The organism is Paenibacillus sp. FSL M8-0228 (genome assembly GCF_038007385.1).
Classification (GTDB): domain Bacteria; phylum Bacillota; class Bacilli; order Paenibacillales; family Paenibacillaceae; genus Paenibacillus; species Paenibacillus polymyxa_D.
Genome location: NZ_JBBOXA010000001.1, coordinates 2,997,990 through 3,228,675 on the forward strand (window position 1 = coordinate 2,997,990; position 230,686 = coordinate 3,228,675).

Below are 230,686 nucleotides of genomic sequence, written 5' to 3' on the forward strand. Positions count from 1 at the left end.
ATTCTCTTGTTCTCACTAACATGAGCAAGTCTTCTTGTGGTAAGCATTTTCTTGTTATTCGGGATCGTGTTCTCAATAGGAAATAAAGTTATGAATTTAAGTACAAAACATGGAGCGGGTGCCGCTTCATGTTTTTGTACTGTGCCGGGTATGGGCCTTATCTCTAGTGTTCAAGTTCCGAATGCGAGAACAATATTCAAAACCCTACCCTCATCACAAAATTAGGATGAGAATTTTGTTTAAATAACCTCAGTACAAGAAATTACTCGATTTACTAGATTTGTTGGGAATGCAATTTAAAAATTTCTATCTAACAATATCCCAGTTTGTTCTGCCATGACACGAGGGGGGACTGACATTCCATTCTTAAACCACCATTCTACGATCCCCACGACCGCGGCCCCAAAAAATTGAAGAATGACATCTTCACTTAAGCCTTGATTTTTTCCTTCTGTTACATCGACTTCTACCTTGTACTCCTGGACGACTAAATCAAGGAATTGAGTACGAAAATAAGCTGAACTTTTCGTGTTTAGCATGGTTGAAAAGAACAAATGATTGTCTGCAAAGTATTCGAACCAGACATAATTTCCTTCTTGGAAACTCATTTCAGATGCTGTGTGGCAAAGTTCACGGAGATTGTTTATATGTTCTTCAATTATCTTATCTAGCAAGTCAAATTTATCCATGTAATGGAGATAGATTGTTCCTCGATTAACATTTGCCCTATCAGAAATATCCCGAATTGTAATGTCATCAAAGTTTTTTTCAGTCATCAGTTCAAGTATTGCTTTCTTTATGGCTTCTTGAGATTTGAGTACCCTTCTGTCCACTTTAGTCATTTTTAAAGTCCCCTTACTGAGATAATCGGCAATTACGGATAATTTGTTGAGTAATCCACACATCGAAAGAAATTGATTATTGCAAGCATTTTGTTTCCGTTTAGAATTATAAACGTAAGTTGATTAAACAATCAATGTTCATTTTTTATTTGGAGTTATCTAAACTCAATGATCAGTACGCGTACCCGTTCTGAGGCAAGTCAAGATCGCACCAAACGAAAGGAAGGAACCATGAAATGGATTATACGAAACTTGGAAATACTGGCTTGGATGTATCCCGGATTTGTCTTGGTTGTATGGGTTTTGGAGACGCACGAAAAGGTCATCATCGATGGGTACTTGATGAAGAACGCGCTCGTCCGATCATAAAAAAAGCTCTGGAGCTTGGAATCAATTTTTTTGATTCTGCAAACGTGTACGCTGAAGGGACAAGTGAGGAAATAATTGGAGGTGTATTAAAGGATTTTTCGAATCGTGATGAAATTGTCATCGCGACTAAAATACATGGACGAATGCATCAAGGACCCAATGGCGCTGGACTTTCCCGCAAGGCGATCATGAGCGAAATCGATAAGAGCCTTAAGAGATTGAAAACCGACTACGTCGATCTGTATCAAATTCATCGTTGGGATTATAACACGCCTATCGAAGAGACGATGGAGGCATTGCACGATATAGTTAAGGCTGGTAAGGCAAGATACATCGGAGCCTCTGCAATGTGGGCATGGCAGTTTGAGAAAGCTTTACATATAGCTGAGAAGAATGGGTGGACCCGATTTGTATCAATGCAGAATCATTTAAATCTCATTTACCGTGAAGAGGAGCGAGAGATGCTCCCACTTTGTAAGGAAGAAAAAATTGGGGTCATTCCTTATAGCCCGCTCGCAGGAGGAAGATTGGCGCGGGAGACAACAACACATCGTGCCGAAACTGATGAAATTGCAAAACAAAAATATGATGCAACAACAGATGCGGATCAATTGGTGGTGAACCGGGTTGCGAGTTTGGCAGAGAAACATGGTGTTCGCCGGGTTCACATCGCACTTGCGTGGCTTCTGCATAAAGAACCGGTAACCGCTCCTATTGTCGGTGCGACAAAAATATCCCAGCTCGAAGATGCAGAAGCTGCTCTATCTATTCAATTAACTGCTGAAGAAATTGCGTTTTTGGAAGAACCATATGTACCGCACCGAATCGTTGGTCATTTTTAAATTCATATAAATTGGTGTCGCACGGTCTCTTTGATAAGAGAGATGCACATGAGTTTTTGTGTCAGCTCGTCGTCATTAGACATAAACTCACAATAAAGGAGAATAAATTATGCCTGTAATTACAATTGAAGCAGCTAAATTAACTAAAGAGCAAAAAAGAAAGTTAGTAAAAGACCTTACTACATCAGCTTCAACTATCATGAATATACCTGAACAAGCATTCTTTGTGTTCGTAAGGGAAAATGAACTAGATAATATAGGTGTTGCAGGACGGATTTTAGCAGACAAAGCTGTAAATAGTCCACTGAAAAATGAGGAGTAAAATAGTTAACTTGGTAATACCGGATTAGAAGTACATCGTCTTTGTCATGGCTGTTTGAGCTTTGGTGAGCAGGTCGTGATTCCCATCAATGAGTACTAAATAAAGAACACAGTTGCCCAATTATTAAACTAGCTCTTGAACTTGGTATCCATTTAAATAATTGATAGAAAAAAAATTCTTGGATGGAGAAAATTTAAAATGAAAATACTCATTCTTGTTTTTCACCCTGATTTAACTGCTTCCCGTGTTCATCGTCGCTTAACGGAAGAAATGGAGAAGCAAGCTGGTGTTACAATTCATCGTGTTTATGAGGCATACCCGAATGAGAAGATCGATGTCGCTGCCGAGCAGAGGCTATTGGAGCAGCATGATCGCATCGTTTTGCAATTCCCTTTCTACTGGTACAGTACGCCTTCATTGTTGAAAAAATGGGAGGATGTAGTCCTAACTCATGGCTGGGCATTTGGAAGCAAAGGGGACAAGCTGCACGGAAAAGAGCTGCTGATTGCCGTTTCTACCGGCGCTGCTAAAGAAAACTATTTACCAGACGGTAATTTTAAATACACCGTTTCCGAGCTGCTGCGACCTCTTCAGGCAACCAGTAACTTGATTGGAACACGCTATTTGACACCATATATCTTGTATGGTGTAATGCAACACCTGTCAGATGAGGAGCTAGAGCAAAGTGCCAAGGATTATGTGGCTTATGCGCTGAATCCTAAACTTGTCTAGAAGAATGGTGATGCTAAGCCTGTTGGCTTCATCATAGAGACGGGAATTGGAGGTTACCGCGTCGCAATTATCGTCATTCTTTCAGTGGGTCTTATTCATCCACAAAAAAAACAAGCAGGAGGCACAGTTATGAATCGAATTGAAAAGAGTGAAGAAACATTTAAACAGCTATTTGGTAATGGAATGCCGGGAGCATACGCTACTGATCCTGATTTTCAGGACATCCTGAGCCGTTTTATTTTTGGGGAAGTTTTTTATCAAGGGAAGTTGGACGATAAACAACGTGAGCTTATCACTCTGGTGGTGCTTGTAACGAATCAAACGTTACCTCAGCTCAAGGCGCATGCTCATGCTGCACTGAACGTTGGACTAACTCCGGTAGAAATTAAAGAGGCCATTTACCATTGTGCCCCTTATTTAGGATTCCCTAAAACGCTAAATGCCATCGCGGAGATTAATGAGGTTTTCCAATCCAGAAATATCGAGTTACCTCTCGAAAGTCAAAAGCAGGTTGAAGAAGAGAATCGGTTAGACAAAGGCCTTGCAGTGCAGGTAGAAATCTTTGGCGATATCATTGAAAAGAACAGGAAGAATGTCCCATACAATCAAAAGCATATACAGGACTATCTTTCTGCCTTCTGTTTTGGTGACTTCTATACTCGTGGAGGCCTTGATCTGAAAACACGGGAGTTGCTGACCCTCTGTATTGTGAGTAGTCTCGGCGGTTGTGAAAGTCAAGTCAAGGCACATGTGCAAGGCAACCTGAATGTAGGCAATGACAAGGATATGATGATCACGGCCATCACTCATTGCCTTCCTTATATGGGTTTTCCGAGAACATTAAATGCTTTGAGTTGTGTGAATGAAATCATTCCAGAATAGAAAGAGAAATTAAGCGAAAAAATAGATTTTTTTTATAGATGAAAGTGTACCTAAAATTAAGAAAGGATGTTTATCTAAAATGTCAAATATTCAAGAAAAAGTAGTTATTATTACAGGAGCGTCCAGCGGTATTGGAGAAGCAGCTGCAAAAGAACTGGCATCCAAAGGAGCAAAATTGGTTCTTGCCGCTCGCCGCGAAGACCGGTTAAAGAAATTACAAGATGAAATTGAACAAAGCGGCGGACAAGCTATATATAAAGTGACGGATGTAAGTTCGCACCAACAAATGGAGGATCTTGCTGCATATGCGCTTAACGAGTTTGGAAAAATTGATGTTTTAGTCAATAATGCTGGAATCATGCCGCAGGCTTTTCTTGCTTTGAAAAAGGTTGATGAATGGGACCGAATGATCGATGTCAATATCAAAGGGGTTTTGTACGCAATCGGAGCAGTCCTTCCATCTATGAGAGAACGGAAATCAGGTCATATTATTAACCTTTCATCCGTAGCTGGACACAACATCTACCCAGGCGGAACAGTTTATTGTGGTACCAAACATGCCGTAAGAGCAATCTCTGAAGGCTTGCGTCAAGAAGAAGCGATGAGTGGTACAAATATTCGTGTGACCAATATTTCGCCGGGGGCTGTGACCAGCGAACTGCTGGAGACGACAACCGATCCGGCAATGAAAGCGGGCTTGGATGATTTTTACAAGATAGCAATCGATGCAGACAGCATTGCACGTGCCGTTGCCTTTGCCATCGAACAACCATCGGATGTGGGCATTAATGAGATGATCATTCGACCAACAGCTCAAGTTGGATAACGTTAAAAATATAAGAAAGTAGAGATGAAAAATGAAGAACGAGCACTTAAGCCATAGCACACTCTTCCCATTGGGGCAAAAAGTCGAAAAAAACTTTATCGGAGACGCATACTTACAAATGGTGTTTACCGATCCAGCACCACTCAATACAGCAATCGGGAATGTAACCTTTGCTCCCGGTGCCCGTAATAACTGGCACTCTCATCATACCGGGCAAGTGTTGTTAGTTACTGGCGGTGAGGGGTGGTATCAAGAAGATGAAAAGCCAGCTCAATTACTTAAAACAGGCGATGTGGTGAACATTCCACAGAACGTAAAACATTGGCATGGGGCTACAAAGGATAGCTGGTTTGTTCACTTAGCTCTTACACCAGGACAAACAGATTGGTTAGAACCCGTACTGGATGAAGAATATATTAAGCTATAGTAAATGGATTAACACATATAAACGGCAGCCGTCAATGCTGCCGTTTATATAAGCTTCTAATAAATCTGAAACCCTCTGTTGCTATTCTGCGAATAATGGGGTCAGAGAAGATTTGAAGCTAGTACTGAGCGATTGGAGACAGTGTTATGCAAACGATCGATCAACAAATGCTTACCGGAGAACGAGCACTTTTCAAGAGAAAGAACCTCATGGTCACTAATTCCATTTTTTCAGATGGCGAGTCTCCCCTGAAGGAAAGCAACGATATTACTATCGATAATAGCATTTTTAAATGGAAATATCCCTTGTGGTATTGCAATAATATTCGTGTTGATCGTAGCACTTTCCTTGTAATGGCCCGATCGGGAATATGGTATACAGACCAAATTGTCATCAGTGACAGCGTAATAGAGGCGCCAAAGACATTTCGGCGTTCGAGCGGAATCCGACTGACGTATGTCGATCTGCCCAACGCGCAAGAAACCTTATGGAATTGCGAAGATATTCACTTGCATCATGTGACCGCAAAAGGTGATTACTTTGGAATGAATAGTGCAAATATCAATATCGACAATTTCACATTAGCAGGGAACTACGCATTCGACGGAGCTAAGGATATGGAGATTCGCAATGCGAAGATTATTTCAAAGGACGCCTTCTGGAATTGCGAGAATGTCACCGTCTATGATTCATTGATCATCGGAGAATATTTAGGATGGAATTCGAAAAACATCACCTTTATCAACTGCACTATCGAAAGCAATCAGGGAATGTGCTACATGGACCGTCTCGTAATCGAGAACGGAACGATTCTGAATACCGACTTGGCATTCGAATATTCAACCATTGATGTGGAAACCAAGACCTCAATTGATAGCGTGAAAAATCCAATCTCCGGGAAAATCAAAGCAAAGGATATCGGCGAAATCATCATCAATGACGAAGAAATCAACGCTGCCTACACCCGATATGAGCTGGATAAAGCAGGTGATCGATTTGTCCTTTAATTTTGATAAAATGACGAAGCGTTTGGCCACTAACTCTTATAAATGGGATGTTGGATTTGAAGAGTTGCCGATGTGGGTGGCGGATATGGACTTTGAGACTTCGCCTGCTATAGTCGATGCTCTGCAAAAGAGATTAGACCATCGTATTTATGGATATACCTCGATACCAGATACTTATTATGATGCAGTTGCCCATTGGTGGGAAAAGAGACATCAATATCAGATCCAAAAAGAATGGATTATGTTTTGCACGGGGGTAGTGCCGGCGATATCATCTATCGTACGCAAAATGACCAAAGCCGGCGACAAAGTGCTAGTGCTTGCGCCTGTCTATAACATTTTCTACAACTCCATAAAGAACAATCAACGAGAAGTTCTAGTAAGTGAGTTGATTTACAAAGACAATGGATATTCGATCGAATTTGACGATGTGGAGAAAAAGCTAGCCGATCCTGACACAACGCTTATGATTTTCTGCAATCCGCACAACCCCATAGGTAAAGTATGGGACAAACAAGTTCTTGAGAAACTCGGCACGCTCTGCGTCAAACATGAGGTCCTTATCCTTTCCGATGAAATTCACTGCGACTTAACACACCCAGACCACCAATACATTCCGTTAGCTTCCGTATCGGAAGTGATCGCACAAAATTGCATCACCTGTGTGGCACCGACGAAAACTTTCAATCTTGCGGGAATTCAAACTTCAAGTATTATCGTGCCGAATTCGAAGATTCGTAAACTTGTACACCGTGGCATTAACACCGATGAAGTGGCCGAACCTAACTTTTTTGCGATTGAAGCAGCAATCTCTGCCTTTACGGAAGGCGAACCCTGGCTGCAAGCCTTATTGGAATATCTCATGGCGAACAAGCAATATCTCGAACATTATCTGGCTAGTGAACTGCCGCAGCTCCGAATTATCCATTCGGAAGCGACTTATTTGGCTTGGATCGATTGCCGGAACATAACTCCTAATGTAAGTCAACTGTGTAAATTCATAAGGAAAGAAACGGGGCTGTATGTCTCGGACGGCGCCATCTATGGCGGCAATGGACACGATTTCATTCGATTGAACTACGCCTGCCCTAAAAAACGACTAACTGATGGATTGCAGCGCTTGAAGATTGGGATTCAGGCATATCAAAGAGTGAACGATTGATATAATAATGGTTACCGGACACTCCTTCACGAAACGAATAGGGATCTTGGATAAAGTAGCACGATCACTTAATGAAGTTGACGCCGATTTTGTCGTGTTCACAAAAGTGGAGCCACTGTCCACGGCCGACTGTGCATTGAGAGGGCAAAGCGTCGCGTGAGGAACAATACAATCTAATTCTGGCATTGGGGGCGGATTATCTGGATGCCGCCAATGCCAGCGAACTCGTAACTGTTTCGAAAATCTCTTTCTTGGGGTTACCTTTCTAACTAGAGTCTTACCGCTGCCGGTTTGCAGTCCCAAAGCGATATCATAATGGTTTCCTATAACTTTTTTATAATTTTGTTTCTTATGGTGTTGATCCCAGGGATACAAGGGGAGCCCACTTATGAATGTCATTGCAGCAAAAGCTGTGGCACTTGGAGAAGCACTACAACCAGATTTTGTGACCTATATAGAAAGAGTTCTTGACAATGCCAAGGTATTTGCAGAATCGCTGATTATATGGAGCGAGTATTTGGACTATTATTATTTGATGTGCAGCAAGCGATGAATACATATTTTAGAATCTCATGTATTGGGACAGGTTGCCTGAGTTTGAGGAAATGGAACTTGCCAAGTACATTGGATCAGCTATCAAAGCCGGGAAGAAAAACGACTATTCGGCTATTTTAATTATTGGTCAGCGCGCAGGAAGACAACGCAGATGTACGTGATCGATGGCAATATCTATAAACTGCTGCCGGATGATTTGTTCCAAGTCGCAATTGATAAGTTAAAGCCTTATCTTTAGATAAGCCGGGCTTTGAAGTCCCAGATAGTTTATGTGGGGTTGTTCAATTGAGTCAGTCTGTGAAAAGTTTATAATTTTGTGATCGTAGTTCGTTGTTTTGAGGGTCAGGCAGTTTAGACTACGGATTGATAATGAACTGCAAGAGATAATATTGATTTCAAGCATAAGAGTTATATCATAAAATACCAACTTCAATGTAAACTTGAACCTGAAACCCTGTCATAATAATCTGAGTACTGGCGCATTCTGGGGATTTTTGTTTTAAGGGAGGAATTAAATTGTTAAATGATAATGAAAGAAAAGGAATATTTAAAGCCATTTTTGAAGGGAGAGATATTCGATCATTTAATGGAAAACCCATATCCAAAGATAAGTTAAACAACATATTAATGGCTGGTCATCATGCACCTTCCGTTGGTTTTATGCAACCTTGGGATTTTATTGTAATTGACTCTCAAGAAGTTAAAGAACGATTGGCGTATGCATGTCATAAAGAAATACAGGCCTTGTCCATACACTATGAAGATGAAAAAAAGACAAGATTTCTCTCGTTAAAATTAGAGGGTATAAGGGAAGCACCTATAACGATCTGTATTACATGTGATCCAACTAGAGGTGGGGGACATGTAATTGGGCGAAATTCTATTCCTGAAACAGATATTCTATCCGTCGCCTGTTGTATCCAAAATATGTGGTTGGCGTCTTATGCAGAAGGAATAGCTATGGGATGGGTGAGTTTTTACAAGAAAACAGACGTACGGGAAATACTAAATATTCCACCACATATTGATCCTATTGCTTTGGTTTCATTAGGTTATACGGATTTTTATCCTACAAAACCAATCCTAGAGCAAGTGAATTGGGAGAGACGTCGTAATCTAAATAATCTAATACACCATAATTCTTGGAAATGATTGAAATATAAGTTAATTTGCCTTTTTGGATATGATGCTCACAGAAACGATTGTTTCATAAGCATCATTAAGCAAGGACAAATGAAAAAGATAAATTTATTCGAGATTACAAAATTATGCGAACTTTGAGTTACTTATTGCAGATTAGAGAATCCAGATATATCCCAGAAAAAAATGAAAGCTTTTTGTTTATTGCAGCTCCCATAGGTCGTAAAGGAAAAAGCCGACGTTTAACTCAGCGATCCATTGAAAAACTAATTGAAAAGTATGCTTCAGCTTTTGGAAAACCAGCATTAATCGTGCATTCTCTAAGACATTCATTTGCAACGCGTTACCACTTAGAGAGCAATGATGTGCCTAGATTGAAGAACCAATTAGGACATTCCTCAATACAAACAATCATGATCTATACACATTTAACAGATGAAGAAATGTGAAATGCGGTTAATAATATGGATAAGTAATGTAGGGCTCGTCAAATAAGTGACACAAAGTTTCCTACTTAGTTTGATAATAAAAAAATCACCTCATTCGCTTGGAGAAAAAAACTAAGTTACTCAAAATTCCGATTAAACTGCTTAAGTAGGGAACTTTGTGTCAATGTACAAATGTACAACAACGCCGCTAAAGCCAAGCTGTTATACGGTTTTCTTTATACATGTTCACAAAACCCGTATTTTGTACATATGTAAATATAGATAATGTAGACTTCTGTTGTACATTGACACAAAGTTACCTACTAAAATTACTCTTTATTCATTGGTGCAGGAATTAAAATGTCATGATATGTACGCATATATTTCCTTCCAGAACCGTTCACCAACACATTTAATTATGTCCAATCGGTTTTTAACCTATTCCTATACCAAACGTTCAACCTTACTTGTTTCTGAAGCAATGGTGGATTCTGAATAACATGCCTCAATCGCCAAATGATGTGGCTGATCAATTATGGGAGCTGTTAAAAAGGAATCAAGTCATAAATTAAAACGTAAGAATTAAGCCTCTATTGCCTCCTCCCGCGAAAAAACGGCACCAAAACGGTGTCGTTTTCATTTCAAAACTTGAATCAGCGATGATGCAACAATCTGAATCATGGATTACTAGATTTCACACTTAAAAGTAACGAATTTCTTTGTATTGTGCATTACAAAAATTGACATTCTACATGAAAATAAGTAGTATAATTAGAAACATTTATGCTATAAAAGTGCCTTTCTCATCCCTCTCTTTTTAAATTCCTGATCCTACCTAATTTTAAGGAGTGAAATGCTATGTACGCACGAACGCTAAAAGCGAATACAAGGTATGTAGTCAGCAACTATTGCAAATGGATTGCAGTTGGTATGATTTTAACTTTCACGGGATGCCCGCTTGCATCCGCCGCTCCTTCACCCTCATCCTCTAGTAAAACTAGTGACCCCGCCTCCTCTCTAGTCACATTTCAATTGCAAGAGGCTACGATTGCTCAAATGCAGGAAGCGATGAAGTCAGGAGCACTGTCAAGTGTCGAGCTCACCGCCCTGTACCTTAACCGGGTATATGCCTATGATTCTAGTGGCATTCGACTGAATTCCATCCCTGTTCTGAACCCCGACGTACTAAAAGAAGCTGCTCAGGCTGATCAACTTAGGGCGCAAGGTATTAAAACCGGGCCTCTGCAAGGCATCCCCTACACGGTTAAAGACAGTTACAAGGTTAAGGGACTTACTGTCGCTTCTGGATCTCCAGCTTTCAAAAACCTGATGTCAAAGGACGATGCCTTTACAGTAGAGAAGATACGTAAATCCGGTGGGGTGCTCATTGGTAAAACCAACATGCCGCCAATGGCAGCAGGGGGAATGCAAAGAGGTGTTTATGGCCGTGCTGAAAGTCCGTACAATCCAAATTATTTGGCTGCAGCCTGGTACTCCGGCTCCTCTAACGGATCTGGTGTATCAACAGCCGCCAACTTCGCTGCCTTCGGCATGGGGGAAGAAACGGTATCCTCTGGAAGATCACCAGCATCGAACAATGGTTTAATTGCCTACACGCCATCGCGAGGCCTAATCTCCATTCGGGGGAATTGGCCTCTCTTCCCTATACGGGATGTCGTTGTCCCACATACGAGGACTGTCGAGGACATGCTCCGCTTGCTTGACGTGATCGTTGTAGAAGATAAGATTACCAAGGGTGATTTCTGGCGAGAACAGAAAGCCGTTCGGCTCCCTTCCGTCAACAGTGTCCGTCCCAAATCCTATTTAGAACTACGAGATATTCAAGCTTTGCAAGGCAAACGCATTGGCGTTCCGAAAATCTATATCGGTAAGGACCATGAAACCTCAACTCCGATCAAATTCAGACCTTCGATACAGGCATTATGGGAAAAAGCTGTAAAGGATTTAACTGCTCTTGGAACTGAGGTTGTGGAAGTTGACTTCCCCTTGCAGGCCAACAGCGAGAAGGACCGGGCAACAGCGAAAACACCTGAAGAACGTGGTTTAATGCCGGCAAAGTGGGCTGAAAAGGAATTCGGGCTGCTTAATCCCTATGCAGCTGAGGAATTCCTTAAAAGTGTGGACGATCCGAATTTCCCGTCATGGGCTAATATAGACCCTGCAACCGTCTTCCCGAATCCACCCGGTTCGGTAGATGCCAAACGTGGCAGAGACCTTGGCCACTATGACATATTTATTGAAACCATAAAGAAAGGCGTCACCCCTTACGAACAAATTCCTCAGTTTCAAGAAGGACTACGGGGGCTTGAAAATGTACGAAAGATTGATTTTGAAAATTGGATGAAGCAAAACAACCTTGATTTTATTGTATTCCCGGCAAATTCGAATATCGGTAAAGCTGACTCCGATGTGAATGAAACATCCTATGAGGAGGCTTGGGAGAATGGCAACTATTTCTCCAATACGAATTTTATTCTACGCGAGTACGGGATCCCAAGTGTGTCTGTGAGTATGGGCGCTATGAAGGATACCGGAATGCCCGTTAATCTGACAATGGCAGGTGCCGCATACAGCGATAACGACCTGCTTCGTTACGCTTATTCCTATGAGCAGGCTACCAAAAACCGTCCTATTGCAGCACGCACGCCAGCTCTTGAGGATGAAACGTTTTCCTATAACCCGCAAACTTCTCTCCCACCCTCTAAACGCAAGGAAACAGGAACCCCTGAACTTAAGTTGAATGCTTCAATCACGGATGATGTTCTCGCTTTGGAAGGTTCAGTCACAGATCAAAGCGATATCGCACAGCTTAAAGTTTATGTCAATGGCATTCGTGTCGTTATTACAGAAGATAAAACCAATTGGTCAGCAACGCTTCCAACTACTAAATATAAACAGGATGGTGCCTCCCAGGGCGATACGCTGCATATTCTCGTGCTGGCTAAAGATATTTACGGAAATACCTCTGCTCAAGTCAAGTCTGTCACTTTACCCCAATAACGTAGGACATCATAGAAATCACTTTTGGATTTTGTTGAATAAAAACACTTCGGTGTGTCTTCCTCTGCATGTACGCATAAATTAGATGATCATAAATAATCACACAGCAGCACAAGAGATTTAGATCGGATCAGCTATGTATAAATCATTGTGTTGATCGCAGCAAGGGAACCATTGATAACTCCTAAAGGTTCCTGATTATTGTTACACATTAAATAATGTGTTTTTTCGATCATCAAATAAATAAGTTCTTAAATTATTCCCCCCAAAAATTAAAATCAGTTGATATTTTTGGGGGGTACTTTGTGTCATGGATAAAAGGACGACAGGATAATCGCCCTTTTATCCATGACAGGTTGCATTTAATACCGTCCATTATGACAGAGGCTATTACTTAGCGTATTCAGCCATTACAATATTTCGATATACCCTTCGGTTCCATGCACGCGAATTCGTTGCCCATCTTTTATCAGTTTGGTCGCATTCTCCACTCCGACAACGGCTGGCAAGCCATATTCACGTGCGATAACGGCTCCATGGGTCATCAGTCCACCCACCTCCGTAACCAAGCCTTTTATGGATAAAAACAATGGAGTCCAGCTAGGATCGGTAAAGGCGGTGACTAGTATATCGCCATCTTCCAGATCAGCCCCTTCTATATTCAGGATCACACGTGCCCGCCCCTCTACAATACCCGAAGAAACAGCGAGGCCTACAATAGCTTCGGCAGGGATATTTTCTCGTTTGTACTGACCCGTAATGATTTCGCCATCAGACGTGATAACACGTGGCGGAGTTAGTTTTTCATATAATCTGTACTCATCTTTTCGTTTGTCGATGACCTGGTAATCCAGTTTATTTGTGCGTATGGTTTCCTGCAATTCTTCAAAAGCGAGATAGTAAATATCTTCTTTTTCATGAAGAACGTTGGCTTGTACGAGTCGTTCCGCTTCCTTTAGTAAAGCCTGTTTATAAATAAAATAGCGACTAACAATGTCGTATTTCGGATATTCACGATAACCGATGAAGTTCCGGATCAGGTCGATCATTTGTTTTGTCTCTTCGGCTTTTTGTTCACCACCCGGTAATTGTTTCAATCGGGCTAATAAGTCCTGTTCTTTGTTCAAAGCTTCCTGTCGCCCTTGCTCAAACTTTCGTTTACTGGCGCCAGGATCAAGGTTTTTGATGTTACTGAGGATCATAGGTACCAGTGTACTTGGTTTTTCACTCCAGCGTGTTCTTGTAATATCGATCTCCCCGGCACATCGCATTCCATATTTGTCGAGATAAACAGCAATAGCATCACGCACCTGCTGCCCACCTTCGAATTGAACCAGTTCATCCAAAAAGTTATCATCCTTTACCTGTTGTAAATACTCAATTATTTCCGGATAGGGACGAATCACATCTGCAACATCCAGTAGCTCCATACCCATTTCCGAAGTGACGTTGTTAGGTACAGATAGGGAAAGTGTGTCTGCTACGTTTTTTTCACCTAACCATTCATTCATTTTTTCATTGATCCATGCTGAAGCATGCATGGCGGCCATAATCACATTCAAATTTTTCAGTTCTGACGCTCGCTGCCTCCGTTGCTGCATATCTTCCAGGATACAATCAAATACATCCAATCCTGATTTCGTTTGGATATTATGTTTTAATGCTGATAACGATGTCTCACTACTCTTAATCAAAACAGCAACAATTTCCGGGTCGTTTCCTGCTTCTTCCAGAATATCCGCAGACGACATACCCTTATGGCTTTTAACGGGCCCCGGTTCGCTTGTGTCATATGGGTCCGATTTTATAAAATCTCCCCGCTCTATGATGGTAATAAGCGCGTCTTTTATGAGCGGATCGGAGTGCCCTAGAACATCCAATAAATTTTGCCTGCCAGTCGGTGAAGCCAGGCCCATCGTGATATCCACAAACAGCCTTCCGCCACCAGTTCTAAACATGGGCGTGGCACCTGTTAATATCCAAACAGATATCCCCAGTGGTTTAATAGGATCAGTCATCATTTGCTGATGGCCGACAGATACATACACGTGATTCTCCTGGTCATTTGCTTCAGGAATGGGATATAAAGTGGTGATCGGCCGGCTCTGGACAATATAAAATGTATCATCAGCCAAACACCATTCGATGTCTTGGGGGCAGCCGAAGTGTTCTTCGATCTGTCTTCCAATTCGTGCCAGTTGTAAAATTTGTTGTTCCGTAAGGGTTTGAGTCCTTTGCTGATCGAGATCAATTTGCTGAGTCTCTGTTCCGCCTTCTCTTCGCCCATAGATAGCCAATTTTTTGGTTGCTATCCTCTTATCGACGATTTCCCCTTCCTGTACTTGATAACAATCGGCAGAGACTAAGCCAGAGACCAGTGCTTCTCCAAGTCCGAAACTGGCATCGATAGAGAGCAGCTTTCGGTTGCAAGTGATGGGATCAGCGGTAAATAAAATCCCTGAAGCCTGTGGGAACACCATTCTTTGAACGATAACAGATAAATAAACTTGGCTGTGATCAAATCCATTCTGCATTCGGTAAATTACCGCGCGTTCCGTAAATAAAGAAGCCCAACATTTGCGGATATGCTCCAAGATGGATTCTTTGCCGATAATATTTAAATAAGTGTCTTGTTGACCAGCAAAAGAAGCATGTGGCAAATCCTCAGCGGTCGCACTAGAACGCACGGCATAAGTATATTCATCGCCAAACTGGGAGAGATAGTGAGCAACTGCTTTCACAACATCGGAAGGAATGGCTACTTCCATAATGGCCTGTCGAATCTTCTTGCTGATTTCATAAATTTGTTCTCGATCTTCTACTTTAAGCGTAGTTAGCCGATCCAACAAAGCATGAATCATTTCGTTTTGTTCGATGGCTTTTTGATATCCCACTGTTGTAACACAAAACCCTTCTGGCACTTGTATTCCTTCCATTTTGGTTAATGCCCCTAAGTGTAGCCCTTTTCCACCAACAAGCAAAAGCTGAGTGTTATCCATTTCTTGAAAATCGAGAACCAGTGAATTCATTCAACATCTCTCCTAACCATTAAATTGAGAAAAAAACATTTGACAAGAGTTTAGCGGCATGGTAAGATTTAATTGTAAGATGTGTTATTTATGTCTACTACATCTTTATAAAAGATAATCTGATTATATCATCGTGTCTGTTTTATATGCAATATAAAAGAACCTGATAAAACTATCCAGGTTCTTTTTTGATTTCCGCTATCACTTCTTAAAATAAAAAAAGCCGCGATTTCGCAGCAATGAATGGGATGAAATTCTTATTACCCGACAGGTGCTGCATGACATAGAATATTATCTCATTCCAAGTCGATCTACCTTACAACACCTGCTTTGCTCGATCAAACAAATTCCGATAGAAAACCTGTCCACGAGTAGACTTCTTCGAATTGTTGGATACGCTTCAAAATACGTTTGTTCTAGCTTTGCAAAAGCCGGTACAGCAGCGCCTCTCCCTTATTCTCAAACGTTCGCTGTGTTTCCAGAAATTCAGGCACCTCTATCAGCCGAGAGGGTCTGTACCCGGGGCCACCACAGCCGCAGGAGTGGTAAGTGTATCCTTGTTGATATAGTAGCTCTACCTTTTTCCACTGTTTGATATCCGTTTGCTTCGGGGCCTGAAAATCATGACCCATGTCATGCATGGATGCCTGGCATTGCGGACAGACATGGACAATCCGTTCATATTCATCCTTCGGCATTTCAAACCGTGATGTCTGCTTATATACTTTCCTGCAGGTAAAGCAGGCAAAGATATCTTTATATGGGCCGCATATTGCATATCTACACATACGGTTACCCCCTTTATAATCTAGAATTGGTCTGGCATTTTTCACTTAAATCATAGAAATATTTCAGTATTTTTTCAATTGACATGTATACAAGTCTGAAAACTCCTGTGAGAATTCCTCCAGTTTGGCCACCGCCTGACGGTAAATAACAATACTCACGAGCAAAAACGGAATGACAAAGGCCAGCTCGTTTCCGCCCATAAATTTTGCTGCAGTCTCGCATTTCTTACTCGCTCTTTCACCGATATATCCAACTCGTAGAACAGCCTCCATGACTCCCCCACTTCCTCAATATTCATACAAGTTAATTTAAGCTAGCCGCCTTATTTCTTGATATAATCAGCGAACTTCCGAAGAAAATCGAGCGAATGGATATCCTCTCTAAGATGATGATGAACCAGATCATCCATTTTGGTTGTTTCCTTATTCAGCATGTATTCAAGCATAGCTTGGTGCTCATGCCAGATGCCCATCAGCTTCCCTGTTTCCAGCATATGCAGCTTGCGATATCTGATATAGTGAACATTTGACTGCTGAATGAGCTGCCAAAGAAACTCCCGCCCCACCAATTGGAACATGGTTTGGTGGAACTGATCATCCAAACTGAGAAATTGATCCGTCGCATGATCTTCTTCGATCACAGCTCTCTGTCTGTCCAGAATATCGCTCAGCTCCTGCACATCGCTTAATGTAATTTGCGAAGAAAGCTCCTTCATAATCTCCTTTTCCAATGCGCTTCTTAAGTAAATAATTTGCTCAACGGACTCCAGATCAATATAGGACACAATGTTCCCCTTCTTGGGATAAATATCAATGTAGGACTCGAGCGCAAGCCACTTTAATACATCGCGTAGCGGAGTTCTGGACAGCTGGAAGCGTTCTGACAAAGTCGTCTCACTCAGTAGAGTACCCGGCTTTAAAGTCAGTGACAAAATATCATTTTTCAAAAGCTGCTTGATTTCTTCTTTCGTCAACATTTCATTCCTACCTTCACTTTATAAATCTAGAACTATTATAAAGCATTTTGAGGTGATAAATCCCTTTATAATTATCATTGACAAGAACAAACCCTATAATTTATGATCAACTCAATCTTGTATACAAGACAGACGAATATAATCAGGGAGGTATCGTTATGAATATGACCTGGAGATGGTATGGAGAAGGCAACGACAATATTACGCTGGACCATATCCGGCAAATTCCTGGAGTTATGGGCATTGTCTGGTCTTTACATGATAAGGTAGCTGGTGAAGTATGGGAAATGGAGCGAATTCAGGAGGTAGCTGATCAGATTACGAGCAAGGGCTTTAGTTCGGCGGTCGTAGAAAGTGTAAATGTCCACGATGATATCAAAATCGGCCTACCATCCCGCGATCAATATATTGACATTTATATCGACACCATTCGAAAATTAGCCAAAGTGGGAGTTAAGGTGATTTGCTATAACTTTATGCCTGTCTTTGACTGGACCAGAACAGAGCTGTACAAGGAACTGCCTGACGGGTCCAATGCCCTCTTTTATGAAAAGGCTGCCATTACTGATGATCCCCGCCAAATGGTGGATCGGATTCTCAAGGGAGCTGGGAAGTTCACCATGCCTGGCTGGGAACCGGAACGGTTGGCGAGACTGGATGAACTTTTTGCTGCTTATGCGGATGTCACAGAAGACAAGTTGTTTGACAACCTAAAGTATTTTCTTGAGCGCATCATCCCGGTCTGCGAGGAGTCTGACATCAAGATGGCCATTCATCCTGATGATCCAGCATGGCCCATCTTCGGATTGCCGAGAATTGTCCGGAGTCGTGAGACCATCCGGCGCATCCTAGACGCAGTGAGCAGTCCATATAATGGTCTAACCTTCTGCACAGGCTCACTGGGAAGCAATCCTGAGAATGATTTACCAGCCATGATTCGGGAGTTTCATGATCGTATTCATTTTGCGCATATTCGTAATGTCAAGGTGTTTGAGAATGGAGACTTTATTGAAGTGTCACACCGCGGGAAGGACGGAAGCGTCGATGTACCGGAAATAGTTAGAGCTTATCACGAGAACGGCTATCAGGGATATGTACGTCCAGATCACGGTAGACATCTATGGGGGGAAGAAAAGAATTGTCGGCCAGGCTATGGTTTGTATGACCGTGCACTGGGAGTTATGTACTTACTTGGTGTCTGGGATAGTCTCGCTCAAGGCAAAGGAGTGAAATAAATGCTCCAACTTGACCGGAAAGGCCTTTTAGATAAGGCGGCCTGGGAAGCAGCAGGTATTGAATTGCCGAAATATGATCTGGAGCTTGTAGCCCATAACACCCGACTTAGACCGCAATGGGTGCATTTTGGCGCAGGCAATATTTTTCGAGGGTTGATAGCCAATGCGCAGCAACAACTGCTGAATAACTTGAAAGCGGATACAGGTATTATTGCAGCCGAAGCCTTTGATTTTGAAATGATCGACAAAGCCTATAAGCCTTACGACAATTTAACCTTACTGGTGCTGATGAGTGCAGACGGAAGATTTCACAAGAGCGTGGTCGCAAGCATCGTTGAGGAAATCGCGGCAGAACAGAATCGTCCAGACGACTACCTCCGTCTGATTGAAATATTTGAGAATCCCTCCCTGCAGATGGCCAGCTTTACTGTCACGGAAAAAGGATACGCTCTGACCGGGCCCGACGGCAAGTATCTGGCTGTTGTAGAGAGGGATTTGATGAATGGCCCTGAACAACCAGCGCATGTGATGAGCATAGCTACTTCGCTTGCCTATCGGCGTTATCTAAAGGGGCGACTTCCAATGACTTTTGTGAGCATGGATAATTGCTCCCATAACGGCGATCTGTTAAAGGATAGTATGATTGCCATCGCCAAGGAGTGGACTCGCAGAGGCCTGGTAAAGGAAGGATTTGCAGACTATCTGCAGAATGAGGAGAAAATAACCTTCCCCCTGACCATGATCGACAAAATTACCCCCCGCCCTTCCTTGCAAGTACAGTCTGCTCTTCAGGAACTGGGGTTAGCCGACATGGAGTTAATCGTTACCTCCAGGCATACGTATACGGCTCCCTTTGTCAATGCTGAGGTTAGCGAGTATTTGGTCATTGAAGACAAGTTTACGAACGGGAGACCTGCACTGGAGGAAGCTGGTATCATTTTCACGAATCGGGATACAGTGGACAAAGTGGAGAAGATGAAAGTCACTACCTGTCTCAATCCGCTGCATACAGCGCTGGCGCTAGCTGGGTGTCTGCTTGGGTATGAGCTTATTGCAGATGAAATGAAGGATCACACATTACGTCGTCTGGTGGAAACTATCGGCTACAAGGAAGGGTTGCCTGTTGTAGTTGATCCCGGTATTATTCAACCGAAACCATTTATTGATGAGGTATTGCAGGAACGCTTCGCCAATCCCTATATTCCGGATACGCCACAGCGGATTGCAACAGATACCTCTCAAAAGATGAGCATCCGTTTTGGTGAAACCATAAAGTCTTATGTTGGCACAGTAGGACTTGATCCTACGAACTTGACTGCTATTCCCTTGACCATTGCGATCTGGTGTCGCTATTTGCTGGGAGTGGATGATCAAGGAGAACCCTTCACACTCAGTCCGGACCCGTTACTGGATACGTTGCAGGGATATTTGAAGAATACGAAGCTGGGCGATCAGACCTCCGAGGTTCGCTGCCTCCTCGAAGATGACAAACTGTTCGGTGTCCGATTATATGAAATTGGTCTGGGCGACAAGATTGAAGCCATGTTTCATGAAATGCTGGCAGGTCCCGGAGCAGTCCGAAGCACGATAGAAAAGTATGTGAACTAGAAATTACTTAGAAGGTCACAATCACTTTGCCTTGAGAGTGGCCCGTCGACACTTTAATCAGCGCCTTGTTAATGTCACCAAACGTATAAGTTGAATCTAAAGAGGGCTTAATATTTTCTTTTTCAACAAGTTTAGTGATTTCTTGTAATTGACTTCCATTGTCTTGCACAAATAAAAAGCGATATTCATTTTGATTCTTGCGTGCTAAAGAATCTAAGCGAGCACCCACTAGACCAAACAATGCTTTTTTCCACATTGGAAAATGATTGTCAACCGCAAAGCGATAATTAGGTCCGGCTTTCAATGATACCAATTTCCCTTGTGGTTTTAAAATACCCAGTTCAGCTTTGATCTCTTTGGTCCCCAAGGTGTCGATCACATAATCGATTTCGGACAGTATGTTAGCATAATTCTCTGCCTTATAATTTATGAACTGATCAGCCCCGATCGACATTGTACGTGATCTGCTTCTTTCACTTCCACTTGTAATAACAAATAACCCCAGTGATTTGGCAATGGGGATTGCCATAGCGCCAAATCCTCCGGTTCCTCCAGGAATGAATAGCTTTTTATTCGGCTGGACATGGAGTACATCGTGCAATGCTTGATAAGCAGTCAAGGCAGTAAGGGGTACAGCAGCAGCTTCAATAAAAGATAGATTTTCAGGCATGATGGATAAAGCATCTTCATTTACGGCCGCATACTCGGCAAAAGCACCGATTTTATTAAGCGGCAACCTCGTATAAACAGGGTCACCAACCTTAAAATTCAAAACATCATCACCAACAGCTTCAATAACCCCAGATAGTTCATTTCCTAAAGTTAATGGCAACTTATAGTCAGCAATCATCCGAACACTACCATTCAAATTTAGGATATCCAGTGGATTTACACCTGCTGCCTTTACTTTGACAAGCACCTCATGGTTGTTGATCTGTGGCATGTCAACATCATTTAACTCCACTTGGATTTTTTTTGAATATTTCTGTATTTGTGCTGCTCTCATATTCATCCTCTTCCTTTGCTAATTTGGAGATAGCATAACCATGAAACTATTGGCTAAAAACATGGCGTACAATTTACGGTTGTACGCCATGTTCCACTCTTTTGCTATTGTAGTCCCTCTTGCGGTTCTAATTCTCGTATCGTCGGATAGTCCGTGTAACCTTTACTCCCCAGACCAAAAAATGTTGTCGGGTCTGCTTCGTTCAATGGCGCTCCTTTTTGAAGTCGTTCCACCAAATCTGGATTGGCTAATGACCACACACCAACGGGCACCATATCAGCAAGGCCACTATCTAAATCCGTGCTAAGATCTTCCAGAGCCCGTCCTGCACGATTGACTAACAATGGATTCGTCCATATTGAGCGAATGTCTTGGAGCAGCTTTTCATTTCCTAGATGCATGACATGAAGGTAAGCTAGATCCAATTGAGCTAATTCCTTTACAAGATAGCGATAAAGTTCAGGACCTTGTTCTCCGTCTTGGAGCCCACCTAGAGGTGTCCCTGGCGAAATACGGAAGCCTGTTGCTTCTGCTCCAATTTCTTCGACGATGGCTTTTGTTAATTCGATCGCAAAGCGAGCACGATTTTCTATAGATCCCCCGTATTGATCTGTTCGTGTATTCGAGTTTTCTCCGATAAATTGATTAATCAGATAACCATTGGCTCCATGAATTTCAACGCCATCCGCACCTGCTTTAATAGCCGCTGCTGCTGCTTTCCGGAAATCTGCTATAGTCGTTTGAATGTACTCTACACTTAACTCACGGGGAACGGGGATTTCCTGCATACCTTTAGCAGTAAACATCTCTACACCAGGCGCGATTGCAGATGGTGCAACAGGTTGGCGATGATGTGGTGTATTATCAGGATGCGACATACGACCAGCATGCATTAACTGAATATACATATATCCACCTGCTTCGTGCACTGCATCGGTAACCTTTTTCCATCCTTCAATATGTTTATCCGTATAAATCCCAGGTGTCCATAAGTACCCTTGACCATCATCAGAAGGTTGTGTACCCTCCGTAATAATGAGTCCCATTGACGCTCGTTGAGCATAATAAAGAGATGTTAGCTCTCCCGGTGTGCCATCTTCTTGCGATCTGCTACGTGTCATTGGTGCCATTGCTAAACGATGTGGCAGCTCCATTTTTCCAATCTTCGTTTTACTCCACAACTTTTTCATTGGATACTCTCCTCTTTCAATAAACTCAACAGATCTATAAATTGAATTTAAAATTCTGAAATGATCGGATATATTTGACCTCTGAGATTGAAATTATAGTTCTGGTCTACAATCCCTACCCCTTCGTTGCTGTCATAAAGATCCACCATGAAGCCCGCCATTTGTTTGGCAGTGTGGTACTTAGGCATGTTTGCTTTATAATCAAAATCTTCTGCATCTAATGATTTCTTCACAAATTCCGTTTCTGTTATAGCTGGTGCCAAAACCTTTGCCTTTAGTTTTGCACCTTTTATTTCTAGTTCTTTTGCAAGTCCTTCTGTGAAGGCACTAACGTAATACTTAGATGCAGAATAAGTAACACTCCCAACAGCAATGGCATATCCAAGTCCAGATGAAACGTTAATTAACTGAGTTCCTTCTACATCAGCATAATCTCGTACATATAGTGTAGAAAGGATGGTCAAAGCTTCGATATTAACACGTAACATGGTTTCAACTTTATCTAAATTCTGTTCTGCTACAAAAGAAGATTCACCGAGTCCCGCATTGTTTATCCAGGTCTCAATTTGGTATTCCTTTAAATCGTTATATAGTGTGTAGGCTTGATCTGTAACAGACAGGTCACTTGTATGAACAATAACATTTACATTAGGGTCAATATTGTGAATTGCTGATTTGAGTTCTTCTAATTTATCAAATCTTCTAGCTACCAAGATTAGGTTTTTGCCACGTGCCGCAAATGCCAATGACGTTTCATATCCAATCCCCGAGCTTGCTCCTGTAATAACTGTATACTTCATAATATTCTCTCCTTCATAACATGCATATTAGTGTAAATAAGTTTTAAAGACGATTTTAGAACGACCATTCTTATTAGGGTAAAAAAAACAGTTAGATCTGACTTGCTATTAGCATATCAATTTTAGAACGAACAATAAAGAATTTTTTCGTGGCTAAGAATTGTAATTTTGGAGCGGTATTCCTTGACATGTTTGAGGCGTAAGATACAAGTTCTTTCTTATGTTAGAGGGACAAGAAAAAACTTGTATCACGGAAACAAACAGTCCTCCATTGAGGTAACTCCTTTTGCCTGTCATGCTGTAATTTCACTTTTAATCTAAAGCGGTCAGTGTCATATCAATAATATTCTTTAATTTTTGCTGATCCGTTGTTGTCTTAACCAACGTACGTAGCCCTAACCACGCATTCATTAAATAATGAGAAATAACTACAGGATCCAAGTCAGCCTTGAATTCACCCGATTGTTGACCCTTCAGAACAAGGTTAGTCAAGAGTTCCTCAGTTCGCGAATAACTTTCATCAACTAAGGATGCAACTTCAGGATCCAACACGCCGAGTTCCACACCTGAATTCACGAGAAAACACCCTAGAGGTTCTCCTTCGTTTCTTACTGTCGCCTCAAACAACTCCCGAATTGATTCTTTGATCGGTTTTTGTTTTTCAATCAGAAACCTCATTTTGCTGGTCTGCTTCGTTTCATATCGTTCGAGAGCTTTCATAAATAAGGCATGCTTATCCCCAAAGGTATCATAGATACTTCTTCGGTGAATGCCCATAAACTCAACCAAATCTTGCATTGAAGTTTTCTCATATCCTTGTGCCCAAAACAGGTGTATCGCTTTATCTAATACTTCATTAACTTCAAATTCTTTTGATCTTGCCATCGTCATCACCTCGAATAATCATTATACAATTTAGTGAAGGATCGGCAAACTAGATTTAAAATATGTGAATACATTACAGCTATGAGGTCTGTCTTATATATTTAACCCAGGATTCTTCGTTTGTCTGCTTGTAACCAATCAGGCGTCCATCCTTTTTCCAGGGCATCCAGGGTTACTCCTGGCGGAACGATAGCATCTATCGCATCCAGAATATCAGTGCTTAATCGAATGTCACTGCCTTTTAACGTTTCACGTAGTTGCTCAATTGTTCTTGCCCCCACTATAGCAGAAGTAACTGACGAATGAGCTTGTGTAAATGCCATGGCAAGATGAGGCAAAGTTAATCCTGCTTCATTTGCAAGGGTTTGGAGCTTAGCAACGGCTTCGAACTTGGTTCGGTTTTCTTCTCGATTTGGGTCTACAACAGTTGAAAGTTTCCCTAGAGAACTCGCTGCTCTTGAATCTGGGGCAACCGCTTCTCCTGAGCGGTATTTTCCCGTTAGTAGACCACCCGAAAGTGGGCTCCAAACCATTACGCCCATTCCATATTTTGCAGTTGCAGCAAGCAAATCGAATTCGATACTCCGATTCACAATGGAATATGGGGCTTGCTCGGATACAAAGCGTGCTGTATTTTTACGTTCGCTAGTCCACTGTGCTTCGGTCACTTGCCATGCCTGAAAATTGGATGTACCAATATAGCGAATCTTCCCTTCACGAACCAGGTCCGTAAGTGCGTCAAGACTCTCTTCAATATCGGTATGGATATCTGGCTGATGTAGTTGGTACAAATCGATATAGTCCGTTTGCAACCTTCTCAAGCTTCCCTCTACTGCACGCTTAATCCAATATTTAGAGTTACCGGATTGATTAAGCCCACTGTCCATGGGCATTCCGCCTTTCGTGGCCAGTATAACATCCTGTCTGCGTCCTTTTAGGATCTGACCCAGAATTTCTTCGGATTGACCACTTGAATAGACATCCGCTGTATCGATCAGATTAATGCCTCCAGCCAAAGCCTCATCTAACATGACTGCAGCTTCTTTCTCCGTATTGTTGCCCCAAAAACCAAAAGTACCTGTACCTAATACAAAACTGCTTATTTTAAGGCCTGTATTTCCTAATACACGATATTCCATGTTCAATCCATCCCTTCTCCATCTATTATATTAAGAATGATCATTCTAATATGCATAGAAGAGCACCACGGCAAGATCTCACACTCACACCACTCCCCATAACTTTTGGCTTCTTATCCGTGTACTCCTCCCACGCCAACAATATAACATATCTAGAACGACCGGTAAAGAATGATTTTATACCCGCAATTAAAATCCTTCCTGAAAATGAACTAAGAAGACTCCAAGCCCCGGTCAAAACGGAGCTGGAGTCTTCTTTTTAATAGAAATGAACATTCAAAGCGGGATGTAAAATTTACATTAGTTTACACATCTAACGTATACAAGGGCAGGTTTTCCGGTAAAGCCGCCGGGCGCTGACATGTGCTCTGCATTGTATAAAAGGTCTGCTGATCGGAAGAATCATGGAACGCCCACATCGCTTCCAGCACATGGTAGGCCAGTTCTCCACTAGCGCGGTGAGGCCGTCCGCTGCGGATAGCGTAGGCCATATCGGCAACACCGATGCCCCGTGTATTCTCCTGGTATCCTGGCAGCAGCGGTACCTCTGTCCATTCTTGCTCGCCTAGCAGCCTATAGCGAACTGGCCCTCCGAACGTGTTCGGGTCAGGCACCTGCAGCGTGCCATGAGTACCGTAAACCTCAATCGGTGGCAGAGTGCTTCCACCAAAGATGTCAAAGCTGGTAATCAGCGTACCGACAGCTCCCTGCTTAAAGCGCAGCAACCCGGCCACATGGGTCGGAATATCGACTGGGATAGTCTGGCCTTTCTTTTTCTCGCTCGTAATCGTTCGCTGGTCCATCGCCTTGCCTGTCATGCCCGAAATGGCAGCAATCGGACCCAGCATTTGCACCAGAGCCGTCAAATAATAAGGGCCCATATCAAACATTGGACCGCCGCCGACTGCATAATAAAATTCAGGATCAGGATGCCAATGTTCATGTCCACGGCTCATCATGAAAGCCGTAGCGGCTACCGGACTCCCAATGACTCCGTCTTCAATCAGCTTCAATGATGTCTGTATACCGGAACCGAAGAAGGTCTCTGGTGCGCAGCCGACAAGCAGTCCCTTTTGATGAGCAAGATCCAAGACAGCCTGACCCTGCTCACGGGTGACGGCAAGTGGCTTCTCCACATAGACATGCTTGCCTGCCTCAAGAGCTCTGAGACATACGTCGGCGTGAACGCCCGGAATGGTCAAATTAATGATGAGTTCGATCTCTGGATCAGCCAAAATCTCATCTACCGAATATACATGCGGAACGTTGAACGCTACCGCCTGCTCCTCTGCCCGACCTTGGTCCAGATCCGCTACAGCGTACAGCTCCAGAATGTCGAAACGATGGCAATTTTCCATGTAAATTCCGCTAATTTTACCACACCCGATAATGCCTACTTTCATTTTGTTCATGCCTAGACTCCCTTCTTCTTCAGAAAAAATGGATAATGGCATTCTTTTGTTACATCGGATACCATCCTGTTCACCCTAGCGTTGCTGGTTGTCTGTCATGCCTGTATAAGCCTCTGCGAGAGAGCTGCCCCGGGTGGCCACCGCCTGTTTGCCTGCTGCTGCCCACAGAAATCCGCTGCGCATCATCTCGGTCACTTGAGGCATATCTATGATATCTGCGTGATGCCCCAGCGAATTGTAGAAGACGCGGCCGTTCCCCCAGCGCTTCGTCCATACAACGGGCATATCCACTGGCCCATTAGCTGAATGGGGGCCTGGTACGATCGGAAAGCGTGTGGTTGCCAGCACTTCAACTGCTGGGTCTACGTGGAGGTAATACTGCTCGCTTTTGACCTGAAAATCCTCAATATGGTCTAGAAGTGGGCTGGAGCCGCGCTTCATGTTCACCATGTACTCTACGCCGTCATTGCCGGGATGCGCAACCCATTGCCCGCCTGTCATAAACTGCCAATCCACATTGTTCCGGAAGGCATCACACATGCCACCATGGCAGCCTGTGAGACCTACGCCGCTTTGAACCGCAGCGGAGACATTATCGACCAGTTCCTGCTCAATCTGTCCCATGGTCCACATTGGAACGATCAGGTCCAGGTCAAGCAGTTTCTCTGCATCCTGGTAGGCTTCAAGGGTATTAGACACCTCCACCTCGAACTGCTCTTCCTTCAAAATGCGTTCAAAAATGGCCGCCACCTGCTCCGGCTCATGTCCGTTCCATCCGCCCCATACAATCAGTGCCTTGCGCATCTGTAATCCACTCACCTTTCGGAATGTATTGTTATACTACATTTCTTCAATGGATACCCAGCGGCGTTCCTCTATGGATCGTTCTACCGCTTCAAGCACAGCCTGACAAGCAACACCGTCACGGAAGTTCGGCGACGGTTGCCTTCCTTCAGAGATGGCACTCAACATCTCAAGCATCTCATGGGTGAAGGTATGCTCGAATCCAATCGTATGCCCTGCAGGCCACCAAGCTTCAGAATACTTGTGTGCCGGATCGGTGGCGAGTACGCGGCGAAAGCCCTGAACGTCTTCCTCATCCTGTGTGAAATACACTTCCAGTTCGTTCATTCGTTCAAAGTCAAACCGCACACTGCCTAGGCTACCGTTGATCTCGAATGAATTGGTGCTCCGATGTCCGGCAGCAAAACGTGTGGCCTCGAAGCTGCCCAGCGCACCTCCGGCGAAGCGTGCCAGGAACAGCGTGGCATCATCGACTGTCACTTCTCCCATTGGAGCATTTGCTTCAGTGTTTCTTTTGGAGCTCAACCCGCTCATCTCCAAAGCTAACGGGCGCTGCTGGATGAATGTCTCGCTCATGCCGATCACTTCATGGAACTCGCCAACCAAGAAGCGAGCGAGATCAATCAGATGGGCGCCAAGATCACCATGAGAGCCAGAACCGGCCACGTCTTTTTGCAGCCGCCATACCAGCGGGAAGGACGGGTCCATGATCCAGTCTTGAAGGAAGAAGGCACGAAAATGATAAATTTTGCCTAGGCGACCGCTCTCGACTAGCTGCTTTGCCAGCTGGACAGCCGGTGAAAAGCGATAGTTGAAGCCTACCATATGTCTGACCCCTGCTTGCTCTGCTACCTGCAGCATGTCACGTGAATCCGCCAGCGAGAGCGCAAGCGGCTTCTCACAGAACAGATGCTTGCCATGGAGGGCAGCCTCCACGACAATTTCTTTATGGGCATTACTCGGGGCGTTAATATCAATGAGATCAATATCGTTACGTTTCACTAGATCACGCCAATCCGTAACACTTTCGGTCCAGCCGTACTGGCGGGCAGCTGCCTGAACCCCCTGCTCGTTGCGTCCACAGATAACGGACATCTCTGGCTGCAGCGGGGCATCTGGGAAGAACATGGGTAGACTTCGGTAAGCGTTGCTGTGAGCCTTGCCCATAAATTTGTAGCCAACCATTCCGATACGAAGACGATTAGACATGTCGTGATCCTCCTTATGGGTCTGAGTTTCAACGAATTTTTGACGAATGGTGTTATTGACGAATGGTGTTATTGACGAATGGATGACGCCCTGATAATCAGTTCTGTGGATAGGAGTTCTCTTATTGAGTCGCACCCGGTTAGTTCCAGAGCCGGAATGAGATGCTGAGAATCGGGTATAAGCTTCGAGGCTGCAAGCTCCCCCATCTCATAAAAAGGTACGCGGACACTGCTTAGCGGCGGAACAGCCATCTCAGCCGCATCCGAATCGTCATAGCCTACAAACGCCGGAAACCGGTCAGCTGCCAGTCCGCGCTCACGGAGACCCTGCATTACCCCAAGAGCCATCCGGTCGTTCGCCGCAAATACAGCATCAATATCATTCAATTGGTCTGCGATTGTAGCTGAGGCTTCGAGTCCGCTCCGACGGCTATAGTTACCTTCCAGAAGCAGTTCGTGGTCATATTCAATCCCAGCGTCCTGAAGCGCGGTACGATAACCCTTCATTCGCTCAGTACTATTGGAATAGATATCCGGGCCGTTGAGAAAGGCAATCCGCTTGTATCCCTGCTCGATGAGGTGACTTACAGCCGCCCGGCTGCCTTCTACATGGTCTGCATCCACTTCACAGAACGATTGCCCTTCAAAATGGTGATTCATGACGCAGAACGGACGTCCTTCTTCCTGAAGCCTCTTTAGAGCTTCCACCTCATCGTGGTCATCCCTGGCTCCAAGGATGATACAGGTATCGATCCTTTGCTGACGGAAAAGACTACTGTAATCAATCCGTTCCCCCGGCTTCCGGAACAATAGAAGCAGATCAAGTCCGCTGTCTCTAGCCTTGTTTCCGATACCGCTCAGCATCTCAGAGAAAAAATAGGCTGAGAACAAGTGCGCCTTCGGGACATAAGGCATAACCACACCAAGATGGCCACTCTTCCTTCGGGCAAAGTTACGGGCCAGCGCACTGGGAACATATCCAAGCTGATTGGCTGCGTCCAGAACCCTTCTTCGCGTATCCTCTTTGATAGGACCTACCGCATTCAAGACCCGGGATACTGTCGCTTCAGACACGCCGGAAAGTTCGGCTACTTCCTTGCGCGAAACAATATTACCCACCTCCAAATCATTTTATGTACGCGCGTACATTTTCTCATGCAGTCCTACCTCTGTCAATCCCAAAAAGCGTACCCCATAGATGGATAAGCTCTTTTCGTTACTAAAAGAACGTGGTCTCGTGGTTCCTACTGGCAAACAGTCAAAACACCTGATCATATACAAGATACAAAATGATTCTTTAAGGCTTGAGCATGCTGATCATTCCTACTCCTATCATCAGTACTGTAATTCCCGCAAGTATACCTATCCATTCCTGAGGACTCTTCTTTTCCTTAAATATTAAAATGCTGCCAACACAGGCAATAGCAATGCTCGCTTGAGAGATCGGAAAACTAGCCGCCATGCCGATCAGCCCATTGGAAATAAATAGTGCTAGATTCGCAATGCTCCAAACCAATCCTGTCGACAAATTGCGAACCACCAGAGAGAATCGTAGCCGCTTTTTGCCCTTCAGATTCATGGCCATGGCTGAGCATAGCATACCGAGCGATTGCGGCAGAATGACGGATAGCCCGGATATATGAAAAAACTGATTAATCACGACATAACTGCTTAACGCTAATCCCGAGCAAACCAACATTATGATAATGGGTACCGGCAAAGGCTTGGGCAATCCAGCAGACTTGCCCTGATAGCTGGTTAACAGAACTCCTGCCAATATACACAGAAGAGAACCAACGCCTATCGCATATTGGTACCCTGTTATCCATTCACCCAAAATAAGTGCGGCAAATAGCGTCGTCCCTATCAACTGCAGACCACAAATCACAGGAATGGCGATCGATACGCTTACTTTTTGAAAAGCTTGAAACTGGAGCAATTGTCCAGCGGCCCAAAAAATACCAGATATAAAACTTACCACAAAATGAATCGGTGTTAATGAGGTAGGATGAATGGTATACAAGCACAGGGAAAACAGCACAGCACCAATAACGGTACCTGTCAGCTGTTCTCGGGGACTGGCTTTTGTAATATGCGCCAGTATCGGCATAACTCCCCAGCCAAGGGCTGGAATAAAAGCAATAATGAAATCCACGCGCGAAATTCTCCTCCCGTAAAAAGTACTCTTCCTACAATCGTTAAAATGCCATGCAGGAAAAAATCCACAGTTTTACGATAGCAAAAAAAACCGCTTCTAAATACAAATATTTTTATAGATTTATATAGCAAAATCAAAGAAATTTTTTTCTATACGCGCTGGGTGATATGCTCATTACATTTTTAAAAGCTCGCGAAAAGGTCAACTGATCGGTATAGCCGACCGAATTAGATATGACCTGGATCGAATAGTCTGTATGCTGCAGCAATTCGCACGCTTTTTTAATCCTGAGGACTATCAGATATTGTTTAGGCGTTTCACCAGTTTCTAGTTTGAAAACGGAGGTCAGATAATTCGGATGTAGACCAAGGTACTCCGCTACTTCACTAATCTGGATGCCACTGATGTAGTTTTTCTCAATAAAGTTTATCGCTTGCACCGAATAAGGAAGCTGTTCCTTTATCGACATCGTTTCCCCCAAATTGTGTACAAGTTTGGCAAGAATATGGAATAAATACCCCTGTATAGCCAGCGATGAAGAAAGCGTGTTATCTCCGATCCGCAACATCTCAATAATCGTGGAATGAAAGAACGTAATATCTTCGATATCAATTATATAAGGGTTCTGGTGTGGAAGTGATATGTTCTGCAGGTAGATGTCGGATTTAATGCCCATAAAGCCGACCCAACTGTACTCCCAAGGCTCGGCTTCATCCGCCTGGTAATAAGCTACCCTATTGGCCGGAATTAAAAAAGCCTGTCCTTCTCCTATATCGTAATTTTTGTTGTCAATCACCAGCCTACCTCGTCCTTTTAGTACAAAATGAACCAGATTAAAATCGCGGGCGATGGGTCCAAAATCCTGTTTGGATAAGCAGAGCTCTGTGCCACAGTTATACAAAATCAAATCTGATATATTTTTATGCTCTGAACTGGTATACGTATCAACATATTGAATCATATTCTGGCCCATTGGCATCCTCCTCACTTTTCCAAATAAAGAACCTATGCTTGTTAATTTAACAGTATAGCATAAGTTAAGGATGACAAATGTCCAGAAAAAATTTGGCTCTAAACTATATTTTTTTGTAAGGTTCTTTGTTTTTCCCATATCCAACTTAAAAAAAGTCATGTATTTACTATCACTATCTTTGTTATGCTGATTCAATAATAACGCTTTCAAGTGGTTCGACATATTTTGAAAGGGGCTATGTACATGGCTAGTCTACAAGTTAACCAAAAGGAACGGACATTTCACTTAACGAACAAATACTGTAGTTATCTTTTCCGTGTCATGGAGAACGGGCAATTGGAGCATTTATATTACGGCAAAAAAATAGAGTACCTTGGTCAATATGACCGCTTTATCGAGCGAAGCTATCGTCCCGTGTCTGTCGGTGAGTTTGATAGTGACTTGGTGACATCGTTGGAAAGTATTAAGCAGGAATTTCCTTCTGCGGGAAGTGGAGACTTTCGAGAGCCAGCAATTGAGATCATACAGGAGGACGGATCTCATATAATGGAGTTCACTTATGACCATTACGAGGTAATCACTGGAAAACCTAAAATTCCTCATCTTCCAGCTACGTTTTGTAAGGAAGCACATGAAGCAGAGACACTCCTCATCACGCTGACCGATTCTCTTACAGGAACGGTGGCCGTGCTTGCTTACACCATCTTCAGCGAACTGCCCGTGATCACGAGATCCGTATCCATAACGAATTCCGGGAATAATCCCCTGAGAGTCAACCGTCTAATGAGCCTGAGTCTTGATCTTCCTGAAGCCGAATATGAAATTATTCATTTATCAGGGGCTTGGGGCAGGGAACGTCATGTGGAGCGTACACCATTGAGACCTGGGCTACAGTCGATTGGGAGCACTCGAGGAATTAGTAGTCATGTTCACAATCCATTTCTGGCGCTTGCCAAACCCGGATCACAGGAACACCAAGGAGAAGTATATGCGGTTAATCTCGTTTACAGCGGGAACTTTCTTGCCCAGGCGGAAGTGGACAGCTATTCAACTACCCGATTGATGATCGGCATTCATCCTGACAAATTCTGCTGGACCCTGAAGCCAGGAGAATGTTTTTATTCGCCTGAAGCAGTTCTGGTCTATTCTGAGAGCGGTTTAAATGGCATGAGCCAAGCATACCATAGCCTGTACAATAAACACTTAATTCGCAGCAGTTGGACCGAGCGGGAACGACCTGTATTGATCAATAACTGGGAGGGGACCTATTTTGATTTTACTGAGCAGAAAATAGTTGATATGGCAAAAAAAGCAGGTGAACTGGGGATTGAACTCTTTGTCTTGGATGACGGATGGTTCGGTCGAAGAAACAATGATACCTCTTCCCTCGGTGACTGGTTTGAAAATCCTGAAAAGCTACCGAACGGGATCTCGAATTTGGCAAAGAAGATCAATCAGCTCGGGATGAAATTCGGTCTTTGGTTCGAGCCGGAAATGGTTAACTCCGACTCTCATATTATGAGGGAGCATCCAGACTGGGTTGTGGGAACACCCGGCCGTCAACGCAAGCATGGACGTCATCAATATGTTCTTGATTATTCCCAACCGCCTGTCGTGGATTACCTGTTTAAGTTAATGGATGACGTGCTCTCTTCTGCTCGGATCGAATACGTAAAATGGGATATGAATCGCTGTATTTCAGAAGCCTATTCGTTATCTCTGGGCAAGGAAAGACAGGGCGAATTTTTTCACCGCTATGTCCTGGGTGTATATGCTTTATATGAGAAGCTGATTACCGAACACCCTGAGATTTTGTTTGAGTCCTGTGCTTCCGGTGGGGGACGGTTTGATCCAGGGATGCTTTATTACGCTCCGCAAGCATGGACAAGCGACGATAGCGAGGCTATAGAACGTCTGAAGATTCAGTATGGCACTTCCATGGCCTATCCGCTTAGCAGTATGGGTGCTCATGTGTCAAGCATCCCGAACCACCAGGTAGGCAGAACGGCACCGCTGCAAACTAGATCCAATGTCGCCTACTTTGGTATATTCGGTTATGAACTTGACCCATTGGCGTTGTCCGAAGAAGAGTGCAATGTAATTAAAAAACAAATACAAGTATATAAACGTCACAGACGATTAATTACACAGGGAACCTTTTACCGTCTGCTAAGTCCCTTTGAAAAAAATGAAACAGCATGGATGACCATTGATGCAGAACGTGAGCATGCTCTCGTCGGCTGGTACCAGGTTCTCTCACGCCCCAATGCAGCTTATTCACGGCTAAAGCTCATCGGACTGGACGAAATGGCAGTATATTTCGTGGAAGAATTGGACCGACGTTTTACAGGCAGCGAGTTAATGAACATCGGACTTATACTCACCCCGCCTTATAAGGCTGACCAGGATTTTAATATTGCGGAGAAATATGATTTTTCATCTGAATTATTCACTCTAACTAAAGAGACTTCCTCGTGATTGGATTATGACTTGAAGTAATGATATCAAAGACATGACTGAAGAGAGAAATCAAGGATTAAACGAAGAAGTGGTTATCCGTTATGCAGTGTCCGCTGTGTGGGAATTACGGATCAGAAGCAACTCAGTAATTGAGCTGCTTCTTTATTTATCAGGACCAAATACAAGATTGGCGGATTGCTTGGCTTTCTCAATGACATTCATGACCCTCTCGCTGTGTTCAAGCATTTCTGAGACTTTTTCCAAATCTTTTTCCTCGATGATACGGTCAAACTCAACGAATTCGTCATACATTCGATGGGGATGATCTTTCTGATCTACCCGGATTGGCGTTTCCTTATTCGCAGTGTAATCAAAGCAGTCGCATATATTTGCTGAACTTGCCATGTGTATATAGCCCTTATTGCCTTGAACGTTCACTGCATTGGGAGCCGTACTGTCTTTTGAACCTATGCAGACACACTTGAAGTCACCGTAATCAAGCAGCAGCATACCTGAAGTATCAATTCCACGCTCCATGTTCGCCCAATACTGCACTTTCTTCGGGCTCCCGAAAAATCCAACAACCAAATGAATATTATATAAATTAATATCCATCAAGGCTCCACCAGACATCTCCGGATTAAACGCAGGCTGGATTATTCCCGCTTTGAAAGCTTCATACCGAGATGAGTATTGAGAATAGTTGCATTCCACTATTTTGATCTCACCAAGCTTAGGTAGATACTCCTTCATTGACAAATAATTTTTCAAATATTGATTCGTTATGGCTTCCACCAATACCAGTTTTCTTTGCTGAGCAATTTCTTTTAGCTCTAGAAATTCTTGCAAATTGGAAGTAAACGGCTTCTCACAGATGACATGTTTACCACTCAATAATGCCTCTTTCGCATATGAATAATGAAGATGATTAGGCAACCCGATATAAACTGTATCCACATCACGACTCATCAGCATCTCGCTGTAATCCGAATAAATCTGAGATATTCCATATTTACTTTGTAAATCCAGTAATTTCCCCTTGTGGCTAGGTCTAGAACAAATGCCCTTTAGTAAAATGGTCGGGATTTCCTGAATAAAGCTTAATAGATCCCCTACGATCATCCCTGCTCCGACAATTCCTAACTTCATTTTAGCTGCACTCCTCTATACCTTTTTCAAGTATTTCCATACACATTATCGTTTCTTCGTCTTTAATCACTTTTTCTTTACCAATTACGATCGACTGATACATATCGTCATACACTCGGGCATAGTCTCCCTTTTCAGAAACGATTTTATCTTCATGATACTCGCCCTTATCATCAAGGTATGTTAAAATGCCATAATGCTCAGGCTGGTCGATGCCGAAATCGGCGTGTCCCTTAGGCAGATAGTATAATTTAAGATGCTCCTCCTGACGATCCTTTGTCTGCTTTATAAAAACGCCTTTTTTGCCGTATACAACAAAACTCGGCCGCTCTTTTAAACGAAAAAAGCTGGATTTAATGGATACCTTAAGTGAGGGATAATAAAAATCTAGATCAAAATAATCATTCATTCTTCCAGAACCGAGCAATTGGCGCACGTCGTAATGGATCGTGTCAGGTTTCCCAAAATAGGCAAGAACCTGGTCAATGGTATGAGCGCCATGTCCATAGAGGTAACTGTTATATTTGGAAAAATGAGAGGTGGAGTTGGGGGTCTCAGGGCGGTAATAATCGAAATGCATTTCCACCTCCAACAAATCACCGAGTTTTCCTGATTCAATAACCTTCTTGGTAGTGAGGAAATCCGAATCGTAACGTCTGTTTTGATAGCACTGTATAATCAGATTTTTCTCTTTGGCATATTGGAAGATGGACACAGCTTCTTCTTTCGTTAACATAAAGGGTTTTTCAACAAGTACATTTTTCCCGTGGTCGAGTGCCATTTTCGCATAAGTGTAGTGGGATTCTACAGGTGTACAGATAACAATCAACTGAATTTCCTTATCGTTCATTAGAGATTCAAGATTATCAGTATACTGCACACCAGGGATTTTCTCCCACTCCCCTTTATCTGGATTACGGGCGTAGATCGTCTTTACGTTCAAATGATCTCTGGTCAATGAAAAAGGAAGATGATACCGATTGGTGCTTTTGCCATTCCCAATATAACCGATGTTAAGCATATTAATTCCCCCTAGGCTCTTTTTCATTTATTATAGAAGAAGAACGTTGATCGTAAAGGATTTGCCGCCAAAATGGTACAATCAACCGAATATTTTTAAAAATGTTTGTTTATTTTCAAACAAAATGTTTATTTTAGATCCTTTATCAAACGTCATTTCAATTGAACCGGAGTGAACCTGTTGAAAATACTGATGCAATTATCCGAAATGCAAAACTTTACACCAAACGAAAAAAGCATTGCATCCTATATTTTGCTTCATAAGGAAAGGATCCTGCACTTAAATATTCAGGAGCTTGCAAAGGCAACATATACTTCGCATTCCGCGATTAATCGATTAACACATAAACTTGGGCTATCTGGCTTCAAGGAGTTCATAATCAAACTTGCTCGGGAGTTTCAGCAGAATACCCAGAACATTTCCAATGTAGACCCCAACTATCCATTTGGTTTTGATGAATCCCCACTTCAAGTGGCGAAAGAAATTGCAGAATTAATGAAGGAAACGATAGAAAAAAACTTTACATTCATGGATGATGATTTATTGTCGCAAACAGCCCTATTGCTGGATCAAGCGAAAAGGATCTTTATATATGCGTTAGGAGATTCACAAATCCGTGCGAAAAGTTTCCAAAATAAATTAGTGAAAATTAACAAGTATGTGGTTATAGCTACGGAGCTGTCTGAGTGGGCGTACCATACGGCTAATCTTACGCCACAGGATTGCGCTGTTTTTTTAACTTACCACGGAAAATCACCGATCTTTTTAAAAGCAGCAAAGCACTTTACACATGAAAATATTCCCTTTATCACAATTACAGCAACCAGTCAAAATGAATTGGCCAAACTCAGTAATATCTGTATCCAGGTGCCTAATGACGAAGTAAAACATGCCAAGATTGGTACATTTTCGTCGCAAATTGCCTTTGACTATGTATTAAATGTGATCTACTCCTGTATCTATAAAATTGACTACTTAAAAAACATGCAATTCGCAACACAATCGTTGAAGAATTCGCATCTCAATGACATGATGAATGACGTATAAAATAAATATAGTACTAAAACTAAAAGTCGCCAGTATGGCGACTTTTTCAGTATATATATTGTTCTCCTCAGTCAAGGATCAACTTTCAACTATTGCTTTTTGAATATCATAATCATTGATATCGATATCCAAGGCCATTCCAAGTACCAACTTTGCCAACTGATTTCCAATAAAGGGACCCATGGTCAACCCGGATGCTCCAAGCCCATTTGCCGCTATAAGGCCATTCCAGCCAGGAACAGCTCCGATCACCGGTAGAAAACCGGGTGTAAAAGGACGGAAACCAACTCTTACCTCCTGAAAAGTACTATTTGCTAAATCAGGTGCTAATTCTAAACCTTTATTTAGGATTTCTTGCGTTCCACCTGCTGTTACTCTTGTATCGTAGCCTTCGATTTCATTTTCGTGAGTCGCCCCTATTACGATCTTTTGCTTGTCAAAAGCAAGCAGATATTGATCAGAAGGCGGCATGATTACAGGCCAGGTGCCTGTGTCTTGCCTATTAGAAACCTGCAAATGCATAATTTGTGCTTTTTGATAACTAACCTTAAAATGAATGCCCAAAGGCAGCATCAGTTGATTGGCCCATGCACCTGCACAAACAATGACTTCGTCAGATGAGAAGCTGTTTGCACCGACCGTTACTCCTGTTACATGGTCGGAATCGTATTGAAGCACAGCATCCCCATGGATAAGGGTTGCCCCATTTCTTTGTGCTGATCGGATCAACGCATCACGCAGCGCCCGACCATCTATACGAGCGGCACCACTAATATGAACAGAATGGTAACCTTCTACTAACAAAGGAAATTGTTCATGGGTTTCCTTTTCATTTAGTTGCGTAATCTCACCGATTTCTGGCGCATCCGCTTGTCGTAAGTGTGCTCGCTCCTGCATTTTTTTAATTTTCTCCAAATCATTATGAATACTGAGAGCTCCAACTTGAGCATAGCCAGTTTCTGTTTCCCCCTCGCTTTTAAGTTCTTCAATCAATCCGGGGTAAAAACGTGCGCCCGCTTTGGCGAGCTGGTACCAAGCTTGATTGCGTCGCTGTGATAACCAGGGACAAATAATGCCAGCAGCTGCATCAGTCGCCTGTCCTTTATCTTTGCGGTCTACAAGAATGACATCAGCGCCCAATTTTGCTAACTGGTATGCTGTCGATGCCCCCAGAATTCCTGCTCCGATTACGATAACCCTCTTCATGAATACATCCCTTTCCTAAATCACTGTATCCATTATAGCGAATACCGCATGAATGCATAAAGTTTGAAACATTAATATTTCTATCCTTATAAAGTTCTTAGAATTGATCTGTAAAGTAGTTGTCAGAACGAATGAAAAGGATGAACTGATATGGATAACATTATTTTACAGACTAAAAATCTCTGCAAAACCTTTAGACGGCAACAGGCGGTGAACAACGTCACACTGTCTATTCAGGAGAATTCCGTCTATGGGCTACTTGGCCCAAATGGGGCTGGAAAATCAACCACCTTGAAAATGTTAACTGGTATGCTACGTCCGACAGGCGGTGAAATTTTATTCCAAGGAAAACCCTGGTCACGAAAATATCTCGCTCAGATCGGCGCACTGATCGAATCTCCTCCACTCTATGAGAATTTGACTGCTAGAGAGAATTTAAAGGTTCGTACAACCTTGCTCGGACTACCTGATTCACGAATTGATGAAGTACTGAACATTGTTGATTTGACTCATACCGGGAAAAAACGCTCTGGCCAGTTCTCGATGGGCATGAAACAGCGGCTGGGCATTGCTATTGCGCTCCTCAACCATCCCAAACTACTAATTTTAGATGAGCCAACCAACGGACTTGACCCCATTGGCATTCAGGAGCAACGCGAGCTGATTCGCTCCTTCCCGAAGCAAGGAATTACCGTAATTCTTTCCAGTCATATTTTATCCGAAGTCGAACAAATCGTTGACCATGTCGGTATTATCGCTGGTGGCATATTAGCTTACCAAGAGGCGGTTACACCAGGACAAGACTTGGAATCGTTGTTCATGCAGATTGCACAGGAATACCGAAAAGGGGATGAGTAGGATGCAGCAATATATAGCCGCCGAGCATCTAAAATTAAAGCGTACCTTTACGAAAAAGCTGGTCTGGCTGGCCCCCATCGTTACTCTTCTTCTGTGTACCGTGCTCATGGGAGGACATATGCTCCAAAGCGCCAGCTACAATTGGTGGTATTTCATGCTGCTGCCAGGTGCGCTCACCTTAATATGCTCAGGAGTGTTCCAAAAGGATGGCAAGAAGCTGAAATACCGTGCTGTCCTTGGCATGTCTGTAGATTTGGCTCAGGTATGGTACGGTAAAATCGGGGTTTGCGTAAGACTCTTAATGGTTTCCTCTATTATTTTATTTATAGGGATAACTCTTGGCGGATTCGTATTCTCAACTTCCGTGACACTAGCAGAAAGCGTCGCTGCAACTCTGATCCTCTTCATCACCTTTTTGTGGCAAGTTCCACTTTGCCTGTTCCTGACGGATCGAATAGGCATGTTTGCCACCCTAATCATCAACATGCTGGGCAACGTAGCCTGCACCGTCTTGTTCGCTACGTCTTCTGTATGGTGGGCGGTACCCTATGCTATTCCAGCACGATTGATGTGCGTCGTCATTCAAGTGCTGCCTAATGGGCTTGCCGTTCCTTCAGGAGATCCACTTTTGGATAAAGGTGTGATTGTGCCCGGTCTAGTGATCACAATCTGCCTGTTTATAATTCTGTCGATACTGACGGCGATGTCCTTCCGCAAGCGGGAGGCTAAATAAGATGATTTCTTTTTTCCGCTATCTGAAATCCGATGTGCTTAAACTTAGAAGGCAGCCCTTACTGCTTGTGCAGCTGTTTGTGCCGCTTTTAGGCATAGCAATCTTTCTAGCCTACTATTCCTTTACTCCGTATTCACCGATTTCGAAGATAGACGGCTATTTGCAGGTCCTGGCTGTGGTTCTTCCTACCATGATTGGTATTGTATGCTCCATTGCTGTTGAGCAGGAGTCAGTCGCTGGAAATTTCCAACACCTCTTGACCTCGCCGGTGAAGCTGTTACCTTTTCTGAGCAAGCTCACCCTGCTTCTGATCTTGGGATTTGGCAGTGTGCTGCTTGCCTCCGGTGGCTTTGGGGCTGGCTATATATATCTTATGAAAGAGTCCCCGTATGGCTTGAAGTTTTATGTGTTGGCTGCCTGCATTCTGTTTGTGTCCAGTGTGTTCCTTTATATTCTGCATTTTTTCATTAGTTTGCGATTTGGCAAAGGAGCTTCCATCGGTCTGGGTATTATGGAGAGTCTATTGTCCGCTTTGCTTCTTACAGGGCTGGGTGATCATAATTGGATATTCGTTCCCTCTGCTTGGGCGGCCCGGTTCATCACGATCTGGGTGCAATACGGCGTAAGCTCAGCAGATTCTATCCCTGAAGCTATACAGCTTCATTTGGGAATCAGATATTGCGTAGTAGGGACCTTAGTCATCATGGTATTATTAGGGTTATGGATTTGTCGTTGGGAAGGACAAAATTCGTTGGAGTAAAGATTAGAGTAAAGAAAGCAAGGGATGTGAATAAAGCATGGCAAACTTGTTGGCCGTTGATGACGAACCCGCCGTTTTGGCACTCCTTCAAAATATTTTGCAGAAAGATGGCCATGTTGTCACGGTGGTCTCCGCCTCCCCACAGGTTCTCACCATGCAGCTCGGAGCATTTGATCTTATACTGCTTGACGTGATGATGCCTACCATGGACGGATTCACACTCTGCCGGGAAATTCGCAGCAAGGTAGACTGTCCGATACTGTTTCTTACCGCAAAATCCATGGAGAACGATGTGATGTTGGGGCTTGGGGATGGAGCCGACGATTATATTGTCAAACCGTTCGGCACTGGAGAGCTGCGCGCACGAATCAACGCCCATCTCAGACGGGAGAATCGTGAACGGCGTAATGTATTCTGCATCGGGGAAGTTCATTTCAATTTGTCTGGCAAGGAAATCACCGTTCAGAATGTTGTAGTCCCGTTTACCAAAAGTGAATATGAGATATGTAAGTTTCTAGCTTTGAACTGGGGGCAGGTATTCTCTAAGGAGCAGATTTACGAAGCGGTCTTCGGCTTGGATGGGGACAGCGATTCCGCCACCATTGTGGAGCATGTCAAAAATATCCGGGCCAAGCTTGGCAAAGTAGAGGTTTCTCCAGTGGAGACGGTTTGGGGGATCGGCTACCGATGGAAGTAACCAAAGTACAACAAGCACGCAAGACTACCAAATTACGAACCATTTTCCTGGGTTATTTAGTTATGTTTTGTATTGGGACGATTGCGCTCGCTCTGTTCCTGGTCCTCATCTTCTATGCCCTGATATCTTATGGGGCCATTCTTCCCGCGAACTATGCGGAGAAGCAGGTACGGGAGGACAAGTCAATCATTGAAGCGGGCAAGACCCTGCAACCGAATTCTCAGATAAAACTGTATAAGTACGCGTTGTTCACTTCGGAAGGCCGCCTCATTGAAGGAAATCTTTCTGAAAACCAGGCCCAAGCCGCTTGGAGTGTTACGCAGCAGAGCAATACTGTGTATCAATTTCCCTATAACTATGTAAAAGTTCCACATCATGATGAAATTACTGTGATGCGCTATTCTGTCTCGGCACAGTTTGAACTTCCTATCCTGCGTCAATATCTGCCGAACGCAGAATTGTCCTTTTTGGCCGTGTTCTGTATCGCCTTCCTGGGGGGAGGTGCTTTACTGGCTTCCTCCTTCGGACGAAAGCTGGCACGTAAGATGATCGGATTGCAGCAGGCTACCAAACAAATTCAAGCACAGGATTTGGACTTCTCAATCAAGTTCAGTGGCGTGATGGAGATCGATCAGGTGCTGCATTCCATGGATAAAATGAAAGAAACTTTAAAGGCATCGCTTCAGAAACAGTGGAATCTCGAAAAATCCCGCCGCGAGCAAATTTCCGCTCTAGCACACGATGTCAAAACACCACTCACTATCGTTCGTGGAAACGTAGAGCTACTGTCCGAGACCGAACAGTCCGAAGAGCAAAAGAACTATACGGATTATATTGCGGAAAGCACCAGGCAGATGGAGCAGTATATTAAAACTCTCATTGACATTTCAAAAGCGGAAACACTAGTCACCCTGCGGGCGGAAACGATGGATGCTGACTTCTATTTATCGAAAGTGAAAGATCAGATAATGGCCTTGGCTGCTGTCAAAAAAATATCTGTAGCATTCGCTGCATATAACCTCCCTAAGACGCTGTATGCAGACCCAGTGCTACTTGAGCGTGCCATTATGAATGTTGCTTCTAATGCGGTAGATCAGGCGCCTGAATACAGCGAAATCCAGCTGATCGTAGAGTCTGTTGAAAACTGTATTCGGTTCAGCATCGTAGACGAAGGCCCGGGCTTCTCTCCAGCAGGTCTCAAACAGGCCGCCGAGCAGTTTTATATGGGTGATTCATCCAGAAGATTGAGTGGACATTACGGTATGGGCCTGTATATAACAAAATCCATTGTCAACCTACATGGCGGACAACTGATCATCACCAACTCCACCCAGACAAGCGGCGGACAGGTAAGCATTGAGATACCAATCAGTGCATGAATCATACAAGCGAGAATCAATCCTATCGTATACCTTAATCATTCCAGGTGCGACCAAGCCTGATCAGATCGAAACTAATCTTCAAACGCTGAGTATTCAACTAACTGTAGAAGATCTTAAGCAGCTTAATATCATTTTAGTCAAAATAACTTGTTTACAGAGTAGCTGATTGTCAATTTATAACTCTATTAGCGGGCGCTTATAAAGCGCCCCTTTTCGCATTTTACGTACACTTATTGGATAGTAGACAAAAAGGAGTTCTAAAGTTTTCACTTTAGAACTCTTTTAACAGATGCATTTATTTGGTAATCGTAATTTGTTTGGATGCAGTATTATAGTTCACCTGATACCCCGAAAGCTCGCTAATCACTCGTAATGGAACCAGCGTGTAGCCGTTAACAATAACCGGAGCTGTGATGTTCGTCGAATAACTTCGGGAGTTGTTTAACTCATATACGGCAAGGGTCGAATTCTTGACTTGAAGCACTACCTGTTTGCCGTCTGTAGGTCGATTCAGAATAATCTTTTTGGTCGATTTTTCATAATTCACCTCGTAACCTATCCGTTCACTGATAAAGCGCAGCGGGACCATCGTCGCCCCATTAATGATCCGAGGAGCCTGAGCCATCGTCGTAGCACGACCATCGACATAAGCTGATTTAGCTCCTGGTGTCAGGGTGAACGAAGATGAATAGGAGGAAACCGCATTGTTAGGATATGAAGACGTTGTACCAGAAGTGGTTGTCGTAGTAGAACTCGTCCCGGATGATGAACTACCGGTACCAATCGCTCTATTGCGAATAGCTTCTAGCCGATCCAGCAGATCGCTTTTACGGGTTCCGCTCGGCAGATCACTGATTGCATCTCTGGCAGAACGCCAGTCGGACGCATTTAGACTGTTTTCCGCAATTCGCATCAAATCTCTTGCTTTCTCATAGTTCGATGAACTAGATGAAGAAGAGTAGTAACCATCCGAATCCGTGCGTTCTGATATCTTTACACCGCTAGATTCTCTTCCATTGCTATTGACAGTCACGACCTTAATCTCATACCAGCGTCCTTCTCGCAAATCCGTGATTTTATAGGACTCAGAGCTTGTAGTCCCCTTATAATCACCATCCACATATATCTTCACCTTGTCGGCTCGACTCGGCATATCATAGGTGATTTTGATCCAGGTGTCACTTTTGCTATCTACTTCAAGATTGGACACTTCTGACGAATTGGAAGACGTACTGTCCGTTGTGGCAGTTAGTCTCACACCGGAGGACAATGTACCTGTGCTTCGCTTAGATCTTATCGTGAACGTATAGGTCTGGCTTGCCGAAAGATTGTTGAAAGTATAGGATGTTCCTGTTGAATCGGTTACCAGTTGCCCGTCCTTATACAGACTGACCGTACTAATTCCGCTAGGCCTTGTCCAGGAAACAGTAACACTATAGTTATTAACTGATGTCACTGAAGCACCTGTCACATCGGGCACGATATCGGTAGAGACCGTAGAAGTTGTAACTGGAATACTAACTCCTTGAGATATATTTCCGGATTTGTCTATCGTTTTGACCGTTACGGTATAGGCTGTGGCAGCATTCAAGACATTAAACGTGTAAGACGTGCCTGTGGTTCTTTGAATTTCTGTACCATTTAAATAGACAATCGCTTGGCTTAAGTCAGCATCCTTAGGCAATATGTAATTGATGGTAAATCCATTATATCCTACATTCGTCGCTGCCAGTCCGCTTACTTCTCCTGGTGGTGTCTTATCCACAGGACCATCAGCGGAAGCCGTTTTAGCCTGTATTGTTGTACCGAGAGATTCATTTCCACTCTTATTCACCGTTTTCACGCGAAAGGTATATGTCGTGTTCGGCTGTAAACCGCTTAACATATAAGAGTTACTTCTAATGTTATCTACATACACATCGTTAGTAACACCCACCACTTTTACGTGGTCAAAATTGATGTCCGACGGATTGTTCCAGGACAAATTTACTTTTGTTGTTTCTGTAGGAACCGCTGTCAGATTGCTTACCTCTGCCGGCGCGATATTCGCAGTCACCATTTGGCTCGACATTACTTTTAGCATTTGGTTAAGATAGGTGTTCTGACCATAACCTTTGGTTAACGTAGTCACTTTCGGACCTGAAGTAACAGGCACTTGACTACCTTGAGCGGTTGCTAATTTGGTATGTAACTGTGTTGTATTTAGGCCTGTCAGATTTGAGTAATGCCTCTCAGTCGGCAACGCGCTAGCCACTGCATCGGGTGTCAAAATGCCATATCCCGTATTCAAAATCAGTGTAGCCGTTGCGAACGGAGCCATCCATTGACGCAAACGTTTTTTATTCATATTCTATGCTCTCCTTGATACCAGTATGGAAATTTTATTTGTCAAAAACTAATAAGTTAAGCTTACAAGCCCTTCTGCTGCAATCCAGCTTTTAAAATATGTACCATAATGTACACACGTTCATTTAACTGTTATCGGAATTTGCATACAAAATGTTTAGGCTTCACACCGTATTTTTACTGATAGGGGGTCGCGCATACAATAGGGATACACATTTTGACAAGTTAAATGAAATTACAATTATCGTTTCCAGGAGCGCTAAGCTGTGTGACGTTGGCATCTGCCGTAAATATTCGATATATCGTAACTTTCTACCGTTTAATAACAATGCATTATAGGATATATTAAATTTTAAGTAATAAGAGAAAGAGGTGTATTATGTTCAAAAATGCCTTTAAGATGTTTGGTGTCATTGGTAATATTGAAGCAATTTCATATCTACTGCTTGTGTGTATCGCTATGCCACTTAAATACGCAGCTGGAATACCGCAAATGGTAAGCTGGGTGGGTATGATCCATGGGGTACTGTTCGTGGCTTATGTTGTAGCGACTGTGGTCATGCTGATTATGCGGAAAATAACGCTACTGCAAAGTCTTGCTGCCTTGATTGCCTCACTTTTGCCGTTTGGCCCCTTCATTTTTGATCGTAAGGTGCTTAAGAAAGCCGAAGCACGTGCGAGTCATACCAGCCCGATAAAAGCTGCATAAGCATATACAAGGGCAAGTGCCAATACAACAACGCGGCTTTCTCTTCCCACTCATGCAGCAGTATACAAAAACAACCGATGGCTCTAAACCACTCGGTTGTTTTTGTATACGCGAATTTTAAATTGTTACTTTCCCTCGCAGTAAGGGAGACTCTAACTTTGTCATTCTTGTTGTCCCTTTCTGCTATATTTATGTAATCACAACAACTAATCTCTCGGGTAATTTACACTCATAATATCCATAAAAGGAACTTTATCCGTTTCTCCATTACTCTCTACATGAACCTTCCCTGTTCTTGGGTCCATTTTAACAATCTGTCCGCGGGTTGTTTCTGCGCGTCCCCATACGGTCAATACAACCTCGGATTGCTCTCGTTGTGCTTCTACAAGCTGATTCCCGATTTCCTCCAGTACAAATTCATCCCGAGTAGGCCGTTTGGGTACCTTCGCTTTTGCCACTTGCTATCACCCTTCCTTTCGTGCAAAATCAAAATCAAATTCATTCTATTTTACCATACTTTTCATCATTTGGTGCTGGTAATGTGAGTAAAATTACGTCTCAGAACCACAAAAAAGCCGAGTTCTCAAAAACGAGAACATCGGCTCTCTAAAGTTACTTGTTGGAGCTCATTAGGAGAGATTGAAAATTGAAGAGACAGGATTATTTGACCAACTGTGGAATGTAATCCACGATATTATAAATAGGAGCACTGCTCTGTTGCGTAACGGCCAAAATCAATGCACCTTCGAGCATCGAAATGATAAGTACCGCCAGACTGCGTGCCTTTTCCTCGTCCCAGCCCGATTCCTGAAGACGCTCCATATAGATGTGCTGCCAATCTGTAAACGTATTCACACAAGCATGACGTAGCGATTCACTAATACAGGAAGTTTCCGCAGCAGCCCAGAAGCCAATCGGCATGAAGTCGTTAAAGCCGGTACGGTCTGCCTCCTCAGCTGTATTACGAATAAAATCCTGAATGGCTAGCACTGGATTATCATTCCCGTCCAGTGTCTGTTTTAATTTTTGCTTTATAAACTCATTCCCTCTTCTTATGCACTCCAAAGCCAATTCTTCTTTACCACGCGGAAAATAATAATAAAGTGACCCTTTCGGTGATCCACTCTCCGCAAGAATCTGATTCAGTCCGGTCGCGTGATACCCCTGATGAAAAAAGAGCTTCGATGCGGTTTGTACGATATTCTCGTATGATTCGGGTTTAGCAGCCATATACAGCATCCTTCATTATTTAATATTTACAACTTATACTTTGACAAAAAAATAACAACATGTTTATTATATATAGACCGATTGTTATAATTCAACACTATTAATTTATTTGGAGGAACAAAAACAACATGAGTACAATGAGTCAAACAAGTTCACCCTCTGAACCCAAAACGTTCAAGGTGCTACCTATTATGATTGCGCTGCTCCTTAGCGGCTTTATTGGGATGTTCAGTGAAACGGCACTTAACATTGCACTGAATGATTTGATGCAGATTTTGCATATTACAACTGCAACAGCCCAATGGCTGACAACCGCTTATCTGCTTACACTCGGTATTTTAGTACCTGTATCGGGATTGCTGATTCAAACCTTTACGACAAGACAGCTGTTTGTTACATCGTTGCTGTTCTCAATAGCTGGTTGTCTCGTTGCTGCGCTTGCACCTACTTTTTCAGTGCTATTGATCGCACGTATTCTTCAGGCCATTGGCACGGCGTTGTTATTGCCATTGATGTTTAACACCATCTTGATCATTTTCCCGGCTGAAAAGAGAGGCGCGGCTATGGGGATCATCGGATTGGTCATTATGTTCGCACCGGCAGTGGGCCCTACCATTGCAGGACTGGTACTGCAAAATCTGTCTTGGCACTGGATCTTCTGGATCTCCCTTCCGTTCTTGGTTCTCTCACTGATTTGCGGTATTTTATTTATGCAAAACGTTTCAAAAACGACCAAGCCCAAAATTGATTTTTTATCTATCCTGTTATCTTCCATTGGCTTCGGCGGTGTCGTGTTTGGTTTCAGTAAATCCGGAGAAGGTGGCGAAGGTTGGGCTAGCCTGATGGTTCTGCTTCCTGTGATTGTCGGTCTGATATCGTTGATACTGTTCTCTGTACGTCAATTGAAAATGAAGCAGCCTATGTTGAATTTGCGTGTATTTAAATACCCTATGTTTGTTATTGGCGTTATTATGGTGTTCCTATGTATGATGACGATCCTTTCTACGATGCTGATTCTTCCACTCTTTTTGCAAAAGGGGCTGGCTCTGTCTGCTCTAACAGCAGGTTTAGTACTTCTGCCCGGTGGGATTATCAACGGCCTCTTGTCTCCTATTATGGGTTCATTGTTCGATAAATTCGGTCCCAAGTGGCTTGTCATTCCAGGACTTGTGATTGTAGCTGCTGTTTTGTTTTTCCTGTCCGGCATTACAACAACATCAACTCTTGTACTCATTATTGTGCTTCATAGCTGCTTGATGATCGGCATTTCCATGATTATGATGCCAGCTCAGACAAACGGCCTAAATCAGCTCCCTATGGATCTATACCCAGACGGAACAGCCATTATGAGTACGCTCCAACAAGTTGCTGGTGCAATCGGTACAGCCGTAGCGGTAAGCATTCTCTCCAAAGGTATGGAAGGCTATTTGAGCCAATCCAGTATGCCTGAATCCGTAAATGAAATGGCCAATGCCATGACAATCGGATCACAAAATTCATTTTTCTTTGCGATGATCATCAGTGTGATCGGGTTGATCCTTGCCTTTTTCATCCGTAGAGTTCATGTTGAACATGGCACTGCCAAAGCTCCCATGCACTAATTCATAATTTTCATGTGATTCCAAATTAATAATATGTGAATAAACTTAAAGACTGCTAACCATATCACTATTGGTTAGCAGTCTTTTTGATATGAATTTACATACACATTCGTCAATTACATATTTACAAAGCACCTTCATTTGGTTACGATATGATTCATGAGTTAAAGCGTAAAAATTACGATTACTATTAAGGAGGACTTCCTGTTGTTTAAACGTTCGTATTTTAAACTATTTATACCTGCGGTAATGGCGGTAATGATGGCAGCCTGCGCTTCTTCTCCGTCAGCTTCACCCTCTCCATCTGCTGCACCACAAGATAAAAGTGTCACCTTATTGTTCAACGTGCAGAGCCCTACTATAGACCCCCATTCAGATGTAAATTACACAGCTGTTCGTGCTGGAGTAAGTGAAACACTGATCAAAGTGAACAAGGATCTTAAGCTGGAAGCTTGGCTTGCAGACAAATGGAACAGCAAGGACGGACAGCACTGGACCTTCAACATCCGATCAGGTGTGAACTTCCACAGCGGTAAAACCGTCAATGCTGCTGCTGTCAAAGCCTCTTTGGAAAGAGCGTTAAAGCTCAATCCATCGGTCAAAAATGCGCTACATATCCGTGATATTCATGCGGATGGACAGATTTTGACCATTACGACAGACAAGCCTTTCCCAGAATTTGTGTCTGAGCTGGTTCATCCGAATACGGCTATTATAGACACCACAGCTACAGGTGACCTCCCATCTGGGACGGGACCGTTCAAGGTTGCCAGCTTCCGTGCTGGAAGTGAACTGAATTTAGATCGCAATGAACAATATTGGAACGGTGAAGTAAAGTTGAAGCATGCCAAATTCATGTTTAACGAAGACGCCAATGCACGTCAGCTTGCTTTTCAAGCCAAAACTGCTGATATTGTGTATCGCCCGCCAATTGAAAGCCTGGAGCTATTGAAAGCTGATTCTACTGTTAAGGTTGACTCACTTCCTAGTTTGCGAACGCATCAACTTATTTACAATATGAACAATAACGATCTGAAAAAGACGGCTGTGCGTAAGGCATTCGATAACCTGATCAACCGTGATGAGATTGCCAGCGGTATTATGTCCGGCCAGGGAACCCCTGCTCAAGGGCCGTTCTTGCCCGACTTTCCATTTTCGCCGGAATATATTACGAAAAAATTTGATTTAAATGCTGCACGAGAAGGCTTCAAGCAAGCTGGATATACAGTGCAGAACGGAAAAGTTGCAACCCCTGACGGCAAGCCGCTTCAACTTACATTACTAACTTACCAGTCGAGAGCGGAACTTCCACTCATTTCCCAGCTGATTCAGGCTAATGCTAAAGAACTTGGCATTACGATTGATATCCGTCAGGTTGATAATATTGACGAATATCTTACCGCTCATCAGGATTGGGATTTAGCGACTTATAGTAGCATTACAGCCCCGCGCGGCGATGCAAGCTATTTTCTAAATGCGGCTTACATGCCTGAAGGAGCACTAAATTATGGGCGTGTGCATGTACCGGAACTCGCGAGTATGATTTCACAGCTGAACACAACCGTGAATGAGGAACAACGCAACAAGCTGGCGCTGAAAGCTGTCACACTGATTGACCAAGAAAATCTGCAATCCTTTCTGGTCCATCCAAACAACGTAGTGGCCTATCGCGATTACGTACATAACTGGGTAACTAGCCAAAGTGAATATTACTTGCTAACCCAGGACCTGGATGTGAACTAGCATGTTCAAATCCATGGCCAAAAAGTTTCTTGAACTAGTTTTGTTCTTTCTTATTCTTTCCTTTGTGAGCTTCTGTCTGCTTAAGCTTGTTCCGGGCGATCCCGTCCGGAGCATTCTCCGAGTCGATGATGTAGCTGTGTCCAATCAGCAAATTACGGATATGCGCAGCCAACTAGGGCTGGACCAACCATTACCTGTGCAATATGGTAAGTGGCTGGTTCAGTTGCTTCAGTTTGATTTTGGACAATCTTATTTAACCCATCGTCCGGTATTCACAGAGTTTATGGAAAAACTGCCTTATACGCTGCTGCTGACCGGAGGCTCTCTGTTCATTTTGCTGCTAATAGCTCTACCCTTGGGAACGATGGCTGCGCTCTACCGTAACCGCTGGATTGACAGCGCCAGTCGTGTGTTTGCCTTAATCGGCTCCTCGATTCCCAGCTTTTGGCTGGGGCTTTTGTTTATCGAATGGTTTGCAGTTAAATTGCGCATTTTGCCGTCTATGGGCGAAGGAACCGCTTTTCATTTGGTACTCCCTTCTCTTACCTTGGGATTAGCAATGGCGGCCGTTTATGTACGAATGATTCGCGCAAGTCTGATTGAAAGCTCGGGGCAAGACTTTATCAAAGCGGCGCAAGCGCGTGGCATCAGCCCCATCCGCATTTTTTTCAGACACATGCTCCGTCACAGTCTAGTTCCACTCATTACGGTATTCAGTGAGAGTATAGGTAGCCTACTGGGAGGCACAGTCGTGATTGAAGTGCTATTCGCCTATCCGGGGCTGGGAAAATGGATTGTGGATGCCATTGCTGCAAGGGATTACCCCATAATTCAGGGCTATACCGTATTTATGGCTGGATTCATTGTATGTATCAATATTTTGGTAGAGCTGTCCTACCGTTGGGTCAATCCTGAAATCGCTTTGAAGGAGAAACGTTTATCATGATAAAATCCGTACATGCGGAAAACGGGCAGCTCACTAGAACGCGATTGTCCAAAACATGGATCGTGTCGCTCTCCATCCTGCTCATTCTTTCAGCAATTACAGTCGTTCCGTTTCTTGCACCGCAAGATCCGTATCGTATCCAGATGGGGAATCGACTACAATCGATCAGCGCTACGCACTGGCTGGGAACGGATCATTTGGGCAGAGATGTACTATCGAGAGTCATAGCTGGACTTCGGACGACTGTCGGAACCAGTTTGTTGATTTTGGCCGTTTCGCTGGTTGTCGGGGTCCCTCTTGGTCTGCTTTCAGGATTTATTGGAGGCTGGATGGATCGTGTATTCAAGCGGGTGGTCGATGCCTTCATGACATTACCAGATTATATTTTTGCCATTGTGCTGAGCGGTTTGCTCGGACCAGGCTTAGTAAATCTTATTTTCGCGGTAACTGCGGTAAAATGGGTTGGTTATGCACGCCTGGTGCGTAGTACCGTGCTGGCAGAAAAGCAAAAGGATTACATTTCGTTATCCATACTGGCGGGTACCTCCTCCCTGCGGATTGTCATGCGACATATTCTCCCCCATGCAATAGGGAATGTTCTTGTGCTGGCTACGCTGGATGTCGGCAAAATTATTTTAATGATTGCCTCCCTATCTTTTTTGGGCTTAGGTCCACAGCCACCAATTCCGGAATGGGGTACTATGTTGAATGAAGGACGAGCGTATTTTCAAATGGCTCCCCACCTGATGCTGGTTCCTGGGATAGCTGTCGTGCTAACCGTGCTACTAGCAAACGTATTTGGAGATAAACTACGCGACCGTTATGATGTTAAAACCCGGACAGAGGAGTGAATTGGCACATGCTGACTATTGAAGGCTTAACGATTCGGACCAATGTAAAAACGATTGTAGAGCAACTGGAGCTTGCCGTTCGTCCGGGGGAATGGTGTGCTCTTGCCGGCGAAAGTGGTAGCGGCAAAAGCATGACGGCGTTCGCTATCGGCGGCCTTCTCCCCTCTTCTGTTACAGCGGAAGGTATCATTGCGTGGAAGGACAATAATTTACTAGATCTACCCGCTAAACAAAGGCGCTCTTTGCTTGGCAGTGAAATATCCTACATTTTTCAAGACTACCACGGGGCTTTCACCCCCTTTCTGCGTGTAGGCAGCCAACTGGACGAGCTGATGCGCGCCCATGGCAAGCAAGATCGCAAGGCGCGCAAGCAGCGCTGTATCGAGGTGCTGGAGCGCGTACAGCTTCCCGCCGAGCGTGTGTACCGCAGCTATCCGTTCCAACTCAGCGGCGGTCAATTGCAACGGGTAGCTATTGCGGCTGCACTACTACTGGAGCCGAAGTTACTTATTGCCGACGAGCCCACAACGGCGCTGGATACGCTCACAGCTCATCGGGTGCTGCAGCTCATTGACCAAATCCGGACGGAAACGGGTATTTCCGTCTTGTGGATCACTCACGATCTGCGTCATGTACGCAAGTATGCAGATCGAATCGCAGTGATGCGCGAAGGTTCACTGGTTGAAATAGGTGAAACGCAAGCGGTGCTGAACCATCCGGACCACCCGTATACTCGTCGTCTATTGGCAGCTATTCCGCCGCTGTCTCCGGGCGCTCCAGCACGTTTACCTTACAACAGCACTGAAGAACAGGACGCAATGGAAAGGAGCGCTGCACATGAATAATCAAGCCGCCTGCGCTCAGCGGCAAGACACGTCTAATCCTGTCGTGACCGTCTCCGGTTTGACGAAGGCTTACACTGGAGGCAAAACGGTGCTGCAAAATGTTGCTCTGTCGATCTCCCCTCGAGAATGTCTGGGCATTGTCGGGGAAAGCGGCAGTGGGAAAAGCACACTCGCTCGCTGTATATTGACATTGGACCCATTTGATCAAGGTGAGCTTAGACTAGATGGGCAGTCTATCCGGGGATTAAAGCGGAGCGAGTTAAAACGGATTCGCAGCAGGCTGGGTGCAGTTTTTCAACATCCATCTGCGGCTTTGAACCCCAGACTAACCATCCTGCAATCCCTGCTGGAGCCACTGGACCAGCTTAAGTACTATGTTCCTTCTTTTATGACGGGTATGTCCTCAGAACGTCGGGATATAGCAGAACATTTGCTTGATATGGTAAAGCTTCCAGCCAGCTATCTGGACAAGTTTCCACATCAGCTTAGCGGTGGGGAAAAGCAGCGTGTAACCATCGCACGTGCCATCAGCACAGAGCCGGATTTTATCGTATTGGACGAGCCAACAGCAAGTCTGGATGTGACCACACAAGCCACCGTTTTAAATCTGCTCAAGGATTTGCAGGATGAGCTAGGATTGGCTTATCTGTTTATCTCACATGATCTGGCGGCTGTGCACTTTATGAGTGATCGAATCATGGTCATGAAAGAAGGCAGTGTGCTTGAGCATTTTCCCAAGGAAGCATTATTTCATTCGGATCGCCATCCCTACACACAATCATTACTGGAGGTTTTTTCAACATGTTGCCTTCCCACCGAGCCTATCTTGCTTTAGCTATCCCTTTAATTATTTCGACGATTACAACCCCGCTACTCGGTGCGGTGGATACAGCTGTAATCGGTCATTTGAGCGATTCCGCGTATTTAGGCGGTGTAGCGGTGGGCACTCTTATTTTCAATACTTTATATTGGCTGTTTGGCTTCCTGCGAGTCAGCACATCAGCTTTCACGGCCCAAGCCGCGGGGGCACAAAATAACGACCAGGGCATAGCTGCTCTCATGCGCCCACTGGCCATTGCTTTACTCATTGGTGCGGTATTCATTGTGTTACAAAAGCCCATTCTGTTAGCTTCTCTGCAGCTAATCCATCCAGCTCAGGATGTGGCAGCGCAGGCAGCAATTTATTTTAACATTCGTATCTGGGGAGCCCCTCTTACATTGGTGAACTATGTGCTGCTCGGCTGGCTGATGGGATTATCCCGTGTGAAGGCTACATTATTTTTGCAAATTACAATGAACGTAATCAATATGGTATTAGCTATTGTATTTACACAGATGATGCATTGGAATGTCACTGGTGTTGCAAGCGCTACTCTGATTGCGGAGGCTCTTGCATGTATATTGGGTCTCGTTCTGGTGTTCCGCTCATCGATTTGGAGAGAATGGAAGCAAAGCGGACAGATGAATTGGCGAGGATGGTTTGGAGCTTCAGAGTTGAAAAGTGTCATGGCAACAAACCTTGATCTTATGATCCGTACAGCCTGTCTGCTGACGATGTTTAATCTGTTTACGGCGCGCAGTGCGAGCTTTGGAACCGATCAATTGGCGGCAAACGCTATTTTGTTGCAGATCCATTACATTATGGCTTACTTTTTTGATGGGTTCGCCAACGCTAGTAGCATCATGACAGGTCAGGCTCGGGGTGCCGGGAATCGTAAAATGCTGCAAAGGGTTATTCACTTGTCCTGGTTCTGGACACTGGTGACCAGCGTAGTGACAGGAGGATTGTATTTCGCACTGAAAGAGCCGCTTATCTCACTATTTACGGACAATGCTACAGTGATTAGCCTTACAGGCCCTTATAATGGGTGGCTTGTGGTCTTTCCACTGGCAGCCGGGCTGGGACTGGTATTCTACGGTGTGTTTACGGGGATGACGGTAACGTATCCGATCCGCAATTCGATGCTGATTTCATTGCTCTGCTTTTTGATCGCTCTCTTCTGGTGCGTTCCCCATTATGGGAATCACGGACTTTGGCTATCCTTTATCGTATTTGCACTAGGACGGTCACTGTTTCTTGTAATCTATTTACCTCGCTTGCAGAGGATATAGCAGCACCTGATTTACATCGCTCTCAAAAACAAAGGATGTCCCATCCACCATGTACGTGGTGTTGGGACATCCTTTTATTATTTATTCATACGGCTTTCAGGTTAGGAGTTTGCAGATACCTCTACTCGCCTTGAGGAACGGTCAAGCCTAAACCTTCGGCTACACGGCGTCCGTATTCAGGATCAGCTTTGTAGAAATGTCCGATCTGACGCAGTTTGATTTCATCACTTTCTACGGGCTTCATCGCATTTACGATGTTTCGGACCAGGCGTGCACGCTCTTCTTCACTGAGCAAGCGGTATAGGTCGCCCGGTTGTGTGTAGTGATCATGATGATCGTAGGCTACACTTTGAGCTTCGCCAGACACTTCAAAAGGAGCCATTTTGTGCGCAGGTGATTCTTTGGGTCCACCGAGACTATTAGGCTCGTAATAGACAGATCCTCCGCCATTGCTGTCACTGCGCAATGCACCATCGCGTTGGTAGTTGTGAACTTCCGCATGCGGACGGTTGATCGGCAACGAATTATGATTTGCACCTACACGGTAGCGATGTGCATCGCCGTAGGCAAACAGGCGTCCTTGCAACATTTTATCCGGGGATGCCTCAATACCAGGAACAAATGAACCCGGGGAGAATGTCGCCTGCTCTACCTCAGCAAAATAGTTCTCAGGATTGCGATCCAGCACCATGCGTCCAACCTCGATCAGCGGGTAATCCTTTTGAGACCATACTTTTGTCACATCAAATGGATCAAAGCGATACGTATCTGCATCTTCTACCGGCATAATCTGCACATGAAGTTTCCATGCAGGAAAATCACCTTTTTTGATGGCATTAAACAAATCTTCTGTATGATAATCCGGATTTTCACCAGCAATTTTCGCAGCCAAATCCACATCAAGATTTTGCACACCTTGCTCTGTTTTAAAATGATATTTCACCCATACTGCCTGTCCTTCGGCATTTACCCACTTGAACGTGTGACTACCGAAACCATGCATATGTCTAAGAGTAGCTGGAATACCGCGGTCAGACATTAGAATACTTACCTGATGCAGCGATTCAGGAGATAAGGACCAGAAATCCCAGACCGCATTCGGGTTTTTCAGATGGGTTTGGGGATGACGTTTTTGCGTATGAATAAAGTCAGGAAATTTAATGGCATCCCGAATAAAAAACACAGGTGTATTATTGCCCACGAGATCATAGTTACCTTCTTCTGTATAAAACTTCACCGCAAAACCACGCGGGTCGCGTACAGTATCGGACGAGCCCAGCTCACCCGCCACTGTAGAAAAGCGAATAAACATCGGTGTACGCTTGCCCACCTCAGACAAGAAGCTTGCTTTTGTATATGCAGACAAATCATTAGTAACTTCAAAATATCCGTGTGCTCCTGCACCTTTTGCATGAACGACGCGTTCCGGCACACGCTCCCGGTTAAAATGTGCCAATTTCTCCAGCAGATGCACATCCTGAATTAGTGCGGGACCTCGCGAGCCTGCTGTGATCGAATTTTGATTATCTCCAACAGGAGCGCCCCAGCTTGTAGTCAGGTTCGTTGGTTGGTTACTCATGATTGAAATCACCTCTTAAATGAATTGGTTGACTATGTGCTTTTTACTATAAGTTGTGCACAAACAAAAATCAATACTTTTTTATAATAATTATAATCTAGGATTTAGAATTAGTTTAAAATCATAAATAAAAAAGCAAGCCCTATAAGGCTTGCCGTAAATGCACTACTGTATTTATTTACTAATAAGTATGCTTCCATTTTCACGTTCTGTAATGATTCCTTTGATCACTTCTCGAAGTTTTGCCATTGAGGCTTTCAGACAATATTCATGTAGAATTCATCATAAAATCATAAAAGCAGCTGCTTGCTATCGAGAAAATCCAAGATATCCTCAACTGACTGGATTACCTCCCGGCCTTCTGTGGATACGATTAGATCCGGTTCCAGCGGTGCTTCATAAGGAGCATCAATCCCCGTAAAATGATGAATTTCTCCGGCGCGCGCTTTCTTGTACATTCCTTTTGGATCGCGTCGCTCACATTCCTCCAGGCTGCACTGTATATATATCTCATAGCAACCTTCTTGCTTTAAAATCTCCTTTACCATTTCACGATCTTCACGATAAGGGGAAATGGTGGCGCAAATGGTTAGGACACCCGCATGTGCCATTAGCTTTGCAACTTCAGCAATACGACGAATATTTTCTTTACGGTCAGCGGGTAAGAAACCTAGATTCCGATTTAAACCATGCCGAACATTATCCCCATCCAAAATAAACGTGTGTATGCCTCGTGCATATAACGCTTTTTCAAGTGTGGAGGATACCGTTGATTTTCCCGAACCAGACAGCCCTGTAAACCAAAGCACCGGACTTTTATGGCCATTCAAAAGCTGACGCGCTTGCTTATCAATATCGGACACATGCCAGGTTATATTCGAAGATGGTTCCATTCAGCACCTTCCTTTTTCATGAGATATTATAGTAAACGATTTAATGCACTGCCTTTACTTCAAGAAAGAACATTTTTAAAGCTGTTTAAAGTACGTTGGTCTGCTTTGTGATCCAACACTGCAAAAACAATCCGGTCAAACAGCAAACCATATCCTTCATCTACAATTACTTGCTTGAACCAGAGGGCAACCTCTTCCGGCTTATTGCGAAATACCCCGCAACCATAGGCTCCCAGCACAAGATGTTCTACGTCGTTTTGCTTAGCCATTCCAAGAATGTAACGGATTCGCTCCATCATCACTTCACCAATCCGATTCACCTGCTCTGGCTCCCGTTCTCGCACCACTCCAGCATTTACAGCAGGTGCGGTCAGGAAATCGACTTGATACGGCTTCTCCAACAATGTTCCCTGATCATCCCGAAATACCGGAACTTCAGGCGAATAAATCATATAATCTGAATAAAAACAGCTCCGCAGCTTCCGATTATGTCCATACATCTCTTCCATTTGTGAAATGCAAGGATACAACGCTGACGAACGAGCCAAGCTTTCCTCTTGAGCCTGGCTGCCTCCGAGAAATCCACCTCCCGGGTTTTTGGCTGATGCAAAATTCAAACACGCCACGTGGGTCAGCTTCTCCTCTACCTGGAGTCTGTATGCCGCCTGTAACGTGCTTTCTCCCGTAACCTCCAATTTTGCAATGATCCTCTGTTCGTCTATGCGGGAAGAAGGCTCCAATATACTTTTTATTCTTTGCTCTGCCTCTTGTTTTACAGTTACCAGCTGAGAAGGTGTATATAACTTCGAGCCTGTGACCGCATTCCCTATGTCATTTGTCATATTTACTTGAGCCTGTTTGTTATTCGTATAATACCCATGTTCCAAAATGGATAGTGTTTCCTGCGCCATACTCGATCGGGCATCTCGGTTGCTCCGAGAATTCATTGTATTTTTCATGATGACCATTCCTCCTTTTGCAATACATCCTCACGTAAATTCGTCAATATTTCTCCTAGCCAGTTCGTGCCACGCCATAGCTTGCGGTTCCGTATACGAGCATCGTTCTCAGCTAAGCCTACACCCCAAATGGTGTCGGTTGGACTAGCCTCAACCAGAGTGGTTCCTTTCGTTTTAAGCAGGTGCTTGAGCAAATTCGGATTTTGTGTAAACTTGGCGTAATTACCGTCATACACAAATTGCCGGCAATTGGCCTCCCACAAGGATTGGTCAAATCCGCGCACACTGCGGCCGCGGGCTTTTTGTTCCCTTGGAGTAGGGGCTTGCATAATTTTCAAGGCCGCCTCTTCATCCCCAAAAAGCTGTGCTTTTTTCAACATCATATATTGCTCGGCACAGTTAAACTCCATTCCATCCACGACAAAATCAGAAGGATACCATTGCGAAAACGGCGAATGACTGCGATAAAAAAACGTAAACTTTTCCATGATGATTCCTCATTTCATATTCCTTATGTTACATAAAACGCGACCGAGGCTTAAATCGGTATAACTTGGATGGACGGTGTCCGGCCGCTTTTCTATACTCATTGGTTTCTTCCACGAGATCAGCTATTTTGCGACGAAAAGCTGCAGCCAACAGCTCCTTACCTAGAATAATTTCATACACCTGCTGAAGCTCACTTAGTGTAAATAGAGCCGGCATCAGGTGAAATGCGATATCTGTGTATTCTATTTTGCTGCGCAGACGCTCTATACCGTACGCAATAATTTTGGCATGATCAAAAGCAATTCCCTGTGACTCCAGCACTTCTCGCTTGATTTCAATGGTTCTTCCCTTAAGAATTTCAGTTATTTTTACTTTGGCTGACAGATGGATGTCCCCATGCTTCAATGTGATGTCAATGTCTTGTTCCCATGTGTAACCTTCCGGCTGATTCGTCCGCGTCTCCTGAGCTACGCTGTAATCCAGCTCAAACCATTGGGCATCAGCGGCATCATCCCCCGCCTGTACCTCCAAGGAATCGTGGTCAACTAAAGCCATGTAAGCGCAACTGATCACCCGCATACGTGGATCACGTGCCACATCTCCCCAAGTATATAGCTGCTCCATATAAATCTGATCCACATTCGTTTCCGTTTTAAGCTCGCGTCGTGCAGCTTCTTCCAGACTTTCATCTATACTTACAAAACCACCTGGCAACGCCCATTGTCCTATATAGGGATGCTCCCCTCTTTGGATCAAAAGAAGCTGTAGGGACTTCTCCGGCAGCTTACGGTAATTTTGTTGGAGCTGATCCATTACCGTAAATAGCAGCATATCTACCGTTACGGATGGGCGCTCATATTCACTCGCATCATAAGCGGCCAAAAATTCCTCTTCCGTCAAGCCACTGTAATTATGTTTCAATCCATCTGTCACTTGCGTCACCTACCTGTTCATATATGGGTATTTCATCGCTTTTGAGTCAAAAGTGGCGAATGCTCTATGTAACTTTTAATTTGAATCAATTGATAAAAACAAAATGTTAATATCAATACAATAATATATAAAAACTGCTTCGTCAATAGGGTGTATAGACCTATTTTTTATCGTTTGATAGTACTATTAGACTGTTTACTGAATTTTACTTGTTGCTTATTGTCATATCATGTATGATGTTTTGGTCAATATAGGAAACACAACATACTAATCACGTAGGGAGAAGATCCAATTGTCTAACCAGTTTAATCCGCAAAACAATCAACAAGGAGCACCATCCAGACCAGCCCCTGTGTACCCGCCTCCAGTCTCATTCAAGGAATGGATGATCAGTTTACTTCTGATGGCTATACCGGTAGTTGGACTTATTATGCTGTTTGTGTGGGCATTTAGCGGCTCGACTAATCCGAGCAAAGCTAATTACGCTAAAGCAGGCCTTCTTTGGGCCGCTATTGTAATCGTGATCTATATCATTATGGCTGTTGCTCTGTTGCCTGCACTCATAAGTTCATTGAATTCAAGCAGCTACTATTGATTCCAAGTACATAGCAAAACAACCTTCCGATAAATCAATCTGATACATCAGAAGGTCTTTAAACTAAACTGCCGACCCCGTCGGCAGTTTTTATTTGATCTCTTTTCCCTTTAATTGTACCAAAGATCATCTGTTTTAAGTTCCTGTAGACTGCTCAAAAACGATTTTGAGTTATCAACATAAAGTTCAGTATCAATATAGTACAGCTTTTTATCATGTAAGCATTGATCAATATACTCTGCATTTAAAATACTTTTATCTTCTACATTGGCGGCAAAAGCTTGCAGTTTGGGAAGCGCGGTTTTCTGATATTCAAGCCATGAATGATGGAATCCAGCTGGCTCCTCCAGACAATAAATGTCATGATACAGCGCTTCAGCAATCCCTTTCTTCCTGAGATAGTCGGGTAAGAAAGGCATACTTTTGAAGTACCGGCCGGTCATGGCGAACACGCGATAGCTCCAATAAGGAGCACCGTGATTAGATTGGCAAAAAAGATTCAGGAAGAATACAGAGTAGTGCATTTTAATTGTAATAACTTGATGTTTCTTCACTTCCGAAACAATACGATCCGCCATCCGGTTATCAATGATCTCATCAAAATCAGCCAAAATGATCACATCATCATCCTCAACCTTATCCTGCAAGATAGAGATACTCTTGTTTCTTTGGCAAGCCTCATTATGAAACGCACTGTTATGGCTGAGCAGACGCCAGTACCAGCGGTCAAAGTTGTCCGCACCGCAGCTATCCACATCAAAGTACAATGAGTGCTTCTCAGGTTCACGAAACAGTTGATCCGCATGAAATGGATGATAAATGACCTTGGGACCAACATAATCTGGATTAAAGTTCCGAGGCTTATCTAAATAGCTGAACGTCTTGTTAGCTTCGATCACGTGCAACTCATCAATCCAACCGGAATTTTCTTTTATTTTAATATCTGCAATGCGATTTTCATTGAAAAATGGACAAAATTCATATATTTTCATAATCTGAAGCTCCCCTCCGCTATCATGGTATATGGGCGAACACTGATGCTTTGGCACAGATGTCTGGATATGAGGCGTATTAGCTCAGCGATCGTCTGATCCTTATAATGCAGTGAACTATAATAGCAGGTTAAACTTAATCTGTCGCATCTAAGACCTGCCGTCATATTTAACTTGTAAGCAGAGGGATTGTCCGCCGCGTTCGTATTTCCGTAAGATATGGGTAAAGGCTCAAACAAATCATCAGCTATCCCGTTCATTTCCTCTGATTGGTAATGGAAAAGCATGTGTGTTCCGTCCCTTAGTGGTTCCTTATCTAGATAAATTCCCTGTATCATATGTCGTAAAATAAAATAATCCAAGCCTTCAGATGGAATATGCCGCAACGTATGTGTGACATGTCTCAGTGCCGTTTCCCAATTCCCCAATAGTTCTCCTTCTGGGATCTGAATTCGAAGGGGGTATGCACCGGCAAAAAAACCGATAGTACGATCAATCATAATACCCGGCAAAAAAGACTCACGTTGATAAGACATCACATGCAGCAGCAAATCCGATTGCTTTTTCAATTGGAAACAAGCTTGTGACAACGCCGTCAGTAAGATGCTCAGTGGAGTAGTATGATGCTTCATAGCCAATGCTTTTAGAAGAAGAATATGCTCCTCTCCTTCAAGTAAATCATACGTTATAGTTCTCATGTGTCGGTGAAGAGGCTGTATCTCCGATTCCCTGTCAACCTGTAAAGATTGGCCGCCTTCCACAACCTTACTCCAGAAAGTGGATGCTTTAGGAAAAGGGCCCTTTGCCGCATATTGCGACAACGCTATGCACCAATCCCGATAACTGCTTTCCTTCTCCTCCGCATGTAACGCCAAATCACTCCTTTTTCCCGGCAAGAGAAGATGTCTCAACTCTTCTAAAAAAATGTTTATGGAAATCCCGTCAAAAATTAAATGATGGAACAGAAGTAATATCACCTGTTGTCTCTTTTCGCAATAATGGTCAAACAACACAACTTTCCATAAAGGTCCTTCCTTGATATCGAATTCATGCTGCACTTTCGAGCAGTATTCCGAAATGTAGGCGTCATGTGATCCCGAGACCATGTGCAAATCTACGTAAGAAACTACCTGTCCTGCACTTATTGTCTGCTCAAACTGATACCATTCATCATCCAGTTGAGCAAACGACAGCCGCAACGCCGTATGTTTGTTCAATAGTGGTTCAATCGACGCGTTCAGCAATTCTGTAGGAATGTAATTCTTGAGCCGAGCCAAGTAAGGTACATTAAACATGTTATAATTCACGAGATCTCTTTGGAAAAAACGTTTTTGTACAGCAGACAGCGGAAATCCGTCATCCGGGTATTCTTTTCTTATAGACTGATATGGGATATCCATGTTCGGACAAAGGTCAGTTGCTGTATCCGTCATTGCATGGATCAATGAAAGGGCCAAAAGTTCAATCGTCTGTTCGCGAAATATTTGGTTGACCGTAACCGGATATCCGCTTTTTTGCAATAGGCTGGCTATTCGTAGTGCATGGAGCGAATGGCCTCCCAACGTGTGAAAATCTTCATTCTTGCCAATGTAATCAAGCTTCAGGACCATGCTCCAAACTTCTTCTATGGTTTGCTCCAGTTCAGTCTTCGGTCCAGCATTTGCTTCCTTATCGCTGCTATGGATTTCAGGTAAAGGAAGATTTTTGCGATCGATTTTCCCGTTAGCCGTTAATGGGAACGATTTCAGCCAAACGTAACGAAACGGTAACATATAAGAAGGAAGACCTTCAGCCATAAAAGTATGAAGCTGCTCCACTCGTTGCTCCTCTTCCGCTGTATAGTAAGCGATCATCCGCAAATCGCCATAAACCTCCCGGATAAAGACCAGACATTCTTTCACTACAGGATAGCTGTTAAGACGGAACTCGACTTCTCCGAGTTCGATTCGATAGCCGCGAAGTTTTACCTGATCGTCAGCCCGTCCGATATACTCGATATTCCCGTCTGGCAGCCATCTCGCCCGATCTCCCGTACGGTATAGAATTGAATTCGTACCTCTTTCACCATCTTTGGCAGAACGATATGGATTCGGTGCAAACGCATGCTGTGTCATTTGGTTTTGCTGCCAATACCCCCTTGCAACCCCGTCTCCTCCCATGTATAATTCCCCGATTGCTCCGACAGGCTGAACACGGCCCCGTTTGTCCAGAATATAACAAGTTGAATTACTAATGGGCTTGCCAATAGGGATATTCTGCTCAAAAGGCTTTTCGATCCGGTAGCTCGTCGAAAAGGTGGTGTTCTCCGTAGGACCGTATACATTGAGAATCGAAAGTTCCGGATTGGCAAGACGGATACGATTGATATGCTTAACCGATAAAACTTCCCCACCTATGAGCAACCATTGGAGTCCAGCAAATATCTTTTCATTTTCTTCAATCCAGTGATTACACAGTGCAGAACTTAGCCATAGTGTATTAATTCTCCACTCCTTCATCCGCTGCTCCAGCACATGTATATTTAGAAGATCATCTTTTGAAACTACAAACAGCTGTCCTCCATTCAGCAGCGTCCCCCAAATTTCAAACGTAGAAGCGTCAAAAACAGGCGAACCTGTATAGAGCAATCTGATATCAGAAGAAAACGGAAAATAACAGGTGTTTTTGACCAAGCGAATGACATTGCGATGTTCCACCATAACGCCTTTCGGTTTTCCCGTCGATCCGGATGTATACATTAGATAAGCAAGGTCATTGGGAGCAATCATGTTCTCCTTCTCTTCTGGTTCCACAACTCCATTTTGGTCAAAATACTTTGTATCCATCAGTGTTAAACGGATTCCCTTACAGGCTTCCGAGATACGTTCCGCTCCTTCCTGTGAAGTGATAATGGTGTCCAGTCCAGCGTCCTTGATTAATTCGCGGGTTCTTGCTGCCGGAAAATCGGGGTCAATGGGAACATAGGCATATCCCGCTTTCATGATCGCCAGGATGGAGACAATGAATTCAAGAGAGCGCGGCAAGTAAACTCCAATAAACTTTCCATGATTGTTATCATCAGTATCATCCGTTAACATCTTGGCAACGTACTGGGACATGAGGTTTAGGGTGTGGTAGGACATAACCTGATTGTGCGCAATTACTGCAGGCTGTGAAGACCGCAGCTCCACTTGCTCTTGGAATAGATCAATAATTGAACACTCTCTGGGATATGCTGTATACGTATTGTTCCAGTCGTAGACGATTCGTTCATATTCATCCTTGTTCATGAAGCAAACGTCTCTGACGTTGTAATTCGGGTATTCCAGCACATATTCCAGCGTATTTAGCAGATGCTCTGCTAGTCGACAAACCGTTTCTTGGTTCAATCGATCTGCATCATACATAAACTTGATGGTGATCTGTTCCCCGTCATTGGCAACGGTGATCGTCATTGGATAATTCGTTTTCTCTCGTTCCTCCATAGCTGACATCTTCAATTCATTTTCTGGTTGCCGATAGTCGTTCAAATAATTTTCGAATGCTACGATGCTGTAAAACATGACATGTCCTTGAATACCAGTCCAGCTCTTCAGTTCATTCAGACTCACATAGCTGTAGTCATTTAGTTTCTGAATGGTTTGGTGCAGCTTTTGTACATATTCAGTGATGGTTTGCTCGACATTCCAGTGCATGACCAAAGGCAGCGTATTAATCAGCATACCTGTGATCTGATCCGCTTTTGCAAGATCCGATCCCCTTCCGGAAACGACCATACCAAATATGGTTGTATCCGCATCTTGATAGACTTGTAGCACTTTACCCCATGCAAACTGCACCAACGTATTTAGCGAAACTTGGGCTTGCTTAACAAAATCAGCGATCCGCTTGGTTCGTCTCGGATCAATACAAAGAGTCTCGATCTGCTGGTTCTCAATCGGTTGATGTGCCTCGGGAAGTATGCCCTTCTCTATCGGTAGTTGGGTTGGCTCCGTTACGTCGGCTAAATATGCCTTCCAGAATAACTCGGCCTCTGTGCGATCCTTATTGTTTAACCAACGAATATAAGTTTCATAAGAACGGGTCAAGCTGCGCTGTGGCATCCGGTTTTGCAGGCTACAAGCATAGAGCTCATGAACTCGATTTATTAGTAGCGGCAGGCTCCAACCGTCCAGCAAAATATGGTGGTAGCTCCAGATCATCGTCCATTCGTTTGAAGCAGTCTGAATCAGTGTTATGCGGAATGCAGGCTGACTCAGATCAAAACGGCGATTACGATCCATTGTCATCCAGCGTTCGATACACTCTTGTTGCTGCTCTGGTTGCTCTACTTCAAAATCCAAAAATGTCCAATCCCATTCTGCATTTCGGATAATACATTGTATGGGCTTGTCCAACGCCTCCCAAATGTAGCAAGTCCGCAAGCTATCATTTTCAGAAATAATGCTGTTCCAGACTTCCCGGTAACGGTCAACCTCTAGCCTACCATGATATTTCCAACTAACCTGCACAAAGTATTGATTGGAACTAGGATGATCTAAATAATGGAACAGCAGTCCTTCTTGTAAGGGACTTAGGTACATCATTTTATCCAAACCATATTGCCAATGATATGTCTTTACGATCTCGTCAAGCGAATGTTGTTCCAGTGACACGGATGGAAAATCACTAGGTGTGAACTCTTGGTGTTCAGTCCGGCTACAATGTTCGATAATAGCAAGCACACGTGTTATAAAAGTATCTAACAACTGAGTAATGGTGGTTTCTTCATAGTGACGTTTGCTATATTTCATAAACAAATGCAGCTTGCTATGAACAATGGAACAGTTGAGTTCCAATAGGCTTGTTCCATGATTAAGCGGCGAGCTATAATCCTGTGCTGCGTCACTTGTAAACCCTAACCACTGGTTTAATTCGCTCGCATTCCCCTGATCAAACTGGCCCAAGTAATTGAAAAGAGCCTGAGGTTCAGAAGCTGATAACTCGGAACGGACTTCTGTATTCGGATGGCAGTATCTCAAAGCGCCATATGACATGCCGCGGTGAGGAATACAACGCAACTGCTCTTTGACAGATTTAATCGTCGCTCCCAAGGGGGAACTGTCCGTAATCTGAATGCATACCGGAAACATGGAGGTAAACCAACCGATGGTTCTTGTCAGATCTATATCGGATACAAAGTGCTCACGTCCATGGCCTTCTAAGCGAAACGAAATCGTCTTCTGCCCAGACCAAGCGGAGAGCGCCAGGGACCAGGCTGTAAGTAGCAGGTCGTTAATCTCGGTATGATAAGCCTGAGAGCAATGGTGCAAAAGCAGTTCCGTATCGTCAGGAGTAAGCATTGTAACTAATTCCGAAGACTCACTGCTCTTTTTACGATCCGGGTAATGGTCTACTGGCAGTACAAATGCTGTAGTTTGATGCTGTACTTTTTTCCAATATTCAATATGACGTAAAGTATCTTTATGTCTAGAATAACTCATCAATGCAGAATGCCACTTCTTGTATGGATTTAAAACGGGAGGCAACGCTGTACCCTGATACAATTGATACAATTCCTGAACCAATATTCTCCAAGACACTCCATCAATGACCAGATGATGTATAGTCATAAACAGACGGGCTTTACCGTCAGGGTGGCCTTGAATTACTCCTGCATACATCATGGCGCCCGTCTCATAATTCAATTGTCTGTTCCACGTATCACATATGCTTGAAATTTCGGATTCGGGATAATCGACTTGTTGAAGGGTGTAGCTAGCCAGTTGAATGGAAGCATCCTTTCGGTAGCGCTGCGAATACGCATGTTCCTTGACTACGATCTCCATCGACAGCTCTGGATGTAATCGAATCAATTGATTAATGGCGGTTTCCAGCTTCACAGGATCACAATCACGGAGTACAAACAGCTGGGATTGGTTGAAATAATGCGGCTCTACAAACTGTTGCTCGAAAAACCAGTGCTGGATCGGTGTCAAACCAAATTCGCCTGTCAAGTCAATGCTGAGATCTTCCTTTTGATCATTGTCTGTCCAAGTAACCACAGCAGCTAATTTCTGAATGGTTGGATACTCCGCAACTTGTCTTGGAGTAAGCATGATACCATGATCCCTGGCCATAGATACGACCTGAATGGCAAGAATTGAGTCTCCCCCAACCGCGTAAAAATGGTCGTTAACCCCGATATCTCCTCTTTTTAAAATCTGCCGCCAAATCCAAAGCAAGCGCTTTTCGAAACCGTCCTCGTCTGCTTCCACAATTTCATCAGCTTGATTAAATAAGGTACCCCTCGGATCAGGGAGAGCTCCACGGTCGACTTTACCGTTTGTATTTACTGGAACTGACTCCAGATAACAAAAATATGAAGGAACCATATAAGCTGGTAATACAGAGTTTAAGTGCTGTGTCAGATCGGCCTCTTTCAGCTCTTCTACAGCAGTATAATAGGCCACCAGTTTATGGTAGGCCCCGTCCTTCCAGGCTTGAACGACACATTGACCGATGTCAGGATGTTGGCGGAGCTGATGTTCTATTTCACCTAGCTCGATACGATACCCTCTGATTTTAATTTGTTCATCACTACGGCCGATAAAAACCAATTCACCATCCGGCGTCCATTTCACAATGTCCCCGGTTTTATATAGCCGCTCACTGTGTGGCGGATATTCACTGCTAATTACAACCTCTTTGTGAACGAACTGTTCCTGAGTCAGTTCTTCACGATTCAAATATCCTCTGGCAAGCCCTATGCCGCCCACCCATAATTCACCGGGAACGCCGACAGGCACAGGACTGCCGAATGGATTCAAAACGAATAAACGTTTGTTATAGACGGGTTTGCCGATTGTAATTTCTTTTCCCGGTCTGCAGACGGAAGTAGAACAAATAATCGTCACTTCGGTCGGCCCGTAAGCGTTCACGAATCGTCTTCCTCTTCCCCAATAGTCCACAATATCAGGCGTACAGGGTTCTCCAGCAGATACAATTGTCCGCAACCTTGGCAGTTCTCTATGTTTCATCGTTCGCAGCACAGATGGCGTTAGCATCGCAACGTGGATATTTTTCTCTTCAAGAATATCTGAAATGTCTGCATAAGGAGGCAGTTCCTCGTCTGACAGAACAACCACTGTTCCGCCTACTGATAGCGTGCCGATCCATTCATAGACTGAAGCGTCGAAACTAATGGAGGCGAATTGCATGACTCTTGAATCTGAGGTGATTCCAAACTTTTCAACAAGATAAGGGATCAACGTAACCAGACCCGCGTGTTCAATAAGGGTTCCCTTCGGTTTTCCAGTAGAACCGGATGTGTAGATGACATAAGCGAGATCATTCTGTGTAACCTTGATCTTCAAGTTTTCGTAGGGATAGTAGTCCTGCTGCACCAAGCATTCATCCACACAAATCAGCGAATATGCTCCCCTACCCATTTGAGAAATATATGGATTTAGCCTACTTACTAATTGGCTGTGCGTTATAATCATTTGGGCCTGTGCATCTTCTAAAATAAATCGCAGCCGTTCCCCAGGATATTGGGGATCGATCGGAAGATAAGCAGCGCCCGCTTTCATAACTCCAAACATCGACGGGATCACATCTGCGCTTCTATCCAAGACGATGGCAATCAGCGTGCCGGTCGGCAGAACGCCATGCCCCTGTATCGAATACGACTCTAAAATCATGCGGCTGATTTGATTTGCCCGGTGATTTAACTCATAGTAGGTCAGCTTCTGCTCTCCAAACTCTAAAGCGATTGCATCGGGTGTTCGGCTAGCCTGCTCCTCGATCAATTGAACCACAGTTTTATCCAAAGGATAGGCTTGTTCCGTATCATTCCATTGTTGCATCTGTCTGCGTTCTCTTGTGGTCAGCATGGGGTGAAATAGTACCGTCTTCTCCGGAAGAAGGAGTGCATTTGCCAGCAGTGTTTTGAAATGGCCTGCGAATCTAGCGATCTGCATTTTTCCGAAACGGCTGCCATCATACTGTATTGCGCACTCCAATATATCCGGGTCATACCGGTAGCAGAGCGCGATTTCTGGCTGATCTATACCGTAAAGGGGAGGGGACTTTTCCGCATTTAAACTTGGAGAAGGAAAGTCACCATAAATCTCTGCGATACACACATTGAAGAAATCCTTCCCTGCCCCTGATGGAGGATCAACTTTAGTTTGCTGCGAAAAATCCTCTCTCAATTCGTCGCTACTATGTTGTTTGTTCCATTCCATTTGTATCCTTTGTATCAAAGAGAGAAGATGATCTTCCTTCTGTATATGAATGAGTAATGGATAATCCAGACGACATTCTTTCCCTTCCTTGTCTGATACCACGGAATATAAAACAGGCAGAGCGTATTGATTGGAGTAATGGGATAGCAGTACGGACCATATGGCTGTTATAAAAGAAGGCATACCCAACTGATGATGCTGTACAAAACCCATAATCGTTTTGACCTGTCTTGTCCCCAAACGAATCTTGTAAAGTGCTTGATCATCGCCTTCGGGCAATCCGGCATTTCCTTTTTGCTGAGAAAATAAAGGCAAGTAACGTCGCGGCCTATCAGAACTACTCTGATTAGATGTATTAGCTGATTCCATCACGTTATTAAACCTCCCCTATCCGGGATGCCATACCGGCAGCTTGATAAAATGCAGCCCTGACTTCCTCAACCTCTATCTCGTAACTGCATCGTATAGAAAAAATAAGGCCGTCCGTGTAGGAAGAAGCAATGCAATTGAACAGTGAATAGATCGGCAGCGGATTGGGTTGCTTTATGATAGTTTCATCATAATAATTGCTGTATTTTGAGTCTGCCTTAGCGCTGTTTCCTAAATAGTTAAACATGAATAAGTCTAGTTGCTCGTACTGCTTCCCAAACTGTGCAAGTGTTCTGGCACGTTCCCACTTGTCTTTGTAATCAGGACTTGTAAGAAGATGCATAAAATTAATCGTATGGTGTTTTAATAATTCCAGTCTGCTTCTGACAGACTGCATCATTTCATCCGGATTTTGTTTCAGTTCGATCAGCATAGGTACAAAATCAATAAATTCACCGGCCGTGTTATAATAAGCCGCCTCCTCGTACCTTCTTCCATCATATAAAAATAACAATGGTAGCTTATCCATACCTAAATAAGTTTGCAAGCCCCTTGTATAGACAGAAAGCGCAAACTCCAAAGAAGGATTTTCAGCAGGGATGCTTACGTTAAACAGGTAGGCTTCTGTGCACGTTCGAAGATTTGGTGCCTGGAAGACATTTTGCTTGCTTTTTTGGAACGCTTCCAGATTAAAGGCTGATATCAATTCTTGTTCCGTAATTCCTTTCGGTCCACTTTGGATTAGATTGACATACTCCACATAGGGCTTCACTTCATCCGTAGGAAGGGGTCGATTTTGAAGCAGACTCCTGTAGTAAGCAACCAACTGTCTTTCAGCTACTTCCGAGGTCACCCGATCGCATATCGCATGATGATAAATAGTTATGACATAATGTTCACGAAGGTTTCGTTTCAGCACAAACATGTGGAACAAAGTATGTTCTTCGGCGAAACGGGTGTTCGTAACATAATCATTTATCATGTCCGTAATGGGACCACATGGGTTGTAATCCGACACATCAATGATGTTGAGTTTTGGTAAACCATCGCTAGAAGGTACGTATTCCCTCCAATAAGTCCATTCATCTCTTTGGACCGGGACACTTCTCAGTAATCCTTGACTTTGTACAAAATGAGCGAAAGCCTGATCCAAAAAATCGTAATTCACGCACTCATCCAGCCTAAATATACCTAAACTTGGAGGTGTATCAAACGAAATTTGCATTTGCTGAATTCCACTTAGCGGATATTCTTGTGCCACTGCTCCTGTTTTAATCCACTGATCTTTTTTCAAATAATCGTTTTCCAGAAGCTTGCGTAAACCTTCCACCTGATCCAGATCCATGCTTTTTAAGCCCAGACGTTGGAAAAATACCTCTTCATCCATGGTCCAGTATAGATCAGCCATTTTAGTTTTTTGATGCAGTGGTACAATGTAGTGTGGCAGTAGCTCTTGAGTTATTTTCCCGTCCATGATCCGCATGATATGGTTAACGTCAGCCACCGTGTCGCAGTAAAGCACCTGAATATCTCTAACTTCGTGAATAAAATCCCTTACTTGGTATTTCACCAGCTCGTAAACACCATCTGTTTCTTGGTGAAGCCAAGATATCAACTCTTGAGTTGTTTTTATGATGTCCTGTTGCTTTTCGGACCCTACAATATTATTCTGAGTTGAATGAAGATAATCAGCGAGTGCCCGAATCGTTTTATAGTGGTAAATGTCTGTTAAAGTGGCGTGATATCCTGCACGCTCCATTCTCGACATTAATGTAAGCGCATGAATAGAATGCCCACCGAGGTCGAAGAAGCTATCTAAAACACTGAACTGCTGCACACCCAATACATCCTGCCAGATGTCCATCAGCTTCGTTTCCAGTCCTGGCTTAGGAGACACATATTCTGCTCCACCATGCATATTCTCTTCAAGGGCCAACAGTGCCTTGCGGTCCAGCTTACCATTCAGTGTCAATGGCATTTGTTCTAGTTGTATATAAAAAGATGGAATCATGTAATTCGGCAGCTTTATAGAGAGAGCCGTTTTAATTTCATCTGCTGTCAGTTTTTTGGTCGCCGTAAAGTATGCTTCCAGTTGCTTTTGACCGGCCTCCTTTTCACGGGCAATAACTGCCGCTTGTTGTATATCATCTACTTTTAATAAATGCGACTCTATTTCCCCAGGCTCAATTCGATAACCCCGTATTTTCACTTGATCGTCGATCCGGCTGATATATTCGATGTTTCCGTCCGCTTGCTCTTGCACCAAATCTCCGGTTCGATACAACCTGCCTCCAGGTACCCATGAAGACTGAATAAACCTCTCTTCTGTCAGCTCTGGACGATTCAAATAACCTTTAACTAATCCATCGCCAGCGATGTACAGTTCACCTGCAACTCCCTGTGGCAGAGGATGCTGCTCTTGATCCAAGATGTAAACCTTCGTGTTGCTGATGGGTTTGCCGATCGGTACGGTATTTGCATTTTCGTCCAAATGATCGATATGATAATAAGTAGAAAATACCGTGCTCTCCGTCGGTCCATAGACATGAATTAAGCGGCCCGGACCTAGACGGGCAAACGCTCTACGCACATGGCTGACTGAAACCTTCTCACCACCGAATAGCAAGGTTTCAATTGTTGCAAAGCAATCGGGATCCACATCCACCAATGCATTAAAAAGTGCTGTCGTGACGAAGCATTTCGTGATCTTTTGTGTCCGTAGGACGCTTGATAGCTCACGTGCATTCATGGTTTGATCTTGTGAGTTCAAAACGAGAGTGCCTCCGTTAAGCAAAGCTCCATAAATACCAAATGTAGAACCATCGAACGAAAAACTGGCCACTTGTAATATCCTATCTTTTGTCGAGAATTGGATGTAATTCGGCTTTTTAACAACACGTGTAATATTGTAGTGCATCGTCAGGGTGCCCTTAGGTACGCCTGTAGAGCCAGACGTATACATAATGCAAGCAAGGGTGTCGGAACCTTGCTTAGATGAGAGATTCCCTGTTTCTTTCCCATAGTTCCGCTTGTCCATCAAATCCAGTACAACACTGGCGAGTTCTGTTTGCTGGTGGATTGGAAGCCGGGTCAGCAGGAGATTTGCACCAGAATCCGTCAGCATATAGCGTATACGTTCCCTCGGGTATTCAGGATCAATCGGCACATACGCTCCCCCAGCTTTTAAAATCCCGAAAATTCCGATGATCATTTCCAATGAACATTCGACCATCATTCCGACAGCCTCGTCTTGATCTAAACCTTTAGCCCGCAAAACATGTGCTAGTTGATTAGCCTGTTTGTTCAGATCAGCATACGTCAAGTGCTTGTCCCCAAATACAACTGCTATGTGATCCGGTGTGCGCTCAACCTGCTCTTCGAACAGTTGATGAATCGTTTTCTCCCGCGGGTAATCCGCTAACATACCGTGTACCATGCTCCACTTCATCTCCTTCTCCTATTAACTTTTTTAAAGATGGGAATCTTTCTTATGAGCCAATGCTAAAAAAGGTATATGTGCCACTTAGAAGTGATTTCTGGATAGGCAGTTGGATGAAGAGAATGAAGACTACAGAGGATAAACTATAATTCCGATATTACATTAGGTTGGGTATTTAACTGGAGAAAAAGAAATGACATCAGAGCTTGTTTTTTGACTGAAAATTTCTTTAAAATAAGTATATAGCTACTTTTTGCTCTACAATAAAATACCACAGATTGGTTACTCGACTGGAGGAAAAGAAATGACATCGGAGTGGCAGAGATTACAGACCAAACTGCCGGAATGGGTAGAACAAAGCCGTCATGAGTATATTCATGGCAAGGTAGCAGCATATATTCCCGAACTGTCCAAAGCCCCGGCCGACGCGCTTGGTGTTGTTGTAATGAACGGTGAGGGTGAAACCGTGGTAGCCGGGGATACGGAAATCCAATTTACGATGCAAAGTATTTCAAAGGTATTTACGCTCATTCTGGCCTTGATGGATAATGGAGAGGACGTTGTCTTCTCTAAGGTGGGGATGGAGCCTACCGGAGACCGTTTTAATTCCATGCTAAAATTAGAACTGGTTGAGCCGGGAATTCCGTTTAACCCACTGATTAACGCGGGGGCAATCGCGATCTCCTCTCTGATTCGCGGGAACAGTCCAGAAGAGAAATTTGCCCGTGTTCTCCAATTTTTCCGCCTCCTCACCCACAATGACACATTGGAATATGATCAGGATGTCTACGATTCAGAATCAGCTACAGGCCATTTAAACCGTTCCCTTGCTTATTTTCTAATGGAAAAAGGTATTTTAAGAGGTCATGTGGATGATGTGCTTGAAGTTTATTTCAGACATTGTGCTGTCAAATTGAACTGTACAGATTTAGCACGTATGGGACTTGTACTAGCCTACAACGGCCGTGATCCGGTGACAGGTATACCGCTGATTCCCCGCCGCTATGTACAGATCGCCAAAACATTTATGACGACATGCGGCATGTATGACGCTTCAGGGGAATTCGCCATTCAAGTCGGACTACCTGCCAAAAGCGGCGTATCAGGCAGTATTATGACGATGGTACCTGGACGCTATGGCATTGGACTGGTTGGACCTTCTCTGAACCGTATGGGAAACAGTACAGCCGGTGTACACTTGCTGGAGACGATGTCTCGGGATTTGGATTGGAGCTTGTTCTAGATATACGAAAAAAGGGTATTCCCAGCCTTTACGGCTTATAGGAATACCCTTTTCTATTTTTGTTGAGTTCCTTCTATGTTACGAGATTTGACCGTTAAACAGTTTAATTTGAATGCGGAACGGATCAGCTACATACTTGGCGCCATCGCGTTCTTGCACTCCATAGCCTGCTGCCTCTAAACGAGCCACAATGGCATTCAATTCATTCTGATCTGGTACGATCAATTCAAAATAATCCAGTCCGGCAGCGTGCTCAGGAGCTGGTGGGGCTCCTTCACCTGCCCATATATTCAAGCCCATATGGTGGTGGTAACCACCTGCGGAAACGAACAAGGCTGAAGAGCCATACCGGCACGTAATGTCAAAGCCAAGCACATCGCAATAAAATTGCTGTGCTTTGAGCAAATTAGACACATGGAAGTGGACGTGCCCGATTACCGTTCCCTGAGGTAGTCCCTGCCAAGGTAAATTCTCGGAAATCGCAACCAAGTCTTCTGCATCCACGGGATCTGTTCCCATCATGTAGAATCCATTTGCATCCTTTTTCCACTGATCATGGGGACGATCTGCATAGATTTCAATTCCGTTATTATCGGGGTCATGGATATATAGGGCTTCACTTACATCATGGTCCCCCTGTCCGATTTCAATCTCATGAGCCAGCAGATTACGTAAAGACAGGCCCAGAGCTACACGGTTCGGTAGAAGAATAGCAAAGTGGTATAATCCGGCTGCGGACTGGCGCGGCAGAATAACTGCATTTTCAATATAGTTAAGGATCAGTAGCGCATGCTTCCCATCGACAGTCAATTCAGCGGTATCCGCCGTTTGACGCAACAGCTGAAAACCAACGACCTCTGTATAAAATTGAATAGAACGTTCCAAGTTGCTTACTTTTAATGAAACCTGCCCGATTTTGGTGTTGTCATGAATATGCGCTGTCATGAGATTTCCCTCTTTCTACATGGATTGGAGAACCAAAGCTATTCAAAAATTATTGTTCGGTTGACTCACGACGGCCGATCAACGAATCCAGAGACAAGCGAGTCGTTGGTGCAAATACCAGATGAAGTGCTACAAGAATAAAAGCAATATCCAGCTCATAGCCAGCTCCTTGACCATTCCCCATCAACCCGCCGGACAATTTTGCTGTAAAAATAGCACCGATCAAAACAATCACAAATAGCCCAGATACATAGCGGGTAAGTAGTCCAAGAATCAATGCAATTCCGCCGACCAACTCAATCACCGCAACGACATAACCTAAAAATCCTGGAACGCCAATGCTGGAAAACCAGCCTGCTACATTACCCAACCCCATTTGGAATTTAGCAATTCCATGTGCCAAAAACAAAATTCCCAGCGCCACCCGCATAATTGTAGAAATGTTTCTGCTTGCTGAACTCATATTTATCTCTCCATTCTGTTTGTTTATTACACTCATACAAGTGCATATGAATAATTAATTTATATTACTAATAATTTGGTTAAAAAAATAATACTGTCTGAATCTATGCCGCAACACATGAATGTGAATCAAACTCGAATTATTAGTAATAGAAATAATTATTTTGTAATGTGAATTTATCATAAGAAACTGTGGTCTGTCAACAAAATATTTGGTATGATAAATATTACATTAGTATACATTATATTTTCTTAAAGGAGGAACGCTCTATGAGTATAGGATGCAACATACGCGCTGCTCGTAAACGTAAAAATTTATCCATTCAGCAAATATGCGAACGAACCGGACTATCGCAAGGGTTTATGAGTCAAGTAGAAAATAATAAAACCTCCCCTTCCATCGCTACATTGGACAGCATCGCTAATGCGCTAAACGTACCTCTCGCTTTTCTGCTTCTTAAAGATGAGGAACGGATGCAAGTGATTCGCAAGGACGAGCGCCGTAAAACCTTATATGGTAAAAACAAGCTCCAGGTCGATCATTTGGGGGGGCAGGGTAACGTCAAAATGATGCTCGTTGAAATGCCGCCCGGCTCATCTACAGAAGAAGAGCATGCTCATGCAGGGGATGAGATTCATTTTATCTTGGAGGGCACGGTATACGTGGAGCAAGGCGAGGATACAGCTACCCTGGAAGCAGGAGATTCCTTTAGCTGGAGAGCAGCCATCCCCCACTATGTCAAAAATGTGGGAGAAAACAACGCCCGAATTCTGATCTCCGTGTTTCTCGAAGCAGATAATGATGCTTAATAGATATTTACGCAAGCACGAAGCAACAAAAGTACAAATCCTATCGAAAAAAGCGCGTACCGGAAGTATCTTTACTTCAACGATCCGCGCTTCTTATATTTTCATTTGCTATTGCTGCTTTTAACTTATTCCATCACCTGCTGGGCATCTGTACGCGATTCCCACGGCAGCTTGAAGGTTTTCATAATTTGTTTGGTATTAGCCGGGAGTCCAGTTATCGGATCACCAGTAGTACCCAGCAGTTCTTCTTTTTTATCCGTAGTAATACGCCCATAGAAAGTGGTACTGCTGTCTCCCCATCCTGTAGTGAACTTCTCCAACGTATAACCTAAATCAAGCGAAACATCTCTCAGAGGTATATATACTTCTTCACTTACAACCTCAAAGGTAAGTTGCTGCTGGTTCTTACGTGACCGCTCCTTAAGAACCAAGGGTTCTGCCCACTTTTGTAGCGTAATCTGCTTCTTTTTGACATCCCAGTGGTAGGTTGCACCTACAGCTTCGGCTAAAGATTTAAGCGGAACCATGAGCTTCCCGTCGAATCAATAGAGGTTTAGCCTTGCTGTCAATAGGTTGTCCGTTTATAACAATATCTATGAACTGCGTTGATTGAGACGCTATGGCACCCTGTTTAGTAGCTTCGGCAGCCGCCTGATGCATTGTGGTCAAGAGTAAGGATAGCATTAACAAGGCGACAAACAATCGCTGAAATCCTGCTCGTTTTAGCTTCATCATCAGTCTCCGTTCACTGAATGAACTTGTTCATTCCTGACCTATCTCTTTTTGGCTGCGTCAATGTCTCCAGGATTCAAACCTTCCCATATGTTCGGGATACTAACGGTCTCTGGATGCTCAAATACGAGAAACGCAGTCGGCAAATACCGCTCTCCGTATTCAGAAGAAGGCTTGTTTACAATGGCATTATCCTTGACTAGCACCGTTGAAGAACCTCCATCCAGATTAGCACCGATAACTGCTCCATGTTTAAGCAAAATATTTTGCATATCATACAAGTTGGCACCAATGCTGTACCCAGGCTGACGACCGTCGATGGTCACGAATATAATGGCACCGTCAGCTCTTTGCCCCATTGCGGTACGGGGGGCAATTCCCCACCCCTCGCTTGCATTGCGAATCAGACCTTTCCCATTCACGATTAGACGTGGTTGAAAAGTAACCGCTTCTTGCACATTCATTTTGGACAACTCGGACAACGAATAGTGACCGGCTATCATTTTCCCCTGTTTATCAATACCTACGATTTGAACAGAGGCATTTCTCCCCATATCATTGTAGTATATCTTACCCTGGGAAATGACAACGCCAATCGGTTTAAAACCATTCCCATTCCAGTTGGGGTCAGCAAAGCCACCGCCATTTACGCCAGCAACAGCCCCCAAACGCTCGACCATGCTAGATACATGTTCTCCCCGGCCGACTTTAGCAGGAATCCCGAGCCTAATTTTAGTGGGGTCATGCACCGTCATAACATAGCCATGATAGTTACGACCCGACACTTCTTCCACTTCAACCAACGGCGTTTGCTGTACTTTGGTAGGTATCAGATCAGGCAAGTTGATTGTATGTCTATCCTTCTCCTCACCCATCTCTTCGAACCGGGCTGAATATTCAGCCACTCGTTTCTTCGCTTCTGCTTCGCCGATAAAATATTTCGCCCAGTGACGATGCTGAGTCGTAATCAGCGTGTCCGCAGCCAAATAGCGCATGTCCTTGCCAGAAGGGGTTAAAAACAACCATGCACCACCCCCAATTCCCGCTAACAGGAATACAATAAAAAGTCGCAGCATAAAGCGACCAAATTTTCCTTTTCGTTTCTTTTTCTTATTTTTCTGCCTGCGAGCTGCTGCACGCTGTGGCAAGACTTCCGGTTTCATTCATCATCTCTCCTGTTTGGTGACTTCTATCGTATTTCAAAGCTATTGCCCATCAAATGATCCGTAACGATAGGCTGCGACATCTAACGACAATATCATAAACTAATTTTGTAGAATGATAGTGTCAATTTTTTAACAGATTCATCCACTCTGAAAAAGAATACATTAAAAAGCCCTTCACATAAATGTGAAGGACTGTAAATATAGGGGTGATATCCTATTTACGGAGCAGCCTCCGGTTCGAGCAGCATGAACAGCTCTTTCATCTGCTGTCGCTTGAGTTTGGGACTAAGCACGTACAAAGTATCGCCCGGTTCAATCACCGTCGTGCCTCTCGGGGCAATAATTTGCTCGTTCCGAATGATGGCTGTGAATAAAATATCTTCAGGCAACTGTATATCCTGAATCGCTTTGCCCGCTATCGACATCCCATTTTGTACCTGAATGTGGTTGATTTCCGAAGTAGTTTTTCCCAGTGAAACTAATTCCAGCAGTGATGGAGACGACGTCTCGTTAGGGTCCATCAAGCCAAGCTTCACCGCTAGCCACGAAATAGTGGTACCTTGAATAATCGCAGAAGTGAGCACGACGAAAAATACAACATTAAAAAACAAAGGTCCTACATCCATCTCATCCAGTAAAGGATAGGTTGCGAGTACAATAGGTACCGCCCCACGCAGTCCTGCCCAGGATAACAGTGTTTTCTCGCGCACAGAGTACCTGGAAAAAAGCAAGCTTAGGAACACGCCTATTGGACGAGCCACGAGCATGAGGATGAAGGAGAGCGCCAAGCTTTGCCACGCAATGCCCAGCAATTGATCGGGAAAGACCAATAACCCGAGCAGGACAAACATCATAATCTGCACCATCCAGGCGAAGCCATTGTTAAAATGAATAATAGATCGCTTGTAGGTCAAGTCGGAATTTCCCAATACAATCGCCATGACATACACCGCCAGCAATCCGCTTGCCTCTAGTAACGACGCCGCCGCATACGTCAAGACCGCAAATGCCAATGCCATCACAGGATACAAACCGGATGAATCAAAATTCATTTTATTAATGGCATATACACCTAAGCGTCCGAGTACAAAACCAACGGCTAAACCAAAGCCCATTTCCCATAAAAATAACAAGATATGTATCCAAATGGATTGCTCAGGGTGATGTATCAGCTCAATCAATGTTACTGTGAGAAATACAGCCATCGGGTCATTACTACCGGATTCCGCTTCAAGCGTCGAGGTAATTCGCTTTTTGATGTTTTTACCTCCTAGAACGGAAAACACGGCTGCCGCATCCGTCGAACCAACAATAGCGCCAAACAGCATGGATTCCATCCAGCTTACGCCTAAAATAAACTTGGCGCAGACGCCAATGACTACAGTCGTAATGATGACCCCCAACGTTGATAATGACAACGCAGGTCGAATAACTGGCTTAACATCTGCAAACTTTGTCTGCATCCCGCCTTCAAACAAGATTACAATGAGCGCGAGAATGCCAACTAGTTGTGTGATAAAGGCATTATCAAAATAAATAAACTGACTGAGCACCATGCCTACGGCAATAAACAAAACAAGCGCAGGCATACCGAAACGGCTGGAAAATTTGGTAGTCAGCACACCGACCAGCAGCAAGCCGGACAGCAAAAGCACAATAAAATTAATAACGGTTGTCTGTTCCATACGGCTTCTCCTATCTTGAAAATAGATGTTCAATTTTTCGCCTTTTATCTATATACCCTCAAATCACACAGAATACTAATTCTAAACAAAAAATTATATAATAAAATAAAAAATCCAGCTCATGGTTTGTGCTAAATCGCACTCCATGAGCTGGTTTGTATATTTTTTATAAGGCTTAAGCAGAGACAATCGTCGTGCTTTAGGCTTTAGGATGAATCATATGCGCAGGTACAACATATTGATCGAACTGTTCTTCAGTCAACAGTCCGCTGCGGAGTGCCGCTTCTTTTAGGGACAGCCCTTCTGCATGTGCAAGTTTGGCGATTTTAGCGGCATTTTCATATCCGATATGTGGATTCAATGCCGTCACCAGCATCAGTGAATTATTCAAATTGTGCTCAATCTTCGTGAGATCAGGCTCGATGCCAACGGCACAGTTGTCATTAAAAGCAATGATGGAATCGGCCAGCAGATGAACAGACTGCAAAAAATTGTATATGATTACTGGCTTAAACACGTTCAGTTCAAAATTACCCTGACTTGCTGCAAAGCCGATAGCTGCATCATTACCCATGACTTGCGTAACGACCATCGTCAGTGCTTCACTCTGGGTCGGATTTACCTTGCCGGGCATGATGGAGCTACCTGGCTCGTTAGCAGGAATCGTGATTTCGCCCAAGCCGCTACGCGGACCACTTGCCAGCCAACGAACATCATTGGCGATTTTCATCAAGTCGGCAGCGAGCGCTTTGACTGCTCCATGTACGGCCACCACTTCATCGTGGCTGGTCAGTGCATGAAATTTATTGGGTGCAGAAGTGAACGTTTTGCCAGTGAAACTGGAAATTTCCGCTGAGGTTCGGGAGCCAAACTCTGGATGAGCATTAATTCCTGTCCCCACCGCTGTACCACCAATCGCTAGCTCCTTCATGTATTGCACCGTGTCGATGATCATTCGCTTGCTCTTGTCTAACATTGCATACCAACCGCTTATTTCCTGACCCAGCGTAAGCGGTGTTGCATCTTGTAAATGGGTTCGCCCAATTTTTATAATATCCTTGAATTGCTCTGACTTCTGTTGAAAAGTCTCTTTCAGCTTATCGATGGCAGGCAACAAACGATCCTCCACTGCAATGACCCCCGCTACATGAAGCGCCGTGGGAAACGTATCATTCGAGCTTTGCGACATGTTAACATCGTCATTAGGATGCAGCTTCGTATCCTTTCCCTGCTCTTGTAACCATTGGCTCCCCAGGTGAGCAATCACTTCATTCACATTCATATTGGACTGCGTTCCGCTCCCTGTCTGCCATACAACCAACGGGAAATGGTCATCAACCCGCCCTGCGAGAATCTCGTCCGCTGCATAAATAATCGCGTCCTGTTTCTCCTGTGATAGCTTACCCAGCTTATAGTTACTGATCGCCGCGCTCTTTTTAAGCACCGCGAACGCCTGTATGACCTCTAATGGCATTTTCTCCGAGCCAATCGGGAAATTTTCCTTGCTGCGCTGTGTTTGCGCTCCCCACAGACGGTCTGCCGGTACTTTGATTTCGCCCAACGTATCCTTTTCAATGCGGTAGTTCAACTCATTTCCTCCTCTTGGCCTATGTAATTCAGACAAAATATGGTGATCTCTCTTGCCTATTATACATTAAATTTCAAATGTTATCATTTATTTTGCAAGCGCTTTTTTACGATGAGGCCAGAGGAGGAAGAAGGAAAATTCATCTACAAGCCTGACCACTAGGATCAACTAATGGTGATATTGCTTTTGGCATGTACTTCTTTTCTGCCCAGTAGCTTGTTCAGCGCATCGATGTAAGCTTTGGCGCTAGCTTCCAAAATATCAGTACTTGTGCCTCTTCCCAGAGCTGTGTACTCTCCTTGCCTCAAAATGGCGTGCACTTCCCCCAATGCGTCTTTGCCATAAGTTACAGATTGGATCGAATAATCCTCCAACTCCACCTCTTCACCACTGGCCTTGTCTATAGCATGGAAAATCGCATCTACAGAACCGTTACCCATTGCCACTTCATCAATTGCTGTCCCATCTTGTTTACCCAATCGAATGGATGCGACTGGAACCGACTGATTACCATAAGACACCTGAATGGAATCCAGTGTGTACATTTGAGGCGAGGCATTGCGGCTTTCGTCCATCAGGACGAGCAAGTCTTCATCCAACACCTGTTTTTTCTTATCCGTCAATGCTTTGAATTTGCGGAACGTCTCTTGCAGCTGTTCCTCCGTCAAAGCATCAAAGCCCATGTCCGCCAGTTTTTCTTTAAATGCATGTCGACCCGAGTGCTTGCCCAACACAAGTTTACTCGTCTTCAGACCAATACGCTCAGGGGACACGATCTCATATGTTGTACGCTCTTTAAGCATTCCGTCTTGGTGTATACCAGACTCGTGAGCAAACGCATTGGCTCCAACAATAGCCTTGTTTCCCGGCACCGACATCCCCGTTCGTTTGCTCACTAGGCGACTGGTAGCATACAGTTCCTCCAAAACCAGACTCGTTTGTGCACCATAAAGCTCGGTTCTGGTGTCAAGGGCCAGTGCAACTTCTTCGATAGGTGTATTTCCGGCTCGCTCACCGATGCCATTGATGGTACCTTCAAATTGGTCTACACCATTACGGATGGCCGCCAGCGTGTTAGCTGTTGCCATACCAAGATCGTCATGACAATGTGTGCTAAGTTGTATTTTTTCGATACCGGGCACTTGTTGTTTTACAATTCTAAACATTTCACCGAACTGATCCGGGGAGGCATATCCCACCGTATCCGGTAAATTGACGATTGTCGCTCCAGCACGAATCGCCATATCTACGACCTCACAAATAAAGTCCAGTTCGGTACGACTGGCGTCCTCTGCTGAAAATTCTACCTTGCTGAAATACTTGCGTCCATAACGAATGGCAGCAGCAGCGGTCTCTAATACTTTCGTTTTATCCATTCGAAGCTTATGGTGGCGGTGAATAGGTGAGGTAGCCAGAAACAAATGAAGACAGGCATCCTCTGCTCCTCGTAGCGCCTCTCTGACCGCATCAATATCCTGTTCTTTCGAGCGCGCAAAACCAACCAGTGTCGCTTGGGTAACCTGTTTGGCAATCTCCTGCATGCTGGTGATCTCACCAGGCGAGGTTGCTGGAAAGCCGGTCTCAATCCGATCTACGCCTAATTTTTGCAGCTGAAGGGCAATTTCCACCTTTTCCGTGCTAGTTAAGCTAACTCCTGGTGATTGTTCTCCATCTCTTAACGTTGTGTCCAACACCCATATTTTGCGCATACAGATACCACCTTTGGTTTGATTTTAGGAGATGCTCAAGTAGAAGGTTTAAATATTTTATTCATCCGATCATCTGATGTTTAAGAGTAAAAAAAATTATGAACTTCCCATATGCTTTTGCAGCTCCAGCTTGGTGCCGTCCAAATGTTGAATACTATACAGCTCGGCAGCCTTGCCATCCTGATCCCGGATTGCTTCATATATTTTTTCATGCTGCACAGTAAAATGATTTTGCATCGCCGGATCGGTAATGAGATTGTTCAACGCCTTGCGAATGGCCTCTACAAAGCTGCCATATACATCTGTAAGCACCTTATTGCGTGTAGCTCCGGCAACAGCCAAGTGAAAAGTGATATCCGCATCCAAATACCCGTTCATATCTCCAGCGGCCAGGGTTGCAGCACGACGATCCAGCGCCTCACGCATCAAGCGTAGATCCTCGTCTTTACGACGTAACGCAGCCAATCTGGCAATCTCTAGTTCCAACACACTCCGCACTTCATAAACCTCAATAATTTCAGCACGGCTTAGACGGTAATCCAATGGCTCTTGAGAAGTTGTCGGTTGGCAAACAAAAGTTCCGTGTCCTTGCTTTTTCTCTAATAGACCGGCATGCACCAGAACGCTAACCGCTTCACGTACTGTAGATCGCCCGACTCCGAATAGCTTCATGAGCTCAGGTTCGGTTGGAATCTTAGTGCCCACATCCCATTCACCAGTAGCAATTTTTCGTTGCAGCTGTTCAGCTACTTCATCGGCGATTTGCTTGCGTTTGACGGCTTGAAAAGGAAAATTCATCTGATCATCTCCTGTTTCGTATCATACTATGACTGCTTGGCATTCTGCAACCTTTTTCGTCCTCCTTCCCCATTGGCCCTTACCTGTGCTTTACAACCCCAAATAAAGCCTGCACCGTTGGACACGATACAGGCCTATAAGGATAAATTTAAATGCTAGGATTTCGATTTATTAGGTGTAATACAATACAAACGGCTGGTTGCTTCAAAAATATGGCCTGGAGCCAGTGCTATCAATCCGATCTCCTCCGCTGGTAGGTCTGGACGATTCGGTGCATTGATCATGTTCATTTGCGGCTCAGGACAGATGAATTCCTTGTTCGCTTTGTTATTCCAGATCATCCAATGCTTATAAGCTGTACCTACATCGTATACGAGGGTAGCACCTGTCTTACTGTGTGTCAGTTCCATGTAGTTGCGTCCATTTTGCGGAGCTGCCGTGTAATGATTATCCATAGAGGCAAAATAAGGACTAACTCCCGTCGTCTTCAGCAGTTCCTCTTCCGGAGATAAAGGCTGGAACTGACCTGTGGCCAACAACCGTTCCGTCAGCTCACGACGCTCACCGATTGTGACCTTAATCTTGTAGTCCTCAGGCGAGCTATCGGGTACGAACGGAACGCGAATCGCTGTGTGAAAGGCAAATAAATTGGGGATCGGTTGATCGCCCTCGTTATGGATCACATAACGCTGATGCAGGCCAAATTCGTCCAGACTGTACGTTAATTTCATGGTAAAGGTGAAGGGTAAATAGCGGAACATGGGATGTCCTTCCCTTACATGCTGATTCATTACCACATAGCTGCCCTGCTCCCCGGAACCGTAGTCCTCGACCTCCCACCGAACAGTGTGTAAAAAGCCGTGCAGATGGTTGTGGGTCGCCTCTTCATTTATCGGCAGCTCATATGTAACACCATTCCACAGGAATTTTCCATCCTCATACCGATTCGGAGGGAACAGGAAAGGAATTCCGTAAACGGATGGGCTTTGCTTAAAAGCCTCTATGCTCTCAGCATCTGGCTCACGCAGAAAAGAATATCCCGTTTCATTGTCACGAAAAGAAATCAGATTTGCGCCGTTTCCCGGCAGGGCAACCGCTTCATATCGTCCAAATTTAAGACGAATCGCCGGTATTCCATAATAAAGATCACCAATTGCAGCATGTTGTTGTGTCATCAAAAAATCCTCCTTGATGAAATGACGATGTTTAATGAAAGCGTTTAGCTTTTGGCTTGACTATACCATGCTGAGCAAAAAAATTCCACGTCCACAAAAAAAACGATGCCCCGCAAGGCATCGTCCTTCACACATGACTACACATAACGTCCTTGTTTGGGTACAGCCATGTGCTCAAAATCTCCTGCCAGTCGCTCCAGCTGATATGTCAGCTCAGTACCATGCATGTAATGACCATGTCCTGTAACTGCAATCTCAGGCTTTAACTTGGCCAGCATTTCCACCGAGCGCTGCGCAGCTTGCCAATCTGTTGTAAAATACGCAGGAGGCCCGTGTATTTCTTTTTCCTGTAAAATAACGGCCAGTACCGATTCCTGTTTCACCGTAATAAAAGCGTCACCGGCCACCATTAACCTTCTTCGCTCATGAAAAAGCGATACATGACCAGGAGTATGTCCTGGCGTATGCAGCCACTTCCAACCAGGGGCACCAGGGACACTGCCATCTTGGGGCAGGGAGGTGATGCGATCATCGAGATCTATAGCATCATTGGGGTATAAGAAGGAAATGCCCGACATTAAACCTCCCCCTACACTAGGGTCAGGTTTTTGATAATCCTTCATTCCCGTCAAATAAGGTAATTCCAAAGGATGTGCATAAACAGGTGTACCCCAATGCTGTACCAACTCAATAACCGAACCCACATGGTCAAAATGACCATGTGTAAGCACAATAGCGATCGGAGGGCCAGTGAACCGTTCCTCTGCCAGGCGTATAATCGAGTCTGTAAATCCTGTCATCCCCGTATCCACCAGCACCCAGGAACGGCTTCCTGGCTCCCCAATAAAACACATATTTACAAACAGCGTCCGTAAGCTCAGGAGATCGGGAGCAGCCTCTTCATTTGCCGTCATTCCTTCGGTGAACAGATGATTTGCCAAAGCTTCACCCTCCTATTCACATGGAATTTACTGTTAATATCGACCTTTAGGCTTCCCCCATGTCAGCAGATTATGCGGACACTGCTAAATATAATCCGCTTGTCACGAAAATAGACCATGTTTACATTACTCGGGTAATTTGCTCCATGCCGTATCTAGCAAATAGTCGAATAAATCATCGTTCTCTTCAATCCAGCTATCCATTTGCAGCATCTCTTCCTCCACCCGTGGCTCTCCCGCAAAATGAAGACTGTAATCCCATTCCTTTCCCCTTTTACTGTGGAATGTGATTTCATATACAGAACTCTGCCCGTCTACTCCAAATACCACTTGACCCAAATAAGCACCATTCTCATCTCTTGTCATTTGTGCCTGTTGAATATGTACTTCTTTCACTTCCTGAGGTGAATTTTGCTCTGTCATTCATCTATCCGCCCTTTCATTTTCACTAAATAGTACCAAAACTAATTTGTGAACCTTTTCGTTACATTGTACAATATATAAGCTATGTGTGGAATTTGCAAAAAAACTGTGCAAGTTACCCAAGCCTTATTTAAGGCTTTTCGTGAAATGGAGGAAAGTTACATGTCAGATTTTCAACAAAAATTGCAAAAATATGCCGAGTTAGCCGTTCGGGTCGGCGCCAATGTCCATCCTGGGCAGACACTCATCGTTCATGCACCAATTTTGTCCGCCGAACTCGTGAGACTTATCGTCAAATCAGCGTATACTGCCGGAGCCAAGCTGGTTACAGTAAAATGGAGTGATGAAACCATTACTCGATTACAGTATGAACTAGCTCCTGATGAAACTTTTAATATTGCTCCCAAATGGTATGCAGCCGAAATGACTGAAGAGGTCGAAAATGGCGCAGCTGTACTGCATGTCATTGCAGAAAATCCGGATTTGCTTCAGGGGATTCCGTCCAGCCGAATTACTGCTGCTCAGCGCGTGCGGTCACATGAATTACGTCAATACCGCGAATATCAAATGGCCGACAAATTCAGTTGGTCTCTGATTGCTTATCCTTCTGCAGAATGGGCTGCCAAAGTATTCCCTGATCTGCCAGCTTCCGAGCAAATGGATAAACTGTGGGATGCCATTTTCAGCACCGTGCGTGTGGATCTGGATAACCCCGTGGAGGCATGGAAAGAGCATTTGAAAACCCTTTCCAGTAAATCTGATATTTTAAATGCCAAACGCTATAAAAAGCTGCATTATCTGGCTCCAGGCACAGATCTCACCATCGAATTGGCAAAAGATCATCTGTGGGTAGCGGCTGAAAGCGTCAACCAACAGGGACATACTTTTGTAGCCAATATGCCTACTGAGGAAGTGTTTACAGCTCCGCTTAAAACGGGAGTGAACGGTAAGGTCAGCAGCACCAAGCCACTTAGCTACAGCGGAAATATCATCGACAACTTTTCACTGACTTTTGAAAATGGACGTATTGTCGATGTTCAGGCAGAAACCGGTTTGGAAACTCTTCAGCATCTCGTAGAAATGGATGAAGGCTCACACTACCTGGGTGAGGTTGCTCTTGTGCCTCACAAGTCACCTATCTCTGATAAAAATATTTTATTCTATAATACGTTGTTTGATGAAAATGCCTCTAACCACTTGGCCATCGGTAATGCTTATGCATTTAACCTTAAAGGCGGCAAGGATATGACTCAAGAGCAGTTGGCTGCCAACGGCCTGAATTCCAGTCTGACTCACGTCGACTTTATGATTGGTTCAAGTGAAATGGACATCAACGGCGTTACTGAGGACGGTACTGAGGAACCTATCTTCCGTAAAGGAAATTGGGCGATCTAACACGGCAAAAAGGCTCTCACCGCTTCATGCGTGAGAGCCTTCTTGCTTCAACCTTAGGCTAAGTTGATCTATTTTACAACGTGTTAATCCAAGAATTCGCTGCAATTCCAAAAACAATTTGTATCACGCTGATGATGAAAAAGACAATAAAGCAATTTACAACTCTTCGATTGGTGGTTTGATGCATGGATAAAGATGATTTCACGTAAAACATGCTGCCCAATATTCCTATACACACACCGAAAATCCCCGAAAATAGCAATCCTATAACCAAGCTGACCACGACAAAAGCCCAACTCCAGCCCGGAACTTTACTCACAGGAACATAAGGTTGATTGGACCCAAGATATACACCGTCCACAGCTAAATCCGCTTTGTTGCCAATGACAACAACATTTACAGCTTTTTCTTTCAATTTAATAGGAAAATCAATCAAGTTCAAAAATGCATTCTGGCTTTTAACCTTCTGCTCGCTTCCATTCACAATAATTCTCCCGCCAGTTAAGCTACGCTTGTACTCAATAGTATATTGAATACCTTGATCTTCTACGTTCCATTTTGCCATCGCTAAACTCCTCTCAAATTTTAGGGGAGCCCTAAATATACTCCCGGCATTTCCTGATTATGTACCATAAAAATCATAACATAAGTCGCAAGTTAAATAATGGAAAAAAGGCCGCTGATCAGCGGCCTTTGAATCTACTTTATTTCGTATGGAGTTAGTTTCTATGTCCAATTTTGGCCTTATAGGCAAGTGAATACTGGTCAGCCGCTAAAATTGCATCAAGCACATCATCCGCTGTGACAGCAAATGGTAGATTGTGAGCAGTTTCGCCTTCTTTGGTAGCAGCCTGAGCTACCCGGTACAAATCCTCCCGGGAAGTTTCCTGTAGCCTAATGTCTTCCAGCGTGACAGGCAGATCGAGTTTTAGATAAAAGTCAATATACCGCTCCACCTCGGACAAAGGTCTTTTTTCCAAGGCAAGCTGGACTAAGGTGCCAAAAGCTACCTTCTGACCATGTGTCAGGTGATGAATATCTCCTTCCAGAACGGTAAAACCATTGTGAATTGCATGTGCGCCTGCCAAACCGCCGCTTTCAAAGCCCAATCCACTTAGCAACGTATTCGCCTCCACTACCGCTTCAAGCGCAGGTGTGACGACTTTGCGTTTCACGGATTCGTAAGCCTGCAGTCCGTAATCGAAAAGAACTTCCTCACACTTGGACGCAATGGCTTCTGCCGCCAAGGTTGGCAAACCACCAGCCATTGTCGTTGCGCGAGCTTCAATGACCGCACGGGCTTCAACCCACGTCGCCATGGCATCTGCAATGCCTGAGGAGAGGAACAAAGGCGGTGCTTGAGATATGACTTTTGTGTCCACCAGGATCAGGCTCGGATTTTTACTGAAAAAGGAATACGTATCAAATGCACCTTCGTCGGTGTACAAAACAGATAGTGCACTAGTAGGGGCATCTGTAGAAGCAGTCGTTGGAATAATCACAACTGAGGAACCGAGAAGTTCATTTACAGCTTTAGCGGTATCCAGCGTTTTACCACCACCTACACCAATGACAATATCAACCTGGGCGCTTCGTCCCTGATCCGCAATGCGGTTGACTTCATTTTTGGAGGCTTCCCCTAGAAATTCAATTTTAACTGCTGTAATATCAGCCAGTTCCAGACTTTTTACCACGCGGTCGGCTGCAATCTCCCAAACCAGCTTGTCCGCAATAACCAAGGCAGTATGGCCTAATGGCTTAACATACTCACCTGTTTTATCAATCACATTTTTCCCTTGCACATATTTACCTGGACTAATAAATACTTTTTCGCTCATTATTTAACTCTCCCTTCCAAGTTTGTACAATTTCTATTATACGGCTGAAAAGGCACACATCTCAATTTCAAAACCAAGATCTTCAATCATTTGATGATCAAATGTGACCTCTTGGCCTTCTGTCGTTAAATAATCTCCAACAAAAATTGAATTCGCTGCATACAGGCATAACGGTTGTAATGAGCGTAAATTCAACTCTCGTCCACCTGCAACGCGTATTTCTTTGGATGGACAGATGAATCGGAACAGTGCCAGCACTTTCAAAGCTTGGATAGGTGATATTCGCTTTGCTCCCTCCAATGGGGTTCCGGGGACTGGATTCAAGAAGTTAACCGGAATAGAGTCAGCATCCAACTCCCGTAAGGCATAAGCCATTTGAACGATTTCCTCATTCGTTTCCCCCATCCCGATAATAACGCCAGAGCATGGAGACATTCCGTGAGATTGTGCCATTTTCACAGTTTCGACGCGTTGATCGTATGTATGTGTGGTTGTAATCGAGGGATAGTTGGCCTTACTTGTATTTAAATTATGATTGTATCGATGTACCCCAGCCTCTGCCAACCGCCGTGCCTGATCTCCCTTGAGAATCCCTAAGCAAGCGCAAATTTTGAGTGGCATTGTGTGAGTAATTTCTTGTACAGCCTCAATCACCTGATCCAGCTCCCGATCTGTTGGGCCCTTGCCCGAAGCTACGATGCAATACGTCCCTGCTCTCCGTGCTACTGCTTCCCTAGCTCCAGCCAACAGTGATTCCTTGTCCAACATACTGTACTTGTTCACAGGCGCCGTGGATACGATAGATTGTGAGCAATAACCGCAATCCTCCGGGCACAAGCCACTTTTGGCGTTCATGATCATGTTGAGCTTTACTTTTTTTTCGTAAAAATGGTGTCGTACTCGAAATGCAGCTTGCATAATCGGTAATAACTCCTCATCGTCGGCTTCCAGTACCGCTATACCTTCTTCCAGCGTAACATGGCTACCATGTATCGCTTTTTCAGCCAACGAGCCCCATTCTATAACCTTGTTTTGTAAATTCATACTTCTTGCCTCCCAAAATTTAATGATCATGTAAATGGATAAAATTTTCAGCGTAGAGGAAATTCTTTTCTTATTGTCAACCTAAAAATTATAATGAGGTTGACAATAACACGAACATCATATCAATTCATGTCCTTTCTGTAAAGAAGACAAATTAAAAAGCGACCCCACATCTTTCAAGGTCGCTCTCCAAATTTATTCCGTTATGAGACTCCTGCTTCTTCCACGACGAAAGGCTGTTTTATCAGCCGAATACGTGAAATCCGCTTGTTTTCAACCTCTTCTACCGTGAACATACATCCCTCAAACACTACAGACTGGCCAGGCTGTGGGGGAATAACCTCGACATGTGAGTATAGCCAACCCCCTACCGTATCATAATCCTCATGATCAAGATCCAGTCCAAAGCGGTCGTTCACTTCATCAATTAATAACATGCCGTCAATGGAAAATTCCTCGTCATTAATCTGCTCACAACTCGGACGTTCCTGATCGAACTCATCCTGAATTTCACCAACGATTTCTTCCATAATATCTTCCAGCGTTACCATACCCGATGTACCGCCATATTCATCAATCAAAATTGCGATTTGCGTCTTGCTACGCTGCATGCGTTTGAGCAGATCACTAATTTGTGTAGATTCAGGGACAGCAAGAATCGGTCGAATCATCGTACGGGTATCCAGTGTGTTCGCCCGCAGAAGGTCCTTAATATGGATAAAGCCGATAATATGGTCCTTATCTTCGGCGCAGATTGGATAACGGGTTCTCATGCTTTCCGTCGCAATCGCGAGATTTTCTTCTGTGGACTCATTACTGTATAAGCAGATCATCTCAGTTCGCGGAATCATGATTTCCCTGGCGGTCGTGTCGGTAAAATCAAATATATTATCAACAAGCGCCAATTCCGTATTATCAATTAGTCCGCTCTTATTGCTTTCTTTCATCAGAATACGTATTTCATCCCCCGTATGCGCGGAATCATCATTTTCGGATACCGGCTCCAGACGGAATAAACGCAGCAGGCTGTTCGCCATTCCATTTAACGCCCATATGAATGGATACATCAACTTGTAAAACCAAGTCATCAGCATGGCTGAATACAGCGTAATGGTCTCAGATTTACGAATAGCTATCGTTTTGGGCGCCAATTCACCCAACACAATATGCAGAATCGTAATGACAATAAATGCAATAACCACGGCAGTACCGTGCACATATACCGCTCCTAATCCAGCGGCTGTAAATACAGGTTTGATCAAATGTGCGATGGCCGGCTCTCCGATCCATCCTAGTCCCAACGATGCTAGTGTAATACCCAACTGGCAGGCAGACAAATAAGCGTCCAAGTTGTGTAACATATTGGCGGCGTATACGGCCTTTTTATTGCCCGCCTCCACCAAAGTCTCAATACGGCTGCCTCTGACCTTCACCATGGCAAATTCCGCAGATACAAAAAAACCATTCAATAGTACTAATGCAAAAACAATAAATAAGTTAAACATACTCGGTAAAGGGTCACTCAATATGCTCCCCATCAGCCGTCATTACGGCAGACAGGCGCACCTCCTTCGGATAGTTTCATCATAGACAGAACGATAACACATCATAAGCAGCGTCAACTTCCCAACACATTCACTCCTTCCGGCTTCCAAAGCCATATTCCGCATAAATGATTAGATTATTCATCAGCTTATATTTAATTATATAACTATACTCTATACAGTCAAACCACAAGCAATGTCAGAAAAAACAGCTCCACTATCATTTAGGTCGTAAAGCTCTCGTTTTCGCCGCTTACCACCAAGAAAGCTACTATATTTGAGAAAGATTATAAACAAAATACATCCCCTGCCGTCTGGCAGAGGATGTAGACTCATATATATAAAGGCATCAGCGAACCGGGGATGCACCCGGATTCCCGATGACGCCGGGATATTGGTACAACAATGGCTCATCAAAAGTAGCATAGTCCAGATTCACCATCAGCAAAATCGTCCGCTTGCCCGTAGCCGGATCACTGATAATAATGTGGTCACGACCCGCTGCTTCCAGAATACCTTTGAATATTTTCGCATTCCATTCCCGGTTATTTTCATACGTCATATAAAAGGTACCTGTTTTACCCAAGTTCAAGCGCAAAATGTTTTCAATATATGATTGCTCAAATTGTGGAGTCTGGCTCTGTACCACCATACCAGCCGGTGTCATCGCACTACCGCTGTTAACCTGAGGGGGGAAGGTGCTGATGGGCTGCATAGTTCCGACCGGATTCATCCCTCTGGGCCATTCGGGATACCCGCTACCAGCAGGATAAGAAACAGGACGGTAAGCTTGCTGTGAAATCATGTAAATTCCTCCTAAAATGGTTTTAAATTATTCAAACTCATGTTGAAGCGTTCTAATAGACGGCAGGACAATCCTGTACAGACGGGCTAAAAAAGCAATGGGCTTTAAAACGTCCGGTATTGGTCTGGTTATACCAGGTGTTCGGACAGTCTCCTGCCGGTCTGAAAAACCATAATGCATTGGACGCCGGGCGTATTTTTTCCCCATTAATGACACGACGGGCAAGACGAATGTCACGGTCACGGGCTCTTTGATAAAAGTACCCCTTTTGGGTAGCTTCAAATCCGCCTGGACTTTGAAACACCATATCGTTCATAAGGCGAATCCCCTGAAAATCCAGACAATTGCCCAAAATCCTATTTACTCCGACATTGCCAACCATGAGCATCCCCTGCTCTCCTTCTCCTTCGGCCTCTGCCCGCATCAATCGGGCGAGTGTCCTTACATCCTCTGAGTTGGTCTTGATTACAGCCAACGCGTCCCCTCCTCGCTTCTCCATCACATACCCTATCATATGGTACAAATGCCCAATGGGTGACAGTCCAGAAAAACAAAAAAAATAGCCCCAAAATTGGGACTACTCATTTAGGATTTTATTATGGCTCGTAAATCATTTTACGTGTCATGCCACCGTCTACTACCAGATTCGTGCCTGTTACAAAATCATTACCAGGTTGTGTCAAGTACAGACAGGCCCGTGCGATGTCTTTAGGGGTTCCTACTCGCCCAGACGGATGCTGTTGATGGTCTTCTGCACGCAGTTGCTCATAATCCCCGGTTTCAATCCACCCTGGACTGATGCAATTGACCTGAATCCCGTCCTTTCCTAGCGATATAGCCATCGCGTGTGTAAGGGCCGCAATGGCTCCTTTGGATGCCGCGTAGGCTTCTGTATCCGGCTCTGACATGAAAGCTCGTGTAGAGGTCATATTGACCACAGATCCACCTTCTGCGTTTCGTTTCATCACCTTAGCTGCTTCCCTAGTGGCAATAAAACAGCTGCGTACATTAGTATTCAAAATGTCATCCCATTCTGCTAGCGTTAACTCATATGGAGATTTCCATTTGGATACGCCTGCGTTGTTAATTAGCGTATGAATCGTGCCGTATTCTTCTACCGTAGCACGGATTAGCGCCACAATATCTTCTTCCTTCCGTACATCACAAGGAATAAAAATGGCCTGATAGCCCTCGTTCCGGGCTGCTGCAGCGGCTGCGGCACCCTCTTCCTCATTGTAGTCCGCAAATACAACATAGGCACCCTGAGCAGCGTAGGCAAAAGCGACCTCTTTCCCGATGCCATGCGCCGCTCCTGTTACAATAACAACTTGTCCCTCAAATGACACGAATCATTCCTCCTCTGAACTACTCTGTTCTAGTATATATGTACCAAAATGTGCTGAACAAGAAACATCTACAGCCCCCTACCCTGGTTTCTTACAGAAGGCTGTAAATGATTCCAAAAATAATTAGACTGAATTCTACATTTTAACCTGTTCCAAGCTATAGCGATTAAGACGCTGAAACCCGATATACCTTGTACCCTGAAAAGTAAGCCGTCCCTCATCCCCTTCAGCGCATTGGCCATATTCTTCCCCAGATACCTTAAACTCCATCCGGTCGCCACTTTCCACTTCGAAGGTTACGTAATAGAAAGTATAGGTGCGAGTCCCTTGTTCCTCCTGCCGCCTCTGTTGGAGATGTGTCCTTCTGGCCGTAATTCGGGAACCGACCGTCAGTACAGGCTGCCTTTTATTCCGACTCCATTCCATGACTTCCCTGCCTGCAGACAACACGACAATACCCAACACGACAACGAAAAATACGGGCAGTACCGTGCCCAGCCAATCGAACATCCATAATGATTCAAAACCCATGCACCGCACTCCTCTCCGCCAGGCATTCCACAGGGAAACGACCGGGCATCCTGACCTGACCTAAGCTTTCCATAACAGTATATGTATGTTCCTGCCCAAATTTGATAGCAACCCTCAAGAACGCCAAGAGCCCCCACGGAATAATCCGGGAGGCTCAAGATATGGCGATATCAGAATGATTCATTGATTTACACATGTACAAGCTGGAGATAACGTTGTGTTTCATCCAGAGCTTCATGATCTTCGTCTTCAGCGTAACGCTCTGCACACTGCTTGCAGTCCTCTTCAGTCGTGCAACCATAGGCATCCTGGCAAGTATAACAAAATTGTAGGTAGTATTGGGTTAACATATGATCCTGATTCGCTCTCATGATTATCACTCCTATCGTTGTTTACAGGTTTAGTATAACAGCGGCTTATTCGTTAGTTTGTGATTTTTTTCACATATAATCGTATAAAATTTAAATTTTTTAAAAATAAAACGCCCTGAGAAAAATACCCCAGGGCAATCACCTTTATAGCGATTATAAAATTCTCCAGTTCGCACCGCCGTCCGTCGTTTTCAGCAGCAGTGACTTCTTGTCATCAAGGCGTTCCAGAAGCAGCCACCCCACCGAAGAAGAGGCGAAACGGAGCTTGACCGATCGTGGGTAGTCTTTTAGCTTCGAAGGTAGCACTTTGTTGCCTGTGAGACTTGTCCACGTCTTCCCCCCATCCAATGTACGGCTCAATCCGGTTTCGGTTATGATCCACCCTTCCTTTTCGTTTAGAAACGTACGGCCAGGGATAATAGAATTAATGTTGCTACTCAGACCCAAAGATACATCGCTCCATTGGGCCCCTGTATCATTTGTAAACAGTCCATTATATTTTGTGCCGTTAACCCCAGAGCAAAGAACTGGAATCCAATACGAGGTACTGCTCCCTTTCAGAGACTGCTGGGCTTCTGCTTTGGCCTGAGGGCAGCCCTGAATTCTGTTAGCTACCGGCGTCCAGGTTTTCCCTTGATTCAAAGTCTTGTACAACTTAACACTGTTATCTAGATTGATCGCTACAAATCCCTGCTTGTTGGAAGAAAAGCTCATCCCGGCCAGACTGCCCCGATCGGGTAAACCTGAGCCTGATTTGTTGGATGTCATACCAGAACTTTGCGCAACTTTATTCCACGTGGCTCCACCGTCAGTGGTGTGATACAACAGTTTTTGTTGATCCTGCTCATTCAGTTTTACATATGCCATGATCCAGCCAGTAGTTGGATTTACATATTGGATCGAGCTCACATGATCCCCGCTTGGAAGCGCTGAAACATCCCAGCTCTGTCCTCCATCTGCTGTTCTCAGAATGACGGTTGCTGTTTTATCCAAATTTTGGCGGACAACCCAACCGTGACGCGAATCAGTGAAACTGATGTCCTTTCCATATTCAAGTTTGTCTTGAAATTGGACGTTTTCGGAGGGGGAAATATTATTCCATGTCTTTCCGCCATCATGAGTATCATAAAGTCGGAGCTCATTATGGGTAACTCCCCAAACTAACCCTTTATTATTATCAATCAAATGAAAATCCGCTATTCGCGTCTGAACTACATATTTGGCGTTGGGATCGCCCACCTTTGGAGTCACTGGTGGATTAATAGTAATCGTCTGACCCTGATCATCAGGTTCCTCAATCGGAGGTTTTGTTAACGTTTCTGGGGCTTCAGCAGAACAGGCAGTCAGCAGAATACCTATCAGCAGTAGTACTCCCCCCAAGAGCGCACGCCAGCGCAGTTTCATATAAAAATCCTCCCTCGATGGCATGCTGTAATCACGTGCCAAAAGCTTATCTGAAACAGAATTATACCATAAACGCCTCTATGTGACACATTTCGCGTAATGACAAAAAAAACCGGCCCCTTCACAAAAGTGCAGGATGCCGGCTTTTTATACTAAAATTTATTAGGATTTACGGTTCAACAAACTTTTGTGGTATCCATAGAAGAAATAGATCAGCAATCCAAGCAGGAGCCACACAATGAATCCAATCCAGGTGCTAATATGAAGCTGAAGCATCAGACCGATGCAAACCAACGCACTTAAAAGCGGGAGCAACGGAACCCACGGCACAGTAAAGCCTCTTTTCAAATCAGGGCGTTTCTTGCGCAGAACGATAACCCCTACCGATACCACAGCAAAAGCGAACAGGGTTCCAATACTCGTCAAATTGGTCAGTGCATGTAACGGGAACAATCCACTAGCCAATGCGATAATACTACCTACCAGCCAAGTGCTTCGAATCGGTGTTTGAGTTTTGGCATTTATTTTAGATAAAAATACGGGTAAAAGACCATCACGTGACATGGAGAAAATCAACCGTGTTTGACCAAACAACAGCACCAGTAAAACGGTGGTCATCCCCGCAATCGCACCGACTGAAATCAATCCGGCTACGAAATCCTGATGAATAAAGCGGAGAGCAAACGCAACAGGATCACTTACCCCCAACTGCGTATAAGGTACCATTCCCGTTAGCACAACTGAAACGGCAATGTACAATACCGTGCAGATCGCAAGAGAAGAGATAATGCCGATGGGCATATTCCGCTGCGGATTGCGCACCTCTTCGGCTGCAGTTGAGATGGCATCGAAACCCAGATAAGCAAAAAATACGATTGCCGCAGCACTCAAAACACCAGAAAATCCATAAGGCAAAAATGGTGTCCAATTGTCAGGCTTAACATAAAAGATACCGATTGCAATAAATAGCAATACAACTCCGACTTTAACACAAACCATTATTAAATTGAATCGAACCGTCTCCTTGGCTCCGAGACTCAGTAACAGTGTGATGAGCATAATGATGCACACGGCTGGTAGATCAATAATGGTTCCCTTGGTCGAATCGAAGGCTGCGGTTAAAGCCAGCGGTAAATGTATATCAAATCCAGCCAGCAAGCCTTGAAAGTATGCAGACCATCCACTACTCACAGAGGCGGCCGCCACTCCATATTCCAGAATCAGGTCCCAACCCAGTACCCAGGCCAAAATTTCTCCAAATACAATATAACTATACGCATAAGCGCTCCCAGCTGCGGGAACTGTAGATGATAGCTCCGCATAACATAAGGCTGCTAGTACGCAGGCAATACCTGCAATAACAAAGGAGAGCATCAATCCAGGACCTGCATTTTCTGCTGCTGCCTTGCCAGTAATAACAAAAATCCCGGTACCGATAATACATCCTACACCTAGCATGGTGAGATCAAAGGCACCCATTGTTCTCTTTAAGTGACCTGTAGATCCGCTTTCCTCATGCGGGAGCAGTCCTGTTTTTTTTCGAAATAAGTCCATATGCCGAATCCTCTTTCCATAATTTCATACGTCAATATCGGTGCTGCAACGCTTTAGTGCGTGTTCTTATCATTCGATTAATTATTAGCGAGCTCGCCTTTGAAGTCAAGGAAAAATGTCATATTTCTTTGCGGTGGGTAAATATATACGGTACACTAAGTTGGAAAGATAAATTTTTAAGTAATACCCCAAAATGAAAAGGTATACAACCCGAGAAGGAGATGAGGATTTTATGAGCTTAAAACCTTACAAACGAAGTAGAGTGGCCATTGTCGGCATGGGAGCGGTTGGCACAACAACCGGCTATACCCTACTACTGCGCCAACGCATGTCAGAACTTGTCTTTATTGATGTCAACGTCAAAAAGGCGAAGGGGGAAATGCTCGATATGAATCATGGGCTTCCCTTTCTCGGTGGTGTCAAAGTGTGGGCGGGTGATTATGAAGACTGCCGTGATGCAGATATCATTATTGTTACAGCAGGCGCTTCACAAAAGCCGGGAGAAACGCGCATTGATTTGCTGAAGCGTAATGCCGAAATTTTTGAAAGTATTATTGATAATATTGTCAAGGTCAATACACACGGCATTTTGCTGATCGCAACCAATCCAGTGGACATTCTCTCCTACATCTCTTGGAAACGCAGTGGTTGGCCTTCAAGTAGAGTCATTGGATCAGGAACGTTGCTGGACAGCGCACGCTTCCGCTATTTGATCGGGAAGCAAAAGGGCATCGATCCACGAAGCATCCACGCTCATATTATTGGAGAACACGGTGACTCCGAGTTACCTGTATGGAGCACAGCCAACGTTGCTGGAACTCCGCTTGAACTGGGTGAAGAAACGAAAAATGAAATTTTTGAAAATACCAAGAATGCTGCCTATGAAATTATAGATGCTAAAGGCGCAACTTCTTATGCTATCGGGCTGGCTCTCGACCGAATTGTAGCCGCCATTCTCGGAGACGAGGGGTCGGTACTTAATGTGTCCACCTTGCTGGAAAATTATAACGGAGTATCTGACGTATATTTAGGCGTTCCAAGTATCGTAGATCACAATGGAGTACGTGAAATTTTGGATCTTCCGCTCAATGACGAGGAACGTGCAAAGTTGCTTCAATCTGCGGACAAGCTGAAAGATCAAATTAGCAAAGTTCATGTGTAGATCGGGAACATAAAAGCTAAACAAAACTGGCCTCCACAGCGGTAATATCCGTTGAGAGGCCAGTTTTTTAGTCGTTATAATGTAAAAGTTCAGTTTGTCGTCCTGTTATGCATTCAAATTACCAAGGTGGCGTATCGCCATCCACATACTCATTTTCATGCTGGCGTTTCTCTTTTAGCCGCTCAGCCACCGTTTCAAACGATTCAGGTTGAAGCAGCTCAATCGGTGAAAATCCCTTTTCAAACGTAAATGCGTCACCTTCAATAATAAGTGCATATCGATCATGAAGTTTCGTGATATGCAGCTTGGCGCCAAAGTCGGACAGTAGCCCACGCACGGCCGTATCATCTAGTTTGAAACGCACTTCAATCTCTGGTTTCAGCTCGACAATATGCTGTGCAGCCTCTACGACTTGAAGGGGTTCCCATTTCCCTTGCAGATCCCGCTTTTCGCTCGCCGCCCACAATTCCAGATCGCGCTCTTCCTGCTGTCTTTCCTCATTAGATGCATCCGGCCATTTGGTTTCTACGTAATTCTGAACGAAGCCCATGACATGCTCATTGACGATTTCCGGCATGGATTGCTCATAGGTCACGAATTTCAAAAAATCTTCAAAATACCGGGCATGCGAAGACTGGTGAATTTTAAGCTCCCACTCATCGTTCATCCCCTCCTCAAGCATGTAAGGATACATGATGGATTTCATATTACGGGCAGAAATAGCCATTTCGACCTCACTCACCAGACTGCTTTCAGTAATTCTGGCAATTTTAGGCTCGAAATCACATTTAAGCACAAAAATAAACGGATCATCCGAGTGTGTATTCAAGGTTGCCTGTACAATGATCAGCGCTCCGCCGCGTACTGCGCTCGTATCCAGATACATCCGCACCAGATCGTCACAAGCATTTTTAAAATCTTCCTTATCCTCTGCTGCCCGCAGTCGGGCGAACATATTAAAATTCGGATTACTGCTCAATTCATGCTCCGGTTCGACGATAAAGCGGCCGATTTTGGTCGGTGCCTGCTCTGTGCTGGGATTTTTTTCAACCTTCCGCTTGCTAATACGAGTAAATTCTCCGTCCAGAAATTTTTTAACATCGCTTTCGTCATAATCGTAGTCGTCCATCGTAGCATAATGCTTATAGGACTTACCACCCTGTCCTTCTTTTCCATCTACCTGAATTACAAAAAAAGATAAAAAATCCACTTGAAAGTTCATTTACGTTCCATTCGCTCCTTTTCAGGCATGTACGCGTAATTATATCACTATGATTTTAAAAGGTACATCGGATTCAGAGCCCTATTATTAAGATAATTAGTTTAGTTTACATAATATATATTATGTAAACTATTTTTTTCGATTAGATATCATTCCCAATTCACAAGTTTAAAGTGAGTACTTTTATCACCGTTCTAATTCACGCCCTTAAGGATCATTGACCTCTTTATTTTCTATGCCCTACTTTCTTTGTGATTTCAAAAAACATTTGACTAAACAGTAGCTAGTTTATTATATTATCTATTATTATATAGACAAAAATATATTTTGTTTATTAAAAATGATATTCCAAGGGGTTTGCGCCCTTAAAACAGGAAGGGAGAGTTTGTTGTTGTTTAAAAATCCATATATAAGGACCATTATCGCCTCCAATGCACTGCTAAATTTGGGCATTTGGGTGCGCAACTTTGCCATACTGTTGTATGTAACAGATTTGACCAATAATGATCCCGTATACGTGTCGCTTATTTCGGTTGCTGAATTTATGCCTATTTTTCTGTTCGCTATCATTGGAGGAACATTCGCGGACCGTTGGCGGCCCAAACGGACCATGATTAGTTGCGATTTGCTATCCGCGGCCTCTATTTTTATTGTCTTGTTGGCATTATGGTACGGTTCATGGCAGGTGCTTTTGCTGTCCACTTTCTTTTCGGCCATTCTATCTCAATTTTCTCAGCCGTCTGCGATGAAAATATTTAAGCAGCATGTAGCACCAGAACAACTACAGGGAGTGATGGCCCTTTTTCAATCTCTCATGGCATTGTTTATGGTTATCGGTCCTGTTATCGGTACATTTATTTATCAACACTTTGGAATTTTCACTTCAATGTCTATAACCGGAATATTGTTTCTCATCTCGGCGCTTGTCCTGACTCGTATTCCACAAGATGAACAAGCACTTGAGATAGATGATCAACCAACTCATTTCATTCAAGAGCTTAAAGAAGGAGTACGTTATGTATGGAATAACCGCACACTTCGCACGCTTGGGGGAACATTCACCGTAATTGGGCTAGCGGTCGGACTTATTCAACCATTAATGGTTTTTGTCGCCATCGAGAACCTTGGACAAAACAAGGAATTCCTGCAATGGCCGTTAATGGCGAACGGAGCGGCTATGCTGGTAGGAGGCGGCCTGATTATGGGGGTTGCCAAAAAAGTACAACCGCAATTGCTGCTGGTGACCGGACTTTTGGTCAGCACACTGACAACCTTTGGAGTCGGATGGTCGCACAATATTGTGCTGACCATGGCACTACAAGTTTTCAGCGGCCTATTTTATCCTTGTATTCATATCGGTATCAACACGATGATGATGAAAAACGCCGAAGCTGCTTTTATCGGCCGCGTCGGTGGTGCCCTCTCTCCCCTGTTCTCTGGGATGATGGTCGTCGGTATGAGTATTGGCGGAACACTCAAACACGAATCCTCCCTGAACACCGTATATACCGTGAGCGCCGGCTTGTTTTTGGTCGGAGCGACGCTGTTGTTACCATTGCTTCGTGACAGGCGGCCTGTACAAGCTGTCATAGCCGATGATTCTGAATAGCAGCACAAGAAACCGCCCCTGGAGAGGTGATATGCCATCCTCCGGGGCGGTTTCTTAATGTTTGTATCATAATTTCAGACGGATTATGACTCTCTTCCTTCATGCTGTCTTTTCCACAATCGTGCATCCAGGCCGTTATCATCCAACAGCTCATCATGTTGTCCCTGCTCCACGACCATTCCTTTGTCCAATCCTACAATACGGTCTACGTTTCGTATCGTTTTGAGGCGATGAGCAATAGCAATGACCGTTCTACCTTGGACAAGGCGGTTAATAGCCTGTTGAATATCCTTCTCATTGTCATTTAAAAGATAACAAAGCTTTATTAGATATATAGTTTACATAATATACGTTATGTTAATATAAGGATCACCATTGTAGCGTATTAAAGAAGTCGGACTTGACTTCAACGCCTGTCCAATCGTATAGTATGGTTATATCTTCAATTAAGGGAGAGATTTTGATGTCGGTGAATGTTCTTAACTAAGCAATTGCATATTCAGGGAGTATCATCAGGCGCTTGTACCCTTCGGGGACAGGTTTGTTTGTTGCCGTGTTGTTACCCTGATATTAGTTAAGAACATGCGGATATCATAGATCGCCTTCGGGATTATCTTCATCTAGGCCCTATTCCGTGCTGTGTTCAGCGCGGTTTTTTTGTTTTCAGATTTTGTAACTTCCCTTTAAACGTCTTCCTTTCACGATCCCAATAGCTTAGCAAAGAACTATTGCGTGAATGAATTGGAAAAACGTAACTCGGAACTACAAAAGTTGAATAACAGGCTTATTTGAAGATAAATTCCCTCTTTCCTTAAGGGCGGAGAATGAACGTTTTGTTCATTCTCCGCCCTTTTTTATTTTAACAGCAAGGTTTTCTAAATCCTTACACCACACAACCAAAGGAGAGATTTATTCATGAACGAAACTACAATGCTGCGTTTGGAATATGATCAAATTAAAACAAGAGTTTCTGAATGTGCTTTTTCTTACCTGGGTAAGCGTCACGCTGCTACTATGCGGCCAATTACTGATATCCGTACCATTAAGATTCGTCTTGACGAAACGAACGAAGCGTTACAGATCATTCGCCACGGAGCAAGCGTTCCTGTTCCTTCGTTGGAAGGTATGGAGCACATTCTTCAACTGCTCGGAACCGGGTATATGTTCAGCGAGCGTGATTTTTCTCATATGGCTCAATTCATTCGAAGCTGTATTCAACTGATAAAATATATGCATTCCAAGGCGGACGCTGCTCCAACCGTCAGCGCTTATGCATCTTCCATGTATAGCATGGAGCCACTTTTATCCGAAATCGAAAGATGTATTCATTCGGGACGTGTGACGGATATGGCCAGTAAAGAACTAGCTAAAATTCGCAAAAAAATTGCGGTTACTGAAGAACGTATCAAGAGAAAACTTGACTCTCTCACCAGCCGTCACCGATCCATTATGCAAGAAAATATGATTAGTCAGCGCAATGGCCGTTACGTGCTTCCAATCAAAAAAGAATTCCGTAAACAAGTGAAAGGTAATGTACTGGATGAATCAGGAAGTGGTCAAACGGTTTACGTTGAACCTGCCGAGATTACGAATCTGCAATTCGATCAGAGCGCGAACATGGCAGAAGAATCAAAAGAAGAAATGAAAGTGCTGGGAGACCTGACGGCAATGGCTGAGTCATACAACCGGGAACTAAGCATCAATACAGAGACAGTAGGTGTATTGGATTTTTTATTGGCAAAAGCCAAATACGCCATGACTCTGGATGCTATCCCTGTCGAACTTAACCTTAACGGGATTATAGACATCCAAGGTGCACGTCACCCGTTGATGTCCCATACCATGGTGCCGCTTGATTTCTCAATTGGCGAAGGATATTCCTCACTCATCATCACCGGACCGAACACAGGCGGAAAAACGATGGCCCTCAAAAGCGTCGGTCTTTTAACACTAATGGTGCAATCGGGGCTACTGGTACCTGTTTTGCATGGCAGCCGAATGGCTGTATTCGAGGAAATTGTGGTAGACATCGGGGATGGACAAAGCATTGAACATGCTTTGAGCACCTTTTCTGCACACATCCGCAACATGATTAGCATATTAGAGACAACAGGCAACTCTACTCTGATCCTGATTGATGAAATGGCATCCGGTACCGATCCGGGAGAAGGAGTAGGTCTCTCTATCGCGTTGCTAGAAGAATTCCATCGTCGCCGGGCGACAGTAGTGGCTACAACGCACTTTAGCGAAATTAAGCATTTTGCTGAAAATACACCGGGATTTCAGAATGCTCGTATGGAGTTTGATACCGAAACGCTACAGCCTTTGTACCGACTTCGCATTGGAGAGGCCGGAGAAAGCTACGCATATGCAATTGCCCTGAAGCTGGGCATGTGGACACGTATTATCGAGCGTTCCGAGGCCATTTCTGCGGGCAGAGCATCTCAAAATACACAGGAATCGTTTGTTATTCCCCCTTGTGTTGATGATGAAATGTCTGATGATGCAAATAAGTCTCTTCCTAAAAAAGCGGCTTTTGACGATACAGCCACAAAACAGAGGAAACAAGAACTTCCTCTCAAAACCAAGCCATTTGCCCTTGGTGATAGTGTTTATGTAGGCTACCTGGATCGAACTGGAATTGTATACAAAACCGAGGATGAACGGGGGAATGTCGGAATTTTGATCCAAGGACAAAAACTGAGCATTAACAAAAAGAGGCTCGTCCTTCACATCGCTGCTACTGAACTGTATCCTGACGACTATGATCTGGATATTGTTTTAGAAACCAAGGAAAACCGCAAAAAACGGAAACTGCTGAGACGCAAGCATGTCGAAGGAGTGATGATCGAATCTCCCCCAGAAAATGAAATATAGACGCACCGGTATATTCTCAACTGAAAAATAAGCTATTTTTATATTGTCAGTGAAACTTGAATCTGCAAGCGGACACTTAACAAGAGCGATCCACTTGCAGATTCTACCACAACGAAAAACATAATATATATTATGTAAACTAAACGGTTTCCCTCTTATTTGTATTACTCAATCCGGCACTCATCGAATAATCACTTTTGTTATCATTCTAACGTTAGGATACAAAGGCATCTTATGCTTAGATTTGTAGGATTCAAAAAATTGATAGGGATGTTCTTCTTTCATGAGAACGTCCTCATTTAAATTAACTACCATAGTACCAGGTTCAAATTTATTTCTTTAAATAAATTTGTGTTAGCTTTCGTCAAGGCAATATCATACTAACCTTTAATTCACCATTGCTTTCCAGCTTATTTTGAATTATTCTAATGCTAATCATAAGACGATCATTAAAATAAGGAGGCTAGTCTATTGAAGAATGCTGTTGAAGAACTGGCGAGAATCATCGAAGATTATGAAAAAGAATTTTTTTCGATCACAGAACATGAATTTAATGCCAAACCGTTCTCGGAGAAATGGTCCAAAAAAGAAATACTAGGACATCTATGCGACTCCGCTTCTAATAATCATCGAAGATTTATCATGATTAAGCATTCAACATCCCCTATCAAAATTGAATCGTATGCGCAAAATGAATGGGTGGCAGCTAATCAGTATCAGGAAGTGTTCTCTTACGTGGATGTCATACATCTATGGAAACTATTGAATAAGCAAATCATAAATGTTTTAAACTCATGTACATCATTCGATTCTAAGAAAAGATTTCAAAAAGATGACCACTCCACCGAAACATTACAGTGGCTAGTTGACGATTATATTCAGCATTTGCGGCATCATTTGGAACAAATCAATCAAAAACAAGACTAACGCTATGAAAAAGAATACTACGTTCATGATTGTAATGACCTAATGACGTTGATTTGATTTTCAAGTCAGGATGTAATTCTGCCCAATGAGTTTACATAATTATTATTATGTAAACTCATTTTCATTTAATCTCAACTTTCACGCTGTACTTATAATCCTGATATTGGTATCTGAATATCCAGCTTATCCATTGCTTTTTCTTTTTCCCGATCAGTGACATGTGTGTATACTGTGGTTGTCTGAATGGATGAATGCCCTAGCAGCTCCTGTACGGTACGCAGATCTGCTCCCTTACGCAATAGCATTGTCGCAAATGTATGTCTCAGCTTATGGCTGGAATAAGCCTCCCGGCGTTCTATACTCTTATCTTGCTGGAATCTTTCGAACGTTTCTGTAGCGATCTGTTGAATGGTGCGCACTGCCAGACGGCGACCTTTTTGGGATACAAACATCGCATCCTCTTTACCTCTCCACGGCGTCAATCTTTCCTCCAACGCATGCTCCACAAAATCACACACGGCTTCCGGTACCGGGAGAGTACGCCACTTACGTCCTTTACCGAACACATCTAAGGTACGTCTTTCTCGACTGTAATCCGAGACATTCAATGAGTGAACCTCCCCCACCCGCAATCCCATGTAGACCATCAGCAGAAAAATTGCCATATTACGATTTGCATATTTCCCCTCCACCGCGAGCAAAAACGGATGAATATCCTTTTCATCCAGATAGACGGGCATACGATTCTTTTCAGTCTTTGCTTTTTTAATTCCCGCTGCCGGATTTGTGCTGCATAACTCAAATTCCTGTAGCGCTTTAAAAAAACTGTTCACCGCTGCATGCTTCCGGTTCCGCGTACTATCTCCGGCTCCTCCCTCCCGCGCTTTAGACAAATACGACATAACATGAATCTTCTTCACCTGATCGAGTGGTTTATCACGCAACGTGCGTAAAAACTGCTTCACATCCCCTATATAATTTTTTTGCGTATGTATCGTATATCCAGCATCCTTCATCCAAATCAAAAAAGCTTCCAGCTCCTCAGTATATATTTCATCAATTTCTTCTGTTGTATCGAGCTCCACATGTCGCAACTCTTTTTTCATCCCGCTCGCCTCCAATTCAGTTCATATTCCGAAATATACTGTAAAACGATCATTTTCGTCTTATTTTTATCGACAATTCAATCGACATCTTACGCAGAAGAGATTCCAAAAGTCGTTTTAAACCTAAACAGCGTATAATTTATATTATACGCTGTTTTTTAAACGCTTTTCAAGGGTAAATAGAGCGTTTTCCCCCTTATTTAGCAGCCGAGCGAAAGCATTTAGCATTAAAAAAACGCATAAATGCGGTTCATATTCGTTATAATTTTGTTCGCCAGTAACCAGAAAGGCACTACTACTTTATAGCAGTGTCAGAATTTGAGGACCATCCTCTGTTATCGCAACTGTATGTTCATATTGAACACAAATCGAATGATCTATTATTCGAGCTGTCCAACCGTCATGTTCCACACAAGAACCCCAACTCCCCATGATAGCCTTTAAATCAGAAAACATGAGACAGTCAAATTATATACATTAAGTTAATTGCCCCTAATCCCTTGTTATCGCCAGCATCAGGAAGTATATCTAAGAACTCATGGGGTGAGTCGCTGTCGACACGGCATGGATGATGAGAAAAAGTAATTTGCAGTCTAGCTCCGTTTTCCCTTGATCATTCAGCACGATATACTTAAAGAAGTCGAAAGGCAACCTTATATTCGACCTATGCTCATTTCAAAAATGTAGGTTTATTCATGACAAAGGGAGTGTTCATTTATTTATGAGTACCGAAATGCTGGAACGTCGAAGTGAAATTCTAAAACGAAACATCCATCAATTGCTGGTTCAGGAAAATCAACACGGCGTGACACGTCAGGAAAATTACACGTTGCATAAAATGATCAGAGAGCTGCATCAAACCTCTCATGCCTTGAATACTTCCCGTTAAGATGAAAGGCTGCTAATCAAATGAAAAAATAACCTTCAGCCCCACTTCTCCTTAGTGGTGTTGAAGGTTATTTGTTGTGTGTAGCCTTTAATTGACAGGTAGTACTCTTTCGGATGTTACCCTTTGGAGCGACTCAGCAGATATAAGAAGTATGGCGCACCAAGAATGGCTACAATCAAACCTGTCGGAATTTCTTTCTGTAAAGGTAAAGATCGTGTGATCGTATCCGCTACAAGTACCAGGAGTGCTCCGACTAAAGCACAGGTTACCAGCAACATTTTATGCTTCGGGCCCACCAGCTTTCTCGCCAAATGTGGAGCCACCAAACCGACAAAGCCGATACCGCCACTAACCGAAACACTAGAACTGGCCAATCCAACCGCAGCAGCCAGAAGGAGAATACGTTCCTTTTCGATAGGTGTACCCAACCCCGATGCGGTCTGATCCCCCAGATTAAGCACATTCATCACATTTGCTTTGTAGTATACAAAAGGAAGTAATACAATCAGCCAAGGCAACAGAGCCATTACGAATTTCCAGTTTGAGCCCCAGATGCTTCCTGCTAACCAATTAGCTACAAACGTGTAGCTTTCAGGTGTCAGCTTAAGAGTCATAATGATCATCGCAGCACTGATACCCGCCGCTACACCAATCCCGCTCAGCAGTAGCCTTGTTGGGGAAATTCCTTCGCCTTTCTTGTAAGAAAGCGCGTAGATCAGAATAGCAGCTGCTCCTGATCCAATCAGCGCAAGAGCGGGAAGTAAAAACAATGAATTTGTAGTTTGCATTGATGGAAAAAGCAATACAAACAGCATGACCATCAGCCCGGCGCCCGCATTAATCCCCAGAATACCAGGGTCCGCTAGACCGTTACGCGAAACTCCCTGCATAATGCAGCCAGAAACAGCGAGGCCTGCACCGATTAGAAGGGAAATAACCATTCGTGGCAATCGGAATTCAAATAGGATTAATTCCTGCTGTGGAGTCCCTTGCCCAAATAAAGTTCTAAATAGCTCCATTGGCGAAAGCCGGATGGTTCCCGTATTTGCACTTATGGTGAACGCAGCAATGAGCAATATGAGCAGAATGACAACAACCATCCAATCATGGATTTTTTTACGATGACTAGCTTTGGCAATAGCCCCATTCGTAACGTTATTCATTTTACAGTGCCCTCCTTTCCATACGTGCCAGATAAAGGAAGAACGGAACCCCAATTAAGGCAATAAGTACACCCACTGGTGTCTCCTCAGGCGCATTAATCATACGGGCTGCCAGGTCGGCAAACACAATGAGTAAAGCTCCCATAATGGCCGAGCACGGAATAATCCAGCGATAATCGACGCCAACCAGCTTGCGGGTTATATGGGGAATAATCAATCCCACAAAACCTATAGAGCCAACCAATGACACTGCTGCACCCGCCAGAATCAGAACAAGAATCATCCCGACTACCTTTACCACCCCAGTTCGCTGACCAAGACTCAATGCAATTTCGTCTCCCAGACTAAGCAGCGTAATGGAGCGCGACAACATGAGAGCGCCGATAAAAGCTGCCACAACCCAAGGCAAAACTATACCGAGCTGAACCCACTTGGTTCCACTAAGCCCTCCGGCATACCAAAAAGCCAAATCCTGTCCAACATTAAAGTACAAACTGATCGCATCTCCTAAGGCAGACAGCAATGCCGTGACAGCTGCACCCGCCAATACAAGACGAACTGGCGTGAGACCTGATTTGGATATAGAACTTGTACCATATACCATCACAACAGCCAGAGCTGCACCAACGAAGGAATACAACATTAATTGTAAAAAAGAAGAACCCGGAAAAAGTGCAAAGCAAATCGCCATCGCCAAGCTGGCTCCCGAGTTCAGTCCAAGCAAGCCCGAGTCAGCAAGTGGATTTCGAGTCATTCCTTGCATAATTGCACCTGCAACGGCAAAGCAAACACCGATTAAAACCCCTCCCAGAATTCGAGGTAGACGGATTTCCCAAATAATTTGATGGTTTTGCAACTCGGGTTTAAAATGAAAAACAGCGTTCCATACCTCTTCTAGCCTAATAGAGGCTGCACCAAAAGATAGGGATAGCGCGATACCGAACGCTAAAATTCCAAGCCCAACTGTCAGGATAAGCGTAGCCGCCCAAGGTCGCGAGTGGAATTGAGTCGGCGACTGGTTATGTTTACTTTGAGCGGGGCCATCTGATGATTCTGATAATTTCATAACTATTGTTCACCCTTACTGTTGAATAGTATGTAGCTATCACGAACTGTGTTGAAGATGATGTTGATAATGAGAATTATTATCACGCAATCTTTACTATTGTAAATTAATGTGGCAATAGCTTCAATAGCAAATTTCGAGGAGTGCCTAATGCTCTACCCTATTGTGAAAAAATAAAGCCCTTCGGCATAAATACCAAAGGGCTGCGAACAACACCGAAACGACTACTTCTGTGCGGCGTTCTCTTTATTCCGCTGGACGATCATATCTGCGATTTCCTCAGCTTGTCCTACAATGGCAATCGGGTCGAAGTACCAATATCGATCCTCCTGAAGCTCAAAAACCTTACCTTGCCGGACCGCATTCAGTGATTTCCATATGCTGTCTCCTTTGTAACCTCTCAAATCCTTGTTAACCGTCAGAAAGATATAAGAGCCTGCATATTGATTAATGACTTCTTTTGACACCGACTTCCATTGAGTCTCACCTAATAATTCTTTTTGGACAAGCGGCGGAGGTGTCAAATTGAGTCCTCTGTATACGGCCTGTCCTCCTCTGCCAAAATTATCACCATATACATAGTATTCTTTATCCGAAGCTTCCATTACGGTGAACGTATCCTCAGGCTGAATAATACCCTTTAGCTTGTCACGTGCAGCCTGCATCCGCTGATCGTATTGGGCAAGCCATGTTTTGGCTTCCTGTTCTTTTCCAAGTAGCTCACCAAAAGCTGTCAGTTCCTCATGCACATTCTTATACGTTCCATAAGGAATGACGATGGTCGGAGCAATTTTACTATATTTTTCATATTCAGAAGCATCTTTGGAACCAATTAGAATCAAGTCAGGCTCCAGAGTCAATACTGTTTCAATGGATACGCTGCCGCGATCTCCAATGCTTGCAATGCCCTGCACAATCTCCTTCGAAAACGGATTATCCAGATAATATTTAACACTTCCCACAGGTTTAATCCCTAGTGCTAGTAAATCATTCTGGTACATATCAACTACAATCCGCTGAGGGTGAACCGGAATCTTAATATCTCCATGAATCGTTTTGACTGTTTTCATTTCCTCTGACTTTTGTTCACTAGAAGTTTGATTCTGCTTTTCATCCGGTTGCTTCACGTTTCCACTACAGGCGGTAAGAACTAAAATGACTGACAGAAGCATCATCACAATCCACATTTTCTTTGTCAAGCCCAATCTTCCTCTCTCTATTTACGGTGTCATATCGGCCTATTTACGTTCCATATTGAGCTTGGTGCAGGCGACTATACGCTCCTTTTACTGCCAATAACTCTTCATGTCTGCCTTGCTCGGCAATTCCTTGATCTGCAACTACGATAATGCGGTCAGCATTTTTGATTGTTGCCAGACGATGGGCGATAACGAGTGTCGTGCGACCTTGGGAAAGCTCTGTCAGCGCCTGCTGAATCGCGGCTTCTGTCTCTGTATCCAACGCTGATGTCGCTTCATCTAAAATGAGAATAGGCGGATTTTTAAGGAACATCCGGGCAATAGACAAACGTTGCTTTTGACCACCGGAGAGCTTTACACCTCGCTCACCGATCATTGTACCCAGACCATCCGGATATGAGCGAACAAGGTCTTCAATCTGAGCTCGACGAGCAGCATCCCAGATTTCTTCTTCCGAAGCATCAAGCTTACCGTAAGCAATATTTTCACGAATCGTTCCATCAAAGAGGAATACATCCTGCTGTACGATACCAATCATGGATCGCAGCGAATCCAGCTTCATTTCACGGATATCCATCCCATCAATGGTAATGCTACCTTCCTCAACATCGTAGAAGCGAGGCAACAAACTGCAAAGTGTCGTTTTACCTGCTCCTGAAGGACCTACAAGTGCTACGGTTTCACCTGCATGGATAGATAGGTCTACTTTGCGTAATACCTTATCTTTGCTTTCGTAACCAAACGTTACACCTGCAAATTGAATATCTCCATTAAGATGGCTAACCGCCTTGGCCCCAGGCAGATCTTCTACATCCGATTCACTTTCCAGCAAATCCAGGTACCGTCGGAAGCCGGCAATCCCTTTCGGATACGTTTCGATGACAGAATTAATTTGTTTAATTGGCCCCAGGAATACATTAGACAGCATCACAAATGCGATAAATTCCCCGTAGGTCATCTGTCCTTCGATAACAAACCATGTTCCACACACAAGCACAAACAATGAAACCAGCTTCATTAGTATAAAACTAATCGAGGAATTCCAGGCCATAATCCGGTACGCGATCAGCTTCGTTTTACGAAAACGTCCATTATTCTCAGCAAAACGTTCCATTTCATGTGCTTCGTTGGAGAACGCTTGAACAACGCGAATCCCGCTGACATTATTTTCAATGCGAGCGTTATAATCCGCAATATCAGAAAACATACGATGGAAAGCAGCAGACATTTTACGGCTGAAATAAAGAGACAAGTAAATCATGAGGGGTACAATGATGAAAGTCAGTACAGCCAGCTTCCAGTTAATGCTGAGCATGATACCAAAGGCTCCCCCCAGTGTCATCAACGCGATGAACAAATCTTCGGGTCCGTGGTGGGCAATTTCCCCAATATCCATCAGGTCGTTGGTCATACGGGAAACGAGATGCCCTGTTTTGTTATTGTCAAAAAAGCGAAAAGATTGCTTTTGTACCCGATCAAATAGCTTTTTACGCATGTCCGATTCGATGTTAATACCCAGCTTGTGCCCCCAATAGGTAACTACGTAATTCAGCGCAGCACTTATGACATAAATACCGAGTAGAGCTAGACAGGCATATAAAATCCATTTCCAGTTCCCACTGGGTAGCAAATCATCGACCACCCGGTTGACTGCAAGCGGAAAAGCTAACTCCAGCAGTGCTGCCAGCAAGGCACAAGAGAAATCAATGATGAACAAAGTCCGGTAAGGACGGTAGTATTCAAAAAACCGTCTAAGCATAGTCATGACTTCTCCTTTCTAATTTCAATTGAACTGATCACTTCGGATCAACGGAAAACATTTTAACGGCCTCATCCAGAGATTGGTCAACGGCTAGCGGTGAGTACGTAAACCACGGATCTGCTTTGATGAAATACACTTTGTGGTTCTTGACAGCCGGAAGATTTCTCCACAGTGCACTTTGTTCAATTTGCTTAAGCATTCCGTCCTTGCTCGCTTCATCATAAACCAGCATAATAATTCGGTCTCCTGATAGTTCAGGCAGCTTTTCCATTGAAATAACATCATAAACATAATTAAATCTCGGGTCCTTCGCCAGCTTCTGGCGTATGTACTCAGGAGGATTCAATTCCAGTGAACGGTAAATAACATGTCCTACATTCCGCGCTCCGTATACCCTTAACACATTCTTATCGTAGGCCATATAAATCGTAACCGTTTCATCTTTTTTGAATTTTCCAGCCAGCTTCTTTCGACCTTCTTCAGCCTTTTTGTTGAAACTAGCGATCCACTGCTCGGCTTCCTTCTCCTTACCCAGCACGGCTGCGACATTCCGCAGTTGCTCAAATAAGTCGCCATCTCCAAACGAAACGACCACGGTTGGAGCAATTTTCTCCAGCTGCTCCTTCACTTCTGGCGTGGTATATTCTGTTGTGATGATCAGGTCCGGTTGTAACTCCAGCACCTTTTCTACATTTGTCGGGTTCCCAATATCCGCAACTCCGTCAATCTTACCTTTTAAATAGTCGCCTTCCAACAAGTGGGAAGCAGCACCTGCAGGCTTAACTCCCAAGGCCAGCATAGCATCCAAATATTGTGTCGTGACAACTCGCTGTGGATTTGCAGGGATACTGATCTTATTACCAGTAGCATCAGTATATTCGCGCATGACAACCGTTTTGGATTGTCCGGAAGGATCATTAGTGCTGGTCTTGTCATTTGTCTGGTTGTTGCTAGCTGCGTTTCCACATGCACTCAATACAACCATCAAAAGAACCACAAGACAAAACGTGGATTCCCATTTTAATCTGTACCTTTGTTGCACAATATACGTCCTCCTTAGATATATACAATTCATAATATGATAGTGATTCTCATTATCATATAATTGTTATTCTATCTTTTACCGTCTGTTCTTACAATACAAAAATAAAAAACTTCCATTTATGTGTATGTATCGTCATCGTAGAATAGCCAAAAAAAAGAACTGATGCGCATTACAGCATCAGTCCGAATAGCTTAATATGTTAGGTCAAGCGTCCTTTTTATTTCGATTGATCCACTAACTCCAGCTTAGCGGGAATGGATGTTTTCACGGTTTTACCTTGAAGTACATCCTTGGCTGCCTGCACCGCCAATTGACCAATAAGCTCGGGTTGCTGAGCTACGGTGGCTGTCAGTTTCCCTTCCTTAATTGATTTAAGCGCATCCTCGTTACCGTCAAAACCGATGACTGGAATGTTCTTACCTGAGCTTTGGATTGCTTCGATCGCACCCAACGCCATTTCATCATTGTGGGCAAATACTGCCTGAACGTCCGGGTTGCCTTGCAGCAGATTTTCCATCACGTTCAAACCTTTGGTCCGATCAAAATCGGCCGATTGTTTAGCTATGACTTTCAGATCCTTATCTGCTACTTCATGGAAGCCTTTCCCACGTTCACGGGTAGCGGATGCTCCTGGAACACCTTCCAGCTCGATCACCTTGGCACCTTTTCCAACTTGATCAATCACATATCGGGCAGCCATTCGTCCTCCCTCTACGTTGTCTGAAGCGACGAGTGCTTTTACATCGCCTTTGTCAGCAGAACGATCCAGTGTAATAACCGGGATGTTCAATGCATTCGCTGATTGTACCACAGTGGAAATGGCCGAAGAATCTGTCGGATTAATGAGTAACGCGTTTACTCCCTGTTGAATCAGATCATCCACGTCATTACTTTGTTTCGCCGAATCATTTTGTGCATCCACAACAATGACCTGCATTCCTTGTTTTTTGGCCTCTGCCACAACTCCGTCTTTGAGAGAGACGAAGAATGGATTATTCAGTGTTGAGATCGACAAGCCGATTTTAATGTCCTTCAGGTTCGCGGCCGCTTTAGGTTTCGCCCATTCGGGCGGTTCCAAGGAACACCCTGTCATGAGCAGGAGCAGCAAGGCAGTCATGATTAATGTAAGCTTTTTCATATTTATGTGTCTCCTTCTACGCAGATTAGGTGTATTATGCGGATTTTTTACGGTCAATCAATACAGCAATAGCGATGACGATCCCTTTTACCACCATTTGATAAAATGAGTTAACCCCCAGCAAGTTCAAGCCATTGTTTAGCGTACCGATGATAAGCACACCAATTAATGTACCTACGATTCGTCCGCGTCCTCCCGAGAGGCTTGTTCCACCTAATACGACAGCCGCAATGGCGTCCAATTCATAAGAAGTACCTGCTGTAGGTTGCGCCGAGTTCAAACGTGAAGTCAAGATAGCTCCCGCCAACGCGGAAAGCATTCCAGCCAGAGAATAAATCCAGATTTTTACACGCGGTACTTTAATACCAGATACAATTGAAGCCTTCTCGTTACCACCAATGGCATACGTTTTGCGTCCGAATGGTGTTTTATGCAAAATGATCCATAGAACAGCAAAGGTAATGAGCATCGTAATCGCTGGAACCGGAATACCGAACTGATAGCCACGTCCGAACAATTGAAATACCAGACTGTCTCCGAGTCCTGTAATAGGGTTACCGTTGGTATAAACGAGTGTCAATCCTCTGAAAATAGTCATGGTTGCTAGTGTAGCAATAAACGGTGCCATTTTACCTTTCGTAATCATCAAGCCGTTGACCATCCCCATCACGCCACCCAATGCACAACCGATGATAATCGCCAAAATAGGATCGAACCCGGCCAGCATCATATTTGCGACAAACGCACTGGATAGTGCTAATATGGAGCCGACTGACAAATCAATTCCGCCTGTGAGAATAACGAAGGTCATACCGAACGCAATCAACGCATTAATGGATACCTGGCGCAATAAATTCAAAATATTAAGCGGTTCCAAAAAGCTGGGATTTAAGACCGATACAATGATTACCAAAATAATGAGCCCCAACAATGGGCCAAGCTTCTGTGTGATTTGTGACATTTGAAAGCCTTTGCTGCTTTTTGATTCATTCATAGTTGTCATATTACTGTCCTCCTGTAGCTAGCGTCATAATATTTTCTTGTGTGGCTTCTTCCCTGCTCAGCTCTCCGCTGATCTTTCCCTCGTGCACTACGACAATACGATCGCTCATGCCGAGTACCTCAGGGAGTTCCGAGGATACCATGATAATCGCGACTCCACGTTCGGTCAACTCGTTCATCAACTGGTAAATTTCCCGCTTGGCTCCCACATCCACACCTCTCGTCGGTTCGTCAAGGATAAGTACATTCGGACCAATACCTACCCATTTGGCAATAACCACTTTTTGCTGGTTACCACCTGACAAACTGCGAACCGTTGTTTCGCCCGATTGGGTTTTGATTTGTAAGCGCTTAATTAAAGTGTTAACAAAATCTACCTCTTTTTTACCTGAAATAAATCCTTTTGAAGTAAAACTGAACAGATTCGGCAGTACCATATTTTCCCGGATAGAAAAATCCAGCACCAAACCCTCATCTTTTCGGTCTTCTGTAATGAAGCCAATCCCTAGTTTCACTGCATCATCCGGTTTACGAATAGACACCTTTTTTCCACGCACATGAATCTCACCACGATCCAAAGCATCCAGTCCAAATAACGCACGCATGATCTCGGTCCGTCCCGAGCCCATCAAGCCTGAAAAACCTACAATTTCCCCAGATCGTACAGTGAAATTCACATTTTCAAACAACCCTTTATGCGAAGCATTTTTGACCTCCAGCACCACTTCTCCCAAAGCAGGCGTTCTTACCGGGTAGCGTTCAGTCAGCTCTCTACCTACCATTTTCCGTACAACCTCATCAAAATTCGTATCGGGAATCGCCTGAGTATCCACCGTTTTCCCATCACGCATGATGGTAATCCGATCACAGATCGCGAATATTTCCTCCATCCGATGTGAAATATACACAATCGAAACACCAACTTTTTTCAAGGAAGTAATAACCTCGAATAGCTTCTGAATTTCCCGTTCGGTTAAGGCGGCTGTCGGCTCATCCATCACGATAACTTTAGCATCTGTCATGAGTGCTTTGGCAATTTCAATCATCTGCTGTTGACCCACTGAACACTCGCCTGCTTCACCGTTCAATGGAAGGTTTACCGAAAGCTTGCTGAATTGTTCATTTGCTAGCGCTTTCATTTTGGAGCTATCTAGTAAGCCCCACTTGGATGTCATTTCCTTGCCGATAAACAGATTTTCCAGCACAGTCATCTCCGGCCACACATTCAGTTCCTGATGAATAAAAGCAATTCCTTTTTGCTCCGCTTCTTTGGGGTCAGCAAAATAGGTTTCCTGGCCGTCAATGATGATCGTTCCCTCATCTCGCCGATGCAGTCCGATTAGAATATTCATCAGCGTTGATTTGCCTGCACCATTTTCACCCATGAGGGCATGTACTTCTCCTTCACGAAGATCAAAGTGAACACCACTCAGTACCTGATTGGTTCCAAAGGCTTTGTGAATTCCTTTCATTTGAATCTGCATGCTGTACCCTCCTTTTTATTCAACATTGATTTATCCAAAATGAACTCCTGCCTGCAAAATACAATTGGCATACGGTTTAGCCTCTCCTGTACGAATGATCGCCTTTGCATAACGGGTCAGCTCCTTGAATTGTTCATGAGAGCAAAACTCAATGACGGCAACCTGCTTACTAATCTGTGGCTGTTCTAATTGGTCCCCTGCAAAGTTGTGCATAATATACTGTAATGCTTGTTCATTTTCTTGTTTGATTTCTTCGGCCAGCGTTACTTTTTCGATCACCATATCTGCTGCAATGACATCAACGACGTCCTGAAAGGATGGAACACCCAGTTTAAGGGCCAAATCAATTTTGGTAACGCCTTCAGGAACAGGTAAGCCAGCATCAGCCACGACAATATAGTCAGTGTGGCCGAGATCCGACAGTATTTTGGATATATGACTGTTTAGGATTCCATGTTTCTTCATATTATATTTGCTCCTCCACTTCACGACGGGTTGGCATTCCACCTTGGGCACCAAATTTGGTAACGGATAATGACGCAGCACGATTAGCAAATTTCACACTGTCTGCCAGCGAATTTCCTTCAGCTAAAGCCACTGCAAAAGCAGCGTTAAACGTATCTCCTGCACCTGTCGTATCAATAGCTTCTACTTTATAAGTAGGAACCACGACTTCCTGTTCTCCGTCGAAGAACCGTACACCGTTGCTGCCCTCAGTCACAAACAGCTTGTTGGGATATTTGCGCAGCGCTTCTTGAAGACTTAAATCCTTAAACATAATGGCAGCTTCATGCTCGTTTGGCGTAATGTAGGTCGCATTCGCAATTACGCTTTCCTCTACTTCACGAGCCGGGGCTGGATTCAGCAACAAGGGTATCTGGTATTTCGCACAAATCTCGCTTACGTAAACAACCGTTTCTGTTGGTATTTCCTGTTGAATTAGCACAATATCCGAACTTCGGATGACGTCAAGCGCTTCTTCCACATAGGCGGGCGTCACTTCATTATTCGCTGCTTTTACCACGACAATACTGTTATCGCCTTCAGCTAGTATAATATGCGCTGTACCGCTTTCCATATGTGTAACCGGTTTCACATAATCGGTATGAACATGATTTTCTTCAAAATTACGTAAAATCTGCTTCCCAAAATGATCATCCCCTACACGTCCAATCATCGTAACGTCGGCTCCGAGTCGTGCTGCGGCTACTGCCTGATTGGCTCCTTTACCTCCAGGTACGGTTGTGAAGCTTTCACCCAATACCGTTTCACCAGCACCGGGACGTTTGGACGAAGTAACTACGAGATCCATAGAACTGCTTCCGATAATCGAAATTTTAGCCATCATTATCCACCCTTCTCGTTGTATCCCGTTCTATAAATTTGACGGGCAATTGTATGCTTGAATAGGTAAGTACTTTCGAATGAAGATTAGGTACACTTGACTTCGTTACTTGCGAATGCTCAATCAACTGAATGAGTAGTCCTGCTGCTTCCCAGCCCATTTCATAAGCAGGCTGTCGAATCGTTGACAAAGGCGGGAATAACAAACTACTTAGTGGTATATCATCAAACCCGATAATTTGAACATCATCCGGGATTTTCTTTCCTAATCTATGTGCCTCATGCATCACCGCTGTAGCCACGATATCATTACTTGCGATAACTCCGTCCGTATCGGGATACTTGCTAAACAGCTCTTTGGCCCACGACTCGGCCTCCTTGAACGAAAAGGACGTTGTCTCGACCACATGGTAAGCAATTCCGGATTGCTGAAGCTCTTCAACCGCCCCGCGAAAACGGTCTTGTGCTGGACGAATATGTGCAGGGCCCTGCATGACTGTAATTTGTTTGCTGCCGCGTGCAACCATTTCTTGAGCAGCCAAGCAACCACCATGGGCTCCATCTGCATATACGGAGAGGCTGTCACTGGAAGTTCGATCGAGAAAAACGACCGGGATCTTCAATTTTGCGTAACAATCGGCATCGGGATCATTGGTAGAAGAAATAACACCAACGACATTATTTTGAACAAAAGTATCCATGTAATCCAATTCTTTTTGACGATCTTCATCACTATTACCGAAAATAATCCGGAAATCATTTTCCTGCATTCGATCCTCTACCCCGCGAGCTAACAAGGGAAAGTAAGGGTTCGTAATATCCGGCAGCAAAAGACCGATTAATCTAGATTTCTTTTTATACAAAGAACGTGCAACTTCATTAGGCTTGTAATTTAACTGCTTCACAGCAGCCTCAACCTTTCGCCGTGTATCCTCATGCACATATCCAGTTTCATTGATAACTCTGGAAACGGTTGCTACGGAAACCCCTGCAAAGCTGGCGACTTCTTTAATTGTTGTCATAGTGTAGGTTCAACTCCAATGTGTAACCGGTTACACATATAAAATATCACAGCATTAATTTTTTGACAAGCATTAATTATTTGCACGTTAAATCCTTTAGCTTTATAATTCTTATTGTAACTAGTGAAGTTCCACCTTTATACACATTCTAAAGTGAGGAGCAATGCTCCCGGTTACACAATAAAATACGTATACATGGAGGCTTATCCCTGATGAATATCGAAGTTTGGTCTGATTATATGTGTCCGTTCTGTTATATTGGTAAACGCCGTTTGGAGCAAGTGTTACAGAAATTTCCACATCACAATGAGGTGCAATTGACATTTAAGAGTTTCGAATTGAACCCGGGTGCTGTGAGAGATAGTGGTAAAACGATCAATGAAGAACTAGCCGCTAAATATGGGGTCAGTCTGCAAGAGGCTCAGGCTATGAATGATCGAATGAACGAAAATGCACGCTCTGCGGGTCTTGAGTATAATATTCATGCCATGGTGCCGACGAACTCTCTTGATGCTCACCGCTTAACACTTTGGGCTCAAACACAAGGCAAAATGCTGGAGCTGAGCGAGCGCTTATTCCATGCTGTTTTCATCGAAGGCAAGCATACAGGGGATCATGAAGTGCTGGCAGCGCTGGCTACTGAAGTTGGTCTAGATCAAAAGGAAGCGGCTGCTATATTAGCCAGTGACCGTTTTACCGACGAAGTTAGAGCTGATGAAGCCGAAGGCGCTGAGTTGGGTGTTCAGGGTGTACCATTCTTTGTATTTGATCGAAAATTTGCCGTTTCTGGTGCCCAGCCGGAGGAAGTATTTCATGACGCACTTCAAAAAGCATGGGATGGACGCTCACCTTTCACTATGATAAGTGGCAGCTCGTCCAAACAGGATGCAGGTGGTGTATGTACGGATGAGGGTTGTGAACTTCCAGGCCGCGAGAGCTGAACAGTCCTTGAATGAACATTTCCAACTCCCTAAATAAATTTTAAAAAAGCGTGCCAGCCCCCTATTAAACCTGAGGCTGGCACGCTTCTTTATTTTATAACGATTTAATCATTCCGCCATCCACAAGGATGGTGCTCCCTGTCAAATAGGATGAAGCTGAAGACGCCAGAAAAGCAACAACTTTACCGAACTCTTCAGGCTCTCCATACCGCCCCAATGGAATGCCCTCTTCTGCTTGTTTTCGAACCTGATCCGTCGTTTGCTGGGTTTTCTCAGCTCGATGCTCGTCCAAGCTACGCACGCGATCGGTTGCAATTCTCCCCGGTGCTACAGTATGTACCAGAATATTATGAGGAGCCAATTCCAGAGACAATGTTTTCGCCAATCCAGCGACTCCAGTACGTAGCGTATTTGAAATGATTAGTCCCGGAATTGGCTGCTTAACTGAGGAAGAAGCAATATTTAATATCCTACCGCTTTGTTGTTTTTTCATATAGGGTAACACCTCACGGATCAACCGGATATGACTAAGTAAATTTTGTTCAAAGGCCTGCATCCACACTTCATCAGTAAAATCATCAAAGGTACCAGCAGGAGGCCCACCCGCATTGTTAACCAAAATATCAACGGTGCCAAACAAATCAGCTGTACGGCGGATGGCCTGGGAGATATCTTCTGGTTTTGTTACATCGCAAACTACATATTCAACGCGGCCACTCGCTGTTTCCAGTAATTCCGCCTGCGTCCGCTGAAGCTCTGCTTCGTTCCGTCCTGAAATGATGACATTCGCACCCTCGCGTGCCAGCTCCCGTGCGCTTGCCTTGCCGAGTCCTTTACTGGAACCTGCAACAAAGGCTGCTTTTCCCGTTAATCCTAAATCCATCTATAACACTCCCTTTTGTCAGTGTTCTCTATTTAATTGTACACATGACCAGCACATAATGCGAATAGCTTGGTAGTATCATGAAGGCTATCTATCCTCTCACCATTAAAAAGAATACGGAATCATTCATTGCAAGGTAAAACAAAAAGGCCTGACATTTAGTCAGGGGCCCTTTTTGTTTACAAAATATTTGTTACAGCACGTTATGATGTTGATGCAGGTGTTGTTGGCTGCTCGTATACAACAACGGACTGGCTCTCAGGCTCCCATTTAACATTTGTCCCCAAGACCTCTCCGATTACCCTTACAGGTACCATTGTCGTCCCATCCACTATGGATGCTGGCTGCTCGATAGAATACGGCTGACCGTTAATATATGCTTTCGGACTGTTAACAAATAATTTGACGGACACGCCGTTACGGGTGACAGTAACAGCCTTTTCTTTCGGATCCCAGGAAACCTTTGCATCCAAAGCTTCGGAAGCTGTTCTAAACGGAACAAGTGTGGTCCCATTGCGGTTAATCGGTTTGGCGTCGTATTCTTCACCATTCACGAACAGCTTCATACCCGACGGCCGTCCGGCCTTCTTCGAGAATTCACCCAGCTTTTTGTAGCTGTCCAGATCGGACACATTAGCCAGTACCGCCTCCTCCTGCATGTAAACGGCATCTGTCACATTTCCGTTTTCAGCCAGTAGCTCAGCTGCCTCAGTCAGTGCTTTACCAGAATTCCGGATCAATTCAAGTTCAGCAACCTGCTCCGAAGTCAAACGGTCCGGGTATTTCGTAAGCAGCAGATTCGCAATAACCGCTCCTGCCGGCTTATCCTTCGTATTTTCTACCGCGTGAAGCAGACCCTTGTAACCGTTGCGTCCCTTGTGACCATTATGGTCTTTGGACCCCCCGTATGTATCATCCGTTACTGTAACAGGTTCAGTTTTTCTGATTTCTGCGTGTTTGTCTTTTTTACTGTTTTCATCCTTTTTACCGGATGCTTTGTCCTTTTGTTTTTTGGACTGATCATTGTCTGAGTCATGGGGATTGATTAGCTCTTCCCCGCTCTTTTCATTCCCGTCTTTAACAGACGTCTTTGCTTCCTGTTTGTTCCCCTGATCATTTCCGCGTCCCTGCTTGGCTTCAGCGGTTCCCGCTGCCAATCCCAAGACCAGTATACACGCTAGTAAAGCTGTCCAAGTGTTTTTCATGATGCGATTCCTCCTTATAGTAAACACCGGGCTCAATCGTCCCTAGATGTATTAACGGTTTCTCTAAGCTGATTTTTTATCTTTTTTTATTTAATGTGTGAGACACCACTATAGCTGCAGTCCAGATTACCAAAACCACTATAAAATTTTATTATACGTCTAACCTATTTACACAGTATAATGAGAAAATGCCCATGCATTTATAAGAAACAGCCTTTACATTCGCATAATAGAAAGAAGATGAAACAGACATGTTCGGCACCATTCTTTTGGACGTTGTTTTACCTATTTTTGTACTTATCGGTTTTGGTTGTATCATGCAATATTATTTTCGACTGGATTTGTATACCTTAGCTAAAATCAATTTTTATTATATCACCCCCGCAGTTGTGTTTACGGGTCTATATCACTCGGAAATTTCTTTAATGCTCATGGGTGAGGTTTCACTTTTTTATGCCTTGTACATAGCTATTCTGTACGTAATCAGTACTACCGTCGCCAGATCGCTGAAATACAGCCCTGGAATGCGTGGAGCTTTTACAAACAGTGTAATGCTAGATAATTCAGGAAATTATGGTCTACCAATCAATCAGTTAGTGTTCAAAGGTGATCCGCTAGCCATTTCCGTTCAGGCTCTGATTATGACCTTTCAAAGCTTTGTTACATTTACATACGGTACTTTTGTTGTACAGAACGGTAAGGCTAACACTCGAAAAATTTTAATTAATTTTTTGAAAATGCCTGTACCTTATGCACTTGCACTAGGTTTGCTCCTAAATCTGTTGCATAGTCCGTTGCCTAATTTACTGGCTGAACCTTTGAAATATATTAGTCAGTCGATGGTTGCCGTGGCTCTACTTACTTTGGGAGCACAAATTGTGCAATATCCCTTTCGTTTGCGCCGGACAGCCGTATACATCAGTATGGTACTACGCCTGATTGCAGGTCCACTGGTCGGTTTTCTGCTCGTCTTGCTACTGGGTCTTAAAGGGATTCCCGCTCAAGCCTTGCTCATTGCATCGGGTATGCCTACCGGAGTTAATACAAGTATTTTGGCGGAAGAATATAAAAATGAACCCGATTTTGCCGCACAAACAGTATTACTATCAACGATTATGAATGTCATTACGATGACACTGTTAATTTCAGTATCCCGGCATCTTGTTTGAGGTGTATGATAATATAAAAAATGGATTAGAGACGCTTTTTGTCTAAGGACAGGAGCGTTTCTTTTTCGAGATAAAAGAACATACGTTCCTGTTGTTGCTTCTTTTTTCTACTTAAGGTGGTGTGTTTGTTATATTGAGATCGTATGCGAGAAAGAGTTTTTTTCTATTGTTAATTTTTCATATAATGAAATAATTATATTATCTAATTTGAATCTCTATTAGTTGCTGTTTTCAACTTGTCGTTGCTTTTTCCTAAAAAAAGAATGCGGGACAACAAGGTCATCAAAATAAAGCCAGCTCACTCATTAGAGTGGCTGACTTAGGATTATCCTTATTAAGGTTTAGGGCTCAATTCCCCATTGCTTGCTTCCAGACAGATAAGCGGTTATTTTAGCAGAATCTTGTAAACTGTTTGCTGTAGGATTAAATGAATAATCATCGGTCTGTGTGTAACTACTCCAGTCCTCTTTGGATATCCGGGTTTGCAAATCCACACTTTGACCAGGCTCTAAAGAACCCGCAGCCGATTTAAACCCAATTATTGCATAAGAGTCTGCCCCTGGCTTCGCATTGGATAATGTTTTGAAGCTAGCAATCACATTCCCTGTACCGACGCTCGACCAATCCGTGAAGAAATTTTGTGTTTTCTCCCCGTTAATGGTGTAATAATAACGCAATGTCACATCTGCTAGGGAAATGGATGAGGTTCCCGTATTGGTTATTTTAAATTTGGAACTGATTGTATTGCTTGTGGTGGATACATTCCCATTGAAGGTTTGCACCTTCAGAACGCCCTCGCCTGTTCCTGGCTCACTTGGCGTATCCCCTTTCACCGTAATCGTAAACAACGCATCATTGCCTGTACTAAAATGGAAGTTTAGTGCTGTCTCTCCTTTAGGAAGTTTAGATAAATACTTGTTGGTAAGAACGACTGTATCCTCACTAAGCGTATAATCTTCACCTTTGTTCAACACCACACTCCCCTGCTTGATCGCTTCCAGCGTATTGCCGTTAAGTGTTAGCTTGACAGTAATATCTGTATTGTTGTTATTCACTCCATAGGTTGCAGTCGTTGGTGTAATACTTGCTTGCCCGGTAGATGGCTGATCACCACCCACACGATCTACCACCAGAATGCCGCGGCCATTCGTTCCCAGATAAGCACGTCCATAAACCCGCGGGTCCCCAATAATTTTGGTCACTCGAGCATATTGATGTTTGTCATCATTAATGCGCGCCCAGTTTGCACCAGCATCGTCCGATCGGTAAAATCCACGTGTACCATCTATTTTACCAACGATAAATACCGCTGCATACGTGCGGTTCGGCGCTGCCTTACCAAAGCCTACAAAATCCGCTTCCTGCACATTAGAGAGCTTGGTGAACGTAGCGCCGGAATCGTTGGAATGCCATAAACCATATGCCCCCCCATCCTCGGAGCCTCCGGCGAACCACACATCTCCTTCTGCTCCTCGTACAGCATCAATATCAGCATTGCCTGCTGTCGGTAAGCCAGTTACCGCTGAAGGCGTAAAGGATACGCCACCATTGGTGCTCACATATATTTTCCCGGAGGCAAATGCGTAATATTTATTAGGGTTCACTCGGTCAGAGACGATCTTTGCATTCGCTGGAATCCCTGTGCTTGCTGTCCATGAGTTGCCACCAGTTTTGGAGTAGAACACACCTTTGTCTGAGGTACTCCACAGCAAGCCATTACCATCTGCTGCTACAGCGATGCTGCCCCCTCCTGCTGTACCAGAAGGCTCGCTATTTGCCTTATACCAGTTGGCTCCACCATCATTGGAAATACCGATGGATTTGGCATTTGGATCTTTTTTATAATCCGCTTTACCTACCCGAGCCATAAAAGAAGGATTCAGCTCGGCATAATCAATACTTTCGCTGCTTGTAAAAGTCGGATTATCCAGCATTTTAGCTGGAGCCTTGAATAAATCGTCATGTCTGAATCCAGAGACATCACCTACTGCGCTCACCAAAGGCGCGCCGGTTGGAGGGCTCACCAGATCCAAAATCGCCGTTTCCTCTACCCCTTTAGCGGCTACTGAAATATCCAGCTTTCCGCCTTTATCCCAATTGGTTAGATTTTTAGAGCCATAAATCGTAGCTCCGGTGCCGTACAACATATGGTCTGAATTAAATGGATCTATCTCCAGATCACCGATCATCCACCCCAGCTTGGGCGATACTTCCGGTGGAGCCGGGTTGGCATTGAAAGTCAGCCAAGGTGCACCGCTTATATCCAGATTATATTTCAGCTTGCGAGACGGATAACCATCAAATTCCCAAATAGGACTCCAGGTTGCCCCACTGTCCGTGCTGCGGTAAATCGTTTCATCCGGCCACCAGGCATTCAACGTAGCAACCATAAGTGTACCTGGCTTCTGGGCATCCACCGTCAGTCCACCATATCCAAAATGATTGTCCGCGCTACTGCTACCTATGGGGCTAATGTTAGTCCACTGCCCGCTGGCTGTATTCAATTTCCACAGTTCACCCTTTGTTCCGTCATATGGACCGGCTCCATCGCTATAAGAAATATATAGATTGCCGTCCGTTGATAACACACCGTGATGTGGCAAATAGCCCGTAGGCTGTCCCGCTATAGCAGACCAGGTTGTCCCGCCATCTGTACTGCGATAGACACTTTGCTTTTTATCTGCTACACCTACATAGATCGTCTGCGTTGCTTTACTCGAAGAGCCTGTTTTTTTGTCAAAGGTGATCCAGGCTAAACCGACAATGTCGCTGGTATATTCATTGGAAGGGTCCTGTACATACGTCCCTGGATTTGGGAAACTGCTCACCTTGCTCCAAGTTGCTCCAAAATCAGAGCTTTTCCATAGTCCATTACCACTTCGAGCTCCAAAGAACAAAATATTATTCCTATTTGGATCAATCGTCAGACGTTCCCCCATCGAGCGCCCCGGCATATTGCCCCCCACCTTAAAAGGAAGCTTGGTCGTCTGCCACGTATTGCCCCTGTCGGTGGAACGCATAATTTGCCCGTTTTGTTTATCCCATGAATTAGTATACGTACCTGTAGCTATATATACACGGTTTGGATCAACAGGATCAGTTGCTAGTGCATCGACACCATTTTTGTTCCAATCCTCCCAGCCCACAGAATCCGTCAGCGGAATCCAGCTCTCATTGGCAGCATTCCACCGGTAAGCCCCTCCAATATCTGTACGTGCATAGATCAGGTCTTTTTCCGTTTCATTAAAAATAATGCCAGGTACAAAACCACCACCTCCACCCGTAACGACACTTTTCCAACTGTAATCGTCACTTGAAGCAGCATGAGTCGGCGCTATCATTCCTGTCCAGGAAGCACCCGCTACCACAAGCGCCAAACAAGCAATCTTCAACCTGTTTTTTGCCTTAGTCAATGAATTCAACCTCCTTCTTCATAATCATTTGAATATACGAATTCGTTCCTATCGTTATCGTTGCTTCTCACAATTCTGACAAATGTTCTCTTAGACTCACCCCCATTCATCCCAATAAATATAGTGCAACACCCAATTTGTTAGCGCTTACACTGTTGTCATGCTCAATAGATTCGTCATCTTTTTTTCATTTCCTTGTACGAAAAATCAAGATCATGCGATATTATCTCCTGCTCCGCAGCTTATAGTATGAGGTTTAGACTTCCTTCAGAGTTAACACCTTTTATTTATTTCTATTATGAATTTTTCACATAGTGAATTAATTACTTTATTTTCATTCTTTATGGGTGTCAAAATACTTGGATTTACAACAAAAAAACCGCGCTATGCGCGGTTCCAGCTTCCGTTACTTCCGTTAATACTGGCTTTAGTCATAAACAAATGCATATTATTGCAAGTATTCAAGCGCCAGAGCTAAAAAAATATGCCCTGAGACGAGCAATGCCCGCTCATCAAAATCAAAGTGAGGATGGTGATGAGCAAAATGCGTTCGTTCATCCTCATTACGGGCACCTACATGAATGAAGGCTCCCGGTCGTTGCTCCAAATAATAGGCAAAATCCTCTGCTCCCATGACCGGCTTCAAATCCAAAAAAGCGTCTGCTCCATACAGTCTGCCGATGAGCTCGCGTACACGCTCCGTTTCGGCTTCGGCATTCACCAAAGAAGGATAGCCATTCAAATAGTCCATTTCGTATCCGGCATGATAAGCCTCAGTCAACCCCTTGACGATACTGCGAATTTCATTCTCGACTTCCTTACGCACTTCCTTATTAAACGTACGTACAGTCCCTTCAATTTTGGCCTTATCTGCAATCACATTAAAGGCAGTTCCAGCTTGAAATACCCCAATTGTTAACACTGCTGATTCAATAGGGTCCACCCTGCGACTAACCACCTGCTGCAACCCGTTCACAATTTGACTGCCGATAACAATAGAGTCTACCGTCTGGTGCGGTCGTGCGCCATGCCCGCCTTTACCGTTGATCTGGATCGTAAACGCGTCGACAGCCGCCATCGCAGGCCCACTCTTTAATCCAATTTTACCAAAAGGAATTTCAGACGCGAGGTGAATACCGTATACCGCCTCTACCCCTTCCAGACAGCCATCCTCAATCATAAACTTGGCTCCGCCAGGCGGTTTTTCTTCTGCATGTTGAAAAATAAACACAAGCTTTCCCTTCAGCGCCTCACGGTTATGGCTCAACACGCGTGCCACTCCAAGTAATGCAGCCGTGTGACCATCATGCCCGCAGGCATGCATAACACCCGGAACGGTCGATTTATAAGGCACTTCCTTTTCATCCTGAATAGGAAGTGCATCAAAATCAGCACGAAATGCAATCGTTCTACCTGGCTGACCGCCTTCTAAAAACCCGAGCACACCGTTTCCACCCACATTCGTTCTTACCTCAATACCAAAAGAGCGCAATTGATCGGCGATAAAAGCAGATGTATTCGTTTCTTCAAAAGAAAGCTCGGGATGCTGATGTAGATGTCTTCTCCACGCAATCAGCTCTTGTTCACCATCTTTTAATTCCTGAACCCATTTTTCTAGCATAATACCCTCTTTTCCTATTGAATTTATATGCTTCTATCCTTATCTTACCATGAACAGCCTGTAGAATGTAGCTCTCTTATCATAGAAGACTTGAATTTACAACAAAAAAGAGCCGATAGGATACTCTCCCCAACTCTTTTTCATTACTAACTTATCTATTTAGAATTTTTCAGGTATTGAAAAACTGACTAATGTTTCCTCTTACGGGATGTGTCTGTTCCCTGTACTCACCTTTCGTATAGCTTCCAATCACCTTACGCCAAAAGGATTGTGCCGGCCTATTCGTACTCATCTGGGTCACCTTCCAGCGTCCGTTAAAACGTCCAAACAGCTCATGAGCCGCCCAAGTCCCAACCCCATTATGCCGATAAGGACGAAGTACAAAGAACTCAGCCATGTAGTAGTCAGCTTCTCGATTGCTGGACATTCGGTCAACGAGTGCAAAGCCCACAGGAACATCCTGTCTCCAAATCAGAAAAGGCAACTTCTGTTCGCCGCTCGTCCAATATTGATACAAGTCTGGATAAGCCGGGAATGTCCCCTTCTCAGTGACATCAATTCGCAGATAGGCTGTAAAATCGTATAAATAAAATTGCATGAGCTGTACAATAATGTCCTTTTGCGACTCCGGTACACTCTTAATAGACAGCTTCAGTTCCGATTTGATATTATACCCCATACTTTCACCTCTCTTGGCGGTTCAATCCGTTCTTTAACTTCGAATTACATCCCATCCAGTGCTGTTCAAAATATGCTAAAATACATATATATTATGACCGGACGAGGTGGAACCCAATGAATATACAAAAGATCATCGACCGGCGCAAACTAGATGAAAAAATGCCGGGATTACCATGGTACGTGCAGCAATTTATGGATTATAAGCTGCCCGACCTGTCCCCTTCCACACTACTAGAATATGTGCGGGATTACGAAGCTTTCTTTTCATGGCTTCGCTCGGAAGGCTTGTCTGCCGGAGAAACGAATGCCCAAGTTACACTTGAAGAGTTGGAGACACTTCACATGGACAGTATTACAGGCTTTCGATTATTTCTGTCTACTAAGCTCGAAGGCTCCAACTCCCGTATAACCATTTCACGTAAGCTGTCGTCTCTGCGTTCGCTTTTTCATTATTTAAGTCAGATCGCTGAGGATGAAAATTTTTATCCATTGCTCAAACGCAACATTATGGCCAAGGTCGAAATCAAGCGTATACATAAACCCAAGGATACGGCGGCCAAGCTTAAAGGTAAAATACTGGAAGAGGAAGAATTGCTTGAATTCATCGGTTATATTTATGAAGGCTATGGTCAGGATTTGGCCGATAATAAGCAGGCGCTATACTCCTATGAACTAAATAAGGAACGGGATGCCTGCATCGCCAGCCTCATTTTGAACTCAGGCCTGCGCGTATCTGAAATCGTCAATCTGAATCTGGATGATTTAGACATAAACAATAAATTATTATATGTGTATCGCAAAGGCAATAACGACGAAACCTTTAAAACGCCGGTGTATTTCCGCGAGCAATCCAAAGATGATCTCGTACTTTATTTGTCCCTGAGACATACCCGTTACCGCGCTCCAAAAAAAGAAAAGGCTCTCTTTGTCACACGTCCTAACGGGAGTACAGAAGGCAAACGGATGACCAAAAGAGCGATTCAGGCAATGATCATAAAGTACGCCAAGCGTTTCGGTAAGCCTTACCTTACCGTGCATAAGCTTCGTCATTCCTTTGCTACTGATTATTATTTACAAAATGATATTTACAAAACAAAGGAACAACTGGGGCACGCTTCGACAGAAACAACAGAAGTGTATGCCCACCTGACTGACAAAACCATGTCCCAGGCGATCGAACGGCGGGTAGAGACTCTAAGCGACTCAGCCGATTGATGTCTCACCCCTGCTTATTCCTCATTCCTTCTATCTGCTTTTGAATCTGTTCGAGTAGCCAGCGGCCTGCGGGTCCGTTGGCCTCAGCAGGAAATATTTGTATCATTTCATCTGAGTAGTGATGTTGAGCCCAATCCATTTGATGCTCCCAAACCGCTACCCCCTGTACATTTGTCAGCTTATCGGTAAGCTGAGCATCCGATTGTTCCTTAACCATGACCAGCTTCGGATAATCCTCCTGCTTGAAGCCTTCCAGCAACACACAATCATAGGCCTGAAAATGCCGTATCAGACTGGTGACAGGCTGACTATTCTCCTCTAAAATAGCTGTTCTTCCAGCCGAAACAATAGCTACGCCTTCAGCACCCGCCTGTCGGTGCTTATACGTATCAGTACCCTCATGATCCATTTCAAATTCATGTCCATCATGCTTGATCACTGCTACGCGTAGACCTGACTTCTGCACATAACGAATTAACCCTCCGAGAAAGGTCGTTTTCCCCGTATTTTTGAATCCGACGATTTGACATACAAATGGATGTTTCGTATTCACGTTACCTGTCCACCTTGTAATACCAGTACTCGCACCTCTTCACCTTTGCGTAATCCTTCTGTTGTAGGAGGAATCACGATCAGACAGTCGCTGTCCTTAATGGTCACCATGACACTAGATTCATCTGCTCGCGCAGGAATCGCGTATACTTGTCCACCACGTATCTCCAAAGAGCTGCGTACAAAGCGTGTATAGTTGTTTACCTTCGTATAATCTGCGCCTAACTTCGCCGTCCAGGTTTGTAAATATGGATGTGCCGAAGATAACATCATTTGGATCGTCGGCCGTACAAACAGCTCACAGCCTACAAAGCACGCACCGGGGTTGCCTGAAAGCGCAAATAACAGCTTGCCGTCAATCACTGCGGCTGTGGTCACACTTCCTGGACGCATCGTAACTTTGTTGAACAGCATATTCACATCTTCCTGTCGTACCAGGTCACCCATAATATCAAAATCCCCCACCGATACTCCTCCACTCGTGACCACGATATCATAGGCAGCTATGGCTTCACGTACAGAGGTACGGGCAAGACTCAAATCATCATGAATGGCTTGTAAAATGAACGGCTCTCCTCCTGCCTCTCTGATTTGAGAAGCCAGCATATATGTATTACTGTTTCGAATTTTTCCCGGTTGTAACGGCTCATCCACTGCGAGCAATTCTGACCCTGTGGAAAAGACAGCCACCCTTGGCTTCCTGTAAACAGGCACCCGATGTACACCAAAAGTAGCCAGTACTGAGACATGCCCCGCTCCCACGCAAGTTCCCTTACTGAGCAAAAGCTGACCTTCCTTAATCTCATGACCAATTTGTGTCACATTTTTGCCAACTTCCATACGCTTCTTTAAGCCAACATATGTCTGTCCATTTTCCTCACGCAGCTGTGTCGCCTCCAGCATAACCACCGTGTCCGCTCCTTCAGGTAGTTGTGCTCCTGTCATGATGCGGGCTGCCATTCCCGTCTCCACCCGCTTGTCCGATACAGTGCCACAAGGAATTTCATCAATCACGTGTAGCCAGATTTCCTGACCGGTCGAACAGACTTCAGTGTCCGAGGCAAGGATCGCATAGCCGTCCATACCAGAACGACGAAAGCGGGGATACGGATGTGGCGCAGTCAAATCCATCGCCAGATAGCGACCATGTGCTTGCTCAAGCCCTACGTCCTCCCTTTCACCCTGTTTAACATGACTAGCTATCCTGCTTTGTGCCTCTTCCACCTGAACTGCTTTACGCTGGAATTTTTCTGCGTTTAATGATGTATGATTCATATTCTCACTCCGTTCTTCTTAAATGCCCTCTTTCTGTTATAACGCTAAAACCGTTATCTGGCAAATCCAAACGGTATTTATTGAATTGCTCCAAGTCTTTATCCGCCAAAAAACAGCCTGGATATCATATCGCGGCTGTTTTTGGTAGATTTCAGTTTTTAATTTTGCGTATCATCCGGTCATTTCTCTATTTTATTAGTTTATATTAATTTTTCCGAAATAGATTGAATCTATTGAAACCTCATATAACGAGGACATTTGCTGTGCTCGAGCTATTGTTAAATCGGATGAATCTTCCTCTATATGTTTTAATTCATTCATTGACATACCAAGTATATTGCAAGCTATTAACTCACTATATCCTGAAGCGAGTCGTGCCATCTTTATTGTATAAAAGCTAGTGCAAGTTACATTTTCATTTTTATCTGCAACCATCCAATCAACTCCACAATATAATTGATAAAAAAGTAATTTACCTGTATACTCTGAACGAAACACTTTTCCCCTGTTAGGAGCAAGTAAGGTGCAAAAACTTACTCGGGGGAAATGCCTTTTGAAAGAGGAACTCAAATCTCATGGACGCACTCAATCATGGCTCGCCCGACGAACTGGATATTCGCGGCAACAAATATCCAACTGGATCGCGGGACGTGACAAAATGTCATTCGAGGCGGCAGTCCTCATTTCTAGGATATTGGAGTGTAAAGCTGAGGACTTATATGAGTGGGAACTTGCCTGACAAACAGGCATTTCCTTCGGGGCATTTGTACATGCCGGCATTTACAATATATATCCCGCTTTCACCCTCCTTTTCTTATATGTAGATTGTTTTCACCTTTATTTAAAAGATTGTTATTTTTTTCATAATCAATTTTATCACATGGAAAATGATTAAAAACGGGAAATATGTCGAATTAAATCGAACCCGTCCGGCTTATCCTAGTCTAACTGATTATTGACTTATTCATTTAAATCTGGTAACAAAAATGACCCCTGAATTTTCATGGGTCATTTCCACAGTTTTTTAAGCGCTTTAAGTTTATTATGAGACATCGAGCAAGTGAAGTCAGATCCTTCGAATCGTACCAGCCCTCCAAATGCGTTAGACTCAATTTCACAAACCAAGTCGAGATTTATCAGGGTATCTTTATAAGCTGGATATAGATACGGAAAAGCTTCCCTGCAAGCCTGTGCGGTTAGCCCGATTGTATAAGAACGATCTCCAGAGTTGAAACGCGGGACATAATAATTTTTTTTAGGTTCCCACATATCCACACTGTGCATATTCATTACCTTAAAAAAACCGCTCACTGCTGCCTTACCCACTACCTTAATTTCCGATCCGAAAATATAACGAATTTCTCTATCGGCATTCATTGCATCTGCATATATTTGTCTCCATCGAGATAAATTTGCTGAATTTATACTTTCTTTAATGTCTTGATTTTTAAAAACAACCTGCCCCCCTCCATAATCTCCCGTAATGATCTTGTCCACTTGTGTGATGTTAACCAAATTAGATCCGTCCAAATTGCAAAAAGTGGGTAAGCCTACGGAACATTCATGGAGGGTGGTGGGAACTGTAAATCTTCCATGAGAAGTATGAAAAAGCGGAATGTGATAATTGCTTTTAGGCTTCCACAATTCAATCGCAACTAGGTGATTCTCACAAAAAAAAGAGCAATCTCCAAGTGAATTGTCATCAAGCAATGGAGTGGCTAGGATTCGCTTTCCCTCTTCCATTAAATTCAGTTCTTTTCTGTTTTCTTCAGCTCAGCTGGTACAGGTTTAGCGCCAAAAATTGTTTTTTCTTTTTTCGTAGACTCGTTAGCGTATTTACCAAGGCTTATACTTAAAGCTCTCGCCAATTTCTTATCCATTTTCGCTCACCTCCTTTCCATAAAGGAAGAATACTGAATGCTTGTATAATTAAAGCTAAACATATTATGTGAGATTGTATAAAAAAATTTAATATGCAAACCAAAATACATATCGTTTTATAATATTTGTGATGTTTGGTCTTATTAATATAGATAAAATGATTGGGAGCATATAGTACAATCACTAATAATGAACAAGCGTTAATTATCAAAATCGTTGCTAAACTTAAAGAGACAAAAGGTATAGTTACACATATGGCCGTTGTAAAGAAGACACAAAGTGTAAGGTTGCTGAAGTGTACCCCTCCTGAAAATCTCCTTACAAACATGATCGTAGCCAGAGCTAGTAATGCCCCCCAAAAATGTCCTGTTATCCATCCTATAACTGCGACCATGAGCACTGCTGAAATTTCGGTAATTTTTATACCAATCGCATACTCCATCACTTCAACACTTGTGGGTCCATCAGGATCAGCTTTCTTTATTTCTGATGCGATGTGCCTCGATAGCGTTTCTAGCATCCTCGTAATCTCCTTTCTCTGATAAGAAGTACGATATTCCAAAAGTTAGTAATGAGATGGAAAGTAATCCTATCGTATTGGAGTTATAGAGCATATACAAAGTAACAAAAATAGTGACAAATGATATTAGGGACCCTATAATGAACATTTTATTTAGAGATGCTAGGTAATTTTCACCTTTCAAAAAATCATGTGGGGGTTGAATGATAAATGAGAATCCAAAGTTATATTTACCCATCACAAAAGAAATAAAGTACGCAGTAAGGATGGAAGACAACTGTATAACGTATATAGAAGAGCCAGCTGTATCACTTATAACACCTGGCTGTGCTACTCCGAAAAAGTTTGCAAATATATATACAAATAGCTGTAGGTTAATGTAAGCTGTAAGACCGGAACCAGCAGAAAAAGCCGCAAGATATGTTTTGATCCCTAAACCAAATCTTAAAAAGAGAACCATTAACAAATACTGAAGCGGAAAATCTAATTTAGGCATGCCTATTACTTCTCTCATGAGAAAGGAAAACAAAGTTATGCCAATTGCATAGAGAAGTATTTTTCTTCGATTTTCCCACACGGGGAGCATATAAATCTTCAAGACCAAAGTAACTGCCGCTAAAGCATCGAAAAAACCAAGTATAATATATAAAAAAGCAGATAACACAGTTACACCATCCTCCTATTTCGCCTGATGTAATTGTATATTTTACTAATAGATGTGGCAATGAAATAATCTAGTAAATTGGATTTTTTTGTATAAATATGAGGTGGAATTTTCTTCCCCTGGCTTTCTTCTTCAAACTCGACACCCATTTATACTAACAAAAAAAGTCACCCCAAGTGAGCGACGTTGCTTTTGCTAATGTATTATGTTGGTTTTTTTTCGATATCAAGGTTATAATCTACTTAATTTGGGGTGGAGGGATTATAGTGGCTTTAAGTGACAATTTTAAAAAATTACGTATAAAATATCATTTGACTCAACAAGAACTTGCTGAGATCGCTGGGGTTACCAATAAAGCAATTTCAGCTTGGGAGAGCGGACTTTCTGAACCACGGATGGGTGCTATAGAAAAGATAGCTCGTCATTTCCATATCAAAAAAAGCAACATTATTGAAGACGATGGTATTGAACACATAAGCTCTGATCAAGTGTAGGTCAAAGTAGACGGCAATAAAATCGAAGCAAAGGAGCACCGTTCAATTCACTTTAGGTTATATCAAACTACAAAAAAGGAACTGTGCAACAGCTCCACAGTTCCGCAAACAACTTTAGAAGAAAATAAAATTTTACCCATTATCGTCGACTTCGTCGGCTGATTTTACCTGAACCGCTACGTGTTTTGGGCTTACTATAAGATTTACGCGGCGAATCAAATATGCTGGAACCGCCGCTGTCACTCCGGTCACGTGAAATCGAGCCTCTGCTCGGTGAACTGCTGGACCCTCTGTCGAACAAACTTCCGCTTGACCCAACGCTAGAATCCGAGTTCTTCCCTCTACGGGTAACCGAACCTTTCCGCTCCACCGTAATCGGCGGAATCGCCTTTTTCTCCTGCACTGTAGGAGCACGATATTGGCCCTGAGAAGGTCGGTATACATCTCTGCTGGAGTAGCCCCGATAGGAGCCTGAACCACGTAAGGAATCAAACAGAGCATCCAGCACAGTTGCGGTTAAGTATCCTTTTAAAAAGCTTGAACTGTAATTTTGTTCTACATACTTTTTACTGTCAATTTCAATGAGTGTATCTTCCTTCTTAGCTGGATCTTGCTGCAAATGGTACCACTCATCGCTATATACCAGAAACATCCGCTCATTGCTCTGCGGTGACATTTGTTCCGGTGTACGCTGTTCTTTCAATTCCTCCGCTACTTCCGGGACTGTCTTGCCAGCTGCCCGGTATACATACGAGGTTGAATTTCCGCTGCCACTAACCGATTCCAGCGGATACGTATCCTTTACACTTGGCGCGCCGCAACCGCTTAACACGGATACGAACAAGCTCAGCGCCACAAAGACCTTTAATGCATACTGCCAGGTGCGTTTGCTCATGTGTAACCCTCTCCTAGCTTGCCCGAATAACCTTGACGTCTCCGGTAATCACTTCTTCTCCTTCATAAAGCATAAAGCGACCGTCCTGCCACTCTACCCGCAACAAATGGTAATTATCAGACTGGTACTGCCAAACATGCTGCTCTCCACCCTGTCGGAAAGGAGCACGGCCCATGACGGTAACTTGCCCAGAATATTGCTCCTCCAAATGATACGTTGTATCATCCAGCTCTAAAATGGTCGGCACTTCCTCAGGGTTGTCAAGTCTGCCGTCGATGGCCTGATATAGTCCGAATTGCAGTGTTTCCCGTTCCTCTATATGAAGATAACTGATTTGATTACCATCCTGAAGTGTCAAAACAACGGCATTCCGGGCACGATTATGTACACGACCTACCACTTCATAGGTGACAAGCGAAACTTCACAGATATCACCTGGATTTAAGTGAAGCATGCTTTTCTCTGCTTTTGGCGGCTCCGGCTTAGCAAATAGATTTGAAATTCGTTTCCAAACACCCATGGTTATATTCCTGCCTTTCTTAGCCTAGAAGCATGCTGTAATGATCAAGGCGCCAACCAGATGCAGCGCTCCTGAAAACAGGCCGAAACCAATTTTACCTTCCTGTGTACCTTTATCCAGATCAAACTGGGCCCAGTACCGCAACAGCAGACGTACAATAACTTCCAAAACAAGCAGGATGACAAAAGCGATCACAGAATACACAAGCGCTTCGAGCAAATTATTAGCTGTAGCGATAGAGCCTGACAAAATATAGCCTTGTGCAACCAGCTTCATAATCATTCGTACCGTTACGGCCATATTTCCAGCTTTCACTTCGGCAAAATCCTTATACTTCGTGAATAAAGAGTCGACATACATTAATGCGAAGATCAAAATAGCTCCCGCACCAGTCCATACAAGCATTGCTTTCATCGTTTCTAAAAAATGCATTTCATACCATCCTCCACATCTTCTTGACCTTCATATAATGTTTTACGCCTGCGGGCAGGGAAAAGCGAAGGAGAAAACGTTTCTCCTTCGCTTCCTGAGCAATCAAACTTGGCGGCACTGCTTAAATGTTCTTATTTATTTTCGTATTGCTTCAACAAAGCGGCAAGCTCATCGTCCACGGCGCTTTTCTTATCCAGCTCTTTGAACTCCTCATCCAACGATTTTTCCTTAGAAGACATTTCGTTGCTCGCTTCGGCACGTGCTTCTGCTTGCAGCATTTTTTCCTCCATACGCTTCAATCCGGCAGTTGCCGTATCAGAGCTAAAACCGTTCATAGCTTTGTTAATTTCAGTTTGCGCTTTAGCTGCGTTATAACGGGCAACCAGTGTCTCGCGCTTGTTTTTCATTTCTGTCAGCTGTCTGCGCATTTCATCCAGCTTGCCACGCAGGTTATCGGCCGAAGCTTTGTTCTGTTCGTAACCAGCTTTGAACTCGTTCATTTTTTGTTCAGCAGATTTCTTTTCTTCCAGCGCGCGACGGGCCAGATCTACATTTTGTGCTTTTGCAGCGGTATGTGCCTGTTCTTCGCGTTTCTTTACCAAAGCAGCCTGTTCTTCGTATTGCTGTTTGAATCTCTTTTCAATAGCAATTTGAGCGGCTACCGCTTTCTCTGCATCTTCCAGGTCCTCTTGCATATCACGAATGTATTGGTCCGTCATTTTAACTGGATCTTCTGCCTTGTCAATAATGGCGTTAATGTTGGACATCGTAAGATCTCTTAATCGTTTGAAAATAGACATGTGAAGTTCCTCCTAGAGTTGAATGCTTAAATTTTAAGCTCTGTACACATGTTTACGCAAGCTTTGCAAAGAGGGTTTCAAAAATTATCTAAAAGCCGCGCAAGTAAGGCTCTGGGATGTCGGCCTGTACTTTTAGCTCCCGCGATGCATGCAACGCCCAATAGGGATCACGCAGCATGGCGCGGCCTATTGCTACCAGATCAGCTTCTTTTTGCTGAACAACCCGACGGGCGTCTTCATAATCATCCAGTAATCCAACAGCAATTACAGGTACATTCAGCTTTTCACGGACGGTATGAGCTAAATCCACCTGATAGCCAGCACGCGCAGACGGCCCTCCGCCAGAACCAATTGGACCCTCGCCACCAGAAGAGATATGGAAAATGTCCACACCTGCATCACGATATCGTTCCCCTACACCTGTTATGTATTCCACATTATATCCATCTTCGACGTATTCTTTGGCAGATATCCGCATAAGCACAGGCATATCAGCAGGAAGAACCTCTTTAACAGCATGTATGACCTCAACACCGAACAGTGACAGATCCTGGCCATATTCATCTTCTCTCGTATTTGTTAAAGGCGAATGAAATTGATGGATCAGATAGCCGTGAGCGCCATGTATCTCAACCGTATCAAAACCGGCTTCCACCGCGCGGCGCGCGCCTTCTTTGTATGCCTGAACCAGTTCCCTGACTTCTGCTGTCTTTAAGGCGTGCGGCTTTTTAAGGCGTTCGCTAAAAGGAATCGAAGAAGGACCCACAGGTTGCTCAGCATCTTCGGCCTTGCGTCCAGCGTGGCCTAGTTGAATGCCAATTTTGGCACCATACTTGTGAACTTCCTCTACAATCTTACGATATGCAGGAATATGTTCGTCACTCCAAATACCTAAATCACGATCCGTAATACGTCCATCAGGATGAACCGCTGTCATTTCCACAATAATAAGACCAGCACCTCCTACTGCTCGGCTCACATAATGGACATGATGCCAATCCGTCGGATTTCCATCCTCGGCCTCCACACTAAATTGGCACATCGGGGGCATAACAATCCGATTTTTTAAAGAAAGCCCCTTTAATTGATAAGGAGTAAACAAGTCGGTCACTTTTATCCTTCCTTCCTTCAATTCCATGTCTGTATAATTATGAATTGCAACCCCATTATACACCAGCTGTCACGGGATACCGAATCCGTTGTAAGGCTAAAACTTGCGAAAATGCTCTTGTTTTCGGTCATGTTTAAGAGAATATGTACGTTTAGCTCCATCATCTTCATTGATAATCATTTCATCGCGAACTTCTTTCCAGACGTTTATGAGCCTAACTTGGTAACCAGCATATTTTTAATAGGACAGGTACATAATAGTCGAGAGCACCACTAGGTACCACTGCACGAAAAGGGGGGATACATATGCCGTACAGGGGAGTGTTGCCATGCTTGGCACTGTTACTAGCATTTTCAAGTTTACCCGTTCACGCGGATGCGCCTCCCAAGATCGGAACGCCCCATCCCAAGGAAGCAGCTGTTGCTTCTTCTGTACATCTGAGTACAGATCGAGCTACTCCTACATTAGCAATGTTGCGTAAAAAACATGCGGACATTTTTAAAATGTGCGGCCCACACACCCGCCAAATTGCCTTAACCTTTGATGATGTGCCCGATTCTAGGTATACGCCGCAGGTTTTGGACGTATTACACGCCAACGGCATCAAAGCCACCTTTTTCATCGTCGGTCACCGTGCGGAAAAGCATCCGGGGATTATACGTCGTATTATCCGTGAAGGCCATGCTATAGGAAATCATTCCTATACTCATCCGGATTTTAGGAAGGCTACACCAGAACGCTTTCGCAACCAGATTACAAAAACAGAACGTATTTTACAAGCCAGCGCAGGTTTTCGCCCCAAGTTGATTCGTCCACCCTACGGTGAAATTACAGAGCCTCAAATAAAGTGGGCACGTCGTCATGGCTACATGATTGTCAACTGGAATGTAGACTCTCTCGACTGGAAGGGACTAAGTAAAACACAAATTCAGCGAAATGTGATTCCAGCTACAGGGCCTGGCTCTATTATTTTAATGCACGCTGGTGGAGGTCAAAGTTCCAACTTGCAAGGCACTATCCAAGCTTTGCCGGGTCTAATTCACTCTCTAAAAGCTAAGGGCTACAAATTTGTGACAGTCCCCCGGCTACTCCACACATCGGAACGAAAATAACAGTATGTTTATAATTGAGGTCCAAGCTAAAGCAACGTAAAAAGGCTGTCTTACCAGCAGAAGTATTCTGCTCGTCAAGACAGCCTTTTTACGGATAGGACCTGATAAGAGTCCGACCTAGATATATACGGATATAGGCGTTATGTTTACATAATATATATTATGTTTAATTAAACTGTATATACGTACAATGCTATTTATCAATAACGTACAGCTTCACATTTTGAAATCCAAAGTCGTTCACAAATGATTTGTTGCCTGGAATAAAGATATCAATCCGCTTTCCTGTAATGGCGCTGCCCTGATCGCGAGCGACAGCTACAAAAGAATGATCCGGCAAACCTGGATGGGAGTAGCCTGTAACCAGTACTTTCGTGCCCATCGGAATGACGTTAGGATCTACCGCAATTGTACCTAGTTTAAGCGGATTGCCGTAGTAGTCCACTGCGCCCCATTTACCATTCTCATCGGCTGCGGCAGAATACGCTGAAGCCTTAACGTCAACTATTTTGCTATAGTTGAATGTTTTACCCCAAGCTTCAATCGTTGGCGCCTCATTCGCTGCTGCTTTCTCCGTAAGAAGCTGCGGCTTCGATTCCGAAGCTGCCTTTACACTTTTTTCGCCAGGCACCTTAATTTGCAGACCTGCATATATATTGCTGGAGGCAATGTTTGGGTTAGCCTTTGTTAGCTCGTCTACCGATACTCCATAACGCTGAGCAAGCAAAAAGAAGGTATCGCCCTCTTTGGCAGTGTGAAGCGAGGCAGCATCCGCTATTCCAGCTGTCTGTGCCAACCCTGCAATAGCTGCGGCAAGCACCGCAATTTTCATCGTTTTACCAATATGTTTTAAATGTTTCAAAGATATGTACCTCCTCTTTTATGCCTGCGAAGTTAGCTGTCGGATTCGGACTCAGGAGAAGCCCTATGCTCGTGCAATTCACCCCTAGGCATATTCCTCATCGTCTTATGACGTATCGGAATGGCTGCCGTTGTTACGTCCCCCGCACTTCCCATAGTTTGGGCCAGCATTTCAGCGCTTGTCTAACCGCATGCTGTCCCGGTAAGTTTTGGCTTACTGCATAATATCACAATTTTGTAACCTTATCCGCATGAAAATGTTGGGAACCCTGAACATCATACTACACTCGTTACAATTTTGTCATCAAGAAATCTATATTTGTTACGAAAGTATGGGGAAATGGTGACAAAAAAAGAAAAGCCCTCCGTCAACGGAGAGCTCTTTTATGATTAGATCAGTACTTTCTTACAATACTTTGGCAAGAAAATCACGAGTGCGATCATGGCTTGGAGTGCCAAATACCTGGTCTGGTGCACCCTGCTCCACAATTTGACCGTTATCCATAAAGATAATTCGATCGCCTACCTCGCGGGCAAAGCCCATTTCATGCGTTACAATTACCATTGTCATACCGCCTTCGGCGAGCTTCTTCATTACATCCAGAACCTCTCCAACCATTTCAGGGTCCAATGCAGAAGTCGGCTCATCGAACAGCATTACGTGCGGCTGCATGGCCAAAGCACGCGCAATCGCAATACGTTGCTTCTGACCGCCGGATAGCTGGTTCGGATAGGTATTCTTCTTATCCTCGAGCCCCACGGTACGCAGGAGTTCTAATGCAATTTTTTCCGCTTCCTTACCTGACTGTTTTCTAACCTGCGTCGGTGCAAGCGTCAGGTTCTGCAACACTGTTTTGTGTGGGAACAGATTAAAATGCTGGAACACCATCCCCATTTTTTCCCGGGTTACATTAATATTATGACCACGAGCTGTAATCGGCTCGCCCTCAAATAAAATCTCCCCATCCGTCGGCTGTTCTAACAGATTCATACAACGCAAAAACGTACTCTTCCCCGAACCGCTGGGACCGATGATAACGACAACTTCTCCTTTGGCGATATCTATATCAATGCCTTTTAAAATCTCATTCTTGCCGAACGATTTACGCAATTGTTTAACGGTGATCACTGGCTCTCAACTTCCTTTCCCATAAACCAAGCAGCTTAGACAAGCTGAATGTCATTACAAAATAAATAGCGGCTGCGATTACGAACGGACTTAATCCTTCATAGGTGATATTCTTAATGACTTGGGCTTGGTACATAATATCCACCATCCCAATGGTCGAAATAATAGATGATTCTTTAATGATTGTAATAAACTCATTACCAATAGCAGGTAGTATAGATTTAAATGCTTGCGGTAAAATGACGTGACGCATTGCTTTGCTTCGCCCCATCCCGAGCGAACGGGCTGCTTCCATCTGTCCACGGTCTACAGCCTGAATACCCGCACGGAAAATTTCAGCCAAATATGCCGAGCTATTCAGAGACAATGTGATCACACCCGACTGGAGTGGGGTAAAATTGATACCCAGCGTCAAAGCAATTCCGTAGTGAATGATCATGAGCTGTACCAGCATAGGTGTACCGCGCAGGATCTCGACATATGTGGTACCTAACCACTCAATGATACGTATACCACTCATTCGCAGCAAGGATATGATCAGACCAATAATGAATCCAAACAATACTCCGAGTGCAGACAACAACAGAGTGTAGCCAATACCCGTAGCGTAAAGACTACGGTATTTCATAAATATATCTACAATGCTATTCGAAGAAACCTGTCTGTCGGCAGACAGTGCACTCGCTTCTGTAGAAAACTTCTCAATCGCCCCCTCCGCTTTCAGGCGAGCCAACGTTTTATTTACAGAGGCAAGCAATTCAGTATTTCCTTTACGGATACCTACGGCAGTTTCTGCACCTTCATCTTCAGGTACTGCCTTGGCAAGTGTCACGGTACCGTCTAGTGTGTATCCTTTAGCCACGGTATCTTCGATTACAACTGCGTTGATACGCTTGGTCCGAAGCTGGAGTACCAGATCGGATATTTTATCCAATGAGGTAACCGAAGCATTAGGCACTTTTTGTGCAATTTCTTCCTGAATACTCCCTTTCTGTGCACCGAGCTTCTCTCCTTTCAGAGTAGCCATCGTTGAATATTTGTCCTTATCCTCCGGGCGTACCATAATGACTTGTTTGGAGTGATAGTACACATCCGAAAAATCAATGCTCTTTCTGCGCTCATCCGTCGGTGTCATACCGGACAGTACCAAGTCTACACGACCACTTTGCAGAGCAGGCAGCAAGGAATCAAAGCTCATGTCCTCTGGGACCATCTCTGCGTTCAGATCCTTGGCGATTTCCTTGGCAATCTCCACATCGAACCCAACAATGGTTTTCTTACCATTAATGACTCTATAAAACTCATACGGCGGAAAGTCGGCACTCATGCCCACTACAAGTTTTTTCTGTGGTTTTGCTTCCGTTCCGTATGCATTGAGCATGGGAAGACCCGTCAACAGCAAGATAACCGCCGTCAAAACCAGGGCGGTAAAACGATATGCCTTTTTCAATCTTTTTTTCTCTCCTTAAATTCTTTATAATAAATAAGATTGTGTCATTATAAATGAATATGCATGATTATGCAATGAATGTTATAGTACAATTTCAGCATACCTAGCGCAGTACCTACATTACAGCTTATATAAAGGAGTTTTCAGCATGGATTTTAAACAGACCATTCAAAAGACAATTGAGCAGCATGCCCCACGCTTTAAGGACATTTCGTTATATATTGGGGCAAATCCTGAACTTGGAAACGAGGAATTTCTGGCCGCTGCCCGTTTAAAAGAAGAACTCATTTTTCACGGTTTTGAGGTCCAGGCACCCGTTTTGGGCATAGAAACAGCCTTTATTGCAACTTACAAAGCTGAAAAATCCGGACCGATTGTTGCTTTTCTGGCAGAATATGATGCTCTGAAAGGTTTAGGACACGCCTGTGGGCACCATCTGATATGCATGATGAGTACCGGTGCTGCCGTTGGCCTCAAGTCGATCATCGACGAAACTGGTGGAGAAGTACGGGTATACGGCACACCTGCCGAAGAAACTCGTGGTGCTAAGGTCCCTATGGCCTCTGCCGGTTTGTTTGATGATTGCGACATAGCACTTATGACGCATCCTTATGATCGTTACGAAAAATCAGGCAAATCGCTGGCGATTGATGCTGTACAATTCGAATTTTTTGGTCAATCCGCTCACGCGGCTGCCAGCCCGCACGAAGGCATTAACGCGCTGGACGCTGTGATTCAAACGTTCAATGGCATCAATGCGTTCCGTCAACAAGTAAAAAGTACAGTGCGTATCCATGGGATCATTAATCAGGGTGGGCAAGCAGCCAATATTATTCCTGATTACGCCTCAGCCCAATTTTATGTAAGGGCCGCTACACGTCAAGAACTGAACCCGCTGACTCGCCGTGTTATTCAAATTGCTGAAGGAGCTGCTTTACAGGCCGGGTGTCGTTTGGAGACCTCCAATTATGAGACTTCTTATGATGAAATGGTCACGAACCGTGTACTTTCCGATGCGTTTACCGCAAATTTGGTGCAGGCTGGCATTTCGCAAGAAGATATAACGGAAGGCGAAGATCATGGCTCCATGGATATCGGAAATGTATCGCTTCATTGCCCTGCTATCCATCCTTACATTCAAGTTATTGACGAGAAGCATGCCTTGCATACACCAGAATTCCGCGATTTGGCGATGCAGGACCGAGCCATGGAAGGAATGCTGCTGGCTGCGAGAACTTTGGCATGGACTGCTTGCGATGTAATCACGAATCCTGAACTGCTAGCCCAGATAAAAAAAGAATTCGCTCTGCTGAATAACGAACGCTAAATCTTAATTCCGTGTTATTTCAGAAAGGAGTAGCCAGCCATCATGGATAGTATGAGTAGCTTTTGGACGTTGTTTATTGTGATAGACCTCATCATTTTTTGGTTTATATTCCGTGCATTACGCAGGAACCGGGGAAACAGAAAAACACGGCGCCGGAATGCTTTTTTCCTCAGCTCCCCTTCTCCTTCTTCCCTTACGCAGGAGCGTCATCCAGAGATTACGGAGCTGATGCAGCTATTGGAGCAATCCATTCCCGTCTCCTATGCTCATAGCGTAAGGAATCGTGTAATGGAAGCCCACCCAGAGATTACGGAGCAAGAATATGATTGGCGTTGGCATGAGCTAAAACGATATTTTATGCTATGCGCGATTATGAATCGTGTGCCTATGTTCAGTAGTGATGTGGATGAATTATGGCACGAAATGTTGATGTTTACCCGCGAATATCAGCAATTCTCGGAAGCTTTTTTTGGTCGTATGCTTCACCATGCGCCCCATTCTGGCGGCTCTCAGCCGATGCCGGAGGAGCGTGCGTGGTTTGATTGGTTGTATGTGGAATGCTTTGGCTGGAACCGCTATAGCGCCAGTTTGTGGGGGACTTTTTTTAATCATCCATTACCGAACGACGAGCTTTCACACTATTACAAACTCACAACTTCGGCGCAGCCAGCAGGTAACCGTTGGAATACTCAGGAGAATATAGCCATTTCACAGCAAGCCCAACAAACGGTTCATAAGATTGTACAACATCTGCGCGAGCGGGTGAATAAAGCGGTGGATGATCCTGAGGGTAAGCAATTGCCTAAGGTCAACTATTTACAGGTCGACTATCTGTTATTAGCTGTTGTATGGTATTCATGGTATCAACCTGAACAATTTGCCATACACATGCACCCGGATGCTACAGGCAATGCCGGGTTAGCTAGCTCATCTGGTTGTAGCTCGGCAAGCGGCTGCTCGAACTGGGATACGCATCACTCGCATCATCATTCCTCCCATGACAGTTCTCATCATGGAGGCTCTTCTCACCATGATTCAGGCGATTCTGGTAGCCATTCTTCGTGTAGCAGCGGCTCTTCATGTGGAAGCAGCTGTGGTGGCGGGGGCGACTGATCATAGCAAAAAAGGGAATTCCTCAGCCAAACACTGGCTAAAGGGATTCCCTTTTTCATTAATATGAATATGGTGTTCCTACTCCGTTCAGTCCGTCTTTGTGAGCAAATGGTAAATATCCATATACGCTTCGGCTGAAACATCCCAACTATATTCTCCTGCGAAAGCCGTCTGTGTAAGCTTCGACCAATGCTCAGATTGGCGATAAAAATGAACAGCACGACGAATGGTGTTCAGCATATCATGTGCATTGTAGTTCGTGAAGCTAAATCCATTTCCTTCCCCTGTAGACTCATTGTAAGCCTGCACGGTATCGTTAAGGCCCCCAGTTTCTCGCACAATAGGGATACTTCCATAACGAAGCGCTAGCAGTTGGCTGATCCCGCAAGGCTCAAACCTTGATGGCATAAGATACATATCGCTTGCCGCATATATTTTTCGTGACAGAGGTTCGCTAAAAGCAAGCTGCGCCGACATTTTCAGTGGATAGCGTCCCGCTGCCTCACGGAACCAATGCTCAAAAGCCGGATCCCCTGTTCCCAAAACGACAAACTGGATATCATCATAATACAAGATTTCATCAAGCACTCTCGTTACCAGATCTAGCCCCTTCATATCTACAAGTCGGGTTACCATGGCAATCATAGGTACGTCCGGCCGTACCGGCAGACCCAGCTCCTTTTGCAGACCAATTTTGTTTTCCTTTTTCTTTGTCAGACTCGTTCGGTACTTCGTATAAATACGATTGTCCGTAGCAGGATTATAGCTTTTGGTGTCAATTCCGTTCACAATCCCTGTTAAGCGACCCTGATCTCCCAATTTACGAAGCAGACCCTCAAGCCCATATCCGTAAAATTCCGTTTGAATCTCCTCTGCATAGGTCGGACTCACGGTCGTGACATGATCCGAGTACGTAAGCCCACCTTTCATAAAATTCAGTCTGCCATGATACTCCACACCCTCGGAGGTGAAATAGCTCCCATCCAGGTTGAGCAGCTCAGTTAAGACCTCATACGGAAAATCCCCCTGATACAGCAGATTATGTATGGTAAACACCGTGCGAATATCGCTGTAGAAGGGCAAATGTCGATAATCGGCATTCAGAAGCAGCGGAACCATTGCTGTATGCCAATCATGACAATGCAAAATATCCGGCCGAAAGTTCAGTTCAGGCAGCATTTCTAAAATCGCTCGGTTAAAAAAGGAAAAGCGTTCGCCATCATCCATATAACCGTAAATACCGTCACGACCGAAGTAATACTCATTGTCTATAAAATAAACCTTGATTCCGTCTAATGTCAGTTCCTCTATTCCACAATATTGATTACGCCAGCCTACGGCTACTTGCTTTACCGCTACCGGACGTAGAGACTTTTTATAAGTATCGGGAATCCCCGCATATTTAGGCAAAATGATTCGGACGTCGCACCCCGCCTGACGAAGTGCCTTCGGCAGTGCGCCAATGACATCAGCCAACCCGCCTGTTTTAATAAATGGATGTGCTTCTGCTGCCGCAAACAAAATGTTCATATATGCTTCCTCCTTATGTGGTTAATCTGCTTTTTTAGGCCTCCGAGGCGCTTTCTTGAGTATAACGATGCTCAGGGGTGGTATAGTCACCTCCAAGCTGTGAAGCTGACCGTGGCAAGGAATACGGGCGGTCCGTATCATTCCGGTATTTAGCTGGCCACTTCCCCCAAAGTCCTTATGATCACTGTTCAGCAGTTCGATATAACTCCCGGCCTTTTCCAGCCCAATTCGGTAGTTCTCTCTCGGTACGGGCTGAAAGTTAATAAGCACGACCAATGTATCTCCTGGCTTTTTACTTTTACGTAAATACGTAATTACGCTCTGCCCACGGTCCTCCGCCTCAATCCACTGATATCCATCCCACGAATGATCCAGTTCCCATAGTGCCTTTTCCTGAATATACAAATGATTCAGCGCTTTCGTAAAAGCGTGCAGCGAACGGTGACTGTCATAATCCAGCAGAAACCAGTCAAGCTGCTCCTCATCCTTCCATTCGATGAATTGGCCGAATTCCCCTCCCATAAATAATAGCTTTTTGCCCGGCGAGGTGAGTTGGTAACCGAGAAGCGCTCGAAGCCCGGCAAATTTTTGCTCATAGTTACCTGGCATTTTATCAAGCAGCGACTTCTTACCATGAACAACCTCATCGTGCGACAATGGCAGTGTAAAATTTTCGCTGTACGCATAAGCTATGGGGAATGTCAGCAAATTATGGCGCTCCGGTCTCTGATCGAAATTCGTTTCGATATAATCAAGCGTATCGTTCATCCAGCCCATATTCCATTTGTAATTAAAACCGAGTCCTCCATCGCTTACCGGGGAAGTTACCATAGGCCAGGCACTGGACTCCTCTGCCATCATCAGAGCATACGGATAATAGCGGAATACTGTTTCATTCAGTTGTTGAAGGAAGGCAATAGCCTCCTCATTTTCAATACCTCCCTTAGAGTTAAAACGATATTGACCGTCCTGCTTTTCAAAATCCAGCCGTAGCATACTCGTCACAGCATCTACGCGCAGGCCGTCAATATGGTACATATCCATCCAAAATAACGCATTAGATATCAGGAAAGAACGCACCTCCGGTTTGCTGTAATCAAACGTCAGCGTTCCCCAGCCGGGCTTTTCCGCAATCAGCGGATCCGCATATTCGAACAGGGGCGATCCGTCAAACAGCCTTAATCCATGAGCATCTTTTGCAAAATGGGCTGGGACCCAATCCATCAGCACTCCAATTCCCGCCTGATGGCAACGATCCACCAAATACATAAAATCATGCGGTTCTCCATAACGGCTTGTGAGTGCAAAATATCCAGTAAGTTGGTAGCCCCAGGAAAGATCATACGGATGTTCACTCAGCGGCATCAGTTCAATATGTGTATACCCCATATCAGTCACATAAGGCACAAGAAGCTCAGCTATTTCCCTGTATGTATAAAACGTACCATCTTCTTTTTGCTTCCAAGTGCCCAGATGAAGCTCATATATGTGTAGAGGCTTTCCATACGGTGCTCTACGTTTTCGGCGCCAAATCGCATCGTTCCAAGTATAACCATCTATAGAAGCTACCACAGAAGCCGTTGCCGGTCTCACTTCAGCACGTACCGCGTAAGGGTCTGCTTTCAGAAATCGTTCACCGTTTGCACCCGTAATGTCGTATTTGTAAAAAGTTCCTTGGGATATCCCCGGAAAAAAACGACTCCAAAAACCGGATTTGGGAACCCTATATAAGGAATCCTGTTCCCCATTCCAGTTGTTGCGATCTGTAGCAAGCCCGACATGGAGAGCATGAGGAGCCCAGACCGTAAAACGGACGCCCTGTTCTCCGTTCTCCACAGTAAGGTGGGAACCCAAAGATCGGTAGCTGTGATAAAGCGTTCCTTCATGAAACAAATAAATATCTTCCGATGAAATAGCCTGTTGCGGAAGAGTTTGGTCTGTCATCACGTCACCACCCTTATATGTTTGTAAGTAAAAATGTATGAATCGGTAATGCATTCGCTTTTGGCTCAAAGCTGACTTGAGTTATTACCCCATTCTAGCCACAATGAACAGAAAAATGACTAGGAAAAAAATAAACCTTAGTTTTTGGGGAATCTTATATACCTAATGGTTTCAAGAGTACCCCATACCGTTTATGTATGTACTACACTGACAACTAAACCGGGAGGGAAACGAAATGTTTAATAAAGAATGCATTGCCATGCTGCTGGCAGGCGGAGAGGGACGCCGTCTTGCTCCCCTTACTTCAACGATTGCAAAACCCGCCGTACCTTTTGGCGGTCATTACCGAATCATCGATTTTCCTCTCAGTAACTGCGTAAATTCAGACATTGATACTGTAGGTGTACTGACGCAATATGAGGCAGAATCCTTGCACGAACATATCGGGGATGGAACACCATGGGGTCTTACAAAAACAGATGACAAAGGAATTACCCTGCTTCCATCTTACAACACAGGTAACGCTGAATACTTAGGAACGGCAGATGCTATTCATAAGAATATTGAATATATTGACAGCCAAAATCCGGAGCATGTGCTTATTTTATCCGGTGATCATATCTACTATATGAATTATCGCGAAATGCTGAACCACCATAAGGAAAAAGGAGCTGCGGCTACCATTTCTGTCATGGAGGTACCTTGGGATGAAGCACACCGTTTTGGTGTTATGAGTGCGGATGAAGATCTACGTGTCACAGAATTTGCAGAGAAACCTGAGAAACCGGAAAGTAATTTGGCCTCTATGGGTATTTATCTTTTCAAATGGGATTACTTGAGAAACTACCTGTTAGAAGACGCACAGGATGCTCAATCCAGTCATGATTTTGGTAAAGATATCATACCTAAAATGTTAGCGGATCAAGAATCCTTGTACGTTTATGAATTCCAGGGCTATTGGAAGGACGTAGGTACCGTTAAAAGCCTGTGGGATTCACACATGGATTTGTTACACGAGAATTGTGCGATCGACCTTCAACGTAAGGATTGGCCGATGTATACACGTGAACGCCGCACAAGGTTGAGCGCACAAAAGGTACCTAACCGTCAAACGCAGCCATTGGGCAGCTTGTTGCATGATTCCTGTCAAGTAGAGGGCCGAATTGAACGCTCCGTTGTATTTAGTGGTGTCGAGGTAGGTAAAGGATCAGCCATCAAAGAAAGTATCGTTATGCCGGACACACGCATTGGACGTAACGTCCATATTGAACATGCGATTATTGGTGAAGGTGCTGTGATTCGCGATGGTGCTGTCATTAAAGGCAGTCCGGGCGAAATTATGGTCATCGGACCCAATGAAGTGGTATTTGGTAAAATGGCGGTACGGCCGCAAACTACACGTATGCTGAAAGAAGCTTACGAGCGCAATACACGCTTGCGTGCCGAAGGTTTTACTTCATAACGTTACCCCAAATCAAAAACAGCCAGCCCTCCCGATTTAAGAGGACTGGCTGTTTTTCTAATTGCACCTATAAGTAGGCTTTAAATCTATTCTTCAGTGAGTTGTGGTGGTTCCACGGATTGCTCTGCTTGCAGAGCAGGTAATGAAACCGTAATAGTGGTGCCAGCCCCCAGTTCACTTCTGATGAGCATCTGACCATGATGGCGCTCGACAAACTGTTGTGAGATTGCCAATCCCAGTCCAGTACCACCGTTTTGGTGGTCTACCTGGAAAAAGCGGTCTCTTACTCTGGCAAGATTTTCAGCACTAATTCCAATTCCTGTATCTTGTACGGATATCTCGATATTGCCATCAACCCGTTGAAGCGACAGAAAAATAATTGAGCTTTCATGCGAAAACTTGATAGCATTATCCACAATGTTCAAAAATACCTGTTTTAGACGGTTACCGTCTCCATGGACGAAATATGCCGCTTCTTCCGAATCAAGCTGAAGTTTTATTTGCTTCATTTCTGCTTTGGCCCATACGTTCAGCATAATTTCCTGCAAAAGCTCCCGAAGATCTACCGTTCCCATTACAAGCTTCATGGCATTTTGCTCCAGCTTGGAAAAATCGAGAATTTCCTCCACCAAGCCAATCAGCCGATCCGTCTCTTTAGAGATAATCTTCATCCCGATTTTCGTCTCCTCGGGGTCATAGCCGCCAGAATTTAACGTTTCACTCCAACCCTTAATAGATGTAAGCGGAGTACGCAATTCATGAGATATAGATGAAATAAAATCATCCTTGATTTGATTTGTTCTGACAATTTCCTGTGCCATATAGTTCAGAGTCGAAGCCAGTTCACCCAACTCATACCGATAATCGCCTTCAATGCGTGTATCAAACCTCCCCTGAGCCATCTGAGCAGATACATCGCGGATATTATTAATCGGTCTAACAATGGAATTCGCGAGCCCTGTACTGACCACAAATACAATAACCAGTACAGCTGCCATGATGCCAAGAGAAAACAGCGTAATCGTAAACAGCTTATCATTTACCAATTCCAGCGAGGTTGTATACCGAATAACGTACACCTGGTCTCCGACGATATTGTCCAGTTTTTGAGATACCGCCATCACCTGCTGCCCCGTGCTCGGTTGCTTTCCGATCCATTTGCCCGTATCTCCAGCTAATGCTTGTGTCACATCACTTGTTTGCACACTTAGATCTGCTGCAAAATTCGTCGAGTTATCAATTACATTTCCCTGTTCATCGAGCAACTGCAGTTCAGTAAAGGGCAGAGAAAATGTATTTAACAAATACGATTGCAAAGACTGTTCCGGCTCTTTAAATTTGGGTGCAAATTCACTTACCGATTCGATACGGCTTTCGATATGTTTGTAAATGGAATCGTAATAGTACGACCGGAGTGCAAACATAAAAATGACTTCTACTAACAGAAGCGCTAAGAACACTACGAAAAAATAGTGAAGCACAATCTGTCGGCGAATTCCCTTTTTGATCATTGAGACTGACCTTTCCATTTATATCCATGTCCCCAAACTGTTTGTAAAAAGGCTGGCTCGGATGGATTGTTTTCAATTTTCTGCCGAAGACGTCGGATATTCACATCTACAATTTTCGGATCGCCCATATACTCTTTGCCCCATACGTGATCAAGTAGAACATCTCGGCTGAGCGGCGTGTTCTCTTTTTCCAGAAAAAATTGAATCAGGGAAAACTCAGTCGGTGTCAGCTCAATCAGCTGCCCGTTCTTCTTAAATTGCTTAGCAATCAAATCTAGGGTGAACGGTCCAGACTGGAAGGACACTTTGGCTGCTGTTTCACGATGAACATTCACCCGACGCAATAACGATTGAATACGTGCAATCAGCTCCGTCGGGCTAAAAGGCTTGCTCACATGATCATCGGCCCCTACAGACAAGGCATATACCTTATCCTGCTCCTGTACCTTCGCTGTGAGAAAGATAATGCCGATGCGCTCATTCGTCTCCCGGATTCTCCGACAGACTTCAAAACCATCCATACCGGGTACCATTACGTCAAGCAGTGCAATATCAATATCCCGCACCGTGTTCAAAATATTCAGAGCCTCATGCCCTTCCGACGCCTCCAGCACCTCAAAACCGTTACGTTTCAAATTAATGACGATAAAGCTGCGAATGGATTCCTCGTCTTCCATGATTAAAACTTTACTCACTCTACTCTACCTGCCTTTCCCCCAGCTTGTTTTTAATGGTTTTACGCGGTTCCAGCTCACTGGATCGCTTAATGCCAATGACCTGCGCATTCGTTCGCCACAGTTGGCTATACCCTTCGTTGTTTCGCTCCCATTGTGACAACGAGAAAAATTTAATTTCCGCTATCGTTTTGTCTGTATCATCCAAAATAAAGCGCAAATAGCTGTCCTTCTTCGAAACTTTCGGATCAATCGTCACCTTGCCATGCAGCTCTTTCGGTAATCTGAAGTAGACCTGTTCATTAGAATCACGATACTGCTGCTGCTTAAAAACCGTTCCTTTCGCCCCGTCCCACTGATAGAACGACACAAAATATGGAACCTCATCCAGCGGCTTGTTACTCCAACCTTTAGGCTTCTCCAAATTACCAAATTCCAGAATACCGTCACCATCCACATCACCACTGGCGATGGTCGCATCCTTGAAGGTGACATCCATAAGATTAAGCTTCCTAAGCTTGCCGTGATCCATCACAATAACATTGGAAACGGTAGTGGTCTGAGCAATTTTGGTGTCTATAATAATCCCCTGCCTACCCTCGGCTACCTTGCCAGCAACGACATTATAGACATCTAAGACCTGACTGTCCAAATCCAACGATCCGATTTCCTTAAAGGTCCCCCCACTAAATTGGAATGTTTTAACTGTAAAGAATTCATTACGTCGCAGCGTGATAATCGTCAAATCATTCAATTTATCCCCGTTTAAGTCCATCTTGTTATGCTTAAAATCATCTACGACGAAGTCCGTATAACCTGTAGCATATATTTTCTCCAGAGTTCCTCCGGTATAGGAATACACGATGAGTCCCTTCTGGTCCCCGCCATCGCCACTATCTCCGCTGGAAAAACCCGCTACAATATCGAGTGTTCCATCATTCGTTAAATCCACGAGCTTAAATGACTCCAGCACAGTGCCTTCCCCATCAAACGTCAGCTTCTTTACCCACGTTCCCCCCTGATCTTCAAACAAGGCACCATGTATTTTTACGCTCTCATCAGGCGTTTCATAAAAGAGCACTGCTTCGTCTGTGCCATCATTGTTCAAATCACCCGTTCGAATTGGCGTCGGGTCATCTGGATCATTCGGCCTTAAAGGCTGTACCGCCCCTAGTTGCGTATTCACTGCACCATTCAGTTCCTGCTTCTCGTCAGACATCGTCGGTGTCTCCATCAGCGAAATGGGATCGCTAATAACATTACAGCCGCTTAAAAATCCAGCAAGGAGCAGCAAGGAACAGCAGCCAGTCACCATTCTCAACAGCATTATTTTCACTTCTCTTGCCGTCCCCTTCACAATTTGTTCTTTTCCGCTTGTGTCAATCGTCTCCCCTGAATATCAAACACCAATTCACCATCATTCAACCCCCATATACGGGAAGCAAAGCGTTCAGCCATTTCCAACGGCAGTACAGTCATGATCGTCACCCGCTCGTCAGAACACAGCTTGCGAAAAGTCTCCAATACATGCGCTGCCGAAGCTGGATCAAGTCCATTTACAGGCTCATCCGCTAAAATAACTTTAGCTCCGTGCACGAGAGCACGCGCAGTCGCTACCCGCTGCCGCTCGCCACCGCTGAGCTTGTCGCATTTATCATGCGCCTTATCCAGCAGACCCAGATCCTCCAGTACGTCCATCGCTCCCATATAATCGTCGGAACGCACCATACCGGTCACCATTCTCCACATTGGAGTTTGACCGGATCTGCCAATGAGCACATTTTTAAGAGCGGTTCGATTCATATTTAGATGCGGGTTTTGCTCCAGGTATGCCCATTCCCGCTTTATTTTCATCTTTCCAGTCCAACCGGATTTCAGCACATCATTGCCACCTACAATTAAACTGCCTTCATCCCATGGCTCTTGTAAAGCAAGACAGCGAAGCAGCGTCGTTTTGCCGCTTCCACTTGGCCCCACTATGGCTATGAATTCGCCTTGATGAATTTCAGCATCAATTCCTCGAAGTAGCTGGGTCCGTTCAGGTCCCACTTGTTTGGTCAGCTTCCGAATTTTAATCATCTAAGTGATTCCCCTTTGCGCACCATCAATACTGTTTATATTTTATAGTAAATGTGAAACAAATACCATGCAAACCGCAGTTTTAAACCGCCGTTACTCTTTTTCTGGAAAACAAACCTAACAATCCGAAAACAATGTAACTACCACCAAGGACAAGAAACATGCTGCCTTGAGTTCCAAAGTCCAGCAACCCTCCGCTAATATTAGGTCCGATCACACTTCCCAGATTAAAATGAAAGGATGCCAGTACATTCGCGGCTGCTAAAAATGATTTGGGCAACAGATCAGCGGCGTAGGCCAAACCGAGAGAGAAAAAGGAGCCTACTAAACCACCTGCTAGGGTCAGCAATATCAAAGTGAACATAAAATGATTGCCGCTCCATGGTAGCAACATAAAGGTCATTCCCCCTGCTATGCCTACGCTCATTAGCACCTTTTTACGTCCCCAACGGTCACTCAATATCCCTAGCGGCAGCTGCAGCACTAACCCTCCCAAACTGACGAACGGCAGCAAGGCGGCGATTTCATCGGTATGAAAGCCAATACGCAGGCCATAGACTGGAAAGTTACTGTTCAGGCTCGCTTCCATATAGCCGTATAGAAATGCAGGCAAAAGAGCGTACCATGCCCAGCTGTAACTGCGACGAAATCTTTGAGTGGGACGCGCCTCGGACTCCAGCTTCTCTGGTCTGGAGTCCGGCAGCTTAATTAACACCAACAGCAAAACAAGCAAGCACAATAAGGCCAACGCAGCAAATGGAACCAGCATTCCATAATCAAGTAGCCATAATCCCAATGGTCCTAACGCAAAACCCAGACCATATGACATACCATAAAAGGAAATGTTGCGGCCTCGCTTCTCTGCTGGAGTCACCAGCAATATCCATAGCTGCGCAGAGTAGTGCAATGCACTGTCACCAATACCTACTAGCAGACGCAGTATGAACCATACTCGAATATCAGGGATTAGCGGAAACAGCAGCAGCGTAATGAGCACTAGCACAAGCCCACCGGCCATCAGCTTTTTAAACCCTAACCAGCCCAATGTCCGTTCTGCCACCAACGTCATTGCAAATGAACCAATATACAGAGCAGCCGCATTCATTCCATTTAGTGAAGATGAAACTCCCATTTGTTCCAACGAGATTGACAGAATAGGTAATAATAAACCTTGGCATAATCCGGCAACAATAATAACAGCAATTAAAATAAAATAATGAACCCGTAACGACGACGACATCCTAGCTCCTCCTGATCGAACAAATAAAATAATAAAAAAATCAATGTTAAGAAATGATTTGCATTTGATTCCATAATCAATAATAATTCTTATCACTATGTATTCCATGCCGTCCTGCAAAACCGGCAAATCACATATACAAATTCAGGTGTAATTAGTGTATTAAAGAATAGAAGAAAAAAATCGCCATCTGAGATGACGATTTTACGGAAAGAGCTTGTCTGGTATGTATCCGACTCCTTCGGTTAAGGAGCCTCGTATGTTCAATCCGAACCCATTCACGTCACAACGCACTATTTCATATTATAGTGGACAATCCCTGGCAGAACAAGCCATAATAAATAAGTGAGCAATCATTAAAATGCTCATGTTTTGCTTATGGACGGGCTTAATTACGTTCACCGCTCTGGGCTAGAAGACAGAATAGGAGGCATTGGGTTCCATGAGTTATCAAATTAAAATAGACACTTCTCCAATTTATGAATTGCTCGGCAGCTTCATGGCCTATGTGACTAAAAAGTGGGTTCAAGATATGGACTTGGGCCATGAATGGATCGACAAGGTAGATGCACGACTACAACATGAAGTTCGTACTGAGCTGGCTACAGCTCAGGATTGCCCTTTTAGCGATTATGACGCACTCTATGCTTGGGCGTTACTTCGTCCGGAATCAGATGAAATATCTGATTATATCTCTTATTTGGACCACGGCCCGGATAAAGATATGTTTGAGTTGCTCGTTCCGCATATCCCTTTTTTAACCTTTGAAGAATCTTTACGCATTCGTAAGGTATACGCACCACTCCTCAAATTGTGGGATCGTGATTATTTTCGGGCCCTGGAAGGCGAACTGCGTGTGTTGGCAGAAGAAGACGCTGCGGAAAAGCGCATGCTGCTGAGTAAAATGGAACCGGAAGCACTGGTTGAATATGCGACAGCTGGACTAGTCGTGCCACACATGGAAGACCTGGATACAGTAGTCCTATTTCCAGTTGTCCATAATCGCCCGATTAATTCATACTGTTTTTATACCCGCACACTGCTGATCCAGTATCCAGTAGATATCCCCGAGGAGAGCGAGGAAGAACCGCCTACGCTTCTGCTACGGCTCACTCGTGCGGTTAATGATCCGCAGCGGCTACGAATTCTGCGTTATGTAGCTCAAGGTCCTAAGTCTCTCGAAGATATGCGCCATGATTTGAGCCGTTTGGAAGATACACTCATGTCTGATATGATGATTTTACGAGTGGCTGGTCTGCTTCGTATTCACATCGGACGTTATCATAAGGAAAAATTCAGCATCCGTCCCGATGGCGCGGCTGATTTACAAGTATTTTTGGAATCCTATATTGGATTGTAATTTGAATTGTACTTTTAGTTATAACCGAAGCAGCGTTAAAGCTTTGGCTTGGAAGGAGTATGCATCGTGTCGTATCCGAAGCAGCACATTTTATTTGATCTTGATGACACCTTAGTCCACTGCAACAAGTATTTTGACCTGATCCTCAACCACTTTTTTGATTTGCTTCAGGAATGGTTTGCAACTCATAACCTAACCAAAAATGCGATTCGTGAAAAACAAATCGAAATTGATGTGGCTGGAGTTCATCAAGTGGGCTTTGCCAGCGAGCATTTCCCACAATCTTTGATAGATACGTACCAATTTTTCTCGGAACAATTCGGACGCCGTCTCGATTCTCGGGAAGAGCAGGAGCTTCGCTCTCTTGGCCGAAGTGTGTACGAACAGGAAATCGAACCGTATCCAGGCATGGTCGAAACGCTGAACTCCCTCCAAAAAGCAGGGCATTCCCTCCATCTGTATACTGGCGGTGAGCAGATCATTCAAGAAAGAAAGATTGAACAAATGAAACTGGCTACCTACTTTGATGACCGCATCTACATTCGCCAGCATAAAAATGTCGAAGCCCTAGAAGAAATCATCCAGATGAATCGCTTGGACCGAAGCATCACCTGGATGATCGGGAATTCTCTGCGCACTGATGTTTCTCCAGCCCTTGCCGCAGGTATTCATGCTGTATATCTCAAGCAGCCTAAGGAATGGATTTACAATATGGTTGAACTGCAAAAAAACGTGAACTCCGTGATGTATACGATACAGAAGCTAACGGAAGTACCACGGGTTATCCACGAAAGCATACAATTGCACCAACAAAAAAGGACCCTCGGATAGGGTCCTTTTTGTATTGGTCTAAACCCTGTCTCAGGATTCCTCTCGAACGCTAAGTTGTCCTGTACCAGGTTCATTCAGAACAATTCGCGCTTTGACGGTCGATCCATCTTTACGCTTAAAAGACAACAATTGCGTCTGTCCCTTCGCCAACAAGGACTTGAGCATCGTTTCGGTAATCTGCTTTCCAGCATATTCCTTCCAGACGACAAAGCCACAACCCTGCTTGTAGTGGCTGCACCCATACCCTTTACGGCCTTCAATAATGCTTCCGCCGCAATTAGAGCGTGGGCAGCTACCTAAAGCTTGCCTTTGGCTTCCTGAAATGCCTGAGGATCCGTCGGAAGAGCTGCGTGCTGGTGGTGCTGCTTGCTCTAGCGTTGCGCTTCCAGCGCTGCCACCGCGTCCTGATGTAGCACGCCCCACCCCTTTGGCGGCGGTGCGTCCACTCGCACGCGCACTACGTGCGCCTTCTTTTCCAATCGCACGCTTCCCCCTTGCTTCCTCACCAAAGGCATTTGCCGGAGCCGGCGGCTGCTGCCTCACCTTATCAATGATGGACAACGTAAATCTTTTAACGTTCTCCATAAACTTCTCTTGAGCCGCCTCACCCTTGGAAATTTGATGTAGGCGACGTTCCCATTGACCTGTCATCTCCGGGGAGGCTAATAGATCAACCCCAGCATGACGGATCAGGTCAATAGCCATCTTTCCTTTTTCCGTAATAAGAATCTTTTTACCCTTCATTTCAATATAGCCAACTTTTTTCAATCGTTCAATTGTGGCGGCCCGCGTCGCAGGTGTGCCTAAACCGGCATCCTTCATGACCTCACGCAATTCCTCATTCTCCATCTGTTTACCCGCGCTTTCCATCGCCTTAAGCAATGTACCCTCCGTGTAGCTTTTAGGGGGCTGAGTCGCCTTTTCTTTCATCTCGGCGCGAACACAATCCACGGGACGCCCCGCATCAATCTCAAACTTCTTGTCCGTCCACTCGTCCGTTTCCTCTTCATCTTCTTTTTTCGGTGATTTGCTCTTTTTACCTTTATCCTGATCAACCTTACTTAAAACTACTTTCCACCCCAAGGAAAGAAGCTCTTTAATATTTGTTTTAAACAGATGCTTGTCCACCTGTGTCATTACGGTATGCATTTTGTATTCAGCAGGCGGAAAAAAATGCGACAAAAACCTGCGAATAACCAGGTCATATACATTTTGCTCTTCTTTGCTTAGTGTTCCTGGCCTTTTTAATGTCGGCAAAATAGCATGGTGATCCTCAACACGAGATGGATTGCAGACCGATTTATTCTGTTTATGAACCAAATTGGGGTTGGCTTGTTGGACCAGATCAGCATAAGGACCTGTGCCCAGCATCCGTAGTGCCTTGTGCATGCCGTCTATATTTTGCTCTGTCACATAGTTAGAATTGGTACGCGGATAGGAAATGACCTTGTGGCGCTCATAAAGCGCTTGTGCCACATCCAGTGTTTTTTTGGCCGAATAACCGTACTTGGCATTCGCCTCTCGTTGAAGCAGCGTTAAATCGTACAATTTAAAAGGATACTCTTTTGTCTGCTTGGTGTCATATTTGGTGATTTTACCTATTTTTCCGCGAACAGCCGCAGCGATTTCCTCAGCTTCCTCTGGCTTCGTCAGCCTATCCCCCTGCCACGCACCTTTGTACTTGATCTGATCTTGCTTAAATTCTGCCCACACGTCATAGAAGGTTTGAGACTGAAATGCCTCAATTTCTTTTTCCCGGTCATGAATCAGTGCCAGCACGGGAGTCTGCACCCGTCCTACCGACAGCAGTGTGTTATGTCGTGTTGTGAACGCTCTGGAAGCGTTCATGCCGATCAGCCAGTCCGCTTCACTTCGTGCCCGCGCAGCTTGAGTCAGAAATTCAAACTCCGAAGCATCTCGCAATCGTTCAAAGCCTGTCGCAATACTTTCCGCTGTCAAGTCTGAAATCCACAGTCGCTTAACTGGCTGACGCAACTTTAATTGCTGTTGGATCAACGCAAAAATATATTGCCCTTCCCGTCCAGCATCACAAGCATTTACGATGGCATCGCAGCGTTTGGCCAGTTCACCAATCATTTTCAGCTGATCTTTTGTTTTCGGATTCGGTACAATTTTGAACTGCTCAGGGATAATAGGAAGATCCTTAATATTCCATCGCTTGTACTTAGCATCGTATGCATCCGGCTCAGCCAAACCCAGTAAATGCCCGATCGCCCAGGTTACAATGTATTTCTCCCCTTCCAAATAGGTACGGTTATTTTTAGCCCGCGGCTCCATAACAGCGGCAATCGTCCGTCCCATATCCGGTTTCTCAGCAATAATCAACGTCTTCATTCATACTCCATTCCTTCCTGACGGCCTTCTGTTTCTCCTCCATGAATCATACATATACATGGATATTAAAGAAAACACAGGTATCCCGGCCTCATGCAAAAGGAGCCTTCTCCCGACGAAAGCTCCTTTGTAAATTCATTTAGTCAAACGCTTCAACAATATACGTGTATTATACCATAGATACCATGGTTCTCTCAGGTCATGATTTTAAATAGTCAACGAAAGTTATGTATATGTTAATTTACATCACATATATATCAGATTTTATCAAATTTTCTTGTGAAATAATTCTTTTTTCTATAAAAAAGCTACACTAAACACTCTTTTTTATGTTATGATCAATTTAGATAAGAAATATATGGTGATACGATTAAATTTAAGTTATATTATATAACATATATTTCACAATGTTTCACAGCTCAATAATCATTTATTCATTTTTCGCTTCTGGCAGACTCAGCTTGAAATACAATAAAGCCCCATCCGAAGATGGAGCTTTGACTGATCCGTAACATAAAATTTATAATTACACCAAAACGGTAGCGCCCATGAGGTATTTATCAACTTCACGCGCAGCTTCTCGACCTTCATTAATAGCCCACACAACAAGACTTTGTCCGCGACGCATATCACCTGCAGCAAAAACCTTATCCACATTAGTAACATATTTTCCATAACGTGCTTTAACGTTGGAACGACGATCCGTCTCCAAGCCAATTTGCTCTACAATCGTTTGCTCAGGACCATCAAATCCAATGGCAATAAGAGCAATTTGTGCAGGGAATACGCGCTCCGTACCTGGAATCGGTTGATAGATTTTGCGCCCTGTTTCATCAACAATCCGTTGAATTTGAATGGTGTGCAGCTCTTTCAGATTACCGTTTTCATCACCTACAAATTTGGTCGTCATGATGGAGAACTCACGTGGATCTTCTCCGAACAGCGCCTTAGCTTCTTCCTGTGCATAATCAAGAGAATACACGTTTGGAAATTGTGGCCAAGGATTGGCAATCGGGTCACGCTCCATAGGTGCTTTGGTATGTGTGCCAAATTGAGTGACACTCCGACAACCATGACGCAAAGAAGTAGCTACACAGTCCGAACCCGTATCACCGCCACCGATTACAATAACGTCCTTACCTTGGGAAGACAAATAGTTGCCATCTTCCAGATTGGAGTCCAAGTAACTTTTGATGGTACCATTCAGATAATCCATCGCATAATGAACACCCTTCAAATCGCTACCTTCAATGTTGAATTCTCTTGGCTTCGTAGAACCACCGCATAGAACAACAGCATCATATTCACCAATCAACTGATCGGTAGGGATATCTTTGCCGATTTCCGTATTGGTGATGAATTGAATACCTTCAGCCTCCAGCAAATCCACACGCCGCTGAACAACCTTTTTATCCAATTTCATGGACGGTATGCCATACATCAATAATCCACCCACACGATCTGCACGCTCATACACAGTCACGCTGTGCCCTGCTTTGTTAAGCTGAGCCGCTGCAGCCAAACCTGCCGGACCCGAACCGACAACAGCCACTCGTTTGCCTGTACGCTTTTCTGGCGGATTAGGGACAACCCAGCCTTCCTCAAAACCCTTTTCGATAATAGCTTCCTCAATGGTTTTAATTGTAACAGACTGTCCGATCAGTCCCACAGTACATGAACCCTCACATGGCGCAGGACAAACACGACCTGTGAATTCTGGGAAGTTATTCGTTTTGTGCAGCCGCTCTAGCGCTTCCTTCCACAAACCACGATATACGAGATTGTTCCATTCCGGAATGAGATTATGAACCGGGCAGCCTAAAGTTGCTCCCATGATATCCATCCCCGTATGACAATAAGGGGTTCCGCAGTCCATACAACGCGCCCCTTGGGTACGCAGCTCTTCCTCAGACATATGCTTATGGAATTCTTCCCAATCCTTTATACGCTCTGCCGGGTCCCGGTCTGTAGGAAGCTGTCGTGTGTATTCCATAAATCCAGTTGGTGTAGACATGTTACGTTCCCCCATCTCTTCGCTTATGAACCCCGATCATCCATTCAGAATTTAAGTCAAATTCGAATTTGTCTATTTGTATTATGAAAGGGTCTGTTCTCATTGAATTTGATTTATTGTATCACAATACAGCGTAAAAGTGATGAAAACTTATGCAACTTTCTGCATCAACAGCCAAAAGGATTTTTTATATGGTTTATTAATTTTTCAAATGAGTGGGGTCGGATATAGTCTATTCTTATTCGGTTCTCTCGTAAACAACAAAACGATACTCATAGGGATTTTTGTCATCCTTGATACCTGGGGTCTCACTAACTATATTCCAGCCGTTCCAATCCAGCTCAGGGAAGGTTGTATCGCCTTCAAAAACCTCCTCAATCCGAGTCACAATCAGCCGATCAGCATGTGGCCAAAACAGTGAATAAATCTCTGCTCCTCCGATGACCATTAACTCTTCCTGCTTTGCTAATTGGAGTCCTTCTTCCATTGAATGAATTACTTCCGCACCTTCCGTCTGATAGCGCAGATCTCGGGTCAAGACAACGTTACGCCGGTTTGGCAGGCTTTTTCCTCCAAAGGATTCCCACGTTTTGCGTCCCATGAGTACCGTTTTATTAATCGTCTGCTCTTTGAAAAAGGCCATGTCTCTAGGGAGGCGCCAGGGAAGTTTGTTATCTCGGCCGATCACACCATTTTGTGCCATAGCCCATATCATTGAAATGCCCATTTTCCCACCTCCTCTAATCAAATGGCGACAGGCGCCTTAATCCCTGGATGATATTCGTAATTTTCAAAAGCAAAATCGTCGTAGGTATAATCAAAAATCGAATCCGGCTTGCGCAGAATTTTCAACTGAGGCAACGGATAAGGATCACGTTCCAACTGTGTATGCACTTGTTGCATATGATTTGAATAAATATGCACATCGCCGCCTGACCAAATAAATTCGCCGGGCTCCAAACCGCACTGCTGTGCAACCATATGCGTTAGTAATGCATAACTTGCGATATTAAACGGCAACCCTAAAAAGGTATCCACAGAACGCATCGTTAGCATACAGGAAAGCTTCCCTCCAGCTACATAGAACTGAAATACAAAGTGACATGGCGGCAACTTCATCGATTCGATTTCAGCCACATTCCAAGCACTGACAATGTGTCGACGTGAATCCGGATTTTTTTTAATAGCTTCAATGACATTCGCAATTTGGTCAATATGTTGTCCGTCTGTTGTTTCCCACGAGCGCCATTGCGACCCATATACAGGCCCCAGATTCCCCTGCTCGTCTGCCCACTCATCCCAAATGGTAACTCCGTTCTCCTTGAGATAAGAAATGTTGGTATCTCCCCGCAAAAACCATAACAGCTCATGAATAACGGATTTCAAATGTACTCTTTTGGTGGTCACCAAGGGGAAGCCCTTGGCCAGGTCAAAACGGAGTTGCCTTCCGAAAACAGATAGTGTACCTGTTCCTGTACGATCCTCTTTTTTTACTCCATTCTCTAAAATATCCTCCAGCAGTTCCAAATAGTTACGCACGTTATTCCTCTCCTTTGAGCATGAATAAAAACCTGGCATCGCCAGATTCTAAACTTTAAAATTCTTTTCTGCACCCATATCTATAGTTAGTTTATCATGTACGGTACTTCGTTGACCATGTACTGTGTGAATTTTCATGGTAGTCCTGAAAATCCTAAAGTTTGAAAAAAAAGAGACAAAGAGCGCAGATATAGCGCTCCTTGCCTCTCTTTGTCATGTATGAAAACGAAAACGAGATAATGAAAAATGGTATTAGCGACGTGGTGCCAATGCGTGGATCGGATGCCCCAGCACGACTTCCGCTGCTTCCATAACGATCTCGCCCAGTGTAGGGTGAGCATGAATAGTCAAGGAGATATCTTCGAGTGTAGCACCCATTTCAATCGCCAGACCCAGCTCAGCAATAAGGTTGGAAGCTTCCAGACCTACGATTTGCGTACCCAGTACCAAACCTGTGTCAGCGTCAGCAACGATTTTCACAAAACCTTCAGCAGCGTTCAGGGAAACCGCACGACCGTTTGCTCCATAAGAGAACTTGCCAACTTTGACATTGTAGCCTTTTTCTTTGGCTTGTGACTCTGTGTAGCCTACGCTGGAGCATTCTGGATCCGTGAAAACGACAGCCGGCATACACTTGTAATCTACTACAGACGGCTCGCCTGCAATTGCTTCAGCAGCTACTTTACCTTCGTAAGAAGCTTTGTGCGCCAGAGCAAGACCAGCTACGATATCGCCGATTGCAAAGATGTGAGGAATGCTAGTACGTCCTTGGTGATCAACTTTCACCATTCCGCGCTCATCCAGTTCTAGGCCGATCAGATCCAGACCCAGTTCACCGTCTGTGTTTGGACGACGTCCAACAGTTACAAGCAGATAATCAGCAGTTACTTCTTTGCTTTCGCCGTTAACGGAGAATTTCACTGTTACGTCTTTATCTGTTTGCTCTGCACTTTCCGCTTTAGCACCAGTGAAGATTTCGATGCCCGTTTTCTTCATGCTTTTCGCAACGATCGAAGTCATATCTTTGTCGAAACCAGGAAGCACTGTATCCATACCTTCAATAATCGTTACTTTGGAACCGAATTTGGAGTACATTTGTCCGAGCTCTGCACCAATGTATCCACCACCGATTACGATCAGGCTTTTCGGAATTTCAGGCAGGTTCAATGCTTCTGTAGAAGACAGAATGCGTCCACCAAAAGGAAATGGTTTCAGTTCGATTGGACGGGAACCTGTTGCGATAATTGCATTTTTAAAACGGTAACGTGGTGATTCATGTTCGTTGAATACACGCGCTTCGTTTTCGTTGATGAACATGCACTCACCATTGAAAACTTCAACTTTGTTGCCTTTGAGCAAGCCACTTACGCCGCCTGTCATTTTCTTAACAACGCCGTTTTTGAATTCTTGTGTTTTAGCGAAGTCTACTTTTACATTTTCAGCCGAAATACCGAAAGACTCGCCATGTTTAGCTGCTTCGTATTGATGAGCTGCAGAGATCAAAGCTTTGGATGGAATACATCCACGGTTCAGACAGACACCGCCCAGCTCAGATTTGTCAACGATCAATACGCTTTGTCCTAATTGTGCGGCACGGATGGCAGCTACATAGCCGCCAGGACCCGCACCGATAACCAATGTGTCAATATCCAGAGAAGCGTCTCCTACTACCATTGATTACACCTCCATAACAAGCAACTCAGGGTTAGCGAGCAGCTGTTTGATATAGTTCATGAAGTTTTGAGCAGTTGCACCGTCAATAATACGGTGGTCAAAGCTCAGAGAAAGAGCCATTACTGGAGCGGCAACAATTTCACCGTTTTTCACGACTGCTTTTTCACTGATGCGTCCAGTACCCAAAATCGCAACTTCAGGGAAGTTAATGATTGGAGTAAAGAACATACCGCCTGCGGAACCGATGTTAGTGATGGAGATTGTGCTTCCTCTCATCTCATTTGCTGCCAATTTTCCATCACGACCGCGCACAGCCAGATCACGAATGGAATCAGCAATCATCCAGATACTCTTACGATCAGCATCTTTGATAACAGGAACGATCAAACCGTTGTCTGTATCTGTAGCGATACCGATGTTGTAGTATTTTTTGTAGACAATTTCGTTTGCTTCTTCGTCGATTGAGGCATTCAGAGCCGGGAATTGACGGGAAGCAGCAACCAAAGCTTTTACGATGAATGGCAGGTATGTTACTTTTGTGCCTTTCTTCTCAGCAATTGGTTTGATACGAGTACGGAAAGCAACCAGTTCAGTTACATCTACTTCATCCATAATCGTAACGTGCGGAGCCGTATAAGCCGATTTAACCATAGCATTGGAAATAGCCTTGCGGATACCTTTAAATGGTACGCGCTCTTCCTCAGCACGTGGATCTGCTGCTGGTGCGGATGCTGCTGCAGCTTTCGCTTCTTTCTTAGCAGGCTCTTGTGCTTTTGCAGCTTCTTTCGCTACTGGTGCAGCCGCTTGGCCTCCACCATTTTTGAAAGCTTCTACATCTTCTTTGGTGATTTTACCATTTTTGCCGGAGCCACTCACTTGAGCGATGTTTACACCTTGCTCACGAGCAAATTTGCGGACGCTAGGTGTAGCTAGTACATCTTTGTTAGAAGCAACAGGAGTTGCAGCTGGTTTAGTGTTAGCTCCGCCTTGTGCAGCATCCTGTTCTTGTTTAGCAGCAGCTGGTGCTTCTTCTTGTTCAGGAAGTTCACCCTCTGCAGCGATTACAGCTACGACTTGACCTACGTTAAAGATGTCGCCGTCTTTGGCAAATACCTCTTGTACTGTGCCATTGACCGGACAAGGAACTTCAACTACAGCCTTATCGTTTTGTACTTCCATGATGATATCTTCATCGGTTACTTTGTCGCCGGCCTTGATGTGCATCTTGATGATTTCGCCCTCGTGAAGACCTTCACCCAGCTCTGGGAATTTATATTCAAATCTAGCTGTACCTGCAGCTCCGCTTTGTGCAGCAGCACTTGGCTCAGGGCTAGCAGCTGGTGCTTCTGGTGCATCTTCTTGTTCGGGAAGTTCACCTTCTGCATCAATTACAGCTACGACTTGACCTACGTTAAAGATGTCACCGTCTTTGGCAAATACTTCTTGTACTGTACCATTAACCGGACAAGGAACTTCAACTACAGCCTTATCGTTTTGTACTTCCATGATGATATCTTCATCGGTTACTTTGTCGCCGGGCTTAATGTGCATCTTGATGATTTCGCCTTCGTGAAGACCTTCACCTAGCTCCGGGAATTTATATTCAAATTTAGCCACGTTTAAAACCTCCCAAATTTACGGTGTGCTTTAATTAAAATTCCAATACTTTATTAACCGCATCAATGATACGTGTTGGCGTTGGCAACCAAGTATCTTCAATTTGAGCAAAAGGATAAACGGTATCCGGACCTGCTACACGCAGAACGGGTGCTTCCAGATGCAGGATTGCTTTTTCGTTAATTTGTGCAATAACTTCAGCAGCTACACCGGAGCTCTTTTGCGCTTCTTGAACAACGATGGCACGATTGGTTTTTTGAATAGAAGCAACAACGGTATCAATGTCAATCGGGCTAATGGTACGCAAATCAATGATTTCTACTTTGATACCTTTTGTTTTTTCCAGCTCATCCGCAGCTTTAATCGAAGTGTGTACCATCATACCGTAAGTAATGATCGTCACATCGGAACCTTCGCGAACTACATTAGCCTTGCCCAGTTCAACTGTGTAATCATTCTCAGGAACTTCAGCGCGGAATGCATGATACAAGTTCAAATGCTCCATGAAAAACACAGGATCGTTGTCGCGAATAGACGCAATCATGAGACCTTTTGCATCATAAGGGTTGGATGGAACAACAACCTTGATACCAGGTGTTTGAGCCAGCAGGCCCTCCAAGGAATCTGTATGCAGCTCGGCTGCCTTAACACCGCCACCAAAAGGTGTACGGAATACGATTGGAGAATTGTAACGTCCACCGGAACGGTAACGCATACGGGATGCTTGAATTGCCATTTGATCAAGCGCTTCAAAGATAAAGCCTACGAACTGGATTTCAGCTACAGGGCGGAAGCCTTGAATACCCAAACCGACAGCAAGACCCCCGATTGCGGATTCCGCCAGCGGAGTATCGAATACACGTTCTTCGCCAAATTCTTTTTGCAGACCTTCTGTAGCGCGGAATACGCCACCTACATGACCTACGTCTTCACCGAAAAGCAGGACGTTAGGGTCGCGTTTCAACTCTACGCGCAGTGCGTCACGAATCGCTTCTTTCATGTTCATTTGTGCCATTTGCTTCATTTCCTCCTTAAACATTGACAGATCAATTTCAGTTCAGGTCAATCGAAAAGCAGACCGGATCGGGTTACGGCCCGGTCTCTTTCAAGTTCAATTATTTAAAATCAGCTTTTTGTTCTTCCAAGTGCTTAGGCGTTGTTTCGAACATGCTATCGATCAGGCCAGGAATTGTCATTTTCTCTGTTTTCTCGGCTTTTTTGATCTCTTCGTTCACTTTTGCCTTAGCTTCTTCTTTTACGCGAGCTGTATCTTCTTCAGTCCAAAGGCCTTTTTTCTCAAGGTATTTCGCAAAGCGGGCAATTGGATCTTTCGCATTCCATTCGCCTTCTTCTTCTTTAGAACGATATTTTGTTGCATCATCAGAAAGGGAATGCGGACGGAAACGGTACGTTACGGCTTCAATCAAAGTAGCACCTTCACCATTACGTCCACGCTCTGCAGCTTCTTGAACGGCTTTAATAACTGCAAGCACGTCCATGCCGTCAATTTTCACGCCTTTAATACCAGCAGCTACTGCTTTATGAGCGATCGAAAGAGCAGCCGTTTGTTTTGAGAATGGAGTCGTGATCGCGTAACCATTGTTTTGCACAAAGAAAATAACTGGCAACTTGTATACACCAGCATAGTTCAGGCCTTCGTAGAAATCACCTTCGGAAGAACCGCCGTCACCTGTATATGTAATGGCGACTTGTTTTTGTTTTTTCAGCTTGTAACCCATAGCAATACCCATAGCATGCAAAATTTGCGCGCCAATGATGATTTGCGGCATCAGTACATTAACACCGTCCGGCACTTGGCCGCCGTGTTGATGACCACGGGAATACAAGAAAGCTTGGTATAATGGCAGGCCATGCCAAACGATTTGCGGAATATCGCGGTAGCCTGGAGCAATAAAGTCTTCTTTTTGGAGCGCATATTCGCTACCAACCATGGTTGCTTCTTGTCCGGATACCGGAGCATAGAAACCGAGACGCCCTTGACGGCCTAAGTTAACGGCACGGTCATCCCAAGTACGTGTAAATACCATTCGATACATAATTTCTTTCAATTGATCATCTGTAAGTTTAGGCAACATATCTTTATTGATAATTTCACCATCCGGAGAAAGTACGGACAGCGCCTCAACTTCCTCTGTGTAAACTTCATAAGGAACCTTGCTCATTTTCTTCACCTCAACAAAAAAATTTGAATATCAAGTTCCGCTGTTATAGGATTATTATACACCTGTTATACCGCTCGCGTCAAAGATTTAGTTATTTTTTTTGAGTTTGTCACATTTTTGTGTGTGTAACAGGGTATATTTTTTACTGTAACAGCTTAGTACATGATTGAAATTTTAAACATCTATTGCAATCAGGGTAATCTTAACTTATTGTGATCCCGAATGCAAAATAATACCCAAGAAAGGTGACGAAAAATGACGGATTCTCGGTATTTAAAACGAACCATCCTTAAAGACGAAGTAGACAGCCGCTTTCTTGGCGAGACCAGAACTCTCCGGATTTATTTGCCGCCCGGCTATAATGAAATATTGAGCTACCCGGTCGTGTACTGTCAGGACGGAGAAGAATTTTTCAATTTTGGCCGCATTGCAACTCATGCCAACCGCCTCATTCTAGATGAGGGCGTCGAACCCTTCATTATTGTAGGTGTGGAAGTGAATACAAAAATTCGAACGCAGGAGTATGCTCCCTTTGGCAATCGTTTTGAGGCGTATACCGCCTGTTTTGCAGAAGAGATTATTCCCTATGTAGAGCAAAAGTATCCTATAAGAAAAGATGCAGCGTCCCGTATTTTGGCGGGGGATTCACTGGGAGGCAGTGTGTCTCTGCATTTGGCTTTGATGTATCCTCAGTTGTTCAACCGCATTATCAGCCTCTCAGGTGCTTACTATGAAGCTTCGCAGGAAATCATCGCCCGTGAGAAAGATCTGTCTCATTTGCGGGTGTGGATGACGGTTGGCCTTCAGGAAGATGCATTTGAGAGTGATACTGGCATTTACAACTTTGTAGAGCTTAACCGTCAATGCGCAGATTTGCTGCGCGAACGGAACGTTGAAGTTTCTTACCGTGAAAAGGATGGCAAACATTTGTGGGGCTTTTGGCAAAACGAGTTGCCTGACGCGCTAATGTATTTTTTGGATCGCGCCTGAGTAAATTCTCCCAGGTAACTAAAAGGGAATGGAGCATTTGACCTACTAGGTCATAAAGCTCCTTCTTCTTTTTCATGATTTGGTTGCGCTTTCAAAAATGTATAACGAAAAACGGCAATGATTGCCGTCATCTGTCGTTCACATTATAGCTTTTCTTCTACGATCTTGTCCAGCAAGGCGTCGCAACCTGCGTCCATTAATCGATAGGTCTCTTCAAAATTCCCTGTAAAATATGGGTCGGGTACTTCTCTTAATTTTTCTTGAGGGAGCAAATCCATAAATTTTAGAATATCTGCCTCCGCTCCACCTGCAATCTTTCGAATGTTTCGTTCATTAGAGTCATCCATGCACACAATATAATCAAACGCGTCAAAATCACGGCCCGTTATTTGCCGCGCCTGTATGCCTTGTTCGCTGATTCCATGCAGTTTAAGTTGCTTTAGTGTTCCCTCATGCGGAGGATTTCCGATGTGCCAGTCGCCTGTCCCGGCCGAGTCCACCCCGATTTCTGCACCCAATCCCCGTTCCTGCGCTTTATGTCTCAGTATTGCCTCCCCCATCGGAGAGCGGCAAATATTGCCCAAACACACAAACAAAACGTTAATCATTTCGTTCTCCTTCCTATTACACGTTACACTTCCTTTTTTCTGTTTCATTGTAGCCATGTCCTCCAAAATTGTGCAAGCCATATTTAACGCGGTATACTTAAAAACGATGGTATATATAGGATCGTATCAGAAAGAAAGGATGTTGATTATGACAAAAAAACGAGCGATTGTATTTTCAGGTGGTCGTCTTAATGAAGAAGATTTACATCAAATACAGCCCGATGATTTTATTATAGGTGCAGATAAAGGTGCTCTTTTCCTGATCGAGCACGGTATTACACCACATATCTCTGTAGGAGATTTTGATTCAATCACACCAGAGGAAAAAGAAAAGGTAGAATCAGCAAGCCAACGTATGATTGCGTGCGATCCAGTACTTAAAGACTTAACAGATACTGAGCTTGCTTTAGAAATCGCTATGGACGAACAGGCAGATCAAGTACTGATGCTTGGTGTGACTGGCACCCGGATGGACCACACATTGGCTAATGTTCAAATATTGGTACGTGCAATGCAGCATCATATTAGCTGCGCTATTATGGACGCACATAATTATATTGAGCTCACCGGATCAACGCTTGAAATCCAACCTATGGGCTATACATATACCTCCCTGCTTCCTATGACCGCCGAAGTAACTGGCATACAACTAGAAGGATTTATGTATCCGTTACATAATGCCACCCTCAAAATGGGACAATCACGTGCTGTCAGTAATAAGCTAACGGCTTCAAAAGGTACGATTTCCATCAAAAGCGGTCTGCTACTCGTTATTCAAAGCAAGGATTAATTATGACATTATTGTAACCATTATATAAATTGTTTTTCACTCAAAACCCTTGATGAACAAGGGTTTTTCCGTTTATAGAGATCAATGAATCGATATATTTTTTACAAATTGTAATTTTTAATCGTTTTTTAATAATCGCTGTGTAAGTCTTGTCCCTCAAGCATTTGAGCGTTCTTTTCCAACTATTAGGCGGCTTCAAAACTGTTATACTCAACGCTGTCAGTTAGTTAGCAACTCAGCAAAATATTGCACAAATCAATTTTTGGAGGTACTTACAACATGAATATGCAGAAAATCATAAAAAAGGTAATTATAGCAGGGGTCGCAGCCACGATCGGCTTTGGCACTTTTGCAATTGAGGGAACAAATACGGCACAAGCCGCCACTACGACTTCGGTAGGCCAAAAAGTAATTAACTACGGTGAAAAATATATGGGAACTCCTTATAAGTTTGGAGCTTCCACAAGCACTACACGTAATTTTGACTGTTCTTCTTTCATGAAGCACATATTCAAGAAATACGGAGTAAATTTGCCGCGTACTTCTGTTCAACAGTCTAAAGTTGGACATGCCGTATCCAAGTCCAATTTGAAAAAAGGCGACTTAGTTTTCTTTTCAAGCGGTAGTCGTGCTACAGGACGCAACATTACCCACGTAGCAGTCTATATGGGCGGGGGTAAAATTTTACACACTTACGGCGGACCTGGCGTGACCATCTCCGATTTGAACTCTGGCAACTGGAAAAGAACATACATTAAAGCACGCCGCGTGCTGTAGTATGAAACTCATTTTGAAATATGCGAGCCGGGACGAAAAGTTCCGGCTTTTTTTATACCTAATACTATTCTGATACGGTTGGTGTTCTGAGTGAATAACCAATACCTCGTTCCGTACGGATCATTTTAAACTTATATCCCTTATCTACTTTAACCCTCAAATGTCTGATATAGACATCTACAACGTTCGTATCAACGATATAATCATGTTTCCAAACATCCTTCAGAATTTGCTGCCTGCTACAAACTTGGTTAAGATGTATCGCCAGATGAAGTAAAAGATCAAATTCCTTCGGAGTTAATTCCAGCTTTTGTCCCCCTCTGCTCACCAATCTGCTTGCATTGTCTATATGTAAATCACCCGCCTCGATTGCCCTTTTCACATCACGTTCAATACCAAAAATCCGCAATAAATTAGCCACTCTAGCCTGAAAAACTCTAGGATAAAAGGGCAGAACGATCACATCATGTGCTCCTTGTTCAAAACAGGAAACAATATGGTCCTCCTCATCCGATGAAGTCATTGCTAATAGCGGGACATGAGGATGGTATTGCTGCAATATGCGAAGTAAACCTTGCGAAACTGTCTGTTCATCTTTTATATTGAGCAGCAGCAAATCCACAGGATTATGGGCTACATAAGAGCTTGCATCCGTCGTATTGCTAACATGAACCACCTGATAACCTTCCTGCTCCAATGGACGAACAATTACGGGAGACGCTTCATTTACATCCACAAGCAAAATTAACGGGCTCACCTTTTCACCCACCTGGTTTGGACATAGCATTACATATTGGATACGAACAAGTTTGTGTTATAAGCCATTAAAGCATATTAATATTATTGTAACAAAAAAGCAGAAAATCATTCTCCAAAGAATGGCTTTCTGCTTTTATCGTTTAACCCAAATAGCGATGATACAGACTTCTTGCTTTTGCCACGTCCTTTGTCCCATGGATCAGCGCTCTGCCATCTGCAAAAACAACCAAGCGATGCTCGCTTGTACTAAAGGAAACCAAAAACGGATTTCGCTCTACTTTTCCTTCTCCCAAAGAAGCAAATCTATCTGCCGTTTCTGCAAGATTCAGATGGATCGGGTTTGCTGGTCTAATTTGAACGGTATCCCTACCGCACAAAACATCTGTTTTCTGCCGATGAGAGGCCGACAAATAGGGATACGTCGGTTGGCTGCCGCAAGAAGGACAGTTCTCCTTTTTAACGCTATCTACCGCTATCGCTACATACTCATTTTTCCACAAATCAAACGAAAGTAACTTTCCTCTCAAATCTTCCGGATATCCGCCAAGAAGTTTGAAGGCTTCCGTAGTTTGGTTAGCCGTGACCATCTGTACAGCCTGCGGAATAATCCCGGCGGTATCACAGGTTTCCCCACCAAACGGTACAGTTCCCAGCAGACAGTGAAGACAAGGCGTTTGACCCGGTAAAATGGTGTAGGTTACACCATAGCTGCCTACACATCCCCCATAAATCCAAGGTATCCGATGCTTGAGTGCCATGTCGTTCATAAGAAGTCGGGTATCGAAATTATCGGTTGCATCCATCAAGAGATCTACCCCTTGGATCAACTCTTCCAGCTCTTCCACCCCAACATCCAGTACATGTGCATGTATAACCGTTTCCGAATTAATATCCTTTAATCTTCGCTGAGCAGCTACTACTTTGGGATATCTTTGCGCAGCATCACTTTCCTGAAAAAGCTGCTGGCGCTGCAAATTGCTCCATTCCACATAATCCCGGTCTACGAGGCTCACTGTACCTACACCCCCGCGAACGAGCGTTTCCGCAATACCTGTACCTAACGCTCCGGCACCTATGATTAGTACGTGGGAAGAAGCAAGCCGACGTTGTCCTGTCGGTCCAAAGGGCGCGAATCTTTCCTGTCTGGAATAACGGTCACTTGAATGTGTTCCTCCTGCACCGGATTTGTCAGTTACCTTCATGCCTGAACCATACCTTCTATCGGACTGCTTGCTGAAGCGTAACGTTTTACAGGAATCATCCCCGCCTCAAAACCATATCTTCCAGCACGAACAGCCAGTTTCATGGCCTCGGCCATTTTTACCGGGTCCTTCGCTCCTGATACGGCTGTATTCAACAAAACAGCATCTGCCCCTAACTGCATCGCCATTGCCACGTCACCGGGTGAGCGAATACCCGCATCGACAATAACCGGAACCTCCGCCTGTTCAATAATTAGACCTAATGAAAACGGATTAAGCAAACCATGTCCTGTACCAATCGGTGAAGCTCCAGGCATAACGGCATGTACTCCAAGCTCTTGTAGCCTCTTTGCTAGAATCACATCGTCCGATATGTAGGGCAGCACGATAAAGCCTTCTTCTAACAGCTTTTCGCTAGCTTTCAACGTTTCAAATGGGTCCGGCAGCAGTGTCTTGCTATCCCCAATGACCTCCACCTTAATCATATCGCACAGGCCGGAGGCTTTTGCCAATTGGGCAATACGAATCGCCTCCTCTGCTGTTGTAGCCCCTGCTGTGTTGGGAAGAAGTGTATACCGGCTCAAATCCAGCATATCGAGAAAATGCTGCTTATCCCGTTCCTCCAAGTTCAATCTCCGTACAGCAAACGTCAATATTTCCGTCTCAGCAGCCTCTACGGCTTGGGATTGGATATCCAGATCAGAGAATTTTCCTGTTCCCAACAATAACCTCGAGGTAAAAGATGCTTTTCCAATGGTTAACATAATCAACCGCCTCCCACAAAATGTACAATCTCTAGGCAATCTCCATCTTTCAGTACCGCTTCATCATGATCTTCACGGGTCAATATATGCCGATTCAGCTCCACCACTACGGTTTTCACCTTTACATCAAGCTCATGTAGCAATTGATTCACATGAGTGATTCGATTAGAAAAGGTCAGGCTCTGGCCGTTAATCGTCAGCTTCATAAGCTTTTCTCCTTGAGGAGCTCAGAAGAAAAACTACTTATCCCAAGTTCTGCTGCACAAGCCCCATTAAGCATAGCTGCCATCGCACGCCCGGTAGCATCACTCAGCAGGACACCGTTGCGATAATGCCCGACTGCAGCATATACGCCCTCGACCCCAGGAACAATGCCTATAAAAGGATGACCTGATACAGCCTGCGGACGTAAGCCCGCCCAAGCGCGTATAAAAGAAGCTTCACGGACGCGCGGCAGCCAGGCAGAGGCACGTGCCAACAACCCCTCCAAGCCTCCTACGGTCACCTCTTCGTCATATTGATGTGGAAGGCTCGTTGCCCCAATCCAAAGCTCGTTATTCTGTTTAGGCACGAGGTAAATATCATCAGCATAAATGGTATATTCTAACGGGTGATCCTTCAAGGAGACCGCTACCGCTTCGCCCTTGACCGGATAAAGTGGATATTCAAACCCAACCTGCGCTAGCAATTTCATGCTATCCAAGCCTCCGGCAATAATGACCTGATCGCAGGAAAAAAAACCACTATCTGTGCGGACACCGCAAATTCGATCATCCTGTATGACCAGTTGCTCTGCCTGTGTACCAGACCATACCGTTGCTCCCAGCACCGCAGCAGCACCTGCATAAGCACGGCAAAGCTGGACAGGAGCCACTTGTGTCTCCTTTGAACGATATATTGCCCCGATCGCTTGTTCATCCAAACCTGGAATTCGTCGGGCCAATTCTTTCGCATCCCACCAGATAGGACAATCACCCTTTCGCGTTTTAGCAGCTTTCCAGCGTTTTTGGCCTTCAGTCTCCGTACGGAAAGGGGTCACAAACCCTTCAGTACGGAATTCCACCGAAATACCTGACAAACGCTCTAGATCACAGACAAGCTCAGGGAATGCATCTCGACTTATGCGAGCAAATCGTGATAGCTCAGAGTCGGTGAACTCTTCACTTTCCGCTGCCAGCATTCCAACCGCTGCTCCTGAGGCTCCCTCACCCGGGATCAATCGTTCCAGCATAATCGTACTTCTTCCCTCCTTGGCCACATGATAAGCAATGGAACTGCCGATGACACCTCCACCTATGACCAAGCATTCAGCGTGTCCAATCGCTCTTTCCTCTGTGTGTATCTTTAGCATTTGTTCCGTATCTCCTCTCCATAAACCCTTCTGCTTTCAGCTTGCCTCTACTCTCGTTTTCTCGCTACAGGCTGTGAACTACAAGGTCTGCCATTCGCCTATACTCCATTGCAGCTGCAACGGGCGACTCAGCCTCCCATATACCAGACATCACCGCAATTCCGCTTGCTCCGGCCCTATAAAGCTCCGGGATATGATGCGGTTGTATGCCGCCTAGCGCAATCACCGGAATGTTCGACAACCTGCAAATATGTTCAAGCTGAGCTAAACCCCGCGGTACAATACCGGGCTTACAATGGGTCTCATATACGTGACCATAAAGTACATAGTCCGCTCCTGCCCGCTCAGCAATTTGCATCTCCTCCAAGGAATGTACAGACACTCCACAGCGTGTACCCTTTGGAAGTAGGCTTTTCACATCCACAACAGGTAATCCATTAGCTGGTAATTGAACGGCTCCGACCAAAGTAAGTAAAGCTACATCCACACGATCATTTACTACAATTTGTTGCAAAGGAACTTCCTGCTCCACCAGGCTGCGAGTCAAAGAAAGCAATGCAGAGGCACCATTCTGTTTTAAACGTGCGTGTACATAATGAACATACGGACAAATCACAGCAGCCACTTGGGCGGCTTGTGCAAAAGTGCCCTTTTCCATCGAAATTGCGTGTAATTCGATTTTGTCTTCACCTCACATTGGACTAAAGGATCTAAGCTTAGCCAGCCACGTCTACCAGCAGGAATGAAAGGGGATTATATGTGAATCGTCTACGGAAGCTCGAACTACTTAAAATGAACGAAACGCAAAAAAACCACTTCCCCAAGGAAGTGGTTTAACGAACGTCCAATAATCGAACGGACCATGAATCCGTATACGTGTATCGTCCCACGCACAAACAAAAATAAAGATGGTGTTGCCTTGTTTGTACGGCGCTCACTTCCCTACGCTGGCATAACCCAGATCAGGTGCAAAGGGTCCGAAATCCATTTATTCCGTCTCAGCCGCATGGGCGGCTCCCCTAGTGTGACTATTTTATTGTATAAGCTAAAGATAGCTTAGCATATTTTTCTAATTCTGCAAACCCCACTTCGTGTGAAATTTGCTGGAACTGGATTTAGCTGATTTTAGTTAACTTTACTTGACCACTCTTCCACATTCCACGTTTTGGTTACCCAATCCTCGTAAAAGTCCGGTTCGTGAGATACAAGCAATACGGTCCCTTTGTATTCCTTCAAGGCACGTTTCAGCTCATCCTTTGCTTTAACATCCAAGTGGTTGGTAGGCTCATCGAACAGTACCCAGTTGCTTTCACGCATTAACAGTTTGCAAAGACGGACTTTAGCCTGTTCTCCACCACTGAGCGCAGATAGCGGACGCGTGATATGCTCATTTTTCAAACCGCAACGCGCCAAATGCGCTCGTACTTCATGCTGGTTCAAATGCGGAAATTCATTCCACACATCGTCAATCGGTGTAATTTTCTCGGCCTTTACTTCCTGCTCAAAATAAGCGGGCTGCAAAAAATCACCTTGATAAGTTTTTCCACTGATTGGCGGAATTTTTCCCAATATGGTTTTGAGCAATGTCGATTTACCGACACCATTGTAGCCGACAATTGCAATCTTTTCGCCACGTTCAATCGTCATGGACATTTTAGGCAAAAGGGCATGTGTATAACCAATCTCAAAATCAATACCCTCAAATACCGTCTTTCCGCTTGCACGTGCCTCTTTGAATTGAAAGGTTGGTTTTGCGGCTTCTTCAGGCTTATCAATACGTTCGATCCGATCAAGCTGCTTTTCACGGCTCTTTGCTCGGCCTGACGTAGAGGCACGCGCTTTATTACGCTGAATAAAATCTTCCTGTTTCTTAATAAAATCCTGTTGCTTCTCATAAGCATCAATATGCTGGGCTTTGTTCAGATCCGCCATTTCGAGAAACTTTTCATAATTAGCTGAATAACGGGTCATCTTGGCAAATTCAAGATGGTAAATAACATTAACGACCTGGTTCATAAATTCAGTATCATGTGAAATAAGAATAAAGGCATAGGGATAGTCCTTCAAATAGCGCGTAAGCCATTCAATATGCTCTACATCCAAATAGTTGGTAGGCTCATCCAACAGCAGGACATTCGGCTTTTCCAACAGCAACTTAGCAAGAAGAACCTTTGTCCGTTGCCCGCCACTAAGTGCGGATACATCCCGATCCAGTCCTATGGCCGACAGACCTAGTCCATTCGCCATTTCTTCAACCTTCACATCAATGAGGTAAAAATCCCCCATATCCAGTTGCTCCTGAATTTCACCCATCTGTTCCAGCAACACTTCCAACTCATCAGGAGAAGCATCCCCCATTTTGTCAGTAATCTGCATCATTTCCTTTTCCAATTCCAACAAAGGAAGAAAAGCATCCTTCAATACATCACGTACCGTTTTGCCCGGTGTCAGCTTGGTATGCTGATCCAGATAGCCGTAACGCACACGTGGAGTCCATTCCACTTTACCCTCATCCTTAAGCAATTTTCCAGTGAGAATGTTCATGAGTGTCGATTTACCAACACCGTTAGCTCCTACCAAACCTACACGTTCCCCCGCAAGCAATCGAAAGGAAACATTTTTAAATAATGCGCGGTCCCCAAAGTTGTGGGATACATTTTCTACAGTCAATAAACTCATAAGCTGTTTTTGGCTCCTTATTGTCATCGGCATTGCCGACTGTTCTTATTTCATATGCATTTCGTTTCTCTCAAAGCTTTATTGTAGCACATTCTGCAACCATATCGGAATATTGAAAACAGTGAATTTTAAGGTTTTTTGGTATGGATCTGCCTAAAAAAAGAAAAACCACCCATGAGGGTGATTATTTTAAGCCATTATAACATTTGTACTCAAAGTAACCCGCAGCTGCTGCAGATTTTTCATCCGTGAAACGTTCACTCGCTTTAAAGGGAGCTGGACATGAATCTCTATAAAAATACTTTATTCCAGTATCTGGTTCTATGCCACCGATAATGTCTTGCTTTCTAACGACTCTCCCACCACCAAATCCATAGTTATTGTAATACCTGTCTCCAACCGGAATGCCTTGGATAAACGCGATCAGCCCCACATCATCTACCGTGTTGTACCACTCCTCTTGCGGAATGATCGGTAGCGTGAACGAATAAGTTATGCCGTTACGCGCTGCTTTTTCGTTATGGACATTAATAATTCGCGCCAAGTCCTCTTGAACGCTGCGAACAATGGTGGAACGACGTATTTGCTCAAAAGTTTCTGAATTATTCAGCAAAGATATAGCGGTCTGATCCTGAAGTTCCTTTTGAAAGCCCTCTATCCACCTGTGATTCCGAGCATCGTATGCGTGCACATAATTATCCAAGGTGAACCCCACACTGTTGCCTACTAAATCAACATAGGCATATGGCTTTTTTTCGCTCCATTTGTGGCCAATAGCAGCTTGTCCATGCTCGTCTGTATAGGCTTCTGAGGTGAACGCATAATAACCGTCATAATCCAGAATTACAATAGCCGGTATGTAATCCAATAATGCACGTTGTGCTACTATATCCCCATCAATGCCTACATTAAGAAAAAGGGTGTGCAGGAACGTGATCAGCGCTGCTTCTTTATCTACCCGAAAAAACTTATCCGATCCGTATCCGGCCTCGCGTTCCTGACGTTCATTCTGTGAGAGCACAACCCCTGCATCCTGAACTGCGGTACGGAGAGCCGACGTATATTTCATTTCTAGCTGCTGCACTTCACGCTGATTCTGCACCCGTAAGTCACTAACTACACCAAAGGGCAAAAACAAAAGTATAAATATGACCGCAAAATCAGTAATCCTCATTCAGAACCATGCCCCCGTAAGAAGCTGTAACTGCTGGCTTGCCGCTATCTGCCCCACCAAGAAGCCATGATTTGTACAAGTCCGCAGGAGTCCGATTCGTAATATGTACCCGGACCGTAAAATAATCCCCGGCCATCAAGGTATATCGACGCGTCTGATCTGATTTTGGCTGCTGATTGTCAGGAAACAGTACAGGAAAAATTTGCGAATTATAGTACCCATCATATACAGCTTCATAATTGCCCAGAAAACTGTCTGGCTTCGCGGCATCTGCATAGTCCGGTACATACTTTTTGTGCATATGCTCCAAGTCAACTTCGTACGTATTGCCTGTCAATTCCAGATCACGCATAAAATCGTTATACATCGTCGGTGTAATGTAACCCTTGGTTCTTACCATATCAACAAAACGTACAGTTGCATGATATGTATTTAACCCGGATATATCATCCTGCCGTTCAGCAGCTTGAGCTGCGGGTACGATGTACAAAAGCAATACAGCGAGCAGCGCCCCCAACAGCTTCGATATTGTTTGAACCACTTCAGTCTTCCCCCAATTTCTCAAAACGTACAGATGTTATGTCCCCATTCCCATTACGCTGGGGGTACATGGAATATAATGAGGAAGCATCCAGGGTCGATACATCAGGCTCAAACGGTTCAGAAAATACATCATACTCTGTCCCGTCGACTTGAATCGAAATCCCCTCCTGTAAGTTCATGCGAATTGCCTGTATGACCTGAGTTCCTTTAATCCGCTCCGGCAACCCCACCCCAGCAGTACGGGCTATTCGCCCTTCAGAATGCTCCTCTTGCTGTGATCTTAATTCCAGTGCACCATCCAGCTGGCTGGACAAGTCTGCTGCCGTTACACATGCGGTTATGAACAGAATAACTGACACACCAAGCCGCAGCATACTTGAAGCGTGATCAGACATACTCTCATCCCCTTTATGATTATTATCTCTGCTGTAGTGCTTAGGACTGGGTAAACAACAACCCACGTACCACGTTCGATTTGTCTTTGACGATTTCAGCTTTAAATTTACCACTCGGATTTACGTATTCATTCTCTTTCTCATTAAGTGTATTCGTGATTTTACCTGTCTTATCACTGCCACCATTCACGGCGCCATACTGTTCACTGTCTGGGCTAATGTTCAGAGCATTACCGTACCACTGGCCTGCCATATTTTTGCCGGTTTTAATCTGAATGCCGAATTGGTCCTTCCCCTGAAACTTCCGCAGCGCATTGGTCACCTGGGAACCGCTAATCGTTGTGCCGTCATATACCGTAAAAGAGGCTTGAGACAATTCGGTCTGAATATCAGCAAAATTATTTTGTGCCGTTTTAGTCGCCTCCTGGGCTGAAATAAATAGTATAACTACAATCGTAATTAGAGCGATGGTCAAAAATATCCCAGCGGCTACCTTTAAAGCTGTTGATGCGTTATTCATTATTTTTCTCCCCTAGCTTGTTATTTTGTATTAGTCATAGGTTAACTTTCTTACTGAATTTTTTGTATTTGTTCATAATAGTTATCCATTTGAACAAAGCTCATGCCGATCAACGGAATCACCAAATATAAAAAGATAAGACCATACATCGGGGCAAAACCAATCATCCTTCCCCAGATAGCCTTACTGTCTATTATTTTTTCATACTCCTGTTTTCTTTGTTCGAAATAGTAGGACATATGGGATTCCAAATCATCAAAGGCCTCTCGAATCGTAATTTTACCTAAAGACAAATGAAGCTTATCCACGAGACGTTGAAATTCCGGCAAAGGCGCTTCTTCTTTTAGCAAGTCGAGAGCTGCCTCTGGCCCATGTTCATAATGAAGCAAACATTTTTGCAGAGGTCTTTTGAATACAACTGAAAATCTGTTCAGCCACTCCAATATTTCCTCGACAGACATTCGTTCCATAACCCGTAAAATGGAAATAACTGTTTGAAATTGATACACCTCATGCCTCATATCCAACCGACGCATTTTTCGTTGCAAATATAATAAAAGCATAGGCATTTGATAGGCTGCGTACCCAACAATCAAACTAATCAGCACTTCCCACCACTTGATGTATTCATCATTCCAATCTTTTAGCTTTTGGAGGATACGCCAAGTATTTGTGGATAACTGTTCAGGAGTAGCAGTTCCATTAGCATTATGCTCTAAAACAGCGTACGTATGTTCGTATGTGCTGTTCGACCTCATGTTCAGCGAATGCATGATTTTGCGATCAATCTCACTCTGCTTCAAAGCTTCTTTTTGCTCCACCGGACTTAAACGTCCAAACATTTGACCCGATTGCACTGGTGCGTGAAGGATATGCGTTCTCTCAGCTTCATGTAAAAAAAATATCGTACTGATACTGAGCACCAATCCTATGATACAAAGAGCCATTCTGCGTATGTAGAGCCACTCCAGCCTAATCTCCGCACCACTTTCCTTTAATAGGCGGGTTATTTGAAAATAAGAAGACATATTCTGACGCGGAATTAAAGAATCCACCACATTACGAATGATAGGAAAACGGTATAGCTTCTGCTCCCAAACCCTCCGTCCTCTACCCGCACGATATCCTGTCTCGTCGGTCTGTTGTAGCTTCTGTAATAGGAAATAAGATACGATTATCACAATATAAACGGATAATTTTGTGATATAACCCAATTTTCCCTGATAAAACTCATCCATGGAGGGAAAGCTGGATCTCGCCCATGTCTCGATTGGGATGGTAAAGAAAACAGGTGCTAGTGCGATCACGTTTAGACTTTTTAACAGATAGTCCAGTTTATTTCTTCGCAGCAACTCCAACTGGATTTCGCGTGCGAGACTGCCGAGCCCCTTCAAGTAAATGGAGCCACCCTCCTCAACCCGATCACCAAACTCCATTACCATATACGAGATACCGGCAAAAGCTTTTAAAAATCGATTAGGAGCCGATTCATAGTATCTTTCCAATGCTTCGTGCGGATCAACATCTGTTAGCGCCTCATGGATGAGTCGTGCGTGTCTTCCGGCCTCTGCCTCCGCCAAATCGGCCGCTTCGGATATAGCTTCCTCCACCATACCGTGCTGATGGTAATAGTGACGCACATTGGCGAATAATTCGATCATCTGTGCAAGTAGCCTTTTTTCCATCCGGCTAATGGCCATATCCAAAATAAGACTGTTGATTACCACTCCGCATAAAACGGCTAATATAGCAAACTCTATTCCTGGCTTCATCATGACCAGCACAACACCACTGCAAGCAAAAGCTCCCCAGATGAACAGTGTCATCTTCATCGTCTGTAGGCGAAGCTTGTACTCATCGTAGGCATGCTGACCAGCTAGTCGCTTACGTATACTCGTGATGTATCCGGACAAGAAAGGGACCTTCATACACAGCGTGTACAACTTATGCAGTAAGGCTTGTAGCTCACGTTGCAGTACCGCTTTTCCCTTGCGACCTTCCTTCACAGAATAAATTCGTCCTGTGCGAACTGCATGACTACTGCGCTTACGCAACCCCCATAAAGCTATATATAGAAGCGTAAAGCCCCCACCTGATATAAGTAAAATCCATAATAAAATTTCTTTAAGACTCATAGTCTTCCTCCCAATAGCGGGTCAAAAAACTGCGGAAATCTCTGGCATCATTTACATTCATCTGCTCACACATTTCTTGTACATTTTTGGCTGTTAAGGGCTCCATCGGTATATAGCTTCCGTTCTGATATTCCATAACGTGGCGATAACTGTAGCTCGTTGAAGCATTGGAGCCTGCATCCGTATGATCCGGGTCACGCGGCACACATTCTGTGATCCGTTCGATGTAGCGTCGCCCTTCCGCATCACGTTTGAGATGCACATCAAAGTTAATGACATGAACTACCTGTTCCTCAGCAATGCCTTCATGCTGAAATACTCCTGTTTTGAGCAATGAATTACGAAGTGAAAACACGAGATCACGAAATGTTTTGGCATGATGAGTAAAAATGGTGAACAGACTGGCAACCTGCGACATTTGAATCATCCAAGCAGCTACTTCATCACTTGCTACTTCGCCTAGAATATTGACGGTTCCATCTGTTTTTTTCTGTAAGTCAAGCCCTTGTTGTCCTGAAATATGATCCGTTTCTCGAAAGCTAAGAATGTTACGGCGACTGTAGATGCTGCGTAGATGCAGTTCAAAAGCCATTTCCTGAACGCGAAGCGTATACGAAGCATAAATGTGCTTGACCATCGCCATTAACAACGTCGTCTTACCTGAGCCCTGCGCGCCTGTGATAGCAGTAATCCGGCTGCCTTTCATTAAATAAGAAAGTAGCTGGATTGGAAAATCAGCATTTTGTCCCTTAATTAACTGTTCCAGCGATGCGCTTTGAATATCAAATTTACGGACAAAGAAAGCCCACGATTCTGAGAAAGGAGGTCGTACCACCACTACCCGTGACCCATCCTTCATTTCATTGACCTTATAACCATTTGCTTCGGAAAGCTGTCCCGGGTAATTGTATTTGTAAATATTTTGGCACACCCTTTTAAGTTCACGCTCAGATCCGAAGGAAAGGAACGAAAGATGGATCGTTTTACCTTTATAAAAAATCCATACGCTCTCATAACTATTGGCAGTAGGCATAGTTGTTTGTTCAAATACATACCCATCGGAAGGCCAGTCTGATGATGCAGGAATCCCACCTTCCGGCATACCACTGACGCCCCCACTTACACCGTCGATCCGCTGGTCACGAATATCATCAATGACGGAAAAGCCTTTATAATGCTGATAAATCCGCTGGACAATAATATCCACCTTCTCCAAAAAGGAAAGGGGCCGGTACTCACAATCATAGATATAACGAATGTCCTCTGCGGTAACGAGATAACTTCCATCTTCTTCACCTTGCTGTGAATATCTCATTTCGGCCAAGTCATAAGTATCCAGTAAACGTGATAGTGCATCAGCGCCAAACTTCTGCTGGTATTGGTAAAATATAATTTCGAATTGATCCTGTATGCTAAACAACTCAGGTCTGGAGAATGGCATAACAGTATCGACGATTTTCTCGTTCAAGCCGTAACCGTGAATCAGAAGCTCAGCCATCAGATTTTTAACAAAACGTTTATCTCCACTGCTACCATTGGCACAGTCCTTTAATGCCCTGCGTAGTTCCGCCCTTTGATGGATACGCCGTCTATATTCCTCTTCATGCAATCCGGCATCCGCCATCTGGCTATGACTTAGTTCATGAAGTGCATTTTTGATATACTCTATTAATGTTTCGAATGTGGCATCTTCATTCTTTTTTTCTACTCGAAGGGTTGAATGTCGCGAGTGAAAATTCCCTCGATATTTAACAATAATCAGTACGATGCACATCAATACTATACAGGTAAGAATCAATCCGTTGATCATTTGAGCGGACAGCATTTAAGCGCCCCTCTCCAAAGCCTTGAGCCGAAGATCGGACTCTGCCGCCTCCAGAATAGCTTTGCTGATATGACGTATACTCTGCGCCCATCCTACAGTCATAAAAAGCTTGCGAGGCTGCCCTTTTCCACTTCGTACCTCACGCTGCACATGGCCGATCACATCCCTGCGGTTCCATGCGTCCATAAATCCGGTGTTATAAGGGACTGTATACAGAGCACCTTTGTAGCCATATCTCCTGCGAATATTCGCTTCATTCACTTGAGAATGCACATCATATTTTCCAAGTACTATTAATAAGGGTAACGATGAGTAGGTAGATAACGGAGACACGGATTCAAAATAAGCGTCTAACTCTCGCATATTCTGAGTGAGTGAAAGAACAGCCAGTTTGGCTCGTGCACATGCTTCATGCTGTACAGCCCCCCATCCTGCTCCACTTCCTGCATCAATTAGCGTTAAATCATAATATTTGTTCGCTGTATCTATTACTGCCCGTACAAGCCCTGGAGACAGTAACGGCGGTGCAGCTCCAAAGCTGGAGGTTCCCTCAAGTACATCCAAAGTATGTTCGAGTACAGGTGTCGTATAATTACGAATATTTTCTTTAGACAGTGTCCCTCGCAGAACTAAACGTGCGGCAGCATCCCAGCCCCCTTCCTGAAGCTGTAGGGTTGGATCATCCATACCATACTCTTGTATAGGTAATCCTGATTCAATACCAGTATGTCTACGACCCAAATGAGTCAATAATAGTCTTCCTCTATATAGATTGCCTATGGTAATTGCTATTGCTGCCGCCAAAGAGCTACTTCCACTAGCCCCCTTAATGGGGCTCCAAAACAAAATGGTACTCATGCTCTACTCCTTTCCGCACGCTTTAGCGCACGACGAATCACCTTTAATTCCCAACTCATCCATTCCCCAATACAACGGCATAGTTCTTTCTTATACATTCTGGATAGCGGTTTTAGTATTAGCTGTTTTTTATGCTCATTTTCCAGTTTCAGAGCAAGCAACCCCTCATCCCATGGCAGTATATATGGCTCTTGCTGCCAAGATGCCGGGAAATGATTCATGTATTCCCACAGATACGGCTCCTCCAGACCACAATCCACGGCCTGTAAAAATAGCTTGTGAAATACAAGATCTTTGGGGAATTCAGGTTGACTGAATAAATGCTGAAGCCAATTCTGTCCGTTATGCATTAGCATGCGGCTATAATCACTGACCCAAACTCGCAGTTCTGCCCTTTTCCAAACAGAAATTGGACAAAAATCAAGTAACTCTACATCTAAAATAACAATGTCATAAACCTGCTCTGCCTTCTGATCAGCCGTCATACCTATATGCAGGTCTTCCCATGCTGTAAATCCAATTGCTACATCAAAACCACTAAACTGCGTAATGGGAAGTGGTTTGTCAAGCATCCCTATGCTATACCGATACCGTCCCCGCAGCGTAGCATCTACAAGCAGTACCCGTTGGCCGGAAGCTGCTAATATGCTGCTGATGTATAACAAGGTATCGCTTTTGTCACAAAGCCCGGCAAATATCCATGTTTTCATACTTCCGTTCCTTTTCTCTCATTTATTTGGCATAGAGCTTCCACCCTGCGTCAGAATCTTTGTTTGTTCTTGATGATCCTGCTCATTCTCATATTCATTTCTTGTAACATCAATCCCGCTTGTTGGGTTTTCTATAGTAGCACCCGCATGTTGAGCTGCAATTTCCTCACTCAGACTTCTTTCCACGGGTGTTGAAATTACACTGTTTGATGAACTAATTGCATTTTCAAGGGAATCCCGCAGCTGCTTAGACAGCTTTTGTTCAGCAATGTGTATCAAATTCGGATCACTATTCATTAACGCTAACACCTGCGCGTTAGGTGGATAGGTCGGGATTGCCTTAGGCTGAAATTGGGGATCGACATACGTCAGAGCATAAATGGATGCTTTATGCAGATAGGCATCAACAATCGCGCTCGAAAGCGATAATATTTCCTGCTCATTCAAAGTGACCCAGACAATTGGACCTTCCAGTCGGGAAATCTTCTTTTTGGATAATAGAATGTAATCCTGACCTGTTGGAAATTGTATGCGGATATCTACTTCGTCCCCCGACTTTAGACTGTTGGGTAGTACCACCACCTTTAGCTCACGGTTGCGTAAATCTTTAGGTGTGGGTTCATCAGCAGTAATCATAGACGATGTAAGCACAGATCCTTTTTTAAGCTCAATCTTGGCTGTGGTTCCGGAAACTTCACTTTTATTTGCCAGCAAATTTGATGGAGCCTGAGAACCGGGAACTTTAATTCCCTTCAAATCATTAGATGCAATCTGTTCACCTGGAGAAATATCACGGACAACCGCCCAGCCTTTTTTCGCGGTTCGTTGCTCTTGTTCATACACTTTCCATTTCAGTTCTGCCTCTACCTCAGCCTGTTTCCTAACCTCATTCATTTGATGGATATTAACCATAAGGTAGCCGGCAAAGATAATGCCAACAATCCCAGCGCCAATGCAACCGGCATACAGTTTTTGTTTACTGCTTTTTCTTAGCTTGGACACACAACTTCTCCCCTGCCTCTTTTTGATATATACTTTCTATTTAGCGCCGTCGCTTAAGGAATGCGAAGCGTCTTCTCCGGGTGTCTGGAATAACTCCGCGAAACAGCTCGTCCAGCACCTGATCCATCTCATCATCCCGTTCGAAGGGGTCTGAGTGGAACGGTAGAGCAAATACTTTATCGTGATCCAGCTCCTTACGAAGCCTGCGAACCGCCTCCGAAGTTGCCAATGGCAAGCAGTAATTCCATTTGTGCTGTGGGTGGCGCTGAAGAGATCGGGTTAGCCCTGCTATATCCTGAACCCTCCATTCGGCCCCTGAGCCAACGACGAGCGGATAATCGGCTCTCAAGAATTCTTCCAGACGTTCATTATCCTGCCCACTCCCCAGGTCCAGTACGATAAATCTGTAAGAACCACCCAACAAAGAAATGACATCCGCACGCGATGTTTGTCGCCAGTAATGTACTCCATCGACTTCAAAACGCCGACTTGAACTCATTTGTCCAACGGATGTGCCTTCTACGACTTCTTGAAGTCGGGCAAATGCTTTGGCTGTGCTGTGCAGCTCAACCAAAGCTACGGAGCGGGATCTTCGAGCCAGATAGTGGCTCACCATAATTGCTGTATGCGTAGCACCGGAGCCGGCAGAGACACCCAGTACAGCCACTACCCTTGTACCTGCATAATCCATTGAGGCATCATTAACGGATATTCCTTGTTGAGCAGGTTGAAAATCAGCACTGCGACGCAGTTCTCCAATGACCTCCCCGGCGGATTGAAATCGTTCCTTAGGATTCTCACGCAGCAGTTTTCGAATTACTGGAATCAAATGACGAGACAATTCCCCGCGTATATATCCTTCTACTCCCGCAGTCCACTCGCTATATTTGCCTCCTGTACAGAGATACAATAGCAGCGCTCCCAAACTGTATAAGTCTGAACGAGCATCCGTCTGACCTGCTCCATATTGCTCCGGGGCAGCGAAGCCCACTGTGCCCAGCTTTACCGTATCTTGATCCAGCTCAGCCTTGTAGCTCCTCGCTATTCCAAAATCAATCAGTATAAATTCCATTTCCGGTGTCAGCATAATATTCGTTGGTTTCAGATCCCGGTAAATGACTGGTGGTTGACGGGTATGCAAATAATCCAACACATCCAGTACCTGCAAAGCGAATGGGACGATTTGCTCCTGTGGAATATAGCCTTGGTAACCCTTCATATATGCTTCCAGCGTAATTCCTTCGATGTAATCCATAACCAGGTATACCGCACCAGATGGGGGATGCTCAAAAAAATCAACAATTCTTGGTAAACGTGGATGGCTTAGTGAAATCAGCATCTCTGCCTCCGTGCGTACAAGCTTCATCACTTGTGGCTCGGCAACCGACTCCTTCACTGCCCATTGCTTGCCTGGCAGTTTTAAATCCTCTGCCATGAACACGCGGCTCATTCCTCCCGAACCCAATGTGCGCACAATACGGTAACGCTCACCAACAATTGATCCGAATTCCAACTGTGATGGTTGCTTCATTATTCTCCTACCTCCTTTCTTAAGCAAACAACGCAAAAAAGGGAAAGCTGCCGCAAAATCAAATTTCCATGTCGCCATGAAAACCGTTTCGCGGGATGCTTTCCCTTGATTTAAACATCATTATTATTTTTAAGGAACAATTTGGATTTATTATATAGCACACCTGTATCTATTGTAAAGTGTTATTTTCCATACTTAATCATGTACAGGGTAATCTCATCTCGATTATGGAATAGCTGCTTAGCTCGCTGAATCTGCATGCCGGACTCCTCAAATGAAGCAATTACATCATGAATGAGCGCCAAGGGCTTTTTATGCATTAGCTTGACCGTAACGATAGCAGTACCACCACTTCGCAAACTATATAGTAAATCAGTAACAAGCCTTGCCATTTGCTTAGGACTCCAGCTCATATCACAAACCAGCAGATCGAACGAATTCTCTTTAAATTTGACTTCACTTGCATTTTTACGCAAAAAAGTCAGATTGGCGTACTTCATCAGTGATGGCTCCATCTTTGCCGGATCAACCGCAGTAACTTTCAGTCCCCGCTCCAGTAAGAAGGAAGTCCATCCACCCGGTGCTGCCCCAATATCCAGTCCCTGATGGAAAGCGCCAAAATCTATGCCGAACGTTACTTCTGCTTCCAATAGCTTGAATTTGGCACGGGAAATTTGTCCGTCTTCTTTCTGAAAACGAACCGCACCTCCGCTCCAATCCGATAGGTTGTCCTCAGGACGTGATACACCTGCATACCACGTATCTGTATCTGCAAAAACGGACACAATAACATCGGCGCCTTGTACTGTTTGCTCCATAGGTAGATCACTTAATTGTTCACTCAAAGCCTGCTTAAGTGCACCTGCGCTTTCAGTCCAGCTGCTATTAGATCCTTTGCGCACCTGTAAAGAAACACGTTGATCCATCAGTTCCTTGCGGTTACGGATGAATGCAACCAGACGCTCCTGCACCTGAACCAGATCCGTTCCTTCTTCCTGAAAATGAACAGGAAACAAGTGACGTAAAAACATCGGCGGCTGACCTGTAATTGTCCTCACTGTCTCAATTTCTTCCGCAGGTAATGTAGCCAGAAAAATTTCACCAGGTAAAAGCATCGTACTTTTCACAGAGCCAAATATTCTTCTAAGCTCCTCTTGAGCATAGGGTGCAAAACCGTGATTGGCCGTACAAATAAATCTTGATGATGACAAAGTAGATTCACTTTGTTCATCTGTACTCATATATAGTTCCTCCAAAATAACATTACCCTCCAGCGCACACCCGAATCCAGGGACGTTCTCCATCCCAATCCAGCTCAACCGAAACTTCATATGTGTGCATAATCAATTCTTTCGTTAAAACTTCTTTTTTCGGTCCAGCTGCTGCAACCTTACCATCACGAATCAATGCAACATGTGTAAATAGGGGGACAATCTCCTCAATGTGATGAGTCACATAGACCACTGATAAGTCCCGCTTGCGGAGCCGATCAATCTCGACCAGCATTTTTTCCCGCTCAAATAGATCCAACCCAGCACAAGGCTCGTCCATAATTAGCAGACGGGGTTCCGCCATCAGTGAGCGGGCCAACATCACCTTTTTACGTTCTCCTTGAGATAACGTCCCCAGCGGATGATGAATCAAGTCACCTAAATTCATACCCTCCAGCAAAGATATGGCCTTTTCTTTTGCCTCTGTTGGAATTTCCTGATAAAAGCGCAAAAAAGCATACGCACCTGTAGCGACTACTTCCCAAACTGGATCTTTTAGCGCCAGCTTTTCCAATAAGGTCTGACTGATATATCCGATCTGCTTGCGGACCTCCCGCACATCACATTGACCATACATTTGCCCAAGCACTTCAACCGTACCACGACTTGGAAACATATACCCTGTCATCATTTCCAGCAAAGTTGTTTTACCGGAACCATTGCGACCCAGAATAGCCCAATGTTGACCTTCTCGTATATCCAGGCTTACATCGTCCAATATCCGTCTTTCTTCCCGCTGCAACGTAATGCTCTTCATGGATATCATTCCATCACGCTCCTTATTTTGCTCAGCAAGTGTTCTACAGATTCCATTTTGTAGATGATTTCAGGATTATTGTTTTCACCATTATATATAAGAAGCGCGGGAACGCTGGATATCCGGTACTCCTGTACCAGTTCAGGAATATAGTTAATGTTGCTCTGCACCACTGCTCCTTCGGGGAGCAAATGCTCTGCTACCTCCAGCATCTTACGGGCAGCCGCGCATGTTCCGCACATGGGAGTGTACACAAACAAAGCCAGCTTGCATCCCTCCCATATGGCACGGCGCGCGTCTTTTTGTCCGATCTCTTTCATTGTTCAGACCCTTTTCTGATCTCTCGCATACGCTCCTCGGGTATGGGCCCATTATGCACGGTGACTCCCTCTGGCTTATTCGCATAGAGCAGCTCATACATGGCTCGCCGCCCCTCTGGACTGGAGGAATGCAAGTAAATTTCACGCGGATATAACCGTTTCCCTGCGATAGCAGCAGCCACATCTTTTCCCGTGGGTTGACCTGAACCCAAATCATAATCTAGCGATAGTATCGTAATAGGATATTCATGAAGCAGCAGCAGACACTCTTCCGCATCTCTTGCCAGCTTAAAGCCCGGAGGACAAGGCCGATAATCGTCCATAAACAAATACATCAACTTCTCCTCCTTTTCCCATATATGCAAGCTCACATGCCTCAAAGATAGTTATTATCAATCAGATTGATTTACTCCCAGCTTAGAATCATTTGAATATCCTCCTGATGTGTTCCATCAGGTCCCGTCTCACTCTCCAAAACGATAGGAATGCCTCTTACAGCCTCCTGATCTGTCATCCAGCGCATGCCCTCAGTACCAATGTAACCTTGCCCCACACGAGCGTGTCTGTCTTTTTTAGAGCCATACGGGTATTTAGAATCGTTCAAATGAACTCCGCATAGAGCTGACCAATAGCCGAGACGGTTTCCTTTATCGATCAAAGCCTCGTCCATTCCACCGTTCCACAATCCTGCTGCATACGCATGACAAGTGTCCAAGCAAAAGCCGATACTGTCAGGATACCGGCACAACTGACGGATTTGCACCATTTCCTCAAGCGTGGTTCCCATAGGTCCATGATCCCCCGCCTGATTTTCAATCAATATTTTAGCATTTCCCTGCCAGCCTTCCAGTACATCATTAAAACAGTTAATGATGTTACGATAGCCCTCTAGAGGGTCTAACGAATGCATGTGACCAAAATGAACGACAATCCCTTTTGACCCACAGGCTTCAGCAATATCCAGATCATTGCGTAATGAAGCAATCGTCAGCTCATAAAGTTCCTGACCACGCTCAGACCCATGAGCCGGATTAACGGGATATGGCGAATGAGCAATGGATTGAAGCTGGTGCTCTACACAGTAAGCGTTGCAAGCAGCAGCATCAGTAGCACTCCATTCCTTCAGTCTCAGACTACGAGGATTTTTCGGGAAATATTGAAATGAACGTCCCCCCTGCTCTCGCGCACGCATAGCGGCTTTGGAAAAGCCACCACGCGTACTCACATGGGAGCCGATGAGCAATTTAGGCATCATGCTGCTGTACCGGGCAATAAAATGCTTTTTTCCCCGCCAGTTCAACCCTTACAATTTTTCCGCCACTTGGAGATTCTTCTCCTTCGCGGTCATATACTCGACACTGATGATCAAATCCACCTGTTAGCGTGTCTCCCTCCATTAGAGGCATTTCCATGTACCCGCCTTCCGCAGTAGCTTCACGTAGTACGGATTGAGTGGCATGGTATAGCTTTTCCACTTTTTCTGGCGACTGCACAATGTTTTGTACTTTGGAACCCGGTGTAAATCCGGCGATATAAGCAATTTCGTCCGAATAACAATTGCCAATACCTGAAAAAATCTGCTGATTCACCAGTGTTGTTTTTAAAATCCCCCGGCGTCCCTTCAGCCGTGCTGTAAACTTTTCCAACGTCATGCGGCGGTCTAACGGGTCAGGTCCCAGGTCTGACAAAGCCTCCTCTGTTTCTTTAGCCGTCAGCAAGTGCAGATAACCTAAGCGCAGTCCGATAAAATAAAGCTTTACTCCACTAAAATCTAATTCGATCTGAACTGTACGATCTGGACGCTGCTCCTCCGTTCCCAGAAATAACAGCCCTCCCAACATCAGATGAAGTACGAGCCGCCCGCCCGTGTTTAAATGAAAAATCAAATGCTTGCCTCGACGCTCTAAATATACAACGGTCGTTCCGAGCAATTGCTTCTCAAACGTTTCCACTTCAGTATTAATGGACTTTTCACGGCTAACCGTCACTCCAGTAATCGGAATGTCCAAAATTTGTTTGGATAATAAGATTCTGTAGTTTTCCATTTCAGGAAGTTCCGGCATATCAACATCTTTCCTTTCGTAGCTACATAGCTTTTAATGCTCGCAAGTTTTCTAAGACATATACTTTTTTCTATTATCTCAGCTCTTCTTTCATCCAGTCCTGCAATTCAGCGAGATTTTCAAACATCAGGTCAGGTTTTACTCCAACGGTACGCACATGCTCGTCCATATTAGCGCGGGTCGTCACGCCCGACAGGATCAGAGCTGTTTTACAACCTGCTGCTGCACCTGCCGCAATATCTGTAAGCATATTATCGCCCACAACCAGAGCTTCATCCGCCCTAATGTTTAAGCGGTTCAGTGCATAATTCATCAATACGCTTGAAGGCTTACCGATGACAATAGGCTTTACCTGTGAAGCCGCTTCAATTGCTGCTCCAATCGTACCTGCTCCTGGCGTTAGCCCATCATGTGAAGGCAATTGGAGATCCGGGTTTGTCAAAATAAAAGTGGCTCCTTCCCGAATCCAACGCATGGCAGCGGCCAGCGCATCATATGTAAATTGACGATCTATCCCCTGCACCACATAATCAGGATGGTTCTCAACAAGCTGCAAACCGGCTCCTGTGAGTGCATCACGTAATCCTGTCTCACCAATACAATATACACGAGCTCCAGGACTTTGCTGTGCTACATATTGTGCAGCTGCTAACGCCGAAGTATATACTTCATGGCTGGCCGCTTTAATTCCCATACCAACCAAATGCTCAGCCACCGATTCGGGTGTGCGTGAAGCATTGTTTGTAACATAAGCATAAGGTATCTGGTCTGTACGCAATCGGGATATGAACAGATCCGCACCCTTGATCATCCGATTTCCATGATAAAGGGTTCCATCCAGATCAATTAGTAACGATTTTATCGCAATCCCCTCCCCCACTTCAAATCCATTCACATCATAGCATTGAAAATTATAATTCATCCTATGAACGATGTTCTCCTTCTTATTTAACCACCTTAATGATTCAGGTCATAAAATAATCGGCCGTCTCCATTCATCTCATCTATCTTAAGTCAAAAATGCTTATGAAGTCCATGAATTGCTGGTAAACCGTGCAAAATAGCGCCATTCCTCGCTAAAAGCCGTCGCTTTCACATGACATAAGTTCACATCTTCGTCGAAATCCATCGAAGGCGCTATTTCCTCAAAGGAAATCTTCTGTATTTCCTGGTCATGCTCAAGACATAAAATCCTTTAAATTCGATATATAGAAACGCGAATATGACATGCCTCCATATGTGGTAGAACAAATTCATCCCCACCACCGTGTGCGGGTTCTCATCTCTTGTCGCATCCTGCGCTTTCCCGGAAAATAATTTCGGTGAAAAACAAAGGCACCGGAGCAAGCCCCGGTACCCATGCACATATCTTTCTCCAATCGTTTATTAACCGATATCGGGTACCGGTAACAACACATGCTGCTCCGCAAGCAATGAATTGGGAAATATGCTTCGCGCTTCCTCCAGCAATGGCTGAAGCTGCTCCTGATCTTTATACCTAGAACTAAAATGTGTCATGATTAGCTGACCCGCACCTGCGGCTTTTGCAGCCTCCGCTGCCTGAAGCGCCGTACTATGATGATACTCGTACGCTGTATCTGCCAGTTCATGCAGAAAAGTGGCTTCATGAACGACGACAGTTGCATCTTGAGCCAGCACTACCGTATTCGGGCAAGGTCTCGTATCCCCCAAAATCGTGATGATACGCCCCTTTTTCGGCGAACCCAAAACATCCTGAGGGTGCAAAATAACTCCACCCTCTACCTCCACGCTTTCCCCACGCTTTAACTTACCGTACACCGGGCCGGGCTTGATTCCATATCGCTCCAACAGTTCTTGGTTAAGCTTACCGGGCTTATCCATCTCTACAACTCGGTAGCCATAGCTGTCGATCCGATGATCCAGCAAAGCTGACTCTACCCGGAATTGTCCGTCATCAAACAGAACCCCGCCCGTATGCTCCACAATATGTAGTTGGTAATTGATACGCGATTGGCTGATCCCTAAAGATAGCTCGATATATTGCTGGATTCCAGGCGGTCCATATACCGTCAGTGGTGTCGTTCCCCCCTGGTACGCTCTGCTCGACAGCAGCCCCGGCAGACCAAAAAGATGATCCCCATGCAAATGGGTGATAAATATTTTTTCAAGTCTGCTTAGTTTGAGCGGCGAACGCAATACCTCTTGTTGAGTGCCTTCACCGCAGTCGAACAGCCACATGCTTCTTCGTTCTTCCAGCAAACGAAGAGCGATGGACGTTACATTTCGCTGAATCGTAGGCACCCCTGCATTTGTACCGAGAAAATAAAATTCCATAACATTAACCTTCTTCCTGCTGACCAGCAAAAAACCTCCGAAGCTCGGAGGGTATTTGCTATCCCATCTGATAAAGGTGTTAAACCTTTTCGACGTTAAAATACTGCGCCTGAGGGTGGCTGAACACCATGGCTGATACAGAAGCCTCCGGTTCCATCATAAACCCTTCCGTCAGCTCAACGCCAATATCCTCAGGTTTTAACAACTGGAACAACGGCCCCTGTTCCTCCAGATCTGGACATGCAGGGTAGCCAAAGGATACCCGAATGCCTTGATATCTGGCACCGTGCCGCTGTTTCATTGTCATATCGGCAGGGTCCGGAAAACCCCAGCTATCCCTGATAATATGGTGAAGTCGTTCCGCTAACCCTTCTGCTACTTCGAGTGCTACCGCTTGAAGTGCATGCGAGCGCAGATAATCCCCTTTATCTTTCCACTGGGTAGATATCTGCTGAATCCCATGACCAGCTGTAACGACCATGAAACCTACATAGTCCATAACTCCGGATTCCACTGATTTCAAGAAATCAGCCAGACACAGATAAGGCTCTACCTGCTGGCGCGGAAATGTAAATGTGTGCAGTACCTTGCTCACATCCGACGGATCATAGATCAGAATTTGATTCCCTTGCGACTGCGCTGGAAAGAAACGATACATGGCATGTGCCTGGATGATTCCGTCTGTCACAGCTTCAAACATGATGCTGTCCACGGTTTCCTTCAACTGAATCGCTTTCGGATCTTCCGAAGCCAGCAGCTGCTCAACATTGCCTTTTAAACCAAGATGATGCCCCATTAGCATCTGCATATTCACGTAAGGCAAAATATAATTCAGTGGATAGTTACGCAGTACATGGCGATCCGTATCTGGTGGAATATAGACGGGCATATCCTGAGCAATGTTAGAGCGCACAGCTCGAGTGAGTTTAGGGAGCGGCTTGGCTTCCACGACGATTGCCGCTTCAGCTTCTCGCTCAGCCTCCATCTCCTCGGCCATTTTTTTACGGGACTCAGGATTCATAAGCTTATTGGCAATATCCAGGCCATCCATAGCATCCTTTGCATAGGCAACCAGACCATCATACTCAGGACGGATACGATTTTTAGTGAACTTACGTGTTAAAGCAGCTCCACCCACCATTATTGGAATATCAATATTCGCATTTTTCAAATCCTGTGCGGTCAGCACCATTTGTTGTGCCGATTTAACAAGCAACCCGGATAAGCCAATCATGTCGGCCTTTTCTTCACGGTAAGCCTCAATAATGCGTTCTGGTGGTACTTTTATACCCAGATTCACAATATGGTAACCATTGTTGGATAGAATAATCTCCACCAGATTCTTACCAATGTCATGCACATCACCTTTGACTGTAGCCAACAAAATCTTACCTTTTACTGAGGATTCATTCTTCTCCATGAACGGCTCTAAATAGGCTACGGACGCCTTCATCACTTCAGCGCTTTGCAGCACCTCTGCCACAATCAGTTCGTTATTGTTAAACAGTCGTCCTACTTCTTCCATTCCCTTCATCAGCGGGCCGTTAATAATCTCCAGCGAAGAATATTTCACGAGCGCTTGCTCCAGATCCGGAATGAGTCCCTCCTTACTTCCCTCCACTACATAGGAAGCCAGTCGTTCTTCGAGCGAAAGGTTTGATATCTTTTCTTTTTTCTCCACTTTCTTGTTGCGGAAAGCTGCTACAAAAGCGGATAAAGTATCGTCATTTGTTTTATAGATCAAGTCTTCCGCAAGTTTCCGCTCATGCTCTGGAATGGATGCATAACGCTCAAGCTTCTCAGTGTTTACAATCGCATAGTCCAGACCTGCTTTGGTACATTCATATAAGTAGACGGAATTGAGCACTTCACGACCCGCTTCCGGCAAACCAAAAGAAACGTTACTGATGCCCAAGATAGTATGCACTCCGGGAAGCGCCTCTTTAATAATGCGAATACCCTCAATCGTTTCCTTAGCTGAACCGATATATTGCTCATCACCTGTTCCTACTGGAAATACAAGCGTATCAAAAATTAGATCCTCCGCTGCCAAACCGTAACGGTTCACCAACAGATCATAAGAACGTTTAGCTACCTCAAGCTTATCCTCACGTGAAATAGCCTGTCCGCGTTCATCAATCGTACCAACAACAACAGCGGCGCCGTACTTATGAATAAGAGGAGCCATGTTCTCAAATTTCTCTTCACCATCCTCCAGATTAATGGAGTTAATAATCGCCTTACCTTGCGAATATTGAAGTGCTTTATCAATGACTTTAATATCCGTTGTATCTATCACCAAAGGTACTTTTACCTTGTTTACAACCAGTTTCAAAAACGCTTCCATATCCGTCATTTCATCGCGGTCCGGGTCCTGCACACAAATATCAATGACATGCGCTCCGCTTTTTACCTGAGCACGGGCAATTTCAGACGCCTCTTCATATTTGCCTTCCACAATCAAACGCTTGAATTTGCGGGAGCCCAGAACATTTGTTCGCTCACCAACCATATACGGACGATTGTCCTGTTCAATATATACAGGCTCAATGCCTGATACGGCAGGAGGATGATGACCTACCAGCGGACGCGGCTCAAACTGCGCCATACTATCACTCATAACTCGAATATGCTCAGGCGTGGTACCGCAACATCCCCCAGCAATATTCAACCAGCCTTTTTCAGCGAAAGCAGCCATTTTACGTGCTAATGAATCAGGCGATTCATGGTATTGGCCATTTTCATCGGGCAAGCCCGCATTTGGATAACAGCTAATAGCTGCAGAGGACATTTCAGACAGAGAGCGAATATGATCACGCATAAACTCTGGACCTGTAGCACAATTCAACCCAATCGAAATTGGATGTAAGTGTTCCAGTGATATGGAAAAGGATTCGATATTTTGTCCGGCCAACGTCGTTCCCATAGGCTCAATCGTGCCTGAAATCATTAGCGGAAGCTCGATACCTGTCTGTTCAAAAGCCTGCCGAATTCCGATACTTCCAGCTTTGACGTTAAGCGTATCCTGTGAGGTTTCCAAAAGGAGTACATCCACGCCGCCTTCAATAAGCGCCAAGGCCTGCTCTTGATAGCTGTCAATCAGCTCAGCAAATGTAACACCACCTGTGACAGACAAGGTTTTCGTGGTTGGGCCCATAGCTCCTACTACAAAGCGAGGCTTGTCCGCAGTGCTGTATTTATCCACCGCGTTACGCGCCAGTTTGGCCGCCACCAGATTAATTTCACGGGCACGTTCCGGTATATCGTAATCCGCCAAAACGACGGATGTTGCTCCAAATGTATTCGTTTCAATTAGGTCTGCCCCAGCCTTCAAGTAGGCTTCATGAATCCCTTGAATGACATCCGGTCTCGTTAAGACCAGCATTTCATTACAGCCCTCCAGCTCTTCCCCACCAAAATCATCGGGGGAAAGGTCTTCCTGTTGAATCATGGTGCCCATGGCCCCATCAAGAAGGAGTATTCTTCGTTGTAATGCATCCTGCAAGCTAACTTTATCCAAATTTCTTCACCCCCGCAAAACGTTAAATCCTAGTTTAGCAGAAACCGTATCATTTAGATAGATTGAAGTAAAAACATACGTTTTATACAGGTTGTTCTTTGTAAAAATGACTTCTCTAATCCATTTTTATAGTTTGTAGCATTTTAGAACGTACTTAACCCTGTATCCTTTAGCTATAGCCATTTGCATTATAAAATGTTGAAATCCTGTATTGTACAACGTTTCAAGACATGGTATTCTTTATATAACATTAATCCGAGTGGAAAAGAGTGAATAGATACATGGCCGAAATCTTAATACGTAATACGAATGAAAGAATTAACGGTGAAGAACAAGTACGTGAATTTCTGGAGAGTCACGAGATATTGTATGAACATTGGGATGCTTCCAAATTGTCCGGGGAGCTGCAAGAGAACTTTACCTTAACAGATGATCAAAAGGCCGCTGTTCTCAAAACATTTGAACCCGAAATCAAGGATTTAGCCGCACGTCGCGGATATAAAATATGGGACGTTATCACTCTATCTGAAGCAACGCCGAATTTGGACGAGCTGCTGGCCAAGTTTGAGCAAATTCACACCCATACCGAGGATGAAATCCGTGCCATTGTCGCTGGTAAAGGCATCTTTATCATTAAAGGACCTGAAGAGATCGGCTATTTTAACGTAGAGCTTTCACCGGGGGACGTTATCTCCGTACCCGAAAATATACCTCACTTCTTCACTTTAATGGAGAATCAAAAGATCGTGGCAGTCCGCTTGTTCATTGAAGAAAATGGCTGGATTGCGGAACCGTTCGAAGATCCAACCTTCATTAAAGCATAATTACGAATTTATCCTTGTGTAAATAAAAAACTCCCTCTGCTCTGTGACAATCGAGCGAAGGGAGTTTTCTTAATACTCGTTTCTAAAGGTGTAGATTTCTTACTTTAACGACTGAATAATTCCATCCAATTCAGACAGATGCTTGATTTGAAACTTCGGCTTGATCTCTGTGGTATTGGTTTTGGCGTTTCGGTTCACCCACACCGAGTGAACACCTGCTGCCAACGCTCCTTGAATATCAGTCGTCAGCTTATCTCCTACCATTAAAGCATGTTCGGGCTCAATACCAAGAAGCCCCAACGCATGTTGGAATATAGACGGATCCGGCTTGCCTCGACCAAATGAACCTGAAATGACCACATGATCAAAGAAAGGAGCTAATTGAGGAACTCCATCCAGTTTCTCCTGTTGTAAATCAGGGGAACCGTTTGTCAACAATAACAGCTTGTACTGTCCCTTCAATTGTTCTAGAATTTCAAACGTTTCTTCATATACATGGGGACGCGCGCGTCTTTCCGAAGCAAATTGGGTAGCCAGCTTTTCCGCCAACTTCTCATTATCTATCCCTAGTTGCTGGAGTCCTCTGCGCCATGATTCCTTTCGATAAACAGGGGCCAACTGTTCCAATTGACGGAATTCAGGCTGCTCACCTGCTGTAAAATTCGCCCACAATCCTTCAAACGGATTGATGCCGATCATTTGAGTAAAACTAAAGGTTTCATAGGATTCATACAAAGCGCGTGCTTCTTTACGTACGGCTTCCTCCAGAGCTTTTGGATCAACACCTGCTTCACGGGAGCCTGTTTGACACGCTGCATCAAATGCCTCTTCTACACTACGTTCATCCCACAAAAGGGTATCATCAAGATCAAACATTACCGCCTGAATCGTCATCTGAATTATCCACTCTCTTTCCACAGTATATGTACGCCTATTTGCTTGATTAAGCATTTGAATCGTTATGTGTGCCCATATTAAGCAAGCGGCCGTAGCATGTTATATGAAATAACATCATACGGCCTTTGTTACAGAGCTACAGGCTAAATCAGTTATTTCTTGTCAACCTGTATCTGATTGGATAGCGCAAACTTCTCAAGTCGCTCTGCAATGGCATCCGTGTCATAGCGACCTAATGATTTTGTGAAAATAAAATTACCACCCTTACCTTTTCTTTCAACGGTTACGTAACCCTTTTCAATCTTGATGGCTTTCATGTCCCCAGCGGTCATTGGACGTTCCCTACCACCTTTCAGCATATAGAGAGTATCCTTTCCCACTTTCAGATAAGGACGACGGATAAAAAAGATAACAGCCAGCATCAAGTACAGGCCGAATACAAGCCAATCCATCCCTCGCATACCGGTCTTAGTCAAAAAGTAACTCATAAGCATGTACAATACAGAAAGACCAGCCAGCATAATTGGCACAGTAATGTTACGTCCACGGAAAATATCCATTGCAGAACCTGCGCCGCTAATGGTTTGAATACCTTGCTTTTTGCGCGATTTATTTAAATGCGCTGTGTTTTTGCGTACTTTTCTTTCAAATGATCGGGCCATCTCTCAATTCCTTCCCAGATATATTACATTAAAACAATTGCCTCAAAGCTGATCTATATAGATACCATGAGAGGTACCTAAAACAAAAGGCAAATTGCAGGCTTGGGCGCTTTAACAACATTAATGCTTCAGCCCGTCATTTCCCTTCGATGTATCATCGTCCACAAATTCAATCGTTTCTAGCTGCTGCCGAAAATTACGGCGAATGTTACCTAAATAAATTTCCCGAAGGTTGGCACGTTCTGTGGTTTCCTCTTCTGTTAATCCCTCGGATTTTGCTTTGCGCGCTAATTCATTAATGCGCTGTACCAAGCTGTCTATATCCAAATTGTGTCCCCTCCATAAAAGCAAAGATATAATACACTTTGACATGTAGAAAAGAGCTTGTCAAGGCTCCCGCATTACGCTCCCTGACAAGCTCTAATAGTCTATAGATCATAAGTCAGGAAGCTTGAGTACCTGACCTGCCTGCACTCCCCGATCCTCTAAACCGTTAATCCGCACAATTCCTTCTATATATACCCGTGTATCCATTCGTTCCGGTTTATGATTCGCGGCAATCTGCCACAACGTATCCCCAGGTTGTACTGTCAGTTTAGTCACTTCTTCCTTGGAAGCTGAAGGAGCCGCGAAAACCGTAAGTACACCTGCTCCTGCAATCCAAGCAACAATCATTATAATAAGAAGCTTAAGTAAAAGAGTATGGGTAATAATCTGCATAAAACGCGCCCTACCCTCTTTTCGGGTCTCCTGTAAATTTTCTATATTCATTGGAAAAATACTTTGATAGGTGCTATATTTCATCATGGTTGTGTCCTCCAAACGTTTGTTCTTATGTTTTCACAATATAACACGAACGTTTGTTTTGTTCAATAGAAAAGAGAACAAAAGTTCGCAATTATTTTTAGGGATTATTTAGAACTTATGTTTGTACGAACGGAGGTTCTATGCTATAATTTTCCCAAACGTTACTAAATGGGGTTGATACGGTATGTCTAAGATTTCGAGCCGCCAGCAGGCCATTCTTGAATTTATCCGCAATGAAGTGCGTCTAAAGGGATACCCCCCTTCTGTACGCGAAATAGGCGAGGCTGTCGGATTGGCCTCCAGTTCTACGGTTCACGGTCATTTGGATCGTTTAGAGAAAAAAGGACTCATTCGCCGCGATCCTACAAAACCACGGGCTATTGAGTTACTCGGTCAAGACGAATCGGATAACAGCAACTTGATTAATTACTCCATTAGTCGTGTCCCCGTCGTCGGCAAAGTAACCGCTGGTCTTCCTATTACGGCGACAGAAAATATTGAAGATTACTTTCCTCTTCCCCAACACTTTGTTGGTGAGGATAAAATATTCATGTTATCTGTTGTAGGCGAAAGCATGATTGAGGCTGGGATTGCTAACGGAGACTATGTAATCGTACGTCAGCAGCAGACCGCTGATAATGGCGATATTGTTGTAGCTATGACAGATGAAGACGAAGCTACAGTTAAAACCTTCTACAAAGAAAAAGATCATATCCGGCTTCAACCTGAAAATCCAGCCTTTGAACCGCTTCGTCTGACACACGTCAGTATTTTGGGCAAAGTTGTAGGACTCTTCCGGGACTTCCACTGATTTCTCGTTCTTCCTTCCCCGTTATTCTATCCCCTAATACAAAACCGGCTGCCTAGGGCAAGCCGGTTTTGTATTGTTATTATGCTTACTATGTATCTCACAACTATTCTTTCCTTTTAGCAACCTATTCCTATTGTATCTACTATAAAATCAGCCTCATCATCTCAAATAATCCCCCACTGATCTTGAACAGCTATACTGTTATGGGCAAAACTAATAGATCGTTCTTTCTTTTAGCTAAATATGGTATATTAATTACTCATAGCTCTGTAGGAGGAATTAAATGAAAAAAATAATAATTTCAGCGTTTGTTATGATATTTATCGTCATAAGCTGTGCAGTTCCAACAATGGATCATTTGTATGCAGAAGAGAAATCACACATAACAACCTACGATCGTATTCAGTACATACAAATACTCATCCATTTCAGGTATTTAGAAAAGCAACTTGAAGCTGTAATTTCCGAAAGAAATAATTACCCAGAGGCCAGCCAAGAATATAAACAGCTCTCAGAACAACTGAATCATATTCTTGCCCAAGAGGCGTACTACGAAAAAAAACTTAACACCCTTAATAGTAAATAATTTTCATACAAACTGCATATTATCTTTATTCTACACATTAGACTCATGCCGACCTGCCTGTAACATCTCCTGCAACGTAAAGTTGAAAAGGCGAAGACAGGTTCGCATGAGTTTTTTTGTTAACCTTTAGGGATATAGGTACTAGCTTCTTTTTGCTTCTAATAGATTTATGCTGATACATTACTATCACAATTGACATATGTATATAGCAGAACTAAGCAAAGGAGATATGCAGATGATCAGAAATAGAGTTAAAACGTATAAGCATCGCATCGGGAAAAACAGATATCTGGTCGTTAAAGTCTTTCAAGCCGCAGCTGCTAAAACAGGAAGCGGAAATGCACTAGCAACCAATGCCTTGAATATCAAAATTTCCAAGCGTAAGCATAAACGCCACTAAGATTCAACCGCACCTTCATTTCTTGAAGGGAGGTGATATTATGAGCAGAAGACATTGCAGACGTGATTTAAGAAGAAGAAGATTGAACATCCGTTCCAATCAAAGAGCCACTGCACGTGCAAGAGGTAACGCACTGGCTGTTAATTTGTTTAGCGTAAACGATAGACAACGCAGACGTTAATAATTGTTTCCATGCAAAAAGCGGGAGGAATTCTTCCTGCTTTTTTGTGTTAAACAGCACACCTAACTACTGCTATGAATCATTTAAGCAAGCGAAGGGGATCTAAAATATCACACATAGTTGAACAGTCGCTACCATTTTACTCTTTTTATAAATCTAACAGACAGGAAAACGTGGTTCTCTTTAAGAATAGTGTGCATAGAGAAATTAAACCAGGAGGAGACAAGCCATGATAATTAAATTGTCACTTTCAAATATGGGGGATTTTAAGAAGTCAAATGAGAATAACGGCTTTATAGTGTCAGGAAGGATTATACCTAAATACGAGAACAACAATTGGACATATATAGAAGAAAGTTTTCCCGAACCATATTTTAAACAGTATGAGGATGATGACGTCGATATCAGTTATATTAATGAACAAGGAAAATCTATTTTCTTATATTATGATGAGAACGACTGTGTTGGGAAAATTAAACTTTGTACTAATTGGAACGGCTATGCTCTAATTGAGGATATTGCCGTTGCTAAAGACTGGAGACACAAGGGAATCGGAGCAGCCTTATTGAGTAAAGCAACCGAGTGGGCTAAGCAGAATAATCTTGTTGGCCTTATGCTTGAAACACAGGATGTGAATGTTTTAGCTTGTCGTTTCTATGCTAAAAATAACTTTGTAATCGGCGGAGTTGATACTATGCTATATTCTAACTTTTCCACAGCCCATGAGAAAGCGATTTTTTGGTATTATAAGTTTAAGCATTCAAATTAACCTATCCTTCTGTAATAAGGCCGAATTTAAAAACAATACCATCTTGTACGCACACTTTGCATTGCTACTTTTCCCGTATCTTCTAGTAAAATCAAACTGATCAGCACACAAAACTCTGCCGACCAATTAAGGTTAGCAGAGCTTTTGATTTATTTTTAGAGTATTCACTTACTTCAAACGTGAGGATGCGATCATTTTCAGCATGTAATCCTTTTTTGCTCTTATCAGGAATCTGAAACTGAACGTTTATATACAATAACAGATAAAATCCCGCTAATTATAATGACCACTGAAAAAATCAATAACATATTGCTATATAAATAAGCAGATGGAAAATTAATGATTGGTATAAATTTTTGATGAATAAGACGTATTGACAATAAGCCTCCTACAACTGAAATCCCCGTTCCTTCTGATAAAAAGCTTATAAAATTAAGCAAGCTCATTCCTGCGCCAGCTTCTTCTTGTTTTAAACTACTTGAAACAATAGTGGATATTACTGTTTTAATAAAAGAAAGACCACCGAAAACAAAGACTAGAATAATAGACATCAGCCAAGGTGTCATTTCAATAAAGAAAGCAGCTACCAAAAAACTGACGGCAAGAAATGCAACGCCGACTGCTAGCACATGTAAGGAACCTTTCTTATCAACAAGTGCTCCTCCAAGAAAACCAAAGAAAATAGCACTTATCGTTCCAGGAAAAATAATTCCACTGCCAAACATTGCGGTACTTAAGTGGTGAACGTCTTTCATCATATAAGGGACCATAGAAACAAATCCAGCTACGGTACCAAACATAAGCCCGCCACAAAGGATTCCTATCATAAATGCAGTATTTTCCCCCAATGAAGGATCAACAAAAGAATTGGTTACTTGTCTGATATGTTTTAAAAAGATCAAGAAAAATAGAACGCTTATCACCAGAAAAGAAATTCTGTAAGAAGTTGTATACAACATAAACAATACAATACCTAGAGATATAAGCACGATTCCTGCAATGTCAAACGAGCTCTTTGAAATGACTTCCTTTTTCAATAATTTTATCAGGAAGGGAACAGTTACAAACATTAAAACAGGAAGGGAACAGTTACAAACATTAAAACAGGAAGAAGCAGTAAATAAGCCAATGAATATAATGAGCAATCACCCCACCAATAGCCGGTCCTATCCCTTCACCCATTGCTACGATAGACCCGATGAGGCCATATGCCTTTCCCCTGTTTTCTTTTGGGATATAGCGAGCAACTACGACCATCACAAGTGAAGGAAATGCAGCTGCACCAATCCCTTGTATAAATCGCCCCAAGATAAGTGTTGGAAAAAAAGTATGTCCCACAAATCCAATTAATGATCCTATGCAATTCACTATGATTCCAAACAGGAGCAACCTTTTAATACCTAACTGATCAGATAGCTTTCCGTATACAGCTGTTCATATAGAAAAGCTTAGCATAAAGACAGTATTCACCCAATTTGTAATGGCAGGTGTTTTATTGAATCATCAGCAATATCAGGTAAAGAGATATTAAGAACCATTTCATTTAACACACTAAATAACGAAAGAACACAAAGCCACATTAAAATTTGGTTATAGCTCAAAACGGACTGTGAATAAGGGGTTTTCACTTTTGACCCTCCAGAAATAAGATACATTCAAGACATGAGTGTATCCTTGCTCCATATCATTGGAGGTTTAATACAGCGCCTATTTCCATACGAGAAAATGTAATGATCTTTTGGTCACCATCCCAGCCCCCTATGATTACAATATAGAGCGTATATCGCTCTTGTGGTCCCCTCTTCCAAAACCAGCAGACGCGCCTTTATGTCCATTACACTGCTACCTGTTCTTATCTCCAGTCCTTCATGTTGGACCACGTCATTGCTCAGTAGAATAATTGTACAGTATTGGTAATAGCGTTTTGATATCGGGTAACAAAGCGTTCAGCTTCTTTATTACCTGTCGTTTTCCGTATACTGTACAGATCAGAACAATGAACGATAAAAGCGGATACAACTATTGTGCAACAATAGCGGAATTAGACGGTTGCCAAAGTGACACTGAACTTTTACAGATGTTTATGATGGTGTACGTGAAGCCAAGGAGAAGAATATGGGGGCGATATTCCTGTGCCAGTAGGATAAGACAAGAACCTAATTAAGCGTACAATCGCAGCACGTTAGATACATTTAAACTAATCAGGAAATTATCCAAGTAGGAGGGAATAACCATGGCATTTGAAGGTTATAGAGAAGACAAGCGAGGACAATGGTTTGACTGGCCATTCCCCTTGTCGGTATCAATACTGTATGTGGATGCGGATGTAGATGAAACAGAAACGAAATGGTACCTCATTATCGAACAAGAAAAACATTTGATCCGAATTAGGGATGAAAAGCAAATTGAACTGCTTCATCACTGCATGTATGGAATCTTGTTAAATGACGAGAATATCAACTGGATTATTGATAAAAATGGCGGTAGATTTACCTATCACGACAGTGTGCAAGATTTCATCAAATTCCAGAAAGAATACCTGGATATATTTTAAAAACCGTGAACAGTTAAAAGCTCTGCCGACCAATTAGGGTAACAGAGCTTTTCGATTTATTTAGAGTATTCACTTACTTAAATACACTTTTGGAATCAAGCCGACTTTAGAGCAGTGGAAAAGGCTACGATCCGGCGTGGATCAATCGTTGTCAAGCGGTTTGCCAACCGTTAATAGCAGTTTCACAGTCTTAACTTTCACTCGCTAGGTACTAACTTCTCCATATGTATTAGTTGTGATTTCGTACTGGCAAGGTCATTATTGTGAGTTATTGGTACTTTTTGGGCAATTAGTTAAAGCTAAAGCTCACGTATCGTCACAATACATGTATGGACTTTGGCTAGATTTTTTAGAACCCCCACCGTTGTCGTGAAATTCACTATTCTGTACCGTTACGTCGGAAAATCCTTTTATATGGAGCCCCATATTTGTATTTTTAATCTCTATGTTCTTTCTCAAAGAGTACCTTATCGTTCACATAGCTACTACCTTCCAACAGAATACCATAATTTGTAATGCTAACATAACTTGGCACTTTATCAGGCTCGGTTGTTGCTACACCATGCACTGTTAAATTTTTAATAATTACATTCAATGCCCGGTTTGAATTGTTCGAAGTTAAAGCTCCATTATCCCTAGTTAGCATCAATTTGCAGCACTGTAGCCCCCTTACCCACTGTGGTAATAGTAACATTACTCTTTAGATATATTGGTTTTTTGATGCTGCAATTACATTTGTTTACTTCAACCTTCATCCTACCACCTCTTTGAGAATTTTATCTAACAGAAGCCTGATAAGCCAGCAGTGGTCTTGACTCGCTACTGAAAAGATAAAATGAAATACAATAAGCGCAAAACTATTATGGCAGGAATCCACCAAGTATTTGCCGAAAGAGAAGCGAATACGGTGGCTATTGCCAAATAGCTTATGCGCTCAATGGGCTCAACTATTGAATATCCATGAGTGAAATGATATTTTCCAACAGTTCTTTTTACAAACTAAACCCAAAGTGATTTAGTGATGATAACTAAGAGAATAAAGAGCACTAAAATTGCCGCTGTAGAAGTCCATACACCGCCGCCACCTGTATTTTCATAGGCACCCATCTCTTTTAACCTCCTTTATTTGTCGTTACCTTAATATATGTTTAAATACGTTCTATGATAGGGCATGCAGGTAAATAAAAAAACACTAGCTTAGCTAGTGGTCAAGTCCCCATTTTATAGACACGGAAAAAAGCCCCTAGACTATAAGCTGCTTTCGATATTCTTTCGGAGGCAACTTATTTAACTTTCGTTGTGATCGACTTTGATTATAAAATCGAATATAGTAGCCAGTTATGTGAGTCCTTCATTACTTGTAATTAAAGGAGATGGGAAGATATCTTTCGAATACATCGCTTTAAACATCAATATATCGGTCTGTATATCCTGTCCGTATCTGTATCAATCACGAAACCAACCTCTGTGTCATCTTCAAAACGTAATCGATCAAAATTATGAAGTCGACAAAATATATCAGGTAAATCTCTAATATTAAGACTCAGCATTTTTGCTTGTATATACTTTTGATATAGTTCTTCTTGTGTGCATAGGGGACCAGTAATCAAATTCTGAAAAAAGAAACCTTCAATTTTAATAATCATAATATCACCACTGGTGGTAACCATTCTCTTATAAATTTAAAATACTTACATAACAATAACTCAACTAAAGCACATGTTAAGTTAACCTTTGTGAACAAGTTAAAGCTCCCTTGCTATCACATTTACTTATGATAGCTTCTATTTTTCCATTAATTCATTAAATATATCTCTATCTTTGGAAGTAAAGTCAGAAATCAGTTTCTTTTGTTCGTATGTGTTGGTACTTGAATCCAATTTAATGAAGCTATTTTCACCAACCACATATACGATATTTTTTTCTATTTTATAAGACAGAACGTTATCAATCACTGAATTAGGAGCTTCAATTTGATGAGTGTATAGTATTGGAGGATCACCCGATCCTCCTCCCCTGTAAATCTGAAAAGTCCCATCTCCAAAAAACTCTAACGTATCTTTGCCATATGGGTACTTCCTTATCGTATCGTCTCCAGAATTCGCTAGAAAAATTATAGTAGTAGTTATAACTAGTAGAGAGATCAAGATGTAAATCTTGTATCTGCGTTTCATCTGCAATTCACACCTCACTTCCAAGCCTTTTTTGTATCAGTTACTGTAACATAAGATGTATACTCATTGAGTGTTCCCCATGATTCCATTAAATTTGTTAGATTGGCCGCAGCCCAACCGAGTTTGTTGTCCCCAGTAAACATTTGTTTAAAATTATATTCAAAATTATATTTATCATAATATATTGTAGTAATTTCCCATTGTCCTTTTACATATGTTCCATCTATTTTGTACTTCATTTTGTGAAAAGCGTTATACAAATCTCTGTCACTTTCAATTGCAATAGACCCATCACTTGAAAAACTTTTAACTTTTTTGTCGTTAGCTTTTTGTACTGCTTTATCAATTACATACATATTATGTTCTTTGGATTTTTTAATTTGCTGCGCCTCATACGACCACTCGTTAAAGTGTAAATGTCCTGGTTTGTAATCAAGTGAATGTTGAAGTAAATTGGCTGTGATGTCTCCGTACTTCTTTCGAGCTATAGGAACAGCTACTAATGTAAATGCTTTACGATCAGGATAATGTATTACAGTATCTGTCGAATCTTTTACCTTCTCTACGCCTCGTACCCAAGTCTTTTCTAGTTCTACCATAGGATTTTCAAACGGAAAAGTAATATTTCCTGCATACACTAACATATTCTTACTATATGCACCTTCCAGTACTTTTTGCGAGACATCAGACTGATCCTTTTCTCTTGTTTCCTTAGGTTCTAACTGAGGACTGTATTGAATTTTTCCCAATTGATCTTCTTTTTGTTTTAGAACGAGTTCAAACTCAAGGATCTCTTTGCTGGTATCAATCTGTTCTTGATACTTTACTACATAAGCGTGTGTAAACGTAATATCTCGGATTGTGTTTTCATTTCTAACGATTTGGATATTACATTTGCGATAGTAATCCTCACTATCAGGTTTATATTCTGTATTTGCCCATGTATACAGCATGTTGGAATTATCCGCATTGTCTATAACTGAAGGAAGCGAATGAAGCGGAATTTTGCTTCGAATATGTAGCGAATGAGCCAAGTTTGGAGACTTAGCTGAAAGGTTTATGGAACTATTATTCTTATAAGTAAAGCCAGTGATTTCACCTTTTACAAACTCAATTGGCTCACCACCGGATTTGCGTTCTATTCTTAATGAAATACTCATTAAAATAATCTCCTTTGTTAAATTAATCTGGTTTTGCAGGAAAAATTTATGAAGACTAATTTCCAAATATTAATATATACGAAAAATATTAAATAGTAAACATATTTTCAACGTGATAAAGGACATCAATTGAGTTTCGTAACCTCGGCAAATTATATGAAGAAGCTAAAACGAAATATAATTCAGCCTAACACGAACCTGTTAGAAACGTTAAAAGCTCTGCCGACCAATTAAGGTTAGCAGAGCTTTTTATTTATTTAGAGTATTCACTTACTTCAAACGTTAGGATACGATCAAACAGCATGTAATCCTTACGGCTGCTGAATGGACCTTTATTATTGTCATGTTTATTAATGGCATAGGATGCTGATCCAGAACCCGCCTGTTTGCCTTCGTACCAGGAGATAAAGTCATTGACCTCTTTCATGCTCAGATCAAATTCTTTCTCTAAGCCAGTTGTCATGGTGACTACCAGAATTACACGCTCTCCAGTAGTTGGCTTTGGGTCAGGTTGACTACCTCCTCCTTGTGGAGTTGCCGAAGCTTCATTGGAGTATTCAGAATCAACGCCATTCACCTTAGCACTTACAATAAAGTAGTACTTCGTTCCGTTAGTTAGACCGGGAATAACAAAGTTTCCATATGCATCTTTTGTTGCTGTTACTATTTCCGTATACTTACCAGACTCAGTTCCATATCTTACCGTGTAACTTTCAGCGTCTTGAACCTGGTCCCAGTTTAAAGTAGCCTGACTATTATTTCCAGTAGCATTAAGTTTTATCGAAGCCTCATTATCTACAAACATTCCATCTTCATTGATATCAATCGCATCTAAATTTAAGTGTCCATCGTCACTTTCTAACTTAATCATTACTTCATGAATCGCATTTGTCAAAGCTTTCTTCTCATAAACGAGTGTTTGTCCGGCAGCCTTAGAATGTTCACTAAAATACTCAACATTTCCATCTATCGAGATTACGGCTCTTTTAGTTTTAGTATCCCAATTATCTGATAGAATCCTCAATTGTGTACCTTTAAAGGAAAAAGAAATGTACGCATCGGTATCAGTTGTTTGATGAATGGCCCCATTGTATAGTTTGATCCCATCTTTGAATATAAGCCATGATCCATGATATTTGATGAACTTATGCGTATCATCGTAACGTTTCCAACCCACTTCAGGAGTATAAAGATTCTGACCTAATGTAGCTGCATAGGAACTTGAGTTTAAAAACGTAACCATTACAAACAGAAGAACTCCAAACAAAATACCAAATTTCTTAGTAAAACCGATCTTCACAAATATTCCCCCTAAGTAATCTATTGAACAGTAATTGACTACAATGTATGTTACCCGCAAATGGACAGACCGTTGTTCATGAGATCATCTTCGTTCTGGTTCGTTGGGTAGGTACCAACAATTTCTATAGAAAATACGATCTTTTCCCTACCATTTTTCAGGCCTGGTGTTGCGTATTATTTAGTATTCACTTACTTCAAAAGTCAGAATGCGATCATACAGCATGTAATCCTTGCGACTGCTAAAAGGTCCTTTATTGTTATTATGTTTATTGATCACATATGAAGCCGATCCAGAACCAGCCTGCTTGCCCTCATACCAAGCAATAAAATCATTCACCTCTTTCATGCTTAGGTCGAATTCTTTTTTTAATCCTGTTGTCATGGTGACTACTAAAATTGCACGGTTTCCTGCAGGTTGCTCAGGATCAGTTTGACCGCCTCCCCCTTGTGGAGTTGCAGATGCTTCGTTGGAATATTTAGAATCTACTACCTTAACTTTAGCACTGACCACAAAATAGTATTTTGTTCCGTTGGTCAGACCTGGGATGACGAAGTTTCCATATACGTCTTTTGTAGCTGTGGCAGTTTCAGTATATTTCCCTGATTCTGTTCCATATTTGACTGTGTAACCATCAGCTTCTTGAACCTGCCCCCAGTTTAATGTAACTTGACCGTCTCCAGGGGAGGCTACAAGATTCATGGGAGTGTAGATATCAACCAATTTTCCATCTGTATCTATTGCATCAAGCGAAAATGTGTTGTTTGTGCTATTCGTAGTTAACTTTACTTCATGAACAGCGGATGGTAGATCTAAGACTTCATACACAAGTACTTGATACAGATTTGCAGGATTATTTGGATTGTATGTCGAAACTTTGCCATCGATCTCTATGGTCACATTGTTTACTCTATTGGTCCAATAAAGATCAATAATTCGCAATTTAGTTCCATAGAATTTGAATTTTATGGCGTTTGTTGTTGCTCCAGATAGTTTCATATAGTGACCTGTTTTTGCATAAACACTATTAGATTCATTTGTAACATATGCCCATCCACTACCTTCATACTTAATGGCAGGGTCCATATCGTCATATCTTTCCCAACCTTCTTCGGGAGAAGTTAATCTCTCACCGATCGACGCTGCATACGTATTTGAATTTAAAATCAAGCTCGTTGCAAACAATAAAATGCCTAACAAAATACTTATCCTCTTCATAAAATTTAACTTCACATTAAATCCTCCTACTAGGGTTTGTTGAACTATTACTAAGGTAAATTAATTCTAAAAATGTGTCTAAACATAAACTTGCTTATCTATAAATATGTTCTATATTTTTGCATATTTATTTTTTATTGGATATAAAAAAGACTCTATTGGTAGCGAACCGTTAGAGTCTCTTATCTTTATTTCACTATAAATCTCACCTTTGTTCCATCAACATACTTATCTAACTGGTGACTTACCCATGATCCTGCTCCCCGGTTATCACTAGGGGTTATGTATCGAATATCAGCGCCTGCGCCACCTTCTGCACACATTGCCATTGGCCATTCATCGCGGTCATATCCTTTTTTAGTTGGATAGCCCTTGAGCGACTCTTCCTATTTTCCTCAGTTCCATCACGGTCGATTGTGCATACCGCAGAATGTCCGGCTACAATAGCGTCCCTTATGTGTGCTCCGGTTTCAGGATACCGTGAACTTGGAAACTCCAACGTATATCCAGCTGCTTGTTGGCTGATTGCTGCCGGTTCAGCATAGACGCCTTGTACGGAAAAGATAGCCGCCAGTAAAAATACAATTAATCCTCGCGCGATTCCTCTGATCATATGACACCTCCATAGTAATTTGAATCTTCTCTATACTAAATGAAGAGTTATGTCGAAGTATCGTGCATGTTGTCGCATAATAAATAACTATATTACAAACTGCCGTTCTATACGTTTGAGTTCACATAACAATCACAGTTATATAAAAGGATAATGATAAAACTAAGTGGAATATGTAAATTGAAATAAAAAAATGGGAGGTTTTATTATGAGAAAACCATTGCCTACTATTCTTTCTGTGGGCTTGTTATTCGGAGCTTTAGCGCCTAGTGTATCAGCCGGATCTACAGAAATAACTCAGCAAGAAAGCACGATTTCATCTAATCAAGTAGTGCCTCAAGCGAGTTTACAATTCTCTAATGATGCAACCCAGGAAACCTTAAGTGCTGCAGGCATCATAAAAACATTCACATTTACAAACTTGGCTAATGAGGTTGCTAGTGCACCATTCCAAATTAATGGATCAGGCGACGTCAACATATCCGTCCACCAAAGAACCGCTGATTCAAAATATAGTCCTGTAATTCAATACACATTACAATCAAGTGATTACTCACAAAGCATTTTTATAAACGGAACATTCACAAATACAAATACAATCAGGACGTTTACCAATGTGCCAGAAGGAACATATAAAATAGTAATCACTAATTATGGTGGAGTTAGTAATGTCTTTGGTGATGGCCGTTTATACCGCTAGTAGAATTACAATAATAACAAAGGACTCCATACTGGTTACATACCAGCGGAGTCCTTTTTCACATCTACTCTAAATTCAAACTGCTTACGTAAGAAATAAGATCCGTTAATCTTGATCGACTCCGGTGTAATCTTCTCCGCTGCTCCACCGTAATCCACGATATTTATCAAACCCTCGCCCAACGGCTGTACTACATATGCTCTTACCTGGTTTAACGAAGCTGCAAATAGTTCGATATCCGACTTTAACACTTTATATGTATGGTTCATGCTGATCACCTCAAATAGCTATTCGGTGAATGGTATGTTAATTCCTTCAACAAGACAATCCACGTCTACCAATAATTAAGGGTAGCGGGGATTTGCTTTACTTACGTTTAAGCCCCTTCATGCTGTACTTGAGGCTCTATGCCATGCGAGTGAATAGGTACAGTAACAATTAACAAAAAGCTAGCCGCGACGATCATCAGAGCCATTTTTTTTAACATTGTTCATCCACACCTTTTCAATTATTAGACTGCATATGAACAAACACTCCATACTATTTATACAAACGCTCTAACTTCCTACATGCCAGCCAAACACTGAGATACCGCCGTTAGAGACAGTCTTTGGCATAATTAAATCTTGGCTACTCATTGTTTGTGCGCTTGCTGCTAACACCAATAAAAAAGTAGTCGCGAACAGCCCTTTAATTAAGCGATTCATACTATTACCCCATTTCCACTAAATTACGATATTGCACTTTTACTTCATCTGAGACAAATTGCCGACAACGTTCAAACATTCTGACGCAACGAAGAATAGAGTGCTCATTATTGACTATAGTGGATATTCTCATACAATCTAATAAGTAACTAATTCCCTTTTTGTACTGACCTTTGGTCAAATAATAGTCAGCTAATTCACTCAAAAGGCCAACAAGCTGATCATTAATATTCTGCTTGTCATTAGTTTGTCTTCCTTCTTGATCATGTATGTTGGATATTTCCCACTCAAATTGACTTAGAAGACCGTCTACATTTAACTTATAACGATTGGCTACAACCATTATATTCCACAAGCCTGGTAGTAATTCCTCTCTATTTGTTGAGATGAGATCAGTATATAAGGGAAGTACTTCTATATCTCCAGCCATAAGCTTGGCCAAATACACATTAGCCTGGCCCCACTCCCGAAATAAATTTTTCCAGCGCAATGTTTCTTCATCGTTCTCTTTAACCCAATCCAAGTCACAAGATTCATAGGCTGCTTGCAATGCTAACTCATAGTTTCCTTGTTCATAGTTAGCGCCTCCAATAAGTGAACCACTGAATGTTATATAAAAGAATAATGGTCGCAAAGGCATCTTACCTCGTTCTCTTTTAAGAGAGTGTGCCATAGAATATTGCGCTTCGCCTAAAGCTCTTAATTCTTTAGCAACTTTCTCAACCCGTTCCCATTTACGCAAAGATCGGTATACATTAGCCAAATCTACAAAGGCATCTAACTGGTCTATAGCGTCGAGACGTTTGACATATGACTCAAACTGGAGCGCTGCTTGTAAATTTCTTTCCTGATCATCTCTAATCTGAATCTTGAACATACGATATTGACAGATGGCTAGGCGTTCAGAATGTTGATACCTCTCCGCTTCAGCTACCCCCTCATAGAGCAACAATGCAGCCGCATGTCTTCCCTGCTCCAGCAATTCCTCTGCAATTTCAAATAGCTTGGGTGAATACAGTAGATTGTCCATGATGGCTCCCACCACTCGACGGATCGCATCTAACTTGTCCAACTCCGCACATCGAAACAAAAATGGCTCAATTCGCCTCATATTCGGAGGATAATCGATGATGAAGTTTTCTATAAACAAGTCGTAAAAATAGCCCTCAGGTAAACCCATAGCCTCGGTAATGCGATCTATCTGATTAACAGACATAGACTTATTTCCTGACACAATGGCACTTACCGCCCCCCTATTCATGCCTGCAAGTTGCCCAAATTGTGCTATGCTCAATCCCTCTTGTTGTAGGTATCTGTCTAATTCCGCCCGAATCGTAGGTGTATGCTTCATGTCATATCCACCTTTCACACAGAAATTCCAAAACTTTTATATTATTGCATCCAATTGTTGATCATAATTTAACAGTTGTCAATAACCTACCTTTTTTTCATTTCAAGCCTATACCCACCCATCACGAATCTATTAAATATATTCATATATGCCATAAAAAGGTTGACAATATCAGTAGAGTCCTTTACGCTGGCTATGTATTTACAAATATTTCAAGGAGGCATTTTGTTATGAAAGTAAAGTTTCTACCACGAGCTTTTCTGGCTGCAACGCTACTCATCTCTTGGGGAGTCGTCAGTCCAGCTATCTCCCATGCTGAGAAAGGAGATAAAATACCTGACCGCATGTTAGCAGATACCATCATTCAATACGATGATAACAATAATATGGTTATAGTGGAAAAAGGGACTCCTGTACCTGAATCAGAAAAATCTCCAGCCGCTATTGCCCCACTTACTGCTGAACAACAAATTGAATCGGAAAAAGAAGAAGCAATGATTAAGAAAATCGAAGAAGACAAGACACCCCGGCCCGTATACCATATTGAAAACCCTGCCCCACAACCTGGACTAAAAGTAATTTATGATGGTGAAGGTCTTATCAAGGACATTATCCTGCCAAAAGAAAATAGACTATCTTCGGATGTTTATGGACTTAATGCATTGCCACGCGGAACACGAAACCCAGCTGGGGATTACAGATACGGAGCATCTAATAATGTAATTTCTATTAGTGGAGACAAGCATGGCTCTGTTATAGGCACAGGGAGAGGAACCAACTTCACGGACCAGAAAGGTGAGAATGGCAATACTCTCCGAAGAGGTGACTGCGCAACAAAAGGGGCCATTGATAATCCCGAGTTTGGGACAGAAATTCGGGTAAGGAATACTGATAATGATATCGTAGCCACTTTTAATAAAGCTGACAATGGATCTCTTCCAGATGCAATCGTTGATATTTGGAAAACTGGTGTAGAGGATCTAGGTTTAACATGGCATTCGTATACTTCATTTTCAGGTAGATACTCCTATAATTTCTAATATCTTTATAGCAAAAAGGATAGGGTCTCGTTCCTATCCTTTTCCCCTTTCGCATTATATTCAGTTTGATTCATCACTTATTTCAGAAAGGAATGCATCGTTTTGAGAACACGCCGCTACAAATTCTTTATACTTTCCCTGCTCGTGCCAGCTTTATTGTCATCCTGCTCCCCCTCTTCTACCCCACCAGCAGAATCTGCTGTACCCCAAAAAAACCAATCAGGGGAAAAGACAGCTCTAGCCGGTCAGGGCCAATATCTATCCATGACCTATACAGAATATGTGAATGGGAAGAACGCATATCAAGGCATGGTTATGCGAGTTATGACGTACGACTTAAGCAGTAAAAAAATAACCAAGCTGGCTGATGTTCCGTATACCTCTCAATACCCGCTTTCTGTGGTATCCTTGCCTGATCACAAAATTTATTATTCTGCTGATGTCGGTGATAAGGGAGACCAATTATTTTCGTATGACTTGACTACGAAAAAAACCGAACAGCTTACCGATAATTTGTTTGCCATCAATCGTATTGTACCAACTACTCCAGACGGCCCCCTCGTCCTGGTTGCGGTCAAAAAAGGAGAGCGGATACTTAAAACTATGTTCTATAATAAAGCAACCCGTACCATGCAAATTATGCATGATGAAAATCAGGATGATACTACCACTTGGTCTATCACCTATAATCCAGACAAAAAAACAATTTACAGTTCACAGTATTCAGATAAGGAGCACGAGAAACAAAGAGTCATCTCAAACCGAACACAAACCATCATGGCCCCTCCGGACAACAAGGTTACAGAAATCAATAGCGTCACCAAGCAAGAACGCTCTATCATCACACTGAGAAAAGAGAAAATATCATCAATGTCCAGCAGTAATGATAAACTACTTCTCGTAACTACCAATCTAACTAATCACAGCAAACCCGAGTATAGTCTGGTTGATATTGCAACAGGTAAACGTACCAAAATAAAGTTGCCTATTTTAACCCGCCAATTTGTCTATATGTCCCCCGACGGCAAGGGTGTCTACTATTTGGGTAGCGCCTCTGAGAAAAATGAGGAGGAAGGGCGCGGCGTATATTATTATGATTTCACATCGAAAATTCAAACCCCCATCTTTATACAAGAAGAGGGTTTCATCAATAACTTCATGCTGCTGAACAAGTAATTGCTCTGATTAGCAACATGCCAAAAAGCCGGAAAGGAGCAAGTTACGCTATCTTTCCGGCTTTCCTTATCTGTTTAGTGTTTACTTTGTAACTTTAGCCGTATTATCCTTGCTCCAAAGCAGGCGCTTGTACTGATTCTGTTGGTTCTTGAATAGACTCAGTTGCAGTCTGAATCTGACCGGATGATACCTCTGCCGTAGCCTGAGCCAAGAAATCATTAAGCTTTGCAGCCAGACCAGATAAAGCCTCCTTAACTGGCCTGTACTGCATCCTCGTTTGGCTGTTCTTCAGTAGCTAGTACCGTTTTTGTTTTGGCCTTATACTCCAGATATGCCTTCTCAATCGCAGATTTTAACTCTACTTGGGATACTACAATACCTTGACTGGAAAGAGTAAGTGAAGCATACTGCAAAGCCTCCTGAAGCTTGCGTTCTCCCCCAGCTTCTTTAAATGCTGTTTGAGCAAGAGCAAAACTCTCTCCAGCAATTTTATGAATCACTTCACGTTGCGCTGCCGTTGTACGCGCTTCTATCCACACGTTAACCTTAGTCTTGAGTTTGTTCAGACCTCCTAAAACAAACGCTGTAAGTACTACACCAGCAGCGGCTGTGACATTGGTATTAACATAAGGCTGTACAGTTTCGATAATTGTTTGCATGATTATTTATCCCCTCTCGTTAATGTTGCAATTTTATTTTTTGGGTCCCATGACACTACTGTACCGTAAGCATCAGCAATTGGTCTGAGTTGCACATACGCTGTACCCTCTACAAGTTGGACAGTTTGCAGCTTGGACCCATTTAAATAGGCTTCCTTGCTGGTATTGTCCCAACGATAAGACACGCCCAAGGCATTTGCCAAAGACCGCAGCGGTACATAGGTTCTGGAGCCATATAGAAGGGCTTTCCCCCGCTTCTTTACCGTTTACGCGGAATGTGCCGGATGTACGGATTCTGTCTCTTGTCCAGGGACAATAACGCCAAATCGATTTACGCAGCTCGTCCGTTGTTCCATCAAATTCGTTCAGGTCCACGTTTCCTTTTATCCCGGATACCTTGCCACTATCGCTGTATTGCCAAATATCCCAACGTTTCCACGTCACTGTATCGCTCGGTACGCGCGTTTCACTGTAACGGGCTATCCATAGTGGGTAGCCACCTAATGAAGCATTAAAATTAGCTGCGAATGCATTGCCCGTATAGATAATGGGCTTACGTCCTGTAATCCGCTCCAGCTTGATCAGGAAGGCCAACGCCACAGTAATAAGCGTTTTGGACAGCTTGCCGGGGTTGTTTTCATAATCCATCACCGCAGGAAGGTCCAGCGCTTTTGCACCGCCTACCTGATCCACCACATCAGCAAAATGTCGCGCTTCCCGCTTTGACCAGGTTCCAATCAATATTGCCTTGATAGCGAGATACGTCGTTCCCTGTGCGATACCTTTTTTTGCTTATCTGCATTTTCCCCACCACCTTCCTTTTCTCCGCTTTTACTCTTTAAAACTTCCACAGCCTGCCGAATGATCGACGGGACTGGCGCACCAAGCCTGCCGCCATTTTCAACAATCAGCTCATTTGCCATATAAAAATAGGCGACTGCATCCCGGAAAAGATGCGAATCGCCTAAGACGCCATTAATTAGATGAGATACAGCAACTATTATAAAAATAAATACCTTTCGAGCAACACCCCCAATACTCCCGACCACCCACCGTAGAAATACGTTACCGCGCTACTACCTAAAGTGGCACTAAATTTAAAAATCTCCCACTCATCCAACCTTCTTTCCCCCGTCTCTCCGTTCAGGAAACTTTTCCTTGGCTATCATCGTTTGGTTTCTGATCTTTTTCTTCTTGGGCCTGTATCTATGCTAATGCACTTCCTATTGCTATATCCAATCCTTTAAGTATTTTTCTTTCCGGCCTGCTGGCTGTGAAGCAATGACAGCAGAAATGACTAACAGTCAATTCTTCAACTGGTCTTGTTAGATCCAGTTGTATATATCCATGTTGACTTTATTTTGCCATGGGTTTCATCACCTCCTCAAGACGCAAAATAAGCCCCTGAGTTATCAGAGACCTTCCATACTTAAATATTAAATTGGTTCTGCTGCTATAACGCTAGGTATTTTAAAAACCTATATGTTATCAACCTAATACGAACGAGCAGGATAGTTAAATAACAGTAATCAATCTAAGGAGCATGTCGAACTACGCGAGGCTTCAGCCTAACAGGGCTACGCAGGTTGTAGTTAAATTACTATTGTGATAAACTGGATGTAATTTGATGACGGGAGTTGAACGGATACATGTAGAACTTTCTTGCTTTGAGATCACGAAAAGAACGGACTCAGCGATCGGCTGTGGTCGTTTTATTCATCTCTGCAAGAAAGGTCTGCGTTTCGTTTGCGCTCCCTCTCCGGACAGTCATACGGCCCCTTGGAATGGGGCCGTATTTCCTCGTATGGATTAGAGTCGCAAGATAGCACCTTTCTTGCGGTTCTTTTTTATTTCCAAACGAAAGGATGACTACCATGCCCGCCATTCAGGTAACCAATCTTACTTTTGCCTATCCAGGCAGCTATGACCCCATATTCGAAAATGTTCATTTTCAAATTGATACAGACTGGAAGTTGGGCTTTACGGGGCGAAACGGTCGGGGGAAAACGACGTTCTTAAACCTGTTGCAGGAGAAATACGAATACAGCGGTACGATCTCCACACCAGTCGCCTTTGATTATTTTCCGTTTCCCGTCGAGCACCCGGAGTATTTGACCTTAGACGTCGTCGAAGAGATCGTGCCAAGCTATGAGAGCTGGAAGTTGATGCGCGAACTGAACCTGCTTAAGGTTTCAGAAGACGTGTTGTACAGGCCATTCGAATCGCTGTCCCAAGGAGAACAGACGAAGGTATTGCTGGCCGTGCTATTCATCCAAGACAATCGATTTCTGCTCATCGACGAACCGACCAATCATCTCGACTTGCACGCACGCAAGCTTGTCGCCGATTATCTGAATACGAAGCGCGGTTTTATTCTTGTTTCACACGACCGGGCTTTTCTCGACCGCTGCGTGGATCATATTCTATCGATCAACAAAACGAATATCGAAATCCAAAAAGGCAACTTCTCCAGTTGGTGGACGAACAAAACTCGCCAAGATACGTTCGAAATGGCACAAAACGAAAAGCTGTACAAAGACATACAGCGTTTATCTGCTTCTGCTAAACGTACTAGCGGCTGGTCTTTCGAGACCGAAAAATCGAAAAACGGCACACGAAACTCCGGCTCCAAGCTTGACAAGGGATACGTCGGGCATAAGGCAGCGAAAATGATGAAACGCTCGAAATCCATCGAACAGCGGCAACACGCCGCTTTAGAGGAAAAATCGAAATTGCTCCGAAATATCGAACAGTCAGAAAGCCTTGCGATCTCTCAGCTCGTGTATCCCAAATCGGAACTGGCTATGCTGGATCACGTCACGATTTACTACGGGGAAAGAGCGGTTTGCAAGAACATTTGTCTGACGATCGAACCAGGAGATCGGATTGCAATTTCAGGTCCAAATGGTTCAGGTAAGTCTAGCTTGCTCCGCCTGCTGAACGATGAGACGCTACATTATACAGGTACGTTTCAACGGGAGCCTCAGCTTCGCGTTTCCTATGTATCCCAGAATACTTCTCATCTGCGAGGAACGCTTTCCGATTATGCAGCAGAGCACAGAATTGACGAAAGCTTATTTAAGGCCGTGTTACGTAAGCTAGATTTCGCCCGCATCCAGTTTGAGAAGGATATATCGGCGTTTAGCGGCGGGCAGAAGAAGAAGGTTCTAATCGCGAGAAGCCTATGTGAGGAGGCTCATCTGCATATTTGGGACGAACCGCTCAACTTTATCGACGTGATTTCCCGGATGCAAATTGAGGAGCTGTTGCTTGAGTACACGCCGACCATTGTATTCGTGGAACATGATCGGGAATTTCATGACCGTGTCGCCACGAAAACGATTGAACTCGGTGGAGATTAGAATTTTACAAAGTGACTTGGAGTAAGACATGATTTAAACGGCAGAAAGCTTTACACAACAACTTTTATGAAAAGGGAAGCGATTGAACTTAAGGGACACGAGAGTTCAATAGAACATCGGCAGTCTAGGATTTTATTTTATTTTCTTATCCATGGCTGCCGATTCTTTCTATTGGGGGCATTCTAATAGTTATTTCACTAAGACTGAGAGCTATATTATTCTACAGCGGGTTTTGCTTCCATAATATCGTCTCCCCTTATAAAAGAGTAAAAACCTCTCCAAACTGAAGCGACCCCTGTCAAGTGGACAGCTATCAAAAAGCAATATTTAAGTGCTCTGCCTCCCTCACGGTAGCCAACGAAAAATGACATCTGGCAAGAATGTCTTTAAATGGTGATTTCCGGAGGACTTTTTTGTGCTTTAAATAACTTCGCAAGTGCTCCTCTTATGAGCCAGATGCTTCATTTGATTTTAATTCATTCTTTGCAACATGTATTAGAGCAGCCAACGATGTGAAAATCCACTTTTCCCGATGCCAGAGCATTTGCGCAGAAAATGATATATCCGGTAAATCCTATGGTAAAGCAACCAAATTTGTTCTCTGTGAAAGTCATCAACAATCAATGAGGAACGAGATGCCAGCAGATGATCTGGAGATACCACCATTCGAAATGACTCATCTTTTAAAAACTCTGAATGAAGGTCTTTGGCTACAACGAATCCATCCAATACAAAAACGACATCCGCAAGCCCTTCTCTTAGACTGTGTCTATACCGGCCAACAATTTTTGCCGTATGCCACTAAAAAAGCTTCTACTATTGTAAACATAGTTGAAATAAATTGATATAAAAACATCTTTTGGAAGGTGTGTACATATAAATCGTGGAATAGCAACATATTACAGTTAACCGCTATCTAGAAGGGAACTGTATTGCTATGGTTGACAAGTTAAAAAAATGGCTGTTTAAGCAGCCTTCACGATCTAAAAATGGCACGAGCTCTGAACCAGTTAATGATAAAAAAACGACTGAGTTATCCAAGGAACTGAGTGGCACGCTTAAGGACAACGTGACCTTGCTGAAGCAGGAAATAGGACATAGCACGGATTTCATTCTTCGTTGTTTGAACGATAAACAGGGCAATCCGGTTCTCGCTGTAGGTTTTCTTCAAGGCCTGATTGATCAGCAAATTTTAACGACACTGCTGGAGGAACTTACTGCAGGTATTCGAAATGGGGATCTCTCCGATCGTAATGTTGAAAGTTGGTTGATGGATCGTATTCCTATTGGGGGCATCACTTGCCTTAAAAATGAGAAAGCACTTATCCATGCCGTTCTTTATGGACAGGTGGTTCTCCTTGTCGAAGGCAGCACCAAGGCCTTTGCTGCTTCTATGAGCGGGGGGGCTAAAAGAGCGGTTGAGGAGCCAACATCGCAGACAGTAATTCGCGGTCCTAAAGAGGGGTTTACAGAGGATATATCCACCAATATCGCACTCCTCCGGAGAAGGATCAAATCAACTGAACTCCACTTTGATTCTCGAATTATCGGATCATACACGCAGACGAAGGTATCGGTGGCATATATTCGAGGCATTGCAGATCCAGAGGTGGTTAAGGAAATCTCCAGACGATTAGATTCCATTAACACGGACAGTATTCTCGAAAGTGGATATATCGAGGAATTTATTCAAGATGGGGTATGGACCCCCTTTCCAACCATATATAACACTGAGCGCCCGGATACTGTAGCAGGCAGCTTGCTTGAGGGGTTAGTAGCGATATTGGTTGATGGGACTCCATTTGTATTGATTGCTCCTGTAACCTTTTTTCGGTTCATCGCATCCAGTGAAGACTACTACCAACGTTATGATCTGGCATCTTTTCTTCGAATCGTTCGAATGGCATCCTTTTTCTTGGCATTGCTATTACCCTCATTCTTTATTGCAACAACAACGTTTCACCAGGAAATGCTGCCTACAACAATGCTCATCACTTTGGCTGCGCAGAGAGAGAATACACCATTGCCAGCCCTGCTTGAAGCAATGCTAATGGAGCTGACCTTTGAGGTTATTCGCGAAGCAGGAGTACGAATGCCGCGCGCCGTAGGGCCTGCAATCTCTATCGTTGGGGCATTGGTTCTTGGACAAGCTGCTGTACAGGCGGGATTGGTTTCTGCAGCTATGGTGATTGTGGTTTCATTCACAGCTATCTGCAACTTTGTACTACCTGCGATCAATATGGCGGGGGCTGTTCGTTTGCTCAGATTTGGACTCATGCTGTTAGCGGGTTTATTTGGATTATACGGCGTTTTGGCGGGCTTGGTTCCCATCCTCGTTAGATTAGTATCTGTGAATTCGTTCGGCGTTCCTTATATGATGCCGCTCGCACCTTTCTATACGAGCAATATGAAAGACCTGTTTGTGCGTGTACCTTGGTGGAAGATGAAGAAACGGCCGAAAATGATTGGGGATGTCAATCCAGTAAGACAGGCAACGGAACAGGAATCATTTGCAGAACAAGCGGGGGAACACAGCCGAGATCCCATGGCGTAAGGAGGAACCGATATGTCCCAATTAGGCAGATTTATTTTGGCCTTGGTCATATTATTCATTTTGGCGGGTTGCTGGAACCGAGTCGAACTGAATGAGCTGTGGGTAACTGCGGCTACAGGAGTAGATATGATGGACGACGGACAGTGGATGATGTCCTATCAGATTATTATTCCCTCCGCCCTTGCAAGTGGTACCGGAGGAGGAACGGGAGGATCTTCTCAACCGGCATCCCATGTATTCTCAGTAAAGTCCAAAACCTATAACCAGGCGTTATCGTACAGCAATTTAAAAACATCAAGACAAATCTACATAGCACATAATCGTGTTGTATTTATCGGTAAGAGAGCGGCTGAGAAAGGAATGGACCGTTTAATTGATTTTTATCTTCGTAATACGGAAGCAAGGGAGATGGTAACTATGATTGTAACGGACGGCTTAGCATCCGATCTATTAAAGAAATTACTGCCGCCTGAAAAACTTCAAGGCGTCGCCATGGCTGAATTAGTCGACAAAGAGAGTGATATTTTATCGGTGTTTCCGAAAGTTAGGGTTTATGATTTCGTATTAAGCATGAACTCGGATTCCAAATCTATTGGAGTA

At 43.8% G+C, this 230,686-nt stretch carries 206 protein-coding genes, 7 pseudogenes and 2 riboswitches (1 of these 215 running past the window's edge); of the genes and pseudogenes, 65 read left to right on the forward strand and 148 right to left on the reverse strand.

Annotated elements, in window-relative coordinates; translation table 11 throughout:
* Window positions 1–296: 296 nt before the first annotated feature.
* A complete protein-coding gene (locus tag MKY98_RS13195) occupies window positions 297–842 on the reverse strand; it encodes a TetR/AcrR family transcriptional regulator (protein WP_069011866.1) in 546 nt (181 codons plus the stop codon).
* Between the two features lie 236 nt (window positions 843–1,078).
* On the opposite strand from MKY98_RS13195, the gene MKY98_RS13200 reads away from it, so the two are divergent.
* The 12 genes and pseudogenes from MKY98_RS13200 (at window position 1,079) to MKY98_RS13255 (ending at window position 12,555) form a co-directional block, all read left to right on the forward strand.
* The gene (locus MKY98_RS13200; RefSeq protein WP_029515209.1) at window positions 1,079–2,053 is read left to right on the forward strand and encodes an aldo/keto reductase; all 975 of its coding nucleotides are present in this window, start codon (window positions 1,079–1,081) and stop codon (window positions 2,051–2,053) included.
* 109 nt (window positions 2,054–2,162) lie between these two features.
* Window positions 2,163–2,375, forward strand: a complete 213-nt coding sequence (gene dmpI, locus MKY98_RS13205) for a 4-oxalocrotonate tautomerase DmpI (protein ID WP_061828371.1) — start codon at window positions 2,163–2,165, stop codon at window positions 2,373–2,375.
* Between the two features lie 198 nt (window positions 2,376–2,573).
* Window positions 2,574–3,107, forward strand: coding sequence for an NAD(P)H-dependent oxidoreductase (locus tag MKY98_RS13210; RefSeq protein ID WP_069011864.1), 534 nt, complete (start codon window positions 2,574–2,576; stop codon window positions 3,105–3,107).
* Window positions 3,108–3,236: 129 nt separating this feature from the next.
* Window positions 3,237–3,989: a carboxymuconolactone decarboxylase family protein gene (locus MKY98_RS13215; protein ID WP_069011862.1), complete on the forward strand. Its 753-nt coding sequence runs from the start codon at window positions 3,237–3,239 to the stop codon at window positions 3,987–3,989.
* Window positions 3,990–4,068: 79 nt separating this feature from the next.
* Window positions 4,069–4,815 (forward strand): SDR family oxidoreductase, encoded by a 747-nt coding sequence (locus MKY98_RS13220; protein ID WP_069011860.1) that lies wholly within the window; start codon window positions 4,069–4,071, stop codon window positions 4,813–4,815.
* A 31-nt stretch (window positions 4,816–4,846) separates the two neighbouring features.
* Entirely contained in the window at window positions 4,847–5,242 is a 396-nt protein-coding gene (locus MKY98_RS13225; RefSeq protein WP_069011858.1) for a cupin domain-containing protein, read from the forward strand.
* A 146-nt stretch (window positions 5,243–5,388) separates the two neighbouring features.
* Window positions 5,389–6,249, forward strand: coding sequence for a DUF3737 family protein (locus tag MKY98_RS13230; protein ID WP_069011855.1), 861 nt, complete (start codon window positions 5,389–5,391; stop codon window positions 6,247–6,249).
* Window positions 6,179–7,411: a MalY/PatB family protein gene (locus MKY98_RS13235; protein ID WP_256026092.1), complete on the forward strand. Its 1,233-nt coding sequence runs from the start codon at window positions 6,179–6,181 to the stop codon at window positions 7,409–7,411. Before MKY98_RS13230 ends, MKY98_RS13235 begins: the two co-directional genes overlap by 71 nt.
* A 367-nt stretch (window positions 7,412–7,778) precedes the next feature.
* Window positions 7,779–8,278 (forward strand): annotated as a pseudogene (locus tag MKY98_RS13240) (hypothetical protein); the annotation flags it as partial.
* A gap of 204 nt (window positions 8,279–8,482) precedes the next feature.
* Window positions 8,483–9,118 (forward strand): 5,6-dimethylbenzimidazole synthase, encoded by a 636-nt coding sequence (bluB, locus tag MKY98_RS13245; RefSeq protein WP_069011851.1) that lies wholly within the window; start codon window positions 8,483–8,485, stop codon window positions 9,116–9,118.
* A gap of 134 nt (window positions 9,119–9,252) precedes the next feature.
* Window positions 9,253–9,555, forward strand: a pseudogene (locus MKY98_RS13250) (tyrosine-type recombinase/integrase); the annotation flags it as partial.
* 837 nt (window positions 9,556–10,392) lie between these two features.
* The gene (locus tag MKY98_RS13255) at window positions 10,393–12,555 is read left to right on the forward strand and encodes an amidase (protein WP_069011849.1); all 2,163 of its coding nucleotides are present in this window, start codon (window positions 10,393–10,395) and stop codon (window positions 12,553–12,555) included.
* Between the two features lie 410 nt (window positions 12,556–12,965).
* Here the strand turns inward: MKY98_RS13255 and ppsA are convergent, their stop codons facing one another.
* From ppsA to MKY98_RS13275, 4 genes are all read right to left on the reverse strand, one after another.
* Window positions 12,966–15,584 (reverse strand): phosphoenolpyruvate synthase, encoded by a 2,619-nt coding sequence (gene ppsA, locus MKY98_RS13260; protein WP_341010954.1) that lies wholly within the window; start codon window positions 15,582–15,584, stop codon window positions 12,966–12,968.
* Window positions 15,585–16,000: 416 nt separating this feature from the next.
* A complete protein-coding gene (locus MKY98_RS13265; RefSeq protein ID WP_029515195.1) occupies window positions 16,001–16,372 on the reverse strand; it encodes a hypothetical protein in 372 nt (123 codons plus the stop codon).
* A 63-nt stretch (window positions 16,373–16,435) separates the two neighbouring features.
* On the reverse strand, window positions 16,436–16,645 hold the full coding sequence (locus MKY98_RS13270; protein ID WP_029515189.1) for a hypothetical protein: 210 nt from the start codon (window positions 16,643–16,645) through the stop codon (window positions 16,436–16,438).
* 50 nt (window positions 16,646–16,695) lie between these two features.
* Window positions 16,696–17,349, reverse strand: coding sequence for a GntR family transcriptional regulator (locus MKY98_RS13275; RefSeq protein ID WP_029515188.1), 654 nt, complete (start codon window positions 17,347–17,349; stop codon window positions 16,696–16,698).
* Between the two features lie 158 nt (window positions 17,350–17,507).
* On the opposite strand from MKY98_RS13275, the gene uxuA reads away from it, so the two are divergent.
* Both uxuA and MKY98_RS13285 read left to right on the forward strand, forming a co-directional pair.
* A complete protein-coding gene (uxuA, locus tag MKY98_RS13280; protein WP_029515187.1) occupies window positions 17,508–18,584 on the forward strand; it encodes a mannonate dehydratase in 1,077 nt (358 codons plus the stop codon).
* On the forward strand, window positions 18,585–20,192 hold the full coding sequence (locus MKY98_RS13285; RefSeq protein WP_069011847.1) for a mannitol dehydrogenase family protein: 1,608 nt from the start codon (window positions 18,585–18,587) through the stop codon (window positions 20,190–20,192).
* A 7-nt stretch (window positions 20,193–20,199) separates the two neighbouring features.
* Here the strand turns inward: MKY98_RS13285 and MKY98_RS13290 are convergent, their stop codons facing one another.
* From MKY98_RS13290 to MKY98_RS13340, 11 genes are all read right to left on the reverse strand, one after another.
* The gene (locus tag MKY98_RS13290) at window positions 20,200–21,198 is read right to left on the reverse strand and encodes an NADP-dependent oxidoreductase (RefSeq protein ID WP_069011845.1); all 999 of its coding nucleotides are present in this window, start codon (window positions 21,196–21,198) and stop codon (window positions 20,200–20,202) included.
* A gap of 104 nt (window positions 21,199–21,302) precedes the next feature.
* Window positions 21,303–22,388 (reverse strand): alkene reductase, encoded by a 1,086-nt coding sequence (locus MKY98_RS13295; protein WP_069011843.1) that lies wholly within the window; start codon window positions 22,386–22,388, stop codon window positions 21,303–21,305.
* A 47-nt stretch (window positions 22,389–22,435) separates the two neighbouring features.
* A complete protein-coding gene (locus MKY98_RS13300; RefSeq protein WP_029515182.1) occupies window positions 22,436–23,188 on the reverse strand; it encodes an SDR family NAD(P)-dependent oxidoreductase in 753 nt (250 codons plus the stop codon).
* 312 nt (window positions 23,189–23,500) lie between these two features.
* On the reverse strand, window positions 23,501–24,073 hold the full coding sequence (locus tag MKY98_RS13305) for a TetR/AcrR family transcriptional regulator (protein ID WP_029515180.1): 573 nt from the start codon (window positions 24,071–24,073) through the stop codon (window positions 23,501–23,503).
* A 101-nt stretch (window positions 24,074–24,174) separates the two neighbouring features.
* On the reverse strand, window positions 24,175–25,212 hold the full coding sequence (locus MKY98_RS13310) for an aldo/keto reductase (RefSeq protein ID WP_069011841.1): 1,038 nt from the start codon (window positions 25,210–25,212) through the stop codon (window positions 24,175–24,177).
* Between the two features lie 305 nt (window positions 25,213–25,517).
* Window positions 25,518–26,624, reverse strand: coding sequence for a Gfo/Idh/MocA family protein (locus MKY98_RS13315; RefSeq protein WP_029515177.1), 1,107 nt, complete (start codon window positions 26,622–26,624; stop codon window positions 25,518–25,520).
* Between the two features lie 75 nt (window positions 26,625–26,699).
* Complete coding sequence (locus MKY98_RS13320) at window positions 26,700–27,428, reverse strand: ThuA domain-containing protein (protein WP_029515175.1); 729 nt, start codon at window positions 27,426–27,428, stop codon at window positions 26,700–26,702.
* 36 nt (window positions 27,429–27,464) lie between these two features.
* A complete protein-coding gene (locus tag MKY98_RS13325) occupies window positions 27,465–28,637 on the reverse strand; it encodes a Gfo/Idh/MocA family protein (RefSeq protein ID WP_039273095.1) in 1,173 nt (390 codons plus the stop codon).
* 68 nt (window positions 28,638–28,705) lie between these two features.
* Window positions 28,706–29,761: a LacI family DNA-binding transcriptional regulator gene (locus tag MKY98_RS13330; protein WP_176715732.1), complete on the reverse strand. Its 1,056-nt coding sequence runs from the start codon at window positions 29,759–29,761 to the stop codon at window positions 28,706–28,708.
* Window positions 29,762–29,933: 172 nt separating this feature from the next.
* On the reverse strand, window positions 29,934–30,791 hold the full coding sequence (locus MKY98_RS13335) for a GRP family sugar transporter (RefSeq protein WP_069011836.1): 858 nt from the start codon (window positions 30,789–30,791) through the stop codon (window positions 29,934–29,936).
* 136 nt (window positions 30,792–30,927) lie between these two features.
* Window positions 30,928–31,767, reverse strand: coding sequence for an AraC family transcriptional regulator (locus tag MKY98_RS13340; protein WP_029515168.1), 840 nt, complete (start codon window positions 31,765–31,767; stop codon window positions 30,928–30,930).
* 243 nt (window positions 31,768–32,010) lie between these two features.
* Between MKY98_RS13340 and MKY98_RS13345 the strand changes: the two genes are divergently transcribed.
* Window positions 32,011–34,245, forward strand: coding sequence for an alpha-galactosidase (locus tag MKY98_RS13345; RefSeq protein ID WP_069011834.1), 2,235 nt, complete (start codon window positions 32,011–32,013; stop codon window positions 34,243–34,245).
* Window positions 34,246–34,389: 144 nt separating this feature from the next.
* Here the strand turns inward: MKY98_RS13345 and MKY98_RS13350 are convergent, their stop codons facing one another.
* Together MKY98_RS13350 and MKY98_RS13355 are read right to left on the reverse strand one after the other, a co-directional pair.
* Window positions 34,390–35,376, reverse strand: coding sequence for a Gfo/Idh/MocA family protein (locus MKY98_RS13350; RefSeq protein WP_069011833.1), 987 nt, complete (start codon window positions 35,374–35,376; stop codon window positions 34,390–34,392).
* Between the two features lies 1 nt (window position 35,377).
* Window positions 35,378–36,397 carry a Gfo/Idh/MocA family oxidoreductase gene (locus tag MKY98_RS13355; protein WP_069011831.1) on the reverse strand — a complete coding sequence of 340 codons (1,020 nt, stop codon included), beginning with the start codon at window positions 36,395–36,397 and terminating at the stop codon, window positions 35,378–35,380.
* A gap of 180 nt (window positions 36,398–36,577) precedes the next feature.
* Between MKY98_RS13355 and MKY98_RS13360 the strand changes: the two genes are divergently transcribed.
* Complete coding sequence (locus MKY98_RS13360) at window positions 36,578–37,444, forward strand: MurR/RpiR family transcriptional regulator (protein ID WP_069011829.1); 867 nt, start codon at window positions 36,578–36,580, stop codon at window positions 37,442–37,444.
* Between the two features lie 78 nt (window positions 37,445–37,522).
* On the opposite strand, the gene MKY98_RS13365 is transcribed toward MKY98_RS13360, so the two are convergent.
* Window positions 37,523–38,650 (reverse strand): NAD(P)/FAD-dependent oxidoreductase, encoded by a 1,128-nt coding sequence (locus MKY98_RS13365; RefSeq protein ID WP_069011827.1) that lies wholly within the window; start codon window positions 38,648–38,650, stop codon window positions 37,523–37,525.
* 150 nt (window positions 38,651–38,800) lie between these two features.
* Between MKY98_RS13365 and MKY98_RS13370 the strand changes: the two genes are divergently transcribed.
* Genes MKY98_RS13370 through MKY98_RS13390 form a run of 5 tightly spaced genes read left to right on the forward strand, consistent with a single transcriptional unit; the run spans window position 38,801 to window position 43,077 of the window.
* Window positions 38,801–39,508, forward strand: coding sequence for a lantibiotic protection ABC transporter ATP-binding protein (locus MKY98_RS13370; protein ID WP_069011825.1), 708 nt, complete (start codon window positions 38,801–38,803; stop codon window positions 39,506–39,508).
* A gap of 1 nt (window position 39,509) precedes the next feature.
* Window positions 39,510–40,241, forward strand: coding sequence for a lantibiotic immunity ABC transporter MutE/EpiE family permease subunit (locus MKY98_RS13375; protein WP_069011823.1), 732 nt, complete (start codon window positions 39,510–39,512; stop codon window positions 40,239–40,241).
* Window position 40,242: 1 nt separating this feature from the next.
* Complete coding sequence (locus MKY98_RS13380) at window positions 40,243–41,001, forward strand: lantibiotic immunity ABC transporter MutG family permease subunit (protein ID WP_069011822.1); 759 nt, start codon at window positions 40,243–40,245, stop codon at window positions 40,999–41,001.
* A gap of 37 nt (window positions 41,002–41,038) precedes the next feature.
* Complete coding sequence (locus tag MKY98_RS13385) at window positions 41,039–41,698, forward strand: response regulator transcription factor (RefSeq protein ID WP_029515155.1); 660 nt, start codon at window positions 41,039–41,041, stop codon at window positions 41,696–41,698.
* Window positions 41,689–43,077 carry a HAMP domain-containing sensor histidine kinase gene (locus MKY98_RS13390; protein ID WP_069011820.1) on the forward strand — a complete coding sequence of 463 codons (1,389 nt, stop codon included), beginning with the start codon at window positions 41,689–41,691 and terminating at the stop codon, window positions 43,075–43,077. The genes MKY98_RS13385 and MKY98_RS13390 overlap by 10 nt, the downstream gene beginning before the upstream one ends.
* A gap of 298 nt (window positions 43,078–43,375) precedes the next feature.
* Here MKY98_RS13390 and MKY98_RS13395 read toward each other — a convergent pair whose 3' ends face one another.
* Window positions 43,376–45,427 carry a stalk domain-containing protein gene (locus MKY98_RS13395; protein ID WP_069011818.1) on the reverse strand — a complete coding sequence of 684 codons (2,052 nt, stop codon included), beginning with the start codon at window positions 45,425–45,427 and terminating at the stop codon, window positions 43,376–43,378.
* A gap of 378 nt (window positions 45,428–45,805) precedes the next feature.
* Here MKY98_RS13395 and MKY98_RS13400 point away from each other — a divergent pair, with 378 nt between their 5' ends.
* Window positions 45,806–46,135: a DUF3817 domain-containing protein gene (locus MKY98_RS13400; RefSeq protein WP_069011816.1), complete on the forward strand. Its 330-nt coding sequence runs from the start codon at window positions 45,806–45,808 to the stop codon at window positions 46,133–46,135.
* Window positions 46,136–46,341: 206 nt separating this feature from the next.
* On the opposite strand, the gene MKY98_RS13405 is transcribed toward MKY98_RS13400, so the two are convergent.
* Both MKY98_RS13405 and MKY98_RS13410 read right to left on the reverse strand, forming a co-directional pair.
* Window positions 46,342–46,593 carry a YolD-like family protein gene (locus tag MKY98_RS13405; protein ID WP_029515150.1) on the reverse strand — a complete coding sequence of 84 codons (252 nt, stop codon included), beginning with the start codon at window positions 46,591–46,593 and terminating at the stop codon, window positions 46,342–46,344.
* 202 nt (window positions 46,594–46,795) lie between these two features.
* Window positions 46,796–47,365, reverse strand: a complete 570-nt coding sequence (locus tag MKY98_RS13410) for a TetR/AcrR family transcriptional regulator (RefSeq protein WP_029515149.1) — start codon at window positions 47,363–47,365, stop codon at window positions 46,796–46,798.
* A gap of 137 nt (window positions 47,366–47,502) precedes the next feature.
* Here MKY98_RS13410 and MKY98_RS13415 point away from each other — a divergent pair, with 137 nt between their 5' ends.
* From MKY98_RS13415 to MKY98_RS13445, 7 genes are all read left to right on the forward strand, one after another.
* Complete coding sequence (locus tag MKY98_RS13415; protein WP_069011926.1) at window positions 47,503–48,966, forward strand: DHA2 family efflux MFS transporter permease subunit; 1,464 nt, start codon at window positions 47,503–47,505, stop codon at window positions 48,964–48,966.
* A gap of 207 nt (window positions 48,967–49,173) precedes the next feature.
* A complete protein-coding gene (nikA, locus tag MKY98_RS13420; RefSeq protein WP_081317590.1) occupies window positions 49,174–50,709 on the forward strand; it encodes a nickel ABC transporter substrate-binding protein in 1,536 nt (511 codons plus the stop codon).
* Window position 50,710: 1 nt separating this feature from the next.
* Window positions 50,711–51,655 carry a nickel ABC transporter permease gene (nikB, locus tag MKY98_RS13425; protein ID WP_069011814.1) on the forward strand — a complete coding sequence of 315 codons (945 nt, stop codon included), beginning with the start codon at window positions 50,711–50,713 and terminating at the stop codon, window positions 51,653–51,655.
* Window positions 51,652–52,506: a nickel transporter permease gene (gene nikC, locus MKY98_RS13430; protein WP_039273117.1), complete on the forward strand. Its 855-nt coding sequence runs from the start codon at window positions 51,652–51,654 to the stop codon at window positions 52,504–52,506. Before nikB ends, nikC begins: the two co-directional genes overlap by 4 nt.
* An 8-nt stretch (window positions 52,507–52,514) precedes the next feature.
* A complete protein-coding gene (locus tag MKY98_RS13435) occupies window positions 52,515–53,351 on the forward strand; it encodes an ABC transporter ATP-binding protein (protein ID WP_069011813.1) in 837 nt (278 codons plus the stop codon).
* On the forward strand, window positions 53,344–54,186 hold the full coding sequence (locus MKY98_RS13440; protein ID WP_069011811.1) for an ABC transporter ATP-binding protein: 843 nt from the start codon (window positions 53,344–53,346) through the stop codon (window positions 54,184–54,186). The genes MKY98_RS13435 and MKY98_RS13440 overlap by 8 nt, the downstream gene beginning before the upstream one ends.
* A complete protein-coding gene (locus tag MKY98_RS13445; RefSeq protein WP_069011809.1) occupies window positions 54,153–55,463 on the forward strand; it encodes an MATE family efflux transporter in 1,311 nt (436 codons plus the stop codon). Before MKY98_RS13440 ends, MKY98_RS13445 begins: the two co-directional genes overlap by 34 nt.
* 121 nt (window positions 55,464–55,584) lie before the next feature.
* On the opposite strand, the gene katA is transcribed toward MKY98_RS13445, so the two are convergent.
* The 5 genes from katA to MKY98_RS13470 form a co-directional block, all read right to left on the reverse strand.
* Window positions 55,585–57,042 (reverse strand): catalase KatA, encoded by a 1,458-nt coding sequence (gene katA, locus MKY98_RS13450; RefSeq protein ID WP_029515135.1) that lies wholly within the window; start codon window positions 57,040–57,042, stop codon window positions 55,585–55,587.
* Window positions 57,043–57,332: 290 nt separating this feature from the next.
* Window positions 57,333–57,935, reverse strand: a complete 603-nt coding sequence (cysC, locus tag MKY98_RS13455; protein ID WP_069011806.1) for an adenylyl-sulfate kinase — start codon at window positions 57,933–57,935, stop codon at window positions 57,333–57,335.
* A 59-nt stretch (window positions 57,936–57,994) separates the two neighbouring features.
* Window positions 57,995–58,894, reverse strand: a complete 900-nt coding sequence (locus MKY98_RS13460) for a TIGR02452 family protein (RefSeq protein WP_069011805.1) — start codon at window positions 58,892–58,894, stop codon at window positions 57,995–57,997.
* The gene (locus MKY98_RS13465) at window positions 58,891–59,382 is read right to left on the reverse strand and encodes an NADAR family protein (protein WP_039273133.1); all 492 of its coding nucleotides are present in this window, start codon (window positions 59,380–59,382) and stop codon (window positions 58,891–58,893) included. Before MKY98_RS13465 ends, MKY98_RS13460 begins: the two co-directional genes overlap by 4 nt.
* 28 nt (window positions 59,383–59,410) lie before the next feature.
* Entirely contained in the window at window positions 59,411–60,316 is a 906-nt protein-coding gene (locus MKY98_RS13470) for an NUDIX hydrolase (RefSeq protein ID WP_069011803.1), read from the reverse strand.
* A 292-nt stretch (window positions 60,317–60,608) separates the two neighbouring features.
* Here MKY98_RS13470 and MKY98_RS13475 point away from each other — a divergent pair, with 292 nt between their 5' ends.
* The gene (locus MKY98_RS13475; protein ID WP_069011801.1) at window positions 60,609–60,911 is read left to right on the forward strand and encodes a hypothetical protein; all 303 of its coding nucleotides are present in this window, start codon (window positions 60,609–60,611) and stop codon (window positions 60,909–60,911) included.
* Window positions 60,912–61,021: 110 nt separating this feature from the next.
* Here the strand turns inward: MKY98_RS13475 and MKY98_RS13480 are convergent, their stop codons facing one another.
* Genes MKY98_RS13480 through MKY98_RS13490 form a run of 3 tightly spaced genes read right to left on the reverse strand, consistent with a single transcriptional unit; the run spans window position 61,022 to window position 73,927 of the window.
* The gene (locus MKY98_RS13480; RefSeq protein ID WP_069011799.1) at window positions 61,022–61,903 is read right to left on the reverse strand and encodes a hypothetical protein; all 882 of its coding nucleotides are present in this window, start codon (window positions 61,901–61,903) and stop codon (window positions 61,022–61,024) included.
* Window positions 61,900–70,479 (reverse strand): amino acid adenylation domain-containing protein, encoded by an 8,580-nt coding sequence (locus MKY98_RS13485; RefSeq protein WP_341011436.1) that lies wholly within the window; start codon window positions 70,477–70,479, stop codon window positions 61,900–61,902. Before MKY98_RS13485 ends, MKY98_RS13480 begins: the two co-directional genes overlap by 4 nt.
* 7 nt (window positions 70,480–70,486) lie before the next feature.
* Window positions 70,487–73,927, reverse strand: a complete 3,441-nt coding sequence (locus MKY98_RS13490; RefSeq protein WP_245231637.1) for an amino acid adenylation domain-containing protein — start codon at window positions 73,925–73,927, stop codon at window positions 70,487–70,489.
* A 295-nt stretch (window positions 73,928–74,222) separates the two neighbouring features.
* On the opposite strand from MKY98_RS13490, the gene glsA reads away from it, so the two are divergent.
* On the forward strand, window positions 74,223–75,161 hold the full coding sequence (glsA, locus tag MKY98_RS13495; protein ID WP_069011795.1) for a glutaminase A: 939 nt from the start codon (window positions 74,223–74,225) through the stop codon (window positions 75,159–75,161).
* Between the two features lie 78 nt (window positions 75,162–75,239).
* Here the strand turns inward: glsA and MKY98_RS13500 are convergent, their stop codons facing one another.
* Window positions 75,240–76,106, reverse strand: coding sequence for a VOC family protein (locus MKY98_RS13500; protein ID WP_069011794.1), 867 nt, complete (start codon window positions 76,104–76,106; stop codon window positions 75,240–75,242).
* Window positions 76,107–76,155: 49 nt separating this feature from the next.
* Complete coding sequence (locus MKY98_RS13505; protein ID WP_069011792.1) at window positions 76,156–76,569, reverse strand: DoxX family protein; 414 nt, start codon at window positions 76,567–76,569, stop codon at window positions 76,156–76,158.
* 269 nt (window positions 76,570–76,838) lie between these two features.
* Here MKY98_RS13505 and MKY98_RS13510 point away from each other — a divergent pair, with 269 nt between their 5' ends.
* Window positions 76,839–77,378 (forward strand): helix-turn-helix domain-containing protein, encoded by a 540-nt coding sequence (locus tag MKY98_RS13510; protein WP_029517515.1) that lies wholly within the window; start codon window positions 76,839–76,841, stop codon window positions 77,376–77,378.
* 125 nt (window positions 77,379–77,503) lie between these two features.
* On the opposite strand, the gene MKY98_RS13515 is transcribed toward MKY98_RS13510, so the two are convergent.
* From MKY98_RS13515 to MKY98_RS13555, 9 genes are all read right to left on the reverse strand, one after another.
* Window positions 77,504–77,905, reverse strand: coding sequence for a stalk domain-containing protein (locus MKY98_RS13515; RefSeq protein ID WP_245231636.1), 402 nt, complete (start codon window positions 77,903–77,905; stop codon window positions 77,504–77,506).
* Between the two features lie 246 nt (window positions 77,906–78,151).
* The gene (locus MKY98_RS13520; RefSeq protein WP_029517513.1) at window positions 78,152–79,273 is read right to left on the reverse strand and encodes a phosphodiester glycosidase family protein; all 1,122 of its coding nucleotides are present in this window, start codon (window positions 79,271–79,273) and stop codon (window positions 78,152–78,154) included.
* A gap of 221 nt (window positions 79,274–79,494) precedes the next feature.
* A complete protein-coding gene (locus MKY98_RS13525; protein ID WP_029517512.1) occupies window positions 79,495–80,961 on the reverse strand; it encodes a potassium/proton antiporter in 1,467 nt (488 codons plus the stop codon).
* 199 nt (window positions 80,962–81,160) lie between these two features.
* The gene (gene fumC, locus MKY98_RS13530; protein WP_029517511.1) at window positions 81,161–82,549 is read right to left on the reverse strand and encodes a class II fumarate hydratase; all 1,389 of its coding nucleotides are present in this window, start codon (window positions 82,547–82,549) and stop codon (window positions 81,161–81,163) included.
* Window positions 82,550–82,713: 164 nt separating this feature from the next.
* Complete coding sequence (locus MKY98_RS13535; RefSeq protein ID WP_029517510.1) at window positions 82,714–84,258, reverse strand: 2-isopropylmalate synthase; 1,545 nt, start codon at window positions 84,256–84,258, stop codon at window positions 82,714–82,716.
* A 96-nt stretch (window positions 84,259–84,354) separates the two neighbouring features.
* The gene (locus MKY98_RS13540) at window positions 84,355–85,056 is read right to left on the reverse strand and encodes a FadR/GntR family transcriptional regulator (protein ID WP_029517509.1); all 702 of its coding nucleotides are present in this window, start codon (window positions 85,054–85,056) and stop codon (window positions 84,355–84,357) included.
* A 155-nt stretch (window positions 85,057–85,211) separates the two neighbouring features.
* Window positions 85,212–86,231, reverse strand: a complete 1,020-nt coding sequence (locus tag MKY98_RS13545) for an aldose 1-epimerase (RefSeq protein ID WP_013310435.1) — start codon at window positions 86,229–86,231, stop codon at window positions 85,212–85,214.
* Window positions 86,232–86,368: 137 nt separating this feature from the next.
* On the reverse strand, window positions 86,369–87,172 hold the full coding sequence (locus MKY98_RS13550) for an MBL fold metallo-hydrolase (protein WP_029517508.1): 804 nt from the start codon (window positions 87,170–87,172) through the stop codon (window positions 86,369–86,371).
* Window positions 87,173–87,298: 126 nt separating this feature from the next.
* A complete protein-coding gene (locus MKY98_RS13555) occupies window positions 87,299–87,595 on the reverse strand; it encodes a hypothetical protein (RefSeq protein ID WP_023988878.1) in 297 nt (98 codons plus the stop codon).
* 162 nt (window positions 87,596–87,757) lie between these two features.
* Between MKY98_RS13555 and MKY98_RS13560 the strand changes: the two genes are divergently transcribed.
* Window positions 87,758–88,990 carry an aminopeptidase gene (locus MKY98_RS13560; protein WP_029517507.1) on the forward strand — a complete coding sequence of 411 codons (1,233 nt, stop codon included), beginning with the start codon at window positions 87,758–87,760 and terminating at the stop codon, window positions 88,988–88,990.
* A 73-nt stretch (window positions 88,991–89,063) separates the two neighbouring features.
* Here the strand turns inward: MKY98_RS13560 and MKY98_RS13565 are convergent, their stop codons facing one another.
* The 11 genes from MKY98_RS13565 to MKY98_RS13615 form a co-directional block, all read right to left on the reverse strand.
* A complete protein-coding gene (locus MKY98_RS13565; RefSeq protein WP_029517506.1) occupies window positions 89,064–89,555 on the reverse strand; it encodes a hypothetical protein in 492 nt (163 codons plus the stop codon).
* A 154-nt stretch (window positions 89,556–89,709) separates the two neighbouring features.
* Window positions 89,710–90,828, reverse strand: a complete 1,119-nt coding sequence (locus tag MKY98_RS13570) for a glycerol dehydrogenase (protein ID WP_069011790.1) — start codon at window positions 90,826–90,828, stop codon at window positions 89,710–89,712.
* 36 nt (window positions 90,829–90,864) lie between these two features.
* On the reverse strand, window positions 90,865–91,872 hold the full coding sequence (bioB, locus tag MKY98_RS13575; RefSeq protein ID WP_069011788.1) for a biotin synthase BioB: 1,008 nt from the start codon (window positions 91,870–91,872) through the stop codon (window positions 90,865–90,867).
* A gap of 203 nt (window positions 91,873–92,075) precedes the next feature.
* Window positions 92,076–93,377 carry a hemolysin family protein gene (locus tag MKY98_RS13580; protein ID WP_176715738.1) on the reverse strand — a complete coding sequence of 434 codons (1,302 nt, stop codon included), beginning with the start codon at window positions 93,375–93,377 and terminating at the stop codon, window positions 92,076–92,078.
* Window positions 93,378–93,765: 388 nt separating this feature from the next.
* The gene (gene gerQ, locus MKY98_RS13585) at window positions 93,766–94,221 is read right to left on the reverse strand and encodes a spore coat protein GerQ (RefSeq protein ID WP_029517502.1); all 456 of its coding nucleotides are present in this window, start codon (window positions 94,219–94,221) and stop codon (window positions 93,766–93,768) included.
* A gap of 52 nt (window positions 94,222–94,273) precedes the next feature.
* A complete protein-coding gene (locus tag MKY98_RS13590) occupies window positions 94,274–94,696 on the reverse strand; it encodes a cell wall hydrolase (protein ID WP_029517501.1) in 423 nt (140 codons plus the stop codon).
* A 121-nt stretch (window positions 94,697–94,817) separates the two neighbouring features.
* Window positions 94,818–95,567, reverse strand: a complete 750-nt coding sequence (locus MKY98_RS13595; protein WP_069011786.1) for an SDR family NAD(P)-dependent oxidoreductase — start codon at window positions 95,565–95,567, stop codon at window positions 94,818–94,820.
* Between the two features lie 135 nt (window positions 95,568–95,702).
* Window positions 95,703–96,098, reverse strand: a complete 396-nt coding sequence (locus MKY98_RS13600; protein WP_013371386.1) for a DUF2500 domain-containing protein — start codon at window positions 96,096–96,098, stop codon at window positions 95,703–95,705.
* A gap of 188 nt (window positions 96,099–96,286) precedes the next feature.
* Window positions 96,287–96,469 (reverse strand): hypothetical protein, encoded by a 183-nt coding sequence (locus tag MKY98_RS13605; RefSeq protein ID WP_029517499.1) that lies wholly within the window; start codon window positions 96,467–96,469, stop codon window positions 96,287–96,289.
* Between the two features lie 153 nt (window positions 96,470–96,622).
* On the reverse strand, window positions 96,623–97,873 hold the full coding sequence (locus MKY98_RS13610) for a YCF48-related protein (protein ID WP_069011784.1): 1,251 nt from the start codon (window positions 97,871–97,873) through the stop codon (window positions 96,623–96,625).
* 162 nt (window positions 97,874–98,035) lie between these two features.
* Entirely contained in the window at window positions 98,036–99,427 is a 1,392-nt protein-coding gene (locus MKY98_RS13615; RefSeq protein ID WP_069011782.1) for an amino acid permease, read from the reverse strand.
* A gap of 232 nt (window positions 99,428–99,659) precedes the next feature.
* Between MKY98_RS13615 and MKY98_RS13620 the strand changes: the two genes are divergently transcribed.
* Entirely contained in the window at window positions 99,660–100,589 is a 930-nt protein-coding gene (locus MKY98_RS13620; protein WP_069011779.1) for an L-lactate dehydrogenase, read from the forward strand.
* Window positions 100,590–100,707: 118 nt separating this feature from the next.
* Here MKY98_RS13620 and MKY98_RS13625 read toward each other — a convergent pair whose 3' ends face one another.
* Window positions 100,708–101,811 carry a DUF3900 domain-containing protein gene (locus MKY98_RS13625; RefSeq protein ID WP_069011777.1) on the reverse strand — a complete coding sequence of 368 codons (1,104 nt, stop codon included), beginning with the start codon at window positions 101,809–101,811 and terminating at the stop codon, window positions 100,708–100,710.
* Between the two features lie 391 nt (window positions 101,812–102,202).
* On the opposite strand from MKY98_RS13625, the gene MKY98_RS13630 reads away from it, so the two are divergent.
* Window positions 102,203–103,420, forward strand: a complete 1,218-nt coding sequence (locus tag MKY98_RS13630; protein ID WP_069011917.1) for an MFS transporter — start codon at window positions 102,203–102,205, stop codon at window positions 103,418–103,420.
* 83 nt (window positions 103,421–103,503) lie between these two features.
* Here the strand turns inward: MKY98_RS13630 and MKY98_RS13635 are convergent.
* A pseudogene (locus MKY98_RS13635) lies at window positions 103,504–103,722 on the reverse strand (ABC transporter ATP-binding protein); the annotation flags it as partial.
* Between the two features lie 613 nt (window positions 103,723–104,335).
* Here MKY98_RS13635 and MKY98_RS13640 point away from each other — a divergent pair.
* Window positions 104,336–106,297, forward strand: a complete 1,962-nt coding sequence (locus MKY98_RS13640) for an endonuclease MutS2 (protein WP_029517493.1) — start codon at window positions 104,336–104,338, stop codon at window positions 106,295–106,297.
* 471 nt (window positions 106,298–106,768) lie between these two features.
* The gene (locus tag MKY98_RS13645) at window positions 106,769–107,224 is read left to right on the forward strand and encodes a DinB family protein (protein WP_069011776.1); all 456 of its coding nucleotides are present in this window, start codon (window positions 106,769–106,771) and stop codon (window positions 107,222–107,224) included.
* 149 nt (window positions 107,225–107,373) lie between these two features.
* On the opposite strand, the gene MKY98_RS13650 is transcribed toward MKY98_RS13645, so the two are convergent.
* Together MKY98_RS13650 and MKY98_RS13655 are read right to left on the reverse strand one after the other, a co-directional pair.
* Entirely contained in the window at window positions 107,374–108,330 is a 957-nt protein-coding gene (locus MKY98_RS13650) for a tyrosine-type recombinase/integrase (RefSeq protein WP_029517491.1), read from the reverse strand.
* 300 nt (window positions 108,331–108,630) lie between these two features.
* Window positions 108,631–108,753: pseudogene (locus tag MKY98_RS13655) on the reverse strand (type I methionyl aminopeptidase); the annotation flags it as partial.
* A gap of 298 nt (window positions 108,754–109,051) precedes the next feature.
* Here MKY98_RS13655 and MKY98_RS13660 point away from each other — a divergent pair.
* Window positions 109,052–109,219, forward strand: a complete 168-nt coding sequence (locus MKY98_RS13660; RefSeq protein WP_007432475.1) for a hypothetical protein — start codon at window positions 109,052–109,054, stop codon at window positions 109,217–109,219.
* A gap of 116 nt (window positions 109,220–109,335) precedes the next feature.
* Here MKY98_RS13660 and MKY98_RS13665 read toward each other — a convergent pair whose 3' ends face one another.
* The 11 genes from MKY98_RS13665 to MKY98_RS13715 all read right to left on the reverse strand — a co-directional run bounded on the left by MKY98_RS13665 (window position 109,336) and on the right by MKY98_RS13715 (window position 121,444).
* Complete coding sequence (locus MKY98_RS13665) at window positions 109,336–110,382, reverse strand: FecCD family ABC transporter permease (RefSeq protein ID WP_069011774.1); 1,047 nt, start codon at window positions 110,380–110,382, stop codon at window positions 109,336–109,338.
* A 1-nt stretch (window position 110,383) separates the two neighbouring features.
* The gene (locus tag MKY98_RS13670) at window positions 110,384–111,448 is read right to left on the reverse strand and encodes a FecCD family ABC transporter permease (protein WP_069011772.1); all 1,065 of its coding nucleotides are present in this window, start codon (window positions 111,446–111,448) and stop codon (window positions 110,384–110,386) included.
* Between the two features lie 224 nt (window positions 111,449–111,672).
* Entirely contained in the window at window positions 111,673–112,653 is a 981-nt protein-coding gene (locus tag MKY98_RS13675) for an ABC transporter substrate-binding protein (RefSeq protein WP_069011770.1), read from the reverse strand.
* A gap of 37 nt (window positions 112,654–112,690) precedes the next feature.
* Window positions 112,691–114,406, reverse strand: a complete 1,716-nt coding sequence (locus tag MKY98_RS13680) for an ABC transporter ATP-binding protein (RefSeq protein WP_069011768.1) — start codon at window positions 114,404–114,406, stop codon at window positions 112,691–112,693.
* Between the two features lie 37 nt (window positions 114,407–114,443).
* On the reverse strand, window positions 114,444–115,451 hold the full coding sequence (locus tag MKY98_RS13685; RefSeq protein ID WP_069011766.1) for an ABC transporter substrate-binding protein: 1,008 nt from the start codon (window positions 115,449–115,451) through the stop codon (window positions 114,444–114,446).
* A gap of 220 nt (window positions 115,452–115,671) precedes the next feature.
* Complete coding sequence (rbsB, locus tag MKY98_RS13690; RefSeq protein WP_025720638.1) at window positions 115,672–116,592, reverse strand: ribose ABC transporter substrate-binding protein RbsB; 921 nt, start codon at window positions 116,590–116,592, stop codon at window positions 115,672–115,674.
* A gap of 34 nt (window positions 116,593–116,626) precedes the next feature.
* The gene (locus tag MKY98_RS13695) at window positions 116,627–117,595 is read right to left on the reverse strand and encodes an ABC transporter permease subunit (protein ID WP_013310465.1); all 969 of its coding nucleotides are present in this window, start codon (window positions 117,593–117,595) and stop codon (window positions 116,627–116,629) included.
* Window position 117,596: 1 nt separating this feature from the next.
* Window positions 117,597–119,078, reverse strand: coding sequence for a sugar ABC transporter ATP-binding protein (locus tag MKY98_RS13700; RefSeq protein WP_069011764.1), 1,482 nt, complete (start codon window positions 119,076–119,078; stop codon window positions 117,597–117,599).
* A gap of 30 nt (window positions 119,079–119,108) precedes the next feature.
* Entirely contained in the window at window positions 119,109–119,543 is a 435-nt protein-coding gene (rbsD, locus tag MKY98_RS13705; RefSeq protein ID WP_069011762.1) for a D-ribose pyranase, read from the reverse strand.
* Window position 119,544: 1 nt separating this feature from the next.
* The gene (rbsK, locus tag MKY98_RS13710) at window positions 119,545–120,423 is read right to left on the reverse strand and encodes a ribokinase (protein WP_069011915.1); all 879 of its coding nucleotides are present in this window, start codon (window positions 120,421–120,423) and stop codon (window positions 119,545–119,547) included.
* Window positions 120,416–121,444 carry a LacI family DNA-binding transcriptional regulator gene (locus tag MKY98_RS13715; RefSeq protein WP_069011760.1) on the reverse strand — a complete coding sequence of 343 codons (1,029 nt, stop codon included), beginning with the start codon at window positions 121,442–121,444 and terminating at the stop codon, window positions 120,416–120,418. The genes rbsK and MKY98_RS13715 overlap by 8 nt, the downstream gene beginning before the upstream one ends.
* A gap of 212 nt (window positions 121,445–121,656) precedes the next feature.
* Between MKY98_RS13715 and MKY98_RS13720 the strand changes: the two genes are divergently transcribed.
* Window positions 121,657–122,385, forward strand: a complete 729-nt coding sequence (locus MKY98_RS13720) for a DsbA family oxidoreductase (RefSeq protein ID WP_069011758.1) — start codon at window positions 121,657–121,659, stop codon at window positions 122,383–122,385.
* A gap of 94 nt (window positions 122,386–122,479) precedes the next feature.
* Here MKY98_RS13720 and MKY98_RS13725 read toward each other — a convergent pair whose 3' ends face one another.
* On the reverse strand, window positions 122,480–123,268 hold the full coding sequence (locus tag MKY98_RS13725) for an SDR family oxidoreductase (RefSeq protein WP_029517480.1): 789 nt from the start codon (window positions 123,266–123,268) through the stop codon (window positions 122,480–122,482).
* Between the two features lie 203 nt (window positions 123,269–123,471).
* Window positions 123,472–124,473 carry a copper amine oxidase N-terminal domain-containing protein gene (locus MKY98_RS13730; RefSeq protein ID WP_069011756.1) on the reverse strand — a complete coding sequence of 334 codons (1,002 nt, stop codon included), beginning with the start codon at window positions 124,471–124,473 and terminating at the stop codon, window positions 123,472–123,474.
* 251 nt (window positions 124,474–124,724) lie between these two features.
* Between MKY98_RS13730 and MKY98_RS13735 the strand changes: the two genes are divergently transcribed.
* Window positions 124,725–125,642 carry an AEC family transporter gene (locus MKY98_RS13735; protein WP_069011754.1) on the forward strand — a complete coding sequence of 306 codons (918 nt, stop codon included), beginning with the start codon at window positions 124,725–124,727 and terminating at the stop codon, window positions 125,640–125,642.
* Window positions 125,643–125,983: 341 nt separating this feature from the next.
* Here the strand turns inward: MKY98_RS13735 and MKY98_RS13740 are convergent, their stop codons facing one another.
* From MKY98_RS13740 to MKY98_RS13750, 3 genes are all read right to left on the reverse strand, one after another.
* On the reverse strand, window positions 125,984–129,055 hold the full coding sequence (locus MKY98_RS13740) for a X2-like carbohydrate binding domain-containing protein (RefSeq protein ID WP_069011751.1): 3,072 nt from the start codon (window positions 129,053–129,055) through the stop codon (window positions 125,984–125,986).
* 448 nt (window positions 129,056–129,503) lie between these two features.
* The gene (locus MKY98_RS13745) at window positions 129,504–130,676 is read right to left on the reverse strand and encodes a M20 metallopeptidase family protein (protein ID WP_069011749.1); all 1,173 of its coding nucleotides are present in this window, start codon (window positions 130,674–130,676) and stop codon (window positions 129,504–129,506) included.
* Window positions 130,677–130,845: 169 nt separating this feature from the next.
* Entirely contained in the window at window positions 130,846–131,355 is a 510-nt protein-coding gene (locus MKY98_RS13750) for a GNAT family N-acetyltransferase (protein ID WP_029517475.1), read from the reverse strand.
* Window positions 131,356–131,471: 116 nt separating this feature from the next.
* On the opposite strand from MKY98_RS13750, the gene xerS reads away from it, so the two are divergent.
* Window positions 131,472–132,572, forward strand: coding sequence for a tyrosine recombinase XerS (gene xerS / locus MKY98_RS13755; protein WP_029517474.1), 1,101 nt, complete (start codon window positions 131,472–131,474; stop codon window positions 132,570–132,572).
* A gap of 4 nt (window positions 132,573–132,576) precedes the next feature.
* On the opposite strand, the gene mobB is transcribed toward xerS, so the two are convergent.
* The 3 genes from mobB to MKY98_RS13770 all read right to left on the reverse strand — a co-directional run bounded on the left by mobB (window position 132,577) and on the right by MKY98_RS13770 (window position 134,834).
* Window positions 132,577–133,125: a molybdopterin-guanine dinucleotide biosynthesis protein B gene (mobB, locus tag MKY98_RS13760; protein WP_029517473.1), complete on the reverse strand. Its 549-nt coding sequence runs from the start codon at window positions 133,123–133,125 to the stop codon at window positions 132,577–132,579.
* The gene (locus MKY98_RS13765) at window positions 133,122–134,399 is read right to left on the reverse strand and encodes a molybdopterin molybdotransferase MoeA (RefSeq protein WP_029517472.1); all 1,278 of its coding nucleotides are present in this window, start codon (window positions 134,397–134,399) and stop codon (window positions 133,122–133,124) included. Before MKY98_RS13765 ends, mobB begins: the two co-directional genes overlap by 4 nt.
* A gap of 195 nt (window positions 134,400–134,594) precedes the next feature.
* Entirely contained in the window at window positions 134,595–134,834 is a 240-nt protein-coding gene (locus MKY98_RS13770) for a helix-turn-helix domain-containing protein (protein WP_029517471.1), read from the reverse strand.
* An 88-nt stretch (window positions 134,835–134,922) separates the two neighbouring features.
* On the opposite strand from MKY98_RS13770, the gene MKY98_RS13775 reads away from it, so the two are divergent.
* Complete coding sequence (locus tag MKY98_RS13775) at window positions 134,923–135,138, forward strand: helix-turn-helix transcriptional regulator (protein ID WP_016820733.1); 216 nt, start codon at window positions 134,923–134,925, stop codon at window positions 135,136–135,138.
* A gap of 269 nt (window positions 135,139–135,407) precedes the next feature.
* On the opposite strand, the gene MKY98_RS13780 is transcribed toward MKY98_RS13775, so the two are convergent.
* From MKY98_RS13780 to MKY98_RS13795, 4 genes are read right to left on the reverse strand one after another with little or no spacing between them, the layout of a single operon-like run.
* The gene (locus tag MKY98_RS13780; protein WP_069011746.1) at window positions 135,408–136,142 is read right to left on the reverse strand and encodes a hypothetical protein; all 735 of its coding nucleotides are present in this window, start codon (window positions 136,140–136,142) and stop codon (window positions 135,408–135,410) included.
* A 5-nt stretch (window positions 136,143–136,147) separates the two neighbouring features.
* A complete protein-coding gene (locus MKY98_RS13785) occupies window positions 136,148–136,279 on the reverse strand; it encodes a hypothetical protein (RefSeq protein WP_256026089.1) in 132 nt (43 codons plus the stop codon).
* Window positions 136,252–136,800, reverse strand: a complete 549-nt coding sequence (locus MKY98_RS13790; RefSeq protein WP_069011745.1) for an accessory gene regulator ArgB-like protein — start codon at window positions 136,798–136,800, stop codon at window positions 136,252–136,254. Before MKY98_RS13790 ends, MKY98_RS13785 begins: the two co-directional genes overlap by 28 nt.
* Window positions 136,751–137,464 (reverse strand): hypothetical protein, encoded by a 714-nt coding sequence (locus MKY98_RS13795; RefSeq protein WP_069011744.1) that lies wholly within the window; start codon window positions 137,462–137,464, stop codon window positions 136,751–136,753. Before MKY98_RS13795 ends, MKY98_RS13790 begins: the two co-directional genes overlap by 50 nt.
* Before the next feature lie 266 nt (window positions 137,465–137,730).
* On the opposite strand from MKY98_RS13795, the gene MKY98_RS13800 reads away from it, so the two are divergent.
* On the forward strand, window positions 137,731–137,958 hold the full coding sequence (locus MKY98_RS13800) for a helix-turn-helix transcriptional regulator (protein ID WP_029517467.1): 228 nt from the start codon (window positions 137,731–137,733) through the stop codon (window positions 137,956–137,958).
* 139 nt (window positions 137,959–138,097) lie between these two features.
* Here the strand turns inward: MKY98_RS13800 and MKY98_RS13805 are convergent, their stop codons facing one another.
* The 5 genes from MKY98_RS13805 to MKY98_RS13825 all read right to left on the reverse strand — a co-directional run bounded on the left by MKY98_RS13805 (window position 138,098) and on the right by MKY98_RS13825 (window position 141,716).
* Window positions 138,098–138,853, reverse strand: coding sequence for a DUF4247 domain-containing protein (locus MKY98_RS13805; RefSeq protein WP_029517466.1), 756 nt, complete (start codon window positions 138,851–138,853; stop codon window positions 138,098–138,100).
* Window positions 138,854–138,866: 13 nt separating this feature from the next.
* Entirely contained in the window at window positions 138,867–139,373 is a 507-nt protein-coding gene (locus tag MKY98_RS13810) for a DUF4178 domain-containing protein (RefSeq protein WP_029517465.1), read from the reverse strand.
* Between the two features lie 24 nt (window positions 139,374–139,397).
* Complete coding sequence (locus tag MKY98_RS13815; protein WP_013310484.1) at window positions 139,398–139,805, reverse strand: DUF350 domain-containing protein; 408 nt, start codon at window positions 139,803–139,805, stop codon at window positions 139,398–139,400.
* Between the two features lie 131 nt (window positions 139,806–139,936).
* On the reverse strand, window positions 139,937–140,605 hold the full coding sequence (locus MKY98_RS13820) for a PspA/IM30 family protein (RefSeq protein ID WP_069011742.1): 669 nt from the start codon (window positions 140,603–140,605) through the stop codon (window positions 139,937–139,939).
* An 88-nt stretch (window positions 140,606–140,693) separates the two neighbouring features.
* A complete protein-coding gene (locus MKY98_RS13825) occupies window positions 140,694–141,716 on the reverse strand; it encodes an NADH:flavin oxidoreductase/NADH oxidase (protein ID WP_029517464.1) in 1,023 nt (340 codons plus the stop codon).
* A gap of 305 nt (window positions 141,717–142,021) precedes the next feature.
* Between MKY98_RS13825 and MKY98_RS13830 the strand changes: the two genes are divergently transcribed.
* Window positions 142,022–142,828, forward strand: a complete 807-nt coding sequence (locus tag MKY98_RS13830; protein ID WP_069011741.1) for a polysaccharide deacetylase family protein — start codon at window positions 142,022–142,024, stop codon at window positions 142,826–142,828.
* Between the two features lie 193 nt (window positions 142,829–143,021).
* On the opposite strand, the gene MKY98_RS13835 is transcribed toward MKY98_RS13830, so the two are convergent.
* The 3 genes from MKY98_RS13835 to MKY98_RS13845 form a co-directional block, all read right to left on the reverse strand.
* Complete coding sequence (locus tag MKY98_RS13835) at window positions 143,022–143,690, reverse strand: 3D domain-containing protein (protein WP_029517462.1); 669 nt, start codon at window positions 143,688–143,690, stop codon at window positions 143,022–143,024.
* A gap of 6 nt (window positions 143,691–143,696) precedes the next feature.
* A riboswitch (cyclic di-AMP (ydaO/yuaA leader) is annotated at window positions 143,697–143,865 on the reverse strand.
* Between the two features lie 230 nt (window positions 143,866–144,095).
* A complete protein-coding gene (locus tag MKY98_RS13840; RefSeq protein ID WP_029517461.1) occupies window positions 144,096–144,818 on the reverse strand; it encodes an amino acid ABC transporter ATP-binding protein in 723 nt (240 codons plus the stop codon).
* A complete protein-coding gene (locus MKY98_RS13845) occupies window positions 144,805–146,268 on the reverse strand; it encodes an ABC transporter substrate-binding protein/permease (protein WP_069011740.1) in 1,464 nt (487 codons plus the stop codon). Before MKY98_RS13845 ends, MKY98_RS13840 begins: the two co-directional genes overlap by 14 nt.
* Window positions 146,269–146,416: 148 nt before the next feature.
* On the opposite strand from MKY98_RS13845, the gene MKY98_RS13850 reads away from it, so the two are divergent.
* Together MKY98_RS13850 and MKY98_RS13855 are read left to right on the forward strand one after the other, a co-directional pair.
* Entirely contained in the window at window positions 146,417–147,595 is a 1,179-nt protein-coding gene (locus MKY98_RS13850) for a M20 family metallopeptidase (protein ID WP_069011739.1), read from the forward strand.
* A gap of 42 nt (window positions 147,596–147,637) precedes the next feature.
* On the forward strand, window positions 147,638–148,708 hold the full coding sequence (locus MKY98_RS13855; protein WP_069011738.1) for a hypothetical protein: 1,071 nt from the start codon (window positions 147,638–147,640) through the stop codon (window positions 148,706–148,708).
* A gap of 87 nt (window positions 148,709–148,795) precedes the next feature.
* Here the strand turns inward: MKY98_RS13855 and glgA are convergent, their stop codons facing one another.
* On the reverse strand, window positions 148,796–150,238 hold the full coding sequence (gene glgA, locus MKY98_RS13860) for a glycogen synthase GlgA (protein WP_029517457.1): 1,443 nt from the start codon (window positions 150,236–150,238) through the stop codon (window positions 148,796–148,798).
* Between the two features lie 21 nt (window positions 150,239–150,259).
* Complete coding sequence (gene glgB / locus MKY98_RS13865; RefSeq protein ID WP_029517456.1) at window positions 150,260–152,182, reverse strand: 1,4-alpha-glucan branching protein GlgB; 1,923 nt, start codon at window positions 152,180–152,182, stop codon at window positions 150,260–150,262.
* A gap of 235 nt (window positions 152,183–152,417) precedes the next feature.
* Here glgB and MKY98_RS13870 point away from each other — a divergent pair, with 235 nt between their 5' ends.
* A complete protein-coding gene (locus MKY98_RS13870; RefSeq protein ID WP_029517455.1) occupies window positions 152,418–153,644 on the forward strand; it encodes a glucose-1-phosphate adenylyltransferase in 1,227 nt (408 codons plus the stop codon).
* A gap of 86 nt (window positions 153,645–153,730) precedes the next feature.
* Here MKY98_RS13870 and MKY98_RS13875 read toward each other — a convergent pair whose 3' ends face one another.
* The 5 genes from MKY98_RS13875 to MKY98_RS13895 form a co-directional block, all read right to left on the reverse strand.
* A complete protein-coding gene (locus MKY98_RS13875) occupies window positions 153,731–155,155 on the reverse strand; it encodes a sensor histidine kinase (protein WP_029517454.1) in 1,425 nt (474 codons plus the stop codon).
* Window positions 155,152–155,850, reverse strand: a complete 699-nt coding sequence (locus MKY98_RS13880) for a response regulator transcription factor (protein ID WP_007432526.1) — start codon at window positions 155,848–155,850, stop codon at window positions 155,152–155,154. Before MKY98_RS13880 ends, MKY98_RS13875 begins: the two co-directional genes overlap by 4 nt.
* A gap of 1 nt (window position 155,851) precedes the next feature.
* Window positions 155,852–157,186: a hypothetical protein gene (locus tag MKY98_RS13885; protein WP_069011735.1), complete on the reverse strand. Its 1,335-nt coding sequence runs from the start codon at window positions 157,184–157,186 to the stop codon at window positions 155,852–155,854.
* On the reverse strand, window positions 157,183–157,908 hold the full coding sequence (locus tag MKY98_RS13890; RefSeq protein ID WP_029517452.1) for a phosphonate ABC transporter ATP-binding protein: 726 nt from the start codon (window positions 157,906–157,908) through the stop codon (window positions 157,183–157,185). The genes MKY98_RS13885 and MKY98_RS13890 overlap by 4 nt, the downstream gene beginning before the upstream one ends.
* Window positions 157,909–157,990: 82 nt before the next feature.
* A complete protein-coding gene (locus MKY98_RS13895) occupies window positions 157,991–159,148 on the reverse strand; it encodes an MFS transporter (RefSeq protein WP_069011733.1) in 1,158 nt (385 codons plus the stop codon).
* 442 nt (window positions 159,149–159,590) lie between these two features.
* Here MKY98_RS13895 and MKY98_RS13900 point away from each other — a divergent pair, with 442 nt between their 5' ends.
* Both MKY98_RS13900 and MKY98_RS13905 read left to right on the forward strand, forming a co-directional pair.
* On the forward strand, window positions 159,591–160,508 hold the full coding sequence (locus MKY98_RS13900; RefSeq protein ID WP_023988964.1) for a hypothetical protein: 918 nt from the start codon (window positions 159,591–159,593) through the stop codon (window positions 160,506–160,508).
* A 66-nt stretch (window positions 160,509–160,574) separates the two neighbouring features.
* Window positions 160,575–161,339 carry an HAD family hydrolase gene (locus tag MKY98_RS13905; RefSeq protein ID WP_069011731.1) on the forward strand — a complete coding sequence of 255 codons (765 nt, stop codon included), beginning with the start codon at window positions 160,575–160,577 and terminating at the stop codon, window positions 161,337–161,339.
* A gap of 30 nt (window positions 161,340–161,369) precedes the next feature.
* On the opposite strand, the gene MKY98_RS13910 is transcribed toward MKY98_RS13905, so the two are convergent.
* From MKY98_RS13910 to pdhA, 8 genes are all read right to left on the reverse strand, one after another.
* Entirely contained in the window at window positions 161,370–163,694 is a 2,325-nt protein-coding gene (locus tag MKY98_RS13910; RefSeq protein ID WP_069011729.1) for a type IA DNA topoisomerase, read from the reverse strand.
* Between the two features lie 526 nt (window positions 163,695–164,220).
* Window positions 164,221–165,708: a glutamate synthase subunit beta gene (locus tag MKY98_RS13915; protein WP_069011727.1), complete on the reverse strand. Its 1,488-nt coding sequence runs from the start codon at window positions 165,706–165,708 to the stop codon at window positions 164,221–164,223.
* A 238-nt stretch (window positions 165,709–165,946) separates the two neighbouring features.
* Window positions 165,947–166,435, reverse strand: a complete 489-nt coding sequence (locus MKY98_RS13920; protein WP_069011722.1) for a dihydrofolate reductase — start codon at window positions 166,433–166,435, stop codon at window positions 165,947–165,949.
* Between the two features lie 17 nt (window positions 166,436–166,452).
* Entirely contained in the window at window positions 166,453–167,247 is a 795-nt protein-coding gene (gene thyA, locus MKY98_RS13925; RefSeq protein ID WP_069011721.1) for a thymidylate synthase, read from the reverse strand.
* Window positions 167,248–167,499: 252 nt separating this feature from the next.
* The gene (lpdA, locus tag MKY98_RS13930; protein ID WP_039271311.1) at window positions 167,500–168,921 is read right to left on the reverse strand and encodes a dihydrolipoyl dehydrogenase; all 1,422 of its coding nucleotides are present in this window, start codon (window positions 168,919–168,921) and stop codon (window positions 167,500–167,502) included.
* 3 nt (window positions 168,922–168,924) lie between these two features.
* Complete coding sequence (locus MKY98_RS13935; RefSeq protein ID WP_208332708.1) at window positions 168,925–170,538, reverse strand: 2-oxo acid dehydrogenase subunit E2; 1,614 nt, start codon at window positions 170,536–170,538, stop codon at window positions 168,925–168,927.
* Window positions 170,539–170,572: 34 nt separating this feature from the next.
* Window positions 170,573–171,553 (reverse strand): alpha-ketoacid dehydrogenase subunit beta, encoded by a 981-nt coding sequence (locus MKY98_RS13940; protein ID WP_013310510.1) that lies wholly within the window; start codon window positions 171,551–171,553, stop codon window positions 170,573–170,575.
* 100 nt (window positions 171,554–171,653) lie between these two features.
* A complete protein-coding gene (pdhA, locus tag MKY98_RS13945; RefSeq protein WP_029517443.1) occupies window positions 171,654–172,721 on the reverse strand; it encodes a pyruvate dehydrogenase (acetyl-transferring) E1 component subunit alpha in 1,068 nt (355 codons plus the stop codon).
* Between the two features lie 255 nt (window positions 172,722–172,976).
* Here pdhA and MKY98_RS13950 point away from each other — a divergent pair, with 255 nt between their 5' ends.
* Window positions 172,977–173,711 carry an alpha/beta hydrolase gene (locus MKY98_RS13950; RefSeq protein WP_069011718.1) on the forward strand — a complete coding sequence of 245 codons (735 nt, stop codon included), beginning with the start codon at window positions 172,977–172,979 and terminating at the stop codon, window positions 173,709–173,711.
* Between the two features lie 143 nt (window positions 173,712–173,854).
* Here MKY98_RS13950 and MKY98_RS13955 read toward each other — a convergent pair whose 3' ends face one another.
* Window positions 173,855–174,319, reverse strand: a complete 465-nt coding sequence (locus MKY98_RS13955; protein WP_069011912.1) for a low molecular weight protein-tyrosine-phosphatase — start codon at window positions 174,317–174,319, stop codon at window positions 173,855–173,857.
* 148 nt (window positions 174,320–174,467) lie between these two features.
* Here MKY98_RS13955 and MKY98_RS13960 point away from each other — a divergent pair, with 148 nt between their 5' ends.
* Together MKY98_RS13960 and MKY98_RS13965 are read left to right on the forward strand one after the other, a co-directional pair.
* Complete coding sequence (locus MKY98_RS13960) at window positions 174,468–175,109, forward strand: thiamine diphosphokinase (protein ID WP_029517441.1); 642 nt, start codon at window positions 174,468–174,470, stop codon at window positions 175,107–175,109.
* A 279-nt stretch (window positions 175,110–175,388) separates the two neighbouring features.
* Entirely contained in the window at window positions 175,389–175,886 is a 498-nt protein-coding gene (locus MKY98_RS13965; protein ID WP_069011717.1) for a C40 family peptidase, read from the forward strand.
* Between the two features lie 64 nt (window positions 175,887–175,950).
* On the opposite strand, the gene MKY98_RS13970 is transcribed toward MKY98_RS13965, so the two are convergent.
* From MKY98_RS13970 to metH, 26 genes are all read right to left on the reverse strand, one after another.
* Complete coding sequence (locus MKY98_RS13970; RefSeq protein WP_069011716.1) at window positions 175,951–176,643, reverse strand: response regulator transcription factor; 693 nt, start codon at window positions 176,641–176,643, stop codon at window positions 175,951–175,953.
* A 142-nt stretch (window positions 176,644–176,785) separates the two neighbouring features.
* Entirely contained in the window at window positions 176,786–177,847 is a 1,062-nt protein-coding gene (locus tag MKY98_RS13975) for a ThiF family adenylyltransferase (RefSeq protein ID WP_029517438.1), read from the reverse strand.
* The gene (locus MKY98_RS13980) at window positions 177,844–178,611 is read right to left on the reverse strand and encodes a thiazole synthase (protein ID WP_069011714.1); all 768 of its coding nucleotides are present in this window, start codon (window positions 178,609–178,611) and stop codon (window positions 177,844–177,846) included. Before MKY98_RS13980 ends, MKY98_RS13975 begins: the two co-directional genes overlap by 4 nt.
* Before the next feature lie 2 nt (window positions 178,612–178,613).
* Complete coding sequence (gene thiS, locus MKY98_RS13985; RefSeq protein ID WP_029517436.1) at window positions 178,614–178,817, reverse strand: sulfur carrier protein ThiS; 204 nt, start codon at window positions 178,815–178,817, stop codon at window positions 178,614–178,616.
* On the reverse strand, window positions 178,814–179,962 hold the full coding sequence (thiO, locus tag MKY98_RS13990) for a glycine oxidase ThiO (RefSeq protein WP_069011711.1): 1,149 nt from the start codon (window positions 179,960–179,962) through the stop codon (window positions 178,814–178,816). The genes thiS and thiO overlap by 4 nt, the downstream gene beginning before the upstream one ends.
* A gap of 64 nt (window positions 179,963–180,026) precedes the next feature.
* Entirely contained in the window at window positions 180,027–180,620 is a 594-nt protein-coding gene (locus MKY98_RS13995; RefSeq protein ID WP_029517434.1) for a thiamine phosphate synthase, read from the reverse strand.
* A 264-nt stretch (window positions 180,621–180,884) separates the two neighbouring features.
* A riboswitch (TPP riboswitch) is annotated at window positions 180,885–180,993 on the reverse strand.
* Window positions 180,994–181,087: 94 nt separating this feature from the next.
* Window positions 181,088–182,641 carry an ABC-F family ATP-binding cassette domain-containing protein gene (locus MKY98_RS14000; RefSeq protein WP_029517433.1) on the reverse strand — a complete coding sequence of 518 codons (1,554 nt, stop codon included), beginning with the start codon at window positions 182,639–182,641 and terminating at the stop codon, window positions 181,088–181,090.
* 184 nt (window positions 182,642–182,825) lie between these two features.
* On the reverse strand, window positions 182,826–183,815 hold the full coding sequence (locus MKY98_RS14005) for a hypothetical protein (protein WP_069011710.1): 990 nt from the start codon (window positions 183,813–183,815) through the stop codon (window positions 182,826–182,828).
* Window positions 183,802–184,356, reverse strand: coding sequence for a hypothetical protein (locus MKY98_RS14010; RefSeq protein ID WP_069011709.1), 555 nt, complete (start codon window positions 184,354–184,356; stop codon window positions 183,802–183,804). Before MKY98_RS14010 ends, MKY98_RS14005 begins: the two co-directional genes overlap by 14 nt.
* A 1-nt stretch (window position 184,357) precedes the next feature.
* The gene (locus MKY98_RS14015) at window positions 184,358–184,753 is read right to left on the reverse strand and encodes a hypothetical protein (RefSeq protein ID WP_029517431.1); all 396 of its coding nucleotides are present in this window, start codon (window positions 184,751–184,753) and stop codon (window positions 184,358–184,360) included.
* Between the two features lie 40 nt (window positions 184,754–184,793).
* Complete coding sequence (locus MKY98_RS14020; protein ID WP_023988985.1) at window positions 184,794–185,273, reverse strand: hypothetical protein; 480 nt, start codon at window positions 185,271–185,273, stop codon at window positions 184,794–184,796.
* 50 nt (window positions 185,274–185,323) lie between these two features.
* Window positions 185,324–187,408, reverse strand: a complete 2,085-nt coding sequence (locus tag MKY98_RS14025) for a hypothetical protein (protein ID WP_069011708.1) — start codon at window positions 187,406–187,408, stop codon at window positions 185,324–185,326.
* Entirely contained in the window at window positions 187,398–189,233 is a 1,836-nt protein-coding gene (locus MKY98_RS14030; RefSeq protein ID WP_069011706.1) for an ATPase, T2SS/T4P/T4SS family, read from the reverse strand. The genes MKY98_RS14025 and MKY98_RS14030 overlap by 11 nt, the downstream gene beginning before the upstream one ends.
* Window positions 189,234–190,091 (reverse strand): hypothetical protein, encoded by an 858-nt coding sequence (locus MKY98_RS14035; protein ID WP_069011704.1) that lies wholly within the window; start codon window positions 190,089–190,091, stop codon window positions 189,234–189,236.
* The gene (locus MKY98_RS14040) at window positions 190,088–190,801 is read right to left on the reverse strand and encodes a hypothetical protein (protein WP_039271283.1); all 714 of its coding nucleotides are present in this window, start codon (window positions 190,799–190,801) and stop codon (window positions 190,088–190,090) included. Before MKY98_RS14040 ends, MKY98_RS14035 begins: the two co-directional genes overlap by 4 nt.
* Window positions 190,802–190,819: 18 nt before the next feature.
* A complete protein-coding gene (locus MKY98_RS14045) occupies window positions 190,820–191,803 on the reverse strand; it encodes an SAF domain-containing protein (RefSeq protein WP_069011701.1) in 984 nt (327 codons plus the stop codon).
* Between the two features lie 40 nt (window positions 191,804–191,843).
* Window positions 191,844–193,337: a serine/threonine-protein kinase gene (locus MKY98_RS14050; RefSeq protein ID WP_029517424.1), complete on the reverse strand. Its 1,494-nt coding sequence runs from the start codon at window positions 193,335–193,337 to the stop codon at window positions 191,844–191,846.
* A gap of 179 nt (window positions 193,338–193,516) precedes the next feature.
* Window positions 193,517–194,575, reverse strand: a complete 1,059-nt coding sequence (locus MKY98_RS14055) for an SAM-dependent methyltransferase (protein WP_029517423.1) — start codon at window positions 194,573–194,575, stop codon at window positions 193,517–193,519.
* Window positions 194,576–194,597: 22 nt separating this feature from the next.
* On the reverse strand, window positions 194,598–195,371 hold the full coding sequence (locus MKY98_RS14060) for an ABC transporter ATP-binding protein (RefSeq protein ID WP_029517422.1): 774 nt from the start codon (window positions 195,369–195,371) through the stop codon (window positions 194,598–194,600).
* A complete protein-coding gene (locus MKY98_RS14065) occupies window positions 195,368–195,682 on the reverse strand; it encodes a thioredoxin family protein (protein WP_029517421.1) in 315 nt (104 codons plus the stop codon). Before MKY98_RS14065 ends, MKY98_RS14060 begins: the two co-directional genes overlap by 4 nt.
* Window positions 195,679–196,017: a cyclic-phosphate processing receiver domain-containing protein gene (locus MKY98_RS14070; RefSeq protein WP_029517420.1), complete on the reverse strand. Its 339-nt coding sequence runs from the start codon at window positions 196,015–196,017 to the stop codon at window positions 195,679–195,681. Before MKY98_RS14070 ends, MKY98_RS14065 begins: the two co-directional genes overlap by 4 nt.
* 71 nt (window positions 196,018–196,088) lie before the next feature.
* Window positions 196,089–196,937, reverse strand: coding sequence for a deoxyribonuclease IV (locus MKY98_RS14075; protein ID WP_176715736.1), 849 nt, complete (start codon window positions 196,935–196,937; stop codon window positions 196,089–196,091).
* Entirely contained in the window at window positions 196,927–197,745 is an 819-nt protein-coding gene (locus tag MKY98_RS14080; protein ID WP_025724124.1) for an Fpg/Nei family DNA glycosylase, read from the reverse strand. Before MKY98_RS14080 ends, MKY98_RS14075 begins: the two co-directional genes overlap by 11 nt.
* A gap of 73 nt (window positions 197,746–197,818) precedes the next feature.
* On the reverse strand, window positions 197,819–198,667 hold the full coding sequence (locus MKY98_RS14085; RefSeq protein ID WP_081317588.1) for a TIGR01457 family HAD-type hydrolase: 849 nt from the start codon (window positions 198,665–198,667) through the stop codon (window positions 197,819–197,821).
* A 464-nt stretch (window positions 198,668–199,131) separates the two neighbouring features.
* The gene (gene rnz, locus MKY98_RS14090; RefSeq protein ID WP_029517417.1) at window positions 199,132–200,061 is read right to left on the reverse strand and encodes a ribonuclease Z; all 930 of its coding nucleotides are present in this window, start codon (window positions 200,059–200,061) and stop codon (window positions 199,132–199,134) included.
* Between the two features lie 79 nt (window positions 200,062–200,140).
* Window positions 200,141–203,581: a methionine synthase gene (metH, locus tag MKY98_RS14095; protein WP_069011699.1), complete on the reverse strand. Its 3,441-nt coding sequence runs from the start codon at window positions 203,579–203,581 to the stop codon at window positions 200,141–200,143.
* A 281-nt stretch (window positions 203,582–203,862) separates the two neighbouring features.
* Between metH and MKY98_RS14100 the strand changes: the two genes are divergently transcribed.
* Window positions 203,863–204,405 carry a 1,2-dihydroxy-3-keto-5-methylthiopentene dioxygenase gene (locus MKY98_RS14100; RefSeq protein ID WP_069011697.1) on the forward strand — a complete coding sequence of 181 codons (543 nt, stop codon included), beginning with the start codon at window positions 203,863–203,865 and terminating at the stop codon, window positions 204,403–204,405.
* A gap of 99 nt (window positions 204,406–204,504) precedes the next feature.
* On the opposite strand, the gene MKY98_RS14105 is transcribed toward MKY98_RS14100, so the two are convergent.
* The 4 genes from MKY98_RS14105 to MKY98_RS14120 form a co-directional block, all read right to left on the reverse strand.
* The gene (locus tag MKY98_RS14105) at window positions 204,505–205,299 is read right to left on the reverse strand and encodes an HAD family hydrolase (RefSeq protein ID WP_029517414.1); all 795 of its coding nucleotides are present in this window, start codon (window positions 205,297–205,299) and stop codon (window positions 204,505–204,507) included.
* Window positions 205,300–205,454: 155 nt separating this feature from the next.
* The gene (locus MKY98_RS14110; RefSeq protein ID WP_025724118.1) at window positions 205,455–205,964 is read right to left on the reverse strand and encodes a hypothetical protein; all 510 of its coding nucleotides are present in this window, start codon (window positions 205,962–205,964) and stop codon (window positions 205,455–205,457) included.
* Between the two features lie 120 nt (window positions 205,965–206,084).
* Window positions 206,085–206,291, reverse strand: a complete 207-nt coding sequence (locus MKY98_RS14115; RefSeq protein ID WP_029517413.1) for a DUF896 domain-containing protein — start codon at window positions 206,289–206,291, stop codon at window positions 206,085–206,087.
* Between the two features lie 108 nt (window positions 206,292–206,399).
* A complete protein-coding gene (locus MKY98_RS14120) occupies window positions 206,400–206,768 on the reverse strand; it encodes a LysM peptidoglycan-binding domain-containing protein (RefSeq protein WP_049816988.1) in 369 nt (122 codons plus the stop codon).
* 187 nt (window positions 206,769–206,955) lie between these two features.
* Between MKY98_RS14120 and lexA the strand changes: the two genes are divergently transcribed.
* From lexA to MKY98_RS14145, 5 genes are all read left to right on the forward strand, one after another.
* A complete protein-coding gene (gene lexA / locus MKY98_RS14125) occupies window positions 206,956–207,582 on the forward strand; it encodes a transcriptional repressor LexA (protein ID WP_013310545.1) in 627 nt (208 codons plus the stop codon).
* Between the two features lie 283 nt (window positions 207,583–207,865).
* Window positions 207,866–208,168 (forward strand): hypothetical protein, encoded by a 303-nt coding sequence (locus tag MKY98_RS14130; RefSeq protein ID WP_069011695.1) that lies wholly within the window; start codon window positions 207,866–207,868, stop codon window positions 208,166–208,168.
* A gap of 235 nt (window positions 208,169–208,403) precedes the next feature.
* Complete coding sequence (locus MKY98_RS14135; protein WP_013310546.1) at window positions 208,404–208,568, forward strand: hypothetical protein; 165 nt, start codon at window positions 208,404–208,406, stop codon at window positions 208,566–208,568.
* Window positions 208,569–208,608: 40 nt separating this feature from the next.
* Window positions 208,609–208,749 carry a hypothetical protein gene (locus tag MKY98_RS14140; RefSeq protein WP_165146693.1) on the forward strand — a complete coding sequence of 47 codons (141 nt, stop codon included), beginning with the start codon at window positions 208,609–208,611 and terminating at the stop codon, window positions 208,747–208,749.
* A 229-nt stretch (window positions 208,750–208,978) separates the two neighbouring features.
* Window positions 208,979–209,518 (forward strand): GNAT family N-acetyltransferase, encoded by a 540-nt coding sequence (locus tag MKY98_RS14145; RefSeq protein ID WP_039271259.1) that lies wholly within the window; start codon window positions 208,979–208,981, stop codon window positions 209,516–209,518.
* 224 nt (window positions 209,519–209,742) lie between these two features.
* Here the strand turns inward: MKY98_RS14145 and tet are convergent.
* Window positions 209,743–211,146 (reverse strand): annotated as a pseudogene (gene tet, locus MKY98_RS14150) (Tet(L)/Tet(K)/Tet(45) family tetracycline efflux MFS transporter).
* Window positions 211,147–211,751: 605 nt separating this feature from the next.
* On the opposite strand from tet, the gene MKY98_RS14155 reads away from it, so the two are divergent.
* Complete coding sequence (locus tag MKY98_RS14155; protein WP_029517409.1) at window positions 211,752–212,072, forward strand: hypothetical protein; 321 nt, start codon at window positions 211,752–211,754, stop codon at window positions 212,070–212,072.
* Window positions 212,073–213,071: 999 nt separating this feature from the next.
* Here the strand turns inward: MKY98_RS14155 and MKY98_RS14160 are convergent.
* The 7 genes and pseudogenes from MKY98_RS14160 to MKY98_RS14185 form a co-directional block, all read right to left on the reverse strand.
* A complete protein-coding gene (locus MKY98_RS14160) occupies window positions 213,072–213,179 on the reverse strand; it encodes a sporulation protein YjcZ (protein ID WP_080658622.1) in 108 nt (35 codons plus the stop codon).
* A gap of 136 nt (window positions 213,180–213,315) precedes the next feature.
* Window positions 213,316–213,414, reverse strand: a complete 99-nt coding sequence (locus MKY98_RS27080; protein WP_416145682.1) for an IS3 family transposase — start codon at window positions 213,412–213,414, stop codon at window positions 213,316–213,318.
* Between the two features lie 442 nt (window positions 213,415–213,856).
* Complete coding sequence (locus MKY98_RS14165; protein WP_029517406.1) at window positions 213,857–214,246, reverse strand: hypothetical protein; 390 nt, start codon at window positions 214,244–214,246, stop codon at window positions 213,857–213,859.
* 14 nt (window positions 214,247–214,260) lie between these two features.
* A complete protein-coding gene (locus MKY98_RS14170; protein ID WP_208332706.1) occupies window positions 214,261–215,406 on the reverse strand; it encodes a hypothetical protein in 1,146 nt (381 codons plus the stop codon).
* A gap of 253 nt (window positions 215,407–215,659) precedes the next feature.
* Entirely contained in the window at window positions 215,660–216,706 is a 1,047-nt protein-coding gene (locus MKY98_RS14175) for a fibronectin type III domain-containing protein (protein ID WP_069012686.1), read from the reverse strand.
* A 180-nt stretch (window positions 216,707–216,886) separates the two neighbouring features.
* Complete coding sequence (locus MKY98_RS14180) at window positions 216,887–217,939, reverse strand: fibronectin type III domain-containing protein (protein WP_069012687.1); 1,053 nt, start codon at window positions 217,937–217,939, stop codon at window positions 216,887–216,889.
* Window positions 217,940–218,112: 173 nt separating this feature from the next.
* Window positions 218,113–218,537 (reverse strand): annotated as a pseudogene (locus MKY98_RS14185) (NucA/NucB deoxyribonuclease domain-containing protein).
* Window positions 218,538–218,745: 208 nt separating this feature from the next.
* Here MKY98_RS14185 and MKY98_RS14190 point away from each other — a divergent pair.
* Window positions 218,746–219,237 carry a hypothetical protein gene (locus tag MKY98_RS14190; RefSeq protein ID WP_069012688.1) on the forward strand — a complete coding sequence of 164 codons (492 nt, stop codon included), beginning with the start codon at window positions 218,746–218,748 and terminating at the stop codon, window positions 219,235–219,237.
* Between the two features lie 35 nt (window positions 219,238–219,272).
* On the opposite strand, the gene MKY98_RS14195 is transcribed toward MKY98_RS14190, so the two are convergent.
* Together MKY98_RS14195 and MKY98_RS14200 are read right to left on the reverse strand one after the other, a co-directional pair.
* Window positions 219,273–219,506: a hypothetical protein gene (locus MKY98_RS14195; protein WP_208332704.1), complete on the reverse strand. Its 234-nt coding sequence runs from the start codon at window positions 219,504–219,506 to the stop codon at window positions 219,273–219,275.
* 442 nt (window positions 219,507–219,948) lie between these two features.
* Window positions 219,949–221,295, reverse strand: a complete 1,347-nt coding sequence (locus MKY98_RS14200; RefSeq protein WP_208332695.1) for a helix-turn-helix domain-containing protein — start codon at window positions 221,293–221,295, stop codon at window positions 219,949–219,951.
* Window positions 221,296–221,525: 230 nt separating this feature from the next.
* On the opposite strand from MKY98_RS14200, the gene MKY98_RS14205 reads away from it, so the two are divergent.
* Both MKY98_RS14205 and MKY98_RS14210 read left to right on the forward strand, forming a co-directional pair.
* On the forward strand, window positions 221,526–222,335 hold the full coding sequence (locus MKY98_RS14205; protein WP_245231633.1) for a hypothetical protein: 810 nt from the start codon (window positions 221,526–221,528) through the stop codon (window positions 222,333–222,335).
* A 102-nt stretch (window positions 222,336–222,437) separates the two neighbouring features.
* A complete protein-coding gene (locus MKY98_RS14210; protein ID WP_245248882.1) occupies window positions 222,438–223,511 on the forward strand; it encodes a hypothetical protein in 1,074 nt (357 codons plus the stop codon).
* Window positions 223,512–223,614: 103 nt separating this feature from the next.
* Here the strand turns inward: MKY98_RS14210 and MKY98_RS14215 are convergent, their stop codons facing one another.
* The 5 genes and pseudogenes from MKY98_RS14215 to MKY98_RS14230 all read right to left on the reverse strand — a co-directional run bounded on the left by MKY98_RS14215 (window position 223,615) and on the right by MKY98_RS14230 (window position 225,219).
* Window positions 223,615–223,782 (reverse strand): hypothetical protein, encoded by a 168-nt coding sequence (locus MKY98_RS14215; protein ID WP_245231631.1) that lies wholly within the window; start codon window positions 223,780–223,782, stop codon window positions 223,615–223,617.
* Window positions 223,763–224,170: a phage holin, LLH family gene (locus MKY98_RS14220; protein ID WP_245231630.1), complete on the reverse strand. Its 408-nt coding sequence runs from the start codon at window positions 224,168–224,170 to the stop codon at window positions 223,763–223,765. The genes MKY98_RS14215 and MKY98_RS14220 overlap by 20 nt, the downstream gene beginning before the upstream one ends.
* Before the next feature lie 2 nt (window positions 224,171–224,172).
* Window positions 224,173–224,373, reverse strand: a complete 201-nt coding sequence (locus tag MKY98_RS27085; RefSeq protein ID WP_397376019.1) for a stalk domain-containing protein — start codon at window positions 224,371–224,373, stop codon at window positions 224,173–224,175.
* Between the two features lie 124 nt (window positions 224,374–224,497).
* Window positions 224,498–224,896 (reverse strand): annotated as a pseudogene (locus tag MKY98_RS27090) (glycoside hydrolase family 25 protein); the annotation flags it as partial.
* 11 nt (window positions 224,897–224,907) lie between these two features.
* Entirely contained in the window at window positions 224,908–225,219 is a 312-nt protein-coding gene (locus MKY98_RS14230; RefSeq protein WP_256026039.1) for a phage holin family protein, read from the reverse strand.
* 825 nt (window positions 225,220–226,044) lie between these two features.
* Between MKY98_RS14230 and abc-f the strand changes: the two genes are divergently transcribed.
* The 3 genes from abc-f to MKY98_RS14245 form a co-directional block, all read left to right on the forward strand.
* Window positions 226,045–227,532, forward strand: coding sequence for a ribosomal protection-like ABC-F family protein (gene abc-f, locus MKY98_RS14235; protein ID WP_069010591.1), 1,488 nt, complete (start codon window positions 226,045–226,047; stop codon window positions 227,530–227,532).
* Window positions 227,533–228,469: 937 nt separating this feature from the next.
* A complete protein-coding gene (locus tag MKY98_RS14240) occupies window positions 228,470–230,086 on the forward strand; it encodes a spore germination protein (RefSeq protein ID WP_069010592.1) in 1,617 nt (538 codons plus the stop codon).
* Window positions 230,087–230,098: 12 nt separating this feature from the next.
* Window positions 230,099–230,686, forward strand: the start of a protein-coding gene (locus tag MKY98_RS14245; protein WP_029517852.1) for a Ger(x)C family spore germination protein. Its footprint extends 639 nt past the window's final position; the window shows 588 of its 1,227 coding nt (coding positions 1–588); its start codon is at window positions 230,099–230,101; its stop codon lies beyond the right edge, outside the window.

Excerpts from the sequence above, each read along its gene's own strand:
- MKY98_RS14100 (WP_069011697.1), top strand. The coding sequence starts at position 203,863 with ATGGCCGAAATCTTAATACGTAATACGAATGAAAGAATTAACGGTGAA.
- MKY98_RS14240 (WP_069010592.1), top strand. The coding sequence starts at position 228,470 with ATGGTTGACAAGTTAAAAAAATGGCTGTTTAAGCAGCCTTCACGATCT.
- MKY98_RS13535 (WP_029517510.1), bottom strand. The coding sequence starts at position 84,258 with ATGCGCAAAATATGGGTGTTGGACACAACGTTAAGAGATGGAGAACAA.
- MKY98_RS13370 (WP_069011825.1), top strand. The coding sequence starts at position 38,801 with ATGGATAACATTATTTTACAGACTAAAAATCTCTGCAAAACCTTTAGA.
- MKY98_RS13505 (WP_069011792.1), bottom strand. The coding sequence starts at position 76,569 with ATGAGTTCAGCAAGCAGAAACATTTCTACAATTATGCGGGTGGCGCTG.
- gerQ (WP_029517502.1), bottom strand. The coding sequence starts at position 94,221 with ATGATTTCACAGCAAGCTTACCGTCCTGTTTCTTATCCTGCTGGTAGC.
- MKY98_RS13520 (WP_029517513.1), bottom strand. The coding sequence starts at position 79,273 with ATGAAACCGGAAGTCTTGCCACAGCGTGCAGCAGCTCGCAGGCAGAAA.
- MKY98_RS14160 (WP_080658622.1), bottom strand. The coding sequence starts at position 213,179 with ATGGGTGCCTATGAAAATACAGGTGGCGGCGGTGTATGGACTTCTACA.
- MKY98_RS13560 (WP_029517507.1), top strand. The coding sequence starts at position 87,758 with ATGTCAGATTTTCAACAAAAATTGCAAAAATATGCCGAGTTAGCCGTT.
- MKY98_RS13235 (WP_256026092.1), top strand. The coding sequence starts at position 6,179 with ATGACGAAGAAATCAACGCTGCCTACACCCGATATGAGCTGGATAAAG.
- MKY98_RS13440 (WP_069011811.1), top strand. The coding sequence starts at position 53,344 with ATGAATAATCAAGCCGCCTGCGCTCAGCGGCAAGACACGTCTAATCCT.
- MKY98_RS14220 (WP_245231630.1), bottom strand. The coding sequence starts at position 224,170 with ATGCAAACAATTATCGAAACTGTACAGCCTTATGTTAATACCAATGTC.
- MKY98_RS14030 (WP_069011706.1), bottom strand. The coding sequence starts at position 189,233 with ATGCTGTCCGCTCAAATGATCAACGGATTGATTCTTACCTGTATAGTA.
- MKY98_RS13855 (WP_069011738.1), top strand. The coding sequence starts at position 147,638 with ATGGATAGTATGAGTAGCTTTTGGACGTTGTTTATTGTGATAGACCTC.
- thiO (WP_069011711.1), bottom strand. The coding sequence starts at position 179,962 with ATGCTAAAGATACACACAGAGGAAAGAGCGATTGGACACGCTGAATGC.
- MKY98_RS13850 (WP_069011739.1), top strand. The coding sequence starts at position 146,417 with ATGGATTTTAAACAGACCATTCAAAAGACAATTGAGCAGCATGCCCCA.
- MKY98_RS13230 (WP_069011855.1), top strand. The coding sequence starts at position 5,389 with ATGCAAACGATCGATCAACAAATGCTTACCGGAGAACGAGCACTTTTC.
- MKY98_RS13275 (WP_029515188.1), bottom strand. The coding sequence starts at position 17,349 with ATGTTGACGAAAGAAGAAATCAAGCAGCTTTTGAAAAATGATATTTTG.
- bioB (WP_069011788.1), bottom strand. The coding sequence starts at position 91,872 with ATGAATTTACAAAACAAGGTTATAGAATGGGGCTCGTTGGCTGAAAAA.
- MKY98_RS13605 (WP_029517499.1), bottom strand. The coding sequence starts at position 96,469 with ATGAGAGCGAATCAGGATCATATGTTAACCCAATACTACCTACAATTT.
- MKY98_RS14035 (WP_069011704.1), bottom strand. The coding sequence starts at position 190,091 with ATGAGTACCATTTTGTTTTGGAGCCCCATTAAGGGGGCTAGTGGAAGT.
- MKY98_RS13750 (WP_029517475.1), bottom strand. The coding sequence starts at position 131,355 with ATGGGGTATAATATCAAATCGGAACTGAAGCTGTCTATTAAGAGTGTA.
- MKY98_RS13580 (WP_176715738.1), bottom strand. The coding sequence starts at position 93,377 with ATGTTTAACTTATTTATTGTTTTTGCATTAGTACTATTGAATGGTTTT.
- MKY98_RS13875 (WP_029517454.1), bottom strand. The coding sequence starts at position 155,155 with ATGATCAAAAAGGGAATTCGCCGACAGATTGTGCTTCACTATTTTTTC.
- pdhA (WP_029517443.1), bottom strand. The coding sequence starts at position 172,721 with ATGAGCAAGGTTCCTTATGAAGTTTACACAGAGGAAGTTGAGGCGCTG.
- MKY98_RS13700 (WP_069011764.1), bottom strand. The coding sequence starts at position 119,078 with ATGCAGATTCAAATGAAAGGAATTCACAAAGCCTTTGGAACCAATCAG.
- glsA (WP_069011795.1), top strand. The coding sequence starts at position 74,223 with ATGACATCGGAGTGGCAGAGATTACAGACCAAACTGCCGGAATGGGTA.
- MKY98_RS13600 (WP_013371386.1), bottom strand. The coding sequence starts at position 96,098 with ATGGGTTTTGAATCATTATGGATGTTCGATTGGCTGGGCACGGTACTG.
- MKY98_RS13735 (WP_069011754.1), top strand. The coding sequence starts at position 124,725 with ATGTTCGGCACCATTCTTTTGGACGTTGTTTTACCTATTTTTGTACTT.
- MKY98_RS14065 (WP_029517421.1), bottom strand. The coding sequence starts at position 195,682 with ATGAAAGAGATCGGACAAAAAGACGCGCGCCGTGCCATATGGGAGGGA.
- MKY98_RS14025 (WP_069011708.1), bottom strand. The coding sequence starts at position 187,408 with ATGAGTCTTAAAGAAATTTTATTATGGATTTTACTTATATCAGGTGGG.
- MKY98_RS13555 (WP_023988878.1), bottom strand. The coding sequence starts at position 87,595 with ATGACAGAGCAAAATTCACCTCAGGAAGTGAAAGAAGTACATATTCAA.
- MKY98_RS14080 (WP_025724124.1), bottom strand. The coding sequence starts at position 197,745 with ATGCCGGAACTTCCTGAAATGGAAAACTACAGAATCTTATTATCCAAA.
- glgB (WP_029517456.1), bottom strand. The coding sequence starts at position 152,182 with ATGACAGACCAAACTCTTCCGCAACAGGCTATTTCATCGGAAGATATT.
- MKY98_RS13340 (WP_029515168.1), bottom strand. The coding sequence starts at position 31,767 with ATGGGCCAGAATATGATTCAATATGTTGATACGTATACCAGTTCAGAG.
- MKY98_RS13315 (WP_029515177.1), bottom strand. The coding sequence starts at position 26,624 with ATGAACAAAATGAAAGTAGGCATTATCGGGTGTGGTAAAATTAGCGGA.
- MKY98_RS13355 (WP_069011831.1), bottom strand. The coding sequence starts at position 36,397 with ATGCTTAACATCGGTTATATTGGGAATGGCAAAAGCACCAATCGGTAT.
- MKY98_RS13200 (WP_029515209.1), top strand. The coding sequence starts at position 1,079 with ATGGATTATACGAAACTTGGAAATACTGGCTTGGATGTATCCCGGATT.
- MKY98_RS13490 (WP_245231637.1), bottom strand. The coding sequence starts at position 73,927 with ATGAAGTGGAGCATGGTACACGGTATGTTAGCGGATTACCCGCGGGAG.
- MKY98_RS13920 (WP_069011722.1), bottom strand. The coding sequence starts at position 166,435 with ATGGGCATTTCAATGATATGGGCTATGGCACAAAATGGTGTGATCGGC.
- katA (WP_029515135.1), bottom strand. The coding sequence starts at position 57,042 with ATGAGTAACCAACCAACGAACCTGACTACAAGCTGGGGCGCTCCTGTT.
- MKY98_RS13485 (WP_341011436.1), bottom strand. The coding sequence starts at position 70,479 with ATGGAATCAGCTAATACATCTAATCAGAGTAGTTCTGATAGGCCGCGA.
- glgA (WP_029517457.1), bottom strand. The coding sequence starts at position 150,238 with ATGAACATTTTGTTTGCGGCAGCAGAAGCACATCCATTTATTAAAACA.
- MKY98_RS13345 (WP_069011834.1), top strand. The coding sequence starts at position 32,011 with ATGGCTAGTCTACAAGTTAACCAAAAGGAACGGACATTTCACTTAACG.
- lpdA (WP_039271311.1), bottom strand. The coding sequence starts at position 168,921 with ATGGTAGTAGGAGACGCTTCTCTGGATATTGACACATTGGTTATCGGT.
- rbsB (WP_025720638.1), bottom strand. The coding sequence starts at position 116,592 with ATGAAAAAGCTTACATTAATCATGACTGCCTTGCTGCTCCTGCTCATG.
- MKY98_RS13715 (WP_069011760.1), bottom strand. The coding sequence starts at position 121,444 with ATGACAACAATTAAAGAAGTCGCCAGCTTTGCAGGGGTTTCCGTAGCA.
- MKY98_RS13670 (WP_069011772.1), bottom strand. The coding sequence starts at position 111,448 with ATGAAATTATCAGAATCATCAGATGGCCCCGCTCAAAGTAAACATAAC.
- MKY98_RS13565 (WP_029517506.1), bottom strand. The coding sequence starts at position 89,555 with ATGGCAAAATGGAACGTAGAAGATCAAGGTATTCAATATACTATTGAG.
- MKY98_RS13220 (WP_069011860.1), top strand. The coding sequence starts at position 4,069 with ATGTCAAATATTCAAGAAAAAGTAGTTATTATTACAGGAGCGTCCAGC.
- MKY98_RS14060 (WP_029517422.1), bottom strand. The coding sequence starts at position 195,371 with ATGATATCCATGAAGAGCATTACGTTGCAGCGGGAAGAAAGACGGATA.
- MKY98_RS13890 (WP_029517452.1), bottom strand. The coding sequence starts at position 157,908 with ATGATTAAAATTCGGAAGCTGACCAAACAAGTGGGACCTGAACGGACC.
- MKY98_RS13980 (WP_069011714.1), bottom strand. The coding sequence starts at position 178,611 with ATGTTAACCATTGGAAAAGCATCTTTTACCTCGAGGTTATTGTTGGGA.
- MKY98_RS13910 (WP_069011729.1), bottom strand. The coding sequence starts at position 163,694 with ATGAAGACGTTGATTATTGCTGAGAAACCGGATATGGGACGGACGATT.
- MKY98_RS14085 (WP_081317588.1), bottom strand. The coding sequence starts at position 198,667 with ATGAATTATAATTTTCAATGCTATGATGTGAATGGATTTGAAGTGGGG.
- MKY98_RS13195 (WP_069011866.1), bottom strand. The coding sequence starts at position 842 with ATGACTAAAGTGGACAGAAGGGTACTCAAATCTCAAGAAGCCATAAAG.
- MKY98_RS13325 (WP_039273095.1), bottom strand. The coding sequence starts at position 28,637 with ATGTCTAATCGTCTTCGTATCGGAATGGTTGGCTACAAATTTATGGGC.
- MKY98_RS14055 (WP_029517423.1), bottom strand. The coding sequence starts at position 194,575 with ATGAGTACAGATGAACAAAGTGAATCTACTTTGTCATCATCAAGATTT.
- MKY98_RS14015 (WP_029517431.1), bottom strand. The coding sequence starts at position 184,753 with ATGTCTGATCACGCTTCAAGTATGCTGCGGCTTGGTGTGTCAGTTATT.
- MKY98_RS13805 (WP_029517466.1), bottom strand. The coding sequence starts at position 138,853 with ATGAGCAAACGCACCTGGCAGTATGCATTAAAGGTCTTTGTGGCGCTG.
- MKY98_RS13940 (WP_013310510.1), bottom strand. The coding sequence starts at position 171,553 with ATGGCACAAATGAACATGAAAGAAGCGATTCGTGACGCACTGCGCGTA.
- MKY98_RS13975 (WP_029517438.1), bottom strand. The coding sequence starts at position 177,847 with ATGAAGGTAACTGACAAATCCGGTGCAGGAGGAACACATTCAAGTGAC.
- MKY98_RS13285 (WP_069011847.1), top strand. The coding sequence starts at position 18,585 with ATGCTCCAACTTGACCGGAAAGGCCTTTTAGATAAGGCGGCCTGGGAA.
- MKY98_RS13870 (WP_029517455.1), top strand. The coding sequence starts at position 152,418 with ATGTTTAATAAAGAATGCATTGCCATGCTGCTGGCAGGCGGAGAGGGA.
- MKY98_RS14130 (WP_069011695.1), top strand. The coding sequence starts at position 207,866 with ATGAAAAAAATAATAATTTCAGCGTTTGTTATGATATTTATCGTCATA.
- MKY98_RS14170 (WP_208332706.1), bottom strand. The coding sequence starts at position 215,406 with ATGAGTATTTCATTAAGAATAGAACGCAAATCCGGTGGTGAGCCAATT.
- abc-f (WP_069010591.1), top strand. The coding sequence starts at position 226,045 with ATGCCCGCCATTCAGGTAACCAATCTTACTTTTGCCTATCCAGGCAGC.
- MKY98_RS13960 (WP_029517441.1), top strand. The coding sequence starts at position 174,468 with ATGACAAAAAAACGAGCGATTGTATTTTCAGGTGGTCGTCTTAATGAA.
- MKY98_RS13620 (WP_069011779.1), top strand. The coding sequence starts at position 99,660 with ATGAGCTTAAAACCTTACAAACGAAGTAGAGTGGCCATTGTCGGCATG.
- MKY98_RS13810 (WP_029517465.1), bottom strand. The coding sequence starts at position 139,373 with ATGGGTGTTTGGAAACGAATTTCAAATCTATTTGCTAAGCCGGAGCCG.
- MKY98_RS14190 (WP_069012688.1), top strand. The coding sequence starts at position 218,746 with ATGAGAAAACCATTGCCTACTATTCTTTCTGTGGGCTTGTTATTCGGA.
- MKY98_RS13350 (WP_069011833.1), bottom strand. The coding sequence starts at position 35,376 with ATGAAGTTAGGAATTGTCGGAGCAGGGATGATCGTAGGGGATCTATTA.
- MKY98_RS13210 (WP_069011864.1), top strand. The coding sequence starts at position 2,574 with ATGAAAATACTCATTCTTGTTTTTCACCCTGATTTAACTGCTTCCCGT.
- MKY98_RS13625 (WP_069011777.1), bottom strand. The coding sequence starts at position 101,811 with ATGAACTTTCAAGTGGATTTTTTATCTTTTTTTGTAATTCAGGTAGAT.
- MKY98_RS13770 (WP_029517471.1), bottom strand. The coding sequence starts at position 134,834 with ATGGTTGCAGATAAAAATGAAAATGTAACTTGCACTAGCTTTTATACA.
- MKY98_RS13255 (WP_069011849.1), top strand. The coding sequence starts at position 10,393 with ATGTACGCACGAACGCTAAAAGCGAATACAAGGTATGTAGTCAGCAAC.
- MKY98_RS13830 (WP_069011741.1), top strand. The coding sequence starts at position 142,022 with ATGCCGTACAGGGGAGTGTTGCCATGCTTGGCACTGTTACTAGCATTT.
- MKY98_RS13725 (WP_029517480.1), bottom strand. The coding sequence starts at position 123,268 with ATGGATTTAGGATTAACGGGAAAAGCAGCCTTTGTTGCAGGTTCCAGT.
- MKY98_RS13730 (WP_069011756.1), bottom strand. The coding sequence starts at position 124,473 with ATGAAAAACACTTGGACAGCTTTACTAGCGTGTATACTGGTCTTGGGA.
- rbsK (WP_069011915.1), bottom strand. The coding sequence starts at position 120,423 with ATGGCTAAAATTTCGATTATCGGAAGCAGTTCTATGGATCTCGTAGTT.
- MKY98_RS13415 (WP_069011926.1), top strand. The coding sequence starts at position 47,503 with ATGAGTCAAACAAGTTCACCCTCTGAACCCAAAACGTTCAAGGTGCTA.
- MKY98_RS13435 (WP_069011813.1), top strand. The coding sequence starts at position 52,515 with ATGCTGACTATTGAAGGCTTAACGATTCGGACCAATGTAAAAACGATT.
- MKY98_RS13900 (WP_023988964.1), top strand. The coding sequence starts at position 159,591 with ATGAGTTATCAAATTAAAATAGACACTTCTCCAATTTATGAATTGCTC.
- MKY98_RS14200 (WP_208332695.1), bottom strand. The coding sequence starts at position 221,295 with ATGAAGCATACACCTACGATTCGGGCGGAATTAGACAGATACCTACAA.
- MKY98_RS13380 (WP_069011822.1), top strand. The coding sequence starts at position 40,243 with ATGATTTCTTTTTTCCGCTATCTGAAATCCGATGTGCTTAAACTTAGA.
- MKY98_RS13265 (WP_029515195.1), bottom strand. The coding sequence starts at position 16,372 with ATGTGTAGATATGCAATATGCGGCCCATATAAAGATATCTTTGCCTGC.
- MKY98_RS13790 (WP_069011745.1), bottom strand. The coding sequence starts at position 136,800 with ATGCTAGAAACGCTATCGAGGCACATCGCATCAGAAATAAAGAAAGCT.
- MKY98_RS13385 (WP_029515155.1), top strand. The coding sequence starts at position 41,039 with ATGGCAAACTTGTTGGCCGTTGATGACGAACCCGCCGTTTTGGCACTC.
- MKY98_RS13500 (WP_069011794.1), bottom strand. The coding sequence starts at position 76,106 with ATGACAGCGCATATTCATGACAACACCAAAATCGGGCAGGTTTCATTA.
- MKY98_RS13310 (WP_069011841.1), bottom strand. The coding sequence starts at position 25,212 with ATGGAATATCGTGTATTAGGAAATACAGGCCTTAAAATAAGCAGTTTT.
- MKY98_RS13915 (WP_069011727.1), bottom strand. The coding sequence starts at position 165,708 with ATGTCTACACCAACTGGATTTATGGAATACACACGACAGCTTCCTACA.
- MKY98_RS14005 (WP_069011710.1), bottom strand. The coding sequence starts at position 183,815 with ATGAGGATTACTGATTTTGCGGTCATATTTATACTTTTGTTTTTGCCC.
- MKY98_RS13720 (WP_069011758.1), top strand. The coding sequence starts at position 121,657 with ATGAATATCGAAGTTTGGTCTGATTATATGTGTCCGTTCTGTTATATT.
- rbsD (WP_069011762.1), bottom strand. The coding sequence starts at position 119,543 with ATGAAGAAACATGGAATCCTAAACAGTCATATATCCAAAATACTGTCG.
- MKY98_RS14165 (WP_029517406.1), bottom strand. The coding sequence starts at position 214,246 with ATGAAACGCAGATACAAGATTTACATCTTGATCTCTCTACTAGTTATA.
- MKY98_RS13225 (WP_069011858.1), top strand. The coding sequence starts at position 4,847 with ATGAAGAACGAGCACTTAAGCCATAGCACACTCTTCCCATTGGGGCAA.
- nikB (WP_069011814.1), top strand. The coding sequence starts at position 50,711 with ATGTTCAAATCCATGGCCAAAAAGTTTCTTGAACTAGTTTTGTTCTTT.
- MKY98_RS13815 (WP_013310484.1), bottom strand. The coding sequence starts at position 139,805 with ATGCATTTTTTAGAAACGATGAAAGCAATGCTTGTATGGACTGGTGCG.
- uxuA (WP_029515187.1), top strand. The coding sequence starts at position 17,508 with ATGAATATGACCTGGAGATGGTATGGAGAAGGCAACGACAATATTACG.
- MKY98_RS14155 (WP_029517409.1), top strand. The coding sequence starts at position 211,752 with ATGGCATTTGAAGGTTATAGAGAAGACAAGCGAGGACAATGGTTTGAC.
- MKY98_RS13895 (WP_069011733.1), bottom strand. The coding sequence starts at position 159,148 with ATGTCGTCGTCGTTACGGGTTCATTATTTTATTTTAATTGCTGTTATT.
- MKY98_RS13820 (WP_069011742.1), bottom strand. The coding sequence starts at position 140,605 with ATGTCTATTTTCAAACGATTAAGAGATCTTACGATGTCCAACATTAAC.
- MKY98_RS13320 (WP_029515175.1), bottom strand. The coding sequence starts at position 27,428 with ATGCGCAAGGCACTGATTGTATGGGGCGGATGGAACGGACATGAGCCG.
- MKY98_RS13950 (WP_069011718.1), top strand. The coding sequence starts at position 172,977 with ATGACGGATTCTCGGTATTTAAAACGAACCATCCTTAAAGACGAAGTA.
- MKY98_RS13215 (WP_069011862.1), top strand. The coding sequence starts at position 3,237 with ATGAATCGAATTGAAAAGAGTGAAGAAACATTTAAACAGCTATTTGGT.
- MKY98_RS14215 (WP_245231631.1), bottom strand. The coding sequence starts at position 223,782 with ATGCAGTACAGGCCAGTTAAGGAGGCTTTATCTGGTCTGGCTGCAAAG.
- MKY98_RS13445 (WP_069011809.1), top strand. The coding sequence starts at position 54,153 with ATGTTGCCTTCCCACCGAGCCTATCTTGCTTTAGCTATCCCTTTAATT.
- MKY98_RS14040 (WP_039271283.1), bottom strand. The coding sequence starts at position 190,801 with ATGAAAACATGGATATTTGCCGGGCTTTGTGACAAAAGCGATACCTTG.
- MKY98_RS13610 (WP_069011784.1), bottom strand. The coding sequence starts at position 97,873 with ATGAAACTGCGCTGGCGTGCGCTCTTGGGGGGAGTACTACTGCTGATA.
- thiS (WP_029517436.1), bottom strand. The coding sequence starts at position 178,817 with ATGAAGCTGACGATTAACGGCCAGAGCCTGACCTTTTCTAATCGAATC.
- MKY98_RS13400 (WP_069011816.1), top strand. The coding sequence starts at position 45,806 with ATGTTCAAAAATGCCTTTAAGATGTTTGGTGTCATTGGTAATATTGAA.
- MKY98_RS13305 (WP_029515180.1), bottom strand. The coding sequence starts at position 24,073 with ATGGCAAGATCAAAAGAATTTGAAGTTAATGAAGTATTAGATAAAGCG.
- MKY98_RS13995 (WP_029517434.1), bottom strand. The coding sequence starts at position 180,620 with ATGGAAAAGGGCACTTTTGCACAAGCCGCCCAAGTGGCTGCTGTGATT.
- MKY98_RS13615 (WP_069011782.1), bottom strand. The coding sequence starts at position 99,427 with ATGGACTTATTTCGAAAAAAAACAGGACTGCTCCCGCATGAGGAAAGC.
- MKY98_RS13570 (WP_069011790.1), bottom strand. The coding sequence starts at position 90,828 with ATGAGCGAAAAAGTATTTATTAGTCCAGGTAAATATGTGCAAGGGAAA.
- MKY98_RS13395 (WP_069011818.1), bottom strand. The coding sequence starts at position 45,427 with ATGAATAAAAAACGTTTGCGTCAATGGATGGCTCCGTTCGCAACGGCT.
- MKY98_RS13780 (WP_069011746.1), bottom strand. The coding sequence starts at position 136,142 with ATGGAAGAGGGAAAGCGAATCCTAGCCACTCCATTGCTTGATGACAAT.
- dmpI (WP_061828371.1), top strand. The coding sequence starts at position 2,163 with ATGCCTGTAATTACAATTGAAGCAGCTAAATTAACTAAAGAGCAAAAA.
- MKY98_RS13375 (WP_069011823.1), top strand. The coding sequence starts at position 39,510 with ATGCAGCAATATATAGCCGCCGAGCATCTAAAATTAAAGCGTACCTTT.
- ppsA (WP_341010954.1), bottom strand. The coding sequence starts at position 15,584 with ATGAATTCACTGGTTCTCGATTTTCAAGAAATGGATAACACTCAGCTT.
- MKY98_RS13660 (WP_007432475.1), top strand. The coding sequence starts at position 109,052 with ATGAGTACCGAAATGCTGGAACGTCGAAGTGAAATTCTAAAACGAAAC.
- MKY98_RS14195 (WP_208332704.1), bottom strand. The coding sequence starts at position 219,506 with ATGAACCATACATATAAAGTGTTAAAGTCGGATATCGAACTATTTGCA.
- MKY98_RS13410 (WP_029515149.1), bottom strand. The coding sequence starts at position 47,365 with ATGGCTGCTAAACCCGAATCATACGAGAATATCGTACAAACCGCATCG.
- MKY98_RS13695 (WP_013310465.1), bottom strand. The coding sequence starts at position 117,595 with ATGACAACTATGAATGAATCAAAAAGCAGCAAAGGCTTTCAAATGTCA.
- MKY98_RS13965 (WP_069011717.1), top strand. The coding sequence starts at position 175,389 with ATGAATATGCAGAAAATCATAAAAAAGGTAATTATAGCAGGGGTCGCA.
- MKY98_RS13545 (WP_013310435.1), bottom strand. The coding sequence starts at position 86,231 with ATGACACAACAACATGCTGCAATTGGTGATCTTTATTATGGAATACCG.
- MKY98_RS13290 (WP_069011845.1), bottom strand. The coding sequence starts at position 21,198 with ATGAGAGCAGCACAAATACAGAAATATTCAAAAAAAATCCAAGTGGAG.
- MKY98_RS13300 (WP_029515182.1), bottom strand. The coding sequence starts at position 23,188 with ATGAAGTATACAGTTATTACAGGAGCAAGCTCGGGGATTGGATATGAA.
- MKY98_RS13955 (WP_069011912.1), bottom strand. The coding sequence starts at position 174,319 with ATGATTAACGTTTTGTTTGTGTGTTTGGGCAATATTTGCCGCTCTCCG.
- MKY98_RS14135 (WP_013310546.1), top strand. The coding sequence starts at position 208,404 with ATGATCAGAAATAGAGTTAAAACGTATAAGCATCGCATCGGGAAAAAC.
- MKY98_RS13390 (WP_069011820.1), top strand. The coding sequence starts at position 41,689 with ATGGAAGTAACCAAAGTACAACAAGCACGCAAGACTACCAAATTACGA.
- MKY98_RS13460 (WP_069011805.1), bottom strand. The coding sequence starts at position 58,894 with ATGAAAAATACAATGAATTCTCGGAGCAACCGAGATGCCCGATCGAGT.
- MKY98_RS14070 (WP_029517420.1), bottom strand. The coding sequence starts at position 196,017 with ATGTATTTGTTTATGGACGATTATCGGCCTTGTCCTCCGGGCTTTAAG.
- MKY98_RS13295 (WP_069011843.1), bottom strand. The coding sequence starts at position 22,388 with ATGAAAAAGTTGTGGAGTAAAACGAAGATTGGAAAAATGGAGCTGCCA.
- MKY98_RS14205 (WP_245231633.1), top strand. The coding sequence starts at position 221,526 with ATGAAAGTAAAGTTTCTACCACGAGCTTTTCTGGCTGCAACGCTACTC.
- xerS (WP_029517474.1), top strand. The coding sequence starts at position 131,472 with ATGAATATACAAAAGATCATCGACCGGCGCAAACTAGATGAAAAAATG.
- MKY98_RS14075 (WP_176715736.1), bottom strand. The coding sequence starts at position 196,937 with ATGATGCCTAAATTGCTCATCGGCTCCCATGTGAGTACGCGTGGTGGC.
- MKY98_RS14120 (WP_049816988.1), bottom strand. The coding sequence starts at position 206,768 with ATGAAATATAGCACCTATCAAAGTATTTTTCCAATGAATATAGAAAAT.
- MKY98_RS14145 (WP_039271259.1), top strand. The coding sequence starts at position 208,979 with ATGATAATTAAATTGTCACTTTCAAATATGGGGGATTTTAAGAAGTCA.
- MKY98_RS13465 (WP_039273133.1), bottom strand. The coding sequence starts at position 59,382 with ATGGAAAAGTTTACGTTTTTTTATCGCAGTCATTCGCCGTTTTCGCAA.
- nikC (WP_039273117.1), top strand. The coding sequence starts at position 51,652 with ATGATAAAATCCGTACATGCGGAAAACGGGCAGCTCACTAGAACGCGA.
- MKY98_RS13765 (WP_029517472.1), bottom strand. The coding sequence starts at position 134,399 with ATGAATCATACATCATTAAACGCAGAAAAATTCCAGCGTAAAGCAGTT.
- MKY98_RS13270 (WP_029515189.1), bottom strand. The coding sequence starts at position 16,645 with ATGGAGGCTGTTCTACGAGTTGGATATATCGGTGAAAGAGCGAGTAAG.
- MKY98_RS14020 (WP_023988985.1), bottom strand. The coding sequence starts at position 185,273 with ATGAATAACGCATCAACAGCTTTAAAGGTAGCCGCTGGGATATTTTTG.
- MKY98_RS13510 (WP_029517515.1), top strand. The coding sequence starts at position 76,839 with ATGAGTATAGGATGCAACATACGCGCTGCTCGTAAACGTAAAAATTTA.
- MKY98_RS13525 (WP_029517512.1), bottom strand. The coding sequence starts at position 80,961 with ATGGAACAGACAACCGTTATTAATTTTATTGTGCTTTTGCTGTCCGGC.
- MKY98_RS13650 (WP_029517491.1), bottom strand. The coding sequence starts at position 108,330 with ATGAAAAAAGAGTTGCGACATGTGGAGCTCGATACAACAGAAGAAATT.
- lexA (WP_013310545.1), top strand. The coding sequence starts at position 206,956 with ATGTCTAAGATTTCGAGCCGCCAGCAGGCCATTCTTGAATTTATCCGC.
- MKY98_RS13785 (WP_256026089.1), bottom strand. The coding sequence starts at position 136,279 with ATGGATAAGAAATTGGCGAGAGCTTTAAGTATAAGCCTTGGTAAATAC.
- rnz (WP_029517417.1), bottom strand. The coding sequence starts at position 200,061 with ATGGAATTTTATTTTCTCGGTACAAATGCAGGGGTGCCTACGATTCAG.
- MKY98_RS13365 (WP_069011827.1), bottom strand. The coding sequence starts at position 38,650 with ATGAAGAGGGTTATCGTAATCGGAGCAGGAATTCTGGGGGCATCGACA.
- MKY98_RS14110 (WP_025724118.1), bottom strand. The coding sequence starts at position 205,964 with ATGGCCCGATCATTTGAAAGAAAAGTACGCAAAAACACAGCGCATTTA.
- MKY98_RS13515 (WP_245231636.1), bottom strand. The coding sequence starts at position 77,905 with ATGGTTCCGCTTAAATCTTTAGCCGAAGCTGTAGGTGCAACCTACCAC.
- MKY98_RS13665 (WP_069011774.1), bottom strand. The coding sequence starts at position 110,382 with ATGAATAACGTTACGAATGGGGCTATTGCCAAAGCTAGTCATCGTAAA.
- MKY98_RS13540 (WP_029517509.1), bottom strand. The coding sequence starts at position 85,056 with ATGAATTTTCCTTTTCAAGCCGTCAAACGCAAGCAAATCGCCGATGAA.
- MKY98_RS14000 (WP_029517433.1), bottom strand. The coding sequence starts at position 182,641 with ATGAGTTTATTGACTGTAGAAAATGTATCCCACAACTTTGGGGACCGC.
- MKY98_RS14105 (WP_029517414.1), bottom strand. The coding sequence starts at position 205,299 with ATGACGATTCAGGCGGTAATGTTTGATCTTGATGATACCCTTTTGTGG.
- MKY98_RS14140 (WP_165146693.1), top strand. The coding sequence starts at position 208,609 with ATGAGCAGAAGACATTGCAGACGTGATTTAAGAAGAAGAAGATTGAAC.
- MKY98_RS13680 (WP_069011768.1), bottom strand. The coding sequence starts at position 114,406 with ATGCTTAGACGGTTTTTTGAATACTACCGTCCTTACCGGACTTTGTTC.
- MKY98_RS13640 (WP_029517493.1), top strand. The coding sequence starts at position 104,336 with ATGAACGAAACTACAATGCTGCGTTTGGAATATGATCAAATTAAAACA.
- cysC (WP_069011806.1), bottom strand. The coding sequence starts at position 57,935 with ATGGAACCATCTTCGAATATAACCTGGCATGTGTCCGATATTGATAAG.
- MKY98_RS13745 (WP_069011749.1), bottom strand. The coding sequence starts at position 130,676 with ATGCTAGAAAAATGGGTTCAGGAATTAAAAGATGGTGAACAAGAGCTG.
- MKY98_RS13480 (WP_069011799.1), bottom strand. The coding sequence starts at position 61,903 with ATGAAAATATATGAATTTTGTCCATTTTTCAATGAAAATCGCATTGCA.